Raw genomic sequence first — 229,434 nt, 5'->3', positions numbered from 1 at the left:
TGCGGTTGAACAGCCGTCGGCCGACACGATCTTCAAGGGCGAGCAGGCGCTTGCTGCCGCCTGCGGCTGTCATGCCGAGGCGTTCAGAGGCGGCCCGGATAGAGCCTTCCTCAAAAACAGCGGCGAAAAGGCGCAATTCGTCGATGGAATCCAGCATTGGATTAACAACCATTAGGACCGAAAGATTCAATAACTATCGCCTATTGCTTTCATTTTTTCGATGATAACTTTTATGCCAGTGGCAACTGCCCAGCGAAATAAAGAGGATCACTTCATGAGCAATACCCACGTAGCCCTGGTAGTCGGATCAAGCGGCATCATTGGCAGCGCACTGGTTGAGGCACTGGTCAACGCCCCTGAATGGAAGGTTCGAGCCCTGCGCAAGACCTTCGTCGAAGGCGTCGAGACGATCGATTGTGACCTGAGTGATCCCCGAGCGACCCGGGCCGCACTGGCTTGCGCATCTGACACCACTCACGTGTTTTACGCCGCGTTGCAGACCGACCCGGATCTGGCGCGCGAATCCGAGATCAATGCCGCCATGCTGCGCAACGTGCTGGATGGTTTGAAAGCGGTCGGCGCACCGCTTCAGCGCGTGGTGCATTACCAGGGCGCCAAGGTCTATGGCGTTCATCTGGGGGCCAGCGTGGCGCCGTTTTACGAGGACGACCCACGCCACATTGCACCGAACTTCTACTACGCGCAGGAAGATGTGCTGCGTGAACGTCAAGCCAGCGAAGGACTCGACTGGACCATTCTCAGGCCCGATGTGGTGGTGGGGGATATCGCCGGCAATCCGATGAACATTGCGATGGTGATCGGTGTGTTCGCAGCGTTGAGCAAGGCGGCCGGTGTTCCGTTGCGCTTTCCGGGTTCCATGCGTACCTACCGCGAAGTGGTGGCGCAAGTGACCGATGCCCATTGGCTCGCTCGCGCCAGCCTTTGGGCGGCCCTGGCACCGACGGCGCGCAATGAAGCGTTCAACCTGGTAGGCGAACCGTTCCGTTGGGAGCGCCTCTGGAGCAAAGCCGCGCATGCATTGGGTATGGACGTCGCGCCGCCTCAACCCTTTTCCCTCGCCAGGCACATGCCCGGCAAGGCAAAGGACTGGGCGCATCTGGCCAGCGCCCACAACTTGAACCTGATGCCGTTCAACAAGCTGGTGGGTTGGCCGTTCGGTGATTTCATCTTCAACACCGAGTTCGACATGATTTCCGATATGAACAAGATTCGGCGTGCGGGTTTTACCGAAGTCGTCAACAATGAGGAGATCATGATCAACGCGTTGAAACGGCTTGCACAGAAGGGGGTTATTCCCGATTAACCCGTTACTCGGCTATCACCGACGAGAGGATGCAGCGATGACTGAACGCCATGAGGGACACAAGGAAACGCTTTCCAACGGAAGCAGGATCGAGGTGAAAGCCGAGATATTAAAAGACGGCTCTCTGAAAATGTTCATCGGTGTTTACCGGCCGGACGGCTCGGTCATTGAGGAGGACCATCACCCGTCCCCCCATATGCTGGACATGGAGGCGGCGTTGGATTGGGCAATCGAAGAAGCCAAAAAAATCGGCAACAAACAACACACGTTGTAAGAGCGGTGGACCACCGCTCTGACCATCGCCCTTATTGCGTACCGAACATGGCTGTCCAGTAAATCCCGGCGTCGCTTTTTGGATCAACCGCATAGGCCGCGCCCAGCTCGCGGAACTGTGGGTTCATCAAGTTGGCGCAATGCCCGGGGCTGGCCAGCCAGCCATCGACGACCTTGCGCGGGGTGTCTTGCCCGGCGGCGATGTTCTCTCCGACCTCCTGATAGGTGTAACCCGCCAGTTCAGCGCGATCCCCCGGTGTGCGACCGTCTTGGTCCTTGTGGTCGAAGAAATTGTTATTGGCCATGGCCCGGGTATGCGCTTCGGCCGCGGCCGCCAACGTTGCATTCCAGGCCAGCGGCGTGGTCGCTGCAAACGATTGTTCACCGCACTGGCGGGGTTGGGCGCGGGCGGTATTGAGCAAACCCAGCAGCTTCTGGCCTTCAGCCGCGGCGTCACCCATATGCGCGGTCAATTGCGGTCGCGCGAGCACAATGCGCCAGTCGCGTCCCTCGTGGCTGACACCGACATCGATGAATTGCGGGTTCAACACCACCTGGCAAAAGCTCTCCTTGATCGCCGTCATGGCGGACTGTGCATCACGCGGTCCGGACAACATAATCGCTTGCACGTTGGTCATCGGGTACGACGCTCGAGCCATGGCCTGCTGCAAGTCGACGGGTCCGCTGGCCGACAGGATCAGACGTGAATCGCTCGTCAGCGGCGGCAACACCGATGACGCCTGACTGCCACAACGCTGCACCTGACTGCGGTAAACGTTGATCGACTCGACCAGTTGTGTCTCTTCGGTCGCCATGGCGGTGGCGGTGAACACCAACCCCAGCGGCAACACGGCAAAACGCAGAGCGGATGACAGGACGCGCATGGAAATCTCCCTTGAATTGACTGCGCTCATGATGCGCGATTCCACCCCATGCCGCGCAATGCCTTTTTGCGCTTTGTTGTCCGCCTGCTGACATGATTTGGCTACTACACTGAAGCCAAGTCGCCAAACGGGCGCTTCCCTCGACGCCACACAGAGTGTCTCCACCATGCTCCTCAAATGGTCAGCTACGTTTCTCGTCATTACCCTTGTCGCAGGCCAGGTGATTGCCGACGACCAGCAGCAAAAAAAGGAAGTGGCTGAAGACAAGGCCCAAGTACTTGAGCAAAAAGCCGCGGAGAAGGGCGGTGATCTGCCCGTACCGAAATCCGAGGCGATCACCCAGCCTGAAGTCCAGGCCGTCGATCCCGTCGGCAAGTCACCGCTGGACGACCCCATCACCTGCATGGCTCGCTCCATTTACTGGGAGGCCAAAGGCAAGGACACCGCCGACATGGAAGCGGTCGCCAACGTGGTGATGAACCGCCTCGGCCACGAAGGTTTTCCCGACACGGTGTGCGCGGTGGTCAAGCAAGGTTCCGAGACCAAGAGCTGCCAGTTTTCGTGGTGGTGCGACGGACGCCCGGACACGGTCCAGGAAGAGACGCAATATGCCCTGGCCAAGGAAATCGCGCGCAAGGCGCTGAACAAACAGCTGCCGGATCGCACCGGTGGCGCGATGTATTTTCATGACCGCACGGTGAAACCGGTCTGGGCCAAGGAGTACATCAAAACCGCTGAAATCGGGATGTTCCGGTTTTATAAGCCGCATGATGGGTCGGCGAAGTAGGGGGGCAAACCACGTCGAATATCGCCTTGCGTAGGAGTGACGCAGCTTTCTCAGAAGAGGTAGAGAAGGGTGGCAATGATCACAACGATCCCTCGCCCCACAACGAGTATTTTTGTTGATGACGTACCGGACACAGGTTGCGCACCCCCATCAGCCCCCGAAGTGCCTTCACTGAGCATGTCGATTGAGGCAGGGCTTATAAGGCTGGTTTGCTCCATAACTTCTGGCTAGAACTTCGCGTCATTCAACGCATCGACAAGGGCCGAACCGCCAATGCCGGTCACACAGTATTTGCCAGAACTGAAAGATGTGGCGACCCGACTTGCCCGATGGGGCCATCACAGGCAGAAAAAAGGCACCTTCATCGCTTGATGAAGGTGCCTTTTGCGTTGGCGTCGGCTTTTACAGTTCCTGCCCCAAAAAGATCAACGTATTGCCATGTGCCTCAGCCGCGGCACGCTGGTTGTAGCTGTCGCGATGCGAGCAGTTGAAACCATGCTCGGCCTCCGGGTACACGACAATTTCCACGTTGTCGTTGTTCTCGAAACGCTCGGCGATTTTTTCCACGGCTTCCAGGGAAATGTGGCTGTCCTGCTCACCGAAGTGCATCAGCAACGGCACCTCGATTTCATCGGCGCGGTCCAAGTGGTTCTGGATGCCGCCACCGTAGTAGGCGATGGCCACTTCCACCAGCCCGTTGGCGGCGGTTAGGTAGGACAGCAAGCCGCCAAAGCAGTAACCGATGGAGGCAATGCCGCCGTCCAGGCCAGGCTGCGTATCCAGCGCATCGATGGCCAGTTTGATGTCGCTCTGCGCCTTGTCGATGTCCGTGGCGTTCATCAGCTCGACGGCGCGTTTCCAGCCCGCTTCGTCGTAACCCAGTTCGATGCGGTGGCCGTTGCGCCAGAACAGGTCCGGTGCAATCACCAGGTAACCATCGGCGGCGTATTGCTCCGCGACCGAGCGGATGTGTTCATTCACGCCGAAGATCTCCTGGATCAACACGATCCCCGGGCCTTTGCGGGTATGCGGAATGGCCAGGTAAGCGCCGAATTTACCGTCGTCGCTGTCGATCTCGATCCATTGGGTGGTCACGCTCATGGTGGCTCCTATCTACACAAGTGAGAGGGATGAAGCTTATTGCGGTGGTGTGGCCTGAAAGCTGGGCAACGCCTGAATCCGTTTCCACCAGTCATCGAAGCCGTTGACCGCAAACACCTGCGGTGCATCCGGCGTCATTGCCATGTAAGCACAGGCCGGTGCCAGGTAAAAGTCACCCAGGCTCGGATCCTGGCCGGCGACGAAGGGATCGGAGCCTTTGATTTTCATCAATTCACGCAGGACCATTTTCGACGTCTCGATGCCTTTGCGGCGTGATTCCTCGTTTTTCCCTCCGATAAAGTCGGGGAACAAGTGGTAGCCGAACACCGAGCCTAGCGCACCGTAGCCGTAGGAGTCGTAGATACCCATGACCATGTGTGTACGAGCGCGGTCATGGGCATTGTCAGGTGTCAGTGAAGGCCCCGGCAGGACTTCGTCCAGATAGGCCACGATGGCGTCGGTTTCGATGATCCGGAAACCGTCGTGATCGATGACCGGCACCTTGCCGAATGGATGGCGTGCCAGGTGTTCGGGCAGGTGCGGTTCGCCTTTCATCACATTGACCTGCAACTGGTCGAAATCCGCACCTTTTTCCGCAAGCAGCATCTTCACTGTGCGCACATAGGTACTGCCGTCAAAACCGTAGAGAGTGAGGCTCATGGCGAATGCTCCGTTCTTATGGGAGTGGAGGACGCGCCGGGCTCTGGTCGGTCAACGGTTATTGCGACGCCAGAAGAATCGAGCCAACAGTGCATCCAGGCTGAGCTTGCCGGCACCCGAGAGCAACAACGGCATAAGGGCGGCGAGGTAGATCAGCGGCAGCTTGAAGTTGCCGTGCCCCTTGTTGCTGATGGCGTAACCCTGAGCAAGCTCACTCAATGTAGACCAATCGGCCGGCCAGTGAACGGCGGCGGTCGCGACAACGGTGACAACGATCAAAATGATGGCCGAGACCCGCGTTCCGAAGCCGACCAGGATGGCCAGGGCGCAAATCAGCTCGGCCCACATCGACAGTTCCCAGTTCAGCGTGGCCGGCACGTGGTTGAACGGAAACGGGAACGCGTCCTGGATGTCAGCGAACCAGTTCTCGCCGTTCCATTTTTCCAGGCCCGACTCGAAGAATTCCCATGCAATGAACAGCCGCAGCGTCAAAGGCGCGAGCCAGCTGCCGGCACGATCGAGGCTCAGGTGCAGGCCTTTGGCGGCCGATGAAAGTGAGGTGTTCATGAGCTTGATCTCCGTTCAGTCAGAAAGGCGGGGCAGCGGTTGCCCCGCACAATGGGGTTACTCGCCGGCGCCGCACTTGCCTTCGCCGCACTTGCCTTCACCACATTTGCCTTCAGCAGGCTTTTGCGCGGTGTCGGCCTGGACCTGGCTGTAGCCGTGGGCCAGTTGTTTCATGCTGAACGCCTCGGATTCGGAAGCCGAAGCCACGTTGGACAGGGCCAGGCCGCCTGCGATGATCAGGCCGATGGTCAGGGAAGAAGTCGAGAGATTGAACATGGTGATACTCCGTAGCGTTGAGTGAGTTGAGTGCTTTGATCGGCTTGGCCAATCAACACGCACAGTTCATCAAGCGGGTGTATCTGCGATGTGTCTTTGGTGCGGGGTTTTATGGATGGGGTGTGTCACAAGGGCGTCTGTACACACTCCGATACACAGCCCCAGGAACGCTTCAGCCAGAATGCAACCCCGTAGCAGCTGTCGAGCTCCAGCGAGGCTGCGTTAGGCTGCGAAGCAGTCTTAAACCCTGTGCACACGATTCATCCGGACTACCGAGCCGCTTGGTTTCACGACTGCTTCGCAGCCGAACGCAGCCTCGCTGGGGCTCGACAGCTGCTACAAGGGTGGTGTTTCAGGAAACTGTGATCCGGCGCCAACCAACAGCGTCTAGCCTCCGTGTCCCCGCAATCCCACGGGGCGAGACTTCGGAACCCGGCATGCAAGCGCTGTTGAACGAGATCCTTGACGCCGTCCGGCCGTTGATCGGTCAGGGCAAGGTGGCTGACTACATTCCCGCCCTCGGCACGGTGCCGGCCAATCAGTTGGGCATTGCCGTGTATGGCAACGACGGCGAGCTGTATTGCGCGGGCGATGCCGATACGCCGTTCTCGGTGCAGAGCATTTCCAAGGTGTTCAGCCTGGTGCAGGCCATCGATCATTCCGGCGAAGCGATCTGGGAACGCCTGGGCCACGAGCCTTCCGGTCAACCGTTCAACTCGCTGGTGCAGCTGGAATTCGAGCGCGGCCGCCCGCGCAATCCGTTCATCAACGCCGGTGCCCTGGTGATCTGCGACATCAACCAGTCACGCTTTGCCGCGCCGGCGTTGTCGATGCGTGATTTTGTCCGTCGGCTGTCCGGCAATCCGCAGGTGATGGTGGACGGCAAGGTCGCCGAATCCGAATACCAGCACCGTGCGCGCAACGCGGCCATGGCGTACCTGATGCAGTCGTTCGGCAATTTTCACAACGACGTCGAGGCCGTGCTGCGCAGCTACTTCAGCCATTGCGCGCTGCGCATGAATTGCGTGGACCTGGCCCGGGCGTTCTGCTTTCTGGCCAACGACGGGTTCTGCAAACACAGCGGCGAACAGATCCTCACCGCTCGCCAGACCCAGCAGGTCAACTCGATCATGGCCACCAGCGGGCTGTACGACGAGGCCGGCAACTTTGCCTACCGCGTCGGCTTGCCGGGCAAGAGCGGCGTCGGCGGCGGGATTGTCGCGGTGGTGCCGGGGCAGTTCACGGTGTGCGTCTGGTCACCGGAACTGAATGCCGCCGGCAACTCGCTGGCCGGGATGGCGGCGCTGGAATTGCTGAGCCAGCGGATTGGTTGGTCGGTGTTCTAAAGCATTCGGGCCTGAGCGGTTAATGACGCTCCCTGGATTTTCCTATACATTTTCCAGCCGCCCACAGCATGGTGAAACCGCTTCATGTCTCTTGCGCTCGAACGTCTAGTCGCTGGCACGCCGATCCCTTTTGCCGGCAATCGTGTCACTGTCGTCAGCCCCGAACTGGCCGCGCGCTTTCAGCCCGGGGACCATCTGCTGGTGGAGCAGGTCAGCGGCGAATTGTTGCTGATCCCGGTGGCTGACCAGCAAGCGGCCGCCGTCGCCATCGAGCGCGCCGAAGCGGCGTTCACTGCGCTGTCCAGCGTCCCGGATCAGGCGATCAGCGCGTTCTTCGATCTGTTTGCCCAACGTCTGGAAACCCCCGAGTGCTGGGCCTTGATCGAGGCCGCCAACTTGGCCGACATCGAACGCGCCAAGGCCCGCGGACGTTCGACCACACGGCTATTGGCCGATGAGCGCATGCGCCGCGACATGATCGCCGGCCTGCGCGCCTGGCGCGATGCGTCGGCGACTCGCGGCAAGGTCATCAGTTGCGTCGAACACGACGGCTGGAAGGTCGAGCAAGTGGTGTCGCCGCTGGGCATCGTCGCGTTCGTCTTCGAAGGCCGGCCGAATGTGTTTGCCGACGCCGCCGGTGTGCTGCGCACCGGCAACACCGCCGTGCTGCGCATTGGCAGCGATGCGTTGGGCACGGCTCAGGCCATCGTCACTTATGCACTGAACCCGGCACTCAGCGACGCCGGTTTGCCGACCGGCGCCGTGTCGCTGGTCGAAAGCGTCAATCACGCCGCCGGTTGGGCGATGTTCGCCGACCGTCGTTTGTCGCTGGCCGTGGCACGGGGTTCGGGCCGTGCGGTCAGCCAACTGGGCAGCATCGCCCAACAGGCTGGTACCGCCGTCAGCCTGCACGGCACCGGTGGCGCCTGGCTGATCGCCGACAAAGACGCTGATGCCCAGCGCTTCGCCGCCGTGGTGCGCAACTCTCTGGACCGCAAGGTTTGCAACACCCTGAACGTCTGCCTGATCCAGCGCGACCGCGCCGCTGAACTGGTGCCGTTGTTTCTCGATGCCCTCCAGCAGGCCGGCACCGCTCGGGGGCAGGGCTGCAAGTTGCATATCGTCGAGGGCAGCGAGTCGTGGTTGCCGACGCAATGGCAAACCGGCAGCGTTGAGGTGTATCGCGCCGAAGGCTACCAGACCGAGGCACTGGCCGAACCGCTGCCCGAGGATCAGTTGGGCCGCGAGTGGGAATGGGAAGAGACCCCGGAAGTCAGCCTCAAGATCGTCGATGACCTGGACAGCGCCATCGCCTTGTTCAATCGCTACAGTCCGCAGTTCACCGTGTCGTTGATCAGTGAAGACGGGGCGGCGCATGAGCGCTTCTACAACGCGGTCAACGCACCTTTTGTCGGCAACGGGATTACTCGCTGGGTCGATGGGCAGTACGCGCTGAACAAGCCGGAACTGGGGCTTTCGAACTGGGAGAGCGGTCGCCTGTTCGCCCGCAGCGCGATTCTTTCGGGAGATGGCGTGTTTACCATTCGCAGTCGCATGACCCAGACCGATCTGTCGGTCAAACGCTGAGCATTCGGGCACAGGCAGCGATCGCACTATAATTAAGGGTGTGTTCGCGTCTGTGTTCTGAGTGAGGGCTGCGTCATGAAACTTCATTCTTTTCGGCATTACTCCCACGATTTAGAAACGGTCGTGCACGACACGTGGATTACCGGCCGGGTGAAGTCGGCTCGGGCTTTGGCCGAACCGAGCCTCGGCGTGGGCATTTCAGTTCCAGCAACAATGGATTGCGGTTTTTGGGTGTTCTCTCATGTGAAGCAAAGGCGGACCATCTGCCGATCCCTGAGAGGTTTACCCGATGAAACGCATCCTCATGTTGTTGGCCAACGGTGTCGAGCCGCTAGAAATGGCGGCGTTTACCGATGTGCTCGGTTGGGCCAATCTGCTTGGCGACCAACCCGTAGAATTGATCAATGCCGGCCTTCGGGCGCAGATCGTGACGACCTTCGGGCTGTCCCTCAATCCGGCTCATTTATTAAGCGAAGTTGATCTGGACAGCTTCGATGCCTTGGCATTGCCCGGTGGTTTCGAACCTTCGGGCTTCTATGAAGAGGCCTTGAGTGAGCCGTTTCTCGCGGTCATCCGGCACTTTGTCGCGGCCGGTAAAATCGTCGCCAGCGTCTGCGTGTCGTCGGTGTGCCTGGGCGTTGCCGGGGTACTGAAAGGCAAAGATGCCACGACCTATCACCAGGTGGGTGGCAAGCGCAAAAACCAGCTGCTCGAAACCGGTGCGCGTTTTGTCGACTGGCCCGTAGTGGTCGATGGCCGCATCATTACTTCGAGTGGCCCTGGCACGGCAACGGAAGTCGCCTTCGTGCTGCTGGAACAATTGACCAGCGCCGCGAACGCCGCGCATATCCGTCAGAAAATGCGTTTTCCGACACCGTCTCGTCAGTGGTATGAAACGCCGCAAGTGCCTTGATCTGCCCCGTACATCCGACGAACCGCCTTAAGCCGACACGACGAACTACGCTTGAACTCCTGAGCCACAAAAGCCAGCACAGGCTTGCGGGCGAAAGACACCTGTTTACGAAGGCGCAGAGGTCGTCATGAATCAGTCGCAGGAGCAGGGCGCGTCACCCTGGCATGAGGGCGAGCGGCAGTTGCAGGAAAGCGTCGGTGTGGCCGAGCGCATGGAAGTATTCGGGCGCAAGGTGGTGCGCGATTACCTGCCCGAGCAGCATCAACTGTTCTACGCGCAGCTGCCGTATTTGCTGGTGGGCGCCGTCGATGAGCACGGCGTGCCATGGGCGACCCTGATTGAAGGGCCGCCGGGATTTGCGCATTCGCCGGATCCCCACCAGTTACAACTCGAACGCCTGCCCGCCGAGGGCGATCCCGTCCGGCCCGCGCTCAAGGCAGGTGCCTCGGTGGGGCTACTCGGTATCGACCTGAAAACCCGCCGACGCAACCGAATGAATGGCCGCATCAGCACCGCCATCCAAGGCGGTTTTGCCGTGGCCGTCGAACACGCTTTCGGCAACTGCCCGCAATACATTCAACTGCGTGCCGTCGACCCCGGGTCAGTGGGCCGCGCTTCGTCTGCGGTGGCGGTCGAGCGTTTTGATGAACTCGACGAAGCCGCCCGGGCGACTATTGGCAACGCCGATACCTTTTTCCTTACCAGCTACGTAGACCTTGATGGCGATCCGGCAAAACGCTCGGTGGATGTCTCGCACCGGGGCGGCAATGCCGGATTCGTGCGGGTCGAGGGCAACGTGCTGACGATCCCCGATTTCGCTGGCAATCTGCATTTCAATACCCTGGGCAATCTGCTGCTCAATCCTCGTGCGGGGCTGCTGTTTGTCGATTTCGAATCGGGTGATGTGCTGCAAGTCGCAGGAAGCACCGAGATCATCCTCGAGGGTCCTGAAATAGCAGCGTTCCAAGGCGCCGAACGGTTCTGGCGAATGACTGTGGAGCACGTCGTGCGCCGCGCCGGTGTGCTGTCGTTGCGTTGGCAATTTGAAGGATTCTCCCCCAACAGCCTGATGACCGGCAGTTGGCAGCAGGCCGAGGGTCGTTTGCAGGCCGACGCCCTGCGCGATCAATGGCGGTTACTCCGCGTGGCCCGCATCGTTGAAGAAAGCACTAGTATCCGGTCGTTCTACCTGGAACCGACCGACGGCGCGGGCTTGCCGCGCTTCGAGGCCGGGCAGCATTTGCCCGTGCGCTTTTGCCTGGCCGAGGGGCAGGCACCTTTGGTGCGCACGTACAGCCTGTCGAGCGCACCGTCGGACAGTTTCTTCCGAATCAGCGTCAAGCGTGACGGGCGGGTCTCGTCGCATCTGCACGAACGCATCCGCGAGGGCGATCTGATCGAAGCCCGCGCGCCTCAGGGTCGGTTCTCGGTGAAAGCGGATGAGCGACGGCCGCTGGTGCTGCTGGCTGCGGGTGTCGGCGTGACGCCCTTGTTGTCGATGCTGCGCGAAGTGATCTACGAAGGCGAACGCATCCGCCGCACTCGACCGACCTGGTTTATTCAAAGTGCCCGCAGCCTCGCCGAGCTGGGGTTTCGCGATGAGTTATTCGAGTTGGCTACCCGTGCCAAGGACTCGGTGCGAGCGCTACGCCTGCTCAGTCAACCCGAGGACCATGCCCGTGAAGGTGAGGATTTCGAGGTGGCGGGGCGGGTCGATATCGAGTTGCTCAAGGCGTTGCTGCCGCTGGACGATTACGATTTCTACCTGTGCGGACCCGGTGCCTTTACCCAAGGGATTTACGACAGCTTGCGGGCTTTGCGCATTGGCGACGAGCGCATTCACGCTGAGACATTCGGGCCTTCCACGTTGGTCCGTCTGCGTGACCAACTGAGTCCGGCCCCGGCACAGGTGCCGGCAGCGGACAGCCCGGTGAAAGTGGTGTTTTCAGGCTCGGCCAAGGAAGCACGTTGGGAGCCGGGTGGCGGGACGTTGCTGGAACTGGCTGAAAGCCGAGGCTTGAACCCGGATTTCAGCTGCCGTGGCGGCTCGTGCGGGACGTGCCGCACCCGGTTGCTCAGCGGGCAGGTGCATTATCTGAACCTGCCCGCCGAGCTGCCGGCGCCAGGGGAAGTGCTGATCTGCTGCGCGGTGCCGGCCAAGGGTGATGAGCCCTTGGTGTTAGAGATCTAGCGCGGCCAGCCATCAAGCAGCTTCGACCGCTTTGCCATACACGGCGCAGGCGGTCGGGTGTTCGGCCAGTGATACAAAGTGGCGGCTGCCAGCTTCCAGGGCGTCGATCGAACCGGTCTCGATGTCGTAGACCCAGCCATGCAGGTTCAACTGACCCTTTTCCTGGGCCAGGCGCACGCTCGGGTGCGTCTGGATGTTGGCCAGTTGCGCGATGACGTTTTCCCGGACCATCGAACTCACCTTCGCCGCGTCATCGGCGTGAGGGCGGGATTCGTTGATGACCTTGGCGGATTCAGCGTGTTGCAACCAGCCACTGACGGCGGGCAAGTGATCCATGCATGTGCACTTGGCGATGGCGGTCATGGCGCCGCAGTCCGAGTGGCCGCAGATCACAATGTCCGTCACGCCCAGTACCGCCACCGCATATTCGACCGTGGCCGAGACACCGCCCGGGTGCGGGCTGTAGGAGGGCACGATATTGCCGGCGTTGCGGATCACGAACAATTCACCGGGCTCTTGTTGGGTCAGCAGTTCGGGGACCACGCGGCTATCGGAACAGGTGATGAACAGCGTGCCGGGATGCTGGGTGGTGGCCAGGTGTTTGAACAGGTCGGTGCGTTGCGGGAACGCTTCGTTCTGGAACTTCAAGAAACCTTCAATGAGCGCTTTCATGGTGACGTCCTCTTGACTCGAATCGTTATCCTGTAGCAGCTGTCGAGCATCGCGAGGTAGCGTTCGACTGCGTAGCAGTCGCATGGGTCTGCGAAGACTTCGTCTTCGGACGCTGCCTCGCGCTGCTCGACAGCTGCTACAGGGAGATGTGTGATTAGAACGGGCGCAGTGGCAGGAACTTGCCGTCGAGGGTGATGACTGCGCGGTGGCCGCCTTCCGGATCTTCGACTTTCTTCATGTCCAGCTTGAAGTTGATTGCGCTGATGATGCCGTCGCCAAATTGCTCATGAACCAGGGCTTTCAACGTGGTGCCGTAGATCTGGATCATTTCGTGGAAACGGTAGATGGTCGGGTCAGTTGGAACGCCCGAGAGGCTGCCGCGCAGCGGGATGATTTGCAGGCGGGCGACCGAGTCGGCATCCAGGTCCAGTTTTTCGCCGACCACCTTGGCCGCTTTTTCTGGCAGTGGGTGCTGGCCGAGCAGGGCAGCGGTGACATAGGCCAGGCTCAGGCCGGTGCCCTCGGCCATGTCTGCGAAGGACAGGTTTTTGCGAGCTTTGGCGTCGAGGATTTTGGCGGTCAGCTCGAGGCTGGTGTCGTTGTAAGCGTGGGACTGTTGCATGGTGTTTCTCCTGTCGGCGTTGTGTTGCTTGGGTGTGAAGCAATCTTCTGCCGATTGATCCATAGCGTCCAAGACCGATATACAATGCTTCGCATAAGCCTTGCCTATAGATGGTGTTCCCATGCTGCTGCGACATCTGCGTTATTTGCTGGCGGTTGCCGACCACGGCGGCTTCACCCGCGCCGCCGAGTCGCTGCACGTTTCACAACCGACCCTATCCCAGCAAATCCGCCAACTGGAAGACACCCTGGGTGTGAGCCTGTTTGACCGAACCTCGCGCACGGTCAAGCCGACCGATGCGGGCGAGGCCTACATCGAATGTGCGCGTCGGGTATTGGTGGAGCTGGAAGCCGGCAAACGGGCGCTGCATGACGTGAAGGACTTGTCGCGCGGCACCTTGCGCCTGGCGATGACGCCGACGTTCATGGCGTATCTGGTGGGTCCGTTGGTACGCGACTACGTGGCACGGTTTCCCAACATCCACCTGCAGATTTTCGAGTTGTCGATGGATGACATCGAGGCGGGTCTGGCGGATGACTCGCTGGACATCGCCATCGCCTTTACCCAGGTCAGAAATGCCGACATCGAGTCGATCCCGGCGTTTACCGAAACCCTGGGGGTGATGGTGGGGCGGGATCACCCGCTATATGAACGGCAAGCCGCGTTGTCCGCTGAAGAGGTGGCGCAACTGGACTTTGCGCTGTTAGCCCAGGACTTCGTCACCCGCACCCGCATCGATGACTATTTTGCCCAGGAGCAGATCACGCCGAAGGTGGTGATTGAGGTCAACTCGGTGAGCACCTTGCTGGAGGTGATTCGGCACACGGCCATTGCCACCATCCTTCCAGAGCCCATCGCCACCCAGGACCGGGCACTGCGCAAAATTCCATTGCTGGGGGATGCGCCTACGCGCGGGGCGGCGCTGCTTCGGCGCAAGAACAACTATCACAGCGCGGCGTCGGTGGCGTTCATGAGTCTGGTGTTGGGCACGGTTAGCGAGTGAATCAGTCGTCCAGTGATTGGCAGACGCCATTGGGGGCCTTTCCCGTGGAGCTCACGGTCACCGAGTCGTCATCGGCGAGAACGATCGAGATCGTGACGCCCGAACCCTTGGCTTCGAAGCTGCGCTCTTTGATCATGGCTTTGGTTTCGGCTTCTATGTTGTTGATCAACACCGGCCCGTCCTGATCCGCGTGAACGATGATTTTTCCGGGGCAGTCCATGTCGAATGAGGGAACACCTTCGATCTTGTTTGCGTGAGCAATCGTTGCAGTGGATAGCAACAGCAGAAATGTCAGGGTGTTTTTCATCGCAAGTCTCCATGGGCACAGCAGCGAATACGCTTAACGATAGCTGTATTTGCCGCGCACGAGACAAACAAAAAAAGGTCCCGCTCGATACTACGAGCGGGGCCTTTTTATTGATGAGCAGCGGGGGTATCAGTAGAACCGGTCAATCACCCGAACTTCGTTGTGGTTCTGCATCGAGGCCCACGCCTGTTTAAGGGTTTGCAGAACATGACCGATGAAGTCCTTGTCAGCCGCGGCTTTCTTGCCGACATAGCCTTGGCCGCGACGGTACATCTTCAGTCGGGCCAGCAGGTTCTGGTTGTTCTGGTCGAACTCCGCTTCATGGGTGTGCGGCGACAGGCAGTCGATTTGAACCTGGCCCGATTTGCTGATCCACAGAATGTGGCTGTCGTGGCTGTCTTTTTGCGCAGCGAACAGATGAGCCAGTTCATCGATAGTAGGTTGATTGTTCAGATTCATAATATGCCCCTTGACCATTTGGTGATCTTTCAAAGTTGATTCGCTAATACAGGTAGCCCATCGGTTAGTTGATCCCTGGCACCGAAACCAGGACGTCAGCGGTCAGCCGTCAATTCGACGGGGTCTCGCGTCTGTTGCATGTAGTCGTGTTGAATAACTGCTACGCAATAGCGTCACAACGAAGAGAAGCAGCGAAAACCTGGAGGCCACCGCCGACTGTTGAGGGTCGGCCACAAGCTTCATGAGGATTGATCGCCAGCGCTTCTGGTCCTTGTACTGGACGTTCGGGCCAGGTCAGCTTCTTCAATCTGCCTTGTGGGCAGCGTGTATCCGGGAAAAACAGCTCGGCGGTCAGACGAGCTTGCTCAAACATGTTGCTGTACTCCCGATCGGGGAGATGTCTGCATCATGCAAGGGCAAATCGGAGGCGTCAACCGTTATGTAGTGATTATTTTCAGTCACTACATATTGTCGGACAAAGCGCTTTGGAATTAAAAACGGGAGCCGCGAGCTGCCAGTCAGGATGATGGCGGGGAGCGTTGGAAGCGGTAAAAGGTGCAGGGATAACCGTCTACCGGCCGCTGATGCAGGGTGAAACCATTGCCCGCGAGCTCGGGCATCACCCAGGCCCAGAACCGCCGTGCAGGCGGGTTCGCGTCGATGTGGAAAATCTGCCATTGACCAGGGAACCGGCTCAAGAGGGTGGACACGACAAACCTCGCGACACCTTGGCCACGAAAGCGTCGGCTGATGAACAAGTAGCCGATGTTGTGCTCGGCACCCTCGATATGAACGTCGTCGTCCACCGTCACGAAACCGGCGAGCTCTCCATCCACTTTGATCAGAAACGGCCGGGTTGCGGGGTTACGCCAATAATCCAGTGTCGGCTGGATATTGAAGAAACCGTGCTCGCCGAGTTTCAGCGGTAGAAACTCGCTGAAGTCGTGCATATAAAACTGCATCAGGTTTTCAATCGTTTCCAGTTCGTCGCGGTGTGCGGCATGCAGTTCTATCGAGGGCATGCTGGGTTCTCTCCAGAATCGAAGGGCCGTCCGTGGCCCTTTCGGGATCACTCAGTGAGGCGCGAAGTCGTATGTCCCGCCGGTCTTCAACGCCGCGGCGTAAGCCGGGCGCGCCTGGAAACGTTCAACCCAGGCCGATACATGAGGGTAGTTGCCCAGCTTGCCCTGGGCGCGGGCAATCTCGCCGATAAAGCTCATCTGGATATCGGCGGCGCTGAACGCGTCACCGAGCAGGTAATCGGACTGGCTCAACGCCGTGTCGAGGTAGCCAAGGTAGTTGGCCACTTCGGAGTTGATGCGCGGGTGCAGCGGCGCACCGGCTTCACCCAGACGCCCGACGTACAGGTTCAGCATCAGCGGCAGCATGGCCGAACCTTCGGCGAAGTGCAGCCACTGGACGTATTCATCGTAGGCGGGGGTAGACGGATCGGGTTGCAGGCGCCCCTGGCCGTGACGACGGATCAGGTAGTCGATGATCGCAGAGGACTCGATCAGTTTCTGCGCGCCATCTTCGATGACCGGCGATTTGCCCAGGGCGTTGATCGCTTTCAATTCCGGCGGGGCCAGATTGGTTTTCGGATCACGCTGATACCGTTTCAGCTCATAAGGAATGGCCAGTTCTTCCAGCAACCAGAGAATCCGTTGGGAGCGGGAGTTGTTCAGGTGGTGCACGATAATCATAAACAAGGTTCCTGTAGCAGCTGTCGAGTGAAACGTGGCTGCGATGCCATTTTCAGAAAATGGGGCCATCGCCGGGCTTGAAGAACACTAGACCATCACGGTCCATTCGAAGTGCCTTTAAGCGTTGTTGGCCGGTTTCGCCGCGCGTTTGGCGCCTGTCGACGGCTTGCGCTTGGCGGGCTTTCGTTTGTTTTTCCACGGGGTGGCGCCACGACCCGCCGGGCTCGCCGGCCCACTGATGGTCAGGCTCAGGCCGGCGCAACGGGCGACCTGTTTGCTCATCCATGCGGCCTGTTTGGTGACGAATTCTTCCAGGCTCATCTCGCCGCTTTGCACCATGTCCAGCGCCTGTTCCCAGATGGCCGTGGTGCCGGGGTCGGCGATGGCGCGCGGTACCGCATCGATCAGGCTGAAGGCTGCCGGGGTCGCGGCCAGGGCCTTGCCATTCTTGATCAGGTAACCGCGGTCGAGCAGGCCCTGGATGATCGAGGCGCGTGTCGCCTCGGTGCCGATACCGGTGGTGTCCTTGAGCTTCTGTTTGAGCAGCGGGTCTTCCACCAGTTTGGCGACGTTCTTCATCGCTTTGATCAGGTCGCCCTCGGTGAACGGCTTGGGCGGCTGGGTCCAGAGGTCCTTGAGCTTCACGTCGGCCACCGCGCACTCACGCCCTTCGGCCAATGCCGGGAGTGTTTGCGGCGCCGGTGCCTCGCGACCCTTGGCCGGGGCGAGCGCCTCGGGCAGGGCGCGTTTCCAGCCGGGTTCGACGATCTGCTTGCCGACGGCGCGCAAGGCTTCACCGGCGCAGTCAAAGTCGGCCTGGGTGCGGTCGTATTCATGGTTGGGCAGGAACTGCGCCAGATAACGCGCGCGGATCAGGGTGTAGACCGCACGTTGCTTGCCCACCAGTCGATCGAGATGCTTGGCCGCAGCCGTCGGGATGATGCCGTGGTGAGCCGTGACCTTGGCGTCGTTCCAGGCTCGTGAGCGGCGCTGTGGCTCCAGGTGATCGTTCAAGGCGTTCAGGGACGGATCGGCCTGCCGGAGCGCGGCGAGAATGCCCGGGGCTTCGCTGTGCTGGCTCAGCGGCAGGAAACCGCAATCGCTGCGCGGGTAGGTGATGACTTTGTGGGTTTCGTAGAGCGCCTGGGCAATGTCGAGGGTTTCCTGGGCACCGAGCCCGAGCTTCTTCGAACAGACTTCCTGCAAAGTGCCCAGGTCGAACGGCAAGGGCGCGACTTCACGCATCCGCTCGGTGCGCAGCTTGATCACCCGGGCACTCGCCGCGCTGCTGATGGCGGCGGCTGCTTGCTGGGCCAGCGTTTGATTCAGGCAACGATCCTGATCGTCACAAACCTCGGATGCTGCGCGCCACTGGGCGGTGAACGCCGTGCCGTCATGCAACAGCTGCACGTCGATGGCCCAATAGGCGACTGGCACGAAATCGGCAATGCTGCGGTCGCGATCCACCACCAGCCGCAAGGTCGGTGTTTGCACCCGGCCCACCGGCAACACGCCCTGATAACCGGACTGACGGCCCAGCAACGTGAACAAGCGGCTCATGTTCATCCCGATCAACCAGTCGGCCCGGGAACGTCCCAGCGCCGAATGATAAAGGCTGAAGGTTTCGGCCCCCGGTTTGAGCGCCGCCAGCGCCTTGCGTATCGATGCATCGTCCAGCGCCGACAGCCACAGTCGCCGGATCGGCCCGCGATAGCGGCAATGCTCGACCAACTCCCGGGCAATCATCTCGCCTTCACGGTCGGCGTCAGTGGCAATCACCAACTCATCAGCCTCGCCGAGCAGGCGTTTGACCGCCTTGTACTGGCTGGCGGTGCGCGGTTTGACCGTCATCTTCCATTTTTCCGGAATGATCGGCAGATCCGCCAGCACCCAACGCTTGTAGCGCGCGTCGTAGGCGTCCGGCGGCGCGGTTTCCAGCAGATGGCCGATGCACCAGGTCACCGTGACGCCCGTCCCCAGCCAGCAACCGTCGCCCCGACGCTTGGCGCCGAGTACCGCCGCGATGTCTTTGGCCTGGGAAGGTTTTTCACAGAGGTACAGCTGCATAACCACCATCGTTCATCAAGTGTGCAAGAGGCGCACAGAATGGCCGGTGATGAGCAATGGATCAATCATTATCTGTATGGATGTACAGCAAAGCTGTTGCGTTTGTTTGCGCCAGTCAAAACGGCCCGTTCGGCTGCGAAGCAATCGTGTCGGCGAATTTTGGGTTATACCTGAAACTTCGCAGTCTCAGCTTCTGAGGCCGCTGCGCAGCTGAGAGGGAGCAAGCTCCCTCGCTACATGAGCGGGGCGTAAATCTTGCCCCACAGGTCCATCACCGTCATGAGGAATGCATTCCATGAGCACCGGTCCCAGCCCTGTCATCACCATCGCCGAGCAGCCGGGCAGCCTGCTGGTGAAGTTTCATGGTATTCAGGTGGCCGCCTCCTCGCGTGCACTGGTGCTGCTGGAGGCCAATTATCCTCCGGTGTATTACGTGCCCTGGGAGGATATCGACGAAAAGTATTTCGCTCGCACCGACCACACGACCTATTGCCCGTACAAGGGCGACGCCACTTACTACAGTTTGCAGATCCCGGGGCATGAGGGCGCCAACGCGGTGTGGCGCTATGAAGACCCCAAGGTGTCGGTCGAACAGATTCGCGGGTATGTGGCGTTCTATCCCGATCAAGTCAAGTTTGAGGTGCTTAAAGACGTTGAGTGAGGGTTCGTGTTGACGGTCATGCTGGTCACTCACGCGCGATGTTTCAGGCATACCTGCTTTTGTGGCGAGGGAGCTTGCTCCCGCTGGGCTGCGTAGCGGCCTCAAAAACGGGGCAACCCTACCGATTTTTGTGAGTGCTGCGCACTCAAGCGGGAGCAAGCTCCCTCGCCACAGGTTTTCATTGACTGAAGAGAGCTTAGGTGCACAGCTGCCCGTACTAATCGGGCGTTTTCATTTCAGCGAACAGCGCCCACCAGCGTCGATTCATCAATCTGCCCAATCGAAGTCACCCCGGTCAGCGTCATGGCCACGCGCATTTCCTTGGCGAAAATAGCCAGCATGTTTTCCACCCCGCGTTGTCCATCGGCCGCCAGCGCGTAGGCCATGGAGCGCCCCAGCAATACGCCTTTGGCGCCCATGGCCAGCATCCGCACGACATCCAGCCCCGAGCGGATGCCCGAGTCGACCAACACCGTCAGGTCATTGCCCACTGCTTGCATGATCGGCGGCAATGCCTGGGCGGTGGAGAGGACGCCGTCGAGCTGCCTCCCTCCGTGGTTAGACACCACAATGCCATCCGCGCCAAAACTGACCGCGTCCCTGGCGTCCTGCGGGTCGAGGATGCCTTTGATGATCATCGGGCCTTTCCAGAATTCACGAATCCACTCCAGATCGCTCCAGCTGATCGAAGGGTCGAAATTATTGGCCAGCCAGCCCATGTAGTCTTCGAGCGTGACGGCTTTGCCCAGGTACTTCGAGATGTTGCCCAGGTCGTGCGGGCGGCCCATGACGCCGACGTTGAACGCCCAGTCGGGGCGGGTCATGGCCTGCAGCATTCGTCGCGACGATGCAAAAGGCCCGGACATGCCCGAATGCGCATCCCTGTAGCGGGCGCCCGGGGTAGGCATGTCGACGGTAAACACCAGGTTTTTCACCCCGGCGGTCTTCGCACGCTCCAGGGCGTTTTTCATGAAGCCCCGGTCTTTGAGCACGTACAGCTGAAACCAGATGGCTTGCTGGCTCTGCGCCGCGACTTCCTCGATCGAACACACCGACACCGTTGAAAGGCACAGCGGGATGCCTTTGTTCTGCGCCGCTCTGACCGCCTGCACTTCACCCCGGCGGGCAAACATGCCGGTCAGGCCGACCGGCGCCAATATGATGGGCATTGAAAGGGGTTGATCGAAGAGGGTGGTTTCCAGGCTCAGGGTTTCGACGTTTTTCAGAATGCGCTGACGCAGACTGATGCCTGCCAGATCGGCGCTGTTGGCCCGCAGCGTGTGCTCGGCATAAGCCCCGCCGTCGATGTAATCGAACAAAAAACGCGGGAGTTTGCGACGTGCAGCCTCGCGGTAGTCGGATGCGGATGCGGATGAAATGATCATGGGGCCTCGGTCTGGTGAGTGTCGGGGCTGTAAAGCTCGTTGAGCTTAACCTGTGGCGAGGGAGCTTGCTCCCGTTGGCCTGCGCAGCAGGCCCAAACCGGTCGCCTCGGTGTGTCAGAACAATCGAGTTGACTGGTTTGGGGCGGCTTCGCCACCCAGCGGGAGCAAGCTCCCTCGCCACAGAGGCCACAGAGGCCACAGGGGATTGTGGTGACTTCAGTTGGTATCCAGATCCACGTTTTTCGTCTCACGCAGACAGATCATCCCCACCACCAGGCTCACCGCGGTAATCACCACCGGGTACCACAGCCCGTAGAAGATGTCCCCGGTATACACCACCAACGCAAACGACACCGTCGGCAGGAACCCGCCAAACCAGCCGTTGCCGATGTGGTAGGGCAGGGACATCGAGGTGTAGCGGATGCGGGTCGGGAACAGTTCGACCATCAGCGCCGCCAACGGGCCGTAGCACATGGCGGAGATGATGATCAGCACCACCATCAGCGCCACGATCATGGGTTTGTTGACCTGTTGCGTATCGGCTTGTGACGGATAGCCCGCCAAGGTCACCGCACCGCGCAGGGCTGCTTCGTCGAAGCCATCCAGCTTGACGTCACCGACGCTGACCTGCACGCCGCTGCCGGCCGGCGCGGCTTCGCTGGTGTAGGGCAGGCCCTGTTTTACCAGGAAGGTTTTGACCTTGTCGCACGGGCTGTCAAATTTCGCCTTGCCCACCGGGTCGAACTGGAACGTGCAGGTGGCCGGGTCGGCCAACACGGTGATCGGTGCCTGACGGCTGGCCTGGTCGATGGCTGGGTTGGCGTAGTGGGCGATGGATTTGAAGATCGGAAAGTACAGCGCGGTGGCCAGCAACAGGCCGATCATCAGCACCGGTTTGCGCCCGACCTTGTCCGACAGCCAGCCAAAAAAGATGAAGAACGGCGCGCCGATGATCACGCTGACAATCAGCAGACTGTTGGCCAGGGCCGGATCCATTTTCAGGAACTGTGTGAGGAAAAACAGCACGTAGAACTGTGCCGCATAAAAGGTCACCGCTTGCCCGGCGTTGATGCTGAACAGGGCGATCAGCACCACTTTGAGGTTTTCCCATTTACCGAAAGAATCGCGCAGCGGCGACTTGCAGAGCTTGCCTTCCTCTTTCATTTTCACGAAGGCCGGCGACTCGTGCAGGCTCAAGCGAATCCAGGTCGAGATGCCCAGCAGCACGATGGAAAACAGAAATGGAATGCGCCAGCCCCAGACTTCAAACTGGTCACCGGTGAAGTAGCGGCAACCGAGCACCACCAGCAGCGACAGCAACAGGCCGAGGGTGGCGGTGGACTGAATCCAGCTGGTGTGGAAACCGCGTTTACCCATCGGCGCGTGTTCGGCGACATAGGTCGCGGCGCCGCCGTACTCACCGCCCAGGGCCAGGCCCTGAAGCATGCGCAGCACCACGAGGATGATCGGCGCGGCGATGCCGATGCTCGAGTAGGTCGGCAACAGCCCGACGCAGAAGGTCGCCAGGCCCATGAGGACGATGGTCGCGAGGAACGTGTATTTACGCCCGATCATGTCCCCCAGCCGTCCGAACACCAACGCGCCGAAGGGCCGCACGATGAAGCCGGCGGCGAAGGCCATCAGCGCAAAGATGAACGCCGTGGTGTCGTTGACCCCGGCGAAAAACTGCTTGCTGATCACCGCCGCGAGGGCGCCGTAGAGGAAAAAGTCGTACCACTCAAACACCGTCCCGAGTGACGAGGCGAAGATGACTTTGCGAGTGTCGGGGCTGGTGTCGACGCTGAGCGTGGCATCCAGGGGCTGAACATGTTCTGACATATCGGTATCCCTCACAGTGATTGTTTTTGTTGTTCCACTGTCGGCGCCAGCCTGGTGGGCGGGCGCCGCGCATCCATAAAGCGGGTGAATATCAATCTTTGTAGGAGCGAAGCTTGCTCGCGAAGGTGTCAGACCTGATACACCGCGTCATCGTTCTTCGCGGGCAAGCCTCGCTCCTACGGGTGTGATTCAGGCGTTAGTCAGCAGTTCCTTCTCTGGGGTAAGGCTCCCTGCGCCGGGGTTGAGGATCAACTGCGCCGCCTTCTCGGCGATCATGAGCGTAGGCGAACAGGTGTTGCCCGAGGTAATGCGCGGCATGATCGAGGCATCGGCGATGCGCAGACCGGGAATGCCGTGAACGCGCAACTCGGCATCGACCACCGCATCCACATCGTTGCCCATGCGGCAGGTGCCCACCGGATGGAAAATCGTCGTGCCAATCCGCGCAGCGGCTTCGTGCAGTTCTTCTTCAGTCTGCAAGCTGTCGCCGGGCAAGTACTCGACCGGTTTGAACGCTTGCAGGGCCGGGGCGGCGACGATGCGTCGTGTCAGGCGAATGGCATCAGCCGCAACCCGCAAATCTTCCGGATGGCTCAAATAATTGGGCTGAATCAGCGGCGCTTCCTGCGGATCGGCGGAACGGATCTCCACCCGTCCACGACTCTGCGGTCTTAGATCGCAAACCGACGCCGTGAAAGCAGGGAAGGCGTGCAGCGGTTCGCCGAAGCGTTCCAGCGACAGTGGTTGCACGTGGTATTCGAGATTGGCCGAAGTCTGCTCCGGCCCCGAGCGGGCAAACGCCCCGAGCTGACTCGGCGCCATCGACAATGGGCCGCTGCGGTCATACAGATAACGCAGGCCCATGCCCATCTTGCCCCACACGCTGCCGGCGATCTGGTTCAGGGTGCGAGCGTTTTCCAGTTTGTAGATCAGCCGCAGTTGCAGGTGATCCTGCAGATTGCCGCCCACGCCGGGCAGCTCATGGGCCACGCCGATCCCCAGTTTTTCCAGGAGCGGGCGAGGGCCGATGCCGGAGCGTTGCAGAATGCTCGGTGAACCGACGGAGCCCGCGCACAACACGATTTCCTTGCGCGCCTTGAAGGTTTTCGCCTGACCCTGGTAACGGGTGCTGACCGCAGAGGCGCGGCCGTTTTCCAGCAGCACGCGGTCCACTTCGACGTCTGTCAGCACGGTGAGGTTGGGGCGATTGCGGATCGGTTTGAGAAATGCCTTGGCCGCGTTCCAGCGAATCCCGGCCTTCTGGTTGACCTGAAAATAGCCGCAGCCTTCGTTATCGCCCTGGTTGAAGTCATCGATGCTGGCAATGCCGCTTTGTTCGGCGGCGCTGCGGAACGCATCCAGAATCGGCCAGGACAGCCGCTGACGCTCGACCCGCCAGTCGCCGCTGGCGCCATGAAATTCCGAGTCGCCGGCAAAATGGTTTTCGCTTTTCTTGAACAGCGGCAACACGTCGTTCCAGCGCCAGCCCGGATTGCCGTCAGCGGCCCAGCCGTCATAGTCGCCGGCCTGGCCCCGCATGTAGATCATGCCGTTGATCGAGGAACAGCCGCCCAGCACCTTGCCGCGCGGGTAACTCAGGGCACGACCTTGCAGGCCGGGTTGCGCTTCGGTCTTGAAGCACCAGTCGGTGCGCGGGTTGCCGATGCAGAACAGGTAACCCACGGGGATGTGAATCCACGCATAGTTATCGCGGCCGCCGGCTTCGAGCAGCAAGACGCGGTGTTGCGCGTCGGCCGACAGCCGATTGGCCAGCAAACAACCGGCCGGCCCGGCGCCGACCACGATGTAGTCGAATTCATCAAGAGAAGTCTGCATCCCTGACCTCGTATTGTTGTTCTTGTTGTCGGTCATCCTAGTTGTTAGCTTTCGTCAAAAGAATGTTAGTTTTTGCGCAGCCGCTGTGCGTTTTCAGACAGCGCCTCACCCAGCGTAGCCCCAAGGACGACTCATGTTCGACTGGAATGACCTGCGGTTTTTTCTCGAATTGCAACGCAGCGGGCGTTTGCTCACCGCCGCCCGCCGTTTGAACACTACCCACGCCACCGTCGCCCGGCACATCGAGGCCATCGAAAAGAGCCTCGGCACTGCGCTGTTTGTCCAACATGCTCAGGGCTACGAACTGACCCCGGCCGGCGAAGCACTGCTCAAACACGCCGAAGCCATGGAAAACGTCGCGTTGCTGGCCCAGGAAGAAATCACCCAGTCCACCGCACCTCTGGGCAAGATCCGCGTTGGCGTGACCGAAGGGTTGGGCATCATGTTCCTCGCCAGCCGCATGAACGGGCTGTTCGAACGCTACCCCGGACTGGAAGTGGAACTGGTGGCGGTGCCGCGCTTCGTCAGCATCCTCAACCGCGAAGCCGAGATCAGCATCCACCTCGAACGCCCGGCCGCCGACATGCTGGTCACGCGCAAACTCACCGACTATCGCCTGGCGCTCTATGCCAGCCAGGCCTACCTCGACAAGGCGCCGCCGCTGCACAGCCGCGAAGACCTCGGCCGGCACGCGTGGATCGGCTACGTCGACGACCTGCTGTTCAGCCAGGAACTGATGTTCCTCAACAGCTTCTGCCGCAACCCGCAGGTGGTGTTTCACAGCACCAGCGTCATCGCCCAGCAACAGGCGGCGCGCTCGGGGCTGGGGATCGCGGTGTTGCCGTGCTACATGGCCAGCGCCGATCCGGAACTGGTGCCGTTGTTTCCCGATGAAACCATCGAGCGCAGTTACTGGATCAGCACCCGGCGGGAGTTGCACAAGTCGGTGAGATTGCGGGTGATGTGGGATTACGTGGTGGAGTTGTGTGAGGCGGAGCAGGGGTTGTTGATGGGATAGCCTGGCAACCCATCACACAACGCTGATCAGTCAAGCAATGAAGCAACCAACACAACACCTGTGGCGAGGGAGCTTGCTCCCGCTGGACTGCGCAGCAGTCCTGGCCTTCAATCGTTAGGTGATGACAAGGAGCGTTATCCGACACTCCGTCGAACAAGGGAGCTTGCAGCATGAGCGAAGAGACAAAAGCGAAAGGCCCGGCGTCGTACTTTCCGTCGATTGAGAAAAAGTATGGGCAACCCATCAGCCACTGGCTGGATCTGCTCGGGACAGTGAGCGGCAAGAAGCATATGGAAATCGTGGCTTGGTTGAAGGATGAGCACGGGATGGGGCATGGGCATGCAAATGCGTTGGTGGCGCATTATTTGGCGAGTGCTAAAAAGTGAGCGACCTGTAAACGGCTTGCAAAGTGGTATGGCGGTGACATGGGTGCTGGATGTGCCACCGCAATCGCGAGCAGGCTCGCTCCTACAAGGTTCTGTGTCGACCACACATTTGAAAACGACACCGAACACCTGTGGGAGTGAGCCTGCTCGCGATGGCGTCAGCTGGCCCGCCGCATCCTGCCAGGGATCACTCAAGCACTCGGCGGCAACTCTCGCGTGGTGCGCTGCAGCGGGTTGCGCGGCTGGCTGTCGGGAATGGACAGCGTCGCGCGCAACCCACCTTCCGCTCGGTTGGCCAGGGTGATGCGCCCGCCCAGCCGGGTGGCGATGGTGTTGACGATGGTCAGGCCCAAACCCGCGCCATGGGCATTCCCGCGGCTGTAGAAGCGTTCGAACAAACGCCCACGATCCGCTTCGTCAATGCCGGGCCCCTGGTCCTCGACGCTCAGCGAATAGAAGCCGTCCGCTTGACTTAACTGAACCGTGATCACGCCATGTTCAGGGGAGAAGTTTGCCGCGTTGCTGATCAGGTTGTTCAAGGCGATGTCGATAGCGGCGGCGTCGGCCACCACTTCAAAGGGACGATCGGTGACGTCGAACGCCAGTTCAAGGTTCTTGCTCAGCAACCACGGCGTGAGCTGCACGAGGCTGTCGCGCACGGTGTCGGCCAAGTCGATGCTGCGCAGCACCGGCGCCATCGCATTGGGTTCGAGGCGGGCCATGGTCAGCAACTGATTGACCAGACGGCTGGTGCGGTCGACGCCGGCAATCAAAAATTCCAGGGATTCACGGCGTTCCTGTTCAGTGCCAGCCTCCAGCAGGTTTTGCGCATGCACGCGCAGGACGGCCAGCGGTGTACGCATTTCGTGGGCGGCATCGGCGATGAAGCGCCGTTCGCGGCCCAGCACTTCCTGAATCTGCGCAAGCATGCGGTTGAGCGCCGCTTGCATCGGTTCCAGTTCACTGGGCAACGGCGTCAGTTGCAATGGCTCCAGCGAACCGCTGTGCCGCGCGCGCAAGGTCGCCGCCATGTCTTCCAGCGGCTTGAGGCCCCAGCCGATGGCCATCCAGATCATCGCCGCCAGAATCAGACTGCCCAGCACATTGGGCCACAAGGTGTGCCGCACGATCCGGTCCACCAGGTCCGAGCGCACGTCGTCCCGTTCGCCCACCCAGATTCTCAGGTCGTTCTGTTTGTCTTCCAGCAGGAACGCACGCCAGTGGCGGTTGTTCAGGTCCACCACGTCGCTGAAGCCGGGTTTGGCCGGCGGCGCGTTGAAGGAGGGCGCGCTGGCCGTGTGCACCAGCACTTCACCGGTGCGGGTCCAGACCTGAAAGGCCATCTTGGTTTCATAGGGATGGCCATCGACCCGAGGTTCGGCTTCGCCCAGCGCCTTGTTGAAGGCCTGATACAGTTCGGCGTGTTCCTTGCTGGCCATCGGCATGCGCATCACACCCTGCAACAGCCGTGCATTTTGCGCGAGTTGGGCATCGTAGACTTCGGCGATTTCGTGATTGCTGTCGTGCAGGTTGAACACGCTGATCACCGCCACCCCTACCAGCATCAGGCCAATGATCAGCGTGAGGGTGCGGCGCCGGATCGACGTCATCGGCGCTCCTCCACCAGGTAACCGACACCGCGAATGGTGCGGATCAGGTCGGTGGAGAATTTTTTGCGCAGGTGATGGATGTGCACTTCCAGGGTGTTGCTTTCGGCTTCCTCGTTCCAGCCATACAGCAACTGCATCAGGTGATCTCGGGTCATCACCCGGCCCGGCGGCGAGAGCAATTCGTGGAGCAACTGATATTCCTTGGGCGTCAACGCCACCGGCTCGCCCTGATAACTGACTTGCTGGGTGCCGGGGTTGAGGCTGATGCCGGCGTGTTCGATCAGCACCTGAGCGCGACCGGCACTGCGCCGCAACAAGGCCCGCAAGCGAGCCTTCAGTTCCGCCAGATCAAAGGGCTTTATCAGGTAATCGTCGGCCCCGGCATCCAGCCCGGCAATGCGGTCTTCGGTTGCGTCCCGGGCAGTGAGGATCAACACCGGCAGGTTGGAGCCGCTGTCACGCAAGCGGCGCAGTACTTCAAGGCCGTCCATGCGCGGCAGACCGAGGTCGAGCACCGCCAGGTCAAAGGTTTCACTGAGCAGCGCATGCAAGGCGCTGGTGCCGTCCTTTAGCCAATCGACGGTGTAACCTTCGCGGCCGAGGGCCTGATGGATGCCCTCGCCGAGGGCCACGTCGTCCTCAATCAGTAATAAGCGCACACGGACTCCTGTCAGTCGATTTTCTTGTTCACGTCCACCAGCAACGTTTCGATCTCTTTGCGACGCCCGGCGTCGGCGATTTCCCGGCCTGGCCTTGGGGCAGCTTGCAGGGCCTTTTGCAGCGCGACTTTAGCTTCGCTGTAACGTTTTTCACGGTAGAGGTGATCGCCCCAGAAGTACAGACTATCGATGCCGTTCGGGTTGAGTTGCAAGGCCTGCTTGAGTAACTGTTCAGCCTTGTCCGAGTCACCGAAACCGATCGGCCAGCCGGGGACGCGGTCATACAACGCGCCGAGGCTGGTGTAGGCCGAGCCTTGCAGGGCTTTCGGGTCCAGCGTCATGGCTTTCTCCAGATCGGCTTTCGCCGCTTTCACCTTGCTCAGCGCACCGAGCCCACCCTGCGCACCGGCCCAACTGCTGCTGACGATGCCGGACCAGATCCAGGCTTCGGCCACCGATTGGCGTTCCTGAGTGAACGCGGACGCCTGGGCCGCCAGTTTCTCGAACGCGGCGGTGCGTTGCGCTTCGGGGACTTCGTATTGAATGTGCGCCCAGCTTTGCTGGATACCCTGGAGGCGTTGCTGATCGGCGGGTTCCAGTGCCCAGACGCTTTGGCTCAGAGCCCCCAGCAGCAGGCAAGCGATGATTTTTTTCATGGTTTGAGGTTCTCGTTGTCGGGCTTCTGACTCAGGCGACGGATCAGCGGCAATTGCTTGCGCAAGCCCCGGTCCACCAGATTGGGCAGCAGGCTGTTGAGGCGCACAAAAAAGCGCTCCGGCCAGCCGAGGTAAAGGTCGCGGCGGTCACCGGCAATTGCATGCATCACCGCGGCGGCGACGGTTTGCGGGTCATCGACGTTGGCCTTGAGCGCATCGTTCAACGCCTGCGCTGCCGGGCTGTTCATGCTGGTGCGGGTGGCGCGCGGGGCGACGTAGAGCACGCTGACGCGGGTGTCCGCTAACTCCCGGCGCAAGGCTTCGGAAAACCCGCGCAAGGCAAACTTGGTGGCGCAATAACTGGCGTAACCGGGGTAGCCGATGGAGCCGTAAGTCGAACCGACGTTCACCACCATCGCGCTCTCGGCTTGCTTGAGCAGCGGCAGCAGGGTTTTGGTCAGGCAGATCGGCGCGCTGATGTTCACCGCAAGCATCGCGTGGATGTCGCTGTCCTCCAGCTGTTCGAGCATGGCGAAATGATTGACCCCGGCGGCGTTGATCAGCAAGTTGACCCCGCCAATCGCTTCAGCCGCGGTCAGCACCTTGCGCCGGTCGGACAGCACAGTCAGGTCCGCGCCGACCCAGCACAGGTGTTGCGGATAGCGCTCAAGCAAAGGCAGCAGTGGTTCCTGATGCCGAGCCACCGCCAGCACCCGGGCACCGCTGGCACACAACGCAGTGGCGATCGCCAGGCCGATGCCGCCGCTGGCACCGGTCAGCACCACGCGAGCTTCATGCAGCTTCATTCAGGGTCTCCCCGTCACGCGGCAAGCCGCGGAACATGTCGGTGTAAAGCCTGTACACCACTTTGGAGGCGTGAATCACCGCTGCCTGATCGGCCGGATCGTCGAGGGTGTTCATCAATTGGCGATAGGTCTGCATGTGCTCGATGTCCAGCGAGCCATGGGAACTGAGGTAACTGAAGGCGCTTTCCGGCAACGCCAGACGCTCGCGGATGCTGCCGGCGGCGTGGGTGGCCAGGGCGATGCTGGTGCCTTCCAGCACGTTGACCATGCCGAACAGGCCGACCGGGTTATCGCGGGCAATCAGGTCGTAGAGGTAGCTGACCATCAATTCAATCGGCATGGACGGACGACCATCGCGCACCGCGTCTTTGTCGCCGCCGCAGGCTTCGATGTCATTGAGTACCCATTTCTCGTGACCGTATTCCTCCTCGATGTACTCGCATACCGCTTTACGCAGCCATTCCAGGCGCGACGGCAATTTCGCCCCGCAGGCCATCATCAACGGCACCGTGTGGCGCACGTGGTAATAGGCTTGCGCCAGGAAGGCCCGGTAGCTTTCCAGGCTGACCTTGCCCTCAAGGGCATCGCGAATGATCGGCAGATTGAACAGTTCATGGCGTTCGTGTTGTGTGGCTTCTTGCAGCGTGTCGAAAAAACTCATGATGCGGATTCCTCGGAAAATACAGATTCAGTCAATTGCGCCCGGTAACGCTCGATGATGGCGTCGCGGCGCGGGCGGCCATTGGCGGTGAGCAAGCCATTGGCGGGGGTGAAGGGTTGATCGAGACGGGTCCAGTGATGGACCTGGGCGTAACCGGGCAAGGCCTCGTTGGCTTGGGCCACCGCAGCGGCCAGTTCGTCGTCGGTGCAGTCCGGGCGATGGGGCCAGAGCAGCGCGTGGTTGTGCGGCATGGCTTCGCCGTAGACGAAGGCCTGGGCGATATGGCGGCGCTGGGTCAATTCCGCCTCGACCCACTCCGGGTTGACGTTGCGCCCGAAACTGGTGACGAATTGATGCTTCTTGCGCCCCTTGAGGTAGAGAAAACCTTCCGGGTCGAACTCGCCGAGATCGCCGGTTGGCCACCATTCTTCGGTGTGCGGCGCCTCGCCCAAGTAACCGAGCAAGGTCGAACCCTTGACCAGCACTTCGCCGTCCTCGGCCAAGCGAATCGTTACGTGGGGCAGGGGCCGGCCGACACTGCCGGGTCGGCGCGCTTCGGGCCGATTCAGGCACACCACCGAGGCGCATTCCGACAGCCCATAACCCTCGTAAACGGGAATGCCGATGCGTTGTGCGCGATGCAGCAATTCCTCGGACACCCGCGCACCACCCACCGCCGCGAAACGCAACGAGTAGGGGCTGAAGGCTTTCTGTTCGGCAGCGCTGACCAACATCAGCAACAACTGCGGAACCAGAATCAGGCTCTCAGGCGCCCGGGTGGCCAGGCAACCGAGCAGACGCGGCACATCAACGCCGCTGGCCCCCTGAATCCCCAGGGTTTGCTGACTGGGCAAACTCAACGTGGCCCCGGCATACAACGCCGCATAGCAACCGAGGTTTTCCAGCAAGATCGCCAAGGGCAACAATGCCAGGTGCTGCTGCGGATCGGTGGGTTTGCTGGCCTGATTCAGTTCGCGAGCGACCGTCATCAGGCTCTCGGCGCTGAGGCACACGCCTTTGGGCGTGCCCGTGGTGCCCGACGTGAAGGTCAGTTTGGCGGTCCCTTCCGGCAGCCGGTTCGGGCCGCTGAACGTGCGGCGCCAGAACTCACCGGTTTTCTCGTAGCCGGCCGTTTGCAATTCGTCGTCCAGCGCGGGTTCGGCAATCACCCGCCCGGCCTGGCTTTGTTCCAGGCAGTGGGCGCGTTGAGCCGGGCTGAAAAAGGGTGGCAGCGTCAGGCACGTCAGGCCTTCGAACAGCGCAGCGAGGTCCCAGAGCATCGCGTCGACGCCATTGTCCAACGCCAGCGCGAGCACCTTGACCTGCTCATCGCGCAGCCGTTGCTGGCGGTACACCACTTCGGCGTACAGCGTGGCGTAATCCACCTTCTGATTATCACCCCACAACGCAATGGCGCTGGTCTTGCGCTCGGCATGGCTGCGCAGGGTCTGTTTGAAACGCTCGGTTTCAGGCGACATGGCTGGACTCCTCAAGAGTCGTGGGCAAACCCAGGCGATTGAACATCCCGATGTTGCGCAAATGAATGAACCCGGCGCGGATGTTGCCGACGTGCACCCAAGGCTTGCTCTCGTAATAACTGCCCCAGTGCTGGCGCTCATCCCCCAGCCGCTCGGGGTCGGCCGCGCACAGCGTCACCGGTTTCAAGCCCAGGCGATGAAAACTGTTCACCAGGCCGACGTTGCCGGTGAACGCCACCCATTCCAGGCCGCCCGTGGCCAGCAGGTAGGTGAGGGCGATGATGCTCATCCGCGCACTGCCGGTGTCGCTGGCGGCCAGATTGCCGACTTCGACGATGCCGGTGCGATCCACCGGGCGGTCGGCCGCAGCGCTGATCAGCGGCTCGATCGACTCGTCCAGATAACGTTCCAGAAACAACGATTCGGCATTGGCCATGCGCACACCAGCCACCGCACACAGCGTGCCGGAGGCATCGCTCATGCCAAACAGCTCCGGCATGAAGTGGCGGATATCGGCACCGTGGGCCTTACGAAAACGTTGCTGGATAAAGGCTTCAAAGACAGGCCGCTCGACGTCGTCCGGCAACGCCCTGGTCAGACTCATCGGCGGCGTTTCGGCCTGGCCGAAGCTCAGGGGTAGAGGAATATTCCATTCAAAGTCAGGCATTGGAAGACGCCTCCCGGGTAAGTGTGGGAGGAGTATCGGAGGCATTTCTTAACGGAATCTGAAGGTAAGAAAAAGATCATCTGCCGCTGTCTTCAGATTGCCTTAAGACTGGGCGGGCAGGGTGTGCCCCGTCGGTGCGGTGACACACCGGATCCCCGGCGGCGCGAACGAAGCGGCAGCCGGCAACCAAGTTCAAGAGGCCCTTTATGACCCGCGACTCAGCTGTTCAACGCTATGGAAAACTCTCGATCATCTTGCACTGGCTGATGCTGGCGCTGTTCGTGGGCGTGTATGCCTGCATCGAAATCAAAGGTCTGCTGCCCAAGGGGGATGCTTTGAGGGGAATGTTTCTCGGGCTGCACGGCGTGTTCGGGTTGAGCATTTTTGCCTTGGTGTGGGTGCGACTGCTCGGACGCCTGACGCCTCGGCCACCGATTACCCCGGCACTGCCCAAATGGCAGACCGGCGTTTCGCACTTGATGCACCTGGCGCTCTACGTATTAATGATCGCCACGCCGCTGCTGGCCTGGCTGATGCTGTCTGCTGGCGGCAAGCCGATGCCCTATTTCGAGTTCTACCTGCCATCGCCGGTAGCGGTCGATCCGGACCTGGCCAAGCAATTCAAGTACTGGCACGAACTGCTCGGCAGCACCGGTTACTGGCTGATTGGCCTGCACGCGGTGGCGGGGTTGTTCCATCACTATTGGGTGCGCGACAACACCCTGACCCGCATCCTGCCGGGCCGATCCAGCAACCCGATCAACCGGCGTCAGCGATAAACCCGAACCCAGTGCCGGCCACACACCGGCCATATCCATTGCCACCCCAAAACCTCGCGCCTAACACAATCCCCTGTGGGAGCGGGCTTGCTCGCGAAGGCGCCAGATCTAACACCATCTATTTCAGCCGAGGTTTTTTCGCCCGACTGTTGATGCTTTAAACATGTTCAAACGCACACGTTTAAAGACACTCAGTGTTACGTCCCAACGGCTACAACGCCTTGCGTCATTACCTACGCGTGCGCCAGAATCCGCCGGCTTGTGCGTCTAGGGCACGGGTTCTATCGTGGCGGGGTCACTGAAAAACAGTGATCGGGTTTGGTAGCCCGGATCGTTCTAGACTCATGGCTTCACCTTTACGCAGTCGGTTTCACAAGACTTTGCGTTCATGGTGGTCATGCGTGGGGCCCACTTGTGGGCGCCGGGTTCTAGTGCGACCGGTCTACCAACCCGCGTATGGCCGCCACCCTCCGTTTGGTAGCGAGAGAGTGATGGCTCCTTGAAATATTCGCGCTAGAGGTTCCAAACATGATCAAACCAACACCAAACCCACCGGACACCGATCCGGCATCCCCGTACGAATCCCTCGATTCCAAAAAACTCCACGAAGCCGCCGAACGCGCCCTCGACCACTACCTCAACCCAGGTGCCAACATCATGGCCAGCACCCACGAACCCGAACCCATGTTCCTCGCCAACCCCAAGTACGACACCGAATCCCTGCTGGCAAACGCCAGCGAGTCACTAGGCTCGGCTACGACCATGCTTAGCAATTTTGCGGCGTTATTGGATAACTCACATCGCAAGACGCTGTTGGGGATTACGCAGGTGGTGATGTTGGGGGAATTGGCGGTGAATCAGGCGTTGGATAAGGTTGAGGTGAAGGAGTAATCACAAGCCTTTGTGGCGAAGGTGAAAACCGACGTCACAAAGGGGGCGCCGACATTAATACGGGTGTGCTTAAGATTTTGGCTAAAATCGTTAATCGGCTTGCATTAGAAAAACTCAAGTCACCACCTTAGACATTGTGGTGGCCAATAGGTATCATTGCGGGCGTAATGATATGAACTCCTGAGATCTAACTCAGAATATTTGTCGGCGTTTACTATTTGTGTGCGTTAACAGCCAATAAAAACTAATAGATAGAGTCTAGGGATGGCAAGCTTAGTCGAAGTATTAATTGCCGCAGGTGGTTTGGGTGTTGCGACTGTTGCGGCTGTGTATGCAGTTAAGACGTATATGAAAACTAAGCTGACCACTGCAATTGCTGCTGATGATCACAGGCAGAGAAATGCGCCTATTAGTTCTTATCTCATTGATGGCTTTAGCTGGCGTGAGAAAAAGAATAAAAGGAAATGTTTTTTTGCTATTTCACTTACAAATTCGTCTACTACACCTACGTCGATCGTAAAGGCTGAGTTGCATTTGAAGCTATATGTGAGTGGAGGTGTAACATCTGAAGTGATTCTGCAGCCTACTTCTTTCCCTCTTCCAGAGAATGCTGAAACTGCAACGTCTATACAGCCAATTAATCTCGCTGCGGGGACGACGGAGTCCATTTGGATTTCATATGAAATACCAGAATATGTAAATGAAAAATTCACGGTGGATAAATATGAGGTTGTATTTACTTCTGGAAATGGGTTTAGAGTGGGTGTGCATCAATATATTATGAAGGAAATCGAGAATGCAAAAGGAAAAAGTTAATTCTGATTTATTTGTCCCTGTGGTTGGTGATGGTGCTATTGCAACCTCTATATGGGGTGAAGGGAGACTAATCCCTGTAGTGATAATTGATACCTCAAAATGCGTTGATATGCAAAGTTTGATTAGTGTTCATCAACATACGCCCCCCGGTGACGTGCAGTCAACATGGGCGTTGAGAAGATTTGATAATAAGCATATTTTTTTAAAGCTGGAGTTTTTTCGGCCTGTTAATACTACGGTTTATATACCATTCAGGCTGGAAAAATACGCAAGTCTTGTAAGTGGGATAATGACATCTCGTGCTATGTATCTGCAGCCTGCTGATTCGGGGGTAAGTGTGAGTGAGGGTATTAATCGTCCAAAAATATTGATTGAGGTGTCAGCGGTTTTCGAAGGTTGGATTGAAATATATAAAAAGACACTCATCAAGAAGTACAGAGATCTAAAACACTCTAAAAAAGATGCTTGTGTTATGGCGGGCGAGCATATAAAAAGAATGCAAGAACTTTGGATGACGCATATGCGTTAATGGTGGGGCGTTATTAGCGGTCTTCCAGTTTAAGTCTGATTCCTTGTCGGAACTCACGAGTGCGAAATGACGACCGATCGCCTCAATACTGGTATTCGCTAACCGCTCAAGGTTTATAGTCGCTTAATTCAAGTTTCTTACCTTCGGCAGCCATTTTCCGAATTTCAGCAGGTGAGAATCCACTTGCCTGCATAAAATGAATTAAGAAAGTTATCCATGCATCCTGATAAACATAATCATTGTGCGCCTCATCATACAAACAATATTCTGCTTGCGTCTCGAATGGGTCTTCAGCGCCATTGGCTGGCCTAATTGAAAAAACCTTATAAAGCGCTGGATGAAGATTCGATGTCATCTTTATTTCGTTGAGACGTTCATTGACTTTCTTTACGACGTCAGAAGGCTTTAGTCGGCCAAAGTTTGCAGCCTCTACTCGAACGGTTTTGTCTTTGATAATTACGGCCAGCTTTTCATACGCTTCTTTATCTTCTTCACTTAGTGCATCCCAGCGCACAAATTCAATTGCTGCATCAGCTCGATTTGTGTTCGATATTTTCGGTATCTGAATGAGTTTTACACTGTACTGAAGGGAGTTATAAGTGTCATCATCTAACGAGTTTCTATATTTTTCTATAAACGAAACAATATCGGACAAATCTTTTGATAGTGCCGATCTATTAGCCGCTTCTTGCTGCTTTGTTCTGATCTGAGAGAACTGCAGGCTATATACCAGCGATTCATTGATGGAATAGTTGTCGCCAAAAAAATCTATCAACTTACTTTCATAGTTGTAAAGTAAAGACTGGCACTCTCCGAAAATTAGTGTGTCAACTTCTCTCTTCTCAATGTGGCGGTGCTCAATTTTATTTCTGAGCTTAATAAAGAAAAAAAGATTGCTTTCCGTTGCAGTGTCGAGTTCCCCATATTTTTTTATGCAGGTGGATAACTCCCATGCCTTCCTCTCTCCATCAACAAAATCGAATCGTCCGTTTTTATTTTTATAATAGTACTTGTCGCCAATCGTGGCATTGAAATGAGCATGAAATAGCCGAGTCCATGCCATGATCATCATGGTTATGAACCCTTCACTGCGAAAGGTTGTTCTAGGTTTATTATAAATTTCGACAGCAAGCAACGCTGAATCAATTGATGCGTCAAGTATAGATTTCGTCTTGCCTTTCCTTAGCTTCAAAATAGTCCCCCTTTATCTGATTTTACATTTTATGTCGATAGGCTACTGTTTCGCCAGCATGCTGTCCACTGATCGCACTTGGCTGATTGCTGCCTGTCGCGGAGCGCTGCATTCGATCCGAAGTGGACTGCCTAAAGGGTAGAGTCATATTCGCGATAACGCGGCAGATCAGGCCTGACGCCACCTCGAGAAAGTTTCATTCCCACAGTAGAGCAGGATGTCTCAGGCAAGGATTTCGAAGGAGGTGCTGGCCAGCCGTTCCCCGTTCACCAGGATGTGTACTGCGTGTTCGCCCACATAGTGTTTGCGAGTGGTGAGCTCCTTGATCTGTTGACCGCGACTGACTCGTTCAGTCGCCTTGCCAAGCAGCGTCAACGCCTTAAGCTTGAACACCTTCGCCGAAGTGCTGCCATTGGCTTTTACGTAATCAATCGCATAATCAATCACCAACCGCTGACTCTCCGCTACCGTGGATTTCACCGCAAACGACAACGTAATCTTCTCCCCCAACCGAATCACCGCCGGCTCCACCTTCACCCCAACAATCTCAACCTCAGCTTTCCCACTCGCCCCAATAATCGCCAGCGCCCGCTGATTCCCCTGCTTAATCAAACTCCGCAGCGCATGCTTGGCAATCCACGCGGTGTGCTTGTTCTCCAGCGACCAGCCCTCAATCAAGTCCAACACCCACTCCGGATGGTCCTTGGTAATGTCATTCAGGTGATTGGCCACCGACTTGCGCACGTAAAGGCTGTCATCCGCCTTGAGGTTGTCGAGAATCGCCGCCGCCAATGTCGGATCGCTCTGAATCTGCTCCAACCGAAACGACCACGGCAAGCGCGGTCGACTGCCTTCGCTGGCCAGACGCCGCACATGTTCATTCTCATCCTGGGACCATGCCTGCATCAGCGCCAATGACCGTTGCAGATCGCTGCGCAGAAAATACCGAATCGCAAATTCTGCCGATCCAAACGCCGTGAAGTACTTAAGCGCTTCCATCGAGCGCTCGAAATCATGCGCGCCATACATCGCCACGTAATGCGGTAGCGAGATGCTGACGAATCCGCTGTTCAGGCGAGGGGCGAGGGCGCGCAGGACTTCGAGGGATTCGTCGTAGCCCTGCGGCAGCACGGCGTGCAAGCATTCGCTGACGCGGGCCATGCGTTGCATGATCGACAGGTCGGCGAGGCCGTCGTTGGCCAGTTTCAGGAAGGCTTTGGCGTTGAAGGCCGGGTAGACCGCCGTCATTTCGGTTGCGATGTGTTTGAGGCGTTCGGCGTTGAAGATTTCCTTCAGGGCCGGGGCAGGTTGTTCGGCGGCGGTCATGGTCGGGTCCGTTCGAGGGGGCCGGTCAGGTTATCGGGGTACTGATGAAGGCCTCAAGCTTTTCCGCCTGCGCGGTGAATTCGGCTATGTGCGGGTAGCGTGAGGCGTCGACTTGATCCGGAGTGACGAGGTTGGTGAAGCTCCAGGCGACGGCGAGGGTGATGCCGTCTTGGCCGATCAAGGCACCGTTTGCCAGTGGCTGCTTTTCCAGCTCGCGTTCAAGCGCTGAATAGGCTGCGGCGAGTTGGCCTTCGACGCGCTCAACCCACGGCTGGTATTGAATTTCGGCGGGGCGCAGGTTGCGTTCGTAGTAAAGCTGCACCGACTTTTCGCACGCTGCCAACCCGAACCCGATCAGGCGCCATGCGCGCAGTCGTTGCTTGAGGTCGCCGGGCATCAGGCTTTTGCCGGGGCCGGCCAGGGCTTCGAGGTAGTCGATGATCAGTGTCGAGTCGATCAACACTTCGCCGTCGTCCAGCACCAGGGTCGGGGCCTTGACCACAGGGTTGATCTGCTGGAAGTGCTCGAAGTGGCGGAACACTGAAACCGACTCGTGCTCCAGGTCGATGCCCAGGTGTCTGGCGGAAATGGCCACGCGCCGCACGTAGGGCGAATCCAGCATGCCGATCAGTTTCATTGAGCCGCTCCTTCAGGTGTCCATGTCGGGATGGACTACCTTAGCTGAGGTTCGGCGACCTGCAAACGGCGTTGGCTTAATCCTCGAAACCGACTTGCTCGTGTATCTCGTCGACCTTCAGTTCCAGGCGATAGGCCACGGCGATGAACAGCGCCTGGCACAGGCACAGCGTTGCGCTCAACGAGCGGAAGGCGAACGAGCTGCCTTCGTTGACCAGCAGCACGGTGTTGGCGCGTTTGGCCAGGGGTGAAAGGTTGCTGTCGGTGATGATCAGGGTTTTCGCCTGGTTGTGCTGGGCGATGCGCAGGCAGTGTTGGGTTTCCTTGCCGTAGGGCGTGAAGCTGATGGCGATGACCAGGTCATTGGCGCGCACGCTGCGCATCTGCTCGCGGTAACTGCCGCCGAGGCCGGAGACCAGGTGGATGCGTTTGTTGGTGTGTTGCAGGTTGTAGACCAGGTAATCGGCGACGGCGAAGGAGCGGCGCACGCCGACCACGTAGATGTTGTCGGCGTTGACCACCAGGTCCACGGCTTTGTCGAAGGCCTCGTCATCGAGTTCCTGCCCCAGTCGCTCGATGCCGGACAGGGTCGCGTCGATGCACTCGCGGGCGAGGTCGCCGCCGCTGGCCTTCTGCGATTTGTTGGCGATCATGCTGCGGATGCGCTGCTGGTAGTTCTGCACCGGCGTGGTTTTGTGCGTGTACGCCTCGCGGAACAGGGCCTGCATCTCGCTGAAACCGCTGAAACCGAAGCGCTGCGAAAACCGCACGATGGCCGACGGGTGGACTTCGCACTCGCGGGCGATGTCGCTGATGCGGTCGACCATGATCCGGTCGCTTTGCTGGCTCATGTAGCTGGCGATGCGTTTGAGCTGGCGCGGCAGGCTTTCGTATTCGTTGGTGATCTGCTGCAGCAGACGCTCGGCATTGATCGGGGGGCTGACGAGATCGCTGTCGGGCGTGCTCTCGGTCGTAGCCGGCTGATCGGTGCGGGACATAGGGAATCCTTCTGGCTTGTTCTTATAGGGCTGACGGTTGCGTCGTCCCCTGACAATAGGTTGGCTGTGCGCAGTCTACAGGGTAGGCCGGAATAAAATCTTGAGCTTGCGGCCGGCGTGCGGTTTGCTGAAACGATGCACTGTGTCTGGAATGCTTTTGTAAAAGTTTATTGGAAAAAATATTCCACGTAAAAATTATTTGGAATAATTATTGATTGTTCGGTCCCGGTCGTTTTAGTCTGCATCCCACCAAGAGCGTTCGGCGCCTCCATCGCCCCGAACGCAGGCTGATAAAAATAACAGGAGCCAGCATGGGCCAGACTCGTTTTGCCAGTGGGCGTCAATTGGATCTGATTTGCCTGGGGCGCCTTGGCGTCGACCTCTATGCGCAGCAAGTCGGGGCGCGGCTGGAAGATGTTTCAAGCTTCGCCAAATACCTTGGGGGATCGTCCGCCAACATCGCCTTCGGCACCGCGCGGTTGGGCCTCAAGTCAGCGATGTTGAGCCGGGTAGGGGACGACCACATGGGCCGTTTTCTCCTGGAATCCCTGGTCCGTGAAGGCTGCGACGTCAGCGGCATCAAGGTTGATCCGGAACGCCTGACCGCCATGGTCCTGCTCGGTCTCAAGGACCGCGAAACCTTTCCGTTGGTGTTCTACCGCGAAAACTGCGCTGACATGGCGCTGCGGGCTGAAGACATCAGTGAAGCCTTTATTGCCTCCAGCAAAGCCTTGCTGATCACCGGCACCCATTTCTCCACCGACGGCGTCTACAAGGCGAGCCTCCAGGCGCTGGATTATGCCGAGAAGCACAATGTCAAACGCGTGCTGGATATCGATTATCGGCCGGTGCTTTGGGGTCTGGCCGGCAAGGCTGATGGCGAGACCCGCTTTGTTGCGGATCAGAGCGTCAGCCAGCATGTGCAGAAAATCCTGCCGCGTTTCGACCTGATCGTGGGTACTGAAGAAGAGTTTTTGATTGCTGGCGGTTCGGAGGATTTGCTCACTGCGCTGCGTAATGTCCGGCGTTTGAGCGATGCCACGTTGGTGGTCAAACTCGGGCCGCAGGGTTGCACGGTGATTCACGGGGTGATTCCGGTGCGGCTTGAAGATGGGGCGATTTATCCCGGCGTTCGGGTGGAAGTGCTCAACGTGTTGGGGGCCGGCGATGCCTTTATGTCGGGTTTCCTCAGCGGTTGGCTGGAGGACGCCAGCGATGAGCGTTGCTGCCAGTTGGCCAATGCTTGCGGCGGGCTGGTGGTGTCGCGCCATGCCTGCGCCCCGGCGATGCCGACACGCGCCGAACTCGATTACCTGTTCAACAGCCCGGTGCCGATTACCCGGCCAGATCAGGACGCGGTGCTGCAGCGTCTGCATCAGGTCAGCGTGCCGCGCAAACAGTGGAAGCAGCTGTTCATTTTTGCCTTTGATCACCGTGGGCAACTGGTGGAGCTGGCGCAAAAGGGCGGTCGCGACCTGAACGCCATCGGCGAGCTCAAGCAACTCTTTATCAAAGCCGTGGAGCGGGTTGAAGCGGATTTGCGTGAGCAAGGGATCGACGCTGATGTCGGCTTGCTGGCTGATCAGCGTTTCGGCCAGGACTCGCTGAACGCCGCCACCGGTCGTGGCTGGTGGGTGGCGCGACCTGTGGAAGTGCAGGGCTCGCGGCCGTTGGCGTTCGAACATGGGCGCTCGATCGGTAGCAACCTGATTGCCTGGCCGCAAGAGCAGATCATCAAGTGCCTGGTGCAATACCATCCCGATGACGAGCCGTTGCTGCGCCTGGAACAGGAAGCGCAGATCAAGGGGTTGTATGAGGCCTCTCTGGTCAGCGGCCATGAACTGCTGCTGGAAATCATCCCGCCCAAGGATCATCCGTCGACCCATCCGGACGTGCTGTATCGCGCGCTGAAACGCCTCTACAACCTGGGGATTTACCCGGCGTGGTGGAAGATCGAAGCGCAGAGTGCCGAGGAGTGGAAGCAGCTTGATGAGTTGATTCAGGAGCGAGATCCGTATTGCCGGGGCGTGGTGTTGCTGGGGCTGAATGCGCCGGCGGCGGCACTGGCCGAAGGGTTTCAGCAAGCGAGCCAGAGCCAGACCTGTCGCGGGTTCGCGGTGGGGAGGACGATCTTCCAGGAACCGAGCCGCGCGTGGCTGGCCGGTGAAATCGATGATGAGGCGCTGATTGCTCAGGTGCAGGGCACCTTCGTCGAACTCATCGATGCCTGGCGCACGGCCCGCGCCTGACGTGACACCGCGTTATCGTTCTTCGCGGGCAAGCCTCGCTCCTACGGGAAGCCGCGTTGATCTGTAGGAGCGAGGCTTGCCCGCGAAGTCGGCCTCAGACTCAACGGAAATTTAGAAAACAACAAAAAGGTGCAGCCATGCCCGCTATCCGAATTGGCATCAACCCGATCTCTTGGAGCAACGACGACTTGCCGTCCCTCGGTGGCGAGACGCCGCTGAGCACTGCTTTGAGCGAAGGCAAGGAGATCGGTTACGAAGGTTTCGAACTCAACGGAAAATTCCCCAAGGATGCCAAAGGCGTCGGTGACGTGCTGCGGCCTTACGATCTGGCGCTGGTGTCGGGCTGGTATTCCAGCCGTCTGGCGCGCCGTTCCGTGGCCGAGGAAATCGACGCCATTGGCAGTCATGTCGAGTTGCTGGCGAAGAACGGCGCCAAGGTGCTGGTTTACGGCGAAGTGGCTGACTCGATTCAGGGCCAACGCATTCCCTTGGTGGAACGCCCGCGTTTTCACACCGAGCAGGCCTGGCAGGAATACGCCGAAAAGCTCACCGAACTGGCGCGTTTCACCCTGTCCCAAGGCGTGCGCCTGGCCTATCACCATCACATGGGCGCTTACGTCGAATCCCCGGCCGACATCGACAAGCTGATGGCGTTGACCGGCAGCGAAGTCGGTCTGTTGTTCGATTCGGGCCATTGCTACATGGGCGGCGGCGAGCCGTTGCAGGTGCTGCGAAAACACATCGAACGCATCTGTCACGTGCATTTCAAGGACGTGCGCAAACCGGTGGTGCAACTGGCGCGCAACAACCTGTGGAGCTTTCCCGACTGCATCATCAACGGCACTTTCACCGTGCCCGGCGATGGCGATATCGATTTCGCCGCGCTGCTCGAAGTATTGCTGGCCAACGATTACCACGGCTGGCTGGTGGTCGAGGCCGAGCAAGACCCGGCCGTGGCGCCGAGCTACGTCTACGCGAAAAAAGGCTACGACACCTTGCGTGCCTTGCTCGACGAGAGGATTGCCTTATGAGCCTGCTGGTCAAAAGCAACGCCCGTGGCCGGACGATGGTCGAGTTGGGCAAAGGTGAGCTGGATTACGTCGGCTTCGCTGCTTACCGCTTGAGCCTGGGCGAAACCCTGCCGGTGGCGGCAGGCGATAAAGAACTGTGCCTGGTGCTGCTCAGCGGTCGGATCAGCCTCAAGGGCGAAGCGCCGGGGCAGGGCGCCTTCAATTGGGACAACCTCGGCGATCGCCAGTCGGTGTTCGAAGACAAATCACCCTTCGCCGCGTACTTGCCGCCGGGCAGTCAGGCGCAAGTGGTCGCGCTCAGCGATGTGCAAATTGCTGTCTGCGCCGCGCCCGGCTCCAAAGCCGACAACCTCGGCCCGCGGCTGATCAAACCCGAAACCATGAAACGCAGCGTGCGCGGCAAGGGTGCCAACACTCGTTACGTCTGCGACATCCTGCCCGACACCGAGCCCGCCCATTCGCTGCTGGTGGTGGAAGTGCGCACGCCGTCGGGGCACTCGTCGAGCTACCCGCCGCACAAGCACGACACCGACGATCTGCCGCACCAGAGCTTCCTCGAAGAAACCTATTACCACCAGATCAATCCGCCACAGGGCTTCGTGTTCCAGCGCGTCTACACCGACGACCGCAGCATCGATCAAGCCATGGCCGTGGAAAACAGCGACCTCGTGGTCGTGCCCAAGGGCTATCACCCGGTCAGCGTGCCCTACGGCTACGAGTCGTATTACCTGAACGTGATGGCCGGCCCGAAACGGGTCTGGCAGTTCCATAACGATCCGCAGCACAGTTGGCTGCTTGATCTCTGAACTAAAAAGCCTGAATTCCAACATTCGAACGGAGAACAAAAACAATGAGCGACGCCCCGGTCATCGGCCATTACATCGACGGTCAAGTGCAAGACAGCGGCAGCGAGCGCTTCAGCAATGTCTTCAACCCGGCCACCGGCAGCGTTCAGGCGCGCGTCGGGCTGGCCAGTGAAAAGACCGTGGACGCCGCCGTTGCCTCGGCCCTGAAAGCGTTCCCGGCCTGGTCCGAGCAATCGTCCCTGCGCCGTTCACGGGTGATGTTCAAGTTCAAGGAACTGCTCGACCGTCATCACGATGAACTGGCCGAAATCATCAGCCACGAACACGGCAAGGTGTTTTCCGACGCCAAGGGCGAAGTCACCCGTGGCATCGAGATCGTCGAATACGCCTGCGGCGCGCCGAGCCTGCTGAAAACCGAATTCAGCGACAACATCGGCGGCGGCATCGACAACTGGAACCTGCGTCAGCCGCTGGGTGTTTGCGCCGGTGTCACGCCGTTCAATTTCCCGGTGATGGTGCCGCTGTGGATGATCCCGCTGGCGCTGGTCACCGGTAACTGCTTCATCCTCAAACCCTCCGAACGCGACCCGTCCGCCAGTTTGCTGATGGCGCGTTTACTGACCGAAGCCGGTTTGCCGGACGGCGTGTTCAACGTGGTCCAGGGCGACAAGACCGCCGTCGATGCGCTGCTGCAACACCCGGACATCGAGGCGATTTCCTTTGTCGGCTCGACACCGATTGCCGAGTACATCCACCAGCAAGCCACCTCGCGCGGCAAGCGGGTGCAGGCGCTGGGCGGGGCGAAGAATCACATGATCGTCATGCCTGACGCGGATCTGGATCAGGCCGCAGACGCCTTGATCGGCGCGGCTTACGGCTCGGCTGGCGAGCGCTGCATGGCGATCTCGATTGCCGTCGCGGTGGGCGATGTCGCTGACCAGTTGATCGCCAAACTGCTGCCGCGCATCGATCAGCTCAAGGTCGGCAATGGCATGCAGGGCGACAGCGACATGGGGCCTTTGGTGACGGCCGAACACAAGTCCAAGGTCGAAGGCTTTATAGATGAAGGCGTGGCGCAAGGTGCGCAGCTGATTGTCGACGGTCGTGGGTTCAAGGTGCCGGGAGCGGAGAACGGCTTCTTCGTCGGCGCGACGTTGTTCGATCACGTTACGACCGAGATGAGCATTTATCAGCAGGAGATCTTCGGCCCGGTGCTGGGCATCGTCCGCGTCCCGGATTTCGCCAGCGCTGTGTCGTTGATCAACGTCCACGAATTCGGCAACGGCGTGTCGTGCTTTACCAGCGACGGCGGCATCGCCCGGGCCTTTGCGCGCACCATCAAGGTCGGCATGGTCGGCATCAACGTGCCGATTCCGGTGCCCATGGCCTGGCACTCGTTCGGCGGCTGGAAGCGCTCGCTGTTCGGCGACCATCACGCCTATGGCGAAGAAGGCATCCGCTTCTACAGCCGCTACAAAAGCGTGATGCAACGCTGGCCCGACAGCATCGCCAAGGGCCCTGAATTCAGCATGCCGACGGCCAAGTGATTCACCTGTGCGGAGAACAATAACAATGAGCAAACCCCTGCGTTTCGCCCTGAACCGTGTGGTCGCCCCACGTTTGTCACTGCCGGCGTTCATCGACCTGGCGGTGGCCCTCAAGGCTGATGCTATCGAGATTCGCAATGACCTCGCGGGCGTCGAGATTGAAGACGGCACCGCGGCCGAGCGCGTCCGTGAATTGTGCGAGGCCAAAGGCATCAGCGTGCTGTCGATCAACGCGCTGTACCCGTTTGATGTGTGGAATGACGAGCGTCGGGCTCAGGCCTTCAAACTTGCGGCTTATGCGCGTGATTGCGGTGCGCAGGGGGTGGTCATGTGCCCGCTGAATGATCGCGCCGATACTCGTAACGAAGCCGAGCGCGCTTCAGGCTTGCGCACCGCCTTGAGTGAACTGGCGCCGATCCTGCGCGATCACGGCATTCTCGGTTTCATCGAGCCGCTGGGCTTCGAGGAATGCTCGCTGCGGCTTAAACGCACGGCGGTGGAGGCGATCAAGGCTGCCGGTGGGCTGGATGTGTTCCGGTTGGTGCACGACACCTTTCACCATCACCTGGCCGGCGAAACCGAATTTTTCCCCGAACTGACCGGGTTGGTGCGCCTTTCCGGCGTCGAAGATGCCGAGGCACCGTTGGCGACAATCCGCGACGGGCATCGCGTGCTGGTGGGCGAGGGCGACATTCTTGGTAACGCGGCGCAAATTGACAGCTTGCTCAGCGGCGGTTACAGCGGCTACCTGTCGTTCGAACCGTTTGCCGATAGCGTCCATGGCCTGGCCAACATCCAGCAGGCGATCGGCGCGAGCATGAACCACCTGCAAAAATCTCAAGGCTAATGAAGATCCCCTGTGGGAGCGGGCTTGCTCGCGAAAGCGGTATGTCAGGCGACTTAGATGTTGAATGTGCCGCCGCTTTCGCGAGCAAGCCCGCTCCTACAGGGTTTCTTCGTGTATTGAAGGATCGGTTATGACCACAACAAGACTGACCATGGCCCAGGCCCTGGTGAAATTCCTCGATAACCAGTACATCGAGGTCGACGGGGTCCAGAGCAAATTCATCGCCGGGATCTTTGCCATTTTCGGTCACGGCAACGTGCTCGGCCTTGGGCAAGCGCTGGAGCAGGACAGCGGCGACCTGATCGTCCATCAAGGCCGCAACGAGCAAGGCATGGCCCACGCCGCCATCGGGTTCGCCAAGCAACACCTGCGGCGCAAAATCTACGCCTGTACCTCATCCGTAGGCCCGGGCGCCGCGAACATGCTGACCGCCGCCGCGACCGCCACCGCCAACCGCATTCCCTTGCTGCTGTTGCCCGGTGATGTCTACGCCTGCCGCCAGCCGGACCCGGTGCTGCAACAGATCGAACAGTTCCACGACTTGAGCATCAGCACCAACGATGCGTTCAAGGCCGTGAGCAAATATTGGGACCGTATCAATCGTCCCGAGCAGTTGATGACTGCGGCGATTCACGCCATGCGCGTGCTCACCGACCCTGCCGAAACCGGCGCCGTGACTCTGGCCTTGCCACAAGACGTGCAAGCCGAAGCCTACGATTACCCCGATTATTTCCTGCAAAAACGCGTGCATCGCATCGAGCGGCGTCCGGCCACCGAAGCGATGCTCGGCGATGCGTTGGCGCTGTTTAAAGGCAAGCGCAAGCCGCTGATCATTTGCGGTGGCGGGGTCAAATACTCCGGGGCCAACGCGGCGTTGCAGGCGTTTGCCGAGCGCTTCGACATTCCCTTCGCCGAAACCCAGGCTGGCAAGAGTGCGGTCGTGTCCAGCCATCCGCTGAACGTTGGCGGGATCGGCGAAACCGGCTGTCTGGCGGCGAACCTGCTGGCCAGGGAGGCGGACCTGATCATTGGCGTCGGCACCCGCTACAGCGATTTCACCACCGCGTCGAAATCCCTGTTCCAGCACCCGGACGTGCAATTTCTCAACCTCAACATCAGCCCCTGCGATGCCCTCAAGCTCGATGGCGTGCAACTGCTGGCGGATGCCAGAACCGGCTTGCAGGCCTTGGCCGAAGCCTTGGGCGATTACCGTTTCGCGTGGGGCGATCAACCGCGTCAGGCCAAGGCTCAGTTGGATGATGAAGTCGATCGGCTCTATCAGATTGAGTACCAGAGCCAAGACTTTACCCCGGAAATCAACGACTCCATGGACCCGGCGGTCCTGCGCGAGTTCATCGAGCTGACCGGCTCGTGCCTGACCCAGAGTCGGGTGCTCGGCGTGCTCAACCAAACCCTCGCCGATGACGCGGTGATTGTCGCCGCCGCCGGCAGCCTGCCCGGTGACTTGCAGCGCAGCTGGCGCAGCAAGGGCGTGAACACCTATCACGTCGAGTACGGTTATTCGTGCATGGGCTACGAGGTCAACGCCGCATTGGGCGTGAAGCTCGCCGAGCCTGAGCGTGAGGTCTATGCGCTGGTCGGCGATGGCTCATACATGATGCTGCACTCGGAACTGGCGACGTCGATTCAGGAGCGCCGCAAGATCAACGTGGTGCTGCTCGACAACATGACCTTCGGCTGCATCAACAACTTGCAGATGGGCAGCGGCATGGACAGCTTCGGCACGGAGTTCCGCTTCCGTAACCCGGACACCGGCAAGCTCGATGGCGGTTTTGTGCCGGTGGATTTCGCCATGAGCGCGGCGGCCTATGGTTGCAAGACTTACAAAGTGAACACCGTTGAGGAGCTGCAAGCGGCGCTGGCCGATGCGCGCTTGCAGACCGTATCGACGCTGATCGACATCAAGGTCCTACCCAAGACCATGATTCACGGCTACCTGTCGTGGTGGCGGGTCGGCGTGGCGCAAGTCTCCACCAGCGCCCGCACCAATACGGTGGCCAAGACCCTGAGCGAACGACTGGCCAAGGCCCGTCAGTACTGATTGCCCTGAATCGAACAACAAGGAGTCCTTACATGTCATTAAAGTTAGGCGTCATCGGTACCGGGGCCATCGGCCAGGATCACATTCGTCGTTGCAGCCAGACCTTGCTCAACAGCCAGGTGGTCGCCGTCACCGACATCAATTTGCAGCAAGCCGCCAAGGTCGTGTCCGACCTGAAACTGACCGCCGAGGTCTACCCCGACGGCCATGCGTTGATCCAGGCGCCGGAAGTCGAAGCGATCCTCGTCACCTCCTGGGGGCCGAGCCACGAAGCGTTCGTGCTGGCGGCGATTGCGGCGGGCAAACCGGTGTTCTGCGAAAAGCCCCTGGCCGTCACCGCTGAAGGCTGCCGCAACATCGTCGAGGCCGAAGTGGCCTACGGCAAGCGCCTGGTGCAGGTCGGCTTCATGCGTCCGTATGACGAAGGCTATCGCGCACTGAAAGCGGTGATCGACAGCGGTCAGATCGGCGAACCGTTGATGCTCCACTGCGCGCACCGCAACCCGACTGTGGGCGAGAACTACAAGACCGACATGGCCATCACCGACACGCTGATCCACGAACTCGACGTGCTGCGCTGGTTGCTCGACGACGATTACGTGTCGGTGCAAGTGGTGTTCCCGCGCAAGAGCAGCAAGGCCCTCGCGCATTTGAAAGACCCGCAGATTGTGTTGCTGGAAACCGCCAAGGGCACACGCATCGACGTCGAAGTGTTCGTCAATTGCCAATACGGCTACGACATCCAGTGCGAAGTGGTGGGGGAGACCGGCATCGCCAAACTGCCGGAACCTTCGCAGGTTCAACTGCGCAGTGGCGCGAAGTTGTCGAATGCGATTTTGATGGACTGGAAGGATCGGTTTATTGCCGCCTATGACGTTGAGTTGCAGGCGTTCATTGATGGCGTGCGAGCGGGGCAGGTCGGTGGCCCGTCAGCATGGGATGGCTTCGCCGCAGCCGTCGCTGCCGACGCCTGCATCGAAGCCCAAAACAGCGGGGCAATCGTCAAAGTCGCACTTCCAGACCGCCCACACTTCTACGCCTAACGAGGATCCCCTGTGGGAGCGGGCTTGCTCGCGAAAGCGGTGGCACAGTCAACATCAATGCCGCCTGATGCACCGCCTTCGCGAGCAAGCCCGCTCCCACAGGGTCCGCGTACAGCCCGTGACTATATATAAGGAGAATCCACTCATGCGCATCGGACTTGTCGGTTACGGCCATGGCGGCCGGTTTTTCCATGCTCCGCTGATCAGCAGCCTGCCGGCGGCGACGTTCGTGGGCGTGGTCACTCGTTCCCCGGAACGACGGCAGTTGCTGGCGGCCGAACACCCCGGCGTACCGGCCTTCGACAGCATCGGCCAACTGGTGGAAGCCGGCGTCGATGTGCTGGTGGTTTCCACACCGCTCAAGGGCCGCCCGGCGCTGGTGCTCGACGGTATCGAACACGGCGTGGCGGTGGTCAGCGACAAGCCCTTCGCGGCCGATGCGCAGCAAGCCCAAACCCTGATCACCATGGCCGAGCGCCAGGGCGTGCAGCTCAGCGTCTACCAGAACCGCCGCTGGGACTCGGACTTCCTCACCGTGCGCAAACTCATCGAGTCCGGCGCTTTGGGCCGTGTCACCCGTTTCGAGTCGCGGATCGAGCGTTACTCGCCACAGTCGGTAAACAACGGCAGTGGCGGTGGCTTCCTGCGTGATTTGGGCAGCCACCTGGTGGATCAGGCGTTGCTGTTGTTCGGCGAGGTGACACGGGTGTACGCCGAACTGGATTACCTGGAAAAGGACCAGGTCTTCGACAACGGCTTCTTTCTGTCCCTGACCCATGCCAGTGGCGTCACCTCCCATCTGGCCGGCAGTTGCCTGCAAAACACCCCCGGCCCGCGTTTTCGCGTGACCGGCACTCAAGGTTGTTACAGCGTCGATGGTCTGGACGGGCAGGAAGCCTCGGCGCTCGCCGGGCGGTCGCCGAAATCCGAGGGTGAACGCTGGGGCGTGGAAGAGCATCGCCGCTGGGGCTGGTTCGAACAGGGCGAAGTGCGTGAGCGGGTGCCGTCGGAGCGCGGGTGCTGGAATCAGTTCTATTTGCAGCTACAAACCGCGTTACAGAGCGGTGGCCCACTGCCCGTGGAAGCCCGTGATGCACTGGCGACCACCCGCGTTCTAGACGCTGCGCGGCTGAGCTTTGAGCGCCGTCAGGTGGTGGAATTGGGCGCGTTTGAGCGCCCTGGAATAAAATCAGAATAAAATTCTAAAATGAGTTGATATAGAAATAATATTCCAATAAAGTCATTTCCAGCGAACTGCCTCGCACAGGTTTTAAACGCTTTGCCCGCTTGCCCGCTTACTGAAAATCGTCACGCCTCATCCATAAAACCAACAAGAATGTGGAGAAAGACTTTTCATGAAGACCAAGATCCGTTTTGCCTCACTGGCCTTGTCCCTGATGTTCGCCAGCGGCGCTGCACTCGCCGACATGAAGATCGGCGTCAGCATGTCCCAGTTCGATGACACCTGGCTGACCTACCTGCGCGAATCCATGGACAAGAAAGCCAAGTCCTATCCCGACGGCGTGCAGTTGCAGTTCGAAGACGCCCGCAGCGACGTGGTCAAGCAGTTGAGCCAGGTCGAAAGCTTCATCAGCCAGAAAGTCGATGCCATCGTGGTCAATCCGGTGGACACCGCCGCCACCAAAAAAATCACCGAAGCCGCCGTCAAGGCCGGCATCCCGCTGGTCTACGTCAACCGTCGTCCCGATGACCTGAAATTGCCAAAAGGCGTGGTCACGGTGGCGTCCAACGACCTGGAAGCCGGTGAAATGCAGATGCAATACCTGGCCGACAAAATGGGCGGCAAGGGCGACATCGTGATTCTGCTGGGCGACCTCGCGAACAACTCCACCACCAACCGCACCAAAGGCGTGAAAGAGGTGTTGGCCAAATACCCGAACATCAAGATCGAGCAAGAACAGACCGGCACCTGGCTGCGGGATAAAGGCATGACCCTGGTCAACGACTGGCTGACCCAGGGCCGCAAGTTCGATGCGGTCGTGGCCAACAACGACGAAATGGCCATTGGTGCCGCGATGGCCCTGCAACAGGCCGGCGTCGACAAGGGCAGCGTGCTGATCGCCGGTGTCGACGGTACGCCGGATGGCTTGAACGCGATCAAGAAAGGCAGTCTCGCGGTCTCGGTGTTCCAGGATGCGAAAGGCCAAGCGGACGGCTCCATCGACACGGCAGTGAAAATGGCCAGGAACGAACCGGTTGAACAGGCCGTGTGGGTGCCATACCGCTTGATCACGCCGCAAAACGTCGACACGTTCAAATAGCCCGTCCGCCCCATAACAATAATAAGCACGCAAGGTTGCCACCGCGACCTTGCTGATGGAGTACCTGATCATGTTCGCTTCAGCGACTGCTTCGAGCACCCCGTTGGTGGGTATCCAGCCAACCGCAACACCTGTCGATGAGCCGTACCTGCTGGAGATCATCAACGTCAGCAAGGGGTTTCCCGGTGTGGTGGCGTTGTCCGACGTGCAGCTGCGGGTCCGCCCCGGCTCGGTCCTGGCGCTGATGGGCGAGAACGGCGCGGGTAAATCGACCCTGATGAAAATCATCGCCGGCATCTACCAGCCGGACGCCGGCGAACTGCGCCTTCGCGGCAAACCGGTGGTGTTCGACACGCCATTGGCCGCGCTGCAGGCCGGGATCGCGATGATCCACCAGGAACTCAACCTGATGCCGCACATGAGCATCGCCGAGAACATCTGGATCGGCCGCGAGCAGCTCAACAGCCTGCACATGATCGACCACCGCGAGATGCACCGCTGCACCGCGAAATTGCTGGAGCGCCTGCGGATCAACCTCGACCCGGAGGAGCAGGTCGGCAACCTGAGCATCGCCGAGCGGCAGATGGTCGAGATCGCCAAGGCGGTGTCCTACGACTCCGACATCCTGATCATGGACGAACCGACCTCGGCCATTACCGACAAGGAAGTCGCGCACCTGTTCTCGATCATTGCCGACCTCAAGAGCCAGGGCAAAGGCATCATCTACATCACCCACAAAATGAACGAAGTGTTCGCCATCGCCGATGAAGTGGCGGTGTTCCGTGACGGCACCTACATCGGCCTGCAACGGGCCGACAGCATGGACGGCGACAGCCTGATTTCGATGATGGTCGGTCGAGAGCTGAGCCAGTTGTTCCCGGTGCGCGAGAAGCCCATCGGCGATCTGCTGCTGTCGGTGCGCGACCTCAAGCTGGACGGTATTTTCAAAGGCGTGTCCTTCGACCTGCATGCGGGCGAGATCCTCGGCATCGCCGGGTTGATGGGCTCGGGCCGCACCAACGTTGCCGAAGCGATTTTCGGCATCACTCCGAGCGACGGTGGTGAGATTCGCCTCGATGGCGAAGTGGTGCGCATCAGCGATCCACACATGGCGATCGAGAAGGGCTTCGCGTTGCTGACCGAGGACCGCAAGCTCAGCGGCCTGTTCCCGTGCCTGTCGGTGTTGGAGAACATGGAAATGGCGGTACTGCCGCATTACGCCGGGCACGGCTTTATTCAGCAGAAAGCTTTGCGGGTCTTGTGCGAAGACATGTGCAAGAAGCTGCGGGTGAAAACCCCGTCACTTGAGCAGTGCATCGACACCTTGTCCGGCGGCAATCAGCAGAAAGCCTTGCTGGCGCGCTGGCTGATGACCAATCCGCGAATCCTGATCCTCGACGAGCCGACCCGCGGCATCGATGTCGGCGCCAAGGCCGAGATCTACCGGCTCATCTCCTACCTCGCCAGCGAAGGCATGGCGGTGATCATGATTTCCTCGGAGCTGCCGGAAGTGCTGGGCATGAGCGACCGGGTGATGGTCATGCATGAGGGCGACCTGATGGGCACCCTCGACCGCAGCGAAGCGACCCAGGAGCGAGTCATGCAACTGGCCTCGGGCATGTCCGTACGCCATTGAGTCAAGGGCAAACAGAGTCCAAGGGTGAGCAGAGTCCGGGGGTGAACCGGGATTCTGTGGCGAGGGAGCTTGCTCCCGCTGGGCTGCGAAGCAGCCCCAATGTCTCGGACATACCGTAGAACTGGCGAGCGCTACGCACTCGAGCGGGAGCAAGCTCCCTCGCCACAGGTATGTAGTCGATGCCGGAATTCATTAGAAGGGTGAGTGGTTATGAACGCGATACTGGAAAACAAGCCAGCAACGGCACCGGTCAAGAGTCGCCGGCGCTTTCCGACCGAGTTGAGTATCTTCCTGGTGCTGATTGGCATCGGCCTGGTGTTTGAAGTCTTCGGCTGGATCGTGCGCGACCAGAGCTTCCTGATGAACTCCCAGCGCCTGGTGCTGATGATCCTGCAAGTGTCGATCATCGGCCTGCTGGCGATTGGCGTGACCCAGGTCATCATCACCACCGGGATCGACCTGTCATCCGGTTCGGTGCTGGCGCTGTCGGCAATGATCGCGGCGAGTCTGGCGCAGACCTCGGATTTCGCCCGGGCGGTGTTTCCGTCATTGACTGACTTGCCTGTGTGGATTCCGGTGATCGCCGGGCTCGGCGTGGGACTGCTGGCGGGTGCAATCAACGGCAGCATTATCGCCATCACCGGGATTCCCCCGTTCATTGCCACCCTCGGCATGATGGTGTCGGCGCGTGGCCTGGCGCGGTTCTACACCGAAGGCCAGCCGGTGAGCATGCTCTCGGATTCCTACACGGCCATCGGACATGGCGCCATGCCAGTGATCATTTTCCTGGTGGTCGCGGTGATCTTTCACATCGCCCTGCGCTACACCAAGTACGGCAAGTACACCTACGCCATCGGCGGCAACATGCAGGCGGCGCGCACCTCGGGGATCAACGTCAAGCGTCATCTGGTGATCGTCTACAGCATTGCCGGGTTGCTTGCCGGCCTGGCGGGCGTGGTCGCTTCGGCGCGTGCCGCGACCGGGCAGGCGGGAATGGGCATGTCCTATGAGCTGGACGCGATTGCCGCGGCGGTGATCGGCGGCACCAGCCTGGCCGGCGGCGTCGGGCGCATCACCGGCACCGTGATCGGTGCATTGATTCTCGGGGTGATGGCCAGCGGGTTTACCTTTGTCGGGGTTGATGCGTATATTCAGGACATCATCAAGGGACTGATTATTGTGGTGGCGGTGGTCATCGACCAATACCGCAACAAGCGTAAACTCAAGCGCTGAGTCGTAGAACGGACAGCCAATGCGCCACGCCTGACCCGCGTGGCGCAGCCATTTGTCTTCTCTATACAGCCGCTCGATTGAATTTCTTGCTATAAACGCACTCCGATAACCATCGCAAAGGCCGCCATAGAGCACTTTCCGGGCTTTGTCGGACAAATTCGCTGTCTTTTCAGTTGCTGAGGCCTCAAGTCGGCCTTAGACTGCCGGCCCTCGTAAATTGAGTGCCGGGTGGCGCTTGGAATAAACGGCGCCTTTCCGATGGCCAGACCTGGTCCACCGGAACGCTCCCTAATTCGCCTTAATGCACGTTTTTTTATAGAGATATCAATGACAAAGGACAAGTTGCTGGCCATGCCGGCGGATGACTACATGAATGCCGAGCAACATGCTTTTTTCTACGAGCTGTTGCAGAACATGAAAGTCGAAACCCATGAGCGCATCGAACAGAACCGCATCGCCATCGAGAGCCTGGACACTCCAGCCGATCCGGCCGACGCTGCTTCTGTTGAAGAAGAGCGCACCTGGCTGGTGAACGCGATCGATCGCGACCAGCGCATGCTGCCTCAGTTGGAACAGGCTCTGGAACGCATCAAAGAAGACAGCTTCGGCTGGTGCGACGACAGCGGCGAGGCCATCGGCCTGAAACGCCTGCTGATCAGCCCGACCACCAAATACTGCATCGAAGCTCAAGAGCGTCACGAACAGATCGACAAGCACCAGCGTCAGGCCTGATTTCGTAGCGCCCCGCATCGCGGGCAATCCCGCTCTCACGGTTCACGATGAACCTGTAGGAGCGAGGCTTGCCCGCGATGCTTTTTGCCGTCTGCGAAAAGCTCGCGTACTTCTATTGATCTGCTGCAACGCCCACTACTAATGGACCATAGATAATGGCCTTGTAGTGGCGTTTAATGCAGGCACAACAATTAGAAGGTACATGGGGTGACGAAGATGACGAGAGACGGATCTCTGGTTGCGGCAGTGCCTGCACCAGTGTTTTTGCCGAAAAACCTTTGGCTGACGCCAACCCTGCAAAGCATCGCCCTGATGCTCTTGCTGTGTGGCATGGCGCTGGGTTGCTGGTCGCTTTACCTTTGTCTGCCACTGGCGGTGCTGGTGATCTGGCTGCCTCGCCTGCGCTCGCGCGCTACGCCCGAAGCAACAACGGTCGACAGCGCCAGCGCGATCGCCGAGTTGACTCGCGATCTTTCCTACACCACCAGTCATAACGCTTTGTCGGCAGCGGGCGTGGCCTTTTCGGTCAAGCAACTGGCGGACAAACTGCAATCGCAACTCGACGCGGCGGCGCAAATCGTCAGCAATGCCGAAGTGATGATCGCGACCGAACAAGCCACCTCGACACTCAGCCGCGAAGCCCTCAGTGCCGCCAGCGAAGCTCATCAGAGCAGCGCGGCAGGGCGCACGGAACTGATCGAGTCCATCAGCCGCATGCATCAGCTCAGTCAGCGCGCCAGTAACAGCCGTGAACTGATCGAAGCCCTGAGCCTGCGCAGTGACGATATTCAACGGGTCACCCTGGTGATTCAGTCCATCGCCAGCCAGACCAATCTGCTGGCCTTGAACGCCGCGATTGAAGCGGCTCGGGCCGGGGAACATGGTCGCGGGTTCGCGGTGGTGGCGGATGAGGTTCGCGGTCTGGCGGCGCGTACGGCGACGGCAACTTGCGAAGTCGGGGAGATGGTCGCCGATATCCAGCAGCGCACGGCGCAGGTGGTGGAGCAGATCCGGCAACTGTCCAGCGACCTCGATACCGGTGTCGAGCAGGTCGAGCACACCGGACAGCACCTGGAAAACATTGCGCGTCTGGCTGCCGGCGTCGAACATCAGGTCGGGGAAATCGCCAAGGGCGCGGACACCAACCGCGAACAACTCGACAGCCTGTTCCATGCCATCGAACAGATGCGCAGCGACCTGGCGGTCAGCGACCAACAGACCCAACGCCTGGCTCAGGCTGCCGTGCAGATGGAAGGTCAGGCCGAAACCATCAGCGAGCGTCTCGCCGAGGTCGGGCTGGATGACTACCACCAACGGATCTATGACCTGGCCCGCGAAGGCGCCGGCCAGATTGCCGCGCGCTTCGAAGCGGACATCGACCAGGGGCGTGTCAGCCTCGATGACCTGTTTGATCGCAATTACCAGGCGATCCCCAACACCAGCCCGGCCAAGTTTCAGACGCGCTTTGATCGCTACACCGATCAGGTCTTGCCCGCCATCCAGGAGCCGTTGCTGCCGCGCCATGAAGGCCTGGTGTTTGCCATCGCCTGCACCCAGCAGGGTTACGTGCCCACCCATAACAAAATCTTCAGTCAGCCGCTGACCGGCGATACGCAGGTTGATACGGTACAAAACCGCACCAAGCGCAAATTCGCCGACCGCACCGGCATCCGCTGCGGCAGCCATCAACAGCCGGTGTTGTTGCAGACCTACACCCGCGACACTGGTGAACTGATGCACGACCTCTCGGTGCCTATCATGCTTAAAGGCAGGCATTGGGGTGGATTGCGGTTGGGGTACAAGCCGCAGAGTGCTCGCTAGATGCTCAACCTGATAACCGGTGAGCAAGTCTGAAACTCAACTGTGGCGAGGGAGCTTGCTCCCGCTGGGCTGCGTAGCGGCCCCAAGACGGGCCTGCTGCGCAGTCCAACGGGAGCAAGCTCCCTCGCCACAGGTTTATCGCTGACGGAAGACAGGCGGGCTAGTGAACCTGATGCATACGCAAGTTCAGGTCGTCGACCGCCCCAGCCCAATCGGCATCTTCACGCAATTGTTCTTTGAGGAAGCCGGATTGTTGTGGCGTCCAGAAATCGGCATCGATGAGTTTCTTGTCGTTGGCCAAAGGCGAATGGCTGGCGATGAAATCGTCGATGGCTTTCTCGCTGGAGTCCAGACCGAGCTGGTCGAACAAACCTTTCAAGTCGTGTGTAGGTGAATCCATCTTCATCTCCTGGCGGGTCGCGTCGAGTGCGATATCTGAGGTGCGGCTTCATTGCATCTGAGGGGGCCGCGCTTCAGGAGTTCGATTGCGATGTGGGGAAGCAGGAGAGAGCATAGACTGCAAATCCGGCGATCAGGCTTTCAATGCACCTTCATCGACAGCAGTTTTCAGGGCCTGGGCAGCCTCTTTGGCGGCGATGGCGGCGACGTCGGAGGTCTTGAACCAGCGATCTTTTTCGACCTGGTGATACGTCACCGTGGTCAACGGTGGTTTGGCACGCATGACAATGACTGCCTGGAATTCGCCTTCGACCTCTCTGGCTTCGCCCCGGATAAAAAATTCACCGATATCAAATTCCGTCACGTAGCTGCCTTCCCTTGGAAATAGAGTGTTGTGTTGAACGCCGTCCGTCCTGGGGACGGATTTTATTGGTCGGGCAGTATGGCAGTAGTTGCCTGCCGGCGGCTGAGTTAAGTCGCCGGCATGACGAAACGTCTATAGACATGAATGCAGGGGAACGCGTCAGATGCGAGACTCAAGCGAGCGGGCAAGTGCGCAGGCTTCGTTATGGCTGCCGCGGAAACCTCTTACACGACCCGTGGAAATTTCCTTGATATGGAAGAAAGCGTTACCGGCCAGCACGACCTGAAAGCGTGGCAGCAGAAGGCTTTCAGGCTGAAATTCATGCGGCTGGAACACCGCGGGGTGCAAGTGGGTGCAGCTGTTCGCGCGCGTTGCCTGAGGGGAAGCGAAGTGAGTCATGGTGCACATGTGAAGTCCTTTTCATTGTTTTGCCGACGTGTGTACGTCGTTTTGGGTAGTCTCGGTGAGCATCGCTGCTCTAGAATCAGCATCATTGGCTGGCGAATGGTGTTCATCTAAAGCAATTTTTTACTTGCGATATGTCGGAAAAGTGCTTTTTTTAGAGAGTTTTTTCCCTAAAGTTGGTAATCCGGTTTCCTCTGGCTGTAAGAAGGGCGTTTTCCTTCAACATCTGACGACTTTCACAGAGGACGGCGCGAGTGATATTCCAGTAATCTCACTGACCTCGCGAGGCATGAGCGCTCTGCTCGGCTCAAGATTTCAACCCGGGTCTTACGGCAACACTTCGGCATAGCCGCTTTATTCTGCTGTGCGCTTTTTCTGCGTGCGGCATCATTTTCAGATGTGGGGATGTTTCCTTGGCAGTAAGTAATCTCGATATGCATGCTTTGTTCGTGCTGGGTGATTTGCGCGCAAAGCTGGTTAAACAGTTTCAGTCACGTTTCGTTTACATCACCGAACAGAACGCTGAAGGCATTTACATCGCCGAGATCGACACCGAAGAGGCGCTGGTGGTCGATGACAAGCCAGGGCTCAAGCTCAAGGTCGGCGATCATTTCAGCGCTTCGGTTCTGCCCAGTCGTGAAGGCGGCAAGCTCGACATCAAGTTCCGTGAAATCAAACTGACGGTTTACGGGCTGGGCGATTACGCCTTTGTCACCACCGCAGAGGGTCACGCGATTGTGTTCAAGGAAGGTCATAGCGTGGTGATGGTCTTCGCTGCGCACCAGCAGTTGCAGGAAGGCCTGACCAAAACCCTGAAAGCCGTGACCGCTAAAGCAGCCAAGTGGCGCAAAGGCGAACTGATCACGTTCAAGGCCAGTGAGTAATGACCCTGACCCGCGCCGATTTCCACGAACAGAACCAAGCCAGTGCGCACGTCGAAGCCCGGCGACTGTTCGAGCACAAGGCGGTTCTGCAGGGAGGCTGGCTGACGTGGGTGGCGTCACAGATTTACACGCTGCGCCCGGCGGCCTACGCCAGCATGGTAAGAAGAGAGCTGGCACGCTTGCAGGAAACTTCCGAAAATTAAATCACACCCCTCGAAAGCAGGAACCTCTACTACAGTCAGTTGACTGAGTATTCAGAGGCTTGCGGTCTTCTGTCAGGCCATCCTGCTATTGCTGTGAACAGCACGAGGTGCAAAAGCATGAAAGGATTTCGACGGTTATTGGCCGTTGCCCTGGCCACGTTGGGAGTGTTGAGCTCACCCGTTCCGGTCTCCGCGGCACAGGCGCCGATCCACTTCGCCGACCTGAACTGGGAAAGTGGCAGCTTGATCACCGACATCCTGCGGATCATCGTCGAGAAGGGCTACGGCTTGCCGACCGACACCTTGCCCGGGACCACCATCACCCTGGAAACCGCATTGGCCAACAATGACATTCAGGTCATTGGCGAGGAGTGGGCCGGTCGCAGCCCTGTCTGGGTCAAGGCTGAAGCCGAAGGCAAAGTCGCGAGCCTGGGCGATACAGTCAAGGGTGCAACTGAAGGCTGGTGGGTGCCCGAATATGTGATCAAGGGCGACCCGGCCAAGGGCATCAAGCCACTGGCCCCAGGCTTGCGCAGTGTCAGCGACCTGCCCAAGTACAAGGATGTGTTCAGCGATCCGGAAAGCCCGGGCAAGGGACGCTTCCTCAACAGCCCGATTGGCTGGACATCGGAAGTGGTGAACAAACAGAAACTCACGGCTTATGGCCTGAACGACAGCTATGTGAATTTCCGCAGCGGGTCCGGGGCGGCGCTGGATGCTGAGATCAGTTCGTCGATCCGTCGCGGCAAGCCGGTGCTGTTTTACTACTGGTCACCGACGCCGTTGCTCGGGCGCTTCAAGCTGATTCAGCTGGAGGAGCCGCCCTTTGACGCCGAAGCCTGGAAAACCCTGACGGACGCTGACAACCCCAATCCGAAACCGACGCGCTCGCTGGCCTCGAAGCTGTCGATTGGCGTGTCTACGCCTTTTCAAAAGCAGTATCCGCAGATTGCCGACTTCTTCAGCAAGGTCGATTTTCCGATCGACCCCTTGAACAAGGCACTGGCTGAAATGAGCGAAAAACACACCCCGCCACGTCAGGCAGCGGAGGCGTTCATGAAGGCGCATCCTGAGGTGTGGCAGGCGTGGGTGCCGAAGGATGTGGCGGATAAGGTCTCCGCCAGTCTCCAGTGACTATTGTGGCGATGGAGCTTGCCACAGGATTAGCGCCTGGCATCTGATCCTGTGGCATTCCGACAATGCTTTTAAAACCGCGTCTGCACCGCCAATTCAAAAGTCCGCGGTGTCCCGAGGTAATACGCCGGCGACACATGCGCAAACTCGGCATACACCTCATTGGTCAGGTTTCGCACCCGGCCGGTGACGGTGGTGTGCCGGTCGACCTTGTATCTGAGGAACGTGCCGTAGAGCGTGTACGACGGCACCGTCATGGTGTTGGCGCTGTCGGCGAACACCGAGGCCACATAACGCGCATCGACACCCCCTTGCCATTGCGGCGCGAAGTCATAGGTCAGCCACAGATTGCCGACCCGGTCCGGCACGTTGGTCGGCGTGTTGCCCTTGCGTGAAACCACCACGCCGGCCGCATTCTTCTCGGTGAACTCGTCGTATTGCGCATCAACCCACGCGAAGTTGCCCTCGGCCAACAGCTTGTCGGTGATCCGCAACGAACTGGCCAACTCAATGCCCTTCGACGTCTGCTCACCCACTGGAATGCTGAGAGTCGGGTCCAGTGGATCGGTCACTGCGAAATCCTTTCGCTCAATCGTGTACGCCGCCACCGTTGCCGAACCGCGCCCGTCCAGATAATCGAGCTTGCTGCCGACTTCCCATTGCTTACCCGTGGACACGTCAAAATCCTGCGTGCCGTTGGGCTGTTCGGCGGCGGTGCTGTATTGCACGTAGACATTGGCGGACGGAATGAACTGGTAGGTCAGGCCGACCCGGCCGGTCACCGGCTCCCAGCTGCGCTTGAGGTGCCGGGGATTGCTGGCGGTCACGACTCGGTGGTTGGTCACGTCCAGGTCGATGTCGTCATAACGCAGGCCGGTCAGTAACGCCAGTTTGTCGGTCAGCGCCAGGCGGTTTTCGGCGAACAGGGCTTTGGTGGTGACCTCGTTGGTCTTGTCGCTGACAAATCCCGGTCGGGTGCCGGGGATGTCATAGAAGTGCCCCGGCTGAAAGTTGTTCGGGGCGACGGTGCTGGCGCCTTTGACGTTCAAGGGCGAGTTGGTGGTCTGGTTGACCTTGTACTCGAAACCGCCAGACCAGGTGGTGTCCAGGCCAAGCAGCGTGTTGTCGTGGCGCAGTTCGAACTGGTTGCCGTTCTGCTCGCCCTTATGCCGGACCTGATACACCGTGGAGCGGTTCACCGCGCTGTTGTCGGCGTTGTACTGGTAGGTTTCCAGGTTGCGGTAATCGCGCTGGCTGTCGAGGTGGTACAGGGTGTTGCGCAGGGTGGTGCTGTCGTTGATCCGGTAGTCGATGATCGAGCGAACCCAGATCGTGCGTTGCTCGTAACGACCGTCTTCAACGTTGTAGTTGTTGAAGCGGTTGTGCTTGTCGATCTTCAGCTCGCCGGCCTTGGGGTTGAGCACGGGCGTGCCCCAGTATGGACTGTCTTCGTGCTCATCCTGATATTCCAGCGCCAGGGTGTGGGACAGGTTGGGCGTCAGGTCGCTGAGCAGCGAGAACGCGACGCTCCAGGCATCGCGCTCCTGGCGGTCGATGTAGCCATTGCCGGTGTTGTGGCTGACGTCGAGACGCGCGTAGTGCTGCACATCGGCGCCGGCTTCGCTGAGTGCGTGGTTGAGGCCGAACGCGGTCTCGGTGGTGTCATAAGTCCCATAACTGACGCGACCTTCAATCGCTTGCTCTTCGCGGGTCGCGAGTTTGGTCACGTAGTTCAATGAGCCGCCCACGGAGCCGGCGCCATTGATCAGCGACGATGGGCCGCCCACCAGCTCGACCCGATCGTAAATCCACGCATCCACCGGCCGGGCGAGGCCGCTGGAGACGTTGATGCCGTTGAACATCTGGGTGATCTGGCTGCTGGTGAAACCGCGGTAGGAGATGAACCCGCCGAACCCCGGCGGTGCGCTGGCATTGACGCCGGGCAAGGTGTTGGCGGCGTCCTGGAAGTTTTGCGCGCCGTGGCGCTCGATGTCGTTGCGGTCGGCGATGGCCACCGAGGCGGGGGTTTCACGCACGCTCAGGCCCAGACGCGAGGCCATGCCGCTGGATTGATCAAGACTCAACCCCGGCTCAGCCGTCGCTTCGCCATCAATGGTAATGGGTGCAAGGTCGACGGTGGATTGCGCCCAGGCGTTTACAGACAGGCAGCCGCACAGGCTGGCCAGCAGAGGGCTTACTAACAAAGAAGCATGTTTCATCGAGGAATCCTGAATACTTGTCTAGGAAACAGCGCACAGGCAAACGCCACGCGTTGGCGCGGTGGGCTGATCGGAAAAGGCGAAGAAATTCAGGCGAAAGGCGGGGCGCGAGGATTGGCCGAGGGCCAGGTGAAGCGGGCAGGGAGGTCGGCATTGGCGACGACGGCCAAGGGCGGGCTGTGTTGCTCTGGGAGGATCGCCAGGGTCAGGCTGGAGTTGAGCGCAGGGCCCATGCCGCCGGTGGAACATAGCGGGCAGCCGAAGGCTTTGGACAGGGTCGGCAGGTTGTCTTCGGATGTGTTCGTTGAGGCCGGCGCCTGGGTGGCCGGATCAACCGAACAGAACTGGCCGCCGACGCCATTGAGCTGCATCCCGACCATTTGCCCGTGACCGATACTGCAGGCAAACACGTTGAACAGGACGCAGCAATAAAGCATCCAGGCCATCAATGTGCGGTCAGTTCGGGCGAGTTTCATGGAGCGGCACTTTACCACCGCCGATGACAAATACCCTTACAAAATCGTTCAATGAGGTTCATCCTGCTGCGACATTTCACGCTGGATGTCTGAATATGAGCCTAATGGTCGCGCAATGGATTGCAGCAATCTTCCTCTTGATCAGCCTGGTCCACCTGTACTGGGCGGCGGGCGGCAAGGTGGGAAGCGAGGCGGCGGTGCCGCGAGTGCCCAAGGAGGGCGGCGCAGGATCCAGGCCGGCGTTCAAGCCGTCAGGGTTTACCACGTTGCTGGTAGCCGTGGGGTTGCTGTTGATCGCGATGCTGGTGTGCCTGCGGGTCGGGCTGTACTTGCCGACGGTGCATCACCGGTCTCTGCAATGGGTGATCAGCGCCATTGCGATGCTGATGTTTGCCCGGGCGATTGGAGATTCGAATCTGATCGGGTTCTTCAAACAGGTCAAGGATTCGAAGTTTGCCCGGCTCGACACCTGGGCGTATTCGCCGTTGTGTGTGGTGTTGGGGGCCGGGTTGTTAGCCGTCGCCTGGATCTGAAAAGCTTCGCGGGCAAGCCTCGCTCCTACGGGTTTTGGGTCGACCACACGTTGGTGATTTCCCACGATCCTGTAGGAGCGAGGCTTGCCCGCGAAGAGGCCCTGACATCCAACACAATTCTTCTGAATTAACTCCCGCTTTCTGTGCGCCGACTACTCACCTCAGCCGGTACATCATCCCCCGCCATGCGCTTGCGAAACAGCGCCGCCCGCGCCAGCAGCAACGTGGTCACCGGCACCGTGATCGACAACAGAATCGGAATCAGCCAAGCGTGCAGCACCGGCCCGGACTTGAGCGCCGAAAAATAAATGATCGAGGCCAGCGCCACGCACCACGCTCCCAAGGTTGAGGCAAGTGCCGGCGGGTGCATGCGCTGGAAATAATCCTTCATCCGCACCAGGCCAATGGCGCCGATCAGCGCAAACAGACTGCCGAGCACCAGCAGGATCGCCACCGGTATTTCAACCCACAGAGACAGTTCCGCGTTCATTCGATCACCTCGCCACGCAGCAGGAATTTGGCCAGGGCAAACGAGCCGACGAAGCCGAACAGGGCGATCAGCAGCGCCGCCTCGAAGTAAGTGTCACTGGCGTACCGAATGCCCAGCGCCAGCATCATCAGCATCGCGATGATGTACAGGTAGTCCAGCGCCAGCACCCGGTCCTGGGCCGACGGGCCTTTGAACAGGCGAGTCAGGGTCAGAATCATTGCCAGGGAAAAAATGAACAGGCTCAGCAGGATCGCGTTCGACAGCAATTCGCTCATTCGAAGATCTCCATCAAGGGGCGCTCGTAGGTCGCCTTGAAGTGCTCGATAAACAGCGCTTCATCATCCAGATCGAACACGTGCAACAACAGGATACTGCGGTCCAGCGCCAGTTCCGACCAGACCGTCCCGGGGACCACCGTGCAGATCATCGACAGCGCCGCGAGGCCGTTGGCGTCGCGCAAGTCCAGCGGCACCTTGATGAAGCGCGAGCGCGGTGGACGGCGACCGGCGTTGAGCACGCTCCAGGCCACGACGAGGTTGGACACCAACACGTCGCGACCGACCAGGAAGAACAAACGCAGGATCACCCCCGGACGACCAATGCGGATCGGCAGCGGCCGCAGCTTGCGCATCATCAGTGGCGCGCAGAACCCCAATATTGCGCCGAGCAACAGGTTGCCGGGGCTCATCGACAGGTTCAGCACCAACCACAACAGCCACAATGCCAGCGACAACCACGGTGCCGGAAAAAGACGCTTCATGGCTGTACCTCCAGCATCGCCGCCTTGGCTTCCGGGCTCGGCACCACACGCGTACCCAGCACCGCCATGACGTATTGCTGCGGGTTGTTCAACGCATCAGCGGCCGCCTGGGTGTAGCGCAGCAGGGGGTCGGCCTTGAAGGTCAGCGCAACGCTCAGCCCCAGCAGGACGATGATCGGCACGCATTCGAAGCGGCGCAGTAAGGGCGATGGCCGCTCTTCGGGTGTCCAGAAACGCTGGATGCCCAGGCGCGAGAAGGCAATCAACGACGCCAGCCCGGACAGGATCAGCAACGCCAGCAAGCCCCACGCCGCGTTCGACACCGGCACATCGGTGCTATTGCCCAACCCCAGCGGGTTGAGCAGGGCGCTCAGCAAGCTGAGTTTGCCAATAAACCCGGACAACGGCGGCATGCCGATAATCAGCAGCGAGCAGGCAATAAAGCTCAAGCCGAGGAAGGCCATGGTCCAGGGAATCACCTGGCCGACCACGGCTTTCTGTTCGTCATCGAGGTTGATGCCTTTGGGCGGTTGCAGGGATTCCATCGGCCGAGGCAGCAGGTCGCCGTCGTCGAACAGCGGCATTTCATTGGCCGAACGTGAGCGCTCGATCAATTCGGCCAACAGGAACAGCGCGCTCAATGCCAGGGTCGAGCTGACCAGGTAGAACAGCGCCGCACCGATCAGGTTTGGCTGGGCAAAGCCGATGGCCGACAGCAGGATCCCCGCCGACACCAGAATGCTCAGGCTGGCCATGCGTTCCAGCCGTTGTGCGGCGAGGATTGCGACGCCGGCGCAGACGATCGTCGCCATGCCGCCGTAGATCAGCCAGTCGCCGCCAAAGTACGCCGACGCCCCGGCCTGGCCGGAGAACAGCAAGGTCCACAAGCGCAGCAAGGTGTAGACGCCGACCTTGGTCATGATCGCGAACATCGCCGCCACCGGCGCGCTGGCGGCGGAATAGGCCGGCACCAGCCAGAAGTTCAGCGGCCACATCCCGGCCTTGGCCAGAAACGCCACCGCGAGAATCCCCGCGCCGGCATGCAGCAAGCCGCGATCGGCTTCGGGCACCAACGGGATCTTCAGCGCCAGGTCGGCCATGTTCAGGGTGCCGGTGACGCCATAGATCAGCGCCGCGCCGATCAGGAACAGCGACGAGGCGAGCAGGTTGATCGAGATGTAATGCAAACCCGCCGACACCCGTGACCGACCCGAACCGTGGAGCATCAGGCCATAAGAGGCCGCCAGCAACACTTCAAAAAACACAAACAAGTTGAACAGGTCCGCCGTCAGGAACGCGCCGTAAAGGCCCATCATCTGAATCTGGAACAGCGCGTGGAAACTCGAACCGGCGCCGTCCCATCGCGCCATGGCGAACAGCAAGGCACTGACGCCGATGATCCCGGTCAGCACCAGCATCAACGCCGACAGGCGATCGACCACCAGCACGATACCGAACGGTACCTGCCAGTTGCCCGGCAGGTAGACGCCGATCGAACCGGGCACGCCAGTGGTTTGCGTCCATTGCAGCAACAGCACGGAAATCCCCAGGCCCAGCAGGCTGGAGAACAGGTTGATCTTGGCTTTTAATGGCCGATGTTTCTCGCCCAGCATCAGCATGAGGGCGGCGGTCAGCAGCGGGAGCAGAATCGGTGCGGCGATCAGGTGCGTCATCGCAGTCATTCTTTAGGCTCCCGGCCATCGACATGGTCGGTCCCGGTCAAGCCGCGCGAGGCCAGCAGCACGACCAGAAACAGCGCGGTCATGGCAAAGCTGATCACGATGGCGGTCAGCACCAGCGCTTGCGGCAAGGGGTCGGTGTAATGCAACAAGTCCTGCGGCACGCCGTCCTTGATGATCGGCTCCTTGCCGATGAACAGGCTGCCCATGCTGAAGATGAACAGGTTGACACCGTAGGACAGCAGGCACAGGCCCATCACCACCTGAAACGTCCGTGGCCGCAGAATCAGCCAGACGCCGGACGCGGCCAGGACGCCGATGGCGATTGCGATGACTTCTTCCATCAGACGGCTCCTTTGGTGGCGACGGATCTGGGCAGGGCAGCGGTCTTGTGACCCCGGACCGATTGGTGAGCGAGGGCAGTGAGGATCAACAGCGTCGAACCCACTACCACGGCGTACACGCCGATGTCGAAGAACAGCGCACTGGCGACGTGAATGTCTCCCAGCACCGGCAATTCGAAATGCCAGGTGTGGGTGGTCAGGAACGGATACCCGACCGCCATCGCGCCGAGTCCGGTGACCGTGGCGAACAGCAGGCCGGTGCCCATCCAGCGCAGTGGTCGCAGGCTCATTTGCGCCTCGACCCACTGGGTGCCGGCGACCATGTATTGCAGGATGAAGGCGACCGACATCACCAGCCCGGCAACAAAACCGCCACCCGGTTGATTGTGCCCGCGCATGAACAAGTAGAAGGACACCACCACGGCAATCGGCAGCAGCAGGCGCACCAGCACCGCCGGGACCATCATGAAGCCGAGCGCGGTGTCGCTGGCCTGGCGCGGGTTGACCAGGTCGGTGACCACGTCGGGCGCCAGCAGGCGTTGCTGGGCCGGCAATTGCAGGCTTTCTTTCGGCGGACGGAAGCGGCGCAGCAAGGCGAAGACGGTCAGGGCTACGGCCGCCAACACGGTGATTTCACCGAGGGTGTCGAAGCCACGGAAGTCCACCAGCATCACGTTGACCACGTTGCTGCCGCCGCCTTCGGGCAGGGCGCGACTGAGGTAGAACGAGGAAATGTGGTTGGGCGTCTGGCGCGTCAGCATCGCGTAGGACAGCAACGCCATGCCGCCACCGACGACGGTCGACAGCAACAAGTCGCGGATACGACGGATACGCGCCTTGCGCAGGGTGCTCGGCAGTGGTGACACCTCTTCGATCCGTCGAGGCAACCAGCGCAGGCCGAGGAGGATCAGCACCGTGGTCACCACTTCAACCGCCAGCTGCGTCAATGCCAGATCTGGCGCCGAGAACCAGACAAAGGTGACGCAGGTCATCAGGCCGCAGACGCTGACCATGGTCAGGGCCGCGAGCCGGTGATACTTGGCCTGCCACGCCGCGCCGAGGGCACAGGCAATCGCCAGCAGCCACAGGGTCACGAACACGATCGAACCCGGAATCTTCGGCCGGTCACCCCAGCTCAAGCTGCTGTGCAGCATTGGGATCAACCCGGCCAGCACGGCGGCGAGCACCACCAGGAACAATTGGGTTTGCAGGCGCTTGGTGCTGATCCGCCGCTCCAGCCGACGGGCCAGGCGCATCATGACCACCAGGCTACGTTCGAACAGACGCTTGCCGTTGAAGCGGCCAATGAGCGGTGGGTATTTGAAACGCCCGCGCTTGAGCTGATTGCGCAGCAGCAGGTAGAGCACGATGCCGCAGGACATAGCGATCAGGCTCATGATCATTGGCGCGTTCCAGCCGTGCCAGATCGCCAGGCTGTATTGCGGCAAGGTGCCGCCCACCACAGGCAGGGCCGCCGCGGACAACAGCGGGCCGACCACTTGCGCCGGGAAAATCCCCACGACCAAACAGGCGAACACCAGCAGTTCCACCGGCGCACGCATCCAGCGCGGCGGTTCGTGCGGGGTGTGGGGCAGGTCGGTGGCGGTCGGGCCGAAGAACACGTCAACGGTGAAGCGCAGCGAATAGGCGACGCTGAAAGTACCGGCGATGGTCGCCACGATCGGCAAGGTCATCTCGACCCAGGCCGTGGCGTTGATGAACACGGTTTCGGCGAAGAACATCTCTTTGGAGAGGAAGCCATTGAGCAGCGGCACACCGGCCATCGAGGCGCTGGCGACCATCGCCAGGGTGGCGGTGAACGGGATCAGCTTGATCAGGCCGCTGAGCTTGCGGATGTCACGGGTGCCGCTTTCGTGGTCGATGATCCCGGCGGCCATGAACAGCGAGGCCTTGAACGTGGCGTGGTTGAGGATGTGGAACACCGCGGCCACGGCGGCCAACGGACTGTTCAGGCCCAACAACAAGGTGATGAGGCCAAGGTGGCTGATGGTCGAGTAGGCCAGCAAACCCTTGAGGTCGTTCTGGAACATCGCACAGTACGCGCCGAGCAACAGGGTGCAGGCCCCGGCGCCGCTGACGATGTAGAACCATTCTTCACTGCCGGACAGCGACGGCCAGAGCCGCGCGAGCAGAAACACCCCGGCCTTGACCATGGTCGCCGAGTGCAGATAGGCCGAGACCGGTGTCGGTGCCGCCATCGCGTGGGGCAGCCAGAAGTGGAAGGGGAATTGCGCACTTTTGCTCAGGGCGCCGATCAGGATCAGGGGTAGCAGGATAGGGTAGAGGGCATGTGCGCGAATCAGATCGCCGGCGGCCAGGACCTTGTCCAGGTCATAGCTGCCGACCACATGGCCGAGCAGCATGACCCCCGCCAGCAAACACAAACCGCCCGCGCCGGTGACCATCAGCGCCATATAGGCGCCGCGTCGCGCATCGGCGCGGTGGTGCCAATAGCCGATCAACAGGAAGGAAAAGAGGCTGGTCAGCTCCCAGAAAAACACGATCTGGATCAGGTTGCCGGAGATCACCAGCCCGAGCATCGCGCCCATGAACGCCAGGAAAAATGCAAAGAACCGCGGCACCGGATCGTCCGGCGACATGTAATAGCGGGCGTATAAAGAGACCAGCGTGCCGATGCCCAGCACCAGCATCGAGAACAGCCAGGCGAAGCCGTCCATGCGCAGAACGAAGTTCAGGCCCAGGCTGGGCAACCAGAAGAATTCTTCACGAATGACGCCGCCATCGGCGATTTGCGGGTACAAGAGGGCAACCTGGATGGTGCCAATCAAAGCCACCAGGCCAGCCAACAAAGATTCGGTATTACGCGCGTTGTGTGGCAGCAAAGCCGCCAGACAGCTGCCGATAAAAGGCAGAAGCAGTAGAACTATCAGGGACATAGGCTTCTAATCTGCGGAAGTTTGTGAAGCATCATACGTGCCAGCTCCCGGATCACCAAACGCGAAGCTGTCGCAGAATCCTACAAAGGTAGATGGGAAAAGCCTGATTTACACTGTTTGAAAGGTATGTTTTTGGCAGGTCCGGCCCCTTCGCGGGCAAGCCTCGCTCCTACGGGTTTTGCGTCGTTCGCAAGTTCGGGTATCGACACAAAATCTGTAGGAGCGAGGCTTGCCCGCGAAGGCAATATGGCAGGCACTGAAAATCTTGAAGCTTAACCTTGGGTTTCCTGTTCCAACTCTTCTTCGGTCGCAGCCGCTTTACCCTTGGTCTTCAACTCACTCACAATCACCGCCGCCACAATCAACCCCGCACCCACCAGTGCAATCGCCGGCAACCGCTCCCCGGCGATCCTTCCGACAATCCCGGCCCACACCGGCTCACCCGCATAAATCAACGTCGCCCGAGTCGGCGAGACACTCTGCTGTGCCCAGTTCATCGCCACCTGGATCGCCGCGCTCGCGGCACCCAGGCCCAACGCGCTGCACAGCAACAGCCACGAGAAATCCGGAATCACTTCCTGAGTCGGCACCACCATCAGGAACGCCAGCACCGATGTCGTCGCCAATTGCACCACCGTCACCCGGCGCACATCGACTTGACCGGCATAGGTGCTGATCAGAATGATCTCCGCCGCAATCGCGACCGCACTGATCAACGTGGCGATTTCACCCGGACTGAAATTTAACGAAGCGCCCGCAGGCCCGGACAGCAACATCAACCCGGTAAACGCCAGCATGATCCCGAGGCTTGGCATCAGCCCCGGACGCCGCCCCAGCACCAGCCATTGCAGCAACGGCACAAAGGGCACGTACAGTGCGGTAATAAACGCCGACTGACTGCTGGGAATGCTTTGCAAACCCACGGTCTGCAAGCCGTAACCGAGCATGATCGCCACGCCGATAAAGGCACCGGCCTTGAGTTCGAACAGGGTCAGGTCTCGCAGGTGACGCCAGGAGAACAACGCAACAATGATTGCTGCTGCGGCAAAGCGCAGGCCGACAAAAAACATCGGTCCGCTGACGGTCATTGCATGCTGCACCAGCAAGAATGTCCCGCCCCAGACCATGGTGATCAGCACCAGCACGCACTCGGCCTTGCTGAACCGCGAGAAACGGGGAGAAGTGGGAGAGGCGTTCACAGACGTCATGACCTTGCGCGCTACCTGAGGGCGACGCACAATGCGCCGAATGTTGCGCAGTATACTGCCCAACCCCACCGAGTGAGCAATATAGTGCACAAAGATTCTACCCCGCGGGCTTCGGTCCTTCAGCACGTCAGCCAGAACGTCCGACGCCTGCGCCATGCCGCCGACATGAGCCAGGCCGCGCTGGCCGAAAAGTCCGGGGTCAGCCGGCGCATGCTGGTGGCGATCGAGGCCGGCGAGAAGAACGTCAGCCTGACCACCCTCGACCGCGTGGCCGAAGCGCTGGACGTGGCGTTCAGCGATCTGATTCAAGCCCCGGATGCCCGCGACCCGAGCCGCATCAACGAAGTGGCCTGGGCCGGAAAAATTCCTGGCAGCAAAGCCGTCTTGCTGTCCAAGGCCACCGCCACCCGCGAGGTGGAACAGTGGGAGTGGTGCCTGCAACCGGGGGAGGTTTATCCGTCGCAACCGGATGCGGAGGGGTGGAGTGAGCAGATCTATGTGTTCGAAGGCTGCCTGACGTTGATGCTGGGCGATACGCCGCAGCACATTGCTGCCGGTGAGTTTTTCATGTTCCCCAGCAACCAGCCCCATGCCTATCGCAACGATGGGCCGGTGGCTGCGCGGTTCGTTCGTAACGTGGTGATCTGACTGTTCGCCGGTCAACACAGGACAAATACATTACTGTTTTTAAGCTGCAAGTGTTTCTCTGATAAGTATCCTAACCTGTTGAAATATAACCGAATCAAGTTAAGGTGCGACGTCTGCTGAAGCTCTGGTGTATTCACCAGAATGCCGGAGTCGGCTCATGACAACTCCAGCGCAATCATGACTTCGGCAACGTCCTGAAGGGCTGCCGATTCGGCAGTGCTTTCTCCCAATCCAAAAGCAACAACTGGCGCTTTCGAAACCCGCATTCGCATCGATCAAGACACGGCGCAAATCGACGACAAGACGTTCTACTTTACCGGCGTTGATGACGCGTCCTACTTTGGTACTGCTTGATGAACCTTCCATGGGTTTGGCGCCTATTATCGTCCAGGAGATTTTCGAGATCGTCGCGCAACTCAATCGTGACGAGCAGGTGAGCTTCCTGATTGCCGAGCAACACATTAACGTGACACTGAACTACGCATCGACGGCCTACGTCCTCGATACCGGCCGAGTGGTGCTGTCCGGGAGCAGCGAGTCGTTGCTGGCGCGGGGCGATCTGCACGATTTCTATTCAGGCAAACATTGACCGGTGAGAACGCCATGACTCAAACCCAACGCGCACAGGCGACCGACGCCATCCGCCATGCGGACATCCTGATCGTCGGCGGCGGCCTTAGCGGCACGATGCTGGCGGCGCAGTTGTTGCGATTGCCTGGCAAGCGTTCGGTGCTGGTGATCGAGCCGCGCGCCGAACTCGGCCGGGGCGAGGCGTACAGCGCGGTCGAGCTGGGCCATACGCTCAACGGCAATGCCGCGCGCATGAGTGTTGACCCGGACAACGCCGACGACCTGACCCAATGGCTGACCGGGCACATCGCGGCGGGTGGCTGGCTGGAGTCCGATGAGCAACATGTGCCAGTCAGCGAGTTGTTCCCGCCCCGGGGCCTGTTCGGGGTGTACGTGCAGCAGCGTCTGGCAGAGGCGCAAGCGGTGGGGGCGGTGAACCGTTCGACGGTCGAGCATGTGCGGGCCGAGGTGGTTGATCTGCAAACCCGGGACGACTCGGTGCTGCTGACCCTGAGTGACGGGCAACGTTTGCAAGGCGCTTACGCGGTACTGGCCACGGGGATGTTTCCCGCTGCGCGCACACCGCAGACCGAATCCAGCGGTTTGAACGCGGCGGCGCTGGATCCGTGGGATGTCGCGGCCATGCGCCAGCTGGACCCGCAGTCGACGGTGTTGATCATCGGTTCGGGCCTGACCATGGTCGATGCCGTGGTGTCGCTGGAGCAGGCCGGGCATCGCGGGCCGATCGAAGTGTTTTCCCGGCACGGTTTGCTGCCGCACGTGCGCCGGCAACCGCCGGCCTGGGTGGATTTTCTCGCCGAGGATCCGAGCATTCGCACGCCTCGTCAGCTGGTGCGCGAACTGCGCCGGCATTGCCAGGACGCCCTCGCTCAAGGCATCGACTGGCAGGCACCGCTCGACACGGTGCGGGCGCATATTGGCCGGTTGTGGAATCAGGCGACGGACGCACAGCGTCGACAGTTTGTGCGGCACGTGAGGCCCTGGTGGGAAAGCCATCACCACCGCTCGCCGCCGTTGAGTGCCGAGCTGGTGGCACGGCTGCACAAGGAAGGGCGGTTGCGGATTCAGGCGGCGTCGTTCAAAGGGCTGGAATCGACGGTCGAGGGGCGGGTGAGCATCCGCATCCGCCGTCGTGGCGAGGTTGAAAGCACGGTGGTCAGCGGCGCGGCGTTGATCAATTCCAGCGGCATCGAATACGACTGGCGCCGGGTGGCCCGACCGCTGCCGCAGCAACTGCTGGCGCGCGGGTTGATTCGTCCGGGGCCATTGGCGTTGGGGATTGCAGCGGCGGTTGATGGCGCTGTGCTGGACGCTGACGGACAGGTCGCCCAACGCCTGTTCGCCATGGGCCCGCCGTTGCGCGGCATGTGGTGGGAAAGCACGGCCGTCACCGACGTGGCCAGCCAGGCCAAAGCCCTCGCCGAACGACTCGCCCGGTCGCTGTAGCCGCTGTCGAGCTTGCGCGGCTGCGTTCGGCGGCGAAGCCGTCGTAAAACCTGTGATCGCGGTTTACCTGAAACACCGCATAGCCTGATTTCACAACGGCTGCGCAGCCAAGGCCGCTTCAGGTGCTTTGCACTATCCCACCCCCCTGCGGTCGTAGTCTTCACAGGGCGGCGCGTCACTGCGCCGCCGCAACCTTGGAGATCCAATGAGCCAGGACGTCCTGACCACCGAAACCAATCGCCGTCAGTTGCAGCAGATCATCGCCGGTTTGTCCGATGGGGTGATTCTGCTGGAGCTCGATCAGACCATCCTGTGGGCCAATGACGCCGCGTTGGCGATGCATGGCGTCAGTCGGATCGGCGAGTTGGGTGTCAATGCCAGGGAGTACGCCAAGCGCTTTGCCTTGCGTTATCGCAATAATCACCCGGTACCGCCGGAAAACTACCCGCTCAGCCGCGTCGCCAAGGGCGAGACGTTCGCCGATGTGCTGGTTGAGGTGACGCCGACTGACGACGAAGATCGCACCTGGGTTCACAACGTGCGCAGCATGGTGCTGGCCGATAGCGCCGGCGAGCCGGAGTCGCTGGTGTTGATCATGGACGATGTCACGGAATGGGCCAGCGCCGAGCAGCGTTTCGAAAAGACCTTCAACGCCAATCCGGCACCGGCGGTGATCTGTCGTCTCAGCGATTTGCGTTACATCAAGGTCAATGCGGGCTTCCTGGAAATGACCGGCTATACCCGCGACCAGGTGATCGGGGTTTCGACCTATGAGCTGGACATTCTGGATGGGGCCGAAAAAAAAGACCTGGCCATCGAGCGTCTACGCAAGCACGCCACGATCCCGCAGATGCAGGCCGAGCTGAAATTGCCTGACGGCGGCAGCAAGCAAGTGATCGTCGCCGGTCAACCGTTGGAGTTCAACGAGGAAGACTGCATGCTGTTTTCCTTCGTTGACATGGAGCCGCGGTACAAGGCCGAGGTTGCCCTGCGCCAGAGCGAGGAGCGGTTTGCCAAGGCGTTTCGCCTGACGCCCGTGCCGACATTGGTCTGCGATGCCCGGGATCAGGTGGTGATCGACGTCAACGAAGCCTTCCTGGACACCCTCGCGTACCCCAGTGAAGAAGTGCTTGGCAAAACCGTTATCGAGCTCGACTTTATCGACGACAAAGGCGCGCGCACCCGCCTGTTTGCGGCACTGGAAAAGGCCGGAAGCCTGGATCGGGTTGACGTCAAAGTCCGCCGTAAAGACTCGACCTTGATTGACTGCACCGTGTCGGCCGACACCGTGAACATTCAGGACAACCCGTGCTACCTGCTGGTGTTGATGAACATCACCGAACGCAAGCGCACCGAGCTGGAACTGGTGTCGGCGATCGAGGAGGTGATGAAAGACGCTTCCTGGTTTACCCGCACGCTGATCGAAAAACTCGCCAACGTGAAGAACATCAACTCGCCGCAGTTGCCCAGCGTGTCCTTCACCGACCTGACCGCCCGCGAGCGCGATGTGCTCGGCCTGATCTGCGAAGGCCTGGCGGACAAGGAAATCGCAGCACGCCTGAAACTGGCACCGAACACGGTGCGCAATCATGTGTCGACGGTGTATTCCAAGCTTGATGTGCACAGTCGCAGCGAGGCGATTGTGTGGGCGCGGGAGCGCGGTTTGTTCTCCAGCGAGTGGAGGCCGAAGGGGCAGCGATAAGGTGCAAATGCACTAGATGGGGCAGTGCAAATAGATGTTCTGGCGGGCGCTGACAATTCTTAGTCTGTAAGGGTGCGACACGGGTCCTTGACCGGTGTCGTGTCCTCTACGAAAAAGCTTAAGGAACAGTCGCATGCTTGGCCAATTCAACAGGTTTTCAGTCGATGGGGTCAGCCGGCCCATGGGTGAATCGTAATGATTTATCTGACGCAATTGCGCGCGCAACTGGAACAGCACTTTTCCCCGCTGGCTTGTGAATGCAGCGTATCGGGTGACAACTCGGTGACGGTGAAACTGTATCACCCGGTGTCGGGGCAGGTGGATCTGGTGGTCAGTGGGTTGAATGTCGCGCACCTCAGGACCCCGGAAGCGGTTACGGCGTTGATTGAGGAGCTGCGTTATGAGCTTGAGAGCAATAGTCTGGATCGGCGGTCGGATGCAGTTTCGTAGGAACTGTCGTTTTTCAGCGTTGAAAAGGGGCTAAGTGCCTCATTTGCTGGCATTGGCAGCTGACTAGACTATAAGAAATGCGAGGGTATTATTTTCTGTGACCAGTCCGCGGCTTCGCGGCAGGGGTGTCGGGTCGCGGAAAGTGTCGATGACTTATCGCGAGACAGCCTATGAACAGCCTTGGGAAACGTGCTTTTTCGCCTCTGTCGCTCGCCTTCTGCGTAGCGATTCTCAGCGGTTGCGCCAGTCCGCCACCTCCACCGCCCGCCGCTCCACCGCCTGTACCGCAGCGCACGTGTGAAACCAATGAACAAACCGATGTGATGGGCGACGCGAGAGTGACGGAGGAAGTGACCCGGCAAACGACGCTGACCCGTTGCGTCACTCAGTAGGTCTGAGCGACCGCATCGTTGCTTTCTTCGTCGCGTTGAGTACGGATTTGACCCGGCACCCTCACCGGTGCCGAAACCCGTGGGCGCCTGAACCTCAGACGTCCTCGATCCTGACCCAGCGTGATTCGCTTGCCGCCAACCGGATCGCTGTCGCCAGACGTTCCACTTCCCACGCTTGCTCAAAGTCAGTCCCACCCTGTGAAAGGCCGGCCAGGGCCATCACCACGTCATGTACTTCCAGCGTCTTGAGTTCGTTGTATCCCAACTGATGACCCGCAGCCGGGCTGAATGCCGCGTAACCCGGCAGGTTCGGCCCCGCGAGCAAGCGCTGGAAGCCGTCCTGGCCGGCGCGATACAGCCGCAGCTCGTTCAAGCGCTCCTGGTCGAACGCCAGCGTGCCTTCCGTGCCGCTGATTTCGAAACTCAGGTGGTTCTTGTAGCCATGCTTGAGCCAACTGCTGCTGAATGTACCGCGTGCGCCGTTGGTAAACCGCAGCAGCGCGTGGACCTGATCGTCGACCGCAATGTGCCGTTGCTCCTGGCTGCCAGCCGTCGCAGGACGCAGCCGGTGTACGGTTTGAGCGTCGGCGCACACCGATTCGACCTCGCCCACCAGATAGCGCGCCATCGCCAGTAAATGACTGCCCAGATCCGCCAGCGCGCCGCCTGCGTGCTCGGCATCGCAGCGCCACGACCACGGCGACGCAGGATCGGCCATGAAATCTTCGCTGAATTCGCCCTGAAAACTGATGATCTGCCCCAGTTTGCCGCTGTCGATCAGCTCCTGGGCCAGCCGGATCATCGGGTTGTGCTGATAGTTGTAACCCACCCGCGTCACGACGCCCGCGGCGTTGGCGGCCTGACGCATGGCGTTGGCTTGCTGCAGATTCACCGCCAGAGGCTTCTCGCAATACACCGCTTTGCCAGCCGCGAGGGCGGCCATGGCCATGGGGTAGTGGAGGTGATTGGGTGTGGTGATCGCGACCAGATTGACCTTCGGGTCATCGATCAGCTGTTGCCAGTCGGTGTGAGCGGTTTCGAAACCCCAGGCGTCGGCGCAGTGCCTTGCGCGGTGTGGATCGGCGTCGGCGAGGGCGGCCAGTCTGAGATTCAGTGGGAGCTCGAACACCGCGCTGACGTTGCGAAAGGCCAGGGCGTGGGCGCGGCCCATGAATCCTGTGCCGATGAGTCCAATACCGAGTTCGCGCATAGCTGGGGGCCTTTTTGGGGTTTTTGTTTTTGGAAGGCTATTTATGGAATATAAATTCTCCAAATGCAATTAGTGGAATAATAATTCGTTTGTCGGCCTTGTTTCGGAGAGGTTGCGAGGCGCTATTGGCAAAATTCGGTGCACCGCCATTCCCGATCTCTACTGCCGCTCTGTCAGATTCTGAAATAAATCGTCTCGTATGAGGCGATCCGAAACATTGTAGGATCTCATCCCCAATTTATTTCAGGTCTATATGAACACCCTTCTGGAGCCTCCCAGTCGCTATTTTCAATCCACACCCTGTTTCAATTCGGTCTCCGCTATTCGGCGCAGGTCTCGTTTTCTAATATCGCTTGACCTCGAAATCCCTGCTGCAGGTCGCTCGGCGATGTCCTTCTGCAAGACGTCCCGTGTCATCTCCAAGGCTTCACCTCCTTGCCGACGCTCGGTGAAACCTTTCTTTCTTGTGCCTTTCGCCCTGAACATCAAATCCGCTCCGTCGAGCGGGCGTTCGTGTGTCCCTGCCATTCACTCATTCGCCCCCACTCTACGAGAGACTGAATAATTCCTATGGAATGGATTGCTGATCCCACGGCATGGCTTGGCCTGCTGACCCTGATCGTGCTGGAGCTGGTGCTCGGTATCGATAACCTTGTGTTCATTGCCATCCTGGCTGACAAGCTACCGCCAGAGCAGCGGGATCGTGCGCGTGTCATCGGGCTGTCCCTTGCGTTGCTGATGCGTCTTGGCTTACTGGCCAGCATCTCCTGGATGGTCACCCTGACCGAACCTTTGTTCGAGGTCTTCGACAAGACGTTCTCGGGTCGGGATTTGATCATGCTGTTCGGTGGTGTGTTCTTGTTGTTCAAGGCAACCATGGAGTTGCATGAGCGACTTGAAGGGCATGTGACACAACGCTCAGGCAATGCGGCCTATGCGATGTTCTGGCCTATCGTTGCGCAAATTGTGGTGCTGGATGCCGTCTTCTCGCTGGACGCTGTGATCACTGCCGTGGGCATGGTGGAACACTTGTCGATCATGATGATCGCGGTGATTTTCTCCATTGGCTTGATGATCATCGCGAGCAAGCCATTGACCAACTTCGTCAACGGGCACCCCACCGTCATCATGCTCTGCCTGGGCTTCTTGATGATGATCGGCTTCAGCCTCACCGCTGAGGGCCTTGGCTTCCACATTCCGAAAGGCTATCTCTACGCAGCGATCGGCTTCTCGATCCTGATCGAAGTGTTCAACCAGGTGGCTCGCTCACGCCGCAAGAAGAGCGTCCAAGGTCATCGCCCTATGCGTGAGCGTACCGCGCATGCCGTTTTGCGTTTGCTGGGTGGCCACAAGTTGGGGGCCGATGAAGTCGGCGAGGAAATCGCTGACATGCTGTCAGGCGCAGAGGCCGAGCAGGTTTTCCATCGACGGGAGCGCGTCATGATCAGTGGCGTGCTGCAGTTGGCGGAACGCCCTATACGCGGGGTCATGACCCCACGTGCGGAAATCGACCACATTGACCTGGCCGATTCCGCAGAAGACATCCGCACCTTGCTGATGCACTCGCCGTACTCCAGATTGCCGTTGATCCGCGAGGGACGCGTTGATGAGCCTTTGGGCTTCGTCCACAAGAAGGAGCTGCTCAAAGAGCTGTTGGCCGGTAACCAGCCCAACCTTGAAACCATTGCCCGCCAGGCCATCAACTTGCTGGACAGCTTCACGATTCTCAACGCACTGGAACAGATGCGCAAAGAGTCGACTCACATCGCTTTCGTGGTGAACGAGTTTGGTGACTTCATGGGTATTCTGACCATGACTGACATCCTCGAATCCATCGCGGGTGAGCTGCCGGATGCCAGTGAAATTGGAGGCCCGAACATCGTTGCCGAGGAGGGAGGTTTCCTCGTCAGCGGTGCGCTGAATCTCAGCCAGATTCGCGAACACATTGGCTTCCAGGCTAAAGCGACCGATGACTATCAGACGCTCGCAGGGTTGGTCATGAGTTTGCTGGATCGTCTGCCGGTCATTGGAGACAAGCTCAATTGGCAGGAGTGGAGCATGACCGTTGTCGAGGTCGAAGAGCGGCGTGTGACGAGGGTGCTGTTGCGTAAAGAGTGAGCCGGGACTTGCTCGGCAAAAGGCAGCCCTGAGGCTGCCTTTTGTTCATCTGAGCCGTAAATCAGGACAAGAACCCGCCATCCACATTCAACGAAACCCCGGTCGTGTAGCTCGACGCATCGCTGGCGAGGTACAGCACCGCACCGGCCATCTCGCTCGGATCCGCTACGCGCTTGAGTGGGATCTGCTGCAACGCGGTCTTCAAGATCGCGTCGTTCTTCACCAGGGCCGACGCGAACTTGGTGTCGGTCAGGCCAGGCAGCAGGGCGTTGCAGCGGATGCCGAACTGCGCGCACTCCTTGGCGAACACCTTGGTCATGTTGATCACGGCGGCCTTGGTCACCGAGTAGATGCCCTGGAAGATGCCCGGCGAGATGCCGTTGATCGAGGCAACGTTGATGATGCTGCCGCCGCCGTTTTCGCGCATCAGTTTGCCGGCTTCTACCGACATGAAGAAGTAGCCGCGGATGTTGACGTCGACGGTTTTCTGGAAAGCGCTGAGGTCGGTGTCCAGTACGTTGCAGAACTGTGGGTTGGTCGCGGCGTTGTTGACCAGGATGTCCAGGCGCCCGAACTGTTCCTTGATGCCGGCGAAGACCTGGCTGATCTGTTCCATTTCTCCGATGTGGCAAGCGACAGCGGTGGCTTTGCCGCCGGCGGCGATGATGGCGTCGGCCACGTGTTGGCAGCCGTCAAGCTTGCGGCTCGAGACGATAACGTGGGCGCCTTGCTGGGCCAGGAGTTTGGCAATGGCTTCACCGATGCCACGGCTGGCGCCGGAGACGAAAGCGATCTTGCCGTCGAGGTCGAACAACTGAGTCTTGGACATGGGATTCCTTTATAAAAAGTCTTGTTATCGGGCCAGGGGCGTAATCAAAGGCTGGATTTCTGGATGACCTGCAAACTCATCTGCTCCAGCAGTTTGTTCATGTGAATGAACTGCGCGAAGCGTTTGTCCTGGGTCTGACCGTGGAAGAAGCGGTAGTAGATCTGCTGCACGATGCCGGCCAGGCGGAAGAGGCCGTAGGTGTAGTAGAAGTCGAAATTGTCGATCTGGATGCCGGAGCGCTCGGCGTAGTAATCGACGAATTCGCGGCGGGTCAGCATGCCCGGGGCGTGGCTCGGCTGACGACGCATTAGTTGCACCGGCGCCGGGTCTGCGGCTTCGATCCAGTAGGCGAGGGTGTTGCCCAGGTCCATCAACGGGTCGCCGAGGGTGGTGAGTTCCCAGTCGAGCACGCCGATGATTTGCATCGGGTTGTTCGGGTCGAGGATCACATTGTCGAAGCGGTAGTCGTTGTGGACGATGCTGGAGGTCGGGTGATCGGCCGGCATCTTGTCGTTGAGCCAGGCCTTGACCGCTTCCCACTTCGGCGCGTCCGGCGTCAGGGCTTTTTCGTAGCGATCACTCCAGCCCTTGATCTGCCGCGCCACATAGCCTTCGGGCTTGCCCAGGTCGCCCAGGCCATAGGCCTTGTAGTCGACCCGATGCAGTTCAACGAACTTGTCGATGAAGCTTTTGCACAAGGCTTCGGTTTGCGCCGAGTCCAGGCCCAGTTCCGGTGGCAGTTCAGAGCGCAGGATGATCCCGTTGACCCGTTCCATCACGTAGAACTCGGCGCCGATCACCGATTCGTCGGTGCAGTGCACATAGGCCTTGGGGCAATACGGAAAACCGTCACGCAGCTGATTGAGGATGCGAAATTCGCGGCCCATGTCGTGTGCGGACTTGGCTTTGTGGCCAAACGGCGGCCGACGCAGGACGAACTCCTGCTCCGGGTATTCCAGCAGGTAGGTCAGGTTCGACGCACCGCCCGGAAACTGGCTGATCTGAGGCAAGCCACTCAAGCCCGGAATATGGGCCTTGAGGTACGGATCGATCAGGCTGGCGTCGAGTTCTTCGCCGGTGCGGATACGGGTGGACTGGTCAGTAAGCGCCATGCTTATCCCTTCTGCTTATTCTGGAGGCCTGCGATTATTGGCTAATCTAATGCGCGCACCTGGCACCCACAACCACGAACGGCCCTTATAGGTGAGCGTGTTGCCGGGCAATCATTGCTTTTGATACACCTGTTTGAATGACCCTCAGGGCGCAACGTTGCTCGGTGAGGCCGGCAGGGCAATGGGCGTCAACACGGGACTGCCGGAGAAGAATGCCACCAGGTTGCGACCCACCAGCTCCACGGTGCCTTGCGTGGCCTCCGGAGACAACCCTGCGACATGCGGCGTCAGGATCACGTTGGTCAGCGCCTTGAATGCATCCGGCACATGAGGCTCGGCATCGAACACATCCAGGGCGGCACCGGCAATGCGTCGCTGTTCAAGTGCGCTGACCAGATCTGCCGTGGCGATCACCGAGGCTCGAGCGATGTTCACGACGAACCCCTTGGGGCCCAGGGCGTCGAGGACGTGTTTATTGATCAGGTGTCTGGTGCCCAGGCCGCCGGGCGTGGCAACGATCAAAAAGTCCGAAGCACGGGCCAGTTCGGTGGGCGTCGAGCAGAAGGTATAAGGGACGTCGCTGCGATGCTGGCGGTTGTGGTAACTCACGGTCATGTCGAAGCCGGCAGCGCGTTTCGCAATGGCCATGCCGACCGCGCCGAGGCCGAGGATCCCCAGGCGTTTGCCGGCCAGGGAGGGGCGCATGATCTTCGGCCACTCGCCACGGCGTACAGCGGCGTCGCAACGGGGAATATCACGAACCAGCGCCAGCAACATCGCCATGGCATGGTCGGCGACTGAAGAGGCGTTGACGCCGGCGCCATTGGTGACGGTGATGTCTCGGTCGGCGGCGGCTTGCAGGTCGACGTGTTCGTAACCGGCGCCGATCACGCAGATGATTTTGAGGTTGGGCAGGGCGGCGATTTCATCGGCGTAAAGGCCCAATGGACCGCGAGTCAGTACCGCATCAATCTGAGGGCCATGCCGTGTGATGGCGGCGGCGCGCTCGGCCGGCGTCGGGGCCAGAATCAGGTGAAAGCCCTGATGTTCGAGAATCGGCAAGTAATCATTGATGGTTTCAACCAGTACCAGAACGGTTGCAGGCATGCTGGGCTCCTGTGGGCATCGGAATGTCGGTTCTCGAAAGTTGCTTCAGATTGCTGATTCCAGAGGAGTTTAGCAACGACAGGGGATTGCACACGCCGTTGATCAGACTGATTCACCTTGCGAGGTCAGAAAATGGCGGGCGGCGTCGAGAATCTCATCAGACAGTTCATCCCCCCGCGTGGCGCGGGCCAGGGTCAGCGCGCCAACCATCAAGGAATAATCCACCAAGGCTTGTTGGCGATTGGCTTCGGGCTGATCCGAACCCATCAAAGGGGTGAGCATCTGCAACAAAGCTTCCAGCCCTTCGGTGTAGGTCTGGTGCAAGCCGCTTTCGGCGGTTTCATGGCACATGTCGCCGGCAAACGCCGTGACCGGGCAGCTTTCGCCCGGATTGTCGCGATTGGCCGCCGACAGGTAGGGCGCGATGATGCTCGCGCGGGCCGAGACGTTGTCATCGTTGGCGTCGATTTTCTGTTTCCAGCGTTCCATCGACTGGGTGAACGCCCGAGTGCAGGCCTCCTTCGCCAGCGCTTCCTTGGAATCGAAATGGCCGTAGAACCCGCCATGGGTCAGGCCGGCCGCGCCCATCACATCGACAACGCTGATCCCGTGCAGGCCGCGCTCGCGAAACAGGCGTGTGGCGGCTTCAACGATAATCTCGCGGTTGAGTTCGGCTTGTTTACGGGAGACTCGAGGCATGGCGGCTCACAGGTGTTGAGAGTGTATGGGTGACTGCATCATAGGGGGCAGTGGGTCGCGTGTCAGGCCGCTCAAAGGGCGTATTGAGCAATGCCGTTGCCAAACGACCAGTTCTCTTTCTTCACCTCCACCAGATTGATAAACACATCTTCCAGGCGCACCGCCAGTTCCGTGTTGAGGCTCTCGGCGATGGTTTTATAGAGGAGTTTTTTCTGCTCGACGGTGCGGCCTTCGCTCAGGGTGATCTGAATCATCACCAGGCTGTCGGTGCGATTGATGCCCAGGTAGCCGGGATCAAAGATGAAATGCTGTTCATCGTGCTCGGCAAGAATCTGGAAGTTATCGTTTTCCGGCACGCCAATGGCGCTGTGCATGGCAGCGTAAATCAACTGCCCGACACGTTTGGCGAAAACAGGGTCTTGATGCTTTTTGATATCGACGCGAACAAGTGGCATGAGAGGACTCCGCAATCAAGGCTGCCGGTCAGCAGTCAGGATTGAAAGTACAGGACGCTTCTTCTTTATCAAATAGATGTTTTAAAACATCTAATTGGTAAAAGCGCCAGGAAATCTGATCCGCATAACCGCTCCTCAGCTAAGTCTTTGCTTCTGTTGATTAATCCCGGACAATCGCGCCCCTGTTTCGGCCAGGGCGCTGCCCGTCGGATTTTTCCGACTCGTCCTGACCGGGTAGCAAATGACCGGAATGCGGAGATCTCACCGGATGAATGATCAGGCCAATAGCGTCGACGAACGCTATGTAGCGGCGACACCAGCGACTCTCACCAGCTGGAATCGCCATGACACCACCTGGATGCTGGGCCTGTTTGGCACCGCCATCGGGGCCGGCACTCTGTTTTTGCCGATCAATGCGGGGCTGGGCGGTTTCTGGCCGTTGCTGATCCTGGCGGCATTGGCGTTTCCCATGACCTTCTATGCACACCGTGGCCTGACCCGTTTCGTGCTGTCTGGACGCGAAGGCGCGGACATCACCGAAGTGGTGGAAGAACACTTCGGCATCAAGGCCGGTGCACTGATCACCTTGCTGTACTTCTTCGCGATCTTCCCGATCCTGCTGATCTACAGCGTGGCCCTGACCAATACCGTGGGCAGTTTCCTCGAGCATCAACTGCACATCATGCCGCCACCGCGCGCCGTGCTGTCGTTGGTGCTGATCCTTGGCCTGTTGGCCGTGGTGCGCTGCGGCGAGCAGGTGATCGTCAAGGCCATGAGCCTGATGGTGTACCCGTTCATTGTGGCGCTGCTGTTCCTCGCGGTGTTCCTGATCCCGCACTGGAACGGCGGCATCCTGGCCACGGCGTCGACCCTGCCTGAACCCTCGGCGCTGCTGCACACCTTGTGGCTGGCGATTCCGGTGATGGTGTTCTCGTTCAACCACTCGCCGATCATCTCGGCGTTTGCGGTGGACCAGAAACGTCGTTACGGCGAACACGCTGAAAAACGCAGCTCGCAGATCCTGTCCCGCGCCCACATCTTGATGGTGGTGATGGTGCTGTTCTTCGTCTTCAGCTGCGTGCTGACCCTGTCGCCGGGGCAACTGGCGGAAGCCAAGGCGCAGAACCTGTCGGTCCTGTCGTACCTGGCCAACCACTTCAGCAACCCGACCATCGCTTTTGCGGCGCCCTTGATTGCATTTGTGGCCATTTCCAAATCGTTCCTGGGTCACTACATCGGCGCCAGCGAAGGGCTTAAAGGCCTGATCGTGAAAAGCGGCAAACGCCCGGCGCCCAAGACGCTGGACCGCATGACCGCCGCGTTCATGCTGGTGGTGTGCTGGATTGTCGCGACCCTGAACCCGAGCATCCTCGGCATGATCGAAACCCTCGGCGGCCCGGTCATCGCGGCGATCCTGTTCCTGATGCCGATGTACGCAATCCGCAAAGTGCCGGCGATGGCGCGCTTCCGAGGTCAGGCGTCCAATGTCTTCGTGACGGCGGTGGGCCTGGTAGCGATTACGGCGTTGATCTATTCGCTGACGGCCTGATAGATGCTTTTGGGGCTGTGAGGCTGCTTTCGCGAGCAGGCCCGCTCCCACAGGTTCTGCGCGGTCCTTGTGGGAGTGAGCCTGTTCGCGATTGGAGTGACTCGGTCCTCACGTTGACCAGGCCGTGAGCCGCTCATTTGTTCATGGCATAAAAAACGCCGCTCATCTCTCGATGGGCGGCGTTTTTTATTGTGCAGCAGAACTCACCTTCCTGACCCAGCGCACCCGTTGCCCGGGATTAGCGACTAAGCTTGCGCCTGCATCAGCGCGTCGTAGACCGTTTGCCGCAGGATTGCCCCTTTCTCTGGAGACGCTTTATGGCAGGTGCCCACGGCGCATCGGTGCAACCCCGTGCCGATACACCTAACCGCTGGCTCGACGTCCTGGCCGGTTTGTCGATTGCCGGTTTGTTATTGCCCGAAGCGGTTGCCTATTCCAGTATCGCCGCGCTGCCGCCCCAGGCGGGGGTGATTGCGTTGTTTGCCGGGCTGCTTTGCTACGGACTGTTCGGCACCAGTCGTTTCGCCATTGTTTCCGCGACCTCATCCTCGGCAGCGGTGCTGGCAGCCGCCACCGCGACGCTGGCCAACGGTGATTCAGGCCTGCGCATGACCCTGGCGGTCGGCCTGGTGCTGGTGACCGGTGGTTTCTTCCTGTTGGCCGGGCTGTTCAAGCTCGGCAGCGCGACCTCGTTTATCGCCAAACCGGTACTGCGCGGCTTTGCATTCGGGCTGGCCGTGACCATCATCTTCAAGCAAGTGGCGAGCATCGTTGACGTGCACTTGAGCAACGGCAACCTGATCCGTTTCCTGCCGCAATTGCTGGAGCAATGGCCGCAGTGGAATCGGGTTGGCTTGCTGGTCGCAGCGGTGGCGCTGCTGGTGTTGTGGGTGTGCGCACGTTTTCGGCGATTACCGGGAGGCCTGCTGGTGGTGGCGCTCGGCATTGCTGCCGGCCAATGGCTGAACCTGCCGGCCTACGGAGTGAAACTGATCGGTGTGATCGACCTGAGCCTTGAAGTGCCCCGCCTGCCGGTGCTGCCGTTTGCCGACTGGCTGCACCTGGGGGAATTGGCGTTTGCCATGGTGATGATTCTGTATGCCGAATCCTATGGATCGATTACCTCGTTTGCACTCAAGCATGGTGACCGGGTTTCCTCGAACCGCGATCTGCTGGCCCTCGGTGCGGCCAATCTGCTGTCAGGCCTGTTCCATGGCATGCCGACGGGCGCCGGTTACTCCGCGACGTCGGCCAATGAGGCGGCCGGTGCCGGTTCACGCCTGGCCGGTGCGGTAGCGGCGGGGGTGGTGTTGCTGATTGTCTTGACCGTGTTGCCCTGGATTGCCTTGACGCCCGAGCCGGTGCTGGCCGCCATCGTCATTCATGCACTGGCGCGCGGCTTGAGCCTGCAGCCATTGGGTCGGTATTTCATCTGGCGTCGCGACCGTTTGCTGGTGATTTGCGCGGTGGCCGCCGTGTTGGTGCTTGGCGTGCTGGACGGCTTGCTGGTGGCGGTGGTGATCAGCGTGGTGCTGATGCTCAAACAGATGTCTTCGGCGGATATTCAGGTACTGGGGCAAATGGGTGACGGTCATGATTATGTCGACCTGCAACGCCATCCCGATGCCCGGGCAATCCCCGGCGTGCTGATCGTAAGGCCCAGCGAGGCGCTGTTTTTTGCCAACGTGGAGCGCATTTTGGGCGGTGCACTGCATCTGGCCCGGCACGCGCAGCCGCCGGTGCATACCGTCATTCTCAGCCTGGAAGAATCCCCCGATCTGGACGGCACCAGCATCGAAGCGCTGGAAGCGTTCTTTTTGCAGGTGCGGGCGCTGGACATGCTGTTAATCCTGGCGCGGCTCAAGCACGAAGCCAAAGCGGTGCTCGCACAGTTACCGACGCAGGAACTGGAGCAGGTGATTCTCAGTGGCTTGAGCGTCGACGGCGCAGTGCAGCAAGCCCTCAATCCATCTACATAACCTGTGGGAGCGGGCTTGCTCGCGAATGCGGTGTGTCAGTCACCATAACTGCTGAATGACACACCGCATTCGCGAGCAAGCCCGCTCCCACAGGGGAGAGTGCGAACCCTGCAGGCATAAAAAAACGCCGCTCATCTCACGATGGGCGGCGTCTTTTATTGCGTTGCAGCGTTAGGCTTGAACGACCGGGATGTTGGCGTTCGCAGCAGCTTCACGGAACTCGGCGATCTGATCGAAGGACAGATAGCGGTAAACGTCGGCCGCCATGCTGTCGATCTTGCCAGCGTATTCCATGTACTCCTCGACGGTCGGCAGGCGACCCAGGATGGAAGCAACAGACGCCAGCTCAGCCGAAGCCAGGTAGACGTTCGCGCCGTCACCCAGACGGTTCGGGAAGTTACGGGTCGACGTCGACACCACGGTGGAGTTCGGCTCTACACGTGCCTGGTTACCCATGCACAGCGAGCAGCCTGGCATTTCCATGCGTGCGCCGGCCTTGCCGTAGATGCCGTAGTAGCCTTCTTCGGTCAGCTGGTGAGCGTCCATCTTGGTCGGCGGCGACAGCCACAGACGGGTTGGAAGCTGACCCTTGACCTGATCCAGCAGTTTACCGGCAGCGCGGAAGTGACCGATGTTGGTCATGCACGAACCGATGAACACTTCGTCGATCTTCTCGCCAGCAACGCTGGACAGCAGACGGGCGTCGTCCGGGTCGTTTGGCGCGCAGAGCACAGGCTCTTTGATGTCGGCCAGGTCGATTTCGATGATTTCAGCGTATTCGGCGTCAGCATCGGCAACCATCAGCTCAGGGTTGGCAACCCAGGCTTCCATCGCTTGAGCGCGACGTTCCAGGGTACGCGCATCGCCGTAGCCTTCACCGATCATCCAGCGCAGCAGGGTGATGTTGGAGTTCAGGTACTCGGTGATCGACTCTTTCGACAGCTTGATGGTGCAACCGGCAGCCGAACGTTCAGCCGAGGCGTCGGACAGCTCGAAAGCCTGCTCGATGCTCAGGTTGTCCAGGCCTTCGATTTCCAGGATGCGGCCGGAGAAGGCGTTCTTCTTGCCTTTCTTCTCAACGGTCAGCAGGCCAGCCTGAATTGCGAAGTAAGGAATGGCGTGAACCAGGTCACGCAGGGTGACGCCCGGTTGCATTTTGCCTTTGAAGCGCACCAGGATCGATTCCGGCATGTCCAGCGGCATAACGCCAGTGGCGGCGGCGAACGCTACCAGGCCAGAACCGGCCGGGAACGAAATGCCCATCGGGAAACGGGTGTGCGAGTCACCACCGGTACCGACGGTGTCCGGCAGCAGCATGCGGTTCAGCCAGCTGTGGATGATGCCGTCGCCCGGACGCAGGGAAACGCCGCCGCGGGTCATGATGAAGTCTGGCAGGGTGTGGTGGGTGGTCACGTCGATCGGCTTTGGATAGGCCGCAGTGTGGCAGAAGGACTGCATTACCAGATCGGTCGAGAAGCCCAGGCACGCCAGGTCTTTCAGTTCGTCACGGGTCATAGGACCGGTGGTGTCCTGAGAACCGACGGTGGTCATCTTCGGTTCGCAGTAGGTGCCAGGACGAACGCCTTTGCCTTCCGGCAGACCGCACGCCTTGCCGACCATTTTCTGTGCCAGGGTGAAGCCTTTGCCGGTGTCGACAGGTGCTTCAGGCAGTTTGAACAGGTCGGTAGGGCCCAGGCCCAGTTCGGCACGCGCCTTGTCGGTCAGGCCGCGACCGATGATCAGCGGGATACGGCCGCCGGCACGAACTTCGTCCAACAGCACCGGGGTCTTCATTTCGAAGGTGGTCAGGACTTCGTCAGTGCCGTGTTTGCAGACTTTGCCAGCATGCGGGTACAGGTCGATCACGTCGCCCATGTTCATGTTGGTAACGTCGAATTCGATTGGCAGTGCGCCCGCATCTTCCATAGTGTTGTAGAAGATTGGAGCGATCTTGCTGCCGAAGCAGAAACCGCCAGCACGCTTGTTCGGCACGTTAGGAACGTCGTCGCCGAAGAACCACAACACCGAGTTGGTGGCGGATTTACGCGAAGAACCGGTACCGACCACGTCACCGACGTAGGCGATAGGGAAGCCTTGACCGCGCATTTCTTCGATCTGCTTCATCGGGCCAGTCACGCCTTGGGCGTCAGGCACGATGCCTTCGCGGGCCATTTTCAGCATGGCCAGGGCGTGCAGCGGGATGTCCGGGCGGGACCAGGCGTCCGGGGCAGGGGACAGGTCGTCGGTGTTGGTTTCGCCGGTGACCTTGAACACGCGCAGGCTGATCTTGTCGGCCAGCACAGGGCGGTTCTTGAACCACTCGCCGTCAGCCCAGGATTGCAGCACGCCTTTGGCGTGAACGTTGCCGCTCTTGGCTTTTTCCGCGACGTCGTGGAAGGCGTCGAACATCAGCAGGGTGTGCTTGAGTTCTTTGGCAGCCACTGGCGCCAGTTCGGCGTCGTCCAGCAGGTTGACCAGGGTCACGATGTTGTAGCCGCCCTGCATGGTGCCGAGCAGTTCAACAGCGCGTTTCTTGTCGATCAGAGGGGATTTTGCTTCGCCTTTGGCGAGGGCAGAGAGAAAACCGGCCTTTACATAGGCGGCTTCGTCCACACCTGGCGGAATGCGATTGGTGATCAGGTCAACGAGGAAAGCTTCTTCGCCAGCCGGGGGATTCTTCAGCAGCTCGACCAGGCCTGCAGTTTGTTCGGCGTTTAGCGGCTGGGGAACGATACCCAGTGCTGCACGCTCTTCGATATGTTTGCGGTAGGCTTCAAGCACAGTTATTACCCTCATCAGTGGTCCCAAATGGGTGTCCGGGACGCTCATCCCGAAATTGCCGTACTCATGCGCTGCGTGGCGTTGTGGGCCACTTAGCCAGAATTACCGACAATTCCTTACAGAAGCTGCTTTCAAAGTTTTACGCCTGCAGAACGGGGAGCTGATGAGGGTTGGCGTAGAGCTTTTCCCCGCTGGAAAAACCCTTCGCCAACACCGCTCTGAAGGAACGACTGTGCTCGTGACGCTTTGAAAACAGCTTCTAACGGACATTGGCGCCTTAAAAGGCTGGCTGATTCTACGGCAAAAAAAAATTAAAGGTAAGTTAGCCCCTCAAGATTGAGGGGTGATCAATGTTAGACAAAGGGCTAACATGCCGGCCTGTTCTGCTTTCCCGTGTTTTGCCTACCTATGCCCAATCAGACCATCAAGACCCCCTGCGTCGGCCTCTGCTCCACTGTTTACGGTGATCTGGTGTGCCGTGGCTGCAAGCGTTTCCACCATGAAGTGATCAACTGGAATGGTTACAACGAGGAGGAAAAGCGCGCGGTGTGGCTGCGTCTTGAGCAGCTGTTGTCCCAGGTGATGGCCAGCAAGCTGGAGGTTTTCGATCCCCAGCGCCTGCGCTTGCAACTGGAACAGCGCAAGATCCGCTTTGTGCCGCATCAGTCAGAATATTGCTGGGCTTATCAGCTGATCGCCCGTGGTGCGCGGGTAATCAACAATCTGGAAGCCTACGGGATGGTGCTGATGCCGGAGTTTCGCGACTGGAGCTTGCCGGAACTGCGCGACGCCATTGATCGGGAATTCTTTTTGCTCTCTGAGGCGCATTATCAGCGCTACATTGCGCCGGGGTTTCTGAAAGACGCTTTTGGCGGCTGAACATTAAGAGCTTCGCGGGCAAGCCTCGCTCCTACAGGGTTTGTGTCGTACACAACGGGTGTGATCAACAAAACCTGTAGCAGCGAGGCTTGCCCGCGAAGGCGTACTACCTGACGCCGCAAATCTCAATGCTGAGTCACAATCTCTTCCAGATGATCCATGATTGCATCCGGCTTCAGCACCAGCACATCGCTCTCCACCGCATCCAGCACCACCTCCGCCGTATTCCCGATCAACGCTCCGGACAACCCGGACCGCGCCACGGTGCCGATCACCGTCACTGCCGCCTGCAGTTTGTGGACCATGTACGGAATCAACACATCCGCCGGGCCTTCCTCGATGTGCAGGTGTTCATCATCGATATCGAACTCGGCCTGGAACGATCTGCACTGCTCGCGATAGCGCGCCTCGATGGTTTCGCTGAGCTGCAACGTCGGGTCAGCCGCGGACAGCATCGGTGACGGATGCGCGCTGACCACGTGTAACTTGGCCTTTGCCAGGCTGGCGATGTCGTAACCGTGATCGACGATCGCGGCGTGCAACGTGCGGTGGTCGCCGTCGGTATTGCCGACGTCGATGGCCGCGAGAATGACCCCGCCGGTCCAGGGTTTCGAGGTTTTGACGAGCAGCACCGGCGTCGGGCAATAACGCAGCAGTTTCCAGTCCGCCGGGGTCAGCAGCGCTTTTTTCAACGGGCTGTCGGGGTAATGCTGTTTGACCACCAGCCCGCAGCCTTCCGCCTGCTGCACATCGACGATGGTTTCATGCAGGCTCTCATTCCAGGCCTGCTCGGTGGTGACGCTGTAGCCGTCCTCGATCAGGGCTGCCTTGAGCACGCCCAACATGCCGCTATGGTCATGCTTGCGATCGCACACCAGCAGATGCAGATGCGCCTGGGTTACGCCAGCAATCAGTTTGGCCCGTTTGAGCGCCAGGCTTTCTGAGTGTTCGGGTTCGATGACCACCAGGATGCTGCGAATGGCTTGCATGATCGGGATCTCCAGGAAGGTAAAAAATACTGCGTTGGACAACTATAGTTGTTCGTCGCCAACCCGGTACTTGATGCATATCAACGGCGGCGACTGGTGGTCTTGCGGCAGGCCGGTATAATCGGCGCCCTTCGATTCAGACCTTTTATTCCGTGAGCCCCATGATCCTTCCCGAAATTCACGAGTTCCTCGGCTGCCGCACCCCCGATGGCTGGGTCCAGGCAGCGCTTGCCGATCAGGAAACGTTGTTGATCGACCACAAGAACTGTGAGTTCAAGGCGGCCAGCACGGCGTTGAGCCTGATCGCCAAGTATCACTCTCATGTCGACCTGATCAACCTGATGTCGCGCCTGGCCCGGGAAGAACTGGTGCACCACGAGCAGGTCATGCGCCTGATGAAAAAGCGCAAGATCGAGCTGCGTCAGCTGTCCGCCGGGCGTTATGCCTCTGGCTTGCGCAAAGTGGTGCGCAGCCACGAGCCGGTCAAGCTGGTGGACACGTTGGTGGTCGGCGCGTTTATCGAGGCCCGCAGCTGTGAGCGTTTCGAGGCGCTGGTGCCGCATCTGGACGAAGAACTGGGCAAGTTCTATTTCGGCCTGCTGAAAAGCGAAGCGCGGCATTTCCAGGGTTACCTGAAACTGGCTTACCAATACGGTGATGCCAAGGACATTGCCCAGGTCATTGACCGGGTTCGCGCTGCCGAGCAGGAGCTGATCGAATCACCGGACGTGGAGTTCCGTTTTCACAGCGGTGTCCCGGCAGCGGCGTGAAAATCTTTGCGTCTGAATTGTTAAAAACTCTTAAGAGTATGAAAGATCACTGAAAACCGGCCCCCGAGGCCGGTTTTTGCTGCCCGTCCTCACCGTCCCGTCACCGATTGGCGCCATAATGCCGCCCACTTCACACAAGGGTTGGCAGACGGTCGTTATGGATAACCTGGGTTTTGGCAAAGTATTGCTGGTGGAAGACGACGAGAAGCTTGCCGGGCTGATCGCGCATTTCCTGTCCCAACATGGCTTTGAGGTCCGCCAGGTGCTCCGCGGTGACCTCGCGTTGGCCGCGTTCCTCGAATTCAAACCGAAAATCGTCGTGCTCGACCTGATGCTGCCGGGGCAGAGCGGCCTGCACGTGTGCCGCGAGATCCGCAGCGTCTCTGACACGCCGATCGTCATCCTGACCGCCAAGGAAGACGACCTCGACCACATCCTCGGCCTGGAGTCCGGCGCCGACGACTACGTGATCAAGCCGATCAAACCGCCGGTGCTGCTGGCCCGCCTGCGTGCGTTGCAACGGCGTCAGGCGCCGGACAGCAGCGTGTGCAGCGCCCTGGAGTTCGGCAACCTGAGCATCGACCGCAGCTGTCGCGAAGTGCGGTTGTCGGGGGAGGTCATCGACATGACCACCATGGAGTTCGAGCTGCTGTGGTTGCTGGCCAGTGCCGCCGGCAAGATTCTGTCCCGCGACGACATCCTCAACCGCATGCGCGGTATCGCCTTCGACGGTCTCAATCGCAGCGTTGATGTCTACATCAGCAAGTTGCGCGGCAAGCTCAAGGACAACCCGCGCGAACCGGTGTGCATCAAGACCATCTGGGGCAAGGGTTACCTGTTCAATCCGTTTGCGTGGGAGCTGTAAATGCTGCGGTTATTTCTTGGGCTGTTTCTGGTGATGACGGTCGGCCTGGTACTGGGGTTGCAAACGGTCGAGCGCACGTTCGATGCGCTTCTCGATGGTCAGATGCAGAGCTACAACCGCGAGGCGGTGCGTGGCCAGGCCTGGTCGCTCGCCGAGCAGTTACGCGATATGGACGGCTCGGACCGGGAGCGCGAACTGGAAGCGGTGCGCCCGCACTATGGCTTGGGCCTGAGCCTGGTCGAGAGCAGTCAACTGTCCCTGACCGATCAGGAGAAAGCCGAGTTGGCCCAAGGGCTGCTGGTGATTCGCGACAAGTACACGCAGTTCATTTCACGCATTGACGAGGGTTCGCAACTGCTCAGCATCAAGCTGCCGGCTGAGCCCAGTCTGATGCCGTTCTACATTGCCGCGGCCTATCTGATGATCGCGGTGATGATCGGTTTTGTGTTGATGTTCTGGGTACGCCCGCATTGGCGAGACCTGGAGAAGCTGCGCCTGGCGGCCGAACGTTTTGGCGATAACGACCTGTCGTCGCGGATCCAGCTGTCCAAGCGCTCGAACATTCGTGACCTGTCCGGGCACTTCAACCTGATGGCGGCGCGCATCGAAGGCTTGATCGCCAATCAGCGCGAGCTGACCAACGCGGTGTCCCATGAGTTGCGCACGCCGATTGCCCGCTTGTCATTCGAACTCGATCAGCTCAAGCAACAAACCGATCCGACCCAGAACCGCGAACTGATTGCCGACATGTACGCCGACCTTGGCGAACTCGAAGAAATGGTCTCCGAGCTGCTGACCTACGCCAGCCTTGAACGCGGCGCCACGGTCATCACTCGGGAAAACATCCAGGCCAACAGTTGGCTGGACAGCGTGGTCGGTAGCGTGGCCCTGGAGGCCGAGGCTGCCGGGGTGCAGTTGTTGATTGTCGAGTGTCAGGTCGAGGAGGTGCGCATCGAGCCGCGCTTTATGGCCCGCGCGGTAATCAACCTGCTGCGCAATGCCATTCGTTATGCCGATGAGCGGGTGGAGGTGTCGTTGGTCCGTACCGGTGATCGCTACGAAGTGCGGGTCAACGATGATGGACCGGGTGTGCCGGTGGACGGGCGCGAGAAAATCTTCGAACCGTTCTCACGCCTCGACGCCAGCCGAGATCGTCGCACGGGTGGGTTTGGGTTGGGGTTGGCGTTGGTGCGGCGTGTGTCGCAATCCCATGGCGGGCAGGTGGAAGTGGGGGATTCGCCTTGGGGGGGAGCGTCGTTTCGCATGACGTGGGCGCATCAGGATTGATTGTGTTGTTCTCACTGACGCCTTCGCGGGCAAGCCTCGCTCCTACAGGAGATGGGTAGTTCACAATAGTCGCGAACGACACAAACCCCTGTAGGAGCGAGGCTTGCCCGCGAAGAGGCCATCAGCAACAAAGCATTATCAAAAGGTGTACAGCACCTGCCCACCCAATGAGGTCTGCATCCGCCGCTCGACAATCGGACTGTCCGCCGCATCACCCGCCAGATATTGCACGGCCAGCACTGTCGACACACTCCACTGATCATCAATCGGCATCGACCAGGTCAACGCCGCCCCGCGACTCACCAGTCCGCCGTGGGTGTCATGCGCCCTGAAACGGCTGCGCGAAGCCTGGGCGGCGCTGACGCCATACCAGGTGCGCACGTAATGACTGTCACCAAACTGACTGTTCAGACTGCCCACGACCTTGCCGTAGTCACCCTCATACAACGGCGCGCTGATACTCAGTTTCAGGCGATTCCAGGAAGAGCCAGTGTCGCGATCGTCATCGTCCTCTTCCCGCGCATGTTCGAAACTGGCACCGAGAATGATTGGCCCCATGTTATAGGTCCCGTCCAGACCCAACGCAGGCCGCGACTTGATCGAGCCCATGCCGTTCAGCTCATCCGAGCCTTTGAATCCGGTTTTGCGATCCTTGCGCACATCGCTCGCGCCGATGTACACGCTCAGGCCGAAGTCGTCATCATCAAACGCCCAGCCCAATCCCTTTTCAGAGTCCAGAAAGATTCCATACGGGCTGACCACCTTGCCGCCCAGCAGCGGCGCCACCACGCGCTCGTCGCTGCCGCTGTAACGCGGCACGTTGGCGGCGCCGGCGCGTAAGGTGTATTGCCAGTCTTCAGCGCGTAACGAGTCGGCGGGAAAGAGCAGGCAAAACGAAGGTAACGACAGACACAGCGAACGTAACATGGGAGCACCCGAGGGGAGGTTGGATGCGCCCATGCTAGGCGGCTGCCGGCTGGCAATCCTTGAGAGCTTTGTCGGGAAACTGTCAAAGACTGTGAAGCGGCTTTAGCGGCTCAAGCCCAGGCGTTCATGCCAGTCGGCGATGGACTCTTCGGGATAGACGTCGAACTGCTTGTCCCCGGGACGCAGGTCGGCTTCCACCCACGGCGCCTTGGAGTCGAGCAACAAATGCGTGTGTTGCGGCGGCACCGGCAGCGGGGTGTCGATGGCCGACGCGAACGGGTGAATCAGCTCCGGCCATTCGGGGCTATACACCCACAGGCACGAGCCGCAGACCGAGCAGAAGTGTCGTCCGAGGCTGCTGCGATGGGCACGCTTGTCGCCTTCGTTCTTGAGTTGCGCATGGTAGACCGCGACGTGCTTGCGCCCGCGAACCTTCAGGCTAGCGGCGTCACCGGCAATATTGATCGAATAACCGCCACCGCCCTGAGTCTTGCGGCAGATCGAGCAGTAGCAACGTTGATACGGGTAGGGGTGGGCGCTGGTCAAACTGAACGACACAGCGCCGCAATGGCAGGAACCTTCGAGCTGCATGGGAACCTCCGACAAAGGTTGGGTTACCCAAGACAGCCTAGACCGTCAGCGCACTTCGACCGGCACCAGAATCGCATCGCCGGTCGCCACCAGTTTCAAATGGTCGCCGGTTTGCGCGAACAGCTCGGCGCGGGCGAACACCTGCTTCTTGCCGGCCTTCACCACGCGGCCCCGAGCGATGAACACTTCACCGACGGCGGGTGCCAGGCAGTTGACCGAAAAGTGCGAGGCCAGCACGTTGCCGGCGACCGTTCCGGCAGCGAATCCGCAAGCCGTGTCGAGCAGGGCGCCGATCAGGCCGGCGTGCAGGAAGCCGGCATATTGCGCCATGTCGGCTTCGCGAAAGGCCAGGGTCAGTTCGGCTTCGCCGCTCGCAGCGGCGGTCACTTCGAAACCGGCCCAGCGGTTGAAGGCTGAGGTTGAGTTGATCTGTTTGAGTGCGTTGAGCATGGCGAATCCCTCCGGTTGAGGCACCAACATGCGCCGGGTTTTGGGGGATGTCATGGTGGATAAGGGAGGGTGATGGGCCGCAGGATTTGTGGTGAATGTGCTGGCCTCATCGCGAGCAGGCTCGCTCCTACATTGGACTTCCAGTGTTCACAAAACCCTGTGGGAGTGAGCCTGCTCGCGATGAACGATAACGCGGTCTCGCTGGACGCCGACCCATGCCCAAGGCAGCATGGTCGCCTTCATCACCGGGGCTGAACTCATGCGACGATTGCCTTCCCTGGCAGCACTCAGAACCTTCGAATGCGCCGCCCGCCACGCTCATTTCGGCCGGGCCGCCGCCGAGCTGTGCGTCACCGACAGCGCCGTCAGCCATCAGATCCGTCAGCTCGAAGAGCACTTGGGCGTCTCTTTGTTCATCCGCGAAGGTCGGCAAATCCGCCCGACCATGGCCGCGGGGCGATTGATGCAAAGCCTGCAGCACGCCTTCGAGCTGATCGGCGAGGCCTGCGATGAATTGCGCGACCCGTCGTCGCTGGCGGTCTTGCGCCTGGCGGTCACCGCCGAGCTGGCGCAGAAGTGGTTGATGAGTCGGCTCACGGACTTCTACGCGCGCTATCCGCACATCACGCTGCACCTCTACGAACAACCGATCGACGCCACTGCGCCAGGTGAAGACATCGATCTGGCAATCACCTACGGCACCGGCCCGGTCGACAGCAGCGCGTACTTCGTCCGGCCCTTGCCAGCGTTGCAATTTTTCCCGGTGTGCAGCCCCGGCCTGTTCAACCAGGGCACCCTGAAAACCCCGAAGGATCTGGTTCGTCATTGTCTGCTGCACGACGATCAGGACGGCAAGACCTGGACCGCCTGGCTCACCAGTCATGCCGGCGATCAGCGTCCCGAACGCCAACTGTATTTCGCCCACGCGGGCCTGGCGCTGGAAGCGGCGGCGCAAGGGCAGGGCGTGGCCATGGGCGACAATCTGACGGCTCAGGAAGACTTGCTCAGCGGTCGTCTGGTCCGGCCATTCACCGCCAGCATGACCGCGCTCGGGCAATATGCACTGGTGTGTGAGCGGGTGCGTTTGGAGCGTCCGGCCGTGGCGCAGATGCTGGAGTGGTTCAACGATCAGCTGATCGATTGATGAGTTGAATTCAAGTATTCCGAAATAATCATCGTTGGCGAGGAGGGCGCCGACGACCTTAGCCTGTGGTCACTCCAATCCCCGCTGATGAGGTCTGACCATGGCACGTTTGCTCGATTCCACCCCGAAACTCGACGGCTTCCGCCTGCCCGGCGAATTCGAAACCAAGGCCGGTTGCTGGCTCGGCTGGCCGGAACGTACCGACGTCTGGCGCAACGGTGCCAAGCCTGCGCAGAAAGTCTGGGTGCAGATCGTCACCGCCATTGCCCAGAGCGAACCGGTGACGGTGTGTGCTTCGGCCGCGCAATTCGCCACCGCCCGCCGCCAGTTGCCGCCTCAGGTCCGAGTGGTGGAAATGACGTGCAACGACACCTGGTTCCGCGACAGTGGCCCGTGCTTTGTGGTCAACGACGACAGCGGCGAAGTGCGTGGCGTCGATTTTGAATTCAACGCCTATGGCGGTCTCGACGGCGGCTTGTATTACCCGTGGGACAAAGACGATCAGATCGCCAGCAAAATCCTCGAAATCGAACGCTTTGACCGTTACCGCGCGACGTTGATTGCTGAGATGGGCGGAATCCAGAGTGACGGCCAGGGCAGTATCCTCACCACCGAGCAATGCCTGCTCAACCGCAATCGCAACCAGCATCTGGGCAAGGAAGAAGTGACCAGTCGTCTGATCGATTACCTCGGTGCCGAGCAAATTATCTGGTTGCCACGAGGGTGCAAGTTCGACGAAACCGACGGCCACGTCGACGATCTCGCCTGCTTCGTGCGCCCCGGCGAGGTGGTGCTGCAATGGACCGATAATCGCGATGACCCGCAGTGGGAAATCTATCAAGAGGCCTACGACATTTTGCGCAGCACCCGCGACAGCCGTGGCCGCGAGTTGATCGTGCACAAGCTGCCGCAACCGGATGTGCTGGAGTGGACCGCTGAAGAAGCCGAAGGCCTGGACCAGCAAGACAGCACCCATACCCGTCAGGCCGGGACTCAAATCTGCGCGTCGTACATCAATTACTACGCCGGCAACTCTTCGATCGTGGTGCCGCTGTTTGGTGATCGAAACGATCAGGCGGCGCAGGCGACGCTCGCCGAATTGTTCCCGAAGCACACAATCGTCGGCATCGAAAACTCCCGGGAAATCCTCCTCGGTGGCGGCAATGTCGCGTGCATCACCATGCCGCAATACGCCGCCCCCTCCAGTAACAGGAAGGAAGTTTAATCATGGGCCTGCACAAACTGACTCAAGCGTTATTGCTGGTGCTTGCACCCTTGTGTGTGCAGGCCGCCGACACCGCGAAACCGGTGGTGAACCTGTACATCTGGGGCGAGTACCTGGCCCCGGAGACCCTGACCAACTTCGAAAAGAAAACCGGCATCCATGTAGTGGTCGATCACTTCGACTCCCTTGAAACTGCCGAGACCAAACTGCTGACCGGCCGCAGCGGTTATGACCTGGTGCTGACGGCGGGGCAGCACCTGTCCCGGGCGATCCAGAGCGGGGCGATTCAAACACTGAACCTGCAACGGCTGCCGCACTTTGCCGGCGTCGGCGAGGAGTTCCGCCAGCACATGGCGGCGTTCGATCCGGGCAATCGTTATGCCGGCATCTACGCCTGGGGCACCACCGGCGTCGGCTATCAGGAAGAGGCGATCAAACAGCGTTTGCCCGACGCACCTCGGGACAGTTGGGCGATGCTGTTCGACCCGGCGGTGGTGTCGAAATTTGCCGATTGCGGGGTCAGTCTGCTCAACGATCCGAACGAGGTTTTCGCCGCGGTCATGAAGTACATGGGGCTGGACATCAACCGCCAGAACCTCGATGACCTGAAACTGGCCGAGCAACAATTGGCGAAGATCCGGCCGTACATCCGCTACTTCGACAATGACCTGAACATCAGCGACCTGGCCAACGGCAACACCTGCGTGGCGATGTCGTGGAACGGCAACGTGGCCATCGCGGCCGGGCAGGCCGAGGCGGCGAACAAACCGTTCAAGCTCAGTTACCGGATCCCGAAGGAGGGCACGTTGATCTGGTTTGACGCCATGGTCATTCCCAAGGATGCACCGCACCCCGAGGCCGGGCTGGCGTTGATGGATTACCTGATGACGCCCGAAGTGATTGCGCCGATCACCGACACCATTCACTACGCCAATGCGATTACGGCGGCGGACGGGTTGATTGATCCGGCGATTCGTAATGATCCGGGGACGTATCCGTCGGCGCAGGTGAGGGCTTCGTTGTATAGCAAGAATGACAATGGCAAGGCGTTCAATCGGGCGCTGATTCGGGCGTTCAGTCGGTTGAAATCCGGGTTGTGATCGGCTTTGAGTGATTCGGTGAATGGGCAATCGCCTTCGCGGGCAAGCCCGCTCCCACAGGCTATGTGTCGGGCACAGATGCTGCGTACACAAAAATCCTTGTGGGAGCGGGCTTGCTCGCGATGAACGATAACGCGGTCTACTTGCCCGTCATCCGCCACAAATACCAGGAAGCCACCGTCCGATACGGACGCCACGCCAAGCCAATCTCCACCATCTGCTTACGCGTCGGCTGCACCTCCAGACCCTTCAACCGGCGATACCCCTCACGCACCCCAAAGTCATCCGCCGGCAAAATATCTTGCCGCTCCAGGCTGTAGATCAGCAGCATCTCAACCGTCCAGCGGCCAACACCGCGCAAAGTGATCAACCGCTCGATCAGCGCTTCATCGTCCATCGCCCGTGCCGTGGTGTAATCCGGCACCACACCGTCCAGAGCCGCCTGCGCAATCCCTTGGATGGTCGCAATTTTACTCGCGGAAAACCCGCAGCTGCGCAGCGGATCAAAGCCTGTCGCCAGAATCTGCTCAGGCCTTGGAAACGTCGTCGACGGAAACAACGCCAGCAGCCGACCGACAATCGCATCCCCGGCCTTGGCGTGCAGTTGCTGATAGGCAATCGCCCGCACCAGCGACTCATAAGGATCACGAGCCGCGTGGGGTTGGTGCAGGCACGGGCCGATGACGGCGATGTGGCGCCGCCAGTCGTCATCGATGGAGGATAGAAACTCAGTCGCGGGCAGATAGGGGGCGGGCATGACGATCAAGCGTTCCCGGCAGGTTTCAGCAGGGCGTTGATTTCCCCGTAGGTGAAGGCCTTGAGGTGGCTGCTGTCGAGTTTGCCAGTGTCCAGAAAACCTTTGGCCAGGGACGCCATGGCGCCATACAGAAACTCGGCGATGCCCGAGCCGGCACTCAGGCGTCGCACGCCAAGGGCTTGCAGCGCCTCCGGCGACGGCAAACCCGGCAGCCCCAGTACGTTCACGGGCAACGGTGTGCCCTGGCACAGCGCAGCGATCTCATACTCCGCCGTGACGCCCGCCGCAAACAGCCCATCGGCACCCGCCACCTGATACAACGCGGCGCGCTTGAGCGTTTCGGCGACGCGATCTTCGGCAGGCACCAGGCCCCTTAAGTACACGTCGGTGCGGGCATTGATGAACAGTTTCACCTGGCGCCGATCGGCCATCTGCCGGGCGACTTCGATCTTGCGTGCCAGCAACTCAGGCGGGGCAGCGCCGTCCTCGATATTGATCCCCACCGCACCGGCCGCGATCACCGCATCAACGACTTCGGCCACCCGCGTCAGGTCATCGGAATAACCGGCCTCGATGTCGACGGTCAACGGCACCGAGATCACCCGGGCGATGGATTCGACGGTCGATATCAAGCGTTCGAGGGGCAGGGCGTTGCCGTCCGCATACCCATGCGCCCAGGCCACCGCCGCGCTGCTGGTGGCCACGGCTTTGCAACCCAGTTGCTCGACGATGCGCGCCCCGGTCGCATCGGCGACGTTGGTCAGGATCAGTAACCCGTCGCGGTGCAGTTGACGAAATTGCGTGTCCATCGAATGTCCTTCCTTATGACGTTTGCAGAAAATCAGGGGATCAGAATGCGAGTTGATCAGTCACCTGCACGGCAGCTTTTTCCAGCCGGAGCAAAAACGCCTTGCGCGGTTGCCCTCCACCATAGCCCGTCAACGAGCCGTCTGCACCGATCACCCGGTGGCAGGGCAACACAATCGAAAGACGGTTTTGCCCGTTGGCCAGGCCCACGGCGCGACTGGCGCCGGGCTTGCCCAGTGTCGCGGCGATGGTGCCGTAGGTGCTGGTCTGGCCGTAGGGGATCTTCGCCAGTTCAGCCCAGACCTGCCGCGCAAATTCGCTGCCGGGCAAGTGCAGGGTAACGGTGAATTCAGTGAGTTTGCCGGCGAAATACTGCGCCAGCTCGGCTTCAATCTGCTGCAAATGGGCGTTGTGCCCCGGTGCTACGGCATAGCCATAACGGCTCTGCAATTCTTCGACTTCCCGGGTCAGCGCCGGTCGATCCAGAAACTCCAGCAGCACCAGCCCACGGCGTTCGGCCATGGCGATCATCGGCCCCAGCGGCGTCGTCAGGCGCGTGAACAGCAGCGGCTCGCTGTTGGCTGCACGGCCCGGTGTGATGTGAAAGGATTTTTGAAACGCATCGCGAAAGCCGCTCAGGGATTCGTAGCCCGAGTCGAACGCCGCATTGTCGATGGAGTCGCCCTGTTTGATACCGCCCAGCGCCATGCCCAGGCGACGGGTGCGCAACCAGGCGTGGAAGGTCATGCCGAAATGCTGCTTGAACCAGCGACGCAGTTTCAGCGGCTCGATGCCTTCGGCCACGAGCTGGGCATCGGTCCAGCGCTGGTCGGGATCGTTGTCGACCGACTTGAGCAACGCCTGCACCCAGTCCGGCGCAATGGCCGCGGCGTCCAGCGGTTTGCAACGCAGGCACGCGCGGTAGCCCGCCGACATGCATTCATCGGCGTGAGCGAAGAACTCGACGTTCTCCGGCTTGGGCTTGCGCGCCGTGCAACTGGGGCGGCAGAAGATCCCGGTGGTCTTGACCGCTGTGAAGAACACCCCCTCGTAGGCGGTGTCTCGTTCGAGCATGGCGCGAACCATCTCGGCGTGGGGCGGAAGCAAAGCGTTCTGTAGGTTCATGGGCTGAGCATAAGACGCGTTGACCGTCGCCTCCACCGGAAAATCGACAGGGAATTTCGCTGCCTCAAATCGAACGTTGATTGACCCGTTTCGACAGCTCTTCGGCGCTCTCTTTGCGTTCCGAATAGCGGTCCACCAGAAAATCCTCGCGGCCACGCACCAGCAATGTGAATTTCATCAGTTCTTCCATCACGTCCACCACACGGTCGTAATACGCCGAAGGCTTCATCCGGCCAGCCTCGTCGAACTCCATGAAGGCCTTGGGCACTGACGATTGATTGGGGATGGTCAACATCCGCATCCAGCGGCCCAGCACGCGCAGTTGATTGACCGTGTTGAACGACTGGGAGCCGCCACAGACCTGCATCACCGCCAGGGTTTTACCTTGGGTCGGACGAACCGCGCCCATCGTCAGCGGGATCCAGTCGATTTGCGCCTTGAACACCGCCGACATTGAACCGTGGCGTTCCGGTGAGCACCAGACCTGACCTTCTGACCAGAGCACCCGCTCGCGCAGTTGCTGGACTTTCGGATGGTCGCTGGAGGCATCGTCGGGTAGGGGGAGGCCGGAGGGATCAAAGATCACCGTTTCGGCCCCCATCAGACGCAGAATTCGTGCGGCTTCCTCGGTCAGCAGGCGACTGAAAGAGCGTTCGCGCGTCGAGCCGTAGAGCAGCAGGATGCGCGGTTTGTGGGTGCTTTCGGTTGAAAGCGTCAGCAACTGCAGATCGAGATTGGGCAGGTCGTCGTTCATCACAGGGCTCCGATGCGGTCCAATTCGATTTTCAGGTCAGCATCCGAAAGGCTTTGCAGATCCAGCGCGAAAAACGCTGCAAACCGCTGCTTGATCGTGTTGACGGTGGAGTCAAACGCGGCCTGAATCGCTTGCTCGGTGCCCTGCACGTCCGACGGATCGGCCAGTCCCCAGTGGCTTTTGATCGCCGGGCCGAAATACACCGGGCACGCTTCCCCGGCGGCTTTGTCACACACGGTGATGACGATGTCGGGCGGGGAGTCGGCGAATGCCGAAGAGTCTTTGCTGTACAGGCCTTCGGTCGAAATACCGAGGTTGTGAAGCGTTTGTACGGCCTGGGGATTGAGCCGGCCGCTGGGGAAACTGCCGGAACTCACCGCCGTAAAACCCACGGGTGCCATGTGATTGAACAGCGCTTCGCTCAACACGCTGCGGCAGCTGTTGGCGGTGCACATGAAGAGAACGGTGGTGGGACGCATAGTCATTGCGGTGGCTCGTATATATGGATATCCGAATATACGGATGCTCGCGGAAAAAACCAACGCTCTTTTTCCACCTGCTAATGCTTGTGCCGGTGATGAATGTCCGGAAAGTGTGGATGGCTGTGGCGGATCGGCGTGTGCTGATGTTCATGGCTGTGCGGCTCGGTCCCGTCCCACTGGAACGAATGCTCATGTTGATGATGCTCGTCATGCACGTGCCGATGGCCATGGGTGAGTGCCACGTGCTGATGGTCATGGGCATGATGCTCCCTGAGGTGTATCCAGACGCCCAGGCCCATCAGCAATGACGCGATCCAGAACGTCAGGGAAACCGTCTCACCGAACAGCAGAAGGGCTATTGCGGCGCCGAGAAAAGGCGCCGTGGAAAAGTAGGCGCCCGTGCGTGCGGTGCCCAGCCCGCGCAACGCCAGAACGAACAGCACCAGACTGATGCCATAACCGAAGAAACCGACGATCAATGTCGGCCCAAGCACTGTGATGTGGGGCAGTTTTGCGCCCAGCACCAGGGCCAGAGAGCAGTTCACCAGCCCGGCGGCCAAGCCCTTGATGCCGGCGATGAACACGGCATCCGAGGCCGACACTTTGCGCGTCAGGTTGTTATCGATCGCCCAGCAGGCACAGGCTAGCGCAACCGCCAGCGGCCCGATCCAGCTCTGTGACTGTGCTGACTCCTGCGGCCACGCCAGGAGCAATCCGCCGGCGACAATAGCCAGCATTCCGGCGACGATGCGTCGGTCGGCATTCTCTTTGAACACCACCCAAGCCAGCACGGCTGTCAGAACCGATTCGAGGTTTAGCATCAACGAGGCCGTGGCGCCGGAGGTCAGCGTCAATCCAGACATCAATCCCACCGGCCCAAGCACGCCGCCGAATACGATGGCGCCGATCAGCCAGGGCCATTCAGACGATTTGAGGCCGCTGGGCTGCCAGCCCCGGTCACGGATCAATCTGACAATCGTCAGGCCCAGTCCGCTGCCCAGATACAACAGCCCGGCCAGCAGGACCGGTGAGAGGTTCAGGCCTAACACCTTGGCCAACGGTGTGCTCGCTCCAAACAAGGCAGCGGCACCCAAGGCATAGACAACGTTCAGGTTCATTCAAGGCTCGGCGAGAGTTGAGACGGGATGTAACGCAGTTTGAACCCGCGTTGCATCCCGTCAACCCCTGGAACTCAGGCCCGACGCGCCATCAAGAGCACCGAAGCCGCCGCCGACAACAACCCCGCGCAGCAACGGTTGAATAGCCGCTTGCCCCGAGGCTCGGCAAACCAGCGGCGCATGTGCAGGCCCATGTAGGCGTAGGCGCTGATGGCGATCCATTCCAGCATCAGGAACAACGCGCCGAGCAGCGCGAATTGCGGTGTGACCGCGCGGGTCGGGTCGACGAACTGCGGCAGGAACGCGGTGAATATCAGGATCGCCTTGGGGTTGCCGGCCGCCACCAGAAACTCCTGCCGCGCCAACGCCAATACGCCGACCGACGCACCCGTCACCGATTTCTCGACCCCCGGATCGGCGCGCCACAATTGCCATGCGAGGTAAAACAGATACGCCGCGCCAACAATCTTGATGCCGTAGAACAGCAACTCGGACGTTTGCAGCACCACCGCCAACCCGGCCGACGCCAGGGCAATCATCCCGGCAAACGCCAGCAACCGCCCGATCCCGGCGACGCAGGAGATGCGGTAGCCGTAACGGGTCGAGTTGCTGACCGACAGCAGATTGTTCGGGCCCGGCGCCATGTTCAGGGCGAAGCAGGCGGGGAGAAACAGCGTAAGCGTGGCGAGGTCCATGACAGGTCTCCGGTAACGAGAGCGGTATTTTTATCATGGACGGCGAGGGGCTTTCCCCGTACAGCGGTGGACGCAAGTCGCCGTACACTTTCATTGCTCGTCGTGAGTGCGCGTCCGTTCATTCAACAGGTTTTGAGAGCGCGTGTTTAAACGACATCGGGTTTACTTCCTGAAAGCTACAAATCCTTGCGCCGTTGCCTACGGCTGCGCCAGAATCCGCCGGCTTGTGTGTCGTAGCCCTTGGTTCTATCGTTTCCGTGCCGCTGAACACTCAGCGGTCGGGCTTGGAAACTCGACGGGTAAACGACACGAAAGCACCTCTTCATAACGTACTTTTTCGCACTATGTGCATTCCGTTATGGTGGCTGTGCGTGGGAGACCTTATAGGTCTGCCGGGCTCGTTTACCCTGGTTTTCCAACCCGCGTACAGCTGCCACCCCTTCGCTTGGAAACGAACGTGGCAGCTTCACCAGTAAACGAGGTTTCACCATGTTCAAAGTCACACCAAACCCGCCGGACACCGATCCGGTTTCCCCATACGAACCTGATTCAAAGAAGCTCAACGAGGCCGCCGAGCGGGCTTTCGACTTCCACTTCCCGTCGAATGCCGACATCAAAGCCACCCCGCGAATACGCAGCACCCTGTTTTCCGTAGACCCGGAGGCCACTGCCGAAACACTGGCGGTTTATCTGGTCGAGACTCTGGCCTCGGTCGACGTGATGGTGCACCAGTTGGTGGATCAACTGGAGGGTGAGTCGCGCTACGCGTTGCTGGGTATTTCCAACAGCATCATGGTGGCGGAGATCACCGCGAACCGGGTGTTGGATAAAATTGATCTGCCCAAGTAGGGGCGGTCTGCTGTGGTAATGGGCTGCTGATGTTTGGCTGTCAATCAGAGGCAGAAATGGCATAGCAGCGACTCGCGACATTTTGAACGCGAAGAAAACCCCCAGGGGTCTGCCGATCACTGGGGGTTTTTGTTGGCCGTGATACCGGCCGGCTTCGCCGGGTACCGACGCGGATGTTTCAGTGCCTGGCTAGCGTGCGCGTGGCGCCTATTGCCTTTCGGGCAGCGTCAGCGCTTCGGTGGCGAATAGACTGGCGAAGAGGCCACCGCGTCATCAATTTTTTTAATGGCTATTACATAATCACGTTCTTGTGCTTGCGCTGGAGTCAGTTTTTTTACCTCCTCCGGAGTCAAAGCGAGTAATTGTTCTGGGGTGTAGGTAGCCATGATGGTTCTCCTTGAAAATATGGAAAATGTGTTGCTCCAACTACACCGATATTCGGATATTTAACCATCCTCGAAAACTGTAAGAAATAACAGTTTTTTAGACTCTTTGACGGTAATCATCATTCACAAAAAGCATACCTGGGCCAGCTGGATGGGCCTCGCATAATGGACGCTATGGCTAAATCCTCGCCGGGGCTCCGCGATTTTCCCGGCATCGGATTCTGCCCCTTCGGGTCGCAATATCCGGCTGGCCTCGCCGAGGACCGACGCGTTACCTCGCAAACCTCCTCGCACCCACCACACACAAAATCACCGCAACGGTAACCCCCAGCATGCCAAGGCTGACCTGCTCGTGAAGCAGCGTGGCCGACAGCGCCAATCCAAAAAACGGCTGAAGCAGTTGAAGCTGTCCAACGGCGGCAATCCCCCCTTGGGCCAGTCCGCGATACCAGAATACAAAGCCGATCAGCATGCTGAAGAGCGACACATACGCCAGGCTCAACCAGGCCGGTGCGCTGATGCCCGAGAACGAAAAGGGTGTCAGCCACCAAGTCAGCGGGGCCACAATCGGCAGCGACAATACCAGCGCCCAGGAAATCACCTGCCAGCCGCCCAGGGTTTTGGAAAGTTTCGCTCCTTCGGCATACCCGAGGCCGCAGGCGAGGATGGCCAGCAGCATCAGGATGTCGCCGGTCGGCGAAGCGGTCAGCCCCTGGGAAACGGCGAACCCGACCACCAGCAAACTGCCCAGGACCGAGAAGAACCAGAACGCCGGCCGGGGACGCTCGCCACCGCGCAACACGCCGAATGCGGCGGTCGCGAGCGGCAACATGCCGACGAAGACAATGGAGTGCGCGGACGTCACATATTGGAGCGCCAGCGCCGTCAGCAGCGGAAACCCGACCACCACGCCCATCGCGACGATGACCAAGGGCAGCATCTGGTGGCGCGCAGGACGCTTTTCCTTGAACAGCCACAAAATGCACAGCGCCAGTACTCCGGCGATGGTGGCTCGGGCGACGGTCAGAAAGACCGGGTCGAACTCCAGGACGGCCACCCGTGTCGCGGGCAGCGAACCGCTGAAGATCAGGACGCCGATGAGTCCATTGATCAACCCGCTGGTGTTCTTTTCCATGGTCTGGTTTTGCAGTTTCGATGTGCGTTCCATTGGGCGTCCACTCAAGGGGCGGGGTTGCGTTCAGCGCATCGTATGATCGACTATCGATACAATCAAAAAATTGTCATGGATACATTTCCCTATGCCTCGCTCCCGGTACAAGTCGCTGGTGGACGCCTTTGCAGCCGATATCCGCTCAGGGCGTTTGCTTCCCGGTACGCGCTTGCCGACTCATCGTCTGCTCGCCGCCAGCCATGGTTTGGCCTTGGTCACTGCCAGCCGGGTCTATGCGGAATTGGAGGCTATGGGCCTGGTCAGCGGTGAAACGGGGCGCGGGACTTTCGTCCGGGAGACTTCGCTGCCACCCAGCCTGGGCATTCATCAGCCCAACGTGGCGGCGGGGATGATCGACCTCAATTTCAACTATCCCTCGGTGCCGGGGCAGGCCGATCTGCTGCGTAATGCCTTGCGTCAACTCGCGTTGTCCGGTGACCTGGAATCCCATCTGCGCTATCAACCGCATGCGGGCCGCCCCCATGAGCGGGCATCGGTCGCGCGTCATCTGGTGGCGCGCGGGCTTACGGTACAGGCAGAACAGGTGTTGCTCGTCAGTGGCGCGCAGCATGGATTGACGGTGGCGCTAATGGCGTTGCTGCAACCGGGTGATGTGATCGCGGCTGATGCGTTGACCTACCCTGGTTTCAAGGTGCTGGCTGAAACGCTGCATCTGGAAGTCGTGCCCATTCCTGGCACTGACACCGGGCCGGATCTGGAGGCGTTGGAAAAGCTCTGCCGAAGCCGATCGGTGCGCGCCGTGTACACCATGCCGACGCTGCACAATCCGCTGGGATGGGTGATGGCCGCCGATCAGCGTGAACGCCTGGTGGCGATTGCGCGCCAGCACGACCTGCACATCATCGAGGACGCTGCCTACGCGTTTCTGGCCGAAGATTCGCTGCCACCGCTTGCGCAACTGGCTCCCGAAAGAACGGTGTACGTTTCAGGGTTTTCCAAGAGCGTCGCCACCGGGCTTCGCGTCGGATTCGTCGCCGCCCCTCTGCAAACCGTGCCCGCACTGGAACGGACGATCAGGGCGACCACCTGGAATACCCCCGGGGTGCTGACGGCGATTGCCTGCGCCTGGATCGATGATGGAACCGTCAGCCTACTGGAAGCGCAAAAGCGTGCAGATGCACAGGCCCGCCAGGCCGTGGCCGACCAGCACCTGGCCGGCCTGCACTTCGTGCGCCATCCATCCTCCTACTTTATCTGGCTGCCCTTGTCGGAAGACGCACGGGCCGACCAGATCGCCATGGCGTTGATGCGCGAGCAGGTGGCGGTCTCGACCGCTGAACCGTTTGCCACCTCCGTCCATGTGCCGCACGCGATCCGCCTGGCGCTGGGCTCGGTGGACATGGGCGCGCTTGGGGTTGCGCTGGAGAAAGTGAAGCGGGTGGTGGGGGCCTATACGTAGCGAAGTCATTGCTTGGGTGTGATCACTTCGCTTGCGAGACGCCAATAACCACAACCATGACCTAAGCTTGTTCAAAGACGCATGTTCAGTGAGCAGGGCGTGCTCCTGAGCGAGATTCAATCGACACCCACAAAAATAATATCGGGAGACTCCCTATGCTTGCCTTGTTCCGTCGATCAAGCCGCTTCATTGCAATTGCCGTTACCGCCGCCGCGCTCACCACTCCGGCGTTTGCGCTGGACACCGTCAAGTTCATGGCCCCCGGCTCGGTCGGTGGCGGCTATGACCAGACCGCACGGGATCTGGGCAAAGCCCTGGTCGAGGCGAAGGCGGCCAAATCCGTCACCTTCGAGAACAAAGGGGGCGCCGGCGGCACGCTCGGACTGGCGCAGTTTGCCAACAGCACTAAGGGCGATCCGAATGCGCTGCTGGTGGTCGGCGCGATCATGGTTGCGGGTATTGAGCAGAACAAGCCGCAAATTACCTTGAAGGACGTGACACCGATCGCCCGGCTGTTTACCGAATACAACGTGATTGCCGTGCGCAAGGAGTCCGAGTTCAAAACCCTGGAGGACTTGCTCAAAGCCTTTAAGGACAAACCGTCCAGCATCACGTGGGGCGGTGGCTCCAAGGGCTCGATTGACCACATCGGGATCGCCGACCTGGCCAGCAAAATGGGAATCCCGGTCAACAAGGTGAACTACGTGGCGTTCGCGGGTGGGGGTGAAGTGGTTGCTCAGGTTCTGGGTGGCCAGATCAAGGTGATCACCGGTGGTTATGCCGAGCTGGGCCAATACATCCGCAACGGCCAGTTCCGGGTGCTTGCCATCGGCGCGCCCGAGCGCATTGCCGGCATCGATGCACCGACACTGAAAGAGAGTGGCTACGACGTGATCATCGGCAACTGGCGGGGTGTTTACGGTGCCGCGGGCCTCACACCCGAGCAGCGCAAGGAAGTGACTGACGCCGTGCTGGCCGCCGCCGCAAGCGTTGGCTGGAAAGCCAATGTCGAGACCAATAAATGGGCCCCCAACGTTCTGACCGGCGATGAATTCGGCAAATTCGTCGACGAAGAACACGTGCGGCTGCATGGGATGCTGGTTGAGGTCGGGTTGATCAAATGAACCCGTCTCGTGGAATCATGCCGGTACAACTGGCGATTGGCCTCGGTGTGGTCGCCATCAGTGCAGTGTTAGCAGTCGGCGCCTACCGTTTTCCTGAGGAGATGGGGTTCGTCATCCTCGGCGCTCACGTCTATCCCTACGCATTAGCGGTGTTCCTCGGCGTCGTCGGCCTGTTGCTGTGTTTTCAGGCCGTCACCGGAGGTTTCCGCGAATTGGCCGATCACGATGACGAGTCTGCCAAGGCGCTGCCCGGCGGCAAGCTGGGCGCCGCCTGGGTGACTGCGGGGCTGGTGGCCGTCGCCGTGCTGATTAACCTCATCGGGTTCGTTCTGGCGGCCGGGTTGCTGTTTGCCTGTTCCGCTCGGGGGTTTGGCAGTCGCCGCCCGGTGCGCGATCTGGCCATCGGCATTGCCTTGACGTTGCCGATTTACTGGCTGTTCAACACCGGGCTCGGGGTTTCCCTGCCGCCCTTGATCAACGCCTGGCTCTGAGGAGAAAAACACCGTGGATATTCTCTCAAGCCTGGCCATCGGTTTTGCCGCCGCGCTGACGCCGATCAATCTGATGTGGGGGTTTATCGGTTGTTTGCTCGGCACGGCCATCGGCGTCTTGCCGGGGATCGGACCGGCGCTGACCGTTGCGCTGCTGTTGCCGATCACCGCCAAGGTCGACCCCACTGGGGCGCTGATCATGTTCGCCGGGATCTATTACGGCGCTCAGTTTGGCGGCTCGACCACGTCCATCCTGCTCAATACGCCCGGGGAGTCGTCGTCCATGGTCACGGCCCTGGAAGGCAACCTCATGGCCCGCAACGGACGGGCAGGGCCGGCCCTGGCGACGGCGGCCATTGGATCGTTTGTCGCCGGCACCATCGCGACGGTCCTGCTCACTTTGTTTGCACCCATCGTTGCTACGTTGGCGCTCAACTTTGGTCCGGCGGAGTATTTTGCGATCCTTGTGTTGTCCTTCACGACCGTGTCGGCGGTGCTCGGCGCGTCGATGCTGCGGGGGTTCGCTTCGCTGGGGATTGGCTTGACCATTGGCTTGATCGGCCTCGACTCGACCTCGGGCATTGCCCGCTACACCCTGGGCGTGCCGGAGTTGGTGGACGGCATCGAAGTGGTGCTCGTGGCGGTCGGCTTGTTTGCCGTGGGCGAGGCGTTGTACAGCCTGCTGTATCAAAAAGAAGAGGCGTCCGGTCGGCACCGGCTGACGTCGTTGTGGATGACGCGCGCTGACTGGAAACGCTCGATTCCCGCCTGGTTGCGGGGCACGCTGATCGGTTTTCCTTTTGGATCGATTCCGGCCGGTGGCGCGGAAATCCCGACCTTTTTGTCCTATTCGGCCGAACGCAAACTGAGCAAGTTTCCAAAAGAGTTCGCAGGCAGCAAGGGCGAGGGCGCCATCGAGGGGGTTGCCGGTCCCGAGGCGGCCAACAATGCTAGCGCCACAGGGTCCTTGGTGCCGCTGCTGACGCTCGGCATTCCGACCTCCGCGACAGCCGCGATCCTGTTGGCCGCGTTCCAGAACTACAACCTGCAGCCGGGACCGATGTTGTTTCAGACCTCGGGCGATCTGGTCTGGACTCTTGTCGCCTCGCTGTACATCGGTAACGTCATCCTGCTGGTGTTGAACCTGCCGCTGGTGGGGTTGTGGGTCAAGCTGTTGCAGATTCCCCGACCGTACCTGAACGCCGGCATTCTGGTGTTCGCCACCATCGGCGTGTACGGCATGCGCCACTCTTCATTCGACCTGCTGCTGATGCTGGCCATCGGTTGGGGCGGGGTGCTGATGCGGCGCTTCGATTTCCCCGTCGCTCCTGTAATCGTGGGCATGCTGCTGGGGCCGATGGCTGAAAAACAGCTGCGCAACGCGTTATCCATCAGCGAAGGAGACTGGATGATCTTTCTGACGCAACCCATCGCCGCGTCGTTCCTCGCGCTGACCCTGTTGGTGTTGATCGTGCCGCATCTGCTGCACGCTCGGGGCATCAAGTTGCATGAGGATGATTAGGCAGTTTTCTTCAATACGCAGGGCAGGGCGCTCAGTACCTTGGGTGCTGGTTTTCCTGAATTGAAGAAGGTGTGCGATGAGTCTGATTATCTCCATGGCGACATTTGCCCTGGTGGCGTCGATAACGCCGGGGCCGGTCAACATTGTCGCGTTGAGTTCGGGGGCGCAGTTCGGTTTCCGCGCCAGTCAGCGGCATGTGGCCGGGGCCACGTTGGGCTTTGTTTTGTTGCTGGTGTTGATGGGCCTGGGACTGCATGAGGTGTTGCGCGTCTGGCCCGCGCTGACGCGGGTGGTGCAACTGGCCGGCGTGGCGTTTCTGTTGTTCATGGCCTGGAAGCTTGCGGCGGACGATGGTCGCATCGATGCCAAAGAGTCGCGCCGGGCACCGTCGATGCTGTACGGCGCGGTGATGCAATGGCTCAACCCAAAAGCCTGGCTGGCGTGTGTCGCAGGGATGGGCGCCTTCGTCGCGGACGGCGAGGCGCGGTTGGTCTGGCAGTTTGCGGCGGTGTATCTGGTGATTTGCTACGTGTCGGTGGGGTGCTGGGCGTATGCCGGAACATTCCTGCAGGGCTATCTGAATAACCCTGCAGGCATGCGCTTGTTCAACCGGGTCATGGCGCTATTGCTGGGAGCAAGTGCCGTGTATCTGCTGGTTTCCTGACCCCCAGGCAACTCACCTCAATCGAGGCCGTGCAGCAAACTGAACTCGTTTTTCGTCAGCGGTGTGAAGCGGTTGTTTCGCAGTTGGCTGATGGCGTACAGCGCACGACCGGTACGACCGTTGCCGTCGCCCAAACCGTGGAAACCCACGACGGTCGCCAGCAAATGTTTGTCGAAATGCTTATGGCCGGTGTCCAGCGTTTTCAGATGCTGTTCCATTGCGGCGAAGCCACTGATGTTGCTGGCGTACTTCTTGTCATTGACGCCAATGCGCACGATGTCCGAGGTTGCAGGGGCAATCCGTGCGTGCACCTCTTTGATCACCGCCGGATCGGTCAGTGATTTTTCGTTGCCCGCGTAGTCGCGCAGGACCTGAACGATGCTGTCAACGTCATTGCCGGGAGAGGTCGAACCGTTGACGATCCAGGCGCCTGCCCGCTGCGAATTATCCGTAAAGCCATTCGGGTTGAACGTTGATTCCGCCATGGCCTGGTTGAATGGCGCCTTGCCCAAGTCCTGCTTCAGCACGTTTTGCTGGTAGCCCTTCATGTAATTGACGTTTTTAGCTTCGACCTGAGCAAAGGTGGCCAGTGTGTCGGCATAACCTTGGGCGCCCGATGCGGAACGTGCGGTGGTGTAGCCGTATTGCGATTTATCCAGGACCGCCGCGAACAGGTCATCGACCGCCGTTCGACCAATCAAGGCCTGCAGATCTTGCGCTTGCTTGAATTGGGCCGCCGATTCGATGACCGCATTATTGAACAGATGCTCCAGTTCGAGGTGGGTTGCACTCTCGGGTAATCGAATGTTCTTGTCCCCCAGACGGGCCACAATCTGTTCGACAGTCTGAATGCTGTCGTCCTTGAACAGCGCTCGGCCATGGGCAACCGAGTCCAGCGACATGCGGATCCGGGGCGCCGCGCCGGTATGGTCGACGGTCTTGATCAGGTTGTAGCTGTTCGCGCCGGAGAGGTAACGCAATTGCTGTCGGGCAGCATGTGATGCGGAAAGGGCGCTGCCGCTCAGTTTCGCCACGCTCCGGCCGAGCAGCCGGGCGCCACCCTTGAACAGCTGCGGTACGCCGCTGACCGGATTGACCAGGCTGACCGCGGTACTGGCCACGACTGTGGAGGCAGACAACAGCTTCGAAACCAGGGTCGTGGCTTTTGCACTGATCGCGACGACTTTTACGCCGATGATGGCGAACGACATGACCAGCGCCGCGGCGTCGATGACACAACCCAGAATCGCGCTCCGCTGTCTTGATGGAACACCTGAGGAAAGGTCCTCGATGCACCCTTTGAACGGAATGATCAGGTTCAAAATGACATTGAATACGGCATCGGTACTGGCGATTGCTTTTTCGCGCTCCGTTTCGTCAAGGCTCAGTGTTTTCAGCGCGCCTTTGTTGAAGTACGGGTTCTCCTTGGCAATAAAATCGCTGATTTCATCTTTCCGTTGGGAGCGGAAGTAGCGGTTCGGCGAGGTGGTGTCGGTATTGTCAGAGGGTATGTTGAACTCGCCGAGCTTATGGAAAATAACCTGGGAGCGCCGGTCACTGCGGGGTGCCAGGTTTTTATAATAAGCCTCGTCGTCTATGGGCGCCTCGCTAAACAGTCTTTTTTCTGGATAGCTTTTTTCGAAGTCGACTTCGACGCCTTTTAACCAATAATCTTCGGTCAGTTGTTTGTTTACGACGCATTCCATTCTTAGTGGAAAAAGTTCATAGCAGCGAATTTGCGAGTCCTTTCGCGCATAGATAATGGTTCCGTAAGGACCTCTTTCGCCCAATGGAACGACGCCGTCAAGTCCTCCTGGTCCCCACGAATTAACCTGATAGATCGCCAGATGCCCCTCTTCGATAAACTGCCTGTCCTGTGGTCGAAGTTGCGAAAAAGCAATTTTGATCGAGGCGGATAACGCATGGGTCATTGCATTGATATGGTCGTCAAAGACGGGCTCGTACAGTTCGGCAACAGGCGGCATACGGACTAAGTGAGGGAAAGATTTATAAATGCTTTCCCCATGAATTCGGTCCCATTCCTCGGTGTGAAGTTCATCGCCCATATAAAGATCTATCACCGATACCTTTCTTCCCGCCCCTCCACCGGTACCGCGATGTTTAACCAGCAATTCCTCAGGGTCGCAGTCCGATTCCCAGGATTGCAGCTCCTTCAGCGCAAGCGGCTTGCGATGGGGTAATGGTTTGCCCAATTGATTCACGGCGCTGTTGATCATATCGACGTGTTGTTGATATTCCTCCATGGCCAGGGTCACGGCTTCCGCGCTCAGGTTGCCTTCGGCGTCCGGGGTGACAAGCCTGTTCATCAGGGCCCAGGTGATGACCGGGTCGACCGATACCGTTGTCGACAGGGTTTTGATGGTCGGGCTCAATTCCGCTATCCGGCCAAAACCGAGCAAATGCTGATACGTCATGTTGCGCGAGACGCCGGGAACAATCGATTCGGCGAAATGGACGGCTTGGGTGAATACAACCCAGCCGGGCGTTCCAAGACGTAATTCGGGCGGCAGATCACGGACCAGATATTCCGGCGCCATGCCGCCCAGGATCAGTTCTGCCACCAGCGGCGCAAAGAGTTCATGGAGTTTGCAGGCGGTGACCAGATGCTGTTCAAGTTGCGTGCGCACCTCAGTCGGGCTGGCCAGCAAGTAACGTTTCGAATAAAGGTCGAAACCGGCAAACGTGGTGTTGGCCCGGTCGGCATCGGGGTCCAGATCAAGCAGTATCGCCGCAATGATCAACTGCTCAATAAACTGTTCGGTGGGTTTGGGGGCCGTTTCTTCCGCGAACCATCCCAGGGCATCGATGTATTCTTGCCCGTTGTCGGAGGCCCACACGGCGATGTCGATCAGCCGCGCCATCCGGTAGTTTTGGCTGGTGGGCAATCCATCGGCGGAGCCGCTTTCGAGTCTCAGCGAATCGCCCAGCAGGGTCACCAGTGGGACTTCGCCTGCCGTCTGGTCCTCGGAGATACGGCGAATGATTGCGCGGTTTTCTTCCGTGAGATTGAACGGAGAGTCTTCTGGGGTATTCAGCAGTTGCCAGTAATCTTCGTGCGTCGGGCTGTTCGGCAATGTCGAGTGATTGATCAAGTCGATCAACTCTTTGGCGCTTTCTACGGTGCCCGGCAGTGCCAGGCCGTGAACGCGCAACCACTGACTGACCGCCATTTTCTCGGTAGCGGTCACCCATCCACCGGTCAACCTGGCCATGCTTGCCAACAGTTGAAGGTCTTCCTCGAAAGATTGATGGCCGGCGAGCGCGTGAGTGATGTCTGTGCGGGTAGAGAAGTAGCCGACGGTGACAACTTCGGAATCGACGGTACGGCTGTTGACGTTCTCATGGGTGTAATAGAGATGACCCAACTCATCGACTTGAAAGGAACTTGTCGCAGGGATGGAGTGTTCGGAACGGATCTTTAGAAAATCAGGATGACGAATGAGTCTCGAAAGACACATGGCGGCGGGACGATGCAAGTTATCCAAGTGGGAGTCGGTCGTGCGTGTGACCGATAAGCGGTCCCACGACCAGCCAATAGTATCCATGACATCTTCATCGCTGAGGAAATTGGTAATGGCGTCAGTGATTGTTTGTTTGTCTTGTTGGTTGTGGGGGTGAAACAGGTTGTTATATGAATGGCTCAAGTTAGAAGCTCCATCTTCTGGTGTCTGGTTTGGGTGTGGCTTGGGAGGGGAGCTTAAATAAGAGGGCGCTGCGCTGTCATTTTAGTTATATGTCTTTGTATGTTTTTAGAATGGGTGAAGTTCGCATAATTGCTATGCAAATAAATAACTCTCTAGCGAGATAAGTATTGGCTTAGCCGCGATACTGTCCCGGCGTGGCAGCCAAGTGCTGTTTGAATACCCGCTGTAAATGCGCCTGATCGGCAAAACCCGCTTCCAGTGCTACATCCGCAATCAACTTGCCGCTGCGCAATTGATCACGGGCGAACTGGATACGCCGATTGACCAGAAAGGCATGGGGCGTCATGCCGTAATGGTGCTTGAAGGCGCGAATCAAATAGGACGGCGACAGTTGCGCCGCTTCGCAAATGTCCTCGAGTTTGAGCGGCTGTGTGCAGTTGTCGCGAATGTAGTCGGCGGCCCGTTCCAGCTTGAAATTGGGTTCGCGCAACGCTTGATCGACCGGGTTGAGCCGCTGCTGTACATCGGTAAAAAACTCCACCGCCGCACTGTGTTTGCACAACACGTCCTGCCAGGGATCAACCAGTATTTCGTACAAGCCGTTGAGGCCGGCGAACAGGTTGCCATCGCGGGTGTGGGTGATGGAAAACCGCCTGAACGCCGAGTCCTGGCTGAAGCCGAGCTGATGCTGCAAAACGGTCAGCCAGGGCGTCTCGACGTACAGCATCAGGTACGACCACGGCTGGTCGTCAATCGGATTGCAGGCATGCACATCATCAGGGTTCATCAACACCACGGTGCCGGCGCTGACCTGGAACTGCGCTTGCTCATGAAGGTAGGTGCTGCGCCCGGCGGTGATCGCACCGAAGGAAAAGTGCTCGTGGGAATGCCGGGTGTAGCAGACCTCGCGGCCATCGGCGATGGATCGGGCTTCGATGAAGGGCAGGGCGTCGTCGCGCCAGAAGCGGGGTGCTGTGTCAGCGTCTTTGGCAACGGTGTGCTTCATCGTCAATGTCCTCGGCAGGCCAGCAACGGAGTGTATTAGCTCTCGCCGTCAAAGGCTCGCTGCAAGGCGGCGATGTGGAGTTTTTTCATCTGCATCATGGCTTGCATGGCACGTTGGGATTTCTTCGTGTCGGGGTCTTTGAGCATGTCCATCATGGCGACCGGCACGATCTGCCAGGACTTGGCTGGACCGTAGATCGACATTTGCCCTCAGGCATTGGCGTGATCGAGTCAAAATGACAATGATTTGAGTCATATCGACCATTAAAGAAAGTTGTCGTTATGACTCATGTCGCTTCAAGGTGCTGATTTAAATGGACTAAATAGCTGGCACGAGACTTGATAAGTAAAACGTACAACTGAACTGCTTCAGGAGTACGGAAAAATGTTCGAGTTCTTCAACAATCCTCAGAACGTTCTGCACCTGTCTAGTCGCGTGCTGGGCGCGGGTCTGGCGCTGCTTTTGGCGGGCATCTACGGCGCGTATCTCTACGACGGCCATGTGCCAATCGTGGCGCTGGTAACGATGCATGCCATGACCATCATCGGGCCGACCTTGCTCAAGATCGGCTACGTGATGCGACTGCTGGCCCAGCATCGGTTGAGTACAGGTTTGGCCAGGGCGGTGGCCTGATGCGCAGACTCGCCGCTGCCCCCCTCTTCAGTCTCGGCTTTCGACCCTTCTTTCTGGCAGGTGCCGGGTTCGCTGCGATCGCGGTGGCGGTCTGGGCATTTTGGCTGTACGGGAGACTGCCCGGTGCGCAACCTGTTGGCGGGATGCTGGCCTGGCATCGACATGAAATGCCGTTTGGTTTTGCCACGGCGATCATTGCCGGGTTCCTGCTCACGGCCGTGCCGAACTGGACCGGGCGCCGTGGTCTCAACGGCTGGCCCTTGATGGGGCTGGTGCTGGTGTGGCTGCTGGCGCGGCTGGCCTGGTTACTGCCCGTTCCCGATAGCGTATTGCTGGTGCTGCAAGTACCGTTTCTACCGCTGCTGGCCTGGGCGATCGGACGGGATCTGGTGGCCGCCGGCAAGCGCGATAACTACCCGATTCTGCTGGTTATCACGTTGATGGTCAGCTGTCAGGTCATGACGCTGTGGGGCATAGCGATCGATGACGCGGGTCTGCAACGGCGTGGTGTGTTGGCAGCCTTGTGGCTGGTGGCGGCGCTGATGACGGTGATTGGCGGCCGAGTCATTCCCTTATTCATCCAGCGCGGCTTGAACCGGGCGGCTACACCCACCGCGCACCCGTTGCAAACCAGACTGTTGCTGCCGAGCAGCCTGCTTGCGGCGATAACGTTTGCTGCCGGCTTGAACGGTGCTCCTCGACCCTGGCTGGCCACGTTATTTCTGCTGATGGGCGCGTTGCACGGGCTGCGGTTGTGGCGCTGGCATGATCGGGGTATCTGGCGCGTGCCGTTGCTCTGGTCGCTGTACCTCGCTTATGCCTGGCTGGTGGTTGCTGCGCTGGCGATGGCGTTGTGGCACACAGGCATCATGCAGCAGCAAAGTCTGGCCACGCACGCCTTGGCGGTCGGCGGTATCGGCGGGTTGATTCTGGCGATGATTGCACGGGTCAGCCTGGGTCATACCGGACGACTGTTGCAGCCGTCGAACGCTGTGGTGCTGGGGTTTGCCTTGCTGGTGATCGCCGGTATGAGCCGGGTGTTTATGGTACCGTTTTCCGGGTGGGGGCTAGGTCTTTCGGCGCTGCTGTGGAGCAGCGCTTTCGCACTGTTTCTCATGCACTACACCGGCATCCTGCTCAAGCCGAGGCGCTAACGCCCGATGCCACCGCGATCAGCGATCCACTGCGTGGCCATGTCGATGAAAGCGCGCAGTTTCGGTTGTGTCTGGGTATGGCTGGGGAAGTACAGGTACAACGCCGAACTCAGTGGCACAAACGGCTGCAGCACGCGCTCCAGCTGACCGTTCTCCAGCTCGTCGATGATCTCCAGGTTGCAGGCATAAGCTAATCCGAGCCCGTTTCGGGCCGCGCTAATCAATAGCTTGCGATCATTGACGAGCACGCCACTTTCGACACCCACCGTGAAGTCTCGCCCGTCGCGGCGAAACTCCCAGCGATGCGCGCTGCCGGAGCTGGCGAAGCGGAAGCCGATGCACTTATGCCGGGTCAGCTCTTCCGGGCTGATCGGTTTACCGGCCTTGGCGAAGTACGCCGGTGAACCCACCACCGACCACTGCAGGTCCGGTGTCAGGCGCACGGCGATCATGTCTTTCTCGATGGACTCTCCCAGCCGGATCCCGGCATCGAAACCGCTTTCCATGAGGTCGACCGTGGCGTCGTCCAGGGAAATGTCGAGACTGACCTGCGGATAAGCCTCACGAAACAGTGGCATCAGCGGCTCGATCAACAAGGCGCCGGACAAGCGTGGTGCGGTGATGCGCAGCGTGCCCATCGGTTTGTCGCGGAAACCGCTGAGCACCGCCAGCGCCTCGTCGATTTCACTGGCTGCCGGACGCAAGCGGGCGAACAGGCTGGCGCCGGCCTCGGTCAACGCCACCCGGCGCGTGGTGCGCTGGAACAGCAACACGCCGGTGCGCCGCTCCAGCAGTTTGATCGCGTGGCTGACCGCCGTGGGCGTCACCGCCAACCGGGTGGCGGCGAGGGTGAAGCTTTTGTGCTCGGCCACCGCCAGAAACTCGGTCAAGCCATCGAAAGGATCGTGATTCATATCGACGCCATTATGAAAGACAGTTTCATAGTGCTTGTAACACGAGGGCATTTTTCCGACCAATCTTCCTGCGTACCTTGTGCTTACCCCAACCCAAACAAGGAACTCGATCATGACCACTTCCCACACTTTCAAACGTGTCTGGCTCATCACTGGCGCTTCCCGCGGTATCGGCGCCAAGATCGCGGCCGCCGCACTGGCCAATGGCGACGCCGTGGTGGCCACAGCCCGTGATGCCCGCAGCGTCACCCAACGTTTCGGCACTCAACCCGCGTTGCTCGCCGTGTCCCTGGATGTCACCAATGAAGCCCAGGGCGTTGCGGTGGCCAAGGCGGCCATCGAGCACTTCGGGCGCATCGACGTGCTGATCAACAACGCCGGCTTCGGCTTGCTGGGCGCGGTAGAAGAAGCCAGCGCCGATGAAGTGCGCCGCGTGTACGAAACCAACGTCTTCGGCTTGCTGAACATCACTCGTGCCGTGTTGCCATACATGCGCGCCGCCCGCAGTGGGCATGTGATCAACCTGTCCTCGGTGGGCGGTTACGCGTCGGGCCCGGGTTTTGGCGTCTATTGCTCGACCAAGTTTGCCGTCGAAGGTCTTAGCGAGGCGCTGCACGCCGAGTTGGCGCCGCTGGGTGTCAACGTCACCGTGGTTGAGCCTGGATACTTCCGTACCGAATTCCTCGAGGGTAATTCGCTGGTCGAATCCCCGTCCACGATTGCCGACTACGACAGCACGGCGGGTGAGGTGCGCAAAATTGCCAAGGCCGTGACCCTGAACCAGCCGGGCGACCCGGACAAGCTCGCCCAGACCATGATCACCCTGGTAGAAGCGAAAAAGGTACCTCTGCGCTTGCCGCTGGGCAGTGACTGCGTCGCGGCGATCGAAGCCAAGAATTCCTTCGTCGCCAGTGAGTTGCAGACCTGGCGCGAAGTGTCGGTGTCGACCGACTATTGATCGCAATCTTTGTGGCGAGGGAGCTTGCTCCCGCTGGGCTGCGAAGCGGCCCCAAAACCTCCAGACCCGGTTAATCAGTTACACCGAATTGGTCGGGTTTGCGACGGCTTCGCCGCCGAGCGGGAGCAAGCTCCCTCGCCACAAAAGGCACTTCGCCGCACCAGGTCACTTCCATAAAACCGCCACGCCACACAAGCTCCTTCACGACAAAAAACTCATTCCAAGGCCACCCATCGAGGCGGCCTTTTTTTTGACCGGTGGTCGATGAACCGGTCTCCCCCGGCAATTTGCGCTTAGCTGTAGGGATAACCCGAGGCGCGTAGACCCGCCGGCTTTTGTAGGAGCGAAGCTTGCTCGCGAAGAACGATGATTCGGTATACCTGAACGGACGCCTTCGCGGGCAAGTCGGATCGCCGCATCGCTCGCTCCTACAGAAAACCACGACGTCTACATAGAAACGCCCCTTCAGAACACCGTGAGTCTGAGGAAATTCGCAATGCTGACCCTGAACATCAATGGCAAGGATCAGGAGTTGGATGTCCCTGCGGACATGCCGCTGCTCTGGGTCCTGCGCGATGTCGCGTACCTGACCGGGACCAAATTCGGTTGCGGCATGGCCCAGTGTGGCGCCTGCACCGTGCACGTCGACGGCGCGCCGTTGCGCTCCTGCATCACGCCCGCCACCGCGGTGGCCCACGGGCAAAAAATCCTCACCATCGAAGGCCTGTCCACCGACGGTTCGCACCCGGTGCAGCAAGCCTGGGCCGAACTCGACGTGGTGCAGTGCGGTTACTGCCAGTCCGGGCAAATCATGTCCGCCGCCGCGCTGCTGGCGAAGATCCCCCAACCCACCGACAGCGACATCGATCAGGCGCTCTCCGGCAATATTTGCCGCTGCGGCACCTACCCAAGGATCCGTGCTGCGGTCAAACGCGCCGCCGAGATCGGTTGATGCCACGTCGAAGGGAGTCTGAACCATGAACAGCATCAACCCGGTGTCACGTCGCGGTTTTCTCAAAGGCAGCGCGCTGTTGGGCGGAGGTCTGGTGGTGGCGTTCGTCATTCCCGGCGCCCATCGCTTTGCCGTGGGCGCGGAGAATGAAGGCAATGTATTTACGCCCAATGCGTTTTTACGGATCGGCAACGACAACGTCGTCACCGTACTGCTCGGGCACTCGGAAATGGGCCAGGGCATCTGGACCGGCCTGACCATGCTGATCGCCGAAGAACTGGACGCCGACTGGTCGAAAATCCGCGTCGAACATTCACCTGCGTCGGCGGCCGACTACGGCATGGCGGGTTTCGGCGGGATGCAAATCACTGGCGGCTCGACCTCGACCTGGATGGAGTTCGATCGCTATCGCCAGGCCGGCGCGGCAGCGCGCCTGATGTTGATCGATGCGGCCGCCAAACGCTTCAACGTCGCGCCCTCGGCGATTCATACCGAGTCAGGCGTGGTCATTGCCGGCGACAAACGCGCGACCTACGGCGAACTGGCGGACGACGCCGGCAAGCTGCCGGTGCCGGATCCGGCCTCGATCACGTTCAAGGAGGCCAAGGACTGGAAACTCATTGGCAAACCCACCAAGCGCCTGGACACCCCGGAGAAAATCACCGGGCGGGCCAAGTTCGGCATGGATGTGCAATTTGAGGGCTTGATGACGGCCATGGTTGCCCGTTCGCCGGTATTTGGCGGCAGCGTCAAATCTTTCGAAGGCGCCGAGGCGCTGGCCGTGCCGGGCGTGCACAAAGTGGTGCAGGTGCCCACTGGCGTGGCGGTGATTGCCGACCATTACTGGGCGGCGAAGCTGGGGCGCGATGCGCTGAAAATCGACTGGGACCTGGGGCCGAACGCCGGCCTCGACAGTCAGAAACTGCTGGAGAGTTTCCGCAAACTCGCGGCCACCCCCGGCACCTCGGCCAGTAAGGCGGGCGATACCACCGCCGCACTGGGCAAGGCGGCCAAGACCGTCGACGTCGAGTACAGCGTGCCGTACCTGGCCCATGCGCCGATGGAGCCGCTCAATTGCACGGTGAAAATCAGCAAGGATAAATGCGAGATCTGGACCGGCACGCAGTTCCAGACCCTGGATCAAATGATCGCGGGCAAGATCACCGGGCTCAAGCCCGAGCAGGTTGAAATCCACACCGAATTCCTCGGCGGCGGCTTCGGTCGCCGAGCCAATCCGACCTCGGACTTTGTCGCCGAAGCCGTGCAAGTTGCCAAGGCGGCCGGCGGGCCGGTGAAAACCGTGTGGTCCCGGGAGGATGACATCCGCGGCGGTTATTACCGCTCGGCGTTCCTGCATCAGGCACGCATCGGCCTGGATGCTGGCGGCATGCCCACGGCCTGGAAGCATGTGATGGTCGGTCAGTCGATCATGGCCGGCACCATGCTTGAGGCGACGATGTTCAAGGACGGTGTCGACAAGACTTCGGTCGAAGGCGTTGCCGACAGCCCTTACCTTGAAGACCTGGCCAATCACCAGGTGGAACTGCACTCGCCGACTACCGGCATCAGCGTGTTGTGGTTGCGTTCGGTGGGGCACAGCCACACGGCGTTCGTCATGGAATCGTTGATCGACGAACTGGCCGAAGCGGCCGGCAAGGATCCGGTGGAGTATCGACGAACCTTGCTCAAGGCTCATCCGCGCCATTTGGGCGTGCTGAACCTCGCCGTCGAGAAAGCCAACTGGAAGGCGGAATTGCCGGACGGCCACGCCTTGGGTGTGGCGGTGCATGAGTCTTTCGGCAGCTATGTAGCCCAGGTTGCTGAAGTGTCCCAGGACAACCTGAAAATCCGCGTGCACCGGGTGGTGTGCGCGGTGGACTGCGGGATCGCGGTCAACCCGATGAGCATCGCGGCGCAAATGGAGTCCTGCATCACCTTCGGCCTCGGCTTTACCTTGCACAGCAAACTGACGTTCAAGGACGGCCAGGTGGTGCAATCCAATTACCACGACTATCAGGTGCTGCGGCTCAATGAGATGCCGGTGGTCGAAGTGCACATTGTGCCGAGCACCGAACGGTCCGGCGGTATTGGCGAAGCCGGTGTCCCACCCACGGCGCCGGCCGTGGCCAACGCGGTGTTCGCCCTGACCGGGCAGCGCTTGCGGGAACTGCCGTTGCAACTGTCGGGGGTGTGAGATGAAACGACATCTGATTCTTGGCGCGGTGGTGATGATCGGCCTGGTTGGTTATGCCGAAGACCTGTTTGCTGACGATAAGGACGCCATCAAGGCGTTTGATACGGTGCAGAAAGTCTTTCAAAGTCCGCGTTGCCAGAACTGTCATATCCCGGGCGATTCGCCGTTGCAGTTCGACGCGGGGATCCCCCACGCCATGAGCGTAGTGCGCGGGATGGACGGCAAGGGCGCAGCGGGATTGCCCTGCGCGACCTGTCACGCCGAGGCCAATCCGCCGGCCAGTTACGGGCCAAATACTCCACCGGGGGCGCCGCACTGGAGCTTGCCGCCCGCGGCGCACAAGATGGCCTGGATCGGTCTGCCGGCCGATCAGTTGTGCGCAATGATCAAGGATCGCTCCAGTAATGGTGACCGTGATTTCGCGGCGCTGATCAAGCATGTCAGCGAGGACAAGCTGGTGCTCTGGGGCTGGAGCCCGGGTGAGGGAAGGGCGCCGGTGCCGGTGCCGCACGACATTTTCGTCACTCAATTCAAGCGATGGGCTGACGCTGGTGGACCGTGTCCGGTGCAGGGCAGTTGACCGGCGGTCTGTTAACAGGGAGTCAAACCGGGTATGCACGACTCTAAAGTGCATACCCGCCAATGGAGTGAGTCATGCTGATCCCAGGCAAACCGTTCAAGCGCGGTGCTTGTACAGACCCGTTACGTTCGCCACTGCAGGAGCGTGAGCTGCTGCGTGACCAGGCCCGCAAGGCCGAGCAAGAACTGATGGGCGTGCAGATGGCGAGCATGGACGAGATGACGCTGCTGCCCAACCGTCACGGTTTTACAGCGCTGGCCCAACAGGGGATAGACGCCTGCCAGCAACTGGGACTGCCGGCGACGCTGCTGTTTTTCGACCTCGATAATTTCAAGCGAATCAACTATCTGTACGGGCGCGCCGAGGGCGACCACGCCCTGAAGACCTTCGCTGACGTGCTGCGTATCGCCTTTCGCGAAAGCGATGTGATTGGTCGATTGGGCAACGATGAGTTTGTCGCCTTGTTGACGGGGGCAAGCGTTGTCGAGCTGTCCGCAATCAAGGCCCGGCTCGAAGAAATACTCGCCGAGCGCAATGCCACGGCGAATCGCAGTTTTGACATTCACTTCAGCATTGGCCAGGTCGAGTTTGATGCTCGGCTAAACCCGACAGCGCAAGACGTGTTGGCCCTGGCCGACAAGGCGATGCACGACACGGGTCATTGTTGAGCGGCGCCTTGCAAAGCTGCAGCAATGTAGGCTGCCGTTCGCAACAGCCGGCCATCGTCCCTGAACTTCCCGATTATCTGTAGCCCGACCGGCAACATGGGTTGGGCGCACACCAGCGGGATGTTCACCTGCGGCCAGCCAAACGCCCCCCAGAACTTGATGAAGTCCGACGGTCCGGTGCTTTCCAGGCCTAGCGGCGCGACCATCCCGCAAGAGGCGCCGAGCATGGCGTCGAAAGGTTGGCAAAGCTCATTCAAACGGGGCGCAAGCGTGGCCAGGCGCGCCTTGGCAGCGGATTCCTGCTCCCAGGTTGTCGCCGCCGCTCGCTCGAACATGGCCAGTGTCGAAGGGCTCAGTTGAGCACGGTGGCGTTGGAATTCCTTGGCCAGTGAGCGGGCACCTTCGCAATCGTTGATCAGCTGATGGTCGTCGAACACTGCGGCAAACTCTTCGGGCAGCTCCAGTTCGCTCACATCATGGCCGGCGCTACGCAACTGATCCGTGGCCTGCTCCAGAGCGCAGGCCACCTCGGGGTCCACTTGATCCCAGCGTAAGGTGCGGCAGAAACCCAGCCGTAGTGGACGCCGCTCGACGTCGGGCACTACAAAACCGGGAATCAACACCCGTGCCACAAGGTGCAGATCGCGCACCGATCGTCCATACCAGCCCACGGTGTCGAAGCTCGGCGCCAACGGCTTTACACCTTCCAGCGACACCAGTCCCAAGGACGGTTTGTAGGCGAAGAGGCCGCAATAGGAGGCCGGCTTGAGCAGCGAGCCAGCCGTTTGGGTGCCCAGCGCCACAGCAAAGAATCCCGCTGCCATCCCGGCCGCCGAACCCGCGCTGGAGCTCCCCGGTGTGCGAGCGAGGTCGTGAGGATTTCGGGTCGGGCCGGTGTGCATGTAGGCAAATTCGGTGGTGTGCGTCTTGCCCATGATCAGCGCGCCGGCCTGGCGCAACAGCGTCACGACGTGGGCATCCCGGGACGGTTGATGGTCGGTGTAGATGGGCGAGAAGAATTGCGTGGGGTAGGCGGCGGTGTCGAAGATGTCCTTGATGCCGACGGGGACGCCGGCCAGCAGGCCACGCCCGGTGTTCTGCGCCGCATCGGCGCGTACCTGCCGGTCGTCGAACGAGACGAACGCCTGGATATCCGGCTCCCGCGCCTGAATGCACGCAAGAAAGGATTCGGCGATGGCGACAGCGGTCGTATCGCCATTGACCACCGCTTCACTGAGGGTGGTCGCGTCAAGGGCCGGGCGGTTCATTTGGCGAACAACTGGCTGATGTTTTTAAACGCTTTGAACTCCAAAGCGTTGCCGCACGGGTCGAATAGAAACATCGTGGCCTGCTCGCCCACCAATCCCTGGAAGCGGATGCCTGGCTCGATCACGAAGCGCGTCCCAAGGCCTTTCAACCGCTCGGCCAGCGCCTCCCATTCCGCCATCTCCAATACCACACCGAAATGCGGCACCGGTACGTTATGACCGTCCACGGCATTGGTGTGCGCCGCTTCCTGAGAAGCGTTTTTCGGTGCCAGGTGAATCACCAGTTGATGGCCGAAAAAGTTGAAGTCGACCCAATGGTCGCTCGAGCGGCCTTCTTCCAAACCGAATATGTCACCGTAAAAGCGCCGGGCAGCCGCCAGATCGTAAACCGGTACGGCCAAGTGAAAAGGGCAGAGTTGCATCGGGTTCGCCTCGGGTTCTCAGGAGTTGAAGCAGAGTTTAGCGCTATGATTTTTGATTGAAAGACGATAGTTTTTGCGTCGAGCTCAAATTATTTCGATCAATCGAGAACGCTTATGCTGCGCGAATTGAAAACCTTCATCGCCGTGACGCGCTACGGCACGTTCGCATCTGCCGGGATGCATATCGGTCTGACGCAGTCGGCAGTCAGCGCACAGATGCGCAATCTGGAACAGGCGCTGGGCATCCGCCTGTTTGATCGAACCGGGCGTCAGGCGATTCTCAATGCCGCGGGGCAACGGGCGTTGCCGATGGCGCAGGAGATCCTCGACACGTTTAGCCGGATGGCCGTCAGTGAGGATGTCAGCGAGTACCGTGGCGAGTTGAAAATCGGCGCGGTGGCCACGGTCCAGACCGGGTTGTTGCCTCAGGCATTTTTGCGGTTGAGGGAGCAGGCACCGCTGCTGGAGCCGAAACTGGTGCCGGGCGTGTCGATGAGTTTGTTGAGTCAGGTCGATACCGGTGAGGTAGATCTGGCGATATTGATCAAGCCGCCGTTCGAACTGCCCAAGGAGCTGTCGGCGCAGGTGATTCGCCGGGAACCGTTTGTATTGATCGTGCCGATGGGCCTTGAGGGCGCTGATCCGTTGCAGATCCTCGCGAGCCATCCGCACGTGCGTTACGACCGCAACTCATTCGGTGGACGTCTGATAACACGATTTTTGCGTGAACAGCAGATTGATGTACACGTGGTGATGGAGCTGGATGAGCTGGAAGCCATCGTGAAGATGGTCGAATGCGGGTTCGGCGTTTCACTGCTGCCCGAGGCCGGGCTATGGCTTGAACATGGGGCGAAGGTCAGGATTATTCCGTTGGGCAAGTTGACGTTCTACCGCGAGATTGTGCTGCTGCAGCGTTACAGCCAGCGCACACAGCCGATCCAGCTGTTGTTTGCCAAGTGCCTGACGCAACCTGCCGGCTAAAGCAGGCGTGGCAGCTTATGTGCTGTAAAGAATGAATGTTGGCTCTTGAAGACAGTAAAACTGTTATTTATGACAGTGATATCTGTTTCGGCTTTCGCACTATCGTGGCGCTGTCAAACGGATCTGGCTGTCGGGATGGATGGTTTGTCGGCATCCCCTGATTGCATGGAACCCTTACTTCAGGAGGATAACGGCATGACAGCGCAAGCCAACACGCAGCAAATACCAGGTGATGTGGATGTGGGATTTGCTGACAACGGGATGATCAATATTCCGCAAGACTCCTCTCAATGTGTCGTTGAAACATCTGCCGGGAAACTTCTTTACGTGGCTCAAACAGGCCGTGTCTCATGGGTTTATCGAGCCATGGCTGATGGCACTTCCGATCCGACCTTCCCACCGTTCCCGTGGGACTTCGCCAAAGGTCAATTTGAAAGGACCACACGTTTACTTGCTCGAGAAGATGGCAAATTCCTGTTGATTGGTGACACGGGTAGTGACCCCTTTACCAGGCAGGCTGCGATTACGCGATTCAACAACGGAGGAAGTCCTGATTTAGTCTTTGGCACAAAAGTGTTGCCTTTACCCATCGATCCCGTCCCTCCGGGGCAGAGTTTGCAGACTTACGAACCTACGGGATGCCTCGCTGCTGACAACCATGTTTTAGTGGCCGCAAGTTACCAATTGGCTGACAACGACGGCGCAACTATCGATTCGGCAGGTAGGGTATACGCCCTTGATGACCAAGGTTATTCCGACACTGATTTTGAAGTCAGATTCGATGGTCTGATTACGACGATCCATAGCATCGGCGTCCTGTCAGACGAGCGCATCGTTGTGTTTGGGATTGTTGGCCATCCGTCATCAGACTCGAACGCGGTCTTGGCTTGCTATAACCGAGACGGCACGTTGAACAAAACCTTCGGCATTGACGGATTTTGGGAGAGCAACGATTCCACTAGTTTTGGTGCGATGGTGGTGGATGATGACAAGATAACCATCGCAGTTGTCACGTCGATTAATGACGATGGCAAACGTTATATTGCCGTGCAACGAGTATTGGGTGATGGCACTTCGGATAATACCTTCAACAATGGAGCGCCGTTGGTGGTTGATCTGGGTACCAGCTTTTTAAACATCCCCTCCATCACCGTACAACCAGATAAAAAAATCGTGGTTGGAGGGAGTGAGGATTTTCCTGAGCAGAAGTTGTACTGGCTGCGCATCACAGATGGCGGTGCACTCGACGCTTCTTTTGGTAACTCCGGGGTGGTTCGGCAGCAAGCTGGCCGCGTGAATGACATTATTGTGCAGCGCACCGGCAATCGAATCATCCTCGCGGTTGATCTGGGCTCAAGTGCAGGTCGAGATCCGAAAGTTTTGGGTATCTTGAGCTGATAGTGTTTTTACGAACGCGCAAGAAAAACAACCTGCCAATCGAGACGGGTTGTTTAATGGCCAAGCGCACCCAAAGGGGATTTGCATCAGGCCTGATAATGCAGGCATAAAAAACCCGCCAGAACCGGCGGGTTTTTTAGTGGCTAACGGAAGATCACTCTTCCAGGCTACCCATCGCAGTGGTGTTGAAGCCACCGTCTACATACATGATTTCGCCGCTGATGCCGGACGCCAGGTCCGAGCACAGGAAGGCGCCGGCGTTGCCGACTTCGTCGATGGTGACGTTGCGACGCAGCGGGGTTTGCGCTTCGTTGGCGGCCAGCATCTTGCGGAAGTTCTTGATGCCGGAAGCGGCGAGGGTGCGGATCGGGCCGGCCGATACGCAGTTGACGCGGGTGCCGTCCGGGCCCAGGGAACCGGCCAGGTAGCGCACGCCAGCTTCCAGCGAAGCCTTGGCCATGCCCATCACGTTGTAATTCGGCATGGTGCGCTCTGCACCCAGGTACGACAGGGTCAGCAGGCTGCCATTGCGGCCTTTCATCATTTCGCGGCCAGCTTTGGCCAGGGCCACGAAGCTGTAGGCGCTGATGTCGTGAGCGATGCGGAAACCTTCACGGGTGGTGGCTTCGGTGAAGTCGCCGTCCAGTTGGTCGCCCGGGGCGAAGCCGACGGAATGCACGATGCAATCCAGGCCGTCCCACTTCTTGCCCAGCTCAACGAAGACCTTGGCGATTTCCTCATCGCTGGCCACGTCGCATGGGAAGCACAGGTCCGGGTTGGAACCCCAGCTTTGTGCGAACTCTTCGACACGACCCTTGAGTTTGTCGTTCTGATAAGTGAAGGCAAGCTCAGCGCCCTCGCGATGCATGGCGGCAGCGATGCCGGATGCGATGGACAGCTTGCTGGCGACACCGACGATCAGTACGCGCTTACCGGCGAGAAAACCCATGTGTTGCTCCTCTCTTTCAGGTTATTGCGCAGTGGCCGGAGCCAGGAAAGCGGCTTCCAGCAACTGCTGTGTATACGGATGTTGGGGGGCGGCAAAGATACTTTGCGCGTCTCCCTGTTCGACCACTTGGCCCTGCTTGACCACCATCAGCTGGTGGCTCAGCGCCTTGACGACAGCCAGGTCATGGCTGATAAACAGATACGTCAGGTTGTACTTGGTTTGCAGTGAACGCAGCAGCTCCACCACTTGGCGTTGCACGGTGCGGTCGAGGGCCGATGTCGGCTCGTCCAGCAAAATCAACGCCGGTTTTAGCACTAATGCCCGGGCAATGGCGATTCTCTGCCGCTGCCCACCGGAAAATTCATGGGGGTAGCGGTTCCGGGTTTCCGGGTCCAGGCCTACCTCCTTCAATGCCGCAATAATGGCTTGTTCCTGTTCCGCCTCAGTGCCCATCTTGTGGATCCGCAGGCCTTCGCCGACGATCTGGCTCACGCACATCCGTGGGCTCAGGCTGCCGAACGGGTCCTGGAACACCACCTGCATCTCCCGGCGCAACGGCCGAACTTCGTTCTGCGTCAGGCAGTCTAGCTGCTTGCCCTCAAAACGGATGCCGCCTTTGCTGCCGATCAGCCGCAAAATCGCCAAACCCAACGTCGACTTGCCCGAACCACTTTCTCCCACAATCCCCAGGGTCTGTCCCTGGGGCAGGCTGAAATTGATGCCGTCCACCGCTTTGATGTGATCGACGGTCTTTTTCAGAAAGCCTTTCTTGATCGGGAACCAGACTTTCAGGTCCTCGACTTGCAGCAAGGGCGGGCCGATAACGTTGGTCGCCGGCTTGCCGCTGGGCTCCGCTGCCAGCAGTTCCCGAGTGTACGGATGCTGCGGCGCGCGGAACAACTCTTCGCACGATGCCTGTTCGACGATGCAACCGCGCTGCATGACACATACGCGATGCGCAATTCTTCGCACAAGGTTCAAATCATGACTGATCAGTAGCAATGCCATGCCCAGGCGGGCCTGCAATTCCTTGAGCAGTTCGAGGATTTTCAGCTGAACGGTCACGTCCAGCGCGGTGGTTGGCTCGTCGGCAATCAGCAGCTCGGGCTCGTTGGCCAGGGCCATGGCGATCATCACCCGCTGGCGCTGGCCGCCGGACAGCTCGTGGGGCAAGGCCTTGAGGCGCTTGTGCGGCTCAGGAATGCCGACCATCTCCAACAACTCCAACGTGCGCTTGGTCGCCACTTTGCCGACCAGGCCCTTGTGGATGCCCAGCACCTCGTTGATCTGCTTCTCGATCGAGTGCAGCGGATTGAGCGAGGTCATCGGCTCCTGGAAGATCATCGCGATCCGGTTGCCGCGGATGTGGCGGATGGTTTTCTCTTTCAGGCTCAGCAGGTCTTGCCCGGAATACTCGATGGTCCCGGACGGATGCCGGGCGAGCGGGTAGGGCAGCAGTCGCAGGATCGAGTGCGCGGTCACCGATTTGCCGGAGCCGCTTTCGCCGACCAGGGCCAGGGTTTCGCCGCGCTTGATGTCGAAGCTGACGCCTTCCACCACCCGCTGACAGCGTTCGCCGACGACGAATTCGACGGCCAGGTCGCGCACTTCGATCAGATTGTCCTGATTCATTTCACTTCCTCGGGTCGAAGGCATCGCGAGCGGACTCGCCGATAAACACCAGCAAACTCAACATCAGGGCCAGCACGGCAAACGCGCTCATGCCCAGCCACGGCGCTTGCAGGTTGGATTTGCCCTGGGCCACCAGTTCACCCAACGACGGCGCGCCCGGCGGCAAACCGAAGCCCAGGAAGTCGAGCGCGGTCAGGGTGCCGATGGCGCCGGTCAAAATGAACGGCATGAAGGTCATGGTCGAAACCATGGCGTTGGGCAGGATGTGACGGAACATGATCGCGCCATTCTGCATCCCCAGTGCCCGGGCCGCGCGCACATATTCCAGGTTACGCCCGCGCAGGAACTCGGCGCGCACCACGTCCACCAGGCTCATCCACGAGAACAGCAGCATGATCCCCAGCAACCACCAGAAGTTCGGCTGCACGAAACTGGCGAGGATGATCAGCAAATACAGGACCGGCAGCCCAGACCAGATCTCCAGGAAACGCTGCCCGGCCAGATCCACCCAGCCGCCATAGAACCCCTGCAAGGCCCCGGCAATCACGCCGATGATCGAGCTGAGAATGGTCAGGGTCAACGCAAACAGCACCGAAATGCGGAAGCCGTAAATCACCCGCGCCAACACATCGCGGCCCTGGTCGTCGGTGCCCAGCAGGTTGTCGGCCGAAGGTGGCGCCGGCGCCGGGACTTTCAGGTCGTAGTTGATGCTTTGGTAGCTGTAGGGAATCGGCGCCCACAGCACCCAGGCGTCTTTGGCCTTGAGCAATTCGCGGATGTACGGGCTCTTGTAGTTGGCCTCCAGTGGGAATTCGCCGCCGAACGCGGTTTCCGGGTAGCGCTTGAGCGCCGGGAAATACCAACCATTGTCGTAATGCACCACCAGCGGTTTGTCGTTGGCGATCAGCTCTGCACCGAGACTCAGGCCGAACAGCACCAGAAACAGCCACAGCGACCACCAGCCACGCTTGTTGGCCTTGAACAGTTCGAAGCGCCGGCGATTGAGCGGGGACAAATTCATCTCAATGCTCCCGGCTTTCGAAGTCGATGCGCGGATCGACAAAGGTGTACGTCAAATCGCCAATCAGTTTCACCACCAGCCCCAGCAATGTGAAGATAAACAGTGTGCCGAACACCACCGGGTAATCGCGGTTGATCGCCGCTTCGAAACTCATCAAACCGAGACCGTCCAGGGAGAAGATCACTTCCACCAGCAGCGAGCCGGTGAAGAAGATCCCGATAAACGCCGACGGGAAGCCGGCGATCACCAGCAGCATCGCATTGCGGAACACATGACCGTAAAGCACACGGTGATTGGTCAGGCCCTTGGCCTTGGCGGTGACCACGTACTGCTTGTTGATTTCGTCGAGGAAGCTGTTTTTGGTCAGCAGCGTCATGGTCGCGAAGTTGCCGATCACCAGCGCGGTCACCGGCAATGCCAGATGCCAGAAGTAATCGAGGATCTTGCCGGCGGTGCTCAGTTCATCGAAGTTGTTTGAAGTCAGCCCCCTGAGCGGGAACCAGTCCAGATAGCTGCCGCCGGCAAACACCACGATCAGCAGGATGGCGAACAGAAACGCCGGGATCGCATAACCGACGATGATCAACGAGCTGGTCCAGACATCGAAGTGGCTGCCATGTCGCGTCGCCTTGGCGATCCCCAGCGGGATCGACACCAGGTACATGATCAGCGTGCTCCACAACCCGAGCGAGATCGACACCGGCATCTTTTCCTTGATCAGGTCGATGACCTTGGCGTCGCGGAAGAAACTGTCGCCGAAATCCAGGGTGGCGTAGTTCTTGATCATGATCCACAAGCGTTCCGGCGCCGATTTGTCGAAGCCGTACATGTGCTCGATTTCCTTGACCAGCATCGGGTCCAGGCCCTGGGCGCCGCGATAGGCGGAGCCCGCCACCGAGACTTCGGCACCGCCGCCGGCAATGCGGCTGGTGGCGCCTTCGAAGCCTTCGAGCTTGGCGATCATCTGCTCCACCGGCCCGCCGGGGGCGGCCTGGATGATCACGAAGTTGATCAGCAAAATGCCGAGCAAGGTCGGGATGATCAGCAGCAGTCGCCGAAAAATATACGCCAGCATCTGATTACTCCGTGCCCGCAGGGTCGGCTTGCAGTTTGGTTTCGACTTCTACCGCAGGTTTGGCATCGGGCTTGACCCACCAGGTGTTAATGCCGATGTCGTACTTGGGGGAGATTTTCGGATGGCCGATGTGGTTCCAGTACGCCACGCGCCAGGTTTTGATGTGCCAGTTGGGGATCACGTAATAGCCCCATTGCAGCACGCGGTCCAGCGCTCGTGCATGGGCCACCAGACTTTTGCGCGAATCGGCGTTGATCAGCTGCTCGACCAGTTGATCGACTACCGGGTCCTTGAGGCCCATCGAATTGCGGCTGCCAGGTTTGTCGGCCGCGGCGGACATCCAGAACTCGCGCTGTTCGTTGCCCGGCGAGTTGGACTGCGGGAAGCTGCCGACGATCATGTCGAAGTCCCGTGAACGCACGCGGTTGATGTACTGCGAGACATCGACCCGGCGGATCACCAGGTCAATACCCAGGTCGCTGAGGTTGCGCTTGAACGGCAGCAGCACGCGTTCGAATTCGGTCTGGGCCAACAGGAACTCGATGGTCACCGGTTTGCCATTGGTGTCGACCATCTTGTCGTCGACGATCCGCCAGCCGGCCTCTTGCAGCAATTGGTAAGCCTCGCGCTGCTGGGTGCGGATCATGCCGCTGGCGTCGGTCATCGGGTTCTGGAACGCTTCGCTGAACACCTGCTCGGGGATCTTGCCCCGGAACGGGTCGAGGATCGCCAGTTGAGCGGCGTCGGGCAGACCGGTCGCGGCCATTTCCGAGTTTTCGAAGAAGCTGCGGGTGCGCACATAGGCACCGTTGAACAGTTGCTTGTTGGTCCACTCGAAGTCCAGCAGCAATGTCAGCGCCTGACGCACGCGTACATCTTGGAACACCGGGCGGCGCAGGTTGAACACAAAGCCTTGCATGCCGGTGGGGTTGCCGTTGGGGATCTGTTCCTTGATCAATCGGCCTTCGGTGACGGCTGGAGTGTTGTAGGCGTTGGCCCAGTTTTTCGCGGACATTTCCGCCCAATAGTCGAACTGCCCGGCCTTGAGGGCTTCCAGCGCGACGGTGTTGTCACGGTAGTAATCGGTGGTCATCACGTCGAAATTGTAGAAACCACGGTTGGCCGGCAGGTCCTTGCCCCAGTAATCCTTGACCCGCTCGTAGCGTATCGAGCGCCCGGCCTTCACTTCGGTCACCTTGTAGGGGCCGCTGCCCAATGGCATTTCAAGGTTGCCCTTGTTGAAGTCGCGGTTCGCCCACCAGTGCTTGGGCAACACTGGCAACTGGCCGAGGATCAGTGGCAGTTCACGGTTGTTGGTGTGCTTGAACTTGAACAGCACGGTAAGCGGGTCTTCGGCGACCGCCTCTTCGACATCGCTGTAGTAACCGCGATAGAGCGGGGCGCCGTCCTTGGTCAGGGTCTGGAAGCTGAACACCACGTCTTCGGCGCGCATCGGATGACCGTCGTGGAAGCGCGCTTCGGGACGCAGATAAAAGCGCACCCAGCTGTTGTCCGGGGCTTTCTCGATCTTGCCGGCGACCAGCCCGTATTCAGTGAAGGGTTCGTCCAGCCCCTGTTTGGCCAGGGTGTCGTAGATCATGCCGATGTCGTCGGCCGGTACGCCTTTGCTGATGAACGGGTTGAGGCTGTCGAAGCCGCCGAACCCTGCCTGGCGAAAGTTCCCGCCCTTGGGTGCGTCGGGGTTCACGTAGTCGAAATGCTTGAAGTCGGCCGGGTATTTAGGCGGCTCGTTGTACAGGGTCACGGCATGTTGCGGAGCGGCGCAGGCCAGTCCGGCGAACAGCAGACCGCTGGCCTGCAAGAGCAGGGCGCTTAGGGGTTTCATCGATCCTTCTCCGAAGATTTCAGCCACCACGCGGACAGGCCCAGGGTGTAGGGCGGCGTGGTGACGAAGGCGAACCGGTTGCGGTAGGCCAGGCGGTGATAATTAAGGTACCAGTTGGGAATGATGTAGTGCTGCCACAGCAAGACTCGATCCAGGGCTTTGCCGGCGGCCACTTGTTCGTCGCGGGTTTGCGCGGCGAGCAATTGTTCGAGCAGGTGATCCACCACCGGGTTGGCGATGCCGGCGTAGTTTTTACTGCCCTTGACCCCGACCTGGCTGGAATGGAAATACTGCCATTGCTCCAGGCCCGGGCTGAGGGTCTGGTTAAGCGTCATCAGGATCATGTCGAAATCGAACTGATCCAGGCGTTGTTTGTACTGAGCGCGATCGACCGTGCGCAGCCGGGCGTCGATGCCAATGCTGGCGAGGTTTTCGACGTAAGGCTGAAGGATGCGTTCCAGGTTCGGGTTGACCAGCAGGATCTCGAGCTTGAGCGGCTGGCCCTTGGCGTTCTCGATCCGTTGCCCATTGAGCTTCCAGCCGGCCTCGGCGAGCAGCGCCAGGGCCTTTCGCATGGTTTCCCGGGGAATGCCGCGACCTTCGGTCCTGGGCAGGCTGAACGGCTCGGTGAAGAGCTTGGCGGGCAGTTGCTCGCGATACGGCTTGAGCATCAGCCATTCGTGACCGACCGGCAGGCCCGTCGCGGAGAATTCGCTGTTGGGGTAGTAACTCATGGCGCGTTTGTAAGCGCCGCTGAACAGGGTGCGGTTGGTCCACTCGAAGTCGAACATCAGCCCCAGCGCTTCCCGGACCTTGCTCTCGGCGAAAGCCGGGCGCCGGCTGTTCATGAACAGGCCCTGGGTCTGGGTAGGGATCTGGTGCGGGATCTGCGCCTTGATCACGTCGCCGCGGCGCACGGCCGGGAAGTTGTAACCGTTGTCCCAGTTCTTCGCCTGGTGCTCGATGTAGATGTCGAATTCGCCGGCCTTGAAGGCTTCGAAGGCCACATCGCTGTCGCGGTAGAACTCGACTTCCATGCGGTCAACGTTGTATTTGCCGCGATTGACGGGCAGGTCCTTGCCCCAGTAATCCTTGACCCGTTCGAAAATAAGCTGGCGTCCGGGGGTTACCGACGTAATGCGGTACGGCCCGCTGCCCAGTGGTGGTTCGAAGGTGGTGGCCTTGAAATCACGACCTTTCCAGTAATGCTGCGGCAACACCGGCAACTCACCCAGGCGCAGGATCTGCAACGAATTGCCGGCGCGCTTGAAGACGAAGCGGATGCGCCGCGGGTTGAGGATGTCGACCCGCAACACTTCCTGAAGGCTGGTGCGGTACTGCGGATGACCGTCCTTGAGCAGCAAACGGTAGGAGAACGCCACGTCATAGGCGGTAATCGGCGTGCCGTCGTGGAATCGCGCTTCTGGACGCAGGTTGAACACCACCCAGCTGCGGTCTTCGCTGTACTCCACCGATTGGGCGATCAGGCCATAACTGGAGGTCGGCTCATCACCGGACGGCGCGTACTGGCCGGTGCCGACCATCAACGGTTCGTTGAGCTCGTTGATGCCGTATTGCAGGAAATTGGCGGTGGAAACCGGGCTTGAACCCTTGAACGTGTAAGGATTGAGCGTATCGAAGGTGCCAAACGCCATCACTCGCAACGTACCGCCCTTGGGCGCTTGCGGGTTGACCCAGTCGAAGTGGGTAAATCTGGCCGGGTACTTGAGCGTGCCGAACTGCGCATAACCATGGCTTTCGCTGATCGTCGCGCTTGCGGAGGAGCTCAAGGCCAGGCTGATCAGGAAGAGGAGGAGGGGGCGCTTCAAGTCAGAGATCCGATCCAGGCGGCTTGGGCTTTGTGGGCCGTACAGTAACAGCTTGTATCGACTGGAAAAAGACGGGGGCTTAATGCGTTGTTAACGGCTGACGCTATAGCCCTGTGCATCGCAGAACCTGTGGCGAGGGGGCTTGCCCCCGTTGGGTCGCGAAGCGGCCCCTTACATCCTCTCAGATCAACCGCATTCGCAGGGTTTGCGACTGCTGCGCAGTCAAACGGGGGCAAGCCCACTCGCCACAAAAGCCCCTGGGTAGTACTTAACAAGTGCAGTAGTCCTCAAACTGCTGGCCAAAAAAAGCCCCTGAAATCAGGGGCTCGTTTTTAGCGTGGCGAAGAAACCGTCAACAACTGACCAGGTTTGAGAGCCTGACCGACACGCGGGTTCCAGCGCTTGAGGTGCTGCATTTCAACGTTGAAGCGCTTGGCGACGATGTACAACGAGTCGCCTTGCTTGACCTTGTATTGGGTCTGCGGCTTCTGTTTGTCGGCTTTGCTGTTGGTCTTGCTGTTCGCCGCCACGACGGTGTTGACGCGACCGCCGCTGCGTTTGGTGGTGTCCTGCATGACCAGGGTCTGGCCGACCTTGAGGTTCTTGCCGCTCATCTTGTTCCAGCGCTGCAGGTCCTTGACGTCGACCTTGTTGGCCTTGGCGATGGCGGCCAGGTTGTCGCCGCGTTTGACACGGTAGGCACGTTTGAGGCTGGCGACTTCGGATTCATCGGCACCTTCGAAGACCGGCTTGAGCGGCTTCTTGCTGATCAACTCTTCAGGACGCATGGTCGAGAGGCTGGCAGTCAGCAACTGTGCCTTGGACGTTGGCACCAGCAAATGCTGGGGGCCGTCGATGGTGGTGCGCTGTTTGAAGGCCGGGTTGAGCTGGAACAACTCGTCTTCGTCGATGTTGGCCACCGCGGCAACCTTGGACAGGTCCATGCGCTGGTTGATTTCGACGACCTGGAAATACGGTTCGTTGGCGATCGGGTTGAGGTTCACGCCGTAGGCTTCGGGGGCCAGTACCACCTGGGACAGGGCTAGCAGCTTCGGCACGTAAGCCTGGGTTTCGGCTGGCAGTGGCAGGTTCCAGTAATCGGTCGGCAGACCGAGTTTCTCGTTGCGCTCGATGGCACGGCTGACCGTACCTTCACCGGCGTTGTAGGCCGCCAGGGCCAGCAGCCAGTCACCGTTGAACATGTCGTGCAGACGGGTCAGGTAATCCATGGCCGCGGTGGTCGAGGCGGTGATGTCGCGACGGCCATCATAGAAGCGGGTCTGACGCAGGTTGAAGTAACGGCCGGTGGAAGGAATGAATTGCCAAAGGCCCACCGCATTGGCCCGGGAATAGGCCATCGGGTTGTAGGCGCTTTCAATCACTGGCAGCAGCGCCAGCTCCAGCGGCATGTTGCGTTCTTCAAGGCGTTCGACGATGTAATGAATGTAGAGGCTGCCGCGTTCGCCGGCGTTTTCGAGGAAGGACGGGTTGCTGGCGAACCACAGCCGCTGTTGCTCGATGCGCGGGTTGACGCCCAGGTTGTCCTGCAACTGGAAGCCCTGGCGCATGCGCTCCCAGACATCCTGTGGAATTTGTGGAGTCGGCTTTTCGCTGAGCCAGATAGGTTTCTGCTTGGCGCGAGCGGCGATGTTCGGAGTGTGTGTCGCTTCGGTCTGCGGCACATGGCTGGAACAGCCCGCCAGAGTGGCGGACACAGCCACCGCGATGGCTTGAGCCAGGCGGGTCAATGCGTCTGAATTGATGGCTTTACGAATAGATGACGACATTGGCTGGAAGTAAGTTCCGGGCAAAAATGTCGGGCGATTCTAGAAAGCGTACCCTCTGCGGTCAACCATTCAGAATTTTTGTACCAACGGGGCGGCTACTTAGAACTTATCTTTCCAAGCCCGAAGTACAGCAAAAACCGCACTCGGAGCCCGGTTTTGGGTTCCATTCCGTTCGTCCACTTTTTCTTTAACGGATGTTTCGTCGACACGCAAAAACGGGTTAGTCAGCTTTTCAAGCGCCAAAGTAGAGGGCAGCGTCATGATTCCGGCTGCACGTTGCGCGGTGACTTTTTCCAGACGTGCGGCGGTGTCCCGATTGCCCGGTTCGACCGCTACGGCAAATTTCAGGTTGCTCAGGGTGTATTCATGCGTGCAGTAGACCAGTGTATCTTCGGGCAGGGCAGCGAGGCGGCTCAGCGAGGTGTGCATTTGTTCTGGCGTGCCTTCGAACAGGCGCCCGCAACCGGCGGCAAAAAGGGTATCGCCGCAGAACAGCAGGCCATGATGGTAATAGGCAATATGTCCCAGGGTGTGTCCGGGGACGGCGAAGACGTCGAAGTCCCAGCCCAGCACGCTGACACGGTCGTTGTCCTTGAGCGCCACGTCCCGCGCCGGAATGGTTTCGCTGGCCGGGCCGCAGACTTTCGCGTCTGTCGCTTTTTTCAGCTGCTCGACGCCGCCGACATGATCATGATGATGGTGAGTGATCAGGATATCGCTCAATACCCAGCCCGGATGCGCCGCCAGCCAGGCTTGCACGGGCGCGGCATCACCCGGATCGACCACGGCGCAGCGCTGGGTGTTGTGGTCTTGTAACAACCAAATGTAGTTGTCGGTGAAGGCGGGCAGGGCACTGATCTGTATCATCGTCGGATTCGCCAAGCTGAAAGCAATGGCGCATCTTAGAACTTCCTGGCGCGTTGGAGAATGCAATGACCGATAAAGCGTTCGCTCAGGCCGATCCTGAGTGGCTGACGTTGATCAGCGCGGCCCGTGAATGGCTGTCCGGCCCGATCGGGCAATTTCTGCTGGACGAAGAGCGGCGCATGCTCGAAGACGAGCTGGGCCGCTTCTTCGGTGGCTATCTGGTGCATTACGGCCCGTCGGCCCAGACGCCGCCGTCGGCACCCCAGGTTCAGCGCAATGTGCGACTTGGCGCGCCGTTGCCGGGGGTCGAGATCGTCTGCGAAGAGCAGGCGTGGCCGTTGAGCGAGCATGCCGCTGATGTGGTGGTGATGCAGCACGGTCTGGATTTCTGCCTGTCGCCCCACGGCTTACTGCGTGAAGCGGCGAGCAGCGTGCGGCCCGGCGGGCATTTGCTGATCATCGGGATCAACCCCTGGAGCAGCTGGGGCTTGCGCCATGTGTTCGCTCACGACGGCTTGCGCAAGGCGCGCTGCATCTCGCCCTCGCGAGTGGGCGACTGGCTGAATCTGCTGGGCTTCGCGCTGGAGAAACGCCGCTTCGGGTGCTATCGTCCGCCGCTTGCTTCACCCGCCTGGCAGGCTCGTCTGGCCGGTTGGGAGCGCAAGGCCGGTGACTGGCAACTGTCGGGTGGCGGCTTCTATTTATTGGTGGCGCGCAAGATCGTGGTGGGCCTGCGACCCGTCCGTCAGGAGCGGCGCGAACCGATGGGCAAGCTGATTCCATTGCCGATGGCCAAGGTCAACCGTCGTAACATCGAGCCGTAACACACTCTTTATTTCCCGGCCGGGTTTGCCCCGGCCTCGGGCATCGTCGGTCACTGATTGGCGAGCCACCGCATTTTCTGGATAGATTGGCATGAGCGATAGCGTAGAACTCTTCACCGACGGCGCCTGCAAAGGCAACCCTGGCCCTGGCGGTTGGGGCGCGTTGCTGGTGTGCAAAGGCGTTGAAAAGGAACTGTGGGGCGGCGAAGCCAACACCACCAACAACCGCATGGAGCTGATGGGCGCGATTCGCGGCCTGGAAGAACTCAAGCGTTCCTGCGACGTGCTGCTGGTGACCGACTCCCAGTATGTGATGAAAGGCATCAACGAGTGGATGGACAACTGGAAGAAGCGCGGCTGGAAAACGGCGGCGAAGGAACCGGTCAAAAACGCTGACTTGTGGAAACTGCTGGACGAGCAGGTCAACCGCCACAACGTCACTTGGAAATGGGTGCGCGGGCACATCGGCCACCATGGCAACGAACGGGCGGACCAACTGGCCAACCGTGGTGTGGATGAAGTGCGCGGGTACAAGCAGGCCTGACTCAGCGCTGAACCTTTGTGAGAGCGAGCGGGCTCGCTCTCACAGGACCTCACAGTATCAGGATGGCGGTCGCCAGTTTTGGTCTGGCTATCTGCATCCAGGCTTTATAAACATTGCTAATGATTGCTGAAAGCTGCATGAGCGCCGCTCACTTGGCGGCACGCGCGCCGGATCCAGCGAGCGTGTTAACATCGCCGCTTTTGCACGATTGACCCGTTGAGAGCTGAGCACTGATGGCCACCAGATCCGTTGTACTCGATACCGAAACCACCGGCATGCCGGTGACCGACGGCCACCGGATTATCGAAATCGGTTGTGTCGAGTTGATCGGTCGGCGCCTGACAGGCCGGCATTTCCACGTTTACCTGCAACCGGATCGCGAGAGTGACGAAGGTGCCATCGGCGTCCACGGTATCACCAACGAATTCCTGGTGGGCAAACCGCGTTTCACTGAAGTGGCCGATGAGTTTTTCGAATTCATCAAGGGCGCGCAGCTGATCATCCATAACGCAGCGTTCGACGTTGGCTTCATCAACAACGAATTCGCACTGATGGGCCAGCACGACCGTGCGGACATCACGCAACACTGCTCGATCCTCGACACTCTGATGATGGCCCGGGGACGTCACCCGGGGCAGCGCAACAGCCTTGATGCGTTGTGCAAACGTTATGGCGTCGACAACTCCGGCCGTGAACTCCACGGCGCCTTGCTCGACTCCGAGATCCTCGCCGACGTTTACCTGACCATGACCGGCGGCCAGACCAGCCTGTCGCTGGCCGGTAATGCGTCCGATGGCAACGGTTCCGGCGAAGGAGCGGACAACTCCGCCACGGAAATCCGCCGCTTGCCGGCCGATCGCCAGCCGACCCGGATCATCCCCGCCAGCGAAGATGACCTGGCCCGGCACGTGGCACGCCTGGAAGCCATCGCCAAGTCCGCCGGCGCTCCGTCGCTGTGGCAGCAATTGGTCGAGGCCAAGGCGCAGGCTTGAGCGCAATCTGATGTGACACGGCTTTTGTGGCGAGGGGGTGTGCCACAGGTCATTTGTTGAGAACCGTGCACACGGCCTGTAGCAGCTGCCGAGCTGCGCGAGGCCGCAGCCTCGCGCAGCTCGGCAGCTGCTACAAGGTGCGCTACACAGGTAACTGCGGAGCAACCTACCTGCAGGGCGCCGCCAAGCTCAACGTCTCCATTTCAGTTGGGGGTTGATGGCCACATGATGGTGCACTCATTGACCCGCTTCAGGGCATCGACGCTCGCCACATCCGCTTCAACCCTCTACCCTGAGCATATTGGCAGGCCACGGTCTGCAGCCTCAGGACACTGAGCCTCATGTATAAAGATTTGAAATTCCCGGTCTTGATCGTGCACCGCGACATCAAGGCCGACACCGTCGCCGGTGACCGCGTGCGTGGCATCGCCCGGGAACTGGAGCAGGAAGGCTTCAGCATCGTTTCGGCGGTGGATTACACCGAAGGGCGGCTGGTCGCTTCGACCCATCACGGCCTCTCCTGCATGTTGATTGCCGCAGAAGACGCCAGCGCCCATTCGCATTTGTTACACAATATGGCTGAATTGATCGGTCTGGCGCGTGTGCGTGCGCCGGACTTGCCGATCTTTGCGCTGGGCGAACAGGTCACGCTGGAAAACGCCCCGGCCGATGCCATGGCCGAGCTCAATCAACTGCGCGGCATTCTCTATCTGTTTGAAGACACCGTGCCCTTTCTGGCGCGGCAAGTGGCCCGGGCGGCCCGTAAATACCTGGATGGTTTGCTCCCGCCGTTTTTCAAGGCGCTGGTGCAACACACTGCCGATTCCAATTATTCCTGGCACACACCAGGTCATGGCGGCGGTGTGGCCTATCACAAAAGCCCGGTGGGGCAGGCGTTTCACCAGTTTTTCGGGGAGAACACCCAGCGCTCGGATTTGTCGGTATCGGTGCCGGAATTGGGCTCCTTGCTCGACCACACCGGCCCGCTGGCCGAGGCGGAAGCCAGGGCCGCGCGCAATTTCGGCGCCGATCACACCTTTTTCGTGATCAATGGCACCTCGACCGCCAACAAGATCGTCTGGCATTCGATGGTCGCTCGCGATGACCTGGTGCTGGTGGACCGCAACTGTCACAAGTCGGTGCTGCACTCGATCATCATGACCGGCGCGATCCCGTTGTACCTGTGCCCGGAGCGCAATGAGCTGGGGATCATCGGTCCGATTCCGCTGAGCGAATTCAGCCGCGAATCGATTCAGGCGAAGATCGACGCCAGCCCGCTGACCCAGGGCCGTGAGCCCAAGGTCAAGTTGGCCGTGGTGACCAATTCGACCTACGACGGCCTCTGCTACAACGCCGAACTGATCAAGCAAAACCTGGGTAACAGCGTCGAGGTCCTGCATTTCGACGAGGCCTGGTATGCCTACGCGGCGTTCCACGAGTTTTTCGCCGGCCGGTACGGCATGGGCACGTCCCGTGGCGAACACAGCCCGCTGGTGTTCACCACGCATTCCACGCACAAACTGCTGGCCGCGTTCAGCCAGGCCTCGATGATTCATGTCCAGGACGGCGGCGCGCGGCAACTGGACCGCGACCGCTTCAATGAAGCGTTCATGATGCACATCTCGACGTCGCCGCAGTACAGCATCATCGCCTCGCTGGACGTCGCATCGGCAATGATGGAAGGCCCGGCCGGGCGATCGCTGTTGCAGGAAATGTTCGACGAGGCGCTGAGTTTTCGTCGGGCCCTGGCCAATCTGCGCCAGCACATTGCCGCGGATGACTGGTGGTTCTCCATCTGGCAGCCGCCCTCGGTGGAAGGCATCGAGCGTGTGGTCACCGAAGACTGGTTGTTGCAACCTGACGCAGACTGGCATGGCTTCGGTGGTGTGACCGACGACTACGTGTTGCTCGACCCGATCAAGGTCACGCTGGTCATGCCTGGCCTGACCGCGGGTGGTGCACTGAGCGAGCGCGGGATTCCGGCGGCGGTGGTCAGCAAGTTCCTTTGGGAGCGAGGGTTGGTGGTCGAGAAGACCGGCCTGTATTCATTCCTGGTGCTGTTCTCGATGGGCATCACCAAGGGTAAATGGAGCACGCTGCTGACCGAGTTGCTGGAGTTCAAGCGCAGTTACGACGCCAACGTCAGTCTGGCTGCGTGCCTCCCCTGTGTGGCGCAACAGAACGTCGCACGTTATCAGGGCATGGGGTTGCGGGATTTGTGCGATCAACTGCACGCCTGTTATCGCAGCAATGCCACGGCCAAACACCTCAAACGCATGTACACCGTGCTGCCGGAAATCGCCATGAAGCCGGCTGACGCCTATGATCATTTGGTGCGGGGTGAAGTGGAAGCGGTGTCGATCGATGCCCTGGAGGGGCGAATTGCCGCGGTGATGCTTGTGCCGTATCCACCCGGCATCCCGTTGATCATGCCGGGCGAGCGGTTCACCGAGTCGACCCGGTCGATCATCGATTACCTGTCGTTTGCTCGCACGTTCGACAGCAGCTTCCCCGGGTTTGTCGTTGATGTGCACGGATTGCAACACGAAGACGAGGGCAATGGACGGCATTACACCGTTGATTGCATCAAGGAATGAGGACCTTTCCCAGCATGCAACCGATCATGAATCCCAAATACCCAGGCCTCTCGGTGCGTGTCGCCGATGAGGGTTTCGCGCCCTATATCTGGGGCAGCGATTTCAGTTTTGAAGTCGCGGCCTATGGCGCAGCCGAAATCGGCAAACCGGTGGAGCAGTGGCGGGTGACGCCGATCACTCCTTATCGAAAGTGCTACGGCATTGATCCCGAGGAGTTCAGCAGTTTCCGCGATGCCGCCGACAGTGCGGTGTTCATGGCCTATCTCGATGATGAGCCCGTCGGCCATCTGGTGGTCAGCACCAACTGGAACGGCTTTGCCCATATCGACGAGTTGGCCGTGCATGCGCCGGCGCGCCGTCACGGTGTGGCCAAGGCGTTGCTGGACGTGGCGCAGTTCTGGAGTCGCAAGAAGAAGTTGCCGGGCATCATGCTCGAAACCCAGAACAACAATCTGGGGGCCTGCCGACTCTATGAGCGCTGTGGTTTCGTGATAGGCGGGATCGATCATCTGCGTTATCGCGGCATCGACCCGAACACGGCTGAAGTCGCACTGTTCTGGTATCGCCTGTTCGATAATCCGCTGGAAAACCCGCTCAGCTCGACAACATCGCCACGGCTTGTTCCGTGAGGATGTCCAGCAGCACCTGAACGGCCGGCATGGGCTCGCCGTTTTTCAGGGTCAGGGCGTAGAGGCTGATCGGCACCGCAGGTGCCAGCGGGCAGACATCCAGGCCGCTCGATTTGGCACCGAGGGCGGTAAACGGGTCGACAATCGCCAGGCCTTCTCCGGCCTCGACCATGCTGCGCATCATCTGATGAGTCTGCACCCGTGTCTGGATGACCGGGGCAGGGCGCAAGGCATGCAGTTTGTTGTCGAGCGCCGGGCTCAGCGGATCATGACCTTCCAGACCAACCATCGACTGGCCGGCCAGATCTTGCAACGAAATATACTTCTGTTTGGGTTGCAGCCAGCCATGGGGCGCCAACAGCTGGAGTTTGCCTTGGGCAATCACCTGGCAATGAATGTCAGCGTGGTCGGGATCGTGCAGGCTCAGCCCCAGATCGCTTTCGCGTAGCAGCAGGCTTCTGACGATCTCGCGGGTGGGTTGGCTCAGCAGGGTGCAAGGCGCATCGGGAAGGCGTCGGCGCAGGGCGGCGATGCTGTGGGGCAATAACTGTTGGGCCAACGGCGGGGTGCAGATGATGCGCAGCGGGTGCGCCTGATATTGCTTGAGGCTGCTGGCCAGGCGCTGGACCGGCTCAAGCGCGTCGTAGACGTGGGCGATTTCAACCTGAAGCTCCCGCGCCTCGCGCGTAGCCTGCAGACGTCCACGCACGCTGGAAAACAGCATGAAACCCAACTGATCCTCGGCGTCGCGCAAAATGCCTTCGACCTCGGCCACCGGCAACTGCAGCCATTCGGCGGCGGTGCCCAGGTGACCGGTCTGCAAGAGCGCGTGGATCACTTCGATATGACGTAAACGCATGCGTGAAGTCCATGTTCAGCAGGTGAGGGAGTCAGTGACTGAATCCTAACTCAAGTGCGCGCATATGACTTCTGCTCATAACGCGGGGTTATGAGGCGGTGGTGATTTCCGGCCGGCTGCCGACATAGGTGTCGGGCTCGCGCACGATGGTGATGTTCGATTGCACCAGCAAAAACTGGTTGTCGTCGAGCTTATTGACGCGATCGCCAATGGCCAGTTTGTAGGTGGTCACAGGCGCCGAGCCAGTGAGGCCGTCATGCGAGGGGGTGGATTCCTGGAACTCATGCACGGAATAAACGCGGCCTTCCGCGTCTCTTGCATGGAACTGACCGACGAGTACTGCTGCCATCTGCTTAGAACCTCTGGAGATAAATCACTCAATTTGCGGTTCTGTAGACCGTGGTTAAGCGAAGTAAGTTTTCCTACAGGAAAAAAATAGTCAGGGGCGGTAAATTCAACAGCCCACTGGGTGAATCGTCATCTATAACTACAAGTCTTTCCATCGAACAGTCGAGAGTCTTCCATGAGCAACGTCTACACGATCGCCGTACTGGTCGGCAGCTTGAGAAAGGAATCGATCAACCGCAAGGTGGCGCTGGCTCTGGCCGACCTGGCGCCTGCCAATCTCAAGCTCACTATCGTCGAAATCGGCGATCTGCCGCTCTACAACGAAGACATCGATGGAGCTTTACCGCCGGCAGCCTACAGCACTTTCCGACAACAAGTGAGTTCATCCGACGCAGTGCTGTTCGTTACCCCTGAATACAACCGCTCGGTGCCGGCGCCGCTGAAGAACGCGATCGATGTGGGATCGCGTCCGTATGGCAAGAGCGCCTGGAGCGGCAAGCCAGGGGCGGTGATCAGCGTTTCGCCGGGCGCTGTCGGCGGGTTTGGGGCCAACCATCACTTGCGTCAGTCGATGGTGTTTCTGGATGTACCGTGCATGCAGCAACCGGAGGCCTATCTGGGAGGTGCCGGTTCGGCGTTCGATGAGGCGGGTAAATTGTCCGAGTCGGTGAAGCCGTTCTTGCAGAGCTTCATCAATGCGTATGGCAAATGGGTCGAGCAGCATAAGAAGGTGTGACCTAAACGCAGGACATCCCTTGTAGCAGCTGCCTTGTGGCGAGGGGATTTATCCCCGTTCGGCTGCGAAGCAGTCGCGAAATCAAGCAACGCGGTGCATCAGATAGACCGTGCGTTCAGGTTTACGACTGCTTCGCAGCCGAACGGGGATAAATCCCCTCGCTACAGGGCGTTGCTCGTCAGCTGATACTGAAGTCAGGTTATTCAGTCTTTGCTTTACTGCATATTCGAAATTCCATATATTCACGCCTCGTTTGTCCAGAGGCGTGTTCCCGCATGTCCAGTTCCCGTAGCCCCGTCGATATTTTCAAGGCCTTGGCCGATGACACCCGCAGCCGCATCGCACTGTTGATCGCTCGCGAAGGCGAGTTGTGCGTGTGTGAATTGACGGCCGGGCTGAACCTCAGCCAGCCAAAGATCTCCCGTCATCTGGCGCAATTGCGCAGCAATGGTCTGCTGGCAGACCGCCGTCAGGGGCAGTGGGTCTTTTATCGCCTGCACCCGCAATTGTCGCCGTGGGTCATCACGCTGTTGCAAGGTGCACTGGCTGATCACGCTGGCTGGCTGGCCGCTGATGTCGACCGTTTGCAGGCAATGGCTGATCGCCCGGCTCGCTGTTGCTAATCCCCCCGATTGTTTTTTGAAGGCTGTTCCGCATGCTTGTAGCGTCGCTGATTTTCCTGCTGACCATCACCCTGGTGATCTGGCAACCCAAAGGCCTGGGCGTAGGCTGGAGTGCAACATTCGGCGCAGTGCTGGCGCTGATTTTTGGGGTGGTGCACCTGGCTGATATCCCGATTGTGTGGCAGATCATCTGGAACGCCACGGGCACCTTCGTGGCGCTGATCATCATCAGTCTGCTGCTGGACGAGGCGGGGTTCTTTGCCTGGGCTGCGCTGCATGTGGCCCGTTGGGGAAAGGGCAGCGGGCGCAAACTCTTCGCTTATATGGTGCTGCTCGGGGCGCTGGTGTCGGCGTTGTTTGCCAATGACGGCGCGGCGCTGATTCTCACGCCGATTGTGATTTCCATGCTGCTGGCGTTGCGCTTTTCCCCGGCGGCGACGTTGGCGTTTGTGATGGGCGCCGGTTTCATCGCCGACACCGCGAGCCTGCCGTTGGTGGTGTCGAACCTGGTGAACATCGTTTCGGCGGACTTCTTCAACATCACGTTCAACCGCTATGCGGCGGTGATGATTCCGGTCAACTTCGTCAGTGTCGCCGCTACGCTGGCGATGCTGATGTGGTTTTTCCGTCGCGACATCCCCAAGGATTACGACCCCGAACAACTGGAACATCCGTCGACGGCGATCCATGACAAGGCGACGTTTTATGCCGGTTGGGCAGTGCTGGCCATACTGTTGATTGGGTGCTTCGCCCTTGAGCCGCTGGGCATTCCGATCAGCGCCATTTCCGCCGTCTGTGCCGCGTTGCTGCTGGCCATCGCCGCCCGTGGCCACAAGATTTCCACGCGCAAGGTGATGAAAGAAGCGCCGTGGCAGATCGTGATTTTCTCGCTGGGCATGTATCTGGTGGTGTATGGCCTGCGCAATGCCGGGCTCACCGGGTATCTGGCGGGGTGGCTGGACGGGTTCGCAAACTACGGCATTTGGGGCGCAGCCATGGGCACGGGCGTGCTGACGGCGCTGTTGTCGTCGATGATGAACAACTTGCCGACGGTGTTGATTGGTTTGCTGTCGATCGATGCCAGCCAGGCCACGGGGGCGGTGAAGGAAGCGATGATTTATGCCAACGTCATTGGCAGCGACCTGGGGCCGAAGATCACGCCGATTGGCAGTCTGGCGACGTTGTTGTGGCTGCATGTGCTGCAGCGCAAGAATATCCGGATTGGCTGGGGGTATTACTTCAAGGTCGGGGTGGTGTTGACGGTACCGGTTTTGTTGGTGACGTTGGCGGCTTTGGCGTTGCGGTTATCCATTTAGAACGGGGTGGCCTCTTCGCGGGCAAGCCTCGCTCCTACAGATTTATGTCGAATGCAAATTCGGCGAACGACACAAAACCTGTAGGAGCGAGGCTTGCCCGCGAAGGGGCCAGTCCAGGCACTACAAATCTTAGCCACTGCCCGCCACATTCGGCCAAAGGTCCGCGACCAGAAACAATCGCTCCGCTTCCTCCCAATCCCCCTGCGCATTCTCGATCAGTCGAACCATCAATTGCGCCGGGGCCAAAGGCTCCAGATCACTGAGCCATGCCGCTAGTTGCTCGATGTTCCAGGTCTGTTCCGCCGGGTAATGCGCCGGCGCCAGCCAGGCATGGCGGGGCAGGGGTTGCCAGCGACCGAACGGACGCTGCACGACAAAATCCGCCCAATCCTTCTGATGCAGCCAGCTGCCGCGCAGGTGCTGCGGATGCGCACCGTGGGGTGGCTCGGCTTCTCCTGGCCACGGATACAGCAGATAACCGCCCAGCCACAGATGTGCGCTGAACTGTTGAACATCCAGCGCCGCCAGCACCTCGCGACTCTCGGGGCGGGCGGAAATCGGCAGTTGGTGCTGCGTCAGATGTGCCAGTTTGCGGTCCAGTCGATCATGACAACCCGGCCCGAGCCACTGCGCCGAGTCCTGTCCGTCGCCATTCTGCGGGCCCAGATAGAGTTTGATCGCCAGTTCCAGGTGATGCACGCCGTCGCGATCGCGCAACAGCATGTCCAGCTCGCCCAAGGTGTGGCCTTCGCGGCGGATCGGCATATTGGCGGCAATCAACTCGATACCCGGCGCATGGCGCACGGCGTATTGCCACAAGCGTTCGTAATACAAGCCCAGTCGCCGGGTCCTGGCCTGTGCCAGCCAATGCAGCAGGTCATAACTGTCACGGTCGAGTTGCTTCAGCCAGCGTTCCAGCTGATCAGGTGCCTGCACCCAGTCACTGCCGGCCAGCGGATGGCGTTGAGGCCACGGGGTGATGTCGAGCATCGGCGGCGCGAGGATGACCCAGGCCAGGTCGCGCACTTCGGGGTGGCGTAACTGGTGGGGTAACTGGAGCAAATCGGGAAATAGGATCATCTTGCGAGCATAGCCCTAAACATGAGTACACCCTTGTGGCTGAAAGGATTTTGTCTATCCTGCGCTTTCGCCCATAATCGTGTTTTTCACCGTCGCGCAGGAACCCCATGGAGCAATTTCGTAATATCGGCATCATCGGTCGCCTGGGCAGTTCGCAGGTGCTGGATACCGTCCGCCGACTGAAACGGTTTCTGCTTGATCGTCACCTGCACGTGATCCTCGAAGACACCATCGCCGAAGTCCTGCCCGGTCATGGCCTGCAAACCTCGTCCCGCAAGATGCTCGGCGAAGTGTGTGACATGGTGATTGTGGTCGGCGGTGACGGCAGCCTGCTTGGCGCCGCGCGTGCCCTGGCCCGACACAATATTCCGGTGCTCGGCATCAACCGCGGCAGCCTCGGTTTCCTGACCGATATTCGCCCGGACGAACTGGAAGTCAAAGTCGCTGAAGTGCTCGACGGCCACTATCTGGTGGAAAACCGCTTCCTGCTGCAAGCCGAAGTCCGCCGTCATGCCGAGGCCATCGGCCAGGGCGACGCGCTGAACGACGTGGTGCTGCACCCGGGCAAATCGACGCGGATGATCGAATTCGAGTTGTACATCGACGGCCAGTTCGTCTGCAGCCAGAAGGCCGACGGCCTGATCGTCGCCACGCCCACCGGTTCGACCGCCTACGCGCTGTCGGCGGGCGGGCCGATCATGCATCCCAAGCTCGACGCTATTGTGATTGTGCCCATGTACCCCCATACCTTGTCGGGCAGGCCGATTGTGGTCGATGGCAACAGTGAGCTGAAAATCGTCGTGTCCAAAGATATGCAGATTTACCCGCAAGTCTCCTGTGACGGGCAGAACCATTTCACCTGCGCGCCGGGCGACACCATCACCATCAGCAAAAAAGCCCAGAAACTGCGGCTGATTCACCCGCTCGACCACAACTACTATGAGGTCTGCCGGACCAAGCTCGGCTGGGGCAGCCGCTTGGGTGGTGGAGGCGACTGATGCTCGATCCCGCGCGTAGCTACGACCTGATCGGTGACGTGCACGGTTGCGCTCTGACCCTTGAGCACTTGCTCGACCGGCTCGGTTACCACAAGCAAGGTGGCGTCTGGCGGCATCCGTCGCGCATGGCGGTGTTCGTCGGCGACATCATCGACCGCGGCCCGCGGATTCGCGAGGCGCTGCACATCGTCCACGACATGGTCGAGGCCGGTCAGGCGCTGTGCATCATGGGCAACCATGAATTCAACGCCCTTGGCTGGGTCACGCCGGCGCCTCCGGGCAGCGGCAAGCAGTTCGTGCGTGAACACACGCCGCGTCATGCGCGCCTGCTCGGTGAAACCCTGACGCAATTTGAACATCATCCCGGCGACTGGCATGACTTCCAGCAATGGTTCTACGAATTGCCATTGTTTGTGGATGCCGGACGCTTTCGCGTGGTACACGCCTGCTGGGATTCCGGCCTGATCGAACCGCTGCGCGCGCTGTTCCCCGACGGTTGCATCGACGAGCATTTCCTCCAGGCCTCGGCCGTGCCCGGCAGTTTCGCCTGCACCGTGTTCGATCGCTTGTTGCGCGGCACCGACATGCGTCTGCCCCACGGGCTGACCATGACCAGCGGCGATGGTCTGACGCGTTCGTTTTTCCGCACCAAATTCTGGGAAGACGACCCGCAAACCTACGGAGACATTGTGTTCCAACCTGACGCCTTGCCCGAACCCGTGGCCCAGACGCCCCTGTCGTCCACCGAAAAAAACACCTTGCTGCGTTATGGCGTCGATGAGCCGTTGTTGTTCGTCGGCCACTACTGGCGCAGCGGAAAACCGGCACCAATCCGTCCGAACCTGGCCTGCCTGGATTACAGCGCGGTGCTCTACGGCAAACTGGTCGCCTATCGCCTGGATCAGGAAACCCGTCTCGACCCGCACAAATTTGTCTGGGTCGATGTCGAGCGGCCGGAGGTGCTGCAATGAGTACGGTTGCCGTTTTACGTCTGCCGCTGGCGGTGGATTTGAGTGGGTTCGTCAAACTGCTGCAACGCATGCAGGTGCCGCATCGGGTCAGCGAAGAGTCGGGCGAACAAGTGCTGTGGGTGCCGGCCAATATCAGCGAAGACGTCCGTTCCTTGTACGAACGTTTTCCGGCGGGCGACCCTGATCAGCAGCTGGACATTCCGGTCGCGCAAACCACTAAGCGGCCTGGTTTCGTCGAGCAGTTGCGGCATGCCAAGGCAACCGGGTTGGTGCTGCTATTGAGCCTGATCGTCGGTGCGGTGACGCTGCTGGGGGAAAACCTCGACACGCTGCGCTGGCTGACTTTCCTCGATTTCCGCATCGTCGGCGAGTACATCCATTTTGTGCCATTGGCCGATAGCCTCGCGGCGGGGCAGTGGTGGCGTCTGGTGACGCCGATGCTGATCCACTTCGGCATCCTGCATCTGGCCATGAACGGCATGTGGTACTGGGAGCTGGGGCGGCGCATCGAGTCGCGTCAGGGCAGCATCAACCTGATCGGCCTGACCTTGCTGTTCAGCCTGGTGTCCAACTACGCCCAGTTTGTTTTCAGTGGCCCGACCCTGTTCGGCGGGTTGTCCGGGGTGCTTTACGGCCTGCTCGGGCACTGCTGGATTTTTCAGGTGTTGTCGCCGAACCCGGCTTATCGCCTGCCGCGCGGCGTGCTGGTGATGATGCTGGTGTGGCTGGTGCTGTGCCTGTCAGGGCTGGTCTCGATGATCGGTTTCGGTGAAATTGCTAACGCGGCCCACGTCAGCGGGTTGCTCGTCGGATGCTTGACCGGTTTGTTGGGTGGTTTGTACAGCCGCCGTAAACTGGCCGTCTAAACAGTTATGTATTAAAGAGCGGAGCCCTTGATGTCCTCTTTTAACGAAATGATCCAGAACATCACCCCCGATATCTACCAGAGCCTGAAATTGGCGGTGGAAATCGGCAAATGGTCCGACGGTGGCAAGCTCACCGCCGAGCAACGCGAACTGTCGTTGCAAGCGATGATCGCCTGGGAAATCCAGAACCTGCCCGAGGAAGAGCGTACCGGCTACATGGGCCCGCAGGAATGCAGCTCGAAGTCGATCAGCGTGCCGAATATCCTGTTCAAATCGGATGCCGTCCATTGATTGAGATTGGCCGTGGTGCAATCAGCAAAATGTCGGCGCGCCTTGACGGGCCGGACGTGCAGTACGCGTTTCGTCTGGATGACGTCGAGGTCCCGGTCAATCCATTGATCGGCACCACGGTGCGTCTGGAATACCTGGGGGCGATCCATTGTTCCCATTGTGGACGCAAGACCAAAACCAGTTTCAGCCAGGGGTATTGCTACCCGTGCATGACCAAACTGGCGCAGTGCGACCTCTGCATCATGAGCCCGGAGCGTTGCCACTACGACGCGGGCACCTGCCGTGAGCCGGAGTGGGGCGAGAAGTTCTGCATGACCGATCACATTGTGTATCTGTCGAATTCGTCCGGGGTGAAAGTCGGGATTACCCGCGCCACCCAGCTGCCGACTCGCTGGATCGACCAGGGCGCCCGTCAGGCGTTGCCGATCATGCGCGTCTCGACTCGCCAGCAATCGGGGTTTGTCGAAGACCTGTTCCGCAGTCAGGTGGCGGACAAGACCAACTGGCGTGCTTTACTCAAGGGCGACGCGGTGTCGGTGAACCTGGCCGAGGTTCGCGATCAGTTGTTCGACAGCTGCGCCGAAGGCTTGCAAGGTTTACAGGAACGATTCGGCCTACAAGCGATCCAGACTATTGCCGATGTAGATGTCCTCGAAATCCGCTATCCGGTCGAGCAATACCCGGCCAAAATCGTCAGCTTCAACCTGGACAAGAATCCGATTGCCGAAGGCACGCTGTTGGGGATCAAGGGTCAATACCTGATTTTCGACACCGGCGTCATCAATATTCGTAAATACACGGCTTATCAGCTCGCCGTGCATCAGTAAGGACTCCAGCATGCGCACCGAACAACCGAAGATGATCTATTTGAAAGACTATCAGGCGCCCGAGTACCTGATAGACGAGACGCACCTGACCTTCGAGTTGTTCGAGGACCACAGCCTGGTCCATGCGCAACTGGTGATGCGCCGCAATCCCGAGCGTGGCCCGGGCCTGCCGCCGCTGGTGCTGGATGGCCAGCAACTTGAGCTGCTGTCAGTCACTCTGGCTGACAACGAATTGAGCGACGCTGACTACCAGTTGACTGAAAACCACCTGACCCTGCACCCGACCAGCACCACCTTTACGATCGATACCAGTGTCAAGATCCACCCGGAAACCAACACCGCCCTGGAAGGTTTGTACAAATCCGGCACGATGTTCTGCACCCAGTGCGAGGCCGAAGGCTTCCGCAAGATCACCTATTACCTCGACCGCCCGGACGTGATGAGCACATTCACCACCACGGTCGTTGCCGAGCAGCACAGCTATCCGGTGTTGCTGTCCAACGGCAATCCGATTGCTTCAGGTCCCGGCGAAGACGGCCGGCACTGGGCGACCTGGGAAGATCCGTTCAAGAAACCGGCGTACCTGTTCGCGCTGGTGGCCGGTGACTTGTGGTGTGTCGAAGACACCTTCACCACCATGAGCGAACGCTCCGTGGCGCTGCGCATTTACGTCGAACCGGAAAACATCGACAAATGCCAGCACGCCATGAACAGCCTGAAGAAGTCGATGCGCTGGGACGAAGAGGTCTACGGTCGCGAGTACGATCTGGACATCTTCATGATCGTCGCGGTCAACGACTTCAACATGGGCGCCATGGAGAACAAGGGCCTCAACATCTTCAACTCCAGCGCCGTGCTGGCCCGCGCCGAAACTGCCACCGACGCTGCGCACCAGCGTGTCGAAGCGATCGTCGCGCACGAGTATTTCCACAACTGGTCGGGCAACCGCGTGACCTGCCGCGACTGGTTCCAGTTGTCGCTCAAGGAAGGCTTCACCGTGTTCCGCGATTCGGGCTTCTCCGCCGACATGAACTCGGCCACCGTGAAACGCATCCAGGACGTGGCTTACCTGCGTACTCACCAGTTCGCTGAAGACGCAGGTCCCATGGCTCACGCTGTGCGCCCCGACAGCTTCATCGAAATTTCCAACTTCTACACCCTGACCGTGTACGAGAAAGGTTCGGAAGTGGTCGGGATGATCCACACCTTGCTCGGCGCCGAAGGCTTCCGCAAAGGCAGCGACCTGTACTTCGAGCGTCATGACGGCCAGGCCGTGACCTGCGATGACTTCATCAAAGCCATGGAAGATGCCAACGGTGTCGACCTGACCCAATTCAAGCGCTGGTACAGCCAGGCCGGTACGCCGCGTCTGGCGGTGAGCGAGTCTTACGACGCCGCCGCGAAAACCTACAGCCTGACCTTCCGTCAGAGCTGCCCGGCGACCCCGGACAAGGTTGAAAAGCTGCCGTTCGTGATTCCTGTGGAATTGGGCCTGCTGGATTCGAAAGGTGCGGCCATTGCGTTGCGTCTTTCCGGTGAAGCCAGTGCTCAAGGCACCTCGCGGGTTATTTCGGTGACCGAAGCCGAGCAGACCTTCACCTTCATCGACATCGCGGAACAGCCATTGCCTTCGTTGCTGCGCGGGTTCTCGGCGCCGGTGAAACTGAGCTTCCCGTACAGCCGCGATCAACTGATGTTCCTGATGCAGCACGACAGTGACGGTTTCAACCGCTGGGATGCCGGTCAGCAACTGTCGGTTCAGGTGTTGCAAGAGCTGATTGCCCAACAGCAGAAGGGCGAGAAACTGGTGTTGGATCAGCGTCTGATCTCTGCTCTGCGCACCGTGCTGTCCGACGAGACGCTGGATCAGGCAATGGTTGCAGAAATGCTCTCGCTGCCGGGCGAGGCGTACCTGACTGAAATCAGCGAAGTGGCTGACGTTGATGCCATCCATATCGCTCGCGAGTTTGCCCGCAAGCAGCTGGCTGACGGTTTGTTCGAGGCGTTGTGGCTACGTTATCAGGCCAATCGCGATCTATCGAAGAAAACCCCGTATGTGGCTGAGGCCGAGCACTTCGCCCGTCGCGCCTTGCAGAACATCGCGTTGTCGTACCTGATGCTCAGCGGCAAGCCGGAAGTGTTGGCGGCGACGCTGGAACAATTCGAGACCAGCGATAACATGACCGAACGCCTGACGGCGCTGGCGGTGTTGGTCAACTCGCCGTTTGAAGAGCAGAAGGCCTTGGCGCTGGCGAGTTTTGCCGAGCACTTCAAGGACAATCCGCTGGTCATGGATCAGTGGTTCAGTGTCCAGGCGGGCAGCACGTTGCCCGGTGGTCTGGAGCGTGTTCGTCAGTTGATGGAGCACCCGGCGTTCAACATCAAGAACCCGAACAAGGTGCGGGCGCTGGTAGGTGCGTTTGCCGGTCAGAACCTGATCAACTTCCATGCGGCGGACGGTTCCGGGTATCGCTTCCTGGCGGATCTGGTGATCGAGTTGAACGGGTTTAACCCGCAGATCGCTTCTCGCCAATTGGCACCGCTGACTCGCTGGCGCAAATACGACGACGCGCGTCAGGCTTTGATGAAAGGCGAGTTGGAGCGGATTCGTGCTTCGGGTCAGCTGTCCAGCGATGTGTTTGAGGTGGTTAGCAAGAGCCTGGCCTGAGTTGGGGGCTTGTTTCCGTGGGGGTGTATATCCATTCCTGCGGTAACGGCCGCTTAGGGTTTCGCCCTTACGGCGACTCAATTTTTTTACAAACGCCTAAAAAAAGTAAGCAAAAAAACGCTCGCCCCGAGCGTCCGGCCCCTCGCCTGGGCTCGGCGTTCCTTCGTTCCGGTATTCATCTGGGGGCATCGCCTCCGGTCGGCTTCGCTTCGACCTCCTCTCGATGTGTGCGGCTTCGCCGCACGGCGCTGCGCGCCCACCCCCCAGATGAACACCTCCGCTCAGCCTCCCGAAGGGGCGGGCAGATCAAGATCAAAAGCTGAAGGCGAGCTAACGCTCGGCCTGATGAGTGGTGAAAAGCAAAAGCCGTACGCCGATCTGCTTTATGTGGGAGTGAGCCTGCTCGCGATGGCGGCCTGACAGCCGACCAATTCCTTGCAGATGTACACCAAACCTTTTGGGAACTGGCCTGCCTGCGAAGGCGGCTTGGTAGTCGACCTGTACTTGCGGAGATACGACAACTACCCTGACACCGGGGGGCTTTGGCTTTGGCTTTTGACGTTGATCTTGATCTTGATCTTGATCTCTCGCCCCTTCGGCAGGCCGAGCGTAGGTGTTCATCAGGGGGTTAGGCGCGTAGCGCCGTGCGGCGAAGCCGCACACATCGAGAGGAGGTCGTCGCGAAGCAGACCGTAGGCGATGCCCCCTGATGGACACCGTAGCGAGGGAACGCGGAGCCTCAGCGAGGCGCCGTACGTCGGGGCGAAGCCTTTTGCTTACTTTTCGGCGTCTGGAAAAGTGAGTCACTGTAAGAGCGAAACCATAAGTAGCCGTTACCGAAGAAATGGATATGTACACCGAACACCGAACACCGAACACCGAACACCGAACACCAGACAAACCCGGAAACCAGAATCACCCCACCTGATACCCAATCATTCACCCAAACCCCATTCCCCCCCAGTTAACAAAACATAACGTGGCGTCGATTGTCAGACCTTTCCAAACCCCGATAGGATAAGCCAGCTTCCGAAGGGGCTCTAGATTGCGCATTTCAGGACTATGCTCCAGAACAGGCAATCCCGATGAGCACCCCTTACGGCGCCCTGAAAGGTTGAATGACCTAACAATAATAATGGGGGAAGGTCTATGAGTGAGCCTGTCATGGGTGTGGGTATCTGCCGCCCGCCGGCGTTACGCAAGTTCGCGTTGCTGGCTACAGCGCTCTCGCTGTTGGGTTGTGCCGTGCTGTCGGCACCTGTGTTGGCCGCCGCTGCGCCAGCATCCGACATTGTTTATGCCGTTGAATCTGCCAAAGCCAGCAAGAGCCTGATGCTCGACGTCGTGCACGCCGGCAAGCGCCTGGTGGCCGTCGGAGATCGCGGGCACATTCTGTATTCCGATGACCAGGGTGCGACCTGGACCCAGGCCAAGGTGCCAACCCGGCAGTTGTTGACGTCGGTGTTTTTCGCCGATGACAAACACGGCTGGGCCGTCGGCCATGACGCACAGATCCTCGCCAGCGAAGACGGTGGCGCTACCTGGACCAAGCAATTCGAAGATTTGAAACGCGAATCGCCGTTGCTCGACGTTTGGTTTCAGGACGTCAACAGCGGCTTAGCCGTGGGCGCTTACGGCGCGTTGCTGACCACAACCGACGGCGGCAAGAATTGGGAAGACGCCAGCGATCGCCTGGACAACGAAGATCAATACCACCTCAACGCCATTGCCGCAGTCAAGGATTCCGGGCTGTTCATCGTCGGCGAGCAGGGCAGCATGTTCCGCTCCGCCGATTGGGGCCAGACCTGGGAAAAGCTTGAAGGCCCATACGAAGGTTCGCTGTTCGGCGTAATCGGCACTGCTCAGGCCAATACGCTGCTGGCTTACGGGCTGCGGGGCAATCTGTTCCGCTCCACCGATTTCGGCACAACCTGGGAACCGGTCGAGCTCAAGGCTGCCCGCGGGGCGCTGGAGTTCGGTCTGTCCGGCGCAACGCTGCTCGACGACGGTTCCATTGTCATCGTCGGCAACGGCGGTTCGGTGATCCGCAGCAACGACAACGGCGAAACCTTCAGCGTGTTCAACCGCCCGGATCGCATTTCCGTTTCGGCGGTGACCGCGGCAGGTAACGGCAATCTGATTCTGGCAGGACAGGGCGGCGTTCGCGTCACCTCGCCAACCGGCGCAGAGAATGTCAAAAACGGGTCGTCCAAATGAGCCGGGCAAATAATAAGAAGGCGGGTCTATGACATCCTTGAGCAGTCATCATCAAGACAAGGCGACGTTTCTTGAACGCCTGATTTTCAACAACCGCCCGGCAGTGATCGTCATCTGCCTGCTGGTCAGCATCTTCCTGTTCTGGCAGGCGACGCTGATCCGGCCGTCCACCAGTTTCGAAAAAATGATCCCCCTGGAGCATCCATTCATTCAAAAGATGATGGAGCACCGCAACGATCTGGCGAACCTGGGCAACACGGTGCGCATTTCCGTTGAAGCCACCGATGGCGACATTTTCTCCAAGGAATACATGGAGACCCTGCGTCAGATCAACGACGAAGTGTTCTACATTTCGGGCGTCGACCGTTCCGGCCTCAAGTCGCTGTGGAGCCCGAGCGTGCGCTGGACCGAGGTGACGGAGGAGGGCTTCGCCGGCGGCGAAGTCATCCCGCAGAGCTATAACGGCTCCCAGCAAAGCCTCGACCTGCTGCGCAACAACGTGCTCAAGTCTGGTCAGGTCGGGCGTCTGGTGGCCAACGACTTCAAGTCGAGCATCGTCGACATCCCGCTGCTGGAGTCCTACCCGGACCCGCAGGACCAGGGCAAGTTGCTGGCGCTGGACTACCGCAAGTTCTCCCACGAACTGGAAGAAAAGATCCGCGACAAGTTTGAAGCGCAGAACCCTAATGTGCAGATCCACATCGTCGGTTTCGCCAAGAAAGTCGGCGACCTGATCGATGGCCTGGTCATGGTGGTGATGTTCTTCGGTATCGCCTTCATCATCACCCTGATTCTGCTGTACTGGTTCACCAACTGCATGCGCAGCACCGTGGCGGTATTGAGTACGACGCTGGTGGCGGTGGTCTGGCAGCTGGGGTTGATGCACTTCTTTGGTTTCGGGCTTGATCCGTATTCGATGCTGGTGCCGTTCCTGATCTTCGCCATCGGTATTTCCCACGGCGTGCAGAAGATCAACGGGATCGCCTTGCAGTCCAGCGAAGCGGACAACGCCTTGACCGCTGCGCGGCGCACGTTCCGTCAGCTGTTCCTGCCGGGGATGATCGCGATCCTCGCGGACGCGGTGGGCTTCATCACGCTGCTGATCATCGACATCGGTGTGATTCGTGAACTGGCCATCGGCGCCTCCATTGGTGTCGCGGTGATCGTCTTCACCAACCTGATCCTGCTGCCGGTCGCCATCTCCTACGTCGGCATCAGCAAGCGCGCCGTCGAACGCAGCAAGAAGGACGCTCACCGCGAACACCCGTTCTGGCGCCTGCTGTCGGCCTTTGCCAGCCCGAAAGTCGCACCGGTGTCGATCATCCTGGCCTTGCTGGCCTTCGGGGGCGGCCTCTGGTACAGCCAGAACCTGAAAATCGGTGACCTTGACCAGGGTGCCCCGGAACTGCGTCCGGACTCGCGTTACAACAAGGACAACAACTTCATCATCAGCAACTACTCCACCAGTTCCGACGTATTGGTGGTGATGGTCAAGACCAAGTCTGAAGGTTGCTCGCGCTACGAAGCCATGGCGCCGATCGACGAGCTGATGTGGAAGATGCAGAACACCGAGGGCGTGCAGTCGGCGATCTCCCTGGTGACGGTGTCCAAGCAGATGATCAAGGGCATGAACGAGGGCAACCTGAAATGGGAAACCCTGTCGCGTAACCCGGACGTATTGAACAACTCCATCGCCCGTGCCGATGGCTTGTACAACAACAGTTGTTCTCTGGCGCCGGTGCTGGTGTTCCTCAACGACCACAAGGCCGCCACCCTGGATCGCGCGGTGCATGCGGTGCAGGACTTCGCCAAGGAAAACAACAAGGACGGCCTGGAATTCATCCTGGCGGCGGGTAACGCGGGGATTGAAGCGGCCACCAACGAGGTGATCAAAGAGTCCGAGCTGACCATCCTGATCCTCGTCTACATCTGCGTCGCGACCATGTGCATGATCACCTTCCGTTCCTGGGCGGCGACCTTGTGCATCGTGCTGCCGCTGGTGCTGACCTCGGTACTCGGCAACGCCCTGATGGCCTTCATGGGCATCGGCGTGAAAGTCGCGACCCTGCCGGTCGTGGCGCTGGGGGTGGGGATTGGCGTGGACTACGGCATCTACATCTATAGCCGCCTGGAAAGCTTCCTGCGTGCAGGCCTGCCATTGCAAGAGGCCTACTACCAGACGCTGAAATCCACCGGTAAAGCCGTGCTGTTCACCGGCCTGTGCCTGGCGATCGGCGTGTGCACCTGGATCTTCTCGGCCATCAAGTTCCAGGCCGACATGGGCCTGATGCTGACCTTCATGCTGCTCTGGAACATGTTCGGCGCGCTTTGGCTGCTGCCGGCGCTGGCTCGATTCCTGATCAAGCCGGAGAAACTGGCGGGGCAGAAGGGCAACTCGTTGTTCGCGCACTAACGTTGCGCAGTACTAAAAGCCGCAACCTCAGGTTGCGGCTTTTTTATGGGCGATTGAAAACTCAGCGCGGTACCAGCGGTAGAAAATCGCTGTTTGCCAGTTCCTTGCTGATGATTCCATGATGAATATCGATCTTCTGCTTCGGATCCTTGGCCTTGGCCATGGCCGATTCGTAGGTTTCGAAACGTTGTTCCCTGGTTTTAAGATGGGCCTGGGTGTAGTCAGTCTTGGCATCCTCTGCGCTCGCATAGTGAAAATGCCCGTACCACCAGGGTTGATTATCCTTATTCAACAAAACGTACTCCTGCATGAAGTCCTTGCGCCCGGTTTTCAGCTGAACCCGGTTGCCGATGATCCGCGCAAAAAGAGCATTACGCCGCAGCAGAAACTCCACACCCTCGCTGCTGGGCGGCCGGGCGAGGGTCATGCGGGTACGAAGTTCGGTCGCCTTGCTGTCGAGGACGCGCGCTTGATCCCGAAGTCCGCTGATCAGCGAAACGTCAGGATCCCGGCTGACCGGAGGGCTTTCGTGCTGCTCGAGGCTGTCGGCAAACCCGGTCAGTTTTTGTGCCTCACGTTGCAACTGCTCTTCGATTTCCTTGGGGGAACTGGCGCGTTGCGCGTAACCCTCGATCTTTTGCACGTGCTTATCGACATCGGCCAACGCCTTGCGCGCTTCACCTTTGACCTGCTGATACGGGCGTGAGGCCTTGGGCGGTAAGGGCCTGGATTCGACAATTTCTACCCAGACATTGGGCTCGTGTTCGTGGAACGAGGCCAGTGGCTTCTCTTCAAAAGGACCGTTGATGTCGACAATGTCCCCTCCCTGGTTGGCGATTCGTTGGCGAAGATCGCCGATCAACGTGCCCTTGGTAGTTTTGATCACCCGCTTGCGACTGGACCCTGAATATGGATGTTTCACCGTCGGCCTGCTGGTTCCTGGTGCAGTACTGGGCGACTCGTCAGGTTGTGGCTGCAGTTGAATGGCATCCGCCAGCCGTCGCTCGGCATCGATACGCAGCTGATCAATGAGCCCGCGCAGACGATTGAAGGGGTGTGTCTGCAACTCATCGGTACTGAAAATGCCGATCGCCTCAAGACCGTCCTGAGCCTTGTTGTATTGATCGACCAGGTGGTCCAGAACGGCGATTCGGTCGCTGTTGGAGTAGGTGTGCTCCGTTTGCAGTTCGGCATGCGAGCGAGACAGCAACAGCAGGGGGTCGAGGGTCTGTTCGAGAACCGCCATGGTGCTGCTTCCAAGCACCTTGAGACTGAGTATTCGCAAGACACTCAGTTGGTAGGATTTGATGCGCAAAGCCGTCATTTCATCTACGGGCCTGTTGCCGGCAAGACGCTTCCAGTATTCGATGCCCGTGCGAGGGATTTGCTTGAGTTCCTGAAGTCGGCTATCGACCTGCTCAAACAGCTTGATCATGGTTTCGTTGATTTCAGAGGTTTGGCGCATGTAGTCGAAGTACCGATCCAGCAGCACTGTGCCTTCGGTTTTCAGCGTCTCATGCAAACGCCCTATGCCTTTTTTCAAGTCCGCGAAGTGACGATCCAGCGCCTCGCGCTCCAGGTCAGTGATGACGATCTGTTTACGAGTGTTGTTGATCAGGTTTTCCGACAAACTGCACAGTTGCACCGGATCCGGGTCGGATTTGGTCAAATCGCTCAGCTCCCTGATTTCGGCCAACAGCGTGGCGTAGGTTTCGGTCTGTTTGCCCAACTCATCAAAGAACCGTTGTCTGTACGTGGCACGATCGACTTCAGTGGTGGCGGGGTCGTTTTGTTTCAGCTGCATCAGGTTTTCGGCGATATCGACGCGCTTCTGCACCCGCGCTTGCTGGTCCACGAATTCCTGACGATTCACTTGCAGCAGGCTGATGCGTTGTTTTGTCATTTCTCGCTGGGCATTGATTCTCGTATTGCGCCCGCCGCCGAGCAGTTTCAGTCCCTGATCCAGGGTCCAACGGCCATCCCCATTGGTTTTGAGCTTGACCCCCGGATGGTCGGGGTGCTCTGGATGTAATAGATAAACCTCGCCGAACCCGGGCGTGATACTGACGCGAAACAGCAGGCCGGCAATGGTGGCGTGCCATTTGTTGTCGATCAGGTACAAGCCTTTGAAGGCACTGGTTGCAACGGGCTCTGGCAACGGAGTCGGCCAGGGAACCCGAATCTCCCGTAACGTATTGAATAACCGGGCTGATGCCGAATCACGGGCGTTCGACAGGTTGAAATCCACCAGGGTATTGCCACTGCCCGGTGGCTCGGACGGCAGCCCCGGTGTTTCCTGGGTGACGGTCGTCCCGGCGCGCCATGAGTACGCCTGCGAAGGACGGCGCAAGGGGGCGAGGGCGCCGGGCACTTGCATCGCCACGCTGTCGGAGAGCGGTGGGGCCCCATCCTCTCGGGCCACATGCAGAACCAGCAGGCCAATGTTCAACAACACATCGATCCATGCCTGGTTTCTTGCGTGTGGATCATCACTGTCCAGTACTGGAAGATCGGCGATCAGGCTGTGGGCGATTTGCAGCATCCAGCCGACCAGCATGGCGGGGCCGCGTAACAGGGGCAAAATGATGTTGTTGAACACCAGCCAACCCCCCTCGAGGATGATCGCCCAACGGCTCTCGGCATTGGACACCGATTGCCGGTCAGCCAGATCGATCAATGTGCGGGCGTTGCTCGCATACAGACTTGCCAGCAATCGACCTTCTTCCAGCGCGGTGAACCAGTCACCAGCTACTTCATCGCCTGCCAGGATCGCTGGATTCGGTTTTTCCGGACGAGTGAATTCGTCGCCCGCATGGAAGTGAACAATGTGGGGTTCGTTGAACCCGTTGTTGTCGTAGATCGGCCGGGCACGATCCGGCAGCCAGGTCAGCACACTGGATTGCAAGAGGCCGGCTTGAGCAATGGCATCGTGCAGGGCCTGACGAGTGGGGTATTGGTGCAGGGGTTGCGCGTACAGCGGTCGGTAAAGGATATGCGGGCCGACGGCATTCAGGTCTTTGGGTTCGATGATGAACATGTTGCTGACCACGTCACACGGGGCGCCTGCCTTGCGTTGAAACGCCAAGGGCCTGATAACGACTGCCTGCTCATCAACCATTCGCTCGGCCGCAAGCGCATGGAGCAATGCATCGACGTATCGATAGCCCAGGAGGTTGAAGCCGTGCTCACCCTTGATCGCGTGTTCAAGGGCTCGCAGTGGCAAATGCAGGCTCAGCTCCAGACCGAAGAGTCGCAGACGCTCCTTCGCCTCGGGGCTGTTCCCAAGCAGTTGGGCCTCGATGTATTCAGGGTAATGTTTTCCTACATCGACCCGGCTCACCAGTTCCAGCAGATAGGCCTCGGTGGTCCAGTCTTCAATCTGCTGGTTCTCGGTATGGCGGATGGTCATCCGGCCTTTGGGTTTGCTGGCGAGATTGTTGATCGCCAGATCGGTAAGAGACATTTTGACTGGTTCGATGTAGCCGCTGCCCAAGTCACCGACCGGCACATGAAACGTCAGCTCCAGTTCATCGGCCTTGTAGCCTGGCGCCAGGGGCTGGTCCTTGAGCATTTGCTCATGCAGTGCGTTGTTGGCGAACGTATGAAGATCAACGATATCGTCGCCTAACGAGCGACCCTGGGTCTGCTGTTTGACGCTGGCCATCGACAACGTGTGCTTGCGCCACGCCATACGCCCCGTGCTGCCTGTGTCCCGCAACCACGCGGGAATCGTTGCCTGTATCGATTGAAGGTGCGCCGGGTTGTTGTCGCTGCCGATAAACCGGGCGGCTACGTCGGTGATCGAATCAAAACGTTTTTCAAGGTCCTCCAGGCGTTGGAGTGCCGGCAGTTTGAGCGCCTCGAGATCTTCCAGTTGCTGGTTCAGGAGCAGGGCAGCCTGGGTGTCGAAGATATTGCCGTCCGGTTTAAAACGTTTCCATGTCATGGAATCAGACATGAAATGTTGCTGAAAACGCTCTCCCCACGACATTCCAAAAGCGTCCAAGGAAGGGAAAGACTCGATGCTGCCGGTCACGCTGCACAATAAATGGGTATCACCGCAGATCACCAGGATGTCGGGAGTTTGCACCGTGATAGAGACGTCCCTTTGGGTCAGTGTGGTTTGAAGCGTGCAGGCTTCAATGATGCCTTTCTCCCAAGGTCGCTGAAGGCGTTCCCGGTTGTCTGGTTGGCGGGCCAGTTCCATGAGGATCTCTGCCTGTAACGCATGGGTTGCTGACAGGCGCGTAGCGGAGGCTTTCAACTCGCCAGCGAGCAGATCCCCCAGCCATTGCCAGCGGCTCACGCCCGTTTCGTCTTTCTCGTTCCAGCAGGTCGTCAATGATTCCTGGAAGCCGATGTAGAGAATGCCGGGTAATTCGCGGATGACCGTCGCGATCACTTGCATGTCGGGCTGCCGGACTGTCGTTTTGTCGACAGTGAGCTTCGAAGGGGCACGGTTTGTGAAAAAACAGCTTCGACCAAATTTCTCGTTCAACTCGGGAAACGCACCACTGGCGAGGTATTCCAGTACCACGTCCAAAAGCAGCGTCAGCCGCCAGGCACCCCCCGGGATCGGTTGGGCAACTTTGGTTCGGTCAGGGTCGAACGCCAGTGTCGGGTATTTTTCCAGAATGCCGCTCTTGAGCATGCGGGCGGTTTGCGAGCGCAAGGTGGGGCGGGAATCGAATCGACTGTTGACCGCGCGCGCGATGATCTCGGCGGAGCCTGTGGTGGGTAGTGCGGCAGATGTCGGCATGATGCAATCCTTTGCATGAATGGCTCCTCAGCGTAATTCAGCGCCCCCGAGTATGTGCGGTAGCCGGTTACCGCACATTGATCGATCAGATAGGCCAAGGGACCCTTTCAGGCCGGAAACAAAAAAGCCGCAACCCGGGTTGCGGCTTTTTTCAGCCCCACAATTGATGCTGAACCCCTGTGGGGGTTATGAGGGATCAGTGCCGAGCACTACATTCAAGGCACTTCGCGCATCATCCAACTGCACCAGCGTTGCATGCCGCGCACCCAGCGCATCGCGGTTCTCGATCGCCGTCAGGATCGCCTTGTGCCGGGGCAGCGCCAGTTCATGCAGGTTCGGCCGCTGGTTGGAATGCTTCAATGCTTCGGCAATCGCCACCGACAGCATGTTGCACAGGTTGGCCAACAGATCGTTGTGGGTCGCATCGGCGATCCGGCTGTGGAAATCCAGGTCCGGCTGCAACAGCGCTTCAGGCGTCGGTGCGGCTTCCATGCGCTGGTAGGCTTCACCGATGGAGGCGATGTCCGCATCGGTCGCGAACTGCGCGGCGAGGGCGGCGGCAGCGGGTTCGATGATGCTGCGCACGCTGGTCAGTAAATCGAAGAACTCATTCTGCGGACTGCTTTGCATCAGCCAGTGCAGCACATCCGGATCGAGCATGTGCCATTCCTTGCGCTGCTTGACCACGGTGCCGACCCGCGGACGGGAATACACCAGGCCTTTGGCAACCAGCACCCGGGTGGCTTCGCGCAGCACCGGGCGGCTGACCGCGTACTCCTCGCACAGCAGGGCTTCAGCGGGCAGTTTGTCACACGGTTTGAAGCGCCCGGAAACGATCTGCATGCCCAATTCCTGGACGATGCGCGAGTGCATGCTTTTGCGGTCGGAGGGTTTGCGGTAATCCATGGGGAACGGCGCGATCCTGTGCGATGGAGATGCCGCGCATGATAACAGGCGCGGCGGGCAATCATCAGACCTGAAGTCGGCGATTGCTCTGTGGCGAGGGAGCAAGCTCCCTCGCCACAGGTTTTGCTGTGAATGCAGAGTTGCAGGGGTTAGTGAGAGTGGCGCGGGACTTCGGAGCCGCGGCAGCCGACCAGGAAGTCGAAATCGCAGCCCTGATCTGCTTGCAGCACATGGTCGATGTACAGCTGACGATAACCGCCCACGATCAGATTTTGCGGCGGTTGCAGATCCGCCATGCGCGCCGCCAGTTCAGCGTCCGGGATGTCCAGGTGCAAACGGCCGTTGGCGCAGTCGAGCTCGATCCAGTCGCCTTCCTTCACCGTCGCCAGTGGCCCGCCGGCCGCTGCTTCCGGGGCCACGTGCAAAACCACCGTGCCATACGCCGTGCCGCTCATGCGTGCGTCGGAAATGCGCACCATGTCCGTCACGCCCTGAGCCAGTAGCTTGGCCGGCAAGCCCATGTTGCCGACTTCAGCCATGCCCGGATAACCCTTCGGCCCGCAGTTCTTCATCACCAGAATCGAGTTGGCATCGACGTCCAGTTCCGGATCGTTGATCCGCGCCTTGTACATGTCGAAGTTCTCGAACACCACCGCACGCCCGCGATGCTGCATCAATTCGGCACTGGCCGCGGACGGCTTGAGCACCGCACCCAGTGGCGCGAGGTTGCCGCGCAATACGCAGATGCCGCCGTCGGCACGGATCGGATTGTCGAGGGTGCGGATCACTTCGTCCTGGCCGTAGATCGGCGCGTCCTTGGTGTTCTCTCCCAGGGTTTTGCCGTTGACGGTCAAGGCGTTCGGGTTGGGGATCAGATTGGCTTCACCGAGGCGGCGCAACACCGCTGGCAGGCCGCCGGCGTAGTAGAACTCTTCCATCAGGAAACGTCCGGACGGTTGCAGGTCGACGATGGTCGGCATGCCGCGACCGATGCGGGTCCAGTCATCCAGGTCCAGCTCGACGCCGATACGACCGGCGATGGCTTTCAGGTGGATCACGGCGTTGGTCGAGCCACCGATGGCGGCGTTGACGCGGATGGCGTTTTCGAAAGCTTCCTTGGTCAGGATCTTCGACAGCCGCAAATCTTCACGGACCATCTCTACCGCGCGCATGCCGGACATGTGCGCCAACACATAACGCCGCGCATCCACCGCCGGAATCGCCGCGTTATGGGGCAGGGACGTGCCCAGTGCTTCGGCCATGCAGGCCATGGTCGACGCGGTGCCCATGGTGTTGCAGGTGCCGGCCGAACGGGACATGCCGCCCTCGGCCGCGAGGAAATCGTCAATGGTGATGGTGCCGGCTTTCACTTGTTCGCTGAGCTGCCAGACCACGGTGCCGGAACCAATGTCCTGGCCTTTGTGCTTGCCGTTGAGCATTGGACCGCCGGTAACGACGATGGCCGGCACGTCGCAACTGGCCGCGCCCATCAACAGTGCCGGAGTGGTTTTGTCGCAGCCGGTCAACAGGACCACGCCATCAATCGGGTTGCCACGAATCGCTTCTTCAACGTCCATGCTCGCCAGGTTGCGGGTGAGCATGGCGGTGGGGCGCAGGTTCGATTCGCCGTTGGAGAACACCGGGAATTCGACTGGAAAACCACCGGCCTCGATCACCCCGCGTTTGACGTGCTCCGCGATTTGGCGGAAGTGCGCGTTGCACGGGGTCAGTTCCGACCAGGTGTTGCAGATGCCGATGATCGGCTTGCCGTGAAACTGGTGGTCGGCGATGCCCTGATTCTTCATCCAGCTGCGGTACATGAAGCCGTTCTTGTCGGCGGTGCCAAACCATTGGGCGGAGCGCAGGTTGGGTTTCTTATCAGACATGATCGATTCTCTTATTGTATGACTATATTGTTCGAGCTACGGCGTAAGATAAGCTCAATTTTGCCTGTTTGGAAGTGTTGTTGGCTAATTAGTAATACTATATAGTCGCTTTCAACGGAGGGATGGCCCTGGCAGTTTTTGCGAGAGGCGTCCCCCGAGGTTCTATAAAAACAACAATCGGAGACCGATCTCATGAGCCAGGAACTGCGGCTTATTCGTCGCATCACGCTGAAACTGATTCCCTTCCTGATCCTGCTGTACCTGATCGCCTATGTGGATCGCTCCGCCGTAGGTTTCGCCAAGCTGCACATGGGCGCCGACATTGGCCTGGGTGACGCGGCCTATGGGCTCGGCGCAGGGTTGTTCTTCATTGGCTACTTCCTGCTGGAAATCCCCAGCAACCTGATGCTCGACCGCTTCGGTGCACGGCGCTGGTTCGCGCGGATCATGGTCACCTGGGGCGCCATCACCATCGGCATGGCTTTCGTCCAGGGGCCGCACAGCTTCTATGTCATGCGTTTTCTGCTCGGCGCGGCCGAAGCCGGGTTCTTCCCGGGCGTTCTCTACTACATCACCCAATGGTTCCCGGTTCGCCATCGCGGCAAGATCCTCGGGCTGTTCATCCTTTCCCAACCCATCGCGATGATGATCACCGGCCCGGTGTCCGGCGGCTTGCTCGGCATGGACGGCATCCTCGGTCTGCATGGCTGGCAGTGGCTGTTCATCGTCATCGGCACCCCGGCGATCCTGCTGACGTGGCCAGTACTGCGTTACCTGCCGGACGGCCCGCAACAGGTGAAATGGATGGACCAGTCTGAGAAAGACTGGCTGACTGGCGAGCTGAAAAAGGACCTCGAGGCATACGGACAGACCCGTCACGGCAATCCGCTGCATGCCCTGAAAGACAAACGCGTGTTGCTGCTGGCGCTGTTTTATCTGCCAGTGACCTTGAGCATTTATGGCCTGGGCCTGTGGCTGCCCACCTTGATCAAACAGTTTGGCGGCACGGACCTGGTGACTGGTTTCGTGTCATCGGTGCCGTACATCTTCGGGATCATTGGTCTGCTGATCATTCCGCGCAGTTCCGACCGCCTGAATGATCGTTACGGGCACCTCGCCGTGCTTTACGTGCTGGGCGCCATCGGCCTGTTCCTCAGCGCCTGGCTGACGGTGCCTGTGCTGCAACTCGCGGCGTTGTGCCTGGTGGCGTTTGCGCTGTTTTCCTGCACTGCGGTGTTCTGGACCTTGCCCGGTCGTTTCTTCGCCGGCGCCAGTGCCGCGGCCGGGATCGCGTTGATCAACTCGGTGGGCAACCTCGGCGGCTACATCGGCCCGTTTGTGATCGGTGCGCTGAAGGAATACACCGGCAACCTGGCGTCGGGGCTGTACTTCCTGTCGGGGGTGATGGTGTGCGGGCTGGTGTTGACCGGCGTGGTCTATCGGTTGCTGGAGCGCAAGCATGTGCTGGCGGCCGACCAGTTCGCGGCCAGTGCCCGCGGCGCGACTCGTACCTGAGGATTTACACCGATCAACTGTAGGAGCGGGCTTGCTCGCGAAGACGGAGTGTCAGTCACCGTTTAAGTTGAATGTGACGGCCCCTTCGCGAGCAAGCCCGCTCCCACAAGGGGTTTGCGGTGTGTTCACGTTTTGTCTATGGGAGAAAATCATGCGTTTAGTGCAATTCGAATTGAGTAACGGCGAGCGCCGGGTAGGCGTGGTCGAGGAGGTGCTGGTTCGTGAAGTGCAGGACGCGCGGTCCGTCCGTGACCTGGCCCTGGCGGCGATCGAGGCGGGTGTCAATCTGCAGCAACAGGTTAAAGCCCTGGGCCTGGGCATCAGCCATGACTACGCAGAGCTGCTGGCGCAACTGCGGATCCTCCCTCCGCTGGATCACCCGGACCCGGCGCACATGCTGGTCAGCGGTACCGGTCTGACCCATCTCGGCAGCGCCTCGGCCCGGGACAAGATGCACCAGCAAGCCGGCGAGGAAACCGCGATGACCGACACCCTGCGTATTTTCAAATGGGGCGTGGAGGGCGGTAAACCGGCGGCCGGGCAGGTCGGTGTGCAACCGGAGTGGTTTTACAAGGGCGACGGCAGCATCGTCGTGCGTCCGGGCCAGCCGTTCCCGCTGCCGCCATTCGCCGAAGACGCGGGGGAAGAGCCAGAACTCAGTGGCCTCTACGTCATCGGCCACGACGGCAAGCCGTATCGCCTTGGTTTTGCGGTGGGCAACGAGTTCTCTGATCATGTGATGGAGCGCAAGAATTACCTCTACCTGGCGCATTCGAAATTGCGCAGTTGCAGCTATGGCCCGGAACTGCGGGTCGGCGAATTGCCCGCGCATCTGGCTGGCACCAGCCGCATCCTGCGTGACGGTGAAGTGCTGTGGCAGAACGAGTTCCTCAGTGGCGAGGCCAACATGTGCCACAGCCTGGAAAATCTTGAGTACCACCATTTCAAGTACAGCCAGTTCCTGCGTCCCGGCGACGTGCACATCCATTTCTTCGGCACCGCGACCCTGTCCTTTGCCGACGGCATTCGCACCCGACCGGGAGATGTGTTCGAGATCAGTCAGGCCGAGTTCGGCGCGCCGTTGATCAACGGGATCGCACCGGTTGAAGCAGCGTTCGAGCCCGGCACCGTCGGCACCCTTTAAAGGAGACACCCATGACCCGGATTCTTGGTCACAACTACATTGGCGGTCAGCGCAGTGCGACCGGCACCGTCAAACTGCAGAGCGTCGATGCCAGCACGGGCGAAGCACTGCCTCATGATTTCTTCCAGGCCACGCCCGAGGAAGTCGATGCCGCCGCCAAGGCCGCCGCCGCAGCGTACTCGGCATACCGTAGCCTGAGCGCGGAACGTCGCGCGCAATTTCTCGATGCGATTGCCGATGAACTGGACGCCTTGGGGGATGACTTTGTCGCGGTGGTCTGCCGCGAAACGGCATTGCCTGCCGGACGTATTCAAGGCGAGCGTGGGCGTACCAGCGGCCAGATGCGTCTCTTTGCCAAAGTGCTGCGTCGCGGTGATTTCTACGGCGCGCGGATTGATCAGGCCTTGCCGGATCGCCAGCCGCTGCCCCGTCCGGACCTGCGCCAATACCGCATCGGTCTTGGGCCTGTCGCGGTGTTTGGTGCGAGCAACTTTCCGTTGGCCTTCTCCACTGCAGGCGGCGACACCGCGTCGGCGCTGGCCGCCGGTTGCCCGGTGGTGTTCAAGGCTCACGGCGGCCACATGGCCACCGCGGAACAGGTCGCTGATGCGTTGATTCGCGCGGCGGAAAAAACCGGCATGCCGGCCGGGGTGTTCAACATGATCTACGGCGGCGGAGTCGGCGAAGCGCTGGTCAAGCACCCGGCGATTCTGGCGGTCGGTTTTACCGGTTCGCTGAAGGGTGGCCGCGCGTTGTGCGACATGGCTGCCGCACGTCCACGACCGATCCCGGTGTTCGCCGAGATGTCGAGCATCAACCCGGTGATCGTGTTACCGCACGCATTGGACGTTCGGGCCGACAGCGTCGCCCGTGACCTGACCGCTTCGGTGGTGCAGGGGTGCGGTCAGTTCTGCACCAATCCCGGTCTGGTCATCGGTATTCGCTCGCCGCAGTTCACCGCGTTTGTGCAGCAGGTGGCAGGGCTCATCGGCGATCAGCCAGCACAAACAATGCTCAATGCCGGGACGTTGAGCAGCTATGGCAACGGCCTGCAAAAACTCCTCGCTCACCCGGGCATCGAGCATTTGGCCGGTAGCCCGCAGCAAGGCCATCAGGCGCAACCGCAGTTGTTCAAAGCCGACGTCAGCCTGTTGATCAATGGCGATGCGGTGCTGCAGGAAGAAGTGTTCGGCCCGACCACGGTGTTCGTCGAAGTGGCGGATCAGGCGCAACTCAGTGCCGCGTTGAACGGTCTGCACGGGCAACTGACGGCGACCATCATTGGCGAACCCGCAGACTTCGAACAATTCGGCGAGCTGACGGCGCTGCTGGAGCAAAAGGTCGGACGGATTCTGCTCAATGGCTATCCGACGGGCGTTGAAGTCTGTGACTCGATGGTCCACGGCGGGCCGTACCCGGCGACTTCCGATGCGCGCGGCACGTCGGTGGGCACGTTGGCGATTGATCGCTTCCTGCGTCCGGTGTGTTTCCAGAACTATCCTGACAGCCTGCTGCCGGAACCGTTGAAGAACGCTAATCCCCTGCGAATCCAGCGCCTGGTGGACGGCAAGCCATCCCGCGACGCCCTCTAGCAGCCTCGCACATGACCCCCTGTGGGAGCGGGCTTGCTCGCGAAAGCGGTATGTCAGTCAACGTAGATATCGACTGATACTCCGCATTCGCGAGCAAGCCCGCTCCCACATTGGTTCGCGGTTATGTGTGATGTGCGACCGGCACAGACCTGCCCCCACATTGAGCTATCATTGCGTCTTTCCCATTCAAAGATTGACTGCCATGACTGCCGCAACCGACACCTTGCTCGCCACCCTCGAACACTGCGATATGGTGGAAATCGACGGGCTGCACGCCTTCGAATTCTCCCTCGATGAAGACGACAATCTGCACATCGAATGCATTGATGGCCGAGCGTCCAAGCACTGGGAGTTCACTCCGGCCGAGGTCAAGGCCGCGACCTTCGATTCAACCCTGCAAAGCTGGCTGATCACCGGCAGTTCCGGCGAGCATCGGCTGGTGTGCATGACCGCGTTCCGCGGTGATGACGACGAGGAAGAAGGGAACGAGAATGCATAAGCTTTGGCCGCTGTTGATGGCCGGCAGCATCGGCGCGATGGGCATTGAGGCGGCGTCGGCCGACGACTATCAGTTGCTGGTCGGCTCCTACACGGCGGGGCAGAGCCAGGGGATTTATCGCCTGACCTTTGACAGCGCCACCGGGCAGATCAACCCCAAGCCGCTGCAAGTGGTCACCAGTGAAAACCCCTCTTGGCTAACCGTTTCCAAAGATCAGCAGCGCCTGTTCGTGGTCAACGAAAACGGCCCCGGCCAGAAAGACCTGGTAGGGCGCGTCAGCAGTTATGCGATCGATCCCAAGACCCATGCACTGAGCCTGATCAATCAGGTGCAGAGCCTGGGCAACGAGCCAACACATTCGAGCCTCAGCGGTGACGCCAGTCATTTGTTCGTCAGCAACTATTCGGTGGTTGAAGACCCGGGTGGCACGTTGGCGGTGTTGCCGGTGGGTGCCGACGGCAAGCTCCAACCAGTAGTGCAGATGAGCAGTCACCCGTCGAGCCGGGTCAATCCGGAGCGGCAGATGTCGGCGCATGTGCATTCGACGGTTTCCTCGCCGGACGGCAAGTACGTGTTCTCCAATGACCTGGGCGCCGACAGGATCTTTGTCTACCGTTTCGACCCTAAGGCCAACCCGCAGCTGCCGCTGGTTGCCGCCACCCCGGCGGCCGTTCAGTTGCCGGCCGGCAGCGGGCCGCGTCATTTGCTGTTCAGCGCCGATGGCAAACATGCCTGGCTCACCATGGAAATGAGCGCGCAGGTCGCGGTGTTCGATTACCAGAACGGCAAGCTTGAGCAAACCCAGATGGTTGATCTGGCGGCGGGTCAACCTGTCTCCGACAAGGCCGCCGCTGCGCTGCACGCCTCGGCCGATGGCAAGTTCCTCTACGTCAGCAACCGTGGCACCGCCAATCAGTTACTGGTGTTTGCCATTGATGCTGCGACCGGCCACCTCAAGGAGCTGCAGCGTCGCTCGGTGGAAGGTGATCACCCGCGCGAGTTCAGCCTCGACCCGAGTGGCCAGTTCTTGCTGATTGCCAATCAAAAGAGCAACCAGATCGTCGTGGTAGAGCGCGATGCCAAGACCGGTCTGCTGGGTAAAACCGTACAGAAACTGCCGATGGATGCCCCAAGCGACCTCAAGTTTCTGGTGCGTCAATAGGCCGCAGGCCCCGGTTGATGGGGCCTGCATCCTAGTATTAATGAGACTGATATCTGCTAATGCTACAAAAGATTTCAAGGCGCCAACCTCGAAGGTTAAGTTTGCTCCACGGCCCCACCGGGCAAGCAAGCCAACTGAATCCGAGGAATACCGCCATGAACTTCAATCTCTTTTCCATCATCGCCGCATCCGCCATCTCTGCCACCGTCGCTCTGCCAGCCAGCGCCAACGTTGAAATCAGCGACAAAAAATCCCACGCCCAGAGCTACACCCAGAAATACCTGCAACAGAGCGCCAACTTCTACGCGGCACTGGATCACAAGACCCAAGCCTGAAATTCAAGCCCTGCACCTTTTATGCAGGAGCGAAGTCACTTGCGCCGATCGGGCTGAAAAGCGTCGAGAAACCTGAGTGATGTCGCTCCTGCATAACGCGTTTACGACAGCATCCTGTTTACTGCATCGGTTGCCTTTTGTGTGCCGACCTCCGCGTATTCCGCTTTTTTTCCTCCTCCGCAACCAATGCGCACACGTTCTGTGGTATTTTTTCGCCCGCAGGATGAAGCGTTCATTCTAATGAATATTCCGCGGCCTATAATGATGCTGTAGTAGCTTTAGTGTTGTGCATGTGTTTGTTGAATAAGCGACAGTGCAGAAAACATGGTTAACTTGTTGTGGTTTTTTTTGTGGATAACAAACGATATATAACCTGCGGATTTAGAAGAGTGGATGCATCATGACGTGCACGTTAACAGTCGCTGTAGTGATTCCAAGCTACAGGGTGTGCAGGCACATTCTGTCTGTTATCGAAAATATCGGGACTGAAGTTTGCCGGATTTACGTAATTGATGATTGTTGTCCTGACAAAACGGGCGACTTCGTCGAACTTCATTGTCAGGATCCTCGTGTGATCGTAATTCGGCACGCAGCCAACCAAGGCGTTGGTGGTGCTGTGATGAGCGGTTACCGAGCCGCCATTGAAGACAATATGGATGTTATTGTCAAAGTGGACGGTGATGGGCAAATGGACCCTCGATTAATCCCGGATTTTATTGCCCCTATTATCCTGGGGGACGCAGATTATACAAAGGGTAATCGCTTCTTCGATCTGGAAGAATTGCGGTCGATGCCAAAGATAAGGTTGTTCGGCAATGCCGCTTTGTCTTTCATGACGAAGTTTTCCTCGGGTTACTGGAATTTATTCGATCCTACTAATGGATATACGGCCATCCATAGAGACGTGGCTCGCCACTTGCCTTTTTCGAAGATCAGCCAGCGATACTTTTTTGAGACGGATATTTTGTTTCGGCTGAATATTTTAAGAGCGGTCGTTATCGATATTCCAATGGACGCAAAGTACGGGGAAGAGGTAAGTGGCTTGAAGGTCTCTAGAATAATGGGCGAGTTTTTTCTCAAGCACACAAGGAACTTCTTCAAGAGAATTTTTTACAGCTACTACCTGAGAGATATGTCACTTGCCTCTATCGAGCTTCCGATGGGCGTGATGCTGCTTTCGTTTGGAGTGATATTTGGTATTTATCAGTGGAGTTATTCAGCTAGCGCAGGCGTGACGACCTCCTCTGGCACGGTCATGCTGTCCGCTTTGCCAGTGATTATTGGCTTGCAGCTCATATTGGCTTTTTTGGGTCATGATATTAGCGCCGTACCTGATCGACCCTTCCACCGTCTCAAGCGATTTATAAAATCAGGAAAAAAAGGAGCTTGAAATGAAAGAAGAAGATAAGGCGTGGATCGACTATAAGAACACGTTTGCCGAGATGTATGATAATGCCAATTATACAAGCCCGCTACAGTCGATGGTAATGCGCGCCAGCCATAAGTTGACCGAAAAAAATTTTGACGAGACGAAACACTTCTCTCAAGTTCTTGAGGTTGGTGCCGGTACTGGCGAGCATTTTCCGTTCGTCAGGCACTCTTTTGACCATTATGTTTTTTCGGATCTGGACGCCAAGACGCTAGATCACGCTAAAGCAAAGCTGGCTGGGAAACTGGGGCAGAAAGTTTCTTTCGAAACCCAAGCCGGAGGCGAGTTGCTGTATCCGGATAACTCGTTTGATCGGGTCATAGCTGTTCATGTTTTAGAACATATCTACGAACCCCACCTTGTATTGAAAGAGTGGCGTAGAGTTCTAAAGCACGGTGGCGTTTTGTCAGTGCTTATCCCCACTGACCCGGGGCTGGCATGGCGACTAGGGCGACACCTTGGGCCGCGCAAGGGGGCACTTGCTCGCGGAATTGCTTATGACTACGTCATGGCAAGAGAACATGTGAACTCGTGTCATAACCTCATTGCACTCATGCGACACTACTTTACCGACGCAACAGAAAGTTGGTGGCCATTGCCCATCGCTTCAATCGATCTTAATCTGTTTTTCGTTTTTCATGCGGTTTTGGGTAAACAGGATGTGGCCTAGTGATTGTCTATGTCGTAGCTGTTTTGTGTGTTGTGGGTCTGGCGATTGGTCAAATTCTTTTCAAGGTCAGCTCTATTGCTCTTGAACGTGCAGGAACGTTTTTTCATTCAACCGTAATAACGTCGCTGTTCGCAGCAATGTGTCTATATGGGATTACCTCTGTCGCTTGGGTTTGGGTGCTTCAACGGGTTGACTTAGGAAGGGTGTATCCGCTGATGGCGCTGGCGTTCATTCTAGTGCCGCTGGGTAGTCATTACGCCTTCGGTGAGCGTTTTCAATTTCAATATTTCATTGGTGTCGCACTCATCGTGAGCGGCATCATTGTGGCGGTAAGGGCGTAAAATGAAGGCGGATTCAATTGCAATACTAGCGAATGCACGAAAATGGCCTTATCTGGTTTTTATAATATCCATCGTTTACTTTATTTTTTCGCTACTGATTCCTCCCTTTCAATCGCCTGACGAGTTTGATCATTTAAAACGTGCCTATTTATTATCTGAAGGGCAGATTATTCTGGATTCTCCGACAGGCGAGTCTTCTGGCGGAATGATCGACATCGGTTTGGCTTCATTCATCGACGCTTATAAAATGATTATAGCGAAGCCGGAAAGGAAACTTTCAGCAGATGAAATAGCTGAAGCGGACTCCATTCGCTGGGTTGGGCAGAGAACATTCAGTTCCGCACCGGGCACTGGTTACTACCTGCCCGTTTTATATCTTCCACAGGCGATTGGATTGAAAGTCGGGGAAGGGCTGGGTCTGTCGGTGGATTCTTCCTACCGATTGGCGCGGTTAAGCACGCTCATTATTGCATCGCTCCTGATATTCGTTTCCTTTCGATTGTATGCCCCATCTCCGTTGGTATTGGCGCTGCTGTTATTACCAATGAGCATTTTTCAAATGGCGTCTACCAGCCTCGATGTTACATCGACGGCGCTGGCGATTTTCGTCATATCTCTTTTTATGCGTTTGGCAAGAGAAGGGGAGAAATCCAGTCCTGCTCTTTTATTCGGTTTTGCGGGATGTGTGTTTTTTCTGGTCTCCAGCAAGATTCACCTTCTGCCTTTACTAGGCTTGTTGTTTTTTTTGGGGCTGTACACAAAAAACAAGAAGGGCCTGGTTGTGGGCGCTGTCGTGTTGTCGTGCGTGTTTATTTGGCTACTGATTGCAGTTAAATCCACGGTCGACTTGAGGGTCGTGACTGGATCTTCAACTTCGCAAATTGTTAGCTATTATCTGGTGCATCCATGGGATTTCTTCAAGGTTTTAGCCGCGACGATTCCAGGGTTTGGATTGTTTTATATTAATTCGTTCATCGGTACCCTTGGATGGCTAGATACACCGCTTCCTGCGGACGCCTACTCACGATTGTATATTCTCCTTTTTTGCGTTTTGCTGTGTTCGATTTCGTTCAGGGCTATTCGCGTTGAGCCATCTGCCAGGCTGTTGCTTGCGAGTTGCGCTGTTATTTCTGCCTTATTAGTTTTCTTTGCGCTATTGATCACGTGGAATGCCCATCCAGCGAACGTCATCCAGGGTGTGCAAGGACGTTACTTCTTGATATCCGCGCTTTTGCTGGCTTACGCATTGGGCGGGGGGTATGAGACAGAGCGTTCATTGTATTCAATGGCCGGCATCGTTGTTCTGACGATCCTGCTTCTGGTATCTACTTACAGCACTGCTTTTGCCTTGCTAGATAGGTACTACCTTGCCCGTATTCAACCCGTTGCAGCCCTTCAAACACAGATGCAAGTCAGTCCGTCGTTAACCGCCGAGAATCCGATCAGGCTAGCCTTTTCTGCAAAAAACAGAAGCGAATCCGTCGCACTGAAACGTGTGGGTGTTCTGTTTGCCACCTATGCAAAGAGCAACGTTGGAGAAGCGGAGCTACGTTTGTCAACGGCACTAGGTGAAAGGTTTGTTCAACGATTTACGCTGTCGGATCTTGCCGACAACCAGTACCGATACTTTGACCTCGAGGCTGGCCATTTCACGGCGGGGGAAATTGCTTCTATCTCCGGCGTAGGGGTTAGCGTGTGGGAAGGCCTAGCACAACCCGCCGATGCTAATTCGTGTCTGATTTTCGAATACATCGACGGTCGACGGATAACAACATTGGGCTGTCCTAAGCAATAGCAAATGGTGAGTCGGTAAAAACTCTGGGATCAACGAAGCTGATGGTTACTATGGAAAACCCTGAGTGGTTGTCACAGCTTTTTTGATCGATTCTGTGGGCTCTGAAACATGCCCACGGAGAACACCATGGCCAGCTCAATCATCACTTCTGCCAAATACGGCGCCTACCTGGCCATAGGTCTTTACGTGGCCTTGGTACTGGTCGTCAGCATTTCGGCGCAATCGCAGCACACGTTTGAAGCACCCGTTCAGGTCGCTTATCCCGCCATCCAGTTCGAACACCGCGCTCAAAACGTGGTGGCCGATCACGAAGACTTGGCGGGAGCGGCAGGGGCATGAAAGGGGGCAAACTCTGGGTCATCGCCTTCCTGGCGTTCATGACCAATGGCTCTTCCCTGTTGGGGATAGGGCAGGGCTCGGCGGGTTCCGTTGCACGGTCCATCGAAGCCAATCACAACCTTGCGCGTAACATCGAAACCGCAAAAGCTCTGGGGCTGTTGGCAGGTAATCCGCCCATGAAACGGCAAGACGATTTCTTCGGGCCGTTCCAGGTGGATTGCTCGGTAGTGGAGATGTGTGAGGTGTTCGCCTGAAAACGAGCGGCTATTGAGATCCATTGTAACGTAACCGCTCCATGAACCCCACATTCAAAGCCGCCAATTGATCCCGGATGCTGTGCTCCCGATTCCTTTCTGGAGCCCATCCGCCATGATGCGACCCGACGCAAAAGTCGAAAAAGTGTATCTGTACCCCAAGCCCGTCGACTTCCGAAAATCCATTGATGGCCTGGCTGCGCTGGTCGAGCTGGACATCAAGGTCGCCGTGTTTGACCCGGTGCTCTTCGTCTTCCTCAACAAACCGCGCAACCGCGTGAAGATTTTGTACTGGGAGCGCAACGGCTTCTGCCTTTGGCTCAAGCGCCTTGAATCTGAGCGATTCAAAACATCGCCCGATGCCACCGACGAGGCGATTGTCCTAACTGTTCAGGAACTCAACTGGATGCTCGACGGTTTCGACCTCTGGCGTAACCGTCCTCATCAGGTTTTGACGCCGTGATTCGTGGCCTGATTCGTTATAATCCAGGGCATGATTTCAATGCCCAAAGATCTTCCTGACGATCCTGCGCTGCTCAAGCAATTGCTAGAGCAAATGCTGCTTGAGCGCGAGTCTAACAAGGGCCGTATTGTTCATCTTGAAGAAGAAAACGCGCTGCTGCGTCAGCGCCTGTTCGGACGCAAGTCCGAACAAACAGCCGATCCGGCCACGCCGCAGTTAGCTCTTTTCAACGAAACTGAAAGCATCGCCGAACCCGTCGGCGAAGACGCTGAAGAAGAGGTCGTCGGTCCAGCCAGGCGTCGCGGTAAACGAAAGCCGCTGCCCGCCGACCTGCCACGTATCGAAGTCATCCACGAACTTCCCGAGGATGAACTGACTTGCGTTTGCGGCTGCCGCAAACACGCCATTGGCGAAGAAGTCAGCGAGCAGCTTGAAATCGTGCCGATGCAGATTCGCGTTATCAAACATGTGCGCAAAGTTTATGGCTGCCGCGATTGTGAGACCGCACCGGTCACTGCGGATAAGCCGGCTCAACTGATTGAAAAAAGCATGGCCAGCCCAAGTGTTCTGGCGATGCTGCTGACCACCAAGTACGTGGACGGTCTGCCGCTTCACCGTTTTGAAAAAGTACTAGGCCGCCACGGCATCGATATTCCGCGCCAGACCCTGGCTCGCTGGGTTATCCAGTGCGGCGAGCACTTCCAGCCGCTGCTGAATTTAATGCGCGATAGCCTGTTGGCCAGCCGTGTCATCCACTGCGATGAAACACGCGTACAGGTGTTGAAAGAGCCTGACCGAGAGCCGAGCAGTCAGTCCTGGATGTGGGTGCAAACCGGCGGCCCGCCAGACAAACCGGTGATCCTTTTCGACTACTCCACCAGCCGAGCGCAGGAGGTGCCGTCGCGCCTGCTCGAAGGTTATCGCGGCTACGTCATGACTGACGATTACGCGGGTTACAACGCGCTGGGAGCACAGGCCGGAGTTGAACGTTTAGGGTGTTGGGCTCACGCACGGCGTAAATTTGTCGAAGCGCAAAAAGTACAGCCCAAGGGCAAGACAGGACGGGCCGACATCGCATTGAAGTTGATCAGCAAACTATATGGCATCGAGATCGCCTACAAACGGAGTGGTGATGAGGCGCGGAAAAGAGGCCGCCAGGAGTTGAGCGCCAGCGTGCTGAGTCAACTGAAAGACTGGATGCTAAAGACGCTGCCGTACGTGACTACACAGAACGCATTGGGCAAAGCCGTCAGCTACTTGGCAAACAACTGGAACAAACTCGAGCGGTACGTCGAGGAAGGTTACTTGCCCATCGACAACAACGCCGCAGAACGTGCAATACGGCCGTTCGTTATCGGAAGAAAAAACTGGTTGTTTAGCGACACGCCAAAAGGGGCGACGGCTAGCGCTCAACTTTACAGCTTGGTCGAGACTGCTAAAGCCAACGGCCAAGAGCCCTATGCGTGGCTGCGCCACGCACTTGAGCGCCTGCCAATGGCGGCTTCGGTGGAAGATTACGAAGCCCTGCTACCTTGGAACTGCGCACCCCAATCTCATAGCTAACCGCACCGCCCACCTTTGACTAGGTGGGTTTTATGGAGCGCTTACAATCCATTGTGGCGAGGGCGTTTGTCGGAACGCCGCATCGCCCCGTTGGGCTGCGAAGCAGTCGTAAATCGGGCGACTCGGTGTGTCAGAAAGATTGAAGGGGGCTGCTTCGCACCCCAGCGGGAGCAAGCTCCCTCGCCACAGGGATTGTGCGTTACTTCTGCATCACGCCTACAAACAACTCTGACTCCAAAAACCGCTGCAACCACGCCTGCAACCGCACATAAGGCGTCTGCCCGAACCACTCGCGATCGACATGGGCGAATTGCCGTATGAACGGCATCAATGCCACATCCGCCAGACTCGGATGCTCCGCCAGCAGGTAATCGCGCCCCTCCAGCAACTCATCCAGCTTGCGCAAGAACACCTCACCCGCAGCGCGATAGGTTTCCATCGGCTGCTCGGGGTAACGCTCGGCGTACTTGTAGCGATTCAGATGCACCTTGAACGTCTGATCGTTCTCTTCAATCAGGGCGGCGATGTGCGCCTGTCCGGCTGGATCACCCTTGAGCAACCAATCCTGCGGATCGTTCTGCGCCAAGGCCCAGTGCATGATCGCCAGGCTTTCATCGATCACCTGACCGTCGACACTCAGCACCGGGACCGTGCCCTTGGCCGATAGCGCGAGCATCTCGGCAGGCTTGGCTTTCAGGCTGACCTCGACAATCTGCACTGCAACGCCCGAATAGCGCAAGGCCATGCGCGCTCGCATGGCGTAAGGGCAGCGGCGGAACGAGTACAGCGTATTCATTTCACCTCCAGGGTACTCAGGCCATTGCCTTGGCGGTGAACCTGAATCTGCACCGGAATCCGCTCATGCATTTCCTGCACATGGGAAATCACCGCGACCTTGCGGCCCTGGGCTTGCAAGCCATCGAGTGCGTCCATGGCCAGTTGCAGGGATTCCGGATCGAGGCTGCCGAAGCCTTCGTCGATGAACAGCGATTCGATTTTCAGTGTGCTGGAGGCCATCGACGCCAAGCCGAGCGCCAGCGCCAGCGACACCAGGAACGTTTCGCCGCCCGACAACGAATGCACCGAACGCAGTTCGTCGCCCATCTCGGTGTCCATCACCAGCAACCCGAGCATGCTGCCGCCGCGTTTCAGGCGATAGCGCCGCACCAGTTGTCGCAACTGCACGTTGGCGTGATGCACCAGCAAGTCGAGGTTATAGGCCTGGGCGATCTTGCGGAAAGTGTCGCCGGTCGCCGAGCCGATCAACGCATTCAAGCGAGCCCAACGCTGGTATTCGCTGTAGGCCTCGGCGATCTGCTGCGCCAGGGCCTGATTGGCGTTCTGCCGACGCTGATCCTCGGCCTGTTCGGCACGCAGTTCGGCGCAACGGTGTTCGCTGGCGGCGAACAGGTTTTGCAGGTCTGTCAGGGCCGTGGCGAGTTGCTCGGCGTCGAGATTGCCGTTGTGTTGCGCCTGATGGTTGAGCAGACGCTGATCCCGTTCCTGCAATCGCACGTTGGCCTGTTCGATGGCTTTTTCGCTTTGCTGCAAGTGCTGCCGCAGTTCGCTGACTTGCTGGTCGTCGACGCTCAGCAGCGCTTCCAGTCCGCCATCGTCGAGCTCCGGATGCAAGGCGCGCCAGTCGGCGATCTTTGCGCTCAGGTCGCGGTCTTCGGTTTCCAAGGCCAGCAGACGTTCTTGTCTGGCTTTTAGTTCAGCGGCCAGTTCGACTAACCGCGTGTGCACGGTTTGCAGTTCCTGATGGGCCGTTGCCTGGGCAGTGCGCGCCTGTTCGACGGCTTGATCCAGTTGCTGCTGCCAGTGTTCGGCGCTGCTGTGTTCGCCCAGCAATTGCGTCAGTCGTTCCTGGCAAGCCTGTTGTTGCTCGGCGAGGACGGTGAATTGCTGCTGGGCCGCTTCCAGTGCCTGGGCGCGGGCCAGTTGGCGATCCTGTTCTTTTTCCAGTGTCTGCTGACGTTGTTGCTGTTCGCCGAGCTCATCGCGCTGCTGGTCGAGTTGCTCCAGTCGCTGGGCAATCTGCCGGTCGAGTTGCATGAAGGTCGCGGCCGGTTCGTTGCGCAAGGCCTCCAGTGTCTCGGCCGGGAGCAGGGTGCTGAAGGCGCTCAGCTCTTCGTCGAGACGTTGGCTGTCACTGCCCAGCTCACGCTGCTGGTTACTCAAGTGCTGCGTCGCTTGCTGGCTTGCCGCTTCGGCACTGCGCAGTTGCTGCTGAAGGCGAGCCGCGTCTTGTTGCAGGGTGAGCAGGGCGGTCTGCCGTTGTTCATCCTGGGTGATGCTCTGGTTCAACTGGCTGTTTTGCTGCGCCAGCCAACTGTCGCGCTTGTTCGCGTCCTGGGCCAGCAGTTGCGTCGACAACGGATGCGCTTCGAGGCTCGGCGTCAGCCCCTGTTGCTGGATGGCGAGTTGCTCCTGTTGCTGCAACAGTTCTTTTTGCTGAGCAATCAAGCCGCCGACTTCGCCACGCAAATCGGTGAGTTTCTCTTTCAGCAGGTCGACGGCTTTCTGCGCGTTGGCCTGTTCGCTTTCATCGTGGCGACCGAGGCTTTGCAGCAACGCTTCGGGTTGATGATAAGGATGGTCGGGGCTGCCGCAGACCGGGCACGGTTGATCGTCCTGCAACTGTGCGCGCAGTTCTTCGACGCTGGCGCTGCGGGCCAAACGCTGACGTTCCAGCAGTTCGCGAGTGACGGTCAGGGTCTGTTCGGCGACGGCCAATTCGTTTTTGGCTTTCACACCGTCCTGGGTCAGGCGATCACGTTCCTGTTGGGCGCTGAGCTGGCGTTGCGTCAGCTCGGTGCTGCGCTTGTCGATCTCCTGCTGGCTGGCCCACAGCCGTGTCAATTCCTCGAACGCCCGCAGTTGTTTGCGGTTGTCCTGCAACAGATTGCCCAGCAGTTGGATCTGTTCGGCCACCGCTTCGGGTTCGGCACCGGCTTCTTTGTAGAGCACTTCCAGATGCTGCTTTTGAGCCGCCAGTTCTTCGCCGGTGCGGGCGGCGCTTTGCTCAAGGGCGGCCAGTTCAGCCTGGCCCTTGTTCAGGCGATTACCGATCAGCATCAGCTGTTGCAAGCGATCACGGTAGGCATTCCACGCCTCGCTCAACGGCGCTAAATGCGTGCTTTGCTCAAGCTCGCCGGCAATCCGCTCCAGACGTGCAGCCACCTGCTTTTGTTGCTCGAGCAAGCCTTGAATCGTGTTCTGCCCTTGAGTGCTGGCCAGTTCCGCTTGTTGCTTGAGGTCCGCACTTACACTGGCGTCTTTGACCAGCCGGGCGAGGGTGCTTTGCTCTTCAAAGGCCTGGCGCAGCAACGGAGCTTTTGCCGTGTGTTGGCTTTGGGCGTCGACCAGCGCGGTCTGCGCAACGCTCAAGCTTTGTTCGAGTTGCGCCTGACGCTTGTTCAACTCGGCTTGCTGCTGGGTGTAATGCTGAATCTGCACCGCCAGCGGGGTGAGCTGGGCGGTGAGTTCGGTCTTGCGGGCGAACTGGTGCCGTTGCGGGGCCAGTTGTTCCAGGCGATTGAGCTTCAACCGTTCGCCGGCCAGGCTTTCCCAGTGCTGCCGGGCGCTGGTCAGCTGCTCGGTGGCGCTCTGTTGCTCGTCCTGCAATTGACGCAGGTCCTTGAGCCAGGTGTGCTGCAATTCAAGCTGTTTGAGCTGCGCTTGCTGGGTCTTGAGTTGCTGCTGCGCCTCGTTGAAGCGCTCATCGAGTTCGGCTCGGGCTTCGGGGGACAGCGGCGTCACGCCCGTGGCCTGATCCTGCAACAACTTATGCGCTTCACGCGCCTCTTTAGCTTTGTCGAAGGCGCGGCGACCGAGGCGGGTGTACAGCGCGGTATCGGTGAGCTTTTCCAGCAGTTCGCTGCGTTCGTTGTCGTTAGCCTTGAGGAAGGCACTGAACTCGCTCTGGGCCAGCAGCACGGCGCGGGTGAACTGTTCGAAGTTCAGGCCCAGCACGGCTTCGAGCTGGGTTTTGAACTCGACTTTCTGGCTGGCCAGCAACTGATCCTGATCGATGTCACGCAGACTCTGACGGCTGGCTTGCAGCTTGCCGCCGGCCTTTTCCCGGGCGCGATTGGCTTCCCAGCGCGCGCGGTAACGCCGGCCATCGATGCCGACGAAATCTACTTCGGCATACCCTTCGCCGGTGCCACGACGCAGCAAGGTGCGCGGGTCGCCGGTGCTGATTTCGCCATCGGCGTCCGGCGCCTTGGCAGACACCTGGGCGTTGCTCAGTCGCGGAACGGCGCCAAACAGCGCGAGGCACAAGGCGTCGAGCAAGGTACTTTTGCCCGCGCCAGTCGGCCCGGTGATCGCGAACAGGCCGGCACTCGCCAGCGGTTCAGCGGTAAAGTCGATTTCAAAGGGGCCGGCCAGCGAGGCGAGGTTTTTCAGGCGGATCGCGAGGATCTTCATGGCTGTTCGCTCTCCATCTGCACATCCTGCAACAGCTCGGCAAAGTCCTTCAGCGTCTGCTCATCGACCTCGCTGCCGTAGCTGTCCTGCCAGGCGCGACTGAACAATTCCTGAGGCGTGAGCTGGTCCAGTTCGATCAACGTGGTGCCGTCATCGACGCCCTCGCGACTGCCGTTGCCGGCATATTCGGCGGCGATGCGCACCAGGCGCACGGCTTTGCCTTGCAAGGCGCTTTCAACCTGGTGGCGCAAGTCGGGTTGCGGCTCGTCGAGACGCACGCGAACTTCCAACCACGGCTGGCGCTGGATATCGGCCAGCAAATCGATATTCGGCAGGTCGGCCAGTTGCAAGAGAATCTCGGCCAGGGGCGCCGGACCGATGCGTTGCAGGTTGACCGCGCGGGGAATCAGTTTCGGCTCGACGCTGACCAGGGTTTCGCCGTCGAGTGTGACGTCGAGAATTTGATGCTGATAACCGATTTCCGAGAACGACAACGGAATCGGCGAGCCGCTGTAGCGGATGCGCTCTTCACCGTTGACCTTCTGCGGCTTGTGCAAATGCCCCAGCGCGACGTAGCTGATGCTCGGCCCGAACAGACTGGCGGGCAGGGCTTCGGCATTGCCGATGATCAGGCTGCGCTCGGAGTCTTCCGAAACGGACCCACCGGCCATGTGCGCGTGGCTGATCGCAATCAGCGCCTGACCAGGCTTGCGCTTGGCATTGGCCGCCTCGATCAGCCATTCATGAACCTGACCGATGCCGCGCAGGTAGTTGTCACCCAACTGCGCACCAGTCACTTCGGCCGGGCGCAAAAACGGCAGCGCCAGGCACCAGCCAGCGATTTCACCGCTGGCATCCGGCAACGGCAATAACAGCCGCTCGGCGTCCAGTTGACCGTCGTCGAGCCACAGCACCCGGCCGAGCGCATGGGTGCGCAAACGGCGCATCAACGGCGCAGGCAGTTCAATCCGCGAGCCGGAGTCATGGTTGCCGGCGATGATGACGATGGTCAGCAGCGGTTGCTGCTCGTGGGCGCTGACGATGAATTCGTAGAGGCGTTCCTGGGCTTTGACCGGCGGGTTGACCGTGTCGAAGATATCGCCGGCGATCAACAGCACATCGGGCTGGTCCAGCTTCAGTTGAAGCAGCAGCCATTCGAGAAAGCAGCCGTGCTCGAAATCACGGTCTTGGCCGTGCAGGTTCTGCCCAAGGTGCCAGTCGGAGGTGTGAAACAGACGCAAGGCGAACTCCGTAGGAAATAAGGTGATGGCCGCGTGGAAAATGAGGGCGGCGAAAGGGGAGAGAGTTTAATGGCAAAAGACCGGGGATGCTGAAAGCTTTGAAAGTTTGCCTATCGATTGTGTGGGGTTTCAGTATGGTAGGCAGCAGACCGAGGTGACGAGACGGACGGTGTAGCGCACTACCAGGGAGTTTTGAATAGTTAAGGAGACGTCATGACCCAACGGTTACTTCAGCTTGATCATGTGTCGTTCAACCTGCCCGACGGGCGCGTCTTGTTCGATGACTTCAACCACACCTTCAGCGCCCGGACCACCGGCATCGTGGGTGCCAATGGCTGCGGCAAGTCGTTGCTTGGCCGCCTGCTGACGGGGGAGCAACGGCCCACCAGCGGCATCGTCCGCCGCGAAGGTCAGGTATACGCCGTGGAGCAGTTACTGGAGCAAAACCGCTATCCCACCGTTGCCGCGTTGGCAGGTGTCGATCTTATTTTGGCGGCGCTGGATCGCATTGCCCAGGGTAGCGTTGACGATGCGGACCATGCGCTGGCTGTCGATCAATGGGATTGCGCCACACGCCTTGAGGCGGAGCTGGAGAAGATCGGCCTGGGCCATTTGAATGCCGACTCGCACACTGACGTCCTCAGTGGGGGCGAGCGGCAGCGGGTGGCGCTGCTGGGGGCGTGGTTGTCCCGGGCCGACTGGCTCATTCTGGATGAACCCAGCAACCACCTGGACATTGATCAGCAACACCAGCTCGCGCAGCAGATCAATCGCTGGTCCAACGGTCTGGTGTTGATCAGTCACGATCGCGGCCTTTTGGAACACATGAGCGAAATCGTCGAGCTCTCGCCATTGGGGTTGGCGGCCTATGGCGGCAACTACAGTCAATATGTGGCGGCGCGCGAGCAGGAACAGCAGTCGTTCCAGTCGGCATTGCAAGGCGAGCGGGCACAGGCCAAGCGCGAGCAACGTGAGATGGCCGTGCAGATGGAGCGTCAGCAACGGCGTAATGCGCGCGGCGACCGTCAGGCCCGCGACGGCAATCAGACCAAGTTGATCACCAACGCCCAGAAAGAACGCAGTGAAAACAGTCAGGGAAAATTGCGCCTCAATCAGCAAGTGGCCCGGGAGCAGCAACAACAACGTATTGCCGAAGCCCGGGCGCGGTGTGCGCCGGATATCCAGCGCATGATGCTGTCCCCGGAAAGCGTGGTGCCCAATGGCAAGCTGATTGTGCAGCTCAACGACGTCATTCTGCCGTTCGGTCACACGGCGCCGGTCAATCTGACGCTGACCGGGCCTATGCGCATGGCAATCCTCGGCGCCAACGGTAGCGGTAAGTCGACCTTGTTGCAGGTGATCGCCGGCCAGTTGCCGGTTCGCGAAGGCGAAGTCATACGCACCTGCCATGTCGGCTGGCTGGATCAACACGCCGGGTTGCAGCACCCCGAGCGCACGGCGGTGCAATGGCTCTACGAGAGCAATCCGGAGTTGCCCGAAGCCGAGGCGCGAACCCGGTTGGCGCAGATGGGCATTGATGCGGATCGAGCGACGCTCAAGACCAGTCAGTTGAGTGGTGGCGAACGCCTGAAAATAGCCCTGGCGGCGCAGTTGTATGCACTGCGGCCACCGCAGTTACTGTTGCTGGACGAGCCGGATAACCATTTGGACTTGCCCAGTAAAACGGCGCTGGAGCAGATGCTCAATCAGTACCAAGGGGCATTGATCGTCGTCTCCCACGACAGCGCTTTTCTACAGGCCATTCATTTGGACACCGAGTTCCATCTCGACAGCTAGGGACCGTTACTTCGGATAAAGCGGCGGCAGCCCGCTGTCACCCACCGGATCATGAACCCGTTCGGCAATCGGGATCGCCTTGATCGCCCGCCACAGATCTTCGCCTTGCCAGTGCTGGCCGGTTTCGCTGTAGAGCGCGCCGTTTAAGCCGTCCAGTGCGTCGGACAGTGGCACGAAGCGCGCCGCCATATCGGCCAGGGTTTCCGGTTGTTGCCGGGCCCAGGCGTCGAGGGCCTGGCGGGTGGCGTGGGGCTCGTTGGCCTGACAGGCGCGCTTGAGTTCGTCGAGGACGGTGCGTGGGCTCGGGCCGGTCTGCGCAGCGCGCAGGATTGCCGGTTGCCAGCGGGCGCGCCACCAGAGGCCGAAACCCAGCAACGTGGTGCAGGCCAGAATCAATGTGCTGAGTTTCCACTTCCACAAGGTTTCACTGTCGACGCCGGTATTCACTTGCGCGGTGTTAGCCGGTGTATCAACCACCAGGCTCGGATTGTTCGCCACTTGCAGGCTTCGGGCCGGCAGGCTGCTGTGTTCCAGATGATCTTCGAAGGTGTTCCACCAGACCACTTCCACCGCAGGCAACTCGATAGCGCCACTGCGGCCCGGCACCAGCGCTTCGCGATCTTCGCGGCTGCCGATCAAGCCGCGCTCAGTGCTTTGGTTGCTCAGCACCGGTTGGTCCGGGTAGCGCCGCAGGCCGTTGACGTCGGTGGCGGGCAGCGGCGGCAATTGGGTACTGGCCAGGCCTTCGGCCTTCAAGGTCAGGCTGCGGGTCAGCGAATCGCCCACCTGCGCATGGTCCGGCTCCGGGTTCCAGCTTTCGCTCAGGTTCAGGCTGCGGGCTGGCAACCAGGGCAGGTCGGCAGGGTACGTGATCGGTTTGGCCTTGACCGTCAGCAGAATCGGGGCGGAGCTCACGCGCATCAGTTTTCCGGACTTCGGCGCCTGGGCAGCGGCGTCCTGAGCGGGCTGCGCGTCGACGAGCGTGGCACTGAATATTTGCGCCGGGATGGTCAATTCGCCGCTGTGTTGCGGGTAGATCGCATAGCGCATTTCGATCACGCCATGACGCAGACCATTGATGGCTTTCTCGTAAGTGCGCGACTCGCCCAGTTGTTCGATGCGCGCATCGGGAATCTGCAACGGGGTCAGGCTGCTGTCGTCGTACAGCGACACCGAATGGTAGATGCGCAAGGTCAGGATGGCCTGGGCTTGCACGTACACGCTGCTTTGGTCGAGGCTCGCGTCGATAAACACCGGGGCCAGTTTGTTCTTGGTGTCCTGGGTTTCGCTTTCGACCACTTGCACGGTAATCGGCTGGCTCTGCACCTCGCCCAGTTGCAGCGATGGAATCGTCACGCTGCCGTTTTCCTTGGGCAGCAAGGTGATGATCCAGCGCGTGGTGGCGCGGTTGTCGCCGTTCAGGGTGGTCAGTTGGTTGACCTGGCGGGTGCCACGCACTTCGAACTGCGGTTCCAGCGGTGCCAGGTCAGGCTTGCCGAATTGGGTGACGTCGTTGGATTCCAGGGTCAGTTCGACCGTCTCGCCGGAGTTCAGGCGACTGCGATCGACACTGGCGACCAGCGCCGCCGCCTGGGCCTGAACGGTGCAAAACAGCAGGGCGAGCATGAAAAGGGTGAAGCGGGTCATCGCGTTTTTTCCTGATCCTGATGTTGTTGCTGTTCGTACCAGAATTTGCGCCTGAGCAATTCACCCGGGTCATCCGGGATCTTGCGCAGCCATTGCTCCAGCGCCTGACGCTGTTCGCCATCGATGTTGTCACTGGCCGGACGCAGCGGTGGCGTGGTGCTTTGCTCGTCCCCCAACTCGCTGCCCGGGACTTCATTGGTGCCCGGTTTCGGTGGCGTGGTGGCCTGCTGCCCGGCGTCCGGCGTGGACTGCTCGACGTCGGATGTCGGATGGTCATTGTCCGCCGGTTGCGTGGCGGCACCCGGTGGCGGTTCTTGCTCGGTGTTCTCGGTCTCGTCATTGGCGGTTTTCTGCGGCTCGACCGGTGGCGGGGTGTTTTTCTGTTTGAGCAGACTTTCCACCAGCGCCTTGTTGGTCTGTGCCGGGCGCAAATCCGGTTGCTGTTCCAGTGCCTGATCGTAAGCATCCAGCGCCGCTTCCAGCTCACCGCTTTTGGCCAGGGCGTTGCCACGATTGTAGTGGGCGTGGGCGTCGTTGCCCTGGGCGAACTGCTGGGCGGCGCCGCTGTAGTCGCCGGCCTCATACAGCGCGACGCCTTGCCACTGCGGATCCTCGAAATGCTGCGAAGCCTTCGCCGGATGGCCTTGCCTGAGCAAATGCAGGCCCCGTTGATCGGGGCGCAACCACAAGTCTTCGAAGTCGAAGGCATAACTGGGTTGCGGCAGCAGGAACAGCAGCGGCAGGCAGAATAGCCAGCCACGACGACCAGCACACGCCGCCAGCAGCAACAGCGGCAGCAGCAACCAGTAACCCTGATCGGCCCAGGTGTCGAGGCGCAAAGTCTGGCCGTCGTTGCGCAGGGTGCGTGGGCCGTCGAGCAGGCCGAGTCCACGCAGGTCGGTGTCGTCCAGACGCGCCGGACGATAGTCTCCGCCAAGGTCGCTGGCAAAGGCTTTCAGGCTGGGGCTGTCCAGGTGCGGCACCAGAATCGCGCCCTGATCGTCCTTGAGGAAACTGCCGTCCTCCTGAGCGACCGGCGCACCTTCGGCAGTGCCGATGCCGAGCATCAGGAACTGCGTCGATTTTCGGTCCAGCGCCTGGCGAATACCTTCACGTTCCAGGTCCGTCAGGGTGGAACCGATCAACAGGATCCGGCCTTCACCCAAATCCCCCTGATTCAGCAGTGCCAGGGCCTTGGTCACCGCGAGGTCCGCGCGATGGCCGGCTTCGGGCATCAGCGAAGGCTTGAGCGCATCGAGCAGATTACGGCTGGTCGACAGGTCATCCGACAGCGGCACCAAGGTGTGGGCGCTGCCGGCGTAGACGACGATTGCAGTCTGCGCGTCGCTGCGGACTTGCAGCAGGTCCAACAGTTTACGTCGGGCCTGTTCGAGTCGGTTCGGCGCAACGTCGGTGGCGAGCATTTCCGGGGTCAGCTCAAGCACAACCACCAGCGGGTCGGCGGGTTTCTGACTGATTTGTTCGACGCGCTCCCAACTCGGCCCCAACAAGGCCAGGACGGTCAATACCCACGCCACGCCAAGGACGACCCACGGCAACTTGTTATCGCGACCGTTGCCACCGCTCAGCAGTGCGGCGTGGAAGGCCGGTGGCAGGATCATCTGCCAGCGTCCGGCGCGTTTTTGCCGATGCCAGAGTTGCCAGAGCAGCCAGCCCAACAGCGGCAACAACAGCAGCCACCAAGGGCGAAACCAGTACGGCCAAAGCGCACTCATCGGCGCCTCCGCAGACGCAGGCGTTTGAGCCGCTGGCGCCAGTCAGGCAGTTGCGTCTGCAAAAAAAGGTCCTTGGTAAACAGCCGTTGCAGTGGGTTGTCCGGCCAACGCTCGCGCACCACCAACAACATGCTCAACAACAACGCCAGCGCCAAAGGCCAGTGATACAACGCCTGCGCCGGGCGAGCCTGGGTCGGTTGTTGAGTCACTGGCTCAAGTGTGTCGAGGGTGTCCTTGATCGACTGCAGCTCTTTGCCATCGTGGGCGCGGAAGTACTGACCGCCGGTGGCTTGGGCGATGGCCTTCAACGCCGGTTCATCGAGGTCCAGGCTCGGATTGACCCCGAGGAAACCCAAGGTGCCGCTTTGCTCCGGGTCGGCGCCGATGCCGATCGGGTAGATCTTCACGCCTTCGTTGGCCGCCAGCCGCGCCGCCGTGAGCGGGTCGATTTCACCGCCATTGTTGGCGCCGTCCGTGACCAGGATCAGCACGCGGCTCTGGGCCGGACGCATGCGCAGGCGTTTAAGGGCGAGGCCGATGGCATCGCCGATGGCGGTGTTTTTGCCGGCGATGCCGATTCGCGCTTCGTCCAGCCACACGCGCACGGTGTGCCGGTCGAACGTCAATGGCGCTTGCAGGTACGCCTGGCTGCCGAACAGGATCAGGCCGACGCGATCGCCGTCGCGACTTTCAAGGAAGTCACCGAGCAAGTGCTGAACCAGCGACAGTCGGCTGACGTCTTCGTCCTGCCACTGCATGTCGGGGAAATCCATGGAGCCGGACACGTCCACGGCCACCAGCAGATCGCGACCACTGGCGGCAATCGGCAGGGGGTCACCCAGCCATTGCGGGCGCGCCGCCGCTATCAGCAACAACAGCCATAACAGCATGAACGGTGCTTGCTGGCGCCAGGCTGGCAGGTTGGCCCGGGCTCGGCGGCGGGCCAGGCCTTCGAGGTCGTTGAGGAAACTGACTTTGAGTGCCGGTTCGCCGCTGTCGGCCACCGGCAGCAGGACGCGCATCAACCAGGGCAGCGGCAGCAGGACAAAGATCCACGGCCAAGCGAACTCAAACATGTTTGCGAATCCAGGTATCGACGGCTTGAGTGAGGCCGGCGATGGCCTTGTCGTCGAGTTTGCATTCGGGTTTGTAGGCGCCTTCGACCAGCACCATCCAGCGGGTCAGGCCGGCGGCCGGGCACCGGTTGTCGAGGAACGCCAGCCACTTGCGCCCGTTGAGGGTATGGCTCTGGCTGTAGGGGTAATGGTTGCGGCACAGGCGTTTGAGCAAGCCGTTGAGCTGCTGCAACCAGGCGCCGGCCGGGGCGCCGTCGTAGGGTTTTGGCATCTGCGCCAGTTCGGCCAATGCGGCGATACGCACCGGGTCCAGCGGTTGTTCGGCGCGCACTATCGGGCGTTTGTTCGGAATGAATCGCCGCGCCTTCCACAGACCGAAACCGATCAGCGGCAGCAATAACAGCAACAGCCACCAGCCGGGCGCAGGTGGCCAGAACTCGACGGGCGGCGGCGAGATCAGCGGTTGCAGTTGATCGAGGCTGCTCATCGACCTTTCCCCGGTTTTTGAGGGTTCAGGTACTCGCGCAGTTGCTCGACCATCTCGCTCTGGGTGCTCAGCGGCATCAGCAACACGCGCAGCTTTTGCGCGAGCAGTTCCCAGCGGGCAATACGCGCTTCGGCCTGAGCGCGGTAGGTCTGGCGCAGGTCGAAATTCAGCGTGTCGAGTTCCAGTTGCGCGCCGCGTTCGGCGAAGCGCAGCAGCCCGGCGGCGGGCAGGGCGTGATCCAGCGGGTCGGACAGGGGCAGCAACAACAGGTCGCAATGACGAGACAACAGGCTCAATTGCTGTTCAGAACCTTCGGTCAGGGCGCGCTCATCGCAGATCACGATCACCAGGCTGCCGGGGCGCAGCACTTCCCGCGCACGACGCAGCGCCAGGTTGAGGGAGTCGCGGTTCTGCTCGCTTTCGGTGTGCAGCGACTGATTGACCCGCACCAGACGGTTAAGCAGTTGCAGCAGGCTTTGTTTGCTGCGCCGGGGTTTGATCTCGTAGTGCTCGTTGTCGCCGAACACCAGCCCGCCGACCCGGTCGTTATGGCCAAGGGCTGCCCAGCCGATCAGGCTCGCCGCCTGGGCGGCCAGCACTGATTTGAACATCAGCCCGGAGCCGAAAAACAGCCGACGGCTTTGCTCGACCATGATGAAAATCGGCCGCTCGCGTTCTTCATGAAACAGCTTGGTGTGCGGCTCCTGGGTGCGGGCGGTGACGCGCCAGTCGATGGTGCGCACGTCGTCGCCGGCCTGGTAAACCCGCACCTGATCGAAGTCCACACCCCGGCCGCGCAGCTTGGAGTGGTGCAGGCCGATCAGCGGGCTACGCTGGCTCGGCGTGGAAAACAGCTGCACTTCGCGCACGCGATGGCGCATCTCGATCAGCTCGGCGAGGCTGACGCGGATGCCCGGCTCGGGCGGCAGGAGGGCGTTCATCGGGGTCAAGCGACGGCTACGACGTCGAGAATCCGCTGGACCACCCGGTCCTGATCGATGCCAGCGGCTTCGGCTTCAAAGGAAAGAATGATGCGGTGGCGCAACACGTCGAACAGCACCGCTTGAATGTCTTCCGGGCTGACGAAGTCGCGACCGGCCAGCCAGGCGTGGGCCCGGGCGCAGCGGTCGAGGGCAATCGAACCACGAGGACTGGCGCCGTAGGCGATCCATTCGGCCATTTCCGGGTCGAACTTGGCCGGGGTGCGTGTGGCCATGACCAGTTGCACCAGGTATTCCTCCACGGCGTCGGCCATGTACAGACCGAGGATTTCCTTGCGTGCGGCAAAAATTGCCTGCTGGCTGACCCGGCGTTCGGGTTTGGTTTCGCCGTTCAAGGCTTCGCCACGGGCCTGTTGCAGGATCCGGCGTTCGACGGCGGCATCCGGGAAACCGATTTTCACGTGCATTAGGAAGCGGTCGAGCTGGGCTTCCGGCAGCGGATAGGTGCCTTCCTGCTCGATCGGGTTTTGCGTGGCCATCACCAGAAACAGTGGCGACAGTTCGTAAGTGCTGCGCCCGACACTGACCTGACGCTCGGCCATGGCTTCCAGCAATGCCGATTGAACCTTGGCCGGGGCGCGGTTGATTTCATCCGCCAGCACCAGGTTATGGAAGATCGGTCCTTGCTGGAACACGAAGCTGCCGGTTTCCGGGCGATAGATTTCCGTGCCGGTGATGTCGGCCGGCAGCAGGTCGGGGGTGAACTGGATGCGATGGAACTGGGCTTCGATGCCTTCGGCGAGTTCTTTGATGGCCTTGGTCTTGGCCAGCCCCGGGGCGCCTTCGACCAGCATGTGGCCGTCGGCGAGCAAGGCGATGAGCAAGCGCTCGATGAGTTTTTCCTGGCCGAGAATCTGCGTTGAAAGAAAGGTTCGCAGCGCTAGCAGCGCTTCACGATGTTCCATCGATGACTGTTCCTGGAAAGGGTGACCGAAGACGTTCGAATAACGCCAGGGCTGGGGGCGTTACTTTAATCCATCGCGGGGGGCGGCGACTAACGGCATTTTGTGCAAAGAGTGGGAAATGGTTGGGGAAATTGTTTGAAAATTGTAGGGCGGGGCAATGGTGTTGTTCTTTCGGACGCCTTCGCGGGCAAGCCTCGCTCCTACACCAGGACCCGTGCTGGACCTGTAGGAGCGAGGCTTGCCCGCGAAGGGGCCGGCACAGGCGCCGAAAATCAGAGCTCGCTTATATAGGTGCCAGTCTCCTTGAGGATGTTATGCAACGTTTCTTCAACCTCCGCCAGATCGCTCGCATCGGTGCTGTGAATGATCTCCAGCGAATCATCCCCATTCAACGCATCCGCATCCGCCGCCGCGATTTCGATCAGCAATCGGGTAGGGCTGAGCGTGACTTTCACGCCATCGAGCGTCGAAGGCTCGCCGTCGAGGGTGATGTCCAGCGCGTCCTCGTCCGGGTAACGGGTCATCAGGAACATGTCGCCCTGATCGCTGTGGCAGCAGAGCATGGCCATGTTGTCTTCTTCGTCATCGCACGGGTTGACGATCAAGAGTGCGGTGGTCATTTGCATGGGGGGGAATCCTGGCTCGGCGAGCATTGTGAATGCAATAAAAGGCGATTCTGCCAGCCCTCGGGAATTTCTGCTCGCCTGAGTGTCAGAGTATGTGTCGTGAACACTTGGAGTGTTACTGGTCATTTCTGGTACGGATGTGCCGTAAAACCGGGGATAAAACGCCCGTTTTCCCGCACGGCTGCTAGTGTTGTTCGAGGCGCATGCCGTGAGCTGCGTACCGATGACCGAATATGTCGCAGCGCCGCAAGCACAGGCGTTACCGCACTCGTTAAGCTGCGCATCGAATGGATATCCGTAAAGGCATTGTGCAATTCATCGCACAGGCGTTTTTGCCGATAACCCTCATGGAAGGTGAATGTGACCTGAGTGTCTCGTCCAGCTTCACCCACCTGTCACCCTGTTTCCTCTGCCCGAGAATCAGGAACAGGGTGACGGATCGCCCCGAAAGGGGTTTTGCACGCGACGCTTCCATCAATAACAAGCCCAAGCGGAGTACCACAGATGGCGTTCTTCACCGCAGCCAGCAAAGCCGACTTCCAGCACCAACTGCAAGCGGCACTGGCCCAGCACATCAGTGAACAGGCACTGCCACAAGTGGCGCTGTTCGCTGAACAATTCTTCGGCATCATTTCCCTGGACGAGCTGACCCAGCGTCGGTTGTCCGACCTCGCCGGCTGCACCCTTTCTGCGTGGCGCCTGCTTGAGCGCTTCGATCACGCGCAACCGCAAGTGCGCGTCTACAACCCGGATTACGAACGCCACGGCTGGCAGTCGACCCACACCGCGGTCGAAGTGCTGCACCACGACCTGCCATTCCTGGTGGACTCGGTGCGTACCGAGCTGAACCGTCGCGGCTACAGCATTCATACCCTGCAAACCACTGTGCTGAGCGTGCGTCGCGGCAGCAAGGGCGAGCTGCTGGAAATCCTGCCGAAAGGCACCCAGGGCGAAGGCATTCTGCAAGAATCGCTGATGTACCTGGAAATCGACCGTTGCGCCAACGCGGCCGAGCTCAATGTCCTGACCAAAGAGCTGGAGCAGGTTCTCGGTGAAGTCCGCGTCGCGGTCACCGATTTCGAACCGATGAAAGCCAAGGTCCAGGAAATCCTGAGCCACCTGGACAGCAGCCAGTTCGCTGTCGATCCTGAAGAAAAAGCCGAAATCAAAAGCTTCCTGGAATGGCTGGTGGGCAACCACTTCACGTTCCTGGGCTATGAAGAGTTCGTGGTTCGCGATGAAGTCGACGGCGGGCACATCGTCTACGACCAGGATTCGTTCCTCGGCCTGACCAAATTGCTGCGCACCGGCCTGACCTACGATGACCTGCGCATCGAAGACTACGCCGTGAACTACCTGCGCGAACCGACCCTGTTGTCGTTCGCCAAGGCTGCACACCCAAGCCGTGTGCACCGTCCGGCCTACCCGGACTACGTGTCGATCCGTGAAATCGACGCCGACGGCAACGTCATCAAGGAATGCCGTTTCATGGGCCTGTACACCTCTTCGGTGTATGGCGAGAGCGTGCGGGTCATTCCGTACATCCGCCGCAAGGTCGAAGAAATCGAACGCCGTTCCGGCTTCCAGCCCAAGGCTCACCTGGGCAAGGAACTGGCGCAGGTGGTCGAAGTGCTGCCGCGCGATGATCTGTTCCAGACCCCGGTGGACGAGCTGTTCAGCACCGTGATGTCGATCGTGCAGATCCAGGAACGCAACAAGATCCGCGTGTTCCTGCGCAAAGACCCCTACGGCCGTTTCTGCTACTGCCTGGCCTACGTGCCGCGCGACATCTACTCCACCGAAGTGCGCCAGAAGATCCAGCAAGTGCTGATGGATCGCCTGAAAGCCTCGGACTGCGAGTTCTGGACCTTCTTCTCCGAGTCCGTGCTGGCCCGTGTACAGCTGATTCTGCGGGTTGACCCGAAGAACCGCTTGGACATCGACCCGGTCCTGCTGGAAAAAGAAGTGGTGCAAGCCTGCCGCAGCTGGCAGGACGATTACGCGAGCCTGACGGTTGAAAGCTTCGGTGAAGCGAGCGGCACCAACGTGCTGGCCGATTTCCCGAAAGGCTTCCCTGCCGGGTACCGCGAGCGCTTCGCCGCGCATTCGGCGGTGGTCGACATGCAGCACCTGCTGAGCCTGAACGAAAAAAATCCACTGGTGATGAGCTTCTATCAGCCACTGGGTCAGGTCTCCGGCCAGCGCGAACTGCACTGCAAGCTGTATCACGCCGATACCCCGCTGGCACTGTCCGACGTCTTGCCTATCCTGGAAAACCTCGGCCTGCGTGTACTGGGTGAATTCCCGTATCGCCTGCGCCACAACAATGGCCGCGAGTTCTGGATTCACGACTTCGCGTTCACCGCCGCTGAAGGCCTGGATCTCGACATCCAGCAACTCAACGACACCTTGCAGGACGCCTTCGTCCACATCGTGCGTGGCGATGCCGAGAACGATGCGTTCAACCGTCTGGTGCTGACCGCCGGCCTGCCTTGGCGCGATGTGGCGTTGCTGCGTGCCTACGCGCGTTACATGAAGCAGATCCGCTTGGGCTTCGACCTGGGTTACATCGCCAGCACCCTGAACAACCACACCGACATCGCTCGCGAGTTGACCCGGTTGTTCAAGACCCGTTTCTACCTGGCGCGCAAGCTCACCAGCGACGATCTGGAAGACAAGCAGCAACGCCTGGAACACGCGATCATTGCCGCGCTGGACGAAGTCCAGGTGCTCAACGAAGACCGCATCCTGCGTCGCTATCTGGACCTGATCAAGGCCACGCTGCGGACCAACTTCTACCAGACCGATGCGAACGGCAAGAACAAGTCCTACTTCAGCTTCAAGTTCAACCCGCACCAGATTCCAGAGCTGCCGAAGCCAGTACCGAAGTTCGAAATCTTCGTTTACTCGCCGCGCGTCGAAGGCGTACACCTGCGCTTTGGCAACGTGGCTCGCGGTGGCCTGCGCTGGTCTGACCGCGAAGAAGACTTCCGTACCGAAGTCCTGGGCCTGGTAAAAGCCCAGCAAGTGAAGAACTCGGTCATCGTGCCAGTGGGTGCCAAGGGCGGCTTCCTGCCGCGTCGCTTGCCACTGGGCGGCAGCCGGGACGAGATCGCGGCCGAGGGCATCGCCTGCTACCGCATCTTCATTTCGGGCCTGTTGGACATCACCGATAACCTGAAAGACGGCGCGCTGGTTCCGCCGGCCAACGTCGTGCGTCATGACGACGATGACCCGTACCTGGTGGTCGCTGCGGACAAGGGCACTGCCACTTTCTCCGACATCGCCAACGGTATCGCCATCGACTACGGCTTCTGGCTCGGCGACGCCTTTGCGTCCGGCGGCTCGGCCGGTTACGACCACAAGAAGATGGGCATCACCGCCAAGGGCGCGTGGGTAGGCGTTCAACGTCACTTCCGCGAGCGCGGCATCAATGTCCAGGAAGACAGCATCACCGTGGTGGGCGTCGGCGACATGGCCGGTGACGTGTTCGGTAACGGCTTGTTGATGTCCGACAAGCTGCAACTGGTCGCAGCCTTCAACCACCTGCATATCTTCATCGATCCGAACCCGGAGCCTGCCAACAGCTTCGCCGAGCGTCAGCGCCTGTTCGACCTGCCACGTTCGGCCTGGTCGGATTACGACACCAGCATCATGTCCGAAGGCGGCGGGATCTTCTCCCGTAGCGCGAAAAGCATCGCGATTTCCCCGCAGATGAAAGAGCGTTTCGACATCCAGGCGGACAAGCTGACCCCGACCGAACTGCTGAACGCCTTGCTCAAGGCTCCAGTGGACCTGTTGTGGAACGGCGGTATCGGCACCTACGTCAAAGCCAGCACCGAAAGCCACGCCGATGTCGGCGACAAGGCCAACGATGCACTGCGCGTGAACGGCAACGAACTGCGCTGCAAAGTCGTGGGCGAGGGCGGTAACCTCGGTATGACCCAACTGGGTCGTGTTGAATTCGGCCTCAATGGCGGCGGTTCCAACACCGACTTCATCGACAACGCCGGTGGCGTGGACTGCTCCGACCACGAAGTGAACATCAAGATCCTGCTGAACGAAGTGGTTCAGGCCGGTGACATGACCGACAAGCAACGCAACCAGTTGCTGGCGAGCATGACCGACGAAGTCGGCAACCTGGTCCTGGGCAACAACTACAAGCAGACTCAGGCCCTGTCCCTGGCTGCCCGTCGTGCCTTGCCGCGGATCGCTGAATACAAGCGCCTGATGAACGATCTGGAAGGTCGCGGCAAGCTGGATCGCGCCATCGAGTTCCTGCCGGCCGAAGAAGCCATCAACGAGCGCATCGCTGCAGGCCACGGCCTGACGCGTGCCGAGCTGTCGGTGCTGATCTCTTACAGCAAGATCGACCTCAAGGAAGCGCTGCTCAATTCCCAGGTGCCGGACGACGACTACCTGACGCGCGACATGGAAACCGCTTTCCCGCCGAGCCTGGTGAGCAAGTTCTCCGAAGCCATGCGCCGTCACCGTCTGAAACGCGAAATCGTCAGCACCCAGATCGCCAACGATCTGGTCAACCACATGGGCATCACCTTCGTTCAGCGACTCAAAGAGTCGACCGGCATGAGCCCGGCGAACGTGGCCGGTGCTTATGTGATCGTGCGTGACATCTTCCACCTCCCACACTGGTTCCGTCAGATCGAAGCCCTGGATTATCAGGTCTCCGCCGACGTGCAACTGGAGCTGATGGACGAGCTGATGCGCCTGGGCCGTCGCGCTACGCGCTGGTTCCTGCGTGCCCGTCGCAACGAGCAGAATGCTGCCCGTGACGTCGCGCACTTCGGTCCGCATCTGAAGGAGCTGGGTCTCAAGCTCGACGAACTGCTGAGTGGCGAGATCCACGAGAACTGGCAGACCCGCTATGAGGCTTACGTCGAAGCCGGTGTGCCGGAGTTGCTCGCGCGTATGGTGGCTGGCACTTCGCACCTGTACACCCTGCTGCCGATCATCGAGGCCTCCGACGTGACTGGCCAGAACCCTGCGGATGTGGCCAAGGCTTACTTCGCCGTGGGCAGCGCCCTGGACATCACTTGGTACCTGCAACAGATCAGCGCTCTGCCGGTTGAAAACAACTGGCAAGCCCTGGCCCGTGAAGCGTTCCGCGATGACGTCGACTGGCAGCAACGTGCGATCACCATCTCCGTCCTGCAACAGGGCGACGGCACTCAGGACGTGGAAACCCGTCTGGAGCTGTGGATGGAACAGCACGAAGGCATGATCGAACGCTGGCGCGCCATGCTGGTAGAAATCCGTGCCGCCAGCGGCACTGACTACGCTATGTACGCGGTGGCCAACCGTGAACTGCTGGACCTGGCGTTGAGCGGGCAAGCGGTAGTGTCTGCGCCTGTTACAACAGCTGCCGAGCTGGAACCGGCGGCCTGATCAGGCGTTGAATGAACAAGCCCCGCATTGAGAGATGCGGGGCTTTTTTTTTGCCTGCAAGTTTTGTGTTGGCTGATTTGGCCCCTTCGCGGGCAAGTCGAATCGTCGCTCCCACATTTGAAATACATTCCAATGTGGGAGCGAGCCTGCTCGCGATGAGGTCATTAGCCTTAATACAACTTCTGACGCTGTTGCGTTATCAATCATCGAAACTTTATCAGTCGGCCTGGTCAATAAATTACTGAGCGACTGGTCAAACTTTTGCAGTGCCCGCACTTGCACATTCTGTTGTTCGTTAATATCCGCCACGATCTCTTCACTGCGTTTGTAGTCTGCCCATAATGGACTTAGCGCTTTGGCGTCATGCCCCTGCGCAGTGCCGATGTAGTTGAAGTTTGAGTCATAGAAGTCCGCACTCACATTCGCTTCGATATCCGAACTGCGCGATGTGATCAATTGGCGACGGGTGTCGACAATAGCGACCACATCGGGCTTCGCCGCCCTGAGGCTTTGCATGTCCGGGTACACCGTCACCGAGCCGAACTGACGCTGCAAGGATCACTTGACGAAACGTTAATTCGGGCCTTTATATTTATGGCTGTCCCTTCAGCGATCAGTTTTCCAGTGGGATCAACACTTTCTCGTCGGGGGACAACACCATGAATACCAACAGTTTGGCGGGCTTGGTTGTACTTGCATTTTTTGAGACCAAATGTTCCGAGCCGGCCGGTTCGTACATGTTCGCGAAGGTGAGGGGACCAATCCTCCGCATGATTGATGTAGCAGCTGCCGAGCAGCGCGAGGCTGCGTTCGGCTGCGAAGCAGTCGTAAACCCGACCCGCACGGTCCACCTGAAACACCGCGGGGTCTGATTTTACGACTGCTGCGCAGCCGAACGCAGCCTCGCGCTGCTCGGCAGCTGCTACACAGGGTTTGGCGTTAGCGAATCGGGAAGCTGTTGAAGTCCACGGTTCTGGCCAGGTTTTCATCGATCAGGCCAATAAATCCTTGTACTTCAGGGCAGTTGAAATGCGATTGCATGGCCGCTTCCGATTGCCAGCGGGCGCTGACGGTCCAGCGGTTGCTGTCCTCTGGGCAGCGGTCGACCATATAGGAATCACAGCCCGGTTGCTGACGCAGGGTATCGACAATCTTTTGCAGTTGCTTACCCAGTTCTTCCGAGCGGCCGGCGGCGGCCTGCACCTGTACGGTATTGATCACTTCGTTGGACATTGCTCACACTCCTGAATCAGGCCGGACGAATCCTGCTCATTGAGGGATAACGCTTATGCAGGATAGGCCTGCACCTGTGGACCGCCAATAGCCAATCGCCGGATAAAGCCGCAGACCAATCGATCAGGCCACCTGCTGCAAGATGTCGCGCAAACGGTCCAGGGCGACGTCGATGTCCAGGGTTTCTATGGCTCCAAAACCCAGGAAAAGCCCGGCCCGTGGTACTTGCTGGTAGAAAAAGCTGTCGATGGCGTAGAGCCCGACTTCGACCTTTTTCGCCAATTCGATCATCAATGGAAGATCGATAGGCACTTTGCACATCACCACCATGTGGAACCCGGCCGTGGTGGGCACAGGTTCAAGCCAGGGTGAAAGGTCGCCCGGCATAGATCGTATGGCAGCGCCGGATGTGCTTGAGCAGGCAACCTTCGGCGATGAACTTGGCCAGCGCCCATTGGGGCAGGGTCGAGGTGTGCAGGTCGGTCAGTTGCTTGGCGCGGATGACGGCTTCAAGAATCGCCGGCGGCAACACCGCATAACCGAGGCGCAACTCCGGCAGCATGGTTTTCGAAAAGGTCCCGACGCAGGCGACGATGCCGCGTTCATCCATGCTTTGCAGTGAATCGGTCGGGCGGCCTTCATAGCGAAACTCGCTGTCGTAATCGTCCTCGATGATGATCGCGCCCAACTCGTGAGCTCGCTCCAGCAGTGCAGCCCGGCGCGCCTGACTCATCGGCATACCCAGCCGGAACTGGTGTGACGGTGTGACGTAAATCAGCCGGGTACCAAGGGGAATCTTGTCCACCTCAATACCCTCGGCATCCACCGGCACCCCGATCACCGTGGCCCCGTGGGTGCCAAACAGCAGCAGAGCCGGCGGATAGCCGGGGTCTTCCATGGCGACAATGCTGCCTGGACGGGTCAGCACCCGGGAGATCAGGTCCAGCGCCTGCTGCGCGCCGTTGCACACCACCACGTCTTCGTCCTGGCAATTGACCCCGCGGGAAAACGCGATGTGCCGGGCGATCGCGTTGCGCAGTGCCGGCAGGCCTTCGGGCAGGCTGTAGAAACCTTTGGAACCGGCAATCTGGCGCAACGCGTGGGACGTGCAGCGCCGCCAATCGTCCTGCGGAAACTGGCCTTTTGATCAAGATCCGCGCCTCGCAACTCAATGGCTGCGCGTTCTGCACTGACATGCATTCAGTGGACGCGCGGCGCCTTGGCGAGACGGATCGGCGCTTGTATTCGATTGTGGTGTGGCGCGACAGCGGCTTCTTCAACCCTCGCGAACGCGCCGCGCTGGCCTGGGCCGAAGCGGTGACATTGCTCTCTGAAAGCCATGTGCCGGACGACGTCTACGCCGTGGCGCGTGAGCAGTTCAATGAAAGCGAAATGGTCGACTTGACCATCGCGGTCACCACCATCAACAGCTGGAATCGCCTGGCGGTGAGTTTTCGGCAAAGCCCCAGCAGCTGAATCGATTTTCCGTTCGGGGTGTCACGTCAGGTTCATAAACGCTGCGCAGGATGAGGTCCTCACGGATAGATCGACAGGAGTCATTGATGTCATTCATGGAATCCACCCCCGCCGCCCGGATCGACCCGGTGCTGGCGCAGTCTTTCCGGGTCAGTGCCCGTTGCGGTTGTTTCATGCAGGCGGCCCGCAGCCTCAATATCAAATCAACCCTGTTGCGCAAACACCTGGCGCAGCTTGAAACGCAATTGCAGTGTTCGCTGTTCAATCACCAGGACAATGGCCTGGCGTTGAGTCATGAAGGGTTGCAGTTGCAGGCGCAATTGATTGCGCTGGCTCATGAGCACGACGTGCCGGTGATCGAACAGCCCTTGATTAGGCTGGCCGTGGCTGAGTCGATTCTGCACGACATTCTGGGCCGCGATCTGGTCGCGCTGTTGCGACGCAACGCCAGCGTGCGCCTCGACATCATTACGCTGGACGGCGAACTGTCGCTGCAAGCCATCAGTGCCGATGTGGTGCTGTGGCTGGCCGGTACTGACTCACCGCTGCCAGGCCCGAGTTTCCCGGTCAGCGAGCCTCAGCGTCTGGCGCGACTGAACTATCTGCCGCACATCGCCAAACGGTATTCACGGGTGGCGGCCCGCCCCGCCAGCCTCGATGACCTGGCCGACTTCATGTTGGTGCAATGGCAGCCGGATCGTCAGGTCGAGAGTTTTCGACCATGGAACGGCGTGGTCGACCAGCGCCTGGCCGGCGTGGTGCAGTTGCATTCTTATGAGCTGATGCTGGAGATGATTCGTTGCAGCGCCTGCATTGGTTTGCTGCCCAATTACATGAGCCGGTTTGACCGCGGCCTGATCGGGTTATCGGGGGTGTTCGACCAGTCGATGCAGAGGCAGGTGTGGATGGCCGTCAACGCCGAGTCCACGGGGCGGGCAGAAGTGCACATGATCGTCGAACTGATCCAAAACACCTTCAACGAGCGGCGCGAGTGGTTCGAAGCCTGACGCCGATCCACCTGTGGGAGCGGGCTTGCTCGCGAAAGCGGTGGGTCAGTCAAATCAATGCTGACAGACCCACTGCATTCGCGAGCAAGCCCGCTCCCACATTGGATCTCGCCATGCCGCGAGAAGGCATTGTAGAGTGGGCGGCCATGTCTGCATCAAGGATGAGTCACCCATGCCCGCCACCGATTCTGTCATCACCCTCGAACGCTTCAGCGAATCCCACATCGACGGCGTCACCGCGCTCTACAACGACCCGGCCATTACCCGTCAGGTCCTGCAAATGCCGTTTCAATCCGCCGAGATCTGGCGCCAGCGCCTGGCCTCGGATAACGAGCGGCTGGTGAAACTGGTGGCGCTGCATCAGGGCGCGGTCATCGGCAACATTGGCCTGGAGCAGTTCTCGCGGATCCGTCGCAGCCATGCTGGCAATCTTGGCATGGCGGTCGCGGTGGAATGGCAGGGCAAAGGCGTGGGATCAAAACTGCTGGCGGCGGCGCTGGACGTCGCCGACAACTGGATGAACCTGCAGCGGGTCGAGCTTTCGGTGTACGCCGACAACGAAGCGGCCATCGGCCTCTACCGCAAGTTCGGTTTCGAAACCGAAGGCCTGTTCCGCGACTACGCCGTGCGTGACGGCAGGCTGGTCGACACGTTGAGCATGGCGCGTCTGCGTCGCTCGCCCAGGTCCGACTGACTCAGTCACCCAACGCGAACGCCACCGCCGCCTGCGCATGCAGTTCGGTGGAGTCGAGCAAGGGCAGGGCGCTGTGCTCGGGTTTGATCAACAGGCCGATTTCCGTGCAGCCGAGAATGATCGCCTGGGCGCCTCGCCGGGTCAGCGACTCGATGACCTGCTGATACACCTTGCGCGACGCCTCGCTGATCACCCCGATGCACAACTCCTCATAGATGATCCGGTGCACGGCGTTGCGCTCCTCGGTGTCCGGCACCAGCACCGTCAACCCCCTCGCGCTCAGGCGATCCTTGAGAAAGTCTTGTTCCATGGTGAACGCGGTCCCGAGCAAACCGACTTTCAGCGCACCGCTATCGACGGCGGCTTGACCGGTCGGGTCGGCGATGTGCAAAAACGGAATACTGATCGCTGCCTGAATCTGCCCGGCCACCTTGTGCATGGTGTTGGTACACAGCACCACGCATTCAGCGCCGCCGGCCTCCAGGCGCTGCGCCGCATCCACCAGAATCGCCGCCGCATCGTCCCAGCGTCCGGCGTGTTGGGCCTGTTCGACAGGGCCGAAGTCGACGCTGTACATTAGCAATTTCGCTGACCGCAACGGCCCGAGCCGGTCGCGAACCTGTTGGTTGATGAGGCGGTAATACTCGGCGCTGGACTCCCAGCTCATGCCGCCGATAAGGCCGATGGTGCGCATGATGTGCTCCTGTGGTTGGCAACCCTTTGCGAGAGAGTGTCCAGTGGATTCCGGTTTCGATCTATCAGGAAATTTCACATGCCTGATGTCATGAGTCAGCGCTTGTTTGGCGGTAAAGTCTGCCTGCAACTCTTGCCCCGTGCGGCCTACAGCGTGTATGACGCGGCTCAGTCGCAAACCCTCGGGGTGACGCTGGAGCGTCAGCAGGGCGTGCACGCGATCAATTCCGATCATCGGGTGGATTTCGATACCTTGCCGGGTGTTTTGGCTTATACGCCGATCGGCGTCGAGGTGTTCTCCGAGTCCGCCACCGGTGGTGAATACCTGTTGATGCGTCTGGACGAACCGTTTGCCGGTGAACCGTTACCCAGCGTCGCGCACCGTGTGCAGTCTTCAGGCAATCGACCCGCGCTGACCCTGGCGAGAGAGTTGCGGTGCCTGTTGCTCGCCCCACAGCCCGATCTGCTGGCGTTTGAGCAATGTACGATGGGTCTCATTGAGTTGACCCACCAGAAAGTCGACACCACGCGCCAGGTCAATCCCAGGTCCTTCGCCCGGGTGCTGGAGCAGATCGCCGAGCAGTTTCACCAGCCCCTGGCGCTTGCGCAATTGGCCGAAACATACGGGCAGAACCCGCTGCGGTTTCTGCGCGATTTCACCCAGGCGACGGGCCTGACGCCCCACGCTTATCTGGTGGAAATTCGACTTCAAGCGGCACGCCGCATGATCGAACACACTGACCTGAGCCTGGCGAGTATCGCCCTGGATTCGGGGTTCGCTCATCAGTCGCACATGGGCAGCGCGTTTCGCAAATACCTGGCCATGACCCCTAGCCAATACCGTTCACGCTTTTAGTCGTACGCCGGCAGCGCGCATCTGCCATGCTCAACGTCCGCAGCACCGCTTCAACCAAAGGAACACTGCAATGGACGACGTACAGCAACTGGGCGAGATGCTTCGCCACTACGCAGAAAGCGAAGCGCACAAGAAGCAAGTGTTTGAGTCGCAATCGGCCGTGTGGGCGACGCGTATCGGTGAATTGTTCGACCAGATCCAGCAATGGCTGGAGCCGGTCCAGGTGCCGAATCTGCTGGAGGTGAGTCGCGAGGTGTATGTCGCTTCAGGGCCAAGCGTTCCGGCTGAGACGTCGACGTTCAAGACCGAGAAACTGGGCATTGTCATTGCTGGTAAACCGGTGGAGTTCGTGCCGGATGTGATGGGCGCCGGCGGTCAGATTTCGTTGGCGGTGATGGGGTTGACGGCCGCGCGGTATGGCAGCATTTCGTTGGTGTGCCTGCCGCCGTCGACCAGCTGGCAATGGCGCAAGACCAATGGCTTGAAAGACCCGGATACGTTTGCCTTCGATGCGAACTTCCTGGCGCAGCAGTTGCAGAGCCTTATTCCCCGCGAACGCGGCTGAATCCACCAATCCATTGTGGGGCCGAGCTTTTGTGGCGAGGGGATTTATCCCCGTTGGACTGCGCAGCAGTCCCATTTTTGGGGCCGCTTCGCGACCCAACGGGGCGGTGCGACGTTTCGTTAAATCCCCTCACCACAAAGGCTCGCTCCCACGGGTAATGTGCCAGGTGGGTCAGATTTCGAGGTTGCCCCAGCCGGGTTTAGCTTCTTCCGGGGCCACTGCCTTCACAGTCTTCCCCGTCGCCAACTCCACCCGCCGCGCCACCTCAGGGTCATCGGCAAACGGAATCAGGCTGGCATCCTCCAGGCTCTCGGCCGTCTGGTGTTTCAGGCAATACTCGATTGCCAGCCAAAACCCCACGACCCCAAACAGATTCAGCACTATCTCGGTCATCTCAAACCTCACGCAATCTGCGCTTCGCGTTCAGCCATCGCCACGTCTGAAACCCGTACCGTGCGCCACGTGTTGTAGGCCATCAGCAACATGCCGCTGAGGAAGAAAACCCCGCCGGCAAAGCGCACCACGAACCCCGGATGGCTGGCCTGCAAGGCCTCGACGAACGAGTAGGTCAGGGTGCCGTCGTCGTTGATCGCACGCCACATCAACCCTTGGGTGATGCCGTTGACCCACATCGAGGCGATGTACAACACCGTGCCGATGGTCGCCAGCCAGAAGTGCAGGTTGATCAGCGGCGTGCTGAACATTTGCTCGCGACCGAAGACTTTCGGGACCATGTGGTAGATGGCGCCAAACGTGATCATCGCCACCCAACCGAGAGCACCGGCGTGGACGTGGCCGATGGTCCAGTCGGTGTAGTGGGAGAGGGCGTTGACCGTTTTGATGGCCATCATCGGCCCTTCGAACGTCGACATCCCGTAGAAGGCCAGCGACAGCACCAGAAAGCGCAGGATCGGGTCGGTGCGCAACTTATGCCAGGCGCCCGAGAGCGTCATCATGCCGTTGATCATCCCGCCCCAACTCGGTGCCAGCAGGATCAGCGACATCGCCATGCCCAGTGACTGCGCCCAGTCCGGCAACGCGGTGTAGTGCAAGTGGTGCGGGCCGGCCCAGATGTACAGGGTGATCAGCGCCCAGAAATGCACGATCGACAACCGATAGGAATACACCGGCCGCCCCACCTGTTTCGGCACGAAGTAATACATCATCCCGAGGAACCCGGTGGTCAGGAAAAAGCCCACCGCGTTGTGCCCGTACCACCACTGCACCATGGCGTCGGTGGCCCCGGAATACACCGGATAAGACTTGAACCAATCCACCGGAATCGACAGGTGATTGACCACGTGCAGCATCGCGATCACCACGATGAACGCGCCAAAGAACCAGTTGCCGACGTAGATGTGTCTGGTATTGCGCTGCACCACGGTGGTGAAGAAGACAATGGCGTAAGCCACCCAGACCACGGTCATCCACACCGCGCCGGAAAACTCGATCTCGGCGTATTCCTTGGTGGTGGTGTAGCCCAGCGGCAAGGTGATCAGCATCACCACAATCACCGATTGCCAGCCCCAGAAGGTGAACGCCGCCAGTTTGTCGGAGTACAGCCGCACCTGACACGTGCGCTGTACCGCGTAGTAACTGGCGGCGAATTGCGCGCTGCCGGCAAAGCCGAAAATCACCAGGCTGGTGTGCAGCGGGCGCAAGCGGCCGAAGGTGGTCCACGGCAGGTCGAGGTTCATCTCGGGCCACACCAGTTGCGAGGCGATCCACACCCCCATCGCCATCCCGACGACGCCCCAGACGATGGTTGCCACGACGAATTGGCGGACGACCTTGTAGTTATAGGCCTGTCCGATTGTTGCTGTGCTCATGGTCAATGCTTCCACGGTTGCAAAGTCTTGCCAGGCCACCCGGACTGGCATGTCGTCCACTGTAGAAACCCTGCCGGAAACAAAACAGGCTCAGAAAAACCGAGTTTATGCGGATCAGATACGAGCCATGCCTGCGGTGATCTGACGCACTCTGATACGGTTTTTCAGTATTCAGGTGAATCTGTAACGTGCTGCGCCGCAGGTTCATAGTCACTGCCACAAGCACCGCCACCCCTGTAGCAGCTGTCGAGCACCGCGAGGCAGCGTTCGGCTGCGAAGCAGTCGTCAAACCAGGCGACTCGGTCTGTCAGGTAAACCGTGGGCACAGGATTTACGACTGCTGCGCAGCCGAACGCTGCCTCGCGGTGCTCGACAGCTGCTACAGGGTATGCAGAGCGGGCGATCCACCCTGATGAGGTAGCCACATGTATCAGTACGACGACTATGACCGGGCCCTGGTCTTCGAGCGGGTTGCGCAGTTTCGCGATCCGGTCGAGCGTTTCATGATGGGGGAATTGCGCGCGGTCGGTGAGGTGATTGAACCGCGGCCGTTATTCAGAAGACGCTGACACACAAACCCTGTGGCGAGGGGGCTTGCCCCCGTTCGGGCGCGAAGCGCTCGTATATACACGCGACTCGGTGCTTGAACCGTAGAGGGGGCCGCTTCGCCGGCTAACGGGGTCGAGTCCTCTCGCTACAGGGCGCTGCTCGACAGCTGCTACAAATCATGGCTGTGGTGTTTTTGCTTGGGCCGCTGATGGCATTTTGGTAGAGTCCGCGCCTTATCAGGGAGTTGGCAAAGAAAGGAGTCTGGTTTGAGTGTGGGCAAAAAGATTTTGGGGCTGATTGCGCTGTTGCTGATGTTGGCGCTGTGGGCCAGTTATTTTTATGTGTTCAAGGAAAACCGTGACGGCCAGTTGGGCGCAGCTTTCGACAGTACGGCCTGGTGCGGCACGCCTCCGGCCAGCGATGCTGCGGCGCTTGGCAAGGATCAACTGACGCTGCGCATCACCAACACGGTGCGCGGCGAGTTCATGCTCAGTGGTGCCGTGGTGGTGTCCGAGCGCACCTTCAACCGCTACGATTTGGGCCGCAACGAACTGCGCCTGCGTCTGGAACCCTTGCAGTGGTCGTTCGGTGTCACGCCGATTTTCCTTGAGCAGGTCAAGGTCCAGCCGCTGAGCCGCAACCTCGCGTCGGCCAACAAAAGCGCCTACGCCGAACTCGAGCCAAGGCCCATCGGGGTGCAGGGCCGGGCCACGGATTTTCCCTTCGATAACTACCGTTATGGCTACAAACCGGTGCTGTATTACCTCAAGGGCAACGAGCGCATCGACCTGAGGTTCAAAAACATCACCACACTGATGGAGATGTCGAACACCTTCACGCCGGTCCAGAAGTACAACCGCGTCGACTACATCAACGAACGCAACTCGATGATCCGCGATGAGGACTACAAGGCCTACAGCGCCCACGAGTGCGCGTTCAGCGTCGAGCGCAAAGGCTCGTTTAAGGTGATCGTGCTGCTCTTGTTGCTGGTGATGTGCCTGCCGCTGCTGCACGTGTTCTATCGCGATGAACCGGGGATCGATTTTCTCGCCACGCTGGTGAGTATCGGCGCGATTCGGGTGTTGCTGGTGGGGCCGATGCAAGATTTCCAGCTGTATACCATCGACTTTCTGTTCGCCGGCGTGATTATCTTGGTGGGCACGGTGTCGCTGATCAAGGCGATGCGGGCGAACAGCCGGCGGGAGTTGGCGTTGAAGAGTGGGTCGTCCTGGTAATTCCACGGTCCATGTAGCAGCTGCCTTGTGGCGAGGGGATAAATCCTCTCGCCACAAGGCAGCTGCTACGAAAGCGTCACTTCAACGCCGGATCCCCCATGTTCATTTTCTTCCAGCCTTGCAACAGCACCTGCGCCTTCGGTTCCTGCCCGTTATCCAGGTAGTACTGGATCAGCGACAACCGCGCATTGCGGTTGGCCGGCTGCACTTTCAACAACCGCTCCAGCTCTGCACAGGCCTCATCGACCTTGCCGCTGTCGTGCAACGCCACGGCCAGCACGTAGCCGTATTGGACGTTTTGTGGTTCCAATTGCGCGGCTTTGCGCAAGGCCGGCATGGCTTGGGCTGACTGACCTGCGCGCACCAGCGACAAGCCCAGGGTGTGTTGCAGGAGGGCGGCGTCCGGGTGTTCTTTCAGGCTCTGCGCCAACAGCGTCTGCGCGTCCTGGCCGCGTCCATCGGCTTCCAGCCATTGCACCAGCGTGACCAGCGCCGGGTAGAAATCCGGATCACGCTTGAGGGCGGTGCGCAGCAGCGATTCGACTTCGCCGTTGCGCCCGCTGGCCTGGTAGAGCATCGCCAGGTTGAGGTTGGCCTCGGCGCGCTCGGCCAGGCTTTTTTGCACCGCTTCGTATTCGGCAATGGCCGCGTTCCAGTTGGCCTGGGCGCTACCCAATCCGTTGCGCGCGACGCTCAGCAGGTCCCGGGCCGCGACGATCCGCACCGCCTTCACCGGATCGCCCAGCAATGGCGTCAGCAGCGGCGCACGCTCCGGTGGCCGCAGGAACGCGCTGATCGCCCGCACTGCGCTTTCACGCACTTGCGGTGCGGGGTGGCTCAAGTCCTTGGTCGCGAGTTTCAAGGCCTGTTCGCTCGGGTACAGCGGCAGTTCTGCGAGCAAGGTCGCACGCTGAATCGCCGGAAGATTGCTGCGCTGAAGCTGCTCGTACAAGGCTTGCGCGGCACCGGGCTGACCGTTGCGAATCAGCCACAGGCTTTCGTCATAGCGTGGCGCCTGCGCGGTAGTTGCGGTGTTCCAGAGCTTGAATTGTTCGGTGACCTTGTCGCTGGCCTTGCCCTGGTGACAGGTCAGGCAGGCGTCCGGCGTGCCGAGTTTTTTCGCCCGCTCCGGATTGGGAATGCTGAAGCTGTGGTCGTGCCGGAAGTCGTTGCCCATGTAGAACTTGCCCGGCATGTGGCAATCCACGCATTGGGAGCCGGGCTGACCTTGAGTGTGGCGAGTGTGTTCGATGGAATCGTAGTTCTTCGCTTGCAAACCCTTGCCGTCGACGCCTGTCACCGAAGTCTTGCCGGCGGTGTTGTGGCATTGCAGGCAAACACCGTTGCCCGGCGCCTTGAGTTCGGTGCTGTGGGGGTTGTGGCAGTTGCTGCAACGCACGCCCTTGTCGAACATTTTGCTTTGGGCGAAGGAGCCGTGTTCGAACACTTCATCCTTGATCTTGCCGTCCAGCGCGTACAACTCGCGGGTCAGGGTGCTCGGCAGGTAGTCGTCCATCAAGCGCTTGCCAACGGTGTAGCCGTCATCCAGCGGTGCGCGGCGGGAATGGCAGCGGGCACAGGTTTCGATTTCGACCGTGGCGTCCTTGTCCTTGAGGTCGACCGCAAAGCCGGCATGGATCAGATCACCTTTCTTCGCCGTCCATTCCAGGTGGTTGGACGCGGGCCCGTGGCACGCCTGGCAACCGACACCGAGGCTGTTCCACTGACTGTCGAAGGTGTTTTTGGCCGCGTCGAAATTGCGCTTGTAGCCGGTGGTGTGACACTCGACGCACATGAAGTTGGCGTTCTGGCTCGGCTTGCTCCAGTGCAGCGGGTTCTTGAAATTCACGCCCTGGCCCGGATAGAGGTGGAACCAGCGGTTTTTCTCGGTATCCCAGGCCACGCCAAGCGCTTGCAAGCGACCTTCACCCACCTCGATCAGGTATTGCTGCAACGGCGCGATGCCGAAGGTGTAGGCCACTTTGAAGTCGGCATTCTTTCCATCAATGCCGGGCGTGTTGACCCAGAACCCGTCATCCTTGCGCGAGAAACGGGTGGTTTCGTTTTGCGCCTTGAACGTGACGTTATTGAAGTCGCCCAGCATCGTCTCGGCATTGGCTTCCTGCATCGCCAATTGGTGATGGGAGCCCTGCCAATCCTTCATCTGTTCGCTGTGGCAGCCCTGACACTGTTGCTCATCGACCATCTTCGCCGGTGTCACGACGACGGGTTGTGGTTTGGCCGGCTGAACGGCCGGCGTACTGACGGGCACGGTTTTGATCGGCGCTGGCGTGCTGCTCAGCAGAAACCAGCCGATCGCCGCCATGGCCACCAGCAATACGCCGATGGTCACGGGAAACAGGTAGCGGTTAATCAGGGTCGGTGGCGAATCAGGGTTTGCCTGTGCTGCTTTATTTTTAGGGTTCGGCATGGCGACTTCCGTAGTCCAGTTGCGTTTGCCGTCAGGCGCGCATTCAAGCTCGGTGCAGCTTTGCCGGATGCTCTGCGTCTGTCAAATGGTGTGGAGGTTAACCCTATGAAGTGATCCCGATTGCACGGGTGGACGCGACGGTCAACAGGGCCAGCGGTACTCCGACCAGGAGACGGTGCCGGCCACCGAAGCGGTATTCATTGATGGCCTCTGCGTCGGAACGCCGCCCGGGGCAAGCCAGGCGCCCACAAGTTTACGCATCCCCCTGAGGGAGCGTGGCTTGCCCGCGATGGCGGCCTCAAGAACAACACATCACTCAATACTCAGCTCGCGCCAACCGGTTGTAATGGCTGATCAGCGAATCATATCCACGCGTCACCGCATAAAAATCATCACTCAATCGTTGTGGTTCAGCCTTGTTCTTCCAGTCCTTGTGCAGAGCATTCAAGGCATCCAGATACTTCTGTGTCGGCCTGGCGATGTGCGACCAGAGATAACTGGGTACTTCGTTACGTTTTTGCGTTTCCGGCATATGGCGTTGGCCGAACTGCTGCAGGTAATCCAAGGCCAATTGCAGTTCAGCGATGGTTTTAGCCAGTGCCTGCGGCGTCAGGGTTCGATTGTTCACGCCCTCGGTTACAAGGTTCAGCGTGTCCCTGGCCTGGATCATGTAGGCCAGCAAATACCAGTGAATGTCCTTGCCCAGACGCGCTTCGATCAGGTTGAGTTGCTCGCGTCGTTGTTCAAGGTCCAGCCCTTCAACCTGCTGCCTCAGTACCGTTGACGCCGTGAGGTAGCCCTCGGCCCTGGGCCTGAATTGATCGGCAAAAGCGGGCTGCACCTCACTGATGGCGGTCGAAAAACGCGCCTGTCGGTAAAAGGTGATTTGCTGCGTAAGCGGCATTACTTGCTGTAATGCCTGCGCGTAGGCATCGGCTTTCAACGCCAGCGGTGGGTTGTATTTCAGCAGCTTGAGCTTTTCGCTGATTTTCGGCGAACAGATATCCCTTTGAATGGCGGGTGCATCACTGGCACCGTTGTCGTCGAAATCCTGCTGGTTGGCGATCCAGTCTCGCACCGGCTCCGCAGGTTGCTTCGGCGATTTGTACAGTTCGTAGGCCACCCGCCAATGTACGTCGACCCGGTTGATGCAATCGATCACCGTGCTCAGGGCATTGGCCTGCGCGGTGAGCGGAGCGTCGTGTTGATCCAGCCACAAATCGATGCGGGCAACGAATTTCGAAGAGCCGGCCAGCCCCATCAGGATCAGCATCACAATGGTCGCCACCGGGAACAGCCATTTCGGGTTCATGGCTGTTTCTCCTGGCCGTACCACTGCTCAACAGTGGCCGGTGCGTTGCATTCGCTGGCGGTGACCGGCATCCGGCTGCACAAGCGTTCGGTCCACTGTTGCAGGCCTTGGTTGCGGTTGACCGTACTTTGGCTTGAGATCACTTTGAACACGCCAAGTACTAAAACCAGCACCAAAATGCCCGCGCCTATCAGGATGCGTTTGAGCAAGGGGCTGGCGTGTTGCCAGGAAACGTGCGGTTTGACCTCCCGTCGGCGGATAAGTCCGACACCCGTTAGTGTGATGACGTAAACGATGCTGCCGACCACGCCATACACGTTGCCAATGCCCGCCGCCATCGCAATGCAGGGTATCAAGTCGCGCAGCACTCCAAACGGCAGAGGTATGAGCGAGGGCGAAAGGCGCACACTCAATCGATCGTCCAGCAACCAAAAGCGATGGGCAACGTGCGCCGTCAGCCAGTTGAGTACCCAACCGGCGACCGCGAATATCACCGACCAGAACACCGCGACGCCGATCAATCCGCCCAGACGCGTGCCCAACGGCGCGAACTGAATAAAGGAGCCGACCAGGCAGGCCAGGACAATACCCAGGTACATCGGCCAGCTGTCATGGGTATGTTCCCAGTCACGCCAGAAGAACGGTGTACCGCCGGGCAGGTCTGCGCAGATGTCCGGGTGGTTGGCGTACAACGCAGAGCTGAGCTTGCGGCATTGCACCCAATCGTCTTCGCGCAAGCGTCGGGCCAGGGCGCGGCGGTGACTGAACGTGCCAGGCGCCAACAGCAAGTGGGCGGCGCGATGTTTCGGCGTGGCGGCGGGTTCGGCGGCGAGGCGCTGTTGCCGGGCCAGAAATATCGGCGCTTCAAGTCGCTCCGCCAGGCGCTTGCGCTGCTGCGACAACTGTTCGATCAGGTCTTCGTCCAGTTCCAGGCGCTGCCAGAGACTGAACCAGTGAAAGGTTTGCATCGCCCATTCGAGCAGTGCTTCGGACGTCTCGAAGTGTTCGACGCAATGCCTCAGCACCGCATCTTCCATGACATCGACCGCGCCATGCTCAAGGGCGGCGGCATAACGTTGTTCGAGCTCGACACGGCTGACACCGTCCAGCGAACGGGTGACCCGTTGCAACGTGTCGACTTCAACCACCGTCAGCCCAGTCAGGTCCCACGGGGCATCGTCGCCCGAGTCATCCGCGCGCAATTGCTCCCATTCCTTGATGCTCAGCGCGTGTTCATACGCCTCACGCAGACGCTGAAAGCCCTCGGGGTCTTCATCCGGGCGCGTCTGTTTGAGCAGGATTGCGTATTGGCGTTTGATACTGCGTGTATCGGCATCGGCCGGGAGGCCAAGGATGGTCCAGCAACTCATTGCGTGTGCAACTCCATGAAAACCCGCGACGCGATCCAGTGGTGGCATTTTGATCTTGCGCACCCTACCTGTTTCGCGTCGAAAAGTCCTCGGGTCTTACATCAGTCGCCGACGAACCAGCGGTAATGCCAGTCGACGAAATCGCATGACCGAGACTGCCTCCAGGGTGAATTTCGGTAGCCACTTGCGTATGCGAGTCATCTGACTGGCTCCTTTTGCTCACTAGCACCGCTCAAGCGCGACAAACGTTTATTGCAGTCCTGCGTAACGCTTTTTTATTGCACTTGCTCGGGAGCGGCCGCATCGAACGGATAGATCCGGCGCCATTCGGACGCCATGTCCACGATAGTCCAGCCACGGGTTTTGGCTTCGTCCAGAGCCTTGTCCAGCCGGCCGATCTGCGATTGACGGTCATAGGCCCATTCGCGCTTGGCGTCGGTGTGATGCACCAATCCCATGAAGCGTTTGCCCGGTCCTGCGGCGGTCCATTGCAGCATTTGCAGATCGCCATCGGAGTTGCCGAACGCCAGGATCGGCCGGCGCCCGATCACCGCGTCGATGCTTTCCGGTTTGCCCGGGCCGTCGTCGTTGTGGGCCAGTTTCGGGGTGCGCATGATCGAGGCCTTGCCGTCCTTGAACTGGAACGCGGTGACAAAGGTGGTGCCGATCACTTGCTCCGGCGGTATGCCGTATACCTTCTCGGCAAAGGCGCGCATGAACGCAGTGTCGCCCCCGGAGACGATGTAGGTCTTGAAGTCCTTGCTGCGCAGGTAGTCGAGCATTTCCAGCATCGGCTGGAAGATCATCTCGGTGTACGGCTTGCCGGTTTTGGGGTGTTTGGCCTGGCTCAGCCAGGTCTTGGCGTAGTCGTCGAAGGCGTCGGTGGTCATGCCGGTGTGGGTGGCGCCGAAGATTTTCAGGATGCCGTCCATGCCTGTGGCGGCGAGGGCCTGGTGATCGTTCTCCAACACGGCTTTGAAGGGCTGGGTGGTTTTCCATTCCGGGTGTTGCGGTGCGGTGCGCTTGACCTCTTCGAGGGCAAACAGCAACTCGAAGTACATCGGCTGCTCGCTCCACAACGTGCCGTCATTGTCGAAGACGGCGATGCGGTCTTCGGGTTTGACGAAGTCCTTGCTGGATTGGTCGGTGACTGCCTGGACGAACTCGATGATGTTTTGCTTCGATGGTCCGTCGTTCCACGACGGCAGGGGTTCGGCCGCGAGGGCCAGCAGCGGTATGCTCAAGGCCAGCGCAAGCAACAGCTTCAGCCCGTGGCGTTGGCGGATCGATATCGGGTTCGTCATGGGAAGTCCTTCTCGTAAACAGGGTTAAGTGGGCGTAAGGCGTGAGCAGCAGGAGGCGGGTTGCGCTTGGCCTGACTATGCAGCGTAGCCAAGGATTTCTCAGTTGGCGCAGCGCCTGATCTTCGGTCGGATGCCGGCTGTAACAGGCGCGCAACAGGTTTTGCAGGCGCGGGCCGAGGTTGCCCAGTTTCAGGCCCAGGCGGCTGCGTCTGCCCCAGAGGTACAGGGCGCTCAGTTGTGCCGGTTTGTCATCGATCTGCACCGGGACTTTCCGCCAGGCGTGTCGATCGGGGTGCTCCTGCGGTCTACGGAGTGGGAATTCATGGTTTAGCAGGCACGGGGTTTAGCAGCGGCATTTTCCATTGGCCGTTGGTAACTTCCGGTTTCGGCAGATACAAGCGCAGGACGCCGTAGAACGGGCCTTTGGGAGCTGGCAGCCAGTTAGTCTGCAGGTCCTCGGCCGGTGCCTTGTTTTGTGCGTAAAGGGTCAGGCCACCGTCGGCATCGAGCTTAAGATCGGGCAGCATTCGCGAGTTGATCAGGTAGCGATTCAGCGGGTTGGCCACCAGCAGCTTGTTCTTGCCGTTATACATCGTCAGTGACCAGAACGCGTCGGCCGGGGGTAGGGCGCCTTTGTCGAAATGCAGGGTGTAATCGTGTTTCGAGGCATCGAGTGGCTGGCCGTCCTTATCAACGAAATAGCCAATGTAATTGGCCTCTTGGGCCGAGTTGCCGAAAATCCCCATGTTGGCGCCAGCGTAGCGGTACAGGTAATTGCCCTTGAGGTGATCGCGGGTGCCGAAGAAGTCGCCGCTGGTGACCTGGTGGGTATCGACTTTGTCTTTTTTGAATTGGGCAAATTCGGCCTTGGCGTCGCTGATACCGTCTTCCAGGGCCTGGCGCTGTTCCGGTGTGAAGTCGTGCAGATTGAACGGCTTGCCGGCCTCGATGCCGATGGTCTTGAAGCGCGCAAGCAGGTCCTTTTCCGCGTCCTGCGCCGGGGCGAAGGCCAGCATGAAGTTCAGGTAGCGGAACAGATCAGGGGTATCGCTCATGGTAGGGGTGGGTTTGGGCCAGGCGATCTTCGGCGCGGCTGGCGGGGCCTTCTGTTTGACATAGTGGCTCAGCGTTTCGACCTTGTAGCCTTTCTGGATCGCCTTGACCTTGGCCAGGTCCTTGTCATCGAACAGCTGCGTGCGATACAGGGCGTAGGCGATGTTGGTTTCACTGCGCAACAGGCGATCCATTTTTACCGGTTGCTGGCCCTGCCAGTTGGGGCCTGCGACCATGAAATGCCCGCCGTTGTTGCCCGTACTGCGGGTGCCCAGGTACGCGAAGTTTTGCGTGTAGGCGTCGATCAATTGAACGGAGTAATAACGGTGCCCGTCGATCGGCGGCAAGGTCAGCACAACGGGTTCGGCGCGCAGGTCCATCCACACAAATGAGTAGGGCGTGTCCGCGTTGGGTGTGACGAACGCGGTGTCCTTGGCGGTGAACGCCTTCGCGGTGTTGCCGATCCGGTTGAACGGTGCCCTGAAGTTCGCGCTTTTTTTGTCCACGGCCTGGGTGTAGAGGGTTTTGTACATTTCCACCACCGGGAAGCCGTACAGGTAGGCTTCCTTGGCGATGCCGCGGGCTTCTTCGGGTGTGGTGGTGAAGTCGGCCCAGGCGCTGGTGCTCAGGGCGAGCGAGAGCGCGGTGAGCAACAGGCGGTTAGTCATAGAACTTCCTTCTTGAACCCTTGGGCGTCACTCCACGGCCGTGATGTCGTCGAGTGCCGGGCGGGACGGCACTTCGACCACCAGCGGACCGGCGTTGATCCGGAAGATCGCTTCATGGGCCGGCAGACTGGGTTGCATCGCAATCTTGCCGATTCGGGTATCGAGGTCCTGGGCACCGACGCCGCAACTGACGAACATAGTCATCAGGCTGTAGCCGGCCAAGCGAATTGCACAGTACATACGAGACTCCTATTTGCCGAAAGGCAGTTGTGTCGCGGTTGCCACTGCTGCGTAATCTCTTTCCTATCAAGCCTGTAGGACACGTTTGTTGAAGTTAGCAGTTAACGTCGGATTCGCCAGCCGGACGGGGGCTTTGGATGTTTGTTCAGGTTTTCGGTATTTTTTGTGCATTGAAATTGAATGCAAACCTGAGGCTTGGGTGATGTGGCAGAAAAGCCATCGCAGGCAAGTCTGGCATCTGCAAGAAAACGCGGTGTGGTGATCGACTTGCCCGCGAAAAGTGTTGATGAGGTGGCGCTGGACGCTTAATTCCCTGCAATATTCAGCGCTTTTTCATCTGCTCGCGAATCCGTTCTTCCTGCTCGCGCAGTTGCGGGGTGAACTCTTCGCCGAAATCTTCCACTCCGTATATCGGACGAATCTCGATCTCCGCTTCGGTCCCGGGCATCGGGTTGGGGCAGCGTTTGACCCACTCGATCGCTTCCTCTTTCGACTTGACCTCCCAAATCCAGTAACCGGCAATCAGCTCCTTGGTTTCGGCGAACGGGCCGTCGATGACCGTGCGTTTTTCGCCGGAGAAACGCACTCGTGCGCCTTTGCTGCTCGGTTGCAGGCCGTCGCAGTCGATAAGGATGCCGGCCTTGGTCAGTTCCTCGTTGTAATTGCCCATCGCGGTCATCAGTTCTTCGGTAGGCAGCACGCCGGCCTCGGAGTCCGGGCTGGCTTTTACAATGATCATGAGTCGCATGGTCTTGTCTCCGCTGGATTGTGGGTGATTCGCTATCTAGTCGAATAACGGCGACTCGAATCGACAACGCCACTGACGGAAGTTACCCGAATGAGCCGATTTAACCTCGACTTACCATTCAGATTGCTGACGACCTTCGGTGTATAGGCGACCCATATAACTATGTACCGCACCGGACCACCGCTCCACCGACATGCTGCGCCCTACAGACAAGGAGTGACTGTATGGCACAACAAATACATAACGATGGAACGTCAGGAAGTGTCGTCATCCGGTCGGGTCCGCCCGCTTCAAGCAGTGGTTCCGGTGGAGGGACAGGCGGCGGAGGGGTTTCAGGCGGGTTCGGTAAATCCAGCAAGAAAAAGAAAAAGGCCCGAAAGCGGGCCATAGAGGCCGCTCGTCAGGCAAAGGAAAAAGCGCACGCGCAAGCTGTCGCCCAAGCGCAAACCGAGGCGGCTCAAGCACAGGCCGTCGCAGCACAGGCTCAGGAGTTGTCTCGCGTCCAGGCCTTGCATCAGTTTCTTGCCGGTCTGGCCCAGCGTCATGACGCTATCAGATCAGAGGCAGACCGAAGCTTTGCGGCTAAGGCAAGTCAACTCGCACCCTCCCTGGAACATGAAATCTCGGGTGTTCGACGACCGCCGAACAGTGGATCGAGCGAGCGTTGGCAGCTCTACATCATCACCAAGGAAAAAAACGAAATCGATGGGCTGATCGCCCGTAAAACCGCAGAGCTCAATGCAAAGAATGCGGTTGCCCGGTCCTTCGATGGACACGATCCTCTCACCCGCACTTCGAACGATTACCTGACACGACTGGGTGAGTTCGGCCAGGCGCTCAACGACGGCCACCAGATCTGGGAAAACGCCTACAACGCCGCCCACGAAGCCCGGCTTCTATCCGCGCAGATAAACGCGCTCACGGATAAATCCAATGCGCTGGGCAGACATCATGCCGAGCAGACCGTTATATGGCGTGAAAGGGAAGCCGTCTGGGAGCGTAACCGGCAGTATGCCGAGCAGCGTGAGGCGCGAGTTCGGTTCAAGCAGCAAGTCGATGAAGATGCGCGAGTTGAACGGGTCAGGCAGGCCAACACGCTGACGGCGCCGGCAACTTCGGTGGCCGCTGGCGGCGGAATGTTTTTGACTCGAGAAAGTGTGTTGGTTGCGCAAGACGTCGCCACTGCACTTGAAAGGGCTGTCCGGGCTGCCATCGATACCCTCATCGATGCCGGACGCATCGTAGTCAGGACAGGGCCAGTATTTGTCACTGCAATGTTTTATTCGCCAACCCTTGGCAATGGCGAGTTGACTACGGAACAGCGCGGGCGTTTGTTGCAGGGCATTGGCGTTCCGGCCCAAGCGCTGGGCTTTACTGACAGTCGGGCGCTGCAGTCAATCGCAGATGCGGGCGGTTCGGCGGAGGTGGCGTACCGGCTCAAACCCGAAGCTGTGCCGGAAGGTACCGCGATTATCGTCACAGGCACCGGTGGTGAGGTTGACGCTCGTGTACCGGTCATCAATGCCGTACTTGACCCGCTGACCGGTGTCTACAGCGCCGAGGTTCCGGGTTCACCGCCACGACTCCTGCAGTTCACACCCGAGTCCACACCTCAGGTGACCACTTCTGGCCAAGCTGGCCTGGCGGTGATGACACCGCAGATCCAGGACATCCCGGCGGGTGTCGACTTGCGCATTCAGGATTGCATCGTTTGCGTGCCTGGCCTGCCGCCGACGTACCTGTCCTTCAACCTGCCGCCCATAGGCTCGGGTATTGTCACCGGGACCGGTCAACCCGCTGCGAATGATTGGTGGAAAGCCGCAAGCCGAGCCCAGGGTGCATCCATTCCTGTGCAGATCGGTGACCAATTCCGCGGCCGCGAAATCAAGTCGTTCAGCGCCTTCGATGAAGCGCTGTGGCGCACGGTTCGCGAACACCCGGCGCTTGTCACCGAATTCGATGAGGTGAACAAAAAGCGCATCGCACAAGGCTTCGCGCCCTACGCGCCGAAAAGCACGTGGGTTGGTGAACGGCGTGAGTTCGAACTGCGCTATCAGGAGCGGGCAGAACTTGGCGCGAACCCCTTCAACCTCGACAAGATAAGCATCACCACACCGCAAAGCACCCAGGGGAGGCTGGGCATCACTCCAGCGGTTCTACCTTGGCCGATTCGTCCCGTGGGAGGCGGTACCTGGACACCCCTCGTTCCGCCGGGAGTGGATCTCCTTGGTCCTACAACCTTACCCGTCACACCGTCTATTCCAACGGTTTATCCCGGCACACCGGCCATCCCGGTCCTACCGCAAAACGAGACGTTTCCGGCTGTTGACGAAGGGCAGATTGGTGCCAGTATTCCTGGGTATCCGGGGGATATGGAGCTGCCCTCGTCGGATGTTCTGTTTCTTGATCGGCGAGATGATCCAGGAACCGCTACAGGTTGGGGGGCTGATACTTCGGAAGTTTGGCTCGGGGACGACGCAAGAGGTATGGGCGCACCCATTCCTTCGCACATTGCGGATCAGTTGCGATGGCAGGAGTTCAGGAATTTTCATGGATTCAGGCGGGCGTTTTGGAAGGCTATTGCAGAGGATGTGGCATTGAGCAAACAGTTTAGTGTTCACAATGTAAAAAGAATGCGATCAGGCCTTTCTCCATACCCATTGGGCACTGATCAGGTGGGTGGTCGCAAAACGTTTGAACTTCACCACGAAATTGGAATTGCAGACGGTGGGGAGGTGTATGGGATGGATAACATCTTAGTGATGACGCCCAAGCGGCACATCCAATTACACGGAGGAAAAAATGAAAATGATCTTTAAAAAGAAGTTGGAAGACTATACAGAAGCGGAGTTTTTGACCTTTTTACAACAGTTTAGTAATTATCCGGATGAATTGGAGGGAGACGAGTTGGAGGCTTATCTGGATAGCCTGTTGGTCCATTTTGAGTTAATTACCGAACACCCTGACCGATCAGACGTCATTTTCTATCCCAAGGACGGTCAGGAGGACAGTCCCGAAGGGATTCTGAAAGAAGTCAAAAAGTGGCGGGCAGCCAATAACAAACCTGGCTTCAAACGCGAGTAACTTTCCAGCAATGACTAACTGGCACCTGCTCATAAGGAAATGAGCAGGTGCCATTCTTTTCGGAAGTTTTCCAAAAGACAAAAGGAAGAACCAAAGATGGAACTTAAAGCAACTCTCAAGGATTACACAGAGCCGGAATTCCAGGCGTTGGTAAACAGGATCTGGGCGGTTGATTTGCCTAAGCAGAATCACGACCAACTGATCAATCACTTCGACCGTATCGTTGGCCATCCTGAGGGTGCTGACCTGCTGTTTTACTCAAAAGATGAGTACAACATGAATTCCCCCGAATGGGTCGTCGGTTATGTCAACGAGTGGTGGCAAGGGCAGGGCGTGGCCGCGTTCAAGGGTCAGAGTGCAGCTGTGAGAGCACCAATACCGTATGTGCCGCTGAGTCCCGCGCAGATAGCGCAGCAACGAGCGACCTTGAGCCTGGAAGGTGTTCAAAGAATCGTCGCGGAACTGGCGACATCCGAGCAAGCGATTGAAGTGTCTCTTGGCCTTCTTGAGCAACGAATCAAGCACCTGCATGGCCAACAGGTCAATGAAGTGAACATCATCGAGTGTGACGCAAGTCTGCGAGCGCTGGAAGTGGCCGAGTACGAGGCGCGTAAGGCTGCGCACCAGTATGGATACTGGAAATCGCGCGTCGAGTTCACCAAGAACGCCGCCCTGCGCGATAAGACCGACGCTCGGTCAGAGCAGGCGCTGTGGCAAAGTATCGCGCAACAGATCAGCGCCACCCATGAACGGTACGCAAGGAGTTTGATCGCCATCAACCAGCGTCTGCAGCGCTTGCAAATTCAGGCTGAAGCATTGCTGGTCCTCGCACAGGCCCAACTTGTCCGTCAGCGCCATAAAGAGGGGGTTGGTCCTACTCAGGCGCCTGGTTTGCTTGTCGCATACCTCGCCTTTGCCAAGGTGCGCCCCAGTATTTTGCTTAGCGGTGCCTTTTCGCAGCCACTGGAGACTCATTGGGTGGCTCTGCAAAAATCCATACGTTCAGCTCTGGCAGAGTTCACCTGGCAGCTCACTACTGAAACCGACGCTCATACAGGTCAGTACGCAGCGGTCCTGCGATTTGAGTTTGTCAGTCGTGCCGAAACCGAGATGTATGGGTTAAGTGTGCCCCTTGCCGAACTTCACCCTATAGAGGGGCAAGACTGGCACGGTCTGGCGAAGTCTCAAGCTGAGGTCGACATGCGCTTCAGAATGAACAGCAGCACGTACACAGCGCCACCTGGTGCAATGTCGCGTGGTTTGAAACAAATACAGACGTTGTTACAGATTTCTATTACCTCGACCAATGATTCGAAAGTGCGAGTGCGCCCGGCTGTTTGGAATGAGCACCTGAACGCGTTCACTTTCACTGCCGACGGACCCGCTCCCCTGACGGTTAACTGGCAGGCGCCGGTCACTCCCGACAGCCCACCTGATTTGGCACCAGCAAGCGAAAAAAGGCTGGGATTTCTCGTGTCTCCACCCGTGCCGTTACTAGAGACCTTCCGCGATGTTCTAGCGATTCAGTTCGATGACTACGTCGTGGTCTTCCCGGCAGATTCAGGTCTGGACCCGCTTTACGTTATGTTCAGAGACAGGCGCGAGTATCCCGAGTTGGCGATTGTTGAAGTAAAGCGCTAGTGCGACTTCGTTCTTGACCTGCCATCAATCTGCCGTCTCGCCAAACAAAGGAATGTTACCGTCTATGCCTGTCCTGGAACTCACCACTCTGATCCCCGGCCGCACGCCTGAGCAAGTCCTCGATTTCTGCCTTGAAGGCGTCAACTTTCCGAAGATCTTCCCGGAGCTGGTTACGTTATTGAGCGATATCGATTTGAGCAACCTGCGCATCGAAGCCGGGCGCCAGTTCCGTTTTCGACACTGGATGTTCAGTGTCATTCCTGCGAGCTGGACCGTGGTGATACGGGAAGTCGGCGAGCACCATTTCATCGATGAAATGCTCAAGGGGCCGATGGCTGCCTTTCGTCATGAGCACCGGGTGGAGGCAGGAGAGGGCGGTACGCTATATACCGACCATGTGACGTATTCGGCTTTCGGTGGCGCGTTTACCGAAGCGTTGCTGGTGAATGCGTATATGCGCCGGATTTTCGAGGCACGGCACCGCAATATGCTGCAGTTGCTGGCCTGAACCCGATTTGTAGGAGCGAGGCTTGCCCGCGAAGGGATCACCTCGTTGCAACAGGCTGACCGCGTTATCGTTCTTCGCGGGCAAGCCTCGCTCCTACAAAGGATTTGGTTTGTATCCAATGTATGCGACGAGACATCACAATTTGTATCTGTCCATAGGTCGTCGGCCCATTTCGTGGTTAACTTCGGCCTCTTCAAAATTCTCCACAACAACGTCAGAAGGACTCCGTTCATGGCTCAAGTCACTCTTAAAGGCTCCCCGGTTCAAGTCAACGGCCAACTGCCACAAGCCGGTTCCAAGGCGCCAGCCTTTTCCCTGGTTGCTGGCAATCTGTCCGACGTGACCCTGGCGAGCTTCGCCGGCAAGCGCAAAGTGCTGAACATCTTCCCAAGCGTCGACACCCCAACCTGCGCCACTTCGGTACGCAAGTTCAACGCCCAGGCCAACGACATCGCCAACACCGTGGTGCTGTGCATCTCCGCTGACCTGCCGTTCGCTCAAGCACGCTTCTGCGGCGCCGAAGGCCTGGACAACGTACAGAACCTGTCGACCCTGCGCGGTGCCGAGTTCATCGAGAACTACGGCGTGGCCATCGCTGACGGCCCGCTCAAAGGCCTGACCGCCCGTGCCGTCGTGGTACTGGACGAAAACGACAACGTTCTGCACAGCGAACTGGTCAAGGAAATCGCTGAAGAACCGAACTACGAAGCGGCACTGGCCGTTCTGAAATAAGTAAAGCATTACAATTGTTAACGGCCTGAGGGGGCGTTCTCAGTTAATTTCCCCGTCGCGTTGT

At 59.5% G+C, this 229,434-nt stretch carries 202 protein-coding genes and 8 pseudogenes (1 of these 210 running past the window's edge); 106 read left to right on the top strand and 104 right to left on the bottom strand.

Annotation, left to right across the window (positions count from 1 at the left end):
* Positions 1–157, bottom strand: the 5' end (the start) of a protein-coding gene (locus tag ACA051_RS17345; RefSeq protein ID WP_497303457.1) for a LysR family transcriptional regulator. Its footprint begins 752 nt before the window's first position; only the first 157 of its 909 coding nucleotides appear in the window; its start codon is at positions 155–157; its stop codon lies beyond the left edge, outside the window.
* A gap of 117 nt (positions 158–274) precedes the next feature.
* On the opposite strand from ACA051_RS17345, the gene ACA051_RS17340 reads away from it, so the two are divergent.
* Both ACA051_RS17340 and ACA051_RS17335 read left to right on the top strand, forming a co-directional pair.
* Positions 275–1,324: an SDR family oxidoreductase gene (locus ACA051_RS17340; protein ID WP_497371075.1), complete on the top strand. Its 1,050-nt coding sequence runs from the start codon at positions 275–277 to the stop codon at positions 1,322–1,324.
* A 37-nt stretch (positions 1,325–1,361) separates the two neighbouring features.
* The gene (locus tag ACA051_RS17335; protein WP_497303453.1) at positions 1,362–1,598 is read left to right on the top strand and encodes a hypothetical protein; all 237 of its coding nucleotides are present in this window, start codon (positions 1,362–1,364) and stop codon (positions 1,596–1,598) included.
* A gap of 31 nt (positions 1,599–1,629) precedes the next feature.
* Here the strand turns inward: ACA051_RS17335 and ACA051_RS17330 are convergent, their stop codons facing one another.
* The gene (locus tag ACA051_RS17330; protein WP_497303451.1) at positions 1,630–2,481 is read right to left on the bottom strand and encodes a CAP domain-containing protein; all 852 of its coding nucleotides are present in this window, start codon (positions 2,479–2,481) and stop codon (positions 1,630–1,632) included.
* 166 nt (positions 2,482–2,647) lie between these two features.
* Here ACA051_RS17330 and ACA051_RS17325 point away from each other — a divergent pair, with 166 nt between their 5' ends.
* On the top strand, positions 2,648–3,268 hold the full coding sequence (locus tag ACA051_RS17325) for a cell wall hydrolase (protein ID WP_497371073.1): 621 nt from the start codon (positions 2,648–2,650) through the stop codon (positions 3,266–3,268).
* A 402-nt stretch (positions 3,269–3,670) separates the two neighbouring features.
* On the opposite strand, the gene ACA051_RS17320 is transcribed toward ACA051_RS17325, so the two are convergent.
* Genes ACA051_RS17320 through ACA051_RS17305 form a run of 4 tightly spaced genes read right to left on the bottom strand, consistent with a single transcriptional unit; the run spans position 3,671 to position 5,872 of the window.
* Positions 3,671–4,369 (bottom strand): dienelactone hydrolase family protein, encoded by a 699-nt coding sequence (locus ACA051_RS17320; protein WP_497371071.1) that lies wholly within the window; start codon positions 4,367–4,369, stop codon positions 3,671–3,673.
* Between the two features lie 36 nt (positions 4,370–4,405).
* Positions 4,406–5,029 carry a glutathione S-transferase family protein gene (locus ACA051_RS17315; protein WP_403096981.1) on the bottom strand — a complete coding sequence of 208 codons (624 nt, stop codon included), beginning with the start codon at positions 5,027–5,029 and terminating at the stop codon, positions 4,406–4,408.
* A gap of 51 nt (positions 5,030–5,080) precedes the next feature.
* Entirely contained in the window at positions 5,081–5,596 is a 516-nt protein-coding gene (locus ACA051_RS17310) for an HvfX family Cu-binding RiPP maturation protein (protein ID WP_497303446.1), read from the bottom strand.
* Between the two features lie 57 nt (positions 5,597–5,653).
* Positions 5,654–5,872, bottom strand: a complete 219-nt coding sequence (locus tag ACA051_RS17305; RefSeq protein ID WP_497303444.1) for an HvfA family oxazolone/thioamide-modified RiPP metallophore — start codon at positions 5,870–5,872, stop codon at positions 5,654–5,656.
* Between the two features lie 437 nt (positions 5,873–6,309).
* On the opposite strand from ACA051_RS17305, the gene glsB reads away from it, so the two are divergent.
* The 4 genes from glsB to ACA051_RS17285 all read left to right on the top strand — a co-directional run bounded on the left by glsB (position 6,310) and on the right by ACA051_RS17285 (position 11,909).
* Positions 6,310–7,218: a glutaminase B gene (gene glsB, locus ACA051_RS17300; protein ID WP_219096691.1), complete on the top strand. Its 909-nt coding sequence runs from the start codon at positions 6,310–6,312 to the stop codon at positions 7,216–7,218.
* An 84-nt stretch (positions 7,219–7,302) separates the two neighbouring features.
* Positions 7,303–8,805, top strand: a complete 1,503-nt coding sequence (locus ACA051_RS17295) for an aldehyde dehydrogenase family protein (RefSeq protein WP_497371069.1) — start codon at positions 7,303–7,305, stop codon at positions 8,803–8,805.
* A gap of 289 nt (positions 8,806–9,094) precedes the next feature.
* The gene (locus ACA051_RS17290; RefSeq protein ID WP_497303440.1) at positions 9,095–9,718 is read left to right on the top strand and encodes a DJ-1/PfpI family protein; all 624 of its coding nucleotides are present in this window, start codon (positions 9,095–9,097) and stop codon (positions 9,716–9,718) included.
* Between the two features lie 127 nt (positions 9,719–9,845).
* Positions 9,846–11,909: a 2Fe-2S iron-sulfur cluster-binding protein gene (locus ACA051_RS17285; RefSeq protein WP_497371067.1), complete on the top strand. Its 2,064-nt coding sequence runs from the start codon at positions 9,846–9,848 to the stop codon at positions 11,907–11,909.
* 12 nt (positions 11,910–11,921) lie between these two features.
* Here the strand turns inward: ACA051_RS17285 and ACA051_RS17280 are convergent, their stop codons facing one another.
* On the bottom strand, positions 11,922–12,581 hold the full coding sequence (locus ACA051_RS17280; RefSeq protein ID WP_497303436.1) for a carbonic anhydrase: 660 nt from the start codon (positions 12,579–12,581) through the stop codon (positions 11,922–11,924).
* A 154-nt stretch (positions 12,582–12,735) separates the two neighbouring features.
* The gene (gene cynS / locus ACA051_RS17275; RefSeq protein ID WP_497303434.1) at positions 12,736–13,203 is read right to left on the bottom strand and encodes a cyanase; all 468 of its coding nucleotides are present in this window, start codon (positions 13,201–13,203) and stop codon (positions 12,736–12,738) included.
* A gap of 121 nt (positions 13,204–13,324) precedes the next feature.
* On the opposite strand from cynS, the gene cynR reads away from it, so the two are divergent.
* A complete protein-coding gene (cynR, locus tag ACA051_RS17270; protein WP_497303432.1) occupies positions 13,325–14,206 on the top strand; it encodes a transcriptional regulator CynR in 882 nt (293 codons plus the stop codon).
* A 1-nt stretch (position 14,207) separates the two neighbouring features.
* On the opposite strand, the gene ACA051_RS17265 is transcribed toward cynR, so the two are convergent.
* The 5 genes from ACA051_RS17265 to ACA051_RS17245 form a co-directional block, all read right to left on the bottom strand.
* Positions 14,208–14,513, bottom strand: a complete 306-nt coding sequence (locus ACA051_RS17265) for a hypothetical protein (RefSeq protein ID WP_497371065.1) — start codon at positions 14,511–14,513, stop codon at positions 14,208–14,210.
* 129 nt (positions 14,514–14,642) lie between these two features.
* On the bottom strand, positions 14,643–14,972 hold the full coding sequence (locus tag ACA051_RS17260; protein ID WP_497303428.1) for a hypothetical protein: 330 nt from the start codon (positions 14,970–14,972) through the stop codon (positions 14,643–14,645).
* Between the two features lie 518 nt (positions 14,973–15,490).
* The gene (locus ACA051_RS17255) at positions 15,491–15,994 is read right to left on the bottom strand and encodes a GNAT family N-acetyltransferase (protein ID WP_497371063.1); all 504 of its coding nucleotides are present in this window, start codon (positions 15,992–15,994) and stop codon (positions 15,491–15,493) included.
* A 51-nt stretch (positions 15,995–16,045) separates the two neighbouring features.
* Positions 16,046–16,675, bottom strand: a complete 630-nt coding sequence (locus ACA051_RS17250) for a glutathione S-transferase family protein (protein ID WP_497303424.1) — start codon at positions 16,673–16,675, stop codon at positions 16,046–16,048.
* A 117-nt stretch (positions 16,676–16,792) separates the two neighbouring features.
* Positions 16,793–18,742, bottom strand: coding sequence for a DNA topoisomerase III (locus ACA051_RS17245; RefSeq protein ID WP_497371061.1), 1,950 nt, complete (start codon positions 18,740–18,742; stop codon positions 16,793–16,795).
* Between the two features lie 295 nt (positions 18,743–19,037).
* On the opposite strand from ACA051_RS17245, the gene ACA051_RS17240 reads away from it, so the two are divergent.
* A complete protein-coding gene (locus ACA051_RS17240) occupies positions 19,038–19,403 on the top strand; it encodes a DUF427 domain-containing protein (RefSeq protein WP_497303421.1) in 366 nt (121 codons plus the stop codon).
* A 236-nt stretch (positions 19,404–19,639) separates the two neighbouring features.
* Here ACA051_RS17240 and lldD read toward each other — a convergent pair whose 3' ends face one another.
* The 3 genes and pseudogenes from lldD to ACA051_RS17225 all read right to left on the bottom strand — a co-directional run bounded on the left by lldD (position 19,640) and on the right by ACA051_RS17225 (position 24,463).
* Positions 19,640–20,788, bottom strand: coding sequence for an FMN-dependent L-lactate dehydrogenase LldD (lldD, locus tag ACA051_RS17235; protein WP_497371059.1), 1,149 nt, complete (start codon positions 20,786–20,788; stop codon positions 19,640–19,642).
* Between the two features lie 216 nt (positions 20,789–21,004).
* Positions 21,005–22,627 carry an MFS transporter gene (locus tag ACA051_RS17230; RefSeq protein WP_497371057.1) on the bottom strand — a complete coding sequence of 541 codons (1,623 nt, stop codon included), beginning with the start codon at positions 22,625–22,627 and terminating at the stop codon, positions 21,005–21,007.
* Positions 22,628–22,823: 196 nt separating this feature from the next.
* A pseudogene (locus ACA051_RS17225) lies at positions 22,824–24,463 on the bottom strand (GMC family oxidoreductase).
* Between the two features lie 133 nt (positions 24,464–24,596).
* Between ACA051_RS17225 and ACA051_RS17220 the strand changes: the two are divergent.
* Together ACA051_RS17220 and ACA051_RS17215 are read left to right on the top strand one after the other, a co-directional pair.
* Positions 24,597–25,481 (top strand): LysR family transcriptional regulator, encoded by an 885-nt coding sequence (locus ACA051_RS17220; protein WP_497371055.1) that lies wholly within the window; start codon positions 24,597–24,599, stop codon positions 25,479–25,481.
* Between the two features lie 170 nt (positions 25,482–25,651).
* Positions 25,652–25,867, top strand: coding sequence for a DUF4287 domain-containing protein (locus tag ACA051_RS17215; protein WP_497371053.1), 216 nt, complete (start codon positions 25,652–25,654; stop codon positions 25,865–25,867).
* Between the two features lie 191 nt (positions 25,868–26,058).
* Here the strand turns inward: ACA051_RS17215 and ACA051_RS17210 are convergent, their stop codons facing one another.
* Genes ACA051_RS17210 through ACA051_RS17180 form a run of 7 tightly spaced genes read right to left on the bottom strand, consistent with a single transcriptional unit; the run spans position 26,059 to position 32,404 of the window.
* Complete coding sequence (locus ACA051_RS17210) at positions 26,059–27,477, bottom strand: ATP-binding protein (RefSeq protein WP_497371051.1); 1,419 nt, start codon at positions 27,475–27,477, stop codon at positions 26,059–26,061.
* A complete protein-coding gene (locus tag ACA051_RS17205; RefSeq protein WP_219096713.1) occupies positions 27,474–28,136 on the bottom strand; it encodes a response regulator in 663 nt (220 codons plus the stop codon). The genes ACA051_RS17210 and ACA051_RS17205 overlap by 4 nt, the downstream gene beginning before the upstream one ends.
* Before the next feature lie 11 nt (positions 28,137–28,147).
* Entirely contained in the window at positions 28,148–28,792 is a 645-nt protein-coding gene (locus tag ACA051_RS17200; RefSeq protein ID WP_497371048.1) for a tetratricopeptide repeat protein, read from the bottom strand.
* Positions 28,789–29,598, bottom strand: coding sequence for an SDR family oxidoreductase (locus tag ACA051_RS17195; protein ID WP_497371046.1), 810 nt, complete (start codon positions 29,596–29,598; stop codon positions 28,789–28,791). The genes ACA051_RS17200 and ACA051_RS17195 overlap by 4 nt, the downstream gene beginning before the upstream one ends.
* Positions 29,585–30,259, bottom strand: coding sequence for an iron-containing redox enzyme family protein (locus ACA051_RS17190; RefSeq protein ID WP_497303405.1), 675 nt, complete (start codon positions 30,257–30,259; stop codon positions 29,585–29,587). Before ACA051_RS17190 ends, ACA051_RS17195 begins: the two co-directional genes overlap by 14 nt.
* Complete coding sequence (locus ACA051_RS17185; protein ID WP_497371044.1) at positions 30,256–31,737, bottom strand: AMP-binding protein; 1,482 nt, start codon at positions 31,735–31,737, stop codon at positions 30,256–30,258. Before ACA051_RS17185 ends, ACA051_RS17190 begins: the two co-directional genes overlap by 4 nt.
* Entirely contained in the window at positions 31,727–32,404 is a 678-nt protein-coding gene (locus tag ACA051_RS17180) for a thermostable hemolysin (RefSeq protein ID WP_497303401.1), read from the bottom strand. Before ACA051_RS17180 ends, ACA051_RS17185 begins: the two co-directional genes overlap by 11 nt.
* A gap of 206 nt (positions 32,405–32,610) precedes the next feature.
* On the opposite strand from ACA051_RS17180, the gene ACA051_RS17175 reads away from it, so the two are divergent.
* The 4 genes from ACA051_RS17175 to ACA051_RS17160 all read left to right on the top strand — a co-directional run bounded on the left by ACA051_RS17175 (position 32,611) and on the right by ACA051_RS17160 (position 35,419).
* Complete coding sequence (locus ACA051_RS17175; protein ID WP_497371042.1) at positions 32,611–33,183, top strand: cytochrome b; 573 nt, start codon at positions 32,611–32,613, stop codon at positions 33,181–33,183.
* A 528-nt stretch (positions 33,184–33,711) separates the two neighbouring features.
* Positions 33,712–34,074 carry a DUF6124 family protein gene (locus ACA051_RS17170; RefSeq protein ID WP_497298807.1) on the top strand — a complete coding sequence of 121 codons (363 nt, stop codon included), beginning with the start codon at positions 33,712–33,714 and terminating at the stop codon, positions 34,072–34,074.
* A 264-nt stretch (positions 34,075–34,338) separates the two neighbouring features.
* Entirely contained in the window at positions 34,339–34,890 is a 552-nt protein-coding gene (locus ACA051_RS17165) for a hypothetical protein (protein WP_497371040.1), read from the top strand.
* Positions 34,871–35,419 (top strand): hypothetical protein, encoded by a 549-nt coding sequence (locus ACA051_RS17160; protein ID WP_497371038.1) that lies wholly within the window; start codon positions 34,871–34,873, stop codon positions 35,417–35,419. The genes ACA051_RS17165 and ACA051_RS17160 overlap by 20 nt, the downstream gene beginning before the upstream one ends.
* Before the next feature lie 106 nt (positions 35,420–35,525).
* On the opposite strand, the gene ACA051_RS17155 is transcribed toward ACA051_RS17160, so the two are convergent.
* The 4 genes from ACA051_RS17155 to ACA051_RS17140 all read right to left on the bottom strand — a co-directional run bounded on the left by ACA051_RS17155 (position 35,526) and on the right by ACA051_RS17140 (position 39,571).
* A complete protein-coding gene (locus ACA051_RS17155) occupies positions 35,526–36,554 on the bottom strand; it encodes a DUF3644 domain-containing protein (RefSeq protein ID WP_497375581.1) in 1,029 nt (342 codons plus the stop codon).
* Between the two features lie 279 nt (positions 36,555–36,833).
* Positions 36,834–37,937, bottom strand: coding sequence for a DNA alkylation repair protein (locus ACA051_RS17150; protein ID WP_497371036.1), 1,104 nt, complete (start codon positions 37,935–37,937; stop codon positions 36,834–36,836).
* A gap of 25 nt (positions 37,938–37,962) precedes the next feature.
* Positions 37,963–38,574, bottom strand: coding sequence for a glutathione S-transferase (locus ACA051_RS17145; RefSeq protein WP_497371034.1), 612 nt, complete (start codon positions 38,572–38,574; stop codon positions 37,963–37,965).
* Positions 38,575–38,650: 76 nt separating this feature from the next.
* On the bottom strand, positions 38,651–39,571 hold the full coding sequence (locus tag ACA051_RS17140) for a MurR/RpiR family transcriptional regulator (protein WP_497371032.1): 921 nt from the start codon (positions 39,569–39,571) through the stop codon (positions 38,651–38,653).
* 311 nt (positions 39,572–39,882) lie between these two features.
* Between ACA051_RS17140 and ACA051_RS17135 the strand changes: the two genes are divergently transcribed.
* From ACA051_RS17135 to ACA051_RS17075, 13 genes are all read left to right on the top strand, one after another.
* Positions 39,883–41,820, top strand: a complete 1,938-nt coding sequence (locus tag ACA051_RS17135) for a bifunctional 5-dehydro-2-deoxygluconokinase/5-dehydro-2-deoxyphosphogluconate aldolase (RefSeq protein ID WP_497371030.1) — start codon at positions 39,883–39,885, stop codon at positions 41,818–41,820.
* Positions 41,821–41,957: 137 nt separating this feature from the next.
* Positions 41,958–42,851, top strand: coding sequence for a myo-inosose-2 dehydratase (gene iolE, locus ACA051_RS17130; RefSeq protein WP_497371028.1), 894 nt, complete (start codon positions 41,958–41,960; stop codon positions 42,849–42,851).
* Positions 42,848–43,657 carry a 5-deoxy-glucuronate isomerase gene (gene iolB / locus ACA051_RS17125; RefSeq protein ID WP_497371026.1) on the top strand — a complete coding sequence of 270 codons (810 nt, stop codon included), beginning with the start codon at positions 42,848–42,850 and terminating at the stop codon, positions 43,655–43,657. Before iolE ends, iolB begins: the two co-directional genes overlap by 4 nt.
* Before the next feature lie 44 nt (positions 43,658–43,701).
* Positions 43,702–45,204: a CoA-acylating methylmalonate-semialdehyde dehydrogenase gene (locus tag ACA051_RS17120; protein WP_497371024.1), complete on the top strand. Its 1,503-nt coding sequence runs from the start codon at positions 43,702–43,704 to the stop codon at positions 45,202–45,204.
* 25 nt (positions 45,205–45,229) lie between these two features.
* On the top strand, positions 45,230–46,051 hold the full coding sequence (locus tag ACA051_RS17115) for a TIM barrel protein (RefSeq protein WP_497371022.1): 822 nt from the start codon (positions 45,230–45,232) through the stop codon (positions 46,049–46,051).
* Positions 46,052–46,181: 130 nt separating this feature from the next.
* Entirely contained in the window at positions 46,182–48,113 is a 1,932-nt protein-coding gene (gene iolD, locus ACA051_RS17110; RefSeq protein WP_497371020.1) for a 3D-(3,5/4)-trihydroxycyclohexane-1,2-dione acylhydrolase (decyclizing), read from the top strand.
* A 32-nt stretch (positions 48,114–48,145) separates the two neighbouring features.
* Complete coding sequence (gene iolG, locus ACA051_RS17105) at positions 48,146–49,156, top strand: bifunctional inositol 2-dehydrogenase/D-chiro-inositol 1-dehydrogenase (protein WP_497371018.1); 1,011 nt, start codon at positions 48,146–48,148, stop codon at positions 49,154–49,156.
* 145 nt (positions 49,157–49,301) lie between these two features.
* Positions 49,302–50,354 carry a Gfo/Idh/MocA family protein gene (locus ACA051_RS17100; protein WP_497371016.1) on the top strand — a complete coding sequence of 351 codons (1,053 nt, stop codon included), beginning with the start codon at positions 49,302–49,304 and terminating at the stop codon, positions 50,352–50,354.
* A 157-nt stretch (positions 50,355–50,511) separates the two neighbouring features.
* A complete protein-coding gene (locus ACA051_RS17095; RefSeq protein WP_497303372.1) occupies positions 50,512–51,438 on the top strand; it encodes a sugar ABC transporter substrate-binding protein in 927 nt (308 codons plus the stop codon).
* Positions 51,439–51,508: 70 nt separating this feature from the next.
* Entirely contained in the window at positions 51,509–53,074 is a 1,566-nt protein-coding gene (locus tag ACA051_RS17090) for a sugar ABC transporter ATP-binding protein (RefSeq protein WP_497371014.1), read from the top strand.
* A gap of 210 nt (positions 53,075–53,284) precedes the next feature.
* Positions 53,285–54,307 carry an ABC transporter permease gene (locus ACA051_RS17085; RefSeq protein WP_461958470.1) on the top strand — a complete coding sequence of 341 codons (1,023 nt, stop codon included), beginning with the start codon at positions 53,285–53,287 and terminating at the stop codon, positions 54,305–54,307.
* A gap of 327 nt (positions 54,308–54,634) precedes the next feature.
* On the top strand, positions 54,635–55,039 hold the full coding sequence (locus ACA051_RS17080; protein ID WP_010459637.1) for a TraR/DksA family transcriptional regulator: 405 nt from the start codon (positions 54,635–54,637) through the stop codon (positions 55,037–55,039).
* Between the two features lie 216 nt (positions 55,040–55,255).
* The gene (locus ACA051_RS17075; protein WP_497371012.1) at positions 55,256–56,860 is read left to right on the top strand and encodes a methyl-accepting chemotaxis protein; all 1,605 of its coding nucleotides are present in this window, start codon (positions 55,256–55,258) and stop codon (positions 56,858–56,860) included.
* Between the two features lie 160 nt (positions 56,861–57,020).
* Here ACA051_RS17075 and ACA051_RS17070 read toward each other — a convergent pair whose 3' ends face one another.
* The 3 genes from ACA051_RS17070 to ACA051_RS17060 form a co-directional block, all read right to left on the bottom strand.
* On the bottom strand, positions 57,021–57,260 hold the full coding sequence (locus ACA051_RS17070) for a DUF2789 domain-containing protein (protein WP_497303367.1): 240 nt from the start codon (positions 57,258–57,260) through the stop codon (positions 57,021–57,023).
* Positions 57,261–57,392: 132 nt separating this feature from the next.
* Entirely contained in the window at positions 57,393–57,623 is a 231-nt protein-coding gene (locus tag ACA051_RS17065; protein ID WP_010459643.1) for a hypothetical protein, read from the bottom strand.
* 159 nt (positions 57,624–57,782) lie between these two features.
* Positions 57,783–58,031, bottom strand: coding sequence for a hypothetical protein (locus tag ACA051_RS17060; protein WP_497303365.1), 249 nt, complete (start codon positions 58,029–58,031; stop codon positions 57,783–57,785).
* A gap of 410 nt (positions 58,032–58,441) precedes the next feature.
* Here ACA051_RS17060 and ACA051_RS17055 point away from each other — a divergent pair, with 410 nt between their 5' ends.
* From ACA051_RS17055 to ACA051_RS17045, 3 genes are all read left to right on the top strand, one after another.
* Entirely contained in the window at positions 58,442–58,912 is a 471-nt protein-coding gene (locus ACA051_RS17055; protein WP_042932119.1) for a hypothetical protein, read from the top strand.
* Positions 58,912–59,115, top strand: coding sequence for a hypothetical protein (locus tag ACA051_RS17050; protein ID WP_403097083.1), 204 nt, complete (start codon positions 58,912–58,914; stop codon positions 59,113–59,115). Before ACA051_RS17055 ends, ACA051_RS17050 begins: the two co-directional genes overlap by 1 nt.
* A gap of 117 nt (positions 59,116–59,232) precedes the next feature.
* On the top strand, positions 59,233–60,249 hold the full coding sequence (locus ACA051_RS17045) for an ABC transporter substrate-binding protein (RefSeq protein ID WP_497303363.1): 1,017 nt from the start codon (positions 59,233–59,235) through the stop codon (positions 60,247–60,249).
* 71 nt (positions 60,250–60,320) lie between these two features.
* Here ACA051_RS17045 and ACA051_RS17040 read toward each other — a convergent pair whose 3' ends face one another.
* Positions 60,321–62,468 carry a TonB-dependent receptor gene (locus tag ACA051_RS17040; protein WP_497371010.1) on the bottom strand — a complete coding sequence of 716 codons (2,148 nt, stop codon included), beginning with the start codon at positions 62,466–62,468 and terminating at the stop codon, positions 60,321–60,323.
* A gap of 89 nt (positions 62,469–62,557) precedes the next feature.
* Positions 62,558–62,944: a DUF2946 domain-containing protein gene (locus tag ACA051_RS17035; protein WP_497371008.1), complete on the bottom strand. Its 387-nt coding sequence runs from the start codon at positions 62,942–62,944 to the stop codon at positions 62,558–62,560.
* A 95-nt stretch (positions 62,945–63,039) separates the two neighbouring features.
* On the opposite strand from ACA051_RS17035, the gene ACA051_RS17030 reads away from it, so the two are divergent.
* On the top strand, positions 63,040–63,477 hold the full coding sequence (locus ACA051_RS17030; RefSeq protein ID WP_497303358.1) for a DUF3995 domain-containing protein: 438 nt from the start codon (positions 63,040–63,042) through the stop codon (positions 63,475–63,477).
* A 127-nt stretch (positions 63,478–63,604) separates the two neighbouring features.
* Here the strand turns inward: ACA051_RS17030 and ACA051_RS17025 are convergent, their stop codons facing one another.
* The 7 genes from ACA051_RS17025 to ACA051_RS16995 form a co-directional block, all read right to left on the bottom strand.
* A complete protein-coding gene (locus tag ACA051_RS17025) occupies positions 63,605–63,967 on the bottom strand; it encodes a Na+/H+ antiporter subunit G (RefSeq protein WP_010459660.1) in 363 nt (120 codons plus the stop codon).
* Positions 63,964–64,242 (bottom strand): K+/H+ antiporter subunit F, encoded by a 279-nt coding sequence (locus tag ACA051_RS17020; protein WP_497371006.1) that lies wholly within the window; start codon positions 64,240–64,242, stop codon positions 63,964–63,966. Before ACA051_RS17020 ends, ACA051_RS17025 begins: the two co-directional genes overlap by 4 nt.
* Complete coding sequence (locus tag ACA051_RS17015) at positions 64,239–64,727, bottom strand: Na+/H+ antiporter subunit E (protein WP_497371004.1); 489 nt, start codon at positions 64,725–64,727, stop codon at positions 64,239–64,241. Before ACA051_RS17015 ends, ACA051_RS17020 begins: the two co-directional genes overlap by 4 nt.
* Positions 64,724–66,409: a monovalent cation/H+ antiporter subunit D gene (locus tag ACA051_RS17010; protein ID WP_497303354.1), complete on the bottom strand. Its 1,686-nt coding sequence runs from the start codon at positions 66,407–66,409 to the stop codon at positions 64,724–64,726. Before ACA051_RS17010 ends, ACA051_RS17015 begins: the two co-directional genes overlap by 4 nt.
* On the bottom strand, positions 66,406–66,750 hold the full coding sequence (locus tag ACA051_RS17005; protein WP_007986256.1) for a Na+/H+ antiporter subunit C: 345 nt from the start codon (positions 66,748–66,750) through the stop codon (positions 66,406–66,408). Before ACA051_RS17005 ends, ACA051_RS17010 begins: the two co-directional genes overlap by 4 nt.
* Complete coding sequence (locus tag ACA051_RS17000) at positions 66,750–69,668, bottom strand: monovalent cation/H+ antiporter subunit A (RefSeq protein WP_497303352.1); 2,919 nt, start codon at positions 69,666–69,668, stop codon at positions 66,750–66,752. The genes ACA051_RS17005 and ACA051_RS17000 overlap by 1 nt, the downstream gene beginning before the upstream one ends.
* Positions 69,669–69,940: 272 nt before the next feature.
* Complete coding sequence (locus ACA051_RS16995) at positions 69,941–70,966, bottom strand: DMT family transporter (RefSeq protein WP_497303350.1); 1,026 nt, start codon at positions 70,964–70,966, stop codon at positions 69,941–69,943.
* Between ACA051_RS16995 and ACA051_RS16990 the strand changes: the two genes are divergently transcribed.
* The 5 genes and pseudogenes from ACA051_RS16990 to ACA051_RS16970 all read left to right on the top strand — a co-directional run bounded on the left by ACA051_RS16990 (position 70,961) and on the right by ACA051_RS16970 (position 75,713).
* Positions 70,961–71,524 carry a helix-turn-helix domain-containing protein gene (locus ACA051_RS16990; protein ID WP_497303348.1) on the top strand — a complete coding sequence of 188 codons (564 nt, stop codon included), beginning with the start codon at positions 70,961–70,963 and terminating at the stop codon, positions 71,522–71,524. The two genes, ACA051_RS16995 and ACA051_RS16990, sit on opposite strands and share 6 nt — an antisense overlap.
* A 319-nt stretch (positions 71,525–71,843) precedes the next feature.
* Positions 71,844–72,113: pseudogene (locus tag ACA051_RS16985) on the top strand (ATP-binding cassette domain-containing protein); the annotation flags it as partial.
* Positions 72,114–72,127: 14 nt separating this feature from the next.
* A complete protein-coding gene (locus ACA051_RS16980) occupies positions 72,128–73,561 on the top strand; it encodes an FAD/NAD(P)-binding protein (RefSeq protein WP_497371002.1) in 1,434 nt (477 codons plus the stop codon).
* A gap of 205 nt (positions 73,562–73,766) precedes the next feature.
* Entirely contained in the window at positions 73,767–75,263 is a 1,497-nt protein-coding gene (locus ACA051_RS16975; RefSeq protein ID WP_497303345.1) for a helix-turn-helix transcriptional regulator, read from the top strand.
* A 195-nt stretch (positions 75,264–75,458) separates the two neighbouring features.
* Positions 75,459–75,713 carry a DUF1652 domain-containing protein gene (locus tag ACA051_RS16970; protein ID WP_497303343.1) on the top strand — a complete coding sequence of 85 codons (255 nt, stop codon included), beginning with the start codon at positions 75,459–75,461 and terminating at the stop codon, positions 75,711–75,713.
* A 486-nt stretch (positions 75,714–76,199) separates the two neighbouring features.
* Here ACA051_RS16970 and ACA051_RS16965 read toward each other — a convergent pair whose 3' ends face one another.
* Entirely contained in the window at positions 76,200–77,315 is a 1,116-nt protein-coding gene (locus ACA051_RS16965) for a Gfo/Idh/MocA family protein (RefSeq protein ID WP_497371000.1), read from the bottom strand.
* Positions 77,316–77,885: 570 nt separating this feature from the next.
* Here ACA051_RS16965 and ACA051_RS16960 point away from each other — a divergent pair.
* On the top strand, positions 77,886–79,433 hold the full coding sequence (locus ACA051_RS16960) for a TerC family protein (RefSeq protein ID WP_497370998.1): 1,548 nt from the start codon (positions 77,886–77,888) through the stop codon (positions 79,431–79,433).
* 61 nt (positions 79,434–79,494) lie between these two features.
* Here ACA051_RS16960 and ACA051_RS16955 read toward each other — a convergent pair whose 3' ends face one another.
* From ACA051_RS16955 to ACA051_RS16935, 5 genes are all read right to left on the bottom strand, one after another.
* Positions 79,495–80,262 (bottom strand): SDR family oxidoreductase, encoded by a 768-nt coding sequence (locus tag ACA051_RS16955; RefSeq protein ID WP_219093920.1) that lies wholly within the window; start codon positions 80,260–80,262, stop codon positions 79,495–79,497.
* 44 nt (positions 80,263–80,306) lie between these two features.
* Positions 80,307–81,374, bottom strand: coding sequence for a phosphotransferase family protein (locus ACA051_RS16950; protein ID WP_497303337.1), 1,068 nt, complete (start codon positions 81,372–81,374; stop codon positions 80,307–80,309).
* A 144-nt stretch (positions 81,375–81,518) separates the two neighbouring features.
* Positions 81,519–82,481: a 2-hydroxyacid dehydrogenase gene (locus ACA051_RS16945; RefSeq protein WP_497303335.1), complete on the bottom strand. Its 963-nt coding sequence runs from the start codon at positions 82,479–82,481 to the stop codon at positions 81,519–81,521.
* 102 nt (positions 82,482–82,583) lie between these two features.
* The gene (locus ACA051_RS16940; RefSeq protein ID WP_497370996.1) at positions 82,584–83,180 is read right to left on the bottom strand and encodes a TetR/AcrR family transcriptional regulator; all 597 of its coding nucleotides are present in this window, start codon (positions 83,178–83,180) and stop codon (positions 82,584–82,586) included.
* Between the two features lie 71 nt (positions 83,181–83,251).
* Complete coding sequence (locus tag ACA051_RS16935; RefSeq protein WP_497370994.1) at positions 83,252–83,635, bottom strand: tautomerase family protein; 384 nt, start codon at positions 83,633–83,635, stop codon at positions 83,252–83,254.
* 268 nt (positions 83,636–83,903) lie between these two features.
* Between ACA051_RS16935 and ACA051_RS16930 the strand changes: the two genes are divergently transcribed.
* Both ACA051_RS16930 and ACA051_RS16925 read left to right on the top strand, forming a co-directional pair.
* Complete coding sequence (locus ACA051_RS16930) at positions 83,904–85,184, top strand: serine/threonine transporter (RefSeq protein WP_497303329.1); 1,281 nt, start codon at positions 83,904–83,906, stop codon at positions 85,182–85,184.
* 317 nt (positions 85,185–85,501) lie between these two features.
* Positions 85,502–87,163: a SulP family inorganic anion transporter gene (locus ACA051_RS16925; RefSeq protein ID WP_497370992.1), complete on the top strand. Its 1,662-nt coding sequence runs from the start codon at positions 85,502–85,504 to the stop codon at positions 87,161–87,163.
* A gap of 171 nt (positions 87,164–87,334) precedes the next feature.
* Here the strand turns inward: ACA051_RS16925 and acnB are convergent, their stop codons facing one another.
* Positions 87,335–89,944, bottom strand: coding sequence for a bifunctional aconitate hydratase 2/2-methylisocitrate dehydratase (gene acnB, locus ACA051_RS16920; protein ID WP_497310612.1), 2,610 nt, complete (start codon positions 89,942–89,944; stop codon positions 87,335–87,337).
* Between the two features lie 408 nt (positions 89,945–90,352).
* Between acnB and ACA051_RS16915 the strand changes: the two genes are divergently transcribed.
* Positions 90,353–90,823, top strand: a complete 471-nt coding sequence (locus ACA051_RS16915; RefSeq protein ID WP_497370990.1) for a DUF1289 domain-containing protein — start codon at positions 90,353–90,355, stop codon at positions 90,821–90,823.
* A gap of 125 nt (positions 90,824–90,948) precedes the next feature.
* On the opposite strand, the gene uspL is transcribed toward ACA051_RS16915, so the two are convergent.
* Complete coding sequence (gene uspL, locus ACA051_RS16910; protein WP_497303324.1) at positions 90,949–91,812, bottom strand: universal stress protein UspL; 864 nt, start codon at positions 91,810–91,812, stop codon at positions 90,949–90,951.
* 161 nt (positions 91,813–91,973) lie between these two features.
* Here uspL and ACA051_RS16905 point away from each other — a divergent pair, with 161 nt between their 5' ends.
* The 3 genes from ACA051_RS16905 to ACA051_RS16895 all read left to right on the top strand — a co-directional run bounded on the left by ACA051_RS16905 (position 91,974) and on the right by ACA051_RS16895 (position 94,734).
* On the top strand, positions 91,974–92,582 hold the full coding sequence (locus ACA051_RS16905) for a MiaE family protein (protein ID WP_105345386.1): 609 nt from the start codon (positions 91,974–91,976) through the stop codon (positions 92,580–92,582).
* Positions 92,583–92,739: 157 nt separating this feature from the next.
* Positions 92,740–93,447 carry a winged helix-turn-helix domain-containing protein gene (locus tag ACA051_RS16900; protein WP_497310611.1) on the top strand — a complete coding sequence of 236 codons (708 nt, stop codon included), beginning with the start codon at positions 92,740–92,742 and terminating at the stop codon, positions 93,445–93,447.
* Complete coding sequence (locus tag ACA051_RS16895; RefSeq protein ID WP_497303322.1) at positions 93,448–94,734, top strand: ATP-binding protein; 1,287 nt, start codon at positions 93,448–93,450, stop codon at positions 94,732–94,734. It begins immediately after the preceding gene.
* 138 nt (positions 94,735–94,872) lie between these two features.
* Here the strand turns inward: ACA051_RS16895 and ACA051_RS16890 are convergent, their stop codons facing one another.
* The 3 genes from ACA051_RS16890 to ACA051_RS16880 form a co-directional block, all read right to left on the bottom strand.
* Complete coding sequence (locus ACA051_RS16890; RefSeq protein WP_497370988.1) at positions 94,873–95,661, bottom strand: MipA/OmpV family protein; 789 nt, start codon at positions 95,659–95,661, stop codon at positions 94,873–94,875.
* A 102-nt stretch (positions 95,662–95,763) separates the two neighbouring features.
* A complete protein-coding gene (locus tag ACA051_RS16885) occupies positions 95,764–96,252 on the bottom strand; it encodes a GFA family protein (protein ID WP_497303318.1) in 489 nt (162 codons plus the stop codon).
* A gap of 45 nt (positions 96,253–96,297) precedes the next feature.
* Complete coding sequence (locus ACA051_RS16880; RefSeq protein WP_497370986.1) at positions 96,298–96,702, bottom strand: PaaI family thioesterase; 405 nt, start codon at positions 96,700–96,702, stop codon at positions 96,298–96,300.
* Positions 96,703–96,961: 259 nt separating this feature from the next.
* Between ACA051_RS16880 and ACA051_RS16875 the strand changes: the two genes are divergently transcribed.
* From ACA051_RS16875 to ACA051_RS16865, 3 genes are all read left to right on the top strand, one after another.
* Positions 96,962–97,846, top strand: a complete 885-nt coding sequence (locus ACA051_RS16875; RefSeq protein WP_497303315.1) for a LysR substrate-binding domain-containing protein — start codon at positions 96,962–96,964, stop codon at positions 97,844–97,846.
* A 100-nt stretch (positions 97,847–97,946) separates the two neighbouring features.
* On the top strand, positions 97,947–99,071 hold the full coding sequence (gene aguA, locus ACA051_RS16870; RefSeq protein ID WP_497303313.1) for an agmatine deiminase: 1,125 nt from the start codon (positions 97,947–97,949) through the stop codon (positions 99,069–99,071).
* A 2-nt stretch (positions 99,072–99,073) separates the two neighbouring features.
* Positions 99,074–100,171: an extracellular solute-binding protein gene (locus ACA051_RS16865; protein WP_497303312.1), complete on the top strand. Its 1,098-nt coding sequence runs from the start codon at positions 99,074–99,076 to the stop codon at positions 100,169–100,171.
* 139 nt (positions 100,172–100,310) lie between these two features.
* On the opposite strand, the gene ACA051_RS16860 is transcribed toward ACA051_RS16865, so the two are convergent.
* The 7 genes from ACA051_RS16860 to ACA051_RS16830 form a co-directional block, all read right to left on the bottom strand.
* A complete protein-coding gene (locus ACA051_RS16860; RefSeq protein WP_497370984.1) occupies positions 100,311–100,928 on the bottom strand; it encodes a DNA-3-methyladenine glycosylase family protein in 618 nt (205 codons plus the stop codon).
* Between the two features lie 5 nt (positions 100,929–100,933).
* Positions 100,934–101,737, bottom strand: coding sequence for an isocitrate lyase/PEP mutase family protein (locus ACA051_RS16855; RefSeq protein WP_497370982.1), 804 nt, complete (start codon positions 101,735–101,737; stop codon positions 100,934–100,936).
* A 40-nt stretch (positions 101,738–101,777) separates the two neighbouring features.
* On the bottom strand, positions 101,778–102,860 hold the full coding sequence (locus ACA051_RS16850; RefSeq protein WP_497370980.1) for a bifunctional transcriptional activator/DNA repair enzyme AdaA: 1,083 nt from the start codon (positions 102,858–102,860) through the stop codon (positions 101,778–101,780).
* A gap of 64 nt (positions 102,861–102,924) precedes the next feature.
* A complete protein-coding gene (gene arsH / locus ACA051_RS16845) occupies positions 102,925–103,614 on the bottom strand; it encodes an arsenical resistance protein ArsH (RefSeq protein ID WP_497370978.1) in 690 nt (229 codons plus the stop codon).
* The gene (locus tag ACA051_RS16840) at positions 103,614–104,099 is read right to left on the bottom strand and encodes an arsenate reductase ArsC (protein ID WP_497370976.1); all 486 of its coding nucleotides are present in this window, start codon (positions 104,097–104,099) and stop codon (positions 103,614–103,616) included. Before ACA051_RS16840 ends, arsH begins: the two co-directional genes overlap by 1 nt.
* A gap of 74 nt (positions 104,100–104,173) precedes the next feature.
* The gene (locus tag ACA051_RS16835) at positions 104,174–105,214 is read right to left on the bottom strand and encodes a DMT family transporter (protein WP_497370974.1); all 1,041 of its coding nucleotides are present in this window, start codon (positions 105,212–105,214) and stop codon (positions 104,174–104,176) included.
* Between the two features lie 74 nt (positions 105,215–105,288).
* Positions 105,289–105,909: a LysE family translocator gene (locus ACA051_RS16830; protein WP_497370972.1), complete on the bottom strand. Its 621-nt coding sequence runs from the start codon at positions 105,907–105,909 to the stop codon at positions 105,289–105,291.
* A 489-nt stretch (positions 105,910–106,398) separates the two neighbouring features.
* Between ACA051_RS16830 and ACA051_RS16825 the strand changes: the two genes are divergently transcribed.
* The gene (locus tag ACA051_RS16825) at positions 106,399–106,758 is read left to right on the top strand and encodes a DUF6124 family protein (RefSeq protein ID WP_497370970.1); all 360 of its coding nucleotides are present in this window, start codon (positions 106,399–106,401) and stop codon (positions 106,756–106,758) included.
* Positions 106,759–106,985: 227 nt separating this feature from the next.
* Here ACA051_RS16825 and ACA051_RS16820 read toward each other — a convergent pair whose 3' ends face one another.
* Both ACA051_RS16820 and ACA051_RS16815 read right to left on the bottom strand, forming a co-directional pair.
* Positions 106,986–107,144 (bottom strand): hypothetical protein, encoded by a 159-nt coding sequence (locus ACA051_RS16820; protein ID WP_497370968.1) that lies wholly within the window; start codon positions 107,142–107,144, stop codon positions 106,986–106,988.
* Between the two features lie 271 nt (positions 107,145–107,415).
* Positions 107,416–108,312, bottom strand: a complete 897-nt coding sequence (locus tag ACA051_RS16815) for a DMT family transporter (RefSeq protein ID WP_497370966.1) — start codon at positions 108,310–108,312, stop codon at positions 107,416–107,418.
* A 91-nt stretch (positions 108,313–108,403) separates the two neighbouring features.
* Between ACA051_RS16815 and ACA051_RS16810 the strand changes: the two genes are divergently transcribed.
* The 5 genes from ACA051_RS16810 (at position 108,404) to ACA051_RS16790 (ending at position 113,536) form a co-directional block, all read left to right on the top strand.
* Positions 108,404–109,735: an aminotransferase-like domain-containing protein gene (locus ACA051_RS16810; protein WP_497370964.1), complete on the top strand. Its 1,332-nt coding sequence runs from the start codon at positions 108,404–108,406 to the stop codon at positions 109,733–109,735.
* Positions 109,736–109,890: 155 nt separating this feature from the next.
* Positions 109,891–110,859, top strand: a complete 969-nt coding sequence (locus ACA051_RS16805; RefSeq protein ID WP_497370962.1) for a Bug family tripartite tricarboxylate transporter substrate binding protein — start codon at positions 109,891–109,893, stop codon at positions 110,857–110,859.
* A complete protein-coding gene (locus tag ACA051_RS16800) occupies positions 110,856–111,350 on the top strand; it encodes a tripartite tricarboxylate transporter TctB family protein (protein WP_497303288.1) in 495 nt (164 codons plus the stop codon). The genes ACA051_RS16805 and ACA051_RS16800 overlap by 4 nt, the downstream gene beginning before the upstream one ends.
* Before the next feature lie 13 nt (positions 111,351–111,363).
* Positions 111,364–112,872, top strand: a complete 1,509-nt coding sequence (locus ACA051_RS16795; RefSeq protein WP_497370960.1) for a tripartite tricarboxylate transporter permease — start codon at positions 111,364–111,366, stop codon at positions 112,870–112,872.
* 76 nt (positions 112,873–112,948) lie between these two features.
* Entirely contained in the window at positions 112,949–113,536 is a 588-nt protein-coding gene (locus ACA051_RS16790) for a LysE family translocator (protein ID WP_497370958.1), read from the top strand.
* A gap of 17 nt (positions 113,537–113,553) precedes the next feature.
* On the opposite strand, the gene ACA051_RS16785 is transcribed toward ACA051_RS16790, so the two are convergent.
* The 3 genes and pseudogenes from ACA051_RS16785 to ACA051_RS16775 all read right to left on the bottom strand — a co-directional run.
* On the bottom strand, positions 113,554–117,201 hold the full coding sequence (locus tag ACA051_RS16785; protein WP_497370956.1) for a hypothetical protein: 3,648 nt from the start codon (positions 117,199–117,201) through the stop codon (positions 113,554–113,556).
* Between the two features lie 172 nt (positions 117,202–117,373).
* On the bottom strand, positions 117,374–118,207 hold the full coding sequence (locus ACA051_RS16780; RefSeq protein ID WP_497370955.1) for a helix-turn-helix transcriptional regulator: 834 nt from the start codon (positions 118,205–118,207) through the stop codon (positions 117,374–117,376).
* Positions 118,208–118,242: 35 nt separating this feature from the next.
* Positions 118,243–118,386: pseudogene (locus tag ACA051_RS16775) on the bottom strand (VOC family protein); the annotation flags it as partial.
* Positions 118,387–118,591: 205 nt separating this feature from the next.
* On the opposite strand from ACA051_RS16775, the gene ACA051_RS16770 reads away from it, so the two are divergent.
* Positions 118,592–118,840 (top strand): transmembrane sensor/regulator PpyR, encoded by a 249-nt coding sequence (locus ACA051_RS16770; RefSeq protein WP_497370953.1) that lies wholly within the window; start codon positions 118,592–118,594, stop codon positions 118,838–118,840.
* On the top strand, positions 118,840–119,994 hold the full coding sequence (locus ACA051_RS16765; RefSeq protein WP_497370951.1) for an NnrS family protein: 1,155 nt from the start codon (positions 118,840–118,842) through the stop codon (positions 119,992–119,994). Before ACA051_RS16770 ends, ACA051_RS16765 begins: the two co-directional genes overlap by 1 nt.
* Here the strand turns inward: ACA051_RS16765 and ACA051_RS16760 are convergent.
* Positions 119,991–120,908 (bottom strand): LysR family transcriptional regulator, encoded by a 918-nt coding sequence (locus ACA051_RS16760; RefSeq protein ID WP_497370949.1) that lies wholly within the window; start codon positions 120,906–120,908, stop codon positions 119,991–119,993. The two genes, ACA051_RS16765 and ACA051_RS16760, sit on opposite strands and share 4 nt — an antisense overlap.
* Positions 120,909–121,020: 112 nt before the next feature.
* Between ACA051_RS16760 and ACA051_RS16755 the strand changes: the two genes are divergently transcribed.
* The 5 genes from ACA051_RS16755 to ACA051_RS16735 all read left to right on the top strand — a co-directional run bounded on the left by ACA051_RS16755 (position 121,021) and on the right by ACA051_RS16735 (position 126,260).
* On the top strand, positions 121,021–121,866 hold the full coding sequence (locus ACA051_RS16755) for an oxidoreductase (protein WP_497370947.1): 846 nt from the start codon (positions 121,021–121,023) through the stop codon (positions 121,864–121,866).
* A gap of 496 nt (positions 121,867–122,362) precedes the next feature.
* Positions 122,363–122,818 carry a (2Fe-2S)-binding protein gene (locus tag ACA051_RS16750; RefSeq protein ID WP_497303270.1) on the top strand — a complete coding sequence of 152 codons (456 nt, stop codon included), beginning with the start codon at positions 122,363–122,365 and terminating at the stop codon, positions 122,816–122,818.
* 25 nt (positions 122,819–122,843) lie between these two features.
* A complete protein-coding gene (locus tag ACA051_RS16745) occupies positions 122,844–125,012 on the top strand; it encodes a xanthine dehydrogenase family protein molybdopterin-binding subunit (RefSeq protein ID WP_497370945.1) in 2,169 nt (722 codons plus the stop codon).
* 1 nt (position 125,013) lies between these two features.
* Positions 125,014–125,592, top strand: coding sequence for a hypothetical protein (locus ACA051_RS16740; protein WP_497303267.1), 579 nt, complete (start codon positions 125,014–125,016; stop codon positions 125,590–125,592).
* Positions 125,593–125,666: 74 nt separating this feature from the next.
* On the top strand, positions 125,667–126,260 hold the full coding sequence (locus tag ACA051_RS16735; protein ID WP_497370943.1) for a GGDEF domain-containing protein: 594 nt from the start codon (positions 125,667–125,669) through the stop codon (positions 126,258–126,260).
* Here the strand turns inward: ACA051_RS16735 and ACA051_RS16730 are convergent.
* Together ACA051_RS16730 and ACA051_RS16725 are read right to left on the bottom strand one after the other, a co-directional pair.
* Positions 126,251–127,528: an amidase gene (locus ACA051_RS16730; protein ID WP_497370941.1), complete on the bottom strand. Its 1,278-nt coding sequence runs from the start codon at positions 127,526–127,528 to the stop codon at positions 126,251–126,253. The two genes, ACA051_RS16735 and ACA051_RS16730, sit on opposite strands and share 10 nt — an antisense overlap.
* Positions 127,525–127,950: a VOC family protein gene (locus tag ACA051_RS16725; protein ID WP_497303261.1), complete on the bottom strand. Its 426-nt coding sequence runs from the start codon at positions 127,948–127,950 to the stop codon at positions 127,525–127,527. The genes ACA051_RS16730 and ACA051_RS16725 overlap by 4 nt, the downstream gene beginning before the upstream one ends.
* A gap of 114 nt (positions 127,951–128,064) precedes the next feature.
* Between ACA051_RS16725 and ACA051_RS16720 the strand changes: the two genes are divergently transcribed.
* A complete protein-coding gene (locus ACA051_RS16720) occupies positions 128,065–128,931 on the top strand; it encodes a LysR family transcriptional regulator (protein WP_497303259.1) in 867 nt (288 codons plus the stop codon).
* A gap of 195 nt (positions 128,932–129,126) precedes the next feature.
* Complete coding sequence (locus tag ACA051_RS16715) at positions 129,127–130,329, top strand: NHL repeat-containing protein (RefSeq protein WP_497370939.1); 1,203 nt, start codon at positions 129,127–129,129, stop codon at positions 130,327–130,329.
* A 154-nt stretch (positions 130,330–130,483) separates the two neighbouring features.
* Here ACA051_RS16715 and fabI read toward each other — a convergent pair whose 3' ends face one another.
* From fabI to gloB, 8 genes are all read right to left on the bottom strand, one after another.
* Entirely contained in the window at positions 130,484–131,278 is a 795-nt protein-coding gene (gene fabI, locus ACA051_RS16710) for an enoyl-ACP reductase FabI (protein WP_008152082.1), read from the bottom strand.
* Between the two features lie 21 nt (positions 131,279–131,299).
* Positions 131,300–132,910, bottom strand: a complete 1,611-nt coding sequence (locus tag ACA051_RS16705; RefSeq protein ID WP_497370937.1) for an ABC transporter ATP-binding protein — start codon at positions 132,908–132,910, stop codon at positions 131,300–131,302.
* 1 nt (position 132,911) lies between these two features.
* On the bottom strand, positions 132,912–133,931 hold the full coding sequence (locus tag ACA051_RS16700) for an ABC transporter permease (protein ID WP_010459784.1): 1,020 nt from the start codon (positions 133,929–133,931) through the stop codon (positions 132,912–132,914).
* Between the two features lies 1 nt (position 133,932).
* A complete protein-coding gene (locus ACA051_RS16695; RefSeq protein ID WP_497303253.1) occupies positions 133,933–135,006 on the bottom strand; it encodes a microcin C ABC transporter permease YejB in 1,074 nt (357 codons plus the stop codon).
* Between the two features lie 4 nt (positions 135,007–135,010).
* Positions 135,011–136,852, bottom strand: a complete 1,842-nt coding sequence (locus tag ACA051_RS16690) for an extracellular solute-binding protein (protein ID WP_497303251.1) — start codon at positions 136,850–136,852, stop codon at positions 135,011–135,013.
* Entirely contained in the window at positions 136,849–138,657 is a 1,809-nt protein-coding gene (locus tag ACA051_RS16685; protein WP_497310610.1) for an extracellular solute-binding protein, read from the bottom strand. Before ACA051_RS16685 ends, ACA051_RS16690 begins: the two co-directional genes overlap by 4 nt.
* Before the next feature lie 356 nt (positions 138,658–139,013).
* Positions 139,014–140,468: a transglycosylase SLT domain-containing protein gene (locus tag ACA051_RS16680; RefSeq protein WP_497370935.1), complete on the bottom strand. Its 1,455-nt coding sequence runs from the start codon at positions 140,466–140,468 to the stop codon at positions 139,014–139,016.
* Between the two features lie 99 nt (positions 140,469–140,567).
* Positions 140,568–141,335 (bottom strand): hydroxyacylglutathione hydrolase, encoded by a 768-nt coding sequence (gloB, locus tag ACA051_RS16675; RefSeq protein WP_497303247.1) that lies wholly within the window; start codon positions 141,333–141,335, stop codon positions 140,568–140,570.
* A 65-nt stretch (positions 141,336–141,400) separates the two neighbouring features.
* Here gloB and ACA051_RS16670 point away from each other — a divergent pair, with 65 nt between their 5' ends.
* The 5 genes from ACA051_RS16670 to ACA051_RS16650 all read left to right on the top strand — a co-directional run bounded on the left by ACA051_RS16670 (position 141,401) and on the right by ACA051_RS16650 (position 146,921).
* Positions 141,401–142,159 carry a class I SAM-dependent methyltransferase gene (locus ACA051_RS16670; protein ID WP_497303245.1) on the top strand — a complete coding sequence of 253 codons (759 nt, stop codon included), beginning with the start codon at positions 141,401–141,403 and terminating at the stop codon, positions 142,157–142,159.
* Between the two features lie 91 nt (positions 142,160–142,250).
* Positions 142,251–142,703: a ribonuclease HI gene (rnhA, locus tag ACA051_RS16665; protein ID WP_008028618.1), complete on the top strand. Its 453-nt coding sequence runs from the start codon at positions 142,251–142,253 to the stop codon at positions 142,701–142,703.
* Between the two features lie 233 nt (positions 142,704–142,936).
* Complete coding sequence (dnaQ, locus tag ACA051_RS16660) at positions 142,937–143,695, top strand: DNA polymerase III subunit epsilon (RefSeq protein ID WP_131062909.1); 759 nt, start codon at positions 142,937–142,939, stop codon at positions 143,693–143,695.
* A 341-nt stretch (positions 143,696–144,036) separates the two neighbouring features.
* Positions 144,037–146,292, top strand: a complete 2,256-nt coding sequence (locus ACA051_RS16655; protein ID WP_497370933.1) for an Orn/Lys/Arg family decarboxylase — start codon at positions 144,037–144,039, stop codon at positions 146,290–146,292.
* A 14-nt stretch (positions 146,293–146,306) separates the two neighbouring features.
* Positions 146,307–146,921 carry a GNAT family N-acetyltransferase gene (locus ACA051_RS16650; protein WP_010459805.1) on the top strand — a complete coding sequence of 205 codons (615 nt, stop codon included), beginning with the start codon at positions 146,307–146,309 and terminating at the stop codon, positions 146,919–146,921.
* Here ACA051_RS16650 and ACA051_RS16645 read toward each other — a convergent pair.
* A complete protein-coding gene (locus ACA051_RS16645) occupies positions 146,887–147,780 on the bottom strand; it encodes a LysR family transcriptional regulator (protein ID WP_497370931.1) in 894 nt (297 codons plus the stop codon). The two genes, ACA051_RS16650 and ACA051_RS16645, sit on opposite strands and share 35 nt — an antisense overlap.
* 88 nt (positions 147,781–147,868) lie before the next feature.
* Positions 147,869–148,129, bottom strand: coding sequence for a hypothetical protein (locus tag ACA051_RS16640; RefSeq protein WP_094467661.1), 261 nt, complete (start codon positions 148,127–148,129; stop codon positions 147,869–147,871).
* 174 nt (positions 148,130–148,303) lie between these two features.
* Between ACA051_RS16640 and ACA051_RS16635 the strand changes: the two genes are divergently transcribed.
* From ACA051_RS16635 to ACA051_RS16625, 3 genes are all read left to right on the top strand, one after another.
* Complete coding sequence (locus ACA051_RS16635; RefSeq protein WP_497303239.1) at positions 148,304–148,864, top strand: NADPH-dependent FMN reductase; 561 nt, start codon at positions 148,304–148,306, stop codon at positions 148,862–148,864.
* Between the two features lie 275 nt (positions 148,865–149,139).
* Complete coding sequence (locus ACA051_RS16630; protein WP_497303237.1) at positions 149,140–149,487, top strand: metalloregulator ArsR/SmtB family transcription factor; 348 nt, start codon at positions 149,140–149,142, stop codon at positions 149,485–149,487.
* Between the two features lie 32 nt (positions 149,488–149,519).
* The gene (locus tag ACA051_RS16625; RefSeq protein ID WP_497303235.1) at positions 149,520–150,803 is read left to right on the top strand and encodes an arsenic transporter; all 1,284 of its coding nucleotides are present in this window, start codon (positions 149,520–149,522) and stop codon (positions 150,801–150,803) included.
* 129 nt (positions 150,804–150,932) lie between these two features.
* On the opposite strand, the gene ACA051_RS16620 is transcribed toward ACA051_RS16625, so the two are convergent.
* Positions 150,933–151,883 carry a DUF1853 family protein gene (locus ACA051_RS16620; protein ID WP_497370929.1) on the bottom strand — a complete coding sequence of 317 codons (951 nt, stop codon included), beginning with the start codon at positions 151,881–151,883 and terminating at the stop codon, positions 150,933–150,935.
* 107 nt (positions 151,884–151,990) lie between these two features.
* On the opposite strand from ACA051_RS16620, the gene ACA051_RS16615 reads away from it, so the two are divergent.
* From ACA051_RS16615 to ACA051_RS16580, 8 genes are all read left to right on the top strand, one after another.
* Positions 151,991–152,881, top strand: a complete 891-nt coding sequence (locus ACA051_RS16615; RefSeq protein ID WP_010459816.1) for an NAD(+) kinase — start codon at positions 151,991–151,993, stop codon at positions 152,879–152,881.
* Positions 152,878–153,852 (top strand): metallophosphoesterase, encoded by a 975-nt coding sequence (locus tag ACA051_RS16610; protein ID WP_497310609.1) that lies wholly within the window; start codon positions 152,878–152,880, stop codon positions 153,850–153,852. Before ACA051_RS16615 ends, ACA051_RS16610 begins: the two co-directional genes overlap by 4 nt.
* On the top strand, positions 153,849–154,718 hold the full coding sequence (locus ACA051_RS16605; RefSeq protein ID WP_497370927.1) for a rhomboid family intramembrane serine protease: 870 nt from the start codon (positions 153,849–153,851) through the stop codon (positions 154,716–154,718). The genes ACA051_RS16610 and ACA051_RS16605 overlap by 4 nt, the downstream gene beginning before the upstream one ends.
* A gap of 30 nt (positions 154,719–154,748) precedes the next feature.
* Positions 154,749–155,009, top strand: coding sequence for a YeaC family protein (locus tag ACA051_RS16600; protein ID WP_090183249.1), 261 nt, complete (start codon positions 154,749–154,751; stop codon positions 155,007–155,009).
* Positions 155,006–155,836, top strand: coding sequence for a DUF2797 domain-containing protein (locus ACA051_RS16595; protein ID WP_403097309.1), 831 nt, complete (start codon positions 155,006–155,008; stop codon positions 155,834–155,836). The genes ACA051_RS16600 and ACA051_RS16595 overlap by 4 nt, the downstream gene beginning before the upstream one ends.
* A gap of 10 nt (positions 155,837–155,846) precedes the next feature.
* The gene (gene pepN, locus ACA051_RS16590; protein WP_497370925.1) at positions 155,847–158,504 is read left to right on the top strand and encodes an aminopeptidase N; all 2,658 of its coding nucleotides are present in this window, start codon (positions 155,847–155,849) and stop codon (positions 158,502–158,504) included.
* 1,149 nt (positions 158,505–159,653) lie between these two features.
* Entirely contained in the window at positions 159,654–160,721 is a 1,068-nt protein-coding gene (locus ACA051_RS16585) for a WD40/YVTN/BNR-like repeat-containing protein (RefSeq protein ID WP_497370923.1), read from the top strand.
* Positions 160,722–160,749: 28 nt separating this feature from the next.
* Entirely contained in the window at positions 160,750–163,134 is a 2,385-nt protein-coding gene (locus ACA051_RS16580) for an efflux RND transporter permease subunit (RefSeq protein WP_497303225.1), read from the top strand.
* Positions 163,135–163,195: 61 nt separating this feature from the next.
* Here ACA051_RS16580 and ACA051_RS16575 read toward each other — a convergent pair whose 3' ends face one another.
* The 3 genes from ACA051_RS16575 to ACA051_RS16565 form a co-directional block, all read right to left on the bottom strand.
* Complete coding sequence (locus tag ACA051_RS16575) at positions 163,196–167,893, bottom strand: dermonecrotic toxin domain-containing protein (RefSeq protein ID WP_497370921.1); 4,698 nt, start codon at positions 167,891–167,893, stop codon at positions 163,196–163,198.
* 186 nt (positions 167,894–168,079) lie between these two features.
* Entirely contained in the window at positions 168,080–168,799 is a 720-nt protein-coding gene (locus ACA051_RS16570; protein ID WP_094467649.1) for a FadR/GntR family transcriptional regulator, read from the bottom strand.
* 149 nt (positions 168,800–168,948) lie between these two features.
* Positions 168,949–170,685, bottom strand: a complete 1,737-nt coding sequence (locus ACA051_RS16565) for an IlvD/Edd family dehydratase (protein WP_219097417.1) — start codon at positions 170,683–170,685, stop codon at positions 168,949–168,951.
* Between the two features lie 192 nt (positions 170,686–170,877).
* Here ACA051_RS16565 and ACA051_RS16560 point away from each other — a divergent pair, with 192 nt between their 5' ends.
* The 14 genes from ACA051_RS16560 to tnpC all read left to right on the top strand — a co-directional run bounded on the left by ACA051_RS16560 (position 170,878) and on the right by tnpC (position 183,786).
* Entirely contained in the window at positions 170,878–172,200 is a 1,323-nt protein-coding gene (locus ACA051_RS16560) for an MFS transporter (RefSeq protein ID WP_497370919.1), read from the top strand.
* A 151-nt stretch (positions 172,201–172,351) separates the two neighbouring features.
* Positions 172,352–173,344, top strand: a complete 993-nt coding sequence (gene araD1 / locus ACA051_RS16555) for an AraD1 family protein (protein WP_497370917.1) — start codon at positions 172,352–172,354, stop codon at positions 173,342–173,344.
* A gap of 11 nt (positions 173,345–173,355) precedes the next feature.
* Positions 173,356–174,936, top strand: coding sequence for an aldehyde dehydrogenase (NADP(+)) (locus ACA051_RS16550; protein WP_497370915.1), 1,581 nt, complete (start codon positions 173,356–173,358; stop codon positions 174,934–174,936).
* A 202-nt stretch (positions 174,937–175,138) separates the two neighbouring features.
* Positions 175,139–175,435, top strand: coding sequence for a DUF5629 family protein (locus tag ACA051_RS16545; protein WP_497303212.1), 297 nt, complete (start codon positions 175,139–175,141; stop codon positions 175,433–175,435).
* Positions 175,428–176,597 carry a lactonase family protein gene (locus ACA051_RS16540; protein WP_497370913.1) on the top strand — a complete coding sequence of 390 codons (1,170 nt, stop codon included), beginning with the start codon at positions 175,428–175,430 and terminating at the stop codon, positions 176,595–176,597. Before ACA051_RS16545 ends, ACA051_RS16540 begins: the two co-directional genes overlap by 8 nt.
* Before the next feature lie 155 nt (positions 176,598–176,752).
* Positions 176,753–176,932, top strand: a complete 180-nt coding sequence (locus ACA051_RS16535; protein ID WP_010459844.1) for a hypothetical protein — start codon at positions 176,753–176,755, stop codon at positions 176,930–176,932.
* A 400-nt stretch (positions 176,933–177,332) separates the two neighbouring features.
* Complete coding sequence (locus ACA051_RS16530) at positions 177,333–178,322, top strand: glycosyltransferase family 2 protein (RefSeq protein WP_497370911.1); 990 nt, start codon at positions 177,333–177,335, stop codon at positions 178,320–178,322.
* A gap of 1 nt (position 178,323) precedes the next feature.
* Positions 178,324–179,031, top strand: a complete 708-nt coding sequence (locus ACA051_RS16525) for a class I SAM-dependent methyltransferase (protein WP_497370909.1) — start codon at positions 178,324–178,326, stop codon at positions 179,029–179,031.
* The gene (locus ACA051_RS16520; RefSeq protein WP_497370907.1) at positions 179,031–179,372 is read left to right on the top strand and encodes a DMT family transporter; all 342 of its coding nucleotides are present in this window, start codon (positions 179,031–179,033) and stop codon (positions 179,370–179,372) included. The genes ACA051_RS16525 and ACA051_RS16520 overlap by 1 nt, the downstream gene beginning before the upstream one ends.
* Before the next feature lies 1 nt (position 179,373).
* Positions 179,374–181,167, top strand: a complete 1,794-nt coding sequence (locus tag ACA051_RS16515) for a DUF2142 domain-containing protein (protein ID WP_497370905.1) — start codon at positions 179,374–179,376, stop codon at positions 181,165–181,167.
* A 126-nt stretch (positions 181,168–181,293) separates the two neighbouring features.
* Positions 181,294–181,506, top strand: a complete 213-nt coding sequence (locus ACA051_RS16510; protein ID WP_497370903.1) for a hypothetical protein — start codon at positions 181,294–181,296, stop codon at positions 181,504–181,506.
* Positions 181,503–181,760: a hypothetical protein gene (locus ACA051_RS16505; RefSeq protein WP_497370901.1), complete on the top strand. Its 258-nt coding sequence runs from the start codon at positions 181,503–181,505 to the stop codon at positions 181,758–181,760. Before ACA051_RS16510 ends, ACA051_RS16505 begins: the two co-directional genes overlap by 4 nt.
* A gap of 115 nt (positions 181,761–181,875) precedes the next feature.
* Entirely contained in the window at positions 181,876–182,223 is a 348-nt protein-coding gene (tnpB, locus tag ACA051_RS16500; RefSeq protein ID WP_497370899.1) for an IS66 family insertion sequence element accessory protein TnpB, read from the top strand.
* A 30-nt stretch (positions 182,224–182,253) separates the two neighbouring features.
* Positions 182,254–183,786 carry an IS66 family transposase gene (gene tnpC, locus ACA051_RS16495; protein ID WP_497370897.1) on the top strand — a complete coding sequence of 511 codons (1,533 nt, stop codon included), beginning with the start codon at positions 182,254–182,256 and terminating at the stop codon, positions 183,784–183,786.
* A gap of 199 nt (positions 183,787–183,985) precedes the next feature.
* Here the strand turns inward: tnpC and ACA051_RS16490 are convergent, their stop codons facing one another.
* Genes ACA051_RS16490 through ACA051_RS16480 form a run of 3 tightly spaced genes read right to left on the bottom strand, consistent with a single transcriptional unit; the run spans position 183,986 to position 189,461 of the window.
* Positions 183,986–184,582, bottom strand: coding sequence for a glutathione S-transferase (locus ACA051_RS16490; protein ID WP_497370895.1), 597 nt, complete (start codon positions 184,580–184,582; stop codon positions 183,986–183,988).
* On the bottom strand, positions 184,579–188,220 hold the full coding sequence (locus ACA051_RS16485) for an AAA family ATPase (RefSeq protein ID WP_497370893.1): 3,642 nt from the start codon (positions 188,218–188,220) through the stop codon (positions 184,579–184,581). The genes ACA051_RS16490 and ACA051_RS16485 overlap by 4 nt, the downstream gene beginning before the upstream one ends.
* Positions 188,217–189,461, bottom strand: a complete 1,245-nt coding sequence (locus tag ACA051_RS16480; protein WP_497303198.1) for an exonuclease SbcCD subunit D C-terminal domain-containing protein — start codon at positions 189,459–189,461, stop codon at positions 188,217–188,219. Before ACA051_RS16480 ends, ACA051_RS16485 begins: the two co-directional genes overlap by 4 nt.
* 213 nt (positions 189,462–189,674) lie before the next feature.
* Between ACA051_RS16480 and ACA051_RS16475 the strand changes: the two genes are divergently transcribed.
* A complete protein-coding gene (locus tag ACA051_RS16475) occupies positions 189,675–191,258 on the top strand; it encodes an ABC-F family ATP-binding cassette domain-containing protein (protein WP_497370891.1) in 1,584 nt (527 codons plus the stop codon).
* A gap of 6 nt (positions 191,259–191,264) precedes the next feature.
* On the opposite strand, the gene ACA051_RS16470 is transcribed toward ACA051_RS16475, so the two are convergent.
* The 7 genes from ACA051_RS16470 to ACA051_RS16440 all read right to left on the bottom strand — a co-directional run bounded on the left by ACA051_RS16470 (position 191,265) and on the right by ACA051_RS16440 (position 198,736).
* A complete protein-coding gene (locus tag ACA051_RS16470) occupies positions 191,265–192,905 on the bottom strand; it encodes a BatD family protein (protein ID WP_497370889.1) in 1,641 nt (546 codons plus the stop codon).
* Positions 192,902–194,641, bottom strand: a complete 1,740-nt coding sequence (locus tag ACA051_RS16465) for a tetratricopeptide repeat protein (RefSeq protein ID WP_497303192.1) — start codon at positions 194,639–194,641, stop codon at positions 192,902–192,904. Before ACA051_RS16465 ends, ACA051_RS16470 begins: the two co-directional genes overlap by 4 nt.
* A complete protein-coding gene (locus tag ACA051_RS16460) occupies positions 194,638–195,717 on the bottom strand; it encodes a vWA domain-containing protein (protein WP_497370887.1) in 1,080 nt (359 codons plus the stop codon). Before ACA051_RS16460 ends, ACA051_RS16465 begins: the two co-directional genes overlap by 4 nt.
* Positions 195,710–196,204, bottom strand: a complete 495-nt coding sequence (locus tag ACA051_RS16455) for a DUF4381 domain-containing protein (RefSeq protein ID WP_497303188.1) — start codon at positions 196,202–196,204, stop codon at positions 195,710–195,712. The genes ACA051_RS16460 and ACA051_RS16455 overlap by 8 nt, the downstream gene beginning before the upstream one ends.
* On the bottom strand, positions 196,201–197,145 hold the full coding sequence (locus ACA051_RS16450) for a DUF58 domain-containing protein (protein ID WP_438659141.1): 945 nt from the start codon (positions 197,143–197,145) through the stop codon (positions 196,201–196,203). The genes ACA051_RS16455 and ACA051_RS16450 overlap by 4 nt, the downstream gene beginning before the upstream one ends.
* A 5-nt stretch (positions 197,146–197,150) precedes the next feature.
* Positions 197,151–198,110, bottom strand: a complete 960-nt coding sequence (locus ACA051_RS16445) for an AAA family ATPase (RefSeq protein WP_003218556.1) — start codon at positions 198,108–198,110, stop codon at positions 197,151–197,153.
* 272 nt (positions 198,111–198,382) lie between these two features.
* The gene (locus tag ACA051_RS16440) at positions 198,383–198,736 is read right to left on the bottom strand and encodes a hypothetical protein (protein WP_497370885.1); all 354 of its coding nucleotides are present in this window, start codon (positions 198,734–198,736) and stop codon (positions 198,383–198,385) included.
* Positions 198,737–199,240: 504 nt separating this feature from the next.
* Here ACA051_RS16440 and ACA051_RS16435 point away from each other — a divergent pair.
* Complete coding sequence (locus ACA051_RS16435) at positions 199,241–204,142, top strand: NAD-glutamate dehydrogenase (RefSeq protein ID WP_497303186.1); 4,902 nt, start codon at positions 199,241–199,243, stop codon at positions 204,140–204,142.
* Between the two features lie 195 nt (positions 204,143–204,337).
* On the opposite strand, the pseudogene ACA051_RS16430 reads toward ACA051_RS16435, so the two are convergent.
* The 4 genes and pseudogenes from ACA051_RS16430 to ACA051_RS16415 form a co-directional block, all read right to left on the bottom strand.
* A pseudogene (locus ACA051_RS16430) lies at positions 204,338–204,700 on the bottom strand (ATPase); the annotation flags it as partial.
* Positions 204,701–204,755: 55 nt separating this feature from the next.
* Positions 204,756–204,878, bottom strand: a pseudogene (locus ACA051_RS16425) (cupin domain-containing protein); the annotation flags it as partial.
* 203 nt (positions 204,879–205,081) lie between these two features.
* Positions 205,082–205,375, bottom strand: a complete 294-nt coding sequence (locus tag ACA051_RS16420) for a putative quinol monooxygenase (protein ID WP_094467623.1) — start codon at positions 205,373–205,375, stop codon at positions 205,082–205,084.
* A 123-nt stretch (positions 205,376–205,498) separates the two neighbouring features.
* Positions 205,499–206,522: pseudogene (locus ACA051_RS16415) on the bottom strand (aminotransferase-like domain-containing protein); the annotation flags it as partial.
* On the opposite strand from ACA051_RS16415, the pseudogene ACA051_RS16410 reads away from it, so the two are divergent.
* The 3 genes and pseudogenes from ACA051_RS16410 to ACA051_RS16400 all read left to right on the top strand — a co-directional run.
* A pseudogene (locus ACA051_RS16410) lies at positions 206,519–206,851 on the top strand (carboxymuconolactone decarboxylase family protein); the annotation flags it as partial. The pseudogenes ACA051_RS16415 and ACA051_RS16410 sit on opposite strands and share 4 nt — an antisense overlap.
* An 86-nt stretch (positions 206,852–206,937) precedes the next feature.
* Positions 206,938–207,858: a LysR family transcriptional regulator gene (locus ACA051_RS16405; RefSeq protein WP_497303182.1), complete on the top strand. Its 921-nt coding sequence runs from the start codon at positions 206,938–206,940 to the stop codon at positions 207,856–207,858.
* A gap of 172 nt (positions 207,859–208,030) precedes the next feature.
* The gene (locus ACA051_RS16400; protein WP_497370883.1) at positions 208,031–208,552 is read left to right on the top strand and encodes a GNAT family N-acetyltransferase; all 522 of its coding nucleotides are present in this window, start codon (positions 208,031–208,033) and stop codon (positions 208,550–208,552) included.
* Position 208,553: 1 nt separating this feature from the next.
* Here ACA051_RS16400 and ACA051_RS16395 read toward each other — a convergent pair whose 3' ends face one another.
* On the bottom strand, positions 208,554–209,246 hold the full coding sequence (locus ACA051_RS16395) for an aspartate/glutamate racemase family protein (protein WP_497303178.1): 693 nt from the start codon (positions 209,244–209,246) through the stop codon (positions 208,554–208,556).
* Between the two features lie 78 nt (positions 209,247–209,324).
* Here ACA051_RS16395 and ACA051_RS16390 point away from each other — a divergent pair, with 78 nt between their 5' ends.
* Both ACA051_RS16390 and ACA051_RS16385 read left to right on the top strand, forming a co-directional pair.
* Positions 209,325–210,101, top strand: a complete 777-nt coding sequence (locus ACA051_RS16390; RefSeq protein WP_497370881.1) for a helix-turn-helix domain-containing protein — start codon at positions 209,325–209,327, stop codon at positions 210,099–210,101.
* A 70-nt stretch (positions 210,102–210,171) separates the two neighbouring features.
* Positions 210,172–210,666 (top strand): hypothetical protein, encoded by a 495-nt coding sequence (locus ACA051_RS16385; RefSeq protein ID WP_497370879.1) that lies wholly within the window; start codon positions 210,172–210,174, stop codon positions 210,664–210,666.
* 171 nt (positions 210,667–210,837) lie between these two features.
* Here the strand turns inward: ACA051_RS16385 and ACA051_RS16380 are convergent, their stop codons facing one another.
* Positions 210,838–211,059 (bottom strand): cbb3-type cytochrome c oxidase subunit 3, encoded by a 222-nt coding sequence (locus ACA051_RS16380; protein ID WP_461959084.1) that lies wholly within the window; start codon positions 211,057–211,059, stop codon positions 210,838–210,840.
* 8 nt (positions 211,060–211,067) lie between these two features.
* Positions 211,068–212,495 (bottom strand): cytochrome-c oxidase, cbb3-type subunit I, encoded by a 1,428-nt coding sequence (gene ccoN, locus ACA051_RS16375; RefSeq protein WP_497370877.1) that lies wholly within the window; start codon positions 212,493–212,495, stop codon positions 211,068–211,070.
* Positions 212,496–212,920: 425 nt separating this feature from the next.
* Here ccoN and ACA051_RS16370 point away from each other — a divergent pair, with 425 nt between their 5' ends.
* Positions 212,921–213,064: a hypothetical protein gene (locus tag ACA051_RS16370; protein ID WP_497375660.1), complete on the top strand. Its 144-nt coding sequence runs from the start codon at positions 212,921–212,923 to the stop codon at positions 213,062–213,064.
* A 246-nt stretch (positions 213,065–213,310) separates the two neighbouring features.
* On the top strand, positions 213,311–214,279 hold the full coding sequence (locus ACA051_RS16365; RefSeq protein ID WP_497370875.1) for a hypothetical protein: 969 nt from the start codon (positions 213,311–213,313) through the stop codon (positions 214,277–214,279).
* A gap of 76 nt (positions 214,280–214,355) precedes the next feature.
* On the opposite strand, the gene ACA051_RS16360 is transcribed toward ACA051_RS16365, so the two are convergent.
* From ACA051_RS16360 to ACA051_RS16325, 8 genes and pseudogenes are all read right to left on the bottom strand, one after another.
* Positions 214,356–216,710, bottom strand: coding sequence for a tetratricopeptide repeat protein (locus tag ACA051_RS16360; protein ID WP_497370873.1), 2,355 nt, complete (start codon positions 216,708–216,710; stop codon positions 214,356–214,358).
* 316 nt (positions 216,711–217,026) lie between these two features.
* Positions 217,027–218,022 (bottom strand): DUF3829 domain-containing protein, encoded by a 996-nt coding sequence (locus ACA051_RS16355; protein WP_497303167.1) that lies wholly within the window; start codon positions 218,020–218,022, stop codon positions 217,027–217,029.
* A complete protein-coding gene (locus ACA051_RS16350; RefSeq protein WP_497370871.1) occupies positions 218,019–219,392 on the bottom strand; it encodes a J domain-containing protein in 1,374 nt (457 codons plus the stop codon). The genes ACA051_RS16355 and ACA051_RS16350 overlap by 4 nt, the downstream gene beginning before the upstream one ends.
* Before the next feature lie 275 nt (positions 219,393–219,667).
* Entirely contained in the window at positions 219,668–220,696 is a 1,029-nt protein-coding gene (locus tag ACA051_RS16345) for an HAD family hydrolase (protein ID WP_497303163.1), read from the bottom strand.
* Positions 220,693–220,979: pseudogene (locus ACA051_RS16340) on the bottom strand (BatD family protein); the annotation flags it as partial. The gene ACA051_RS16345 and the pseudogene ACA051_RS16340, both read right to left, overlap by 4 nt.
* A 37-nt stretch (positions 220,980–221,016) precedes the next feature.
* Positions 221,017–222,417, bottom strand: a complete 1,401-nt coding sequence (locus tag ACA051_RS16335) for a DUF1254 domain-containing protein (RefSeq protein ID WP_497370869.1) — start codon at positions 222,415–222,417, stop codon at positions 221,017–221,019.
* 27 nt (positions 222,418–222,444) lie between these two features.
* On the bottom strand, positions 222,445–222,657 hold the full coding sequence (locus ACA051_RS16330) for a hypothetical protein (RefSeq protein WP_497303159.1): 213 nt from the start codon (positions 222,655–222,657) through the stop codon (positions 222,445–222,447).
* Between the two features lie 322 nt (positions 222,658–222,979).
* Positions 222,980–223,405: a YciI family protein gene (locus ACA051_RS16325; RefSeq protein ID WP_497303158.1), complete on the bottom strand. Its 426-nt coding sequence runs from the start codon at positions 223,403–223,405 to the stop codon at positions 222,980–222,982.
* Between the two features lie 224 nt (positions 223,406–223,629).
* Here ACA051_RS16325 and ACA051_RS16320 point away from each other — a divergent pair, with 224 nt between their 5' ends.
* The 5 genes from ACA051_RS16320 (at position 223,630) to tpx (ending at position 229,370) form a co-directional block, all read left to right on the top strand.
* Positions 223,630–226,224 (top strand): pyocin-S2/colicin E7-DNase domain-containing protein, encoded by a 2,595-nt coding sequence (locus ACA051_RS16320; protein ID WP_497370867.1) that lies wholly within the window; start codon positions 223,630–223,632, stop codon positions 226,222–226,224.
* Entirely contained in the window at positions 226,214–226,489 is a 276-nt protein-coding gene (locus ACA051_RS16315; protein ID WP_497310608.1) for a bacteriocin immunity protein, read from the top strand. The genes ACA051_RS16320 and ACA051_RS16315 overlap by 11 nt, the downstream gene beginning before the upstream one ends.
* Before the next feature lie 96 nt (positions 226,490–226,585).
* A complete protein-coding gene (locus tag ACA051_RS16310; RefSeq protein WP_497370865.1) occupies positions 226,586–228,130 on the top strand; it encodes an S-type pyocin domain-containing protein in 1,545 nt (514 codons plus the stop codon).
* Positions 228,131–228,194: 64 nt separating this feature from the next.
* A complete protein-coding gene (locus ACA051_RS16305; RefSeq protein WP_497370863.1) occupies positions 228,195–228,638 on the top strand; it encodes an SRPBCC family protein in 444 nt (147 codons plus the stop codon).
* A 231-nt stretch (positions 228,639–228,869) separates the two neighbouring features.
* Entirely contained in the window at positions 228,870–229,370 is a 501-nt protein-coding gene (gene tpx / locus ACA051_RS16300) for a thiol peroxidase (RefSeq protein WP_497303151.1), read from the top strand.
* The last annotated feature ends 64 nt before the right edge of the window (positions 229,371–229,434 follow it).

This window comes from Pseudomonas sp. LBUM1669 (assembly GCF_059695705.1).
This window is presented reverse-complemented; position numbering and strand designations above follow the sequence as displayed.

Bases quoted from the DNA above. Each gene is read 5' to 3' on its own strand.
- ACA051_RS16790 (WP_497370958.1), top strand. From the start codon at position 112,949: ATGAGTCTGATTATCTCCATGGCGACATTTGCCCTGGTGGCGTCGATA.
- ACA051_RS17185 (WP_497371044.1), bottom strand. From the start codon at position 31,737: ATGTCGCCTGAAACCGAGCGTTTCAAACAGACCCTGCGCAGCCATGCC.
- ACA051_RS17075 (WP_497371012.1), top strand. From the start codon at position 55,256: ATGACGAGAGACGGATCTCTGGTTGCGGCAGTGCCTGCACCAGTGTTT.
- ACA051_RS16580 (WP_497303225.1), top strand. From the start codon at position 160,750: ATGACATCCTTGAGCAGTCATCATCAAGACAAGGCGACGTTTCTTGAA.
- ACA051_RS17255 (WP_497371063.1), bottom strand. From the start codon at position 15,994: ATGCCCTCGATAGAACTGCATGCCGCACACCGCGACGAACTGGAAACG.
- ACA051_RS17240 (WP_497303421.1), top strand. From the start codon at position 19,038: ATGAGCACCGGTCCCAGCCCTGTCATCACCATCGCCGAGCAGCCGGGC.
- ACA051_RS16345 (WP_497303163.1), bottom strand. From the start codon at position 220,696: ATGACGAACCCGATATCGATCCGCCAACGCCACGGGCTGAAGCTGTTG.
- ACA051_RS16970 (WP_497303343.1), top strand. From the start codon at position 75,459: ATGATTTATCTGACGCAATTGCGCGCGCAACTGGAACAGCACTTTTCC.
- ACA051_RS17165 (WP_497371040.1), top strand. From the start codon at position 34,339: ATGGCAAGCTTAGTCGAAGTATTAATTGCCGCAGGTGGTTTGGGTGTT.
- ACA051_RS16535 (WP_010459844.1), top strand. From the start codon at position 176,753: ATGAACTTCAATCTCTTTTCCATCATCGCCGCATCCGCCATCTCTGCC.
- ACA051_RS16370 (WP_497375660.1), top strand. From the start codon at position 212,921: ATGTATCAGTACGACGACTATGACCGGGCCCTGGTCTTCGAGCGGGTT.
- ACA051_RS16510 (WP_497370903.1), top strand. From the start codon at position 181,294: ATGGCCAGCTCAATCATCACTTCTGCCAAATACGGCGCCTACCTGGCC.
- ACA051_RS16585 (WP_497370923.1), top strand. From the start codon at position 159,654: ATGAGTGAGCCTGTCATGGGTGTGGGTATCTGCCGCCCGCCGGCGTTA.
- ACA051_RS17195 (WP_497371046.1), bottom strand. From the start codon at position 29,598: ATGAAGCTGCATGAAGCTCGCGTGGTGCTGACCGGTGCCAGCGGCGGC.
- gloB (WP_497303247.1), bottom strand. From the start codon at position 141,335: ATGATACAGATCAGTGCCCTGCCCGCCTTCACCGACAACTACATTTGG.
- ACA051_RS17090 (WP_497371014.1), top strand. From the start codon at position 51,509: ATGTTCGCTTCAGCGACTGCTTCGAGCACCCCGTTGGTGGGTATCCAG.
- ACA051_RS16780 (WP_497370955.1), bottom strand. From the start codon at position 118,207: ATGAAGCACACCGTTGCCAAAGACGCTGACACAGCACCCCGCTTCTGG.
- ACA051_RS17250 (WP_497303424.1), bottom strand. From the start codon at position 16,675: ATGATTATCGTGCACCACCTGAACAACTCCCGCTCCCAACGGATTCTC.
- ACA051_RS16475 (WP_497370891.1), top strand. From the start codon at position 189,675: ATGACCCAACGGTTACTTCAGCTTGATCATGTGTCGTTCAACCTGCCC.
- ACA051_RS16805 (WP_497370962.1), top strand. From the start codon at position 109,891: ATGCTTGCCTTGTTCCGTCGATCAAGCCGCTTCATTGCAATTGCCGTT.
- ACA051_RS16930 (WP_497303329.1), top strand. From the start codon at position 83,904: ATGAATGATCAGGCCAATAGCGTCGACGAACGCTATGTAGCGGCGACA.
- ACA051_RS16950 (WP_497303337.1), bottom strand. From the start codon at position 81,374: ATGGCGCTTACTGACCAGTCCACCCGTATCCGCACCGGCGAAGAACTC.
- ACA051_RS16630 (WP_497303237.1), top strand. From the start codon at position 149,140: ATGTCCAGTTCCCGTAGCCCCGTCGATATTTTCAAGGCCTTGGCCGAT.
- ACA051_RS16435 (WP_497303186.1), top strand. From the start codon at position 199,241: ATGGCGTTCTTCACCGCAGCCAGCAAAGCCGACTTCCAGCACCAACTG.
- ACA051_RS16465 (WP_497303192.1), bottom strand. From the start codon at position 194,641: ATGAGTGCGCTTTGGCCGTACTGGTTTCGCCCTTGGTGGCTGCTGTTG.
- pepN (WP_497370925.1), top strand. From the start codon at position 155,847: ATGCGCACCGAACAACCGAAGATGATCTATTTGAAAGACTATCAGGCG.
- rnhA (WP_008028618.1), top strand. From the start codon at position 142,251: ATGAGCGATAGCGTAGAACTCTTCACCGACGGCGCCTGCAAAGGCAAC.
- ACA051_RS16620 (WP_497370929.1), bottom strand. From the start codon at position 151,883: ATGATCCTATTTCCCGATTTGCTCCAGTTACCCCACCAGTTACGCCAC.
- ACA051_RS16310 (WP_497370865.1), top strand. From the start codon at position 226,586: ATGGAACTTAAAGCAACTCTCAAGGATTACACAGAGCCGGAATTCCAG.
- uspL (WP_497303324.1), bottom strand. From the start codon at position 91,812: ATGCAAGCCATTCGCAGCATCCTGGTGGTCATCGAACCCGAACACTCA.
- ACA051_RS17220 (WP_497371055.1), top strand. From the start codon at position 24,597: ATGTTCGACTGGAATGACCTGCGGTTTTTTCTCGAATTGCAACGCAGC.
- ACA051_RS16975 (WP_497303345.1), top strand. From the start codon at position 73,767: ATGAGCCAGGACGTCCTGACCACCGAAACCAATCGCCGTCAGTTGCAG.
- iolD (WP_497371020.1), top strand. From the start codon at position 46,182: ATGACCACAACAAGACTGACCATGGCCCAGGCCCTGGTGAAATTCCTC.
- ACA051_RS16390 (WP_497370881.1), top strand. From the start codon at position 209,325: ATGCCTGATGTCATGAGTCAGCGCTTGTTTGGCGGTAAAGTCTGCCTG.
- ACA051_RS16540 (WP_497370913.1), top strand. From the start codon at position 175,428: ATGCATAAGCTTTGGCCGCTGTTGATGGCCGGCAGCATCGGCGCGATG.
- ACA051_RS16655 (WP_497370933.1), top strand. From the start codon at position 144,037: ATGTATAAAGATTTGAAATTCCCGGTCTTGATCGTGCACCGCGACATC.
- ACA051_RS17340 (WP_497371075.1), top strand. From the start codon at position 275: ATGAGCAATACCCACGTAGCCCTGGTAGTCGGATCAAGCGGCATCATT.
- ACA051_RS16680 (WP_497370935.1), bottom strand. From the start codon at position 140,468: ATGTCGTCATCTATTCGTAAAGCCATCAATTCAGACGCATTGACCCGC.
- ACA051_RS16460 (WP_497370887.1), bottom strand. From the start codon at position 195,717: ATGTTTGAGTTCGCTTGGCCGTGGATCTTTGTCCTGCTGCCGCTGCCC.
- ACA051_RS16400 (WP_497370883.1), top strand. From the start codon at position 208,031: ATGCCCGCCACCGATTCTGTCATCACCCTCGAACGCTTCAGCGAATCC.
- ACA051_RS17245 (WP_497371061.1), bottom strand. From the start codon at position 18,742: ATGCAGCTGTACCTCTGTGAAAAACCTTCCCAGGCCAAAGACATCGCG.
- ACA051_RS16750 (WP_497303270.1), top strand. From the start codon at position 122,363: ATGCTGACCCTGAACATCAATGGCAAGGATCAGGAGTTGGATGTCCCT.
- ACA051_RS17070 (WP_497303367.1), bottom strand. From the start codon at position 57,260: ATGGATTCACCTACACACGACTTGAAAGGTTTGTTCGACCAGCTCGGT.
- ACA051_RS16755 (WP_497370947.1), top strand. From the start codon at position 121,021: ATGACCACTTCCCACACTTTCAAACGTGTCTGGCTCATCACTGGCGCT.
- ACA051_RS16490 (WP_497370895.1), bottom strand. From the start codon at position 184,582: ATGAATACGCTGTACTCGTTCCGCCGCTGCCCTTACGCCATGCGAGCG.
- ACA051_RS16825 (WP_497370970.1), top strand. From the start codon at position 106,399: ATGTTCAAAGTCACACCAAACCCGCCGGACACCGATCCGGTTTCCCCA.
- ACA051_RS16625 (WP_497303235.1), top strand. From the start codon at position 149,520: ATGCTTGTAGCGTCGCTGATTTTCCTGCTGACCATCACCCTGGTGATC.
- ACA051_RS17005 (WP_007986256.1), bottom strand. From the start codon at position 66,750: ATGGAAGAAGTCATCGCAATCGCCATCGGCGTCCTGGCCGCGTCCGGC.
- ACA051_RS16705 (WP_497370937.1), bottom strand. From the start codon at position 132,910: ATGAATCAGGACAATCTGATCGAAGTGCGCGACCTGGCCGTCGAATTC.
- ACA051_RS16615 (WP_010459816.1), top strand. From the start codon at position 151,991: ATGGAGCAATTTCGTAATATCGGCATCATCGGTCGCCTGGGCAGTTCG.
- ACA051_RS17335 (WP_497303453.1), top strand. From the start codon at position 1,362: ATGACTGAACGCCATGAGGGACACAAGGAAACGCTTTCCAACGGAAGC.
- ACA051_RS16865 (WP_497303312.1), top strand. From the start codon at position 99,074: ATGGGCCTGCACAAACTGACTCAAGCGTTATTGCTGGTGCTTGCACCC.
- ACA051_RS17010 (WP_497303354.1), bottom strand. From the start codon at position 66,409: ATGACTGCGATGACGCACCTGATCGCCGCACCGATTCTGCTCCCGCTG.
- ACA051_RS17160 (WP_497371038.1), top strand. From the start codon at position 34,871: ATGCAAAAGGAAAAAGTTAATTCTGATTTATTTGTCCCTGTGGTTGGT.
- ACA051_RS16905 (WP_105345386.1), top strand. From the start codon at position 91,974: ATGATCCTTCCCGAAATTCACGAGTTCCTCGGCTGCCGCACCCCCGAT.
- ACA051_RS16745 (WP_497370945.1), top strand. From the start codon at position 122,844: ATGAACAGCATCAACCCGGTGTCACGTCGCGGTTTTCTCAAAGGCAGC.
- ACA051_RS16715 (WP_497370939.1), top strand. From the start codon at position 129,127: ATGACAGCGCAAGCCAACACGCAGCAAATACCAGGTGATGTGGATGTG.
- ACA051_RS17045 (WP_497303363.1), top strand. From the start codon at position 59,233: ATGAAAGGATTTCGACGGTTATTGGCCGTTGCCCTGGCCACGTTGGGA.
- ACA051_RS16395 (WP_497303178.1), bottom strand. From the start codon at position 209,246: ATGCGCACCATCGGCCTTATCGGCGGCATGAGCTGGGAGTCCAGCGCC.
- ACA051_RS17285 (WP_497371067.1), top strand. From the start codon at position 9,846: ATGAATCAGTCGCAGGAGCAGGGCGCGTCACCCTGGCATGAGGGCGAG.
- ACA051_RS16565 (WP_219097417.1), bottom strand. From the start codon at position 170,685: ATGTCTGATAAGAAACCCAACCTGCGCTCCGCCCAATGGTTTGGCACC.
- tnpC (WP_497370897.1), top strand. From the start codon at position 182,254: ATGATTTCAATGCCCAAAGATCTTCCTGACGATCCTGCGCTGCTCAAG.
- ACA051_RS16570 (WP_094467649.1), bottom strand. From the start codon at position 168,799: ATGGATTACCGCAAACCCTCCGACCGCAAAAGCATGCACTCGCGCATC.
- iolB (WP_497371026.1), top strand. From the start codon at position 42,848: ATGAGCCTGCTGGTCAAAAGCAACGCCCGTGGCCGGACGATGGTCGAG.
- ACA051_RS16760 (WP_497370949.1), bottom strand. From the start codon at position 120,908: ATGAATCACGATCCTTTCGATGGCTTGACCGAGTTTCTGGCGGTGGCC.
- ACA051_RS17150 (WP_497371036.1), bottom strand. From the start codon at position 37,937: ATGACCGCCGCCGAACAACCTGCCCCGGCCCTGAAGGAAATCTTCAAC.
- ACA051_RS16560 (WP_497370919.1), top strand. From the start codon at position 170,878: ATGAGCCAGGAACTGCGGCTTATTCGTCGCATCACGCTGAAACTGATT.
- ACA051_RS16305 (WP_497370863.1), top strand. From the start codon at position 228,195: ATGCCTGTCCTGGAACTCACCACTCTGATCCCCGGCCGCACGCCTGAG.
- ACA051_RS16850 (WP_497370980.1), bottom strand. From the start codon at position 102,860: ATGAACCTACAGAACGCTTTGCTTCCGCCCCACGCCGAGATGGTTCGC.
- ACA051_RS16470 (WP_497370889.1), bottom strand. From the start codon at position 192,905: ATGACCCGCTTCACCCTTTTCATGCTCGCCCTGCTGTTTTGCACCGTT.
- ACA051_RS16485 (WP_497370893.1), bottom strand. From the start codon at position 188,220: ATGAAGATCCTCGCGATCCGCCTGAAAAACCTCGCCTCGCTGGCCGGC.
- ACA051_RS17305 (WP_497303444.1), bottom strand. From the start codon at position 5,872: ATGTTCAATCTCTCGACTTCTTCCCTGACCATCGGCCTGATCATCGCA.
- ACA051_RS16800 (WP_497303288.1), top strand. From the start codon at position 110,856: ATGAACCCGTCTCGTGGAATCATGCCGGTACAACTGGCGATTGGCCTC.
- ACA051_RS16635 (WP_497303239.1), top strand. From the start codon at position 148,304: ATGAGCAACGTCTACACGATCGCCGTACTGGTCGGCAGCTTGAGAAAG.
- ACA051_RS16880 (WP_497370986.1), bottom strand. From the start codon at position 96,702: ATGCTCAACGCACTCAAACAGATCAACTCAACCTCAGCCTTCAACCGC.
- ACA051_RS16440 (WP_497370885.1), bottom strand. From the start codon at position 198,736: ATGCAAATGACCACCGCACTCTTGATCGTCAACCCGTGCGATGACGAA.
- ACA051_RS17265 (WP_497371065.1), bottom strand. From the start codon at position 14,513: ATGAAAAACACCCTGACATTTCTGCTGTTGCTATCCACTGCAACGATT.
- ACA051_RS16315 (WP_497310608.1), top strand. From the start codon at position 226,214: ATGATCTTTAAAAAGAAGTTGGAAGACTATACAGAAGCGGAGTTTTTG.
- ACA051_RS17170 (WP_497298807.1), top strand. From the start codon at position 33,712: ATGATCAAACCAACACCAAACCCACCGGACACCGATCCGGCATCCCCG.
- ACA051_RS17100 (WP_497371016.1), top strand. From the start codon at position 49,302: ATGCGCATCGGACTTGTCGGTTACGGCCATGGCGGCCGGTTTTTCCAT.
- ACA051_RS16525 (WP_497370909.1), top strand. From the start codon at position 178,324: ATGAAAGAAGAAGATAAGGCGTGGATCGACTATAAGAACACGTTTGCC.
- ACA051_RS16420 (WP_094467623.1), bottom strand. From the start codon at position 205,375: ATGTCCAACGAAGTGATCAATACCGTACAGGTGCAGGCCGCCGCCGGC.
- dnaQ (WP_131062909.1), top strand. From the start codon at position 142,937: ATGGCCACCAGATCCGTTGTACTCGATACCGAAACCACCGGCATGCCG.
- ACA051_RS17280 (WP_497303436.1), bottom strand. From the start codon at position 12,581: ATGAAAGCGCTCATTGAAGGTTTCTTGAAGTTCCAGAACGAAGCGTTC.
- ACA051_RS16515 (WP_497370905.1), top strand. From the start codon at position 179,374: ATGAAGGCGGATTCAATTGCAATACTAGCGAATGCACGAAAATGGCCT.
- ACA051_RS16450 (WP_438659141.1), bottom strand. From the start codon at position 197,145: ATGAACGCCCTCCTGCCGCCCGAGCCGGGCATCCGCGTCAGCCTCGCC.
- ACA051_RS16385 (WP_497370879.1), top strand. From the start codon at position 210,172: ATGGACGACGTACAGCAACTGGGCGAGATGCTTCGCCACTACGCAGAA.
- ACA051_RS16445 (WP_003218556.1), bottom strand. From the start codon at position 198,110: ATGGAACATCGTGAAGCGCTGCTAGCGCTGCGAACCTTTCTTTCAACG.
- ACA051_RS16405 (WP_497303182.1), top strand. From the start codon at position 206,938: ATGTCATTCATGGAATCCACCCCCGCCGCCCGGATCGACCCGGTGCTG.
- lldD (WP_497371059.1), bottom strand. From the start codon at position 20,788: ATGATCATTTCATCCGCATCCGCATCCGACTACCGCGAGGCTGCACGT.
- ACA051_RS16835 (WP_497370974.1), bottom strand. From the start codon at position 105,214: ATGAACCTGAACGTTGTCTATGCCTTGGGTGCCGCTGCCTTGTTTGGA.
- ACA051_RS17200 (WP_497371048.1), bottom strand. From the start codon at position 28,792: ATGAAAAAAATCATCGCTTGCCTGCTGCTGGGGGCTCTGAGCCAAAGC.
- ACA051_RS17140 (WP_497371032.1), bottom strand. From the start codon at position 39,571: ATGTCCCGCACCGATCAGCCGGCTACGACCGAGAGCACGCCCGACAGC.
- ACA051_RS16730 (WP_497370941.1), bottom strand. From the start codon at position 127,528: ATGAACCGCCCGGCCCTTGACGCGACCACCCTCAGTGAAGCGGTGGTC.
- ACA051_RS16645 (WP_497370931.1), bottom strand. From the start codon at position 147,780: ATGCGTTTACGTCATATCGAAGTGATCCACGCGCTCTTGCAGACCGGT.
- ACA051_RS16605 (WP_497370927.1), top strand. From the start codon at position 153,849: ATGAGTACGGTTGCCGTTTTACGTCTGCCGCTGGCGGTGGATTTGAGT.
- ACA051_RS17030 (WP_497303358.1), top strand. From the start codon at position 63,040: ATGAGCCTAATGGTCGCGCAATGGATTGCAGCAATCTTCCTCTTGATC.
- ACA051_RS16600 (WP_090183249.1), top strand. From the start codon at position 154,749: ATGTCCTCTTTTAACGAAATGATCCAGAACATCACCCCCGATATCTAC.
- ACA051_RS16545 (WP_497303212.1), top strand. From the start codon at position 175,139: ATGACTGCCGCAACCGACACCTTGCTCGCCACCCTCGAACACTGCGAT.
- ACA051_RS16980 (WP_497371002.1), top strand. From the start codon at position 72,128: ATGACTCAAACCCAACGCGCACAGGCGACCGACGCCATCCGCCATGCG.
- ACA051_RS16885 (WP_497303318.1), bottom strand. From the start codon at position 96,252: ATGCAGCTCGAAGGTTCCTGCCATTGCGGCGCTGTGTCGTTCAGTTTG.
- ACA051_RS16895 (WP_497303322.1), top strand. From the start codon at position 93,448: ATGCTGCGGTTATTTCTTGGGCTGTTTCTGGTGATGACGGTCGGCCTG.
- ACA051_RS16925 (WP_497370992.1), top strand. From the start codon at position 85,502: ATGGCAGGTGCCCACGGCGCATCGGTGCAACCCCGTGCCGATACACCT.
- ACA051_RS17085 (WP_461958470.1), top strand. From the start codon at position 53,285: ATGAACGCGATACTGGAAAACAAGCCAGCAACGGCACCGGTCAAGAGT.
- ACA051_RS17315 (WP_403096981.1), bottom strand. From the start codon at position 5,029: ATGAGCCTCACTCTCTACGGTTTTGACGGCAGTACCTATGTGCGCACA.
- ACA051_RS17025 (WP_010459660.1), bottom strand. From the start codon at position 63,967: ATGAACGCGGAACTGTCTCTGTGGGTTGAAATACCGGTGGCGATCCTG.
- fabI (WP_008152082.1), bottom strand. From the start codon at position 131,278: ATGGGTTTTCTCGCCGGTAAGCGCGTACTGATCGTCGGTGTCGCCAGC.
- ACA051_RS16335 (WP_497370869.1), bottom strand. From the start codon at position 222,417: ATGACTAACCGCCTGTTGCTCACCGCGCTCTCGCTCGCCCTGAGCACC.
- ACA051_RS17210 (WP_497371051.1), bottom strand. From the start codon at position 27,477: ATGACGTCGATCCGGCGCCGCACCCTCACGCTGATCATTGGCCTGATG.
- ACA051_RS17295 (WP_497371069.1), top strand. From the start codon at position 7,303: ATGTCTCTTGCGCTCGAACGTCTAGTCGCTGGCACGCCGATCCCTTTT.
- ACA051_RS16875 (WP_497303315.1), top strand. From the start codon at position 96,962: ATGCGACGATTGCCTTCCCTGGCAGCACTCAGAACCTTCGAATGCGCC.
- ACA051_RS17015 (WP_497371004.1), bottom strand. From the start codon at position 64,727: ATGAAGCGTCTTTTTCCGGCACCGTGGTTGTCGCTGGCATTGTGGCTG.
- ACA051_RS17175 (WP_497371042.1), top strand. From the start codon at position 32,611: ATGACCCGCGACTCAGCTGTTCAACGCTATGGAAAACTCTCGATCATC.
- ACA051_RS16965 (WP_497371000.1), bottom strand. From the start codon at position 77,315: ATGCGCGAACTCGGTATTGGACTCATCGGCACAGGATTCATGGGCCGC.
- ACA051_RS16380 (WP_461959084.1), bottom strand. From the start codon at position 211,059: ATGACCGAGATAGTGCTGAATCTGTTTGGGGTCGTGGGGTTTTGGCTG.
- ACA051_RS17190 (WP_497303405.1), bottom strand. From the start codon at position 30,259: ATGAGTTTTTTCGACACGCTGCAAGAAGCCACACAACACGAACGCCAT.
- ccoN (WP_497370877.1), bottom strand. From the start codon at position 212,495: ATGAGCACAGCAACAATCGGACAGGCCTATAACTACAAGGTCGTCCGC.
- ACA051_RS16350 (WP_497370871.1), bottom strand. From the start codon at position 219,392: ATGAGTTGCTGGACCATCCTTGGCCTCCCGGCCGATGCCGATACACGC.
- ACA051_RS17290 (WP_497303440.1), top strand. From the start codon at position 9,095: ATGAAACGCATCCTCATGTTGTTGGCCAACGGTGTCGAGCCGCTAGAA.
- ACA051_RS16955 (WP_219093920.1), bottom strand. From the start codon at position 80,262: ATGTCCAAGACTCAGTTGTTCGACCTCGACGGCAAGATCGCTTTCGTC.
- ACA051_RS16815 (WP_497370966.1), bottom strand. From the start codon at position 108,312: ATGGAACGCACATCGAAACTGCAAAACCAGACCATGGAAAAGAACACC.
- ACA051_RS16355 (WP_497303167.1), bottom strand. From the start codon at position 218,022: ATGAACCCGAAATGGCTGTTCCCGGTGGCGACCATTGTGATGCTGATC.
- ACA051_RS17215 (WP_497371053.1), top strand. From the start codon at position 25,652: ATGAGCGAAGAGACAAAAGCGAAAGGCCCGGCGTCGTACTTTCCGTCG.
- ACA051_RS17000 (WP_497303352.1), bottom strand. From the start codon at position 69,668: ATGTCCCTGATAGTTCTACTGCTTCTGCCTTTTATCGGCAGCTGTCTG.
- ACA051_RS17180 (WP_497303401.1), bottom strand. From the start codon at position 32,404: ATGCCTGACTTTGAATGGAATATTCCTCTACCCCTGAGCTTCGGCCAG.
- ACA051_RS17060 (WP_497303365.1), bottom strand. From the start codon at position 58,031: ATGTGCACCATGACTCACTTCGCTTCCCCTCAGGCAACGCGCGCGAAC.
- araD1 (WP_497370917.1), top strand. From the start codon at position 172,352: ATGCGTTTAGTGCAATTCGAATTGAGTAACGGCGAGCGCCGGGTAGGC.
- ACA051_RS17050 (WP_403097083.1), top strand. From the start codon at position 58,912: ATGACCCTGACCCGCGCCGATTTCCACGAACAGAACCAAGCCAGTGCG.
- ACA051_RS16740 (WP_497303267.1), top strand. From the start codon at position 125,014: ATGAAACGACATCTGATTCTTGGCGCGGTGGTGATGATCGGCCTGGTT.
- ACA051_RS17040 (WP_497371010.1), bottom strand. From the start codon at position 62,468: ATGAAACATGCTTCTTTGTTAGTAAGCCCTCTGCTGGCCAGCCTGTGC.
- ACA051_RS16330 (WP_497303159.1), bottom strand. From the start codon at position 222,657: ATGTACTGTGCAATTCGCTTGGCCGGCTACAGCCTGATGACTATGTTC.
- ACA051_RS16550 (WP_497370915.1), top strand. From the start codon at position 173,356: ATGACCCGGATTCTTGGTCACAACTACATTGGCGGTCAGCGCAGTGCG.
- ACA051_RS17330 (WP_497303451.1), bottom strand. From the start codon at position 2,481: ATGCGCGTCCTGTCATCCGCTCTGCGTTTTGCCGTGTTGCCGCTGGGG.
- ACA051_RS17020 (WP_497371006.1), bottom strand. From the start codon at position 64,242: ATGAGCGAATTGCTGTCGAACGCGATCCTGCTGAGCCTGTTCATTTTT.
- ACA051_RS16325 (WP_497303158.1), bottom strand. From the start codon at position 223,405: ATGCGACTCATGATCATTGTAAAAGCCAGCCCGGACTCCGAGGCCGGC.
- ACA051_RS17115 (WP_497371022.1), top strand. From the start codon at position 45,230: ATGAGCAAACCCCTGCGTTTCGCCCTGAACCGTGTGGTCGCCCCACGT.
- ACA051_RS16890 (WP_497370988.1), bottom strand. From the start codon at position 95,661: ATGTTACGTTCGCTGTGTCTGTCGTTACCTTCGTTTTGCCTGCTCTTT.
- ACA051_RS16900 (WP_497310611.1), top strand. From the start codon at position 92,740: ATGGATAACCTGGGTTTTGGCAAAGTATTGCTGGTGGAAGACGACGAG.
- cynS (WP_497303434.1), bottom strand. From the start codon at position 13,203: ATGCAACAGTCCCACGCTTACAACGACACCAGCCTCGAGCTGACCGCC.
- ACA051_RS17145 (WP_497371034.1), bottom strand. From the start codon at position 38,574: ATGAAACTGATCGGCATGCTGGATTCGCCCTACGTGCGGCGCGTGGCC.
- ACA051_RS16960 (WP_497370998.1), top strand. From the start codon at position 77,886: ATGGAATGGATTGCTGATCCCACGGCATGGCTTGGCCTGCTGACCCTG.
- ACA051_RS16940 (WP_497370996.1), bottom strand. From the start codon at position 83,180: ATGCCTCGAGTCTCCCGTAAACAAGCCGAACTCAACCGCGAGATTATC.
- tpx (WP_497303151.1), top strand. From the start codon at position 228,870: ATGGCTCAAGTCACTCTTAAAGGCTCCCCGGTTCAAGTCAACGGCCAA.
- ACA051_RS16360 (WP_497370873.1), bottom strand. From the start codon at position 216,710: ATGCCGAACCCTAAAAATAAAGCAGCACAGGCAAACCCTGATTCGCCA.
- ACA051_RS16945 (WP_497303335.1), bottom strand. From the start codon at position 82,481: ATGCCTGCAACCGTTCTGGTACTGGTTGAAACCATCAATGATTACTTG.
- ACA051_RS16695 (WP_497303253.1), bottom strand. From the start codon at position 135,006: ATGCTGGCGTATATTTTTCGGCGACTGCTGCTGATCATCCCGACCTTG.
- ACA051_RS16700 (WP_010459784.1), bottom strand. From the start codon at position 133,931: ATGAATTTGTCCCCGCTCAATCGCCGGCGCTTCGAACTGTTCAAGGCC.
- ACA051_RS16810 (WP_497370964.1), top strand. From the start codon at position 108,404: ATGCCTCGCTCCCGGTACAAGTCGCTGGTGGACGCCTTTGCAGCCGAT.
- ACA051_RS17320 (WP_497371071.1), bottom strand. From the start codon at position 4,369: ATGAGCGTGACCACCCAATGGATCGAGATCGACAGCGACGACGGTAAA.
- ACA051_RS16505 (WP_497370901.1), top strand. From the start codon at position 181,503: ATGAAAGGGGGCAAACTCTGGGTCATCGCCTTCCTGGCGTTCATGACC.
- ACA051_RS16690 (WP_497303251.1), bottom strand. From the start codon at position 136,852: ATGAAACCCCTAAGCGCCCTGCTCTTGCAGGCCAGCGGTCTGCTGTTC.
- iolE (WP_497371028.1), top strand. From the start codon at position 41,958: ATGCCCGCTATCCGAATTGGCATCAACCCGATCTCTTGGAGCAACGAC.
- ACA051_RS17080 (WP_010459637.1), top strand. From the start codon at position 54,635: ATGACAAAGGACAAGTTGCTGGCCATGCCGGCGGATGACTACATGAAT.
- ACA051_RS16855 (WP_497370982.1), bottom strand. From the start codon at position 101,737: ATGGACACGCAATTTCGTCAACTGCACCGCGACGGGTTACTGATCCTG.
- aguA (WP_497303313.1), top strand. From the start codon at position 97,947: ATGGCACGTTTGCTCGATTCCACCCCGAAACTCGACGGCTTCCGCCTG.
- ACA051_RS16575 (WP_497370921.1), bottom strand. From the start codon at position 167,893: ATGCCGACATCTGCCGCACTACCCACCACAGGCTCCGCCGAGATCATC.
- cynR (WP_497303432.1), top strand. From the start codon at position 13,325: ATGCTGCTGCGACATCTGCGTTATTTGCTGGCGGTTGCCGACCACGGC.
- ACA051_RS16765 (WP_497370951.1), top strand. From the start codon at position 118,840: ATGCGCAGACTCGCCGCTGCCCCCCTCTTCAGTCTCGGCTTTCGACCC.
- ACA051_RS17035 (WP_497371008.1), bottom strand. From the start codon at position 62,944: ATGAAACTCGCCCGAACTGACCGCACATTGATGGCCTGGATGCTTTAT.
- ACA051_RS16820 (WP_497370968.1), bottom strand. From the start codon at position 107,144: ATGGCTACCTACACCCCAGAACAATTACTCGCTTTGACTCCGGAGGAG.
- ACA051_RS16935 (WP_497370994.1), bottom strand. From the start codon at position 83,635: ATGCCACTTGTTCGCGTCGATATCAAAAAGCATCAAGACCCTGTTTTC.
- iolG (WP_497371018.1), top strand. From the start codon at position 48,146: ATGTCATTAAAGTTAGGCGTCATCGGTACCGGGGCCATCGGCCAGGAT.
- ACA051_RS16640 (WP_094467661.1), bottom strand. From the start codon at position 148,129: ATGGCAGCAGTACTCGTCGGTCAGTTCCATGCAAGAGACGCGGAAGGC.
- ACA051_RS16915 (WP_497370990.1), top strand. From the start codon at position 90,353: ATGCCCAATCAGACCATCAAGACCCCCTGCGTCGGCCTCTGCTCCACT.
- ACA051_RS16455 (WP_497303188.1), bottom strand. From the start codon at position 196,204: ATGAGCAGCCTCGATCAACTGCAACCGCTGATCTCGCCGCCGCCCGTC.
- ACA051_RS17325 (WP_497371073.1), top strand. From the start codon at position 2,648: ATGCTCCTCAAATGGTCAGCTACGTTTCTCGTCATTACCCTTGTCGCA.
- ACA051_RS17135 (WP_497371030.1), top strand. From the start codon at position 39,883: ATGGGCCAGACTCGTTTTGCCAGTGGGCGTCAATTGGATCTGATTTGC.
- ACA051_RS17095 (WP_497303372.1), top strand. From the start codon at position 50,512: ATGAAGACCAAGATCCGTTTTGCCTCACTGGCCTTGTCCCTGATGTTC.
- ACA051_RS17230 (WP_497371057.1), bottom strand. From the start codon at position 22,627: ATGTCAGAACATGTTCAGCCCCTGGATGCCACGCTCAGCGTCGACACC.
- ACA051_RS17260 (WP_497303428.1), bottom strand. From the start codon at position 14,972: ATGAATCTGAACAATCAACCTACTATCGATGAACTGGCTCATCTGTTC.
- ACA051_RS16650 (WP_010459805.1), top strand. From the start codon at position 146,307: ATGCAACCGATCATGAATCCCAAATACCCAGGCCTCTCGGTGCGTGTC.
- glsB (WP_219096691.1), top strand. From the start codon at position 6,310: ATGCAAGCGCTGTTGAACGAGATCCTTGACGCCGTCCGGCCGTTGATC.
- ACA051_RS16670 (WP_497303245.1), top strand. From the start codon at position 141,401: ATGACCGATAAAGCGTTCGCTCAGGCCGATCCTGAGTGGCTGACGTTG.
- ACA051_RS16735 (WP_497370943.1), top strand. From the start codon at position 125,667: ATGCTGATCCCAGGCAAACCGTTCAAGCGCGGTGCTTGTACAGACCCG.
- ACA051_RS16860 (WP_497370984.1), bottom strand. From the start codon at position 100,928: ATGCCCGCCCCCTATCTGCCCGCGACTGAGTTTCTATCCTCCATCGAT.
- ACA051_RS16830 (WP_497370972.1), bottom strand. From the start codon at position 105,909: ATGGACCTCGCCACGCTTACGCTGTTTCTCCCCGCCTGCTTCGCCCTG.
- ACA051_RS17120 (WP_497371024.1), top strand. From the start codon at position 43,702: ATGAGCGACGCCCCGGTCATCGGCCATTACATCGACGGTCAAGTGCAA.
- ACA051_RS16840 (WP_497370976.1), bottom strand. From the start codon at position 104,099: ATGACTATGCGTCCCACCACCGTTCTCTTCATGTGCACCGCCAACAGC.
- ACA051_RS16530 (WP_497370911.1), top strand. From the start codon at position 177,333: ATGACGTGCACGTTAACAGTCGCTGTAGTGATTCCAAGCTACAGGGTG.
- ACA051_RS17310 (WP_497303446.1), bottom strand. From the start codon at position 5,596: ATGAACACCTCACTTTCATCGGCCGCCAAAGGCCTGCACCTGAGCCTC.
- ACA051_RS16320 (WP_497370867.1), top strand. From the start codon at position 223,630: ATGGCACAACAAATACATAACGATGGAACGTCAGGAAGTGTCGTCATC.
- arsH (WP_497370978.1), bottom strand. From the start codon at position 103,614: ATGAACGACGACCTGCCCAATCTCGATCTGCAGTTGCTGACGCTTTCA.
- ACA051_RS16770 (WP_497370953.1), top strand. From the start codon at position 118,592: ATGTTCGAGTTCTTCAACAATCCTCAGAACGTTCTGCACCTGTCTAGT.
- ACA051_RS16725 (WP_497303261.1), bottom strand. From the start codon at position 127,950: ATGCAACTCTGCCCTTTTCACTTGGCCGTACCGGTTTACGATCTGGCG.
- ACA051_RS16720 (WP_497303259.1), top strand. From the start codon at position 128,065: ATGCTGCGCGAATTGAAAACCTTCATCGCCGTGACGCGCTACGGCACG.
- tnpB (WP_497370899.1), top strand. From the start codon at position 181,876: ATGATGCGACCCGACGCAAAAGTCGAAAAAGTGTATCTGTACCCCAAG.